210 protein-coding genes and 1 tRNA gene (2 of these 211 running past the window's edge) are annotated in these 228243 nt (G+C 64.3%); 98 read left to right on the plus strand and 113 right to left on the minus strand.

Annotated features, from left to right (window positions below):
• The 4 genes from KUH32_RS06260 to bchF all read right to left on the minus strand — a co-directional run.
• Positions 1-392: the start of a magnesium chelatase subunit H gene (locus KUH32_RS06260; protein WP_217777183.1), read on the minus strand. Its footprint begins 3175 nt before the window's first position; the window shows 392 of its 3567 coding nt (coding positions 1-392); it begins with the start codon at positions 390-392; its stop codon lies off the left edge, out of view.
• Complete coding sequence (gene bchB, locus KUH32_RS06265) at positions 382-1929, minus strand: ferredoxin:protochlorophyllide reductase (ATP-dependent) subunit B (protein ID WP_217777184.1); 1548 nt, start codon at positions 1927-1929, stop codon at positions 382-384. The genes KUH32_RS06260 and bchB overlap by 11 nt, the downstream gene beginning before the upstream one ends.
• A 61-nt stretch (positions 1930-1990) precedes the next feature.
• Positions 1991-3277 carry a ferredoxin:protochlorophyllide reductase (ATP-dependent) subunit N gene (locus KUH32_RS06270; RefSeq protein WP_217777185.1) on the minus strand — a complete coding sequence of 429 codons (1287 nt, stop codon included), beginning with the start codon at positions 3275-3277 and terminating at the stop codon, positions 1991-1993.
• Positions 3274-3762, minus strand: coding sequence for a 2-vinyl bacteriochlorophyllide hydratase (gene bchF / locus KUH32_RS06275; protein WP_217777186.1), 489 nt, complete (start codon positions 3760-3762; stop codon positions 3274-3276). Before bchF ends, KUH32_RS06270 begins: the two co-directional genes overlap by 4 nt.
• 305 nt (positions 3763-4067) lie before the next feature.
• Here bchF and KUH32_RS06280 point away from each other — a divergent pair, with 305 nt between their 5' ends.
• From KUH32_RS06280 to idi, 6 genes are read left to right on the plus strand one after another with little or no spacing between them, the layout of a single operon-like run.
• Positions 4068-4856: a cobalamin B12-binding domain-containing protein gene (locus KUH32_RS06280; RefSeq protein WP_217777187.1), complete on the plus strand. Its 789-nt coding sequence runs from the start codon at positions 4068-4070 to the stop codon at positions 4854-4856.
• Entirely contained in the window at positions 4857-6281 is a 1425-nt protein-coding gene (gene ppsR / locus KUH32_RS06285) for a transcriptional regulator PpsR (protein ID WP_217777188.1), read from the plus strand.
• Positions 6282-6339: 58 nt separating this feature from the next.
• Positions 6340-7242, plus strand: coding sequence for a chlorophyll synthase ChlG (gene chlG / locus KUH32_RS06290; RefSeq protein ID WP_217777189.1), 903 nt, complete (start codon positions 6340-6342; stop codon positions 7240-7242).
• Complete coding sequence (locus KUH32_RS06295) at positions 7239-8519, plus strand: BCD family MFS transporter (protein WP_217777190.1); 1281 nt, start codon at positions 7239-7241, stop codon at positions 8517-8519. Before chlG ends, KUH32_RS06295 begins: the two co-directional genes overlap by 4 nt.
• Before the next feature lie 3 nt (positions 8520-8522).
• Complete coding sequence (locus KUH32_RS06300; protein WP_217777191.1) at positions 8523-9704, plus strand: geranylgeranyl diphosphate reductase; 1182 nt, start codon at positions 8523-8525, stop codon at positions 9702-9704.
• Complete coding sequence (gene idi, locus KUH32_RS06305; protein WP_217777192.1) at positions 9701-10237, plus strand: isopentenyl-diphosphate Delta-isomerase; 537 nt, start codon at positions 9701-9703, stop codon at positions 10235-10237. The genes KUH32_RS06300 and idi overlap by 4 nt, the downstream gene beginning before the upstream one ends.
• A 109-nt stretch (positions 10238-10346) precedes the next feature.
• Here the strand turns inward: idi and dxs are convergent, their stop codons facing one another.
• The 13 genes from dxs to KUH32_RS06370 all read right to left on the minus strand — a co-directional run bounded on the left by dxs (position 10347) and on the right by KUH32_RS06370 (position 23381).
• Positions 10347-12272, minus strand: a complete 1926-nt coding sequence (gene dxs, locus KUH32_RS06310; RefSeq protein WP_217777193.1) for a 1-deoxy-D-xylulose-5-phosphate synthase — start codon at positions 12270-12272, stop codon at positions 10347-10349.
• A gap of 185 nt (positions 12273-12457) precedes the next feature.
• On the minus strand, positions 12458-13570 hold the full coding sequence (pufC, locus tag KUH32_RS06315; RefSeq protein WP_217777194.1) for a photosynthetic reaction center cytochrome PufC: 1113 nt from the start codon (positions 13568-13570) through the stop codon (positions 12458-12460).
• 2 nt (positions 13571-13572) lie between these two features.
• Positions 13573-14565 carry a photosynthetic reaction center subunit M gene (gene pufM, locus KUH32_RS06320; RefSeq protein ID WP_217777195.1) on the minus strand — a complete coding sequence of 331 codons (993 nt, stop codon included), beginning with the start codon at positions 14563-14565 and terminating at the stop codon, positions 13573-13575.
• Positions 14566-14568: 3 nt separating this feature from the next.
• Positions 14569-15408 (minus strand): photosynthetic reaction center subunit L, encoded by an 840-nt coding sequence (gene pufL, locus KUH32_RS06325; RefSeq protein WP_217777196.1) that lies wholly within the window; start codon positions 15406-15408, stop codon positions 14569-14571.
• 142 nt (positions 15409-15550) lie between these two features.
• The gene (gene pufA, locus KUH32_RS06330; RefSeq protein WP_217777197.1) at positions 15551-15715 is read right to left on the minus strand and encodes a light-harvesting antenna LH1, alpha subunit; all 165 of its coding nucleotides are present in this window, start codon (positions 15713-15715) and stop codon (positions 15551-15553) included.
• A gap of 10 nt (positions 15716-15725) precedes the next feature.
• Positions 15726-15875 carry a light-harvesting antenna LH1, beta subunit gene (gene pufB / locus KUH32_RS06335; RefSeq protein ID WP_114509227.1) on the minus strand — a complete coding sequence of 50 codons (150 nt, stop codon included), beginning with the start codon at positions 15873-15875 and terminating at the stop codon, positions 15726-15728.
• Between the two features lie 120 nt (positions 15876-15995).
• Positions 15996-16211, minus strand: a complete 216-nt coding sequence (gene pufQ / locus KUH32_RS06340; protein WP_217777198.1) for a cytochrome PufQ — start codon at positions 16209-16211, stop codon at positions 15996-15998.
• Positions 16208-17677, minus strand: a complete 1470-nt coding sequence (gene bchZ / locus KUH32_RS06345; protein WP_217777199.1) for a chlorophyllide a reductase subunit Z — start codon at positions 17675-17677, stop codon at positions 16208-16210. The genes pufQ and bchZ overlap by 4 nt, the downstream gene beginning before the upstream one ends.
• A complete protein-coding gene (gene bchY / locus KUH32_RS06350; RefSeq protein WP_217777200.1) occupies positions 17671-19236 on the minus strand; it encodes a chlorophyllide a reductase subunit Y in 1566 nt (521 codons plus the stop codon). The genes bchZ and bchY overlap by 7 nt, the downstream gene beginning before the upstream one ends.
• Positions 19237-19298: 62 nt before the next feature.
• Positions 19299-20300 carry a chlorophyllide a reductase iron protein subunit X gene (locus KUH32_RS06355; RefSeq protein ID WP_217777201.1) on the minus strand — a complete coding sequence of 334 codons (1002 nt, stop codon included), beginning with the start codon at positions 20298-20300 and terminating at the stop codon, positions 19299-19301.
• Positions 20297-21238, minus strand: a complete 942-nt coding sequence (bchC, locus tag KUH32_RS06360) for a chlorophyll synthesis pathway protein BchC (RefSeq protein WP_217777202.1) — start codon at positions 21236-21238, stop codon at positions 20297-20299. The genes KUH32_RS06355 and bchC overlap by 4 nt, the downstream gene beginning before the upstream one ends.
• A 129-nt stretch (positions 21239-21367) precedes the next feature.
• On the minus strand, positions 21368-22507 hold the full coding sequence (locus KUH32_RS06365) for a methyltransferase (protein ID WP_217777203.1): 1140 nt from the start codon (positions 22505-22507) through the stop codon (positions 21368-21370).
• A 1-nt stretch (position 22508) separates the two neighbouring features.
• Entirely contained in the window at positions 22509-23381 is an 873-nt protein-coding gene (locus KUH32_RS06370; protein WP_217777204.1) for a polyprenyl synthetase family protein, read from the minus strand.
• A 59-nt stretch (positions 23382-23440) separates the two neighbouring features.
• Here KUH32_RS06370 and crtD point away from each other — a divergent pair, with 59 nt between their 5' ends.
• Both crtD and crtC read left to right on the plus strand, forming a co-directional pair.
• Positions 23441-25069: a 1-hydroxycarotenoid 3,4-desaturase CrtD gene (gene crtD / locus KUH32_RS06375; RefSeq protein WP_431358177.1), complete on the plus strand. Its 1629-nt coding sequence runs from the start codon at positions 23441-23443 to the stop codon at positions 25067-25069.
• Positions 25024-25899 (plus strand): carotenoid 1,2-hydratase, encoded by an 876-nt coding sequence (crtC, locus tag KUH32_RS06380; RefSeq protein ID WP_217778330.1) that lies wholly within the window; start codon positions 25024-25026, stop codon positions 25897-25899. Before crtD ends, crtC begins: the two co-directional genes overlap by 46 nt.
• Here the strand turns inward: crtC and tspO are convergent.
• From tspO to KUH32_RS06395, 3 genes are read right to left on the minus strand one after another with little or no spacing between them, the layout of a single operon-like run.
• A complete protein-coding gene (gene tspO, locus KUH32_RS06385; RefSeq protein ID WP_217777205.1) occupies positions 25896-26357 on the minus strand; it encodes a tryptophan-rich sensory protein TspO in 462 nt (153 codons plus the stop codon). The genes crtC and tspO overlap by 4 nt on opposite strands.
• A 5-nt stretch (positions 26358-26362) precedes the next feature.
• On the minus strand, positions 26363-27406 hold the full coding sequence (gene crtB, locus KUH32_RS06390; protein WP_217777206.1) for a 15-cis-phytoene synthase: 1044 nt from the start codon (positions 27404-27406) through the stop codon (positions 26363-26365).
• Complete coding sequence (locus KUH32_RS06395) at positions 27403-28971, minus strand: phytoene desaturase (protein WP_217778332.1); 1569 nt, start codon at positions 28969-28971, stop codon at positions 27403-27405. Before KUH32_RS06395 ends, crtB begins: the two co-directional genes overlap by 4 nt.
• Before the next feature lie 123 nt (positions 28972-29094).
• On the opposite strand from KUH32_RS06395, the gene crtA reads away from it, so the two are divergent.
• From crtA to KUH32_RS06420, 5 genes are read left to right on the plus strand one after another with little or no spacing between them, the layout of a single operon-like run.
• Complete coding sequence (gene crtA / locus KUH32_RS06400; RefSeq protein ID WP_217777207.1) at positions 29095-29802, plus strand: spheroidene monooxygenase; 708 nt, start codon at positions 29095-29097, stop codon at positions 29800-29802.
• Complete coding sequence (gene bchI, locus KUH32_RS06405; RefSeq protein ID WP_217777208.1) at positions 29799-30803, plus strand: magnesium chelatase ATPase subunit I; 1005 nt, start codon at positions 29799-29801, stop codon at positions 30801-30803. The genes crtA and bchI overlap by 4 nt, the downstream gene beginning before the upstream one ends.
• Positions 30800-32470: a magnesium chelatase subunit D gene (locus KUH32_RS06410; RefSeq protein ID WP_217777209.1), complete on the plus strand. Its 1671-nt coding sequence runs from the start codon at positions 30800-30802 to the stop codon at positions 32468-32470. Before bchI ends, KUH32_RS06410 begins: the two co-directional genes overlap by 4 nt.
• A gap of 3 nt (positions 32471-32473) precedes the next feature.
• Positions 32474-33331, plus strand: coding sequence for an alpha/beta fold hydrolase BchO (bchO, locus tag KUH32_RS06415; RefSeq protein WP_217777210.1), 858 nt, complete (start codon positions 32474-32476; stop codon positions 33329-33331).
• Between the two features lie 33 nt (positions 33332-33364).
• A complete protein-coding gene (locus KUH32_RS06420; RefSeq protein ID WP_217777211.1) occupies positions 33365-34579 on the plus strand; it encodes an MFS transporter in 1215 nt (404 codons plus the stop codon).
• 3 nt (positions 34580-34582) lie between these two features.
• Here the strand turns inward: KUH32_RS06420 and KUH32_RS18655 are convergent, their stop codons facing one another.
• From KUH32_RS18655 to KUH32_RS06435, 3 genes are all read right to left on the minus strand, one after another.
• Complete coding sequence (locus tag KUH32_RS18655) at positions 34583-34924, minus strand: Smr/MutS family protein (protein ID WP_431358188.1); 342 nt, start codon at positions 34922-34924, stop codon at positions 34583-34585.
• 245 nt (positions 34925-35169) lie between these two features.
• Positions 35170-36171: a murein transglycosylase A gene (mltA, locus tag KUH32_RS06430; protein ID WP_254898997.1), complete on the minus strand. Its 1002-nt coding sequence runs from the start codon at positions 36169-36171 to the stop codon at positions 35170-35172.
• A gap of 38 nt (positions 36172-36209) precedes the next feature.
• Entirely contained in the window at positions 36210-36869 is a 660-nt protein-coding gene (locus KUH32_RS06435) for a Tim44/TimA family putative adaptor protein (protein ID WP_217777214.1), read from the minus strand.
• Between the two features lie 109 nt (positions 36870-36978).
• Here KUH32_RS06435 and KUH32_RS06440 point away from each other — a divergent pair, with 109 nt between their 5' ends.
• Complete coding sequence (locus KUH32_RS06440; RefSeq protein ID WP_217777215.1) at positions 36979-37464, plus strand: FxsA family protein; 486 nt, start codon at positions 36979-36981, stop codon at positions 37462-37464.
• A gap of 55 nt (positions 37465-37519) precedes the next feature.
• The gene (gene secB, locus KUH32_RS06445) at positions 37520-38023 is read left to right on the plus strand and encodes a protein-export chaperone SecB (RefSeq protein WP_217777216.1); all 504 of its coding nucleotides are present in this window, start codon (positions 37520-37522) and stop codon (positions 38021-38023) included.
• A 4-nt stretch (positions 38024-38027) separates the two neighbouring features.
• Here the strand turns inward: secB and dnaQ are convergent, their stop codons facing one another.
• Genes dnaQ through KUH32_RS06465 form a run of 4 tightly spaced genes read right to left on the minus strand, consistent with a single transcriptional unit; the run spans position 38028 to position 40726 of the window.
• A complete protein-coding gene (gene dnaQ / locus KUH32_RS06450; protein ID WP_217777217.1) occupies positions 38028-38714 on the minus strand; it encodes a DNA polymerase III subunit epsilon in 687 nt (228 codons plus the stop codon).
• A complete protein-coding gene (gene coaE, locus KUH32_RS06455) occupies positions 38707-39300 on the minus strand; it encodes a dephospho-CoA kinase (protein ID WP_217777218.1) in 594 nt (197 codons plus the stop codon). The genes dnaQ and coaE overlap by 8 nt, the downstream gene beginning before the upstream one ends.
• The gene (locus KUH32_RS06460) at positions 39297-40130 is read right to left on the minus strand and encodes a shikimate dehydrogenase (RefSeq protein ID WP_217777219.1); all 834 of its coding nucleotides are present in this window, start codon (positions 40128-40130) and stop codon (positions 39297-39299) included. Before KUH32_RS06460 ends, coaE begins: the two co-directional genes overlap by 4 nt.
• Positions 40127-40726, minus strand: coding sequence for a Maf family protein (locus KUH32_RS06465; protein WP_217777220.1), 600 nt, complete (start codon positions 40724-40726; stop codon positions 40127-40129). The genes KUH32_RS06460 and KUH32_RS06465 overlap by 4 nt, the downstream gene beginning before the upstream one ends.
• 522 nt (positions 40727-41248) lie before the next feature.
• On the opposite strand from KUH32_RS06465, the gene rho reads away from it, so the two are divergent.
• From rho to KUH32_RS06495, 6 genes are read left to right on the plus strand one after another with little or no spacing between them, the layout of a single operon-like run.
• Positions 41249-42520 carry a transcription termination factor Rho gene (rho, locus tag KUH32_RS06470; protein WP_217777221.1) on the plus strand — a complete coding sequence of 424 codons (1272 nt, stop codon included), beginning with the start codon at positions 41249-41251 and terminating at the stop codon, positions 42518-42520.
• 18 nt (positions 42521-42538) lie between these two features.
• Complete coding sequence (gene mnmE / locus KUH32_RS06475) at positions 42539-43819, plus strand: tRNA uridine-5-carboxymethylaminomethyl(34) synthesis GTPase MnmE (protein WP_217777222.1); 1281 nt, start codon at positions 42539-42541, stop codon at positions 43817-43819.
• A 3-nt stretch (positions 43820-43822) separates the two neighbouring features.
• Positions 43823-45697 (plus strand): tRNA uridine-5-carboxymethylaminomethyl(34) synthesis enzyme MnmG, encoded by a 1875-nt coding sequence (mnmG, locus tag KUH32_RS06480; protein ID WP_217777223.1) that lies wholly within the window; start codon positions 43823-43825, stop codon positions 45695-45697.
• A complete protein-coding gene (rsmG, locus tag KUH32_RS06485) occupies positions 45694-46308 on the plus strand; it encodes a 16S rRNA (guanine(527)-N(7))-methyltransferase RsmG (RefSeq protein WP_217777224.1) in 615 nt (204 codons plus the stop codon). Before mnmG ends, rsmG begins: the two co-directional genes overlap by 4 nt.
• On the plus strand, positions 46301-47110 hold the full coding sequence (locus tag KUH32_RS06490; protein WP_217777225.1) for a ParA family protein: 810 nt from the start codon (positions 46301-46303) through the stop codon (positions 47108-47110). Before rsmG ends, KUH32_RS06490 begins: the two co-directional genes overlap by 8 nt.
• 18 nt (positions 47111-47128) lie before the next feature.
• The gene (locus tag KUH32_RS06495; RefSeq protein ID WP_217777226.1) at positions 47129-48037 is read left to right on the plus strand and encodes a ParB/RepB/Spo0J family partition protein; all 909 of its coding nucleotides are present in this window, start codon (positions 47129-47131) and stop codon (positions 48035-48037) included.
• Here KUH32_RS06495 and hemW read toward each other — a convergent pair.
• The 3 genes from hemW to rph are packed head-to-tail and all read right to left on the minus strand — an operon-like array spanning position 48034 to position 50505.
• Positions 48034-49221, minus strand: coding sequence for a radical SAM family heme chaperone HemW (gene hemW / locus KUH32_RS06500; RefSeq protein ID WP_217777227.1), 1188 nt, complete (start codon positions 49219-49221; stop codon positions 48034-48036). The genes KUH32_RS06495 and hemW overlap by 4 nt on opposite strands.
• Positions 49184-49795, minus strand: a complete 612-nt coding sequence (rdgB, locus tag KUH32_RS06505; RefSeq protein WP_217777228.1) for an RdgB/HAM1 family non-canonical purine NTP pyrophosphatase — start codon at positions 49793-49795, stop codon at positions 49184-49186. The genes hemW and rdgB overlap by 38 nt, the downstream gene beginning before the upstream one ends.
• A complete protein-coding gene (gene rph / locus KUH32_RS06510) occupies positions 49792-50505 on the minus strand; it encodes a ribonuclease PH (RefSeq protein WP_217777229.1) in 714 nt (237 codons plus the stop codon). Before rph ends, rdgB begins: the two co-directional genes overlap by 4 nt.
• A gap of 114 nt (positions 50506-50619) precedes the next feature.
• Here rph and hrcA point away from each other — a divergent pair, with 114 nt between their 5' ends.
• The gene (gene hrcA / locus KUH32_RS06515) at positions 50620-51687 is read left to right on the plus strand and encodes a heat-inducible transcriptional repressor HrcA (RefSeq protein WP_217777230.1); all 1068 of its coding nucleotides are present in this window, start codon (positions 50620-50622) and stop codon (positions 51685-51687) included.
• Between the two features lie 3 nt (positions 51688-51690).
• The gene (locus KUH32_RS06520; protein WP_217777231.1) at positions 51691-52254 is read left to right on the plus strand and encodes a nucleotide exchange factor GrpE; all 564 of its coding nucleotides are present in this window, start codon (positions 51691-51693) and stop codon (positions 52252-52254) included.
• A gap of 3 nt (positions 52255-52257) precedes the next feature.
• Here the strand turns inward: KUH32_RS06520 and mutS are convergent, their stop codons facing one another.
• Positions 52258-54867: a DNA mismatch repair protein MutS gene (mutS, locus tag KUH32_RS06525; protein ID WP_217778334.1), complete on the minus strand. Its 2610-nt coding sequence runs from the start codon at positions 54865-54867 to the stop codon at positions 52258-52260.
• Positions 54868-54985: 118 nt separating this feature from the next.
• On the opposite strand from mutS, the gene KUH32_RS06530 reads away from it, so the two are divergent.
• Genes KUH32_RS06530 through KUH32_RS06540 form a run of 3 tightly spaced genes read left to right on the plus strand, consistent with a single transcriptional unit; the run spans position 54986 to position 60140 of the window.
• Positions 54986-57241, plus strand: coding sequence for an NADP-dependent malic enzyme (locus tag KUH32_RS06530; RefSeq protein ID WP_217777232.1), 2256 nt, complete (start codon positions 54986-54988; stop codon positions 57239-57241).
• A gap of 4 nt (positions 57242-57245) precedes the next feature.
• Positions 57246-58115: a ribokinase gene (locus tag KUH32_RS06535; RefSeq protein ID WP_217777233.1), complete on the plus strand. Its 870-nt coding sequence runs from the start codon at positions 57246-57248 to the stop codon at positions 58113-58115.
• Between the two features lie 54 nt (positions 58116-58169).
• On the plus strand, positions 58170-60140 hold the full coding sequence (locus tag KUH32_RS06540) for a sensor histidine kinase (RefSeq protein ID WP_217777234.1): 1971 nt from the start codon (positions 58170-58172) through the stop codon (positions 60138-60140).
• A 4-nt stretch (positions 60141-60144) separates the two neighbouring features.
• Here the strand turns inward: KUH32_RS06540 and KUH32_RS06545 are convergent, their stop codons facing one another.
• From KUH32_RS06545 to KUH32_RS06585, 10 genes are all read right to left on the minus strand, one after another.
• Positions 60145-61491, minus strand: a complete 1347-nt coding sequence (locus KUH32_RS06545) for a sigma-54-dependent transcriptional regulator (protein WP_217777235.1) — start codon at positions 61489-61491, stop codon at positions 60145-60147.
• An 8-nt stretch (positions 61492-61499) separates the two neighbouring features.
• Entirely contained in the window at positions 61500-61628 is a 129-nt protein-coding gene (locus KUH32_RS18555) for a hypothetical protein (protein WP_284438318.1), read from the minus strand.
• A gap of 1 nt (position 61629) precedes the next feature.
• On the minus strand, positions 61630-62934 hold the full coding sequence (locus tag KUH32_RS06550; protein ID WP_431358178.1) for a c-type cytochrome: 1305 nt from the start codon (positions 62932-62934) through the stop codon (positions 61630-61632).
• A gap of 5 nt (positions 62935-62939) precedes the next feature.
• On the minus strand, positions 62940-64160 hold the full coding sequence (locus KUH32_RS06555; RefSeq protein ID WP_217777236.1) for a formate dehydrogenase subunit gamma: 1221 nt from the start codon (positions 64158-64160) through the stop codon (positions 62940-62942).
• Positions 64161-64308: 148 nt separating this feature from the next.
• Positions 64309-64902, minus strand: a complete 594-nt coding sequence (gene fdh3B, locus KUH32_RS06560) for a formate dehydrogenase FDH3 subunit beta (RefSeq protein ID WP_217777237.1) — start codon at positions 64900-64902, stop codon at positions 64309-64311.
• Positions 64903-64915: 13 nt separating this feature from the next.
• Positions 64916-67831, minus strand: a complete 2916-nt coding sequence (locus tag KUH32_RS06565; RefSeq protein WP_217777238.1) for a formate dehydrogenase subunit alpha — start codon at positions 67829-67831, stop codon at positions 64916-64918.
• A gap of 105 nt (positions 67832-67936) precedes the next feature.
• On the minus strand, positions 67937-68125 hold the full coding sequence (locus tag KUH32_RS06570) for a twin-arginine translocation signal domain-containing protein (protein ID WP_217777239.1): 189 nt from the start codon (positions 68123-68125) through the stop codon (positions 67937-67939).
• A 51-nt stretch (positions 68126-68176) separates the two neighbouring features.
• Positions 68177-68785 carry a TorD/DmsD family molecular chaperone gene (locus KUH32_RS06575; protein WP_217777240.1) on the minus strand — a complete coding sequence of 203 codons (609 nt, stop codon included), beginning with the start codon at positions 68783-68785 and terminating at the stop codon, positions 68177-68179.
• Positions 68782-69411: a DUF3306 domain-containing protein gene (locus tag KUH32_RS06580; protein ID WP_217777241.1), complete on the minus strand. Its 630-nt coding sequence runs from the start codon at positions 69409-69411 to the stop codon at positions 68782-68784. Before KUH32_RS06580 ends, KUH32_RS06575 begins: the two co-directional genes overlap by 4 nt.
• Positions 69408-69947, minus strand: a complete 540-nt coding sequence (locus KUH32_RS06585) for a DUF3305 domain-containing protein (RefSeq protein ID WP_217778338.1) — start codon at positions 69945-69947, stop codon at positions 69408-69410. The genes KUH32_RS06580 and KUH32_RS06585 overlap by 4 nt, the downstream gene beginning before the upstream one ends.
• Positions 69948-70316: 369 nt before the next feature.
• Between KUH32_RS06585 and KUH32_RS06590 the strand changes: the two genes are divergently transcribed.
• Positions 70317-72263: a 4Fe-4S binding protein gene (locus KUH32_RS06590; protein WP_217777242.1), complete on the plus strand. Its 1947-nt coding sequence runs from the start codon at positions 70317-70319 to the stop codon at positions 72261-72263.
• On the opposite strand, the gene KUH32_RS06595 is transcribed toward KUH32_RS06590, so the two are convergent.
• Complete coding sequence (locus tag KUH32_RS06595) at positions 72257-73003, minus strand: hypothetical protein (protein ID WP_217777243.1); 747 nt, start codon at positions 73001-73003, stop codon at positions 72257-72259. The two genes, KUH32_RS06590 and KUH32_RS06595, sit on opposite strands and share 7 nt — an antisense overlap.
• 57 nt (positions 73004-73060) lie before the next feature.
• Between KUH32_RS06595 and KUH32_RS06600 the strand changes: the two genes are divergently transcribed.
• The 4 genes from KUH32_RS06600 to KUH32_RS06615 are packed head-to-tail and all read left to right on the plus strand — an operon-like array spanning position 73061 to position 75518.
• On the plus strand, positions 73061-73252 hold the full coding sequence (locus KUH32_RS06600) for a DUF6494 family protein (protein WP_217777244.1): 192 nt from the start codon (positions 73061-73063) through the stop codon (positions 73250-73252).
• 3 nt (positions 73253-73255) lie between these two features.
• Positions 73256-74326, plus strand: coding sequence for an Mrp/NBP35 family ATP-binding protein (locus tag KUH32_RS06605; RefSeq protein ID WP_217777245.1), 1071 nt, complete (start codon positions 73256-73258; stop codon positions 74324-74326).
• Positions 74323-75027 carry a DUF4444 domain-containing protein gene (locus tag KUH32_RS06610; RefSeq protein ID WP_217777246.1) on the plus strand — a complete coding sequence of 235 codons (705 nt, stop codon included), beginning with the start codon at positions 74323-74325 and terminating at the stop codon, positions 75025-75027. Before KUH32_RS06605 ends, KUH32_RS06610 begins: the two co-directional genes overlap by 4 nt.
• Positions 75024-75518 (plus strand): DUF6505 family protein, encoded by a 495-nt coding sequence (locus tag KUH32_RS06615; RefSeq protein WP_217777247.1) that lies wholly within the window; start codon positions 75024-75026, stop codon positions 75516-75518. The genes KUH32_RS06610 and KUH32_RS06615 overlap by 4 nt, the downstream gene beginning before the upstream one ends.
• Positions 75519-75531: 13 nt before the next feature.
• Here the strand turns inward: KUH32_RS06615 and KUH32_RS06620 are convergent, their stop codons facing one another.
• The 4 genes from KUH32_RS06620 to msrA form a co-directional block, all read right to left on the minus strand.
• Complete coding sequence (locus KUH32_RS06620; RefSeq protein WP_217777248.1) at positions 75532-76329, minus strand: ABC transporter substrate-binding protein; 798 nt, start codon at positions 76327-76329, stop codon at positions 75532-75534.
• Entirely contained in the window at positions 76326-77039 is a 714-nt protein-coding gene (locus KUH32_RS18450; RefSeq protein WP_348541090.1) for an ATP-binding cassette domain-containing protein, read from the minus strand. The genes KUH32_RS06620 and KUH32_RS18450 overlap by 4 nt, the downstream gene beginning before the upstream one ends.
• Positions 77036-77740, minus strand: coding sequence for an ABC transporter permease (locus tag KUH32_RS18455; protein ID WP_254898998.1), 705 nt, complete (start codon positions 77738-77740; stop codon positions 77036-77038). The genes KUH32_RS18450 and KUH32_RS18455 overlap by 4 nt, the downstream gene beginning before the upstream one ends.
• A gap of 192 nt (positions 77741-77932) precedes the next feature.
• Positions 77933-78580 (minus strand): peptide-methionine (S)-S-oxide reductase MsrA, encoded by a 648-nt coding sequence (msrA, locus tag KUH32_RS06630; RefSeq protein WP_217777250.1) that lies wholly within the window; start codon positions 78578-78580, stop codon positions 77933-77935.
• Positions 78581-78713: 133 nt separating this feature from the next.
• On the opposite strand from msrA, the gene KUH32_RS06635 reads away from it, so the two are divergent.
• From KUH32_RS06635 to KUH32_RS18625, 3 genes are all read left to right on the plus strand, one after another.
• Positions 78714-79610, plus strand: a complete 897-nt coding sequence (locus tag KUH32_RS06635) for a D-amino acid aminotransferase (protein WP_217777251.1) — start codon at positions 78714-78716, stop codon at positions 79608-79610.
• A complete protein-coding gene (locus KUH32_RS06640) occupies positions 79607-80323 on the plus strand; it encodes a sulfotransferase-like domain-containing protein (RefSeq protein ID WP_217777252.1) in 717 nt (238 codons plus the stop codon). The genes KUH32_RS06635 and KUH32_RS06640 overlap by 4 nt, the downstream gene beginning before the upstream one ends.
• 310 nt (positions 80324-80633) lie before the next feature.
• On the plus strand, positions 80634-80813 hold the full coding sequence (locus KUH32_RS18625) for a YegP family protein (protein WP_217777253.1): 180 nt from the start codon (positions 80634-80636) through the stop codon (positions 80811-80813).
• A gap of 29 nt (positions 80814-80842) precedes the next feature.
• Here KUH32_RS18625 and KUH32_RS06650 read toward each other — a convergent pair whose 3' ends face one another.
• Positions 80843-82069, minus strand: coding sequence for an argininosuccinate synthase (locus KUH32_RS06650; protein WP_217777254.1), 1227 nt, complete (start codon positions 82067-82069; stop codon positions 80843-80845).
• Between the two features lie 119 nt (positions 82070-82188).
• Between KUH32_RS06650 and KUH32_RS06655 the strand changes: the two genes are divergently transcribed.
• From KUH32_RS06655 to KUH32_RS06665, 3 genes are read left to right on the plus strand one after another with little or no spacing between them, the layout of a single operon-like run.
• On the plus strand, positions 82189-82953 hold the full coding sequence (locus KUH32_RS06655) for a hypothetical protein (RefSeq protein ID WP_217777255.1): 765 nt from the start codon (positions 82189-82191) through the stop codon (positions 82951-82953).
• 36 nt (positions 82954-82989) lie between these two features.
• Positions 82990-84216 carry a threonine ammonia-lyase IlvA gene (gene ilvA / locus KUH32_RS06660; protein ID WP_217777256.1) on the plus strand — a complete coding sequence of 409 codons (1227 nt, stop codon included), beginning with the start codon at positions 82990-82992 and terminating at the stop codon, positions 84214-84216.
• The gene (locus KUH32_RS06665; protein WP_217777257.1) at positions 84216-85031 is read left to right on the plus strand and encodes an SDR family oxidoreductase; all 816 of its coding nucleotides are present in this window, start codon (positions 84216-84218) and stop codon (positions 85029-85031) included. Before ilvA ends, KUH32_RS06665 begins: the two co-directional genes overlap by 1 nt.
• Here KUH32_RS06665 and KUH32_RS06670 read toward each other — a convergent pair.
• On the minus strand, positions 85028-85351 hold the full coding sequence (locus KUH32_RS06670) for an Hpt domain-containing protein (RefSeq protein ID WP_217777258.1): 324 nt from the start codon (positions 85349-85351) through the stop codon (positions 85028-85030). The genes KUH32_RS06665 and KUH32_RS06670 overlap by 4 nt on opposite strands.
• A gap of 152 nt (positions 85352-85503) precedes the next feature.
• Between KUH32_RS06670 and KUH32_RS06675 the strand changes: the two genes are divergently transcribed.
• A complete protein-coding gene (locus tag KUH32_RS06675) occupies positions 85504-86790 on the plus strand; it encodes a PP2C family protein-serine/threonine phosphatase (RefSeq protein WP_348541091.1) in 1287 nt (428 codons plus the stop codon).
• Here the strand turns inward: KUH32_RS06675 and KUH32_RS06680 are convergent.
• Positions 86787-87224, minus strand: a complete 438-nt coding sequence (locus KUH32_RS06680; protein ID WP_217777259.1) for an NUDIX domain-containing protein — start codon at positions 87222-87224, stop codon at positions 86787-86789. The genes KUH32_RS06675 and KUH32_RS06680 overlap by 4 nt on opposite strands.
• Positions 87225-87300: 76 nt before the next feature.
• Between KUH32_RS06680 and hslO the strand changes: the two genes are divergently transcribed.
• From hslO to KUH32_RS06725, 9 genes are all read left to right on the plus strand, one after another.
• Positions 87301-88290, plus strand: coding sequence for an Hsp33 family molecular chaperone HslO (gene hslO, locus KUH32_RS06685; RefSeq protein ID WP_217777260.1), 990 nt, complete (start codon positions 87301-87303; stop codon positions 88288-88290).
• A complete protein-coding gene (locus tag KUH32_RS06690) occupies positions 88277-88879 on the plus strand; it encodes a CoA pyrophosphatase (RefSeq protein ID WP_217777261.1) in 603 nt (200 codons plus the stop codon). Before hslO ends, KUH32_RS06690 begins: the two co-directional genes overlap by 14 nt.
• Positions 88876-90054, plus strand: coding sequence for a CCA tRNA nucleotidyltransferase (locus tag KUH32_RS06695; RefSeq protein ID WP_217777262.1), 1179 nt, complete (start codon positions 88876-88878; stop codon positions 90052-90054). The genes KUH32_RS06690 and KUH32_RS06695 overlap by 4 nt, the downstream gene beginning before the upstream one ends.
• Positions 90055-90193: 139 nt before the next feature.
• A complete protein-coding gene (locus tag KUH32_RS06700) occupies positions 90194-92038 on the plus strand; it encodes an ABC transporter ATP-binding protein (RefSeq protein WP_217777263.1) in 1845 nt (614 codons plus the stop codon).
• The gene (locus tag KUH32_RS06705; protein WP_217777264.1) at positions 92035-93867 is read left to right on the plus strand and encodes an ABC transporter ATP-binding protein; all 1833 of its coding nucleotides are present in this window, start codon (positions 92035-92037) and stop codon (positions 93865-93867) included. The genes KUH32_RS06700 and KUH32_RS06705 overlap by 4 nt, the downstream gene beginning before the upstream one ends.
• Positions 93864-94418 (plus strand): P-loop NTPase family protein, encoded by a 555-nt coding sequence (locus KUH32_RS06710; RefSeq protein ID WP_217777265.1) that lies wholly within the window; start codon positions 93864-93866, stop codon positions 94416-94418. The genes KUH32_RS06705 and KUH32_RS06710 overlap by 4 nt, the downstream gene beginning before the upstream one ends.
• Positions 94399-95616, plus strand: a complete 1218-nt coding sequence (locus KUH32_RS06715; protein WP_217777266.1) for a class I SAM-dependent RNA methyltransferase — start codon at positions 94399-94401, stop codon at positions 95614-95616. The genes KUH32_RS06710 and KUH32_RS06715 overlap by 20 nt, the downstream gene beginning before the upstream one ends.
• A gap of 2 nt (positions 95617-95618) precedes the next feature.
• Positions 95619-96428 (plus strand): ion transporter, encoded by an 810-nt coding sequence (locus KUH32_RS06720; RefSeq protein WP_431358179.1) that lies wholly within the window; start codon positions 95619-95621, stop codon positions 96426-96428.
• A gap of 58 nt (positions 96429-96486) precedes the next feature.
• The gene (locus KUH32_RS06725; RefSeq protein WP_217777268.1) at positions 96487-96993 is read left to right on the plus strand and encodes a L,D-transpeptidase family protein; all 507 of its coding nucleotides are present in this window, start codon (positions 96487-96489) and stop codon (positions 96991-96993) included.
• 12 nt (positions 96994-97005) lie between these two features.
• Here the strand turns inward: KUH32_RS06725 and dalA are convergent, their stop codons facing one another.
• Positions 97006-97569 (minus strand): divisome-associated lipoprotein DalA, encoded by a 564-nt coding sequence (gene dalA, locus KUH32_RS06730; RefSeq protein ID WP_217777269.1) that lies wholly within the window; start codon positions 97567-97569, stop codon positions 97006-97008.
• Between the two features lie 169 nt (positions 97570-97738).
• Here dalA and KUH32_RS06735 point away from each other — a divergent pair, with 169 nt between their 5' ends.
• Complete coding sequence (locus KUH32_RS06735) at positions 97739-98338, plus strand: L,D-transpeptidase (RefSeq protein WP_217777270.1); 600 nt, start codon at positions 97739-97741, stop codon at positions 98336-98338.
• A 145-nt stretch (positions 98339-98483) separates the two neighbouring features.
• Positions 98484-98687 carry a ferrochelatase gene (locus KUH32_RS06740; protein WP_217777271.1) on the plus strand — a complete coding sequence of 68 codons (204 nt, stop codon included), beginning with the start codon at positions 98484-98486 and terminating at the stop codon, positions 98685-98687.
• 67 nt (positions 98688-98754) lie between these two features.
• On the opposite strand, the gene hemH is transcribed toward KUH32_RS06740, so the two are convergent.
• Positions 98755-99819 (minus strand): ferrochelatase, encoded by a 1065-nt coding sequence (hemH, locus tag KUH32_RS06745; RefSeq protein ID WP_217778340.1) that lies wholly within the window; start codon positions 99817-99819, stop codon positions 98755-98757.
• Positions 99820-99873: 54 nt separating this feature from the next.
• On the minus strand, positions 99874-100686 hold the full coding sequence (locus KUH32_RS06750) for a methyltransferase domain-containing protein (RefSeq protein ID WP_217777272.1): 813 nt from the start codon (positions 100684-100686) through the stop codon (positions 99874-99876).
• Positions 100687-100715: 29 nt separating this feature from the next.
• Here KUH32_RS06750 and KUH32_RS06755 point away from each other — a divergent pair, with 29 nt between their 5' ends.
• Genes KUH32_RS06755 through KUH32_RS06770 form a run of 4 tightly spaced genes read left to right on the plus strand, consistent with a single transcriptional unit; the run spans position 100716 to position 102991 of the window.
• Positions 100716-101429 (plus strand): ComF family protein, encoded by a 714-nt coding sequence (locus KUH32_RS06755; protein ID WP_217777273.1) that lies wholly within the window; start codon positions 100716-100718, stop codon positions 101427-101429.
• A 36-nt stretch (positions 101430-101465) separates the two neighbouring features.
• Positions 101466-101723 carry a glutaredoxin 3 gene (grxC, locus tag KUH32_RS06760; protein ID WP_217777274.1) on the plus strand — a complete coding sequence of 86 codons (258 nt, stop codon included), beginning with the start codon at positions 101466-101468 and terminating at the stop codon, positions 101721-101723.
• Complete coding sequence (locus KUH32_RS06765; RefSeq protein WP_217777275.1) at positions 101723-102553, plus strand: carbon-nitrogen hydrolase family protein; 831 nt, start codon at positions 101723-101725, stop codon at positions 102551-102553. The genes grxC and KUH32_RS06765 overlap by 1 nt, the downstream gene beginning before the upstream one ends.
• Positions 102554-102991, plus strand: coding sequence for a MarR family winged helix-turn-helix transcriptional regulator (locus tag KUH32_RS06770; RefSeq protein WP_217777276.1), 438 nt, complete (start codon positions 102554-102556; stop codon positions 102989-102991).
• 66 nt (positions 102992-103057) lie between these two features.
• On the opposite strand, the gene ubiG is transcribed toward KUH32_RS06770, so the two are convergent.
• Complete coding sequence (gene ubiG / locus KUH32_RS06775; protein WP_254898999.1) at positions 103058-103795, minus strand: bifunctional 2-polyprenyl-6-hydroxyphenol methylase/3-demethylubiquinol 3-O-methyltransferase UbiG; 738 nt, start codon at positions 103793-103795, stop codon at positions 103058-103060.
• A 50-nt stretch (positions 103796-103845) separates the two neighbouring features.
• Here ubiG and pip point away from each other — a divergent pair, with 50 nt between their 5' ends.
• The 5 genes from pip to KUH32_RS06800 all read left to right on the plus strand — a co-directional run bounded on the left by pip (position 103846) and on the right by KUH32_RS06800 (position 110395).
• Positions 103846-104817, plus strand: a complete 972-nt coding sequence (gene pip / locus KUH32_RS06780; RefSeq protein ID WP_217777278.1) for a prolyl aminopeptidase — start codon at positions 103846-103848, stop codon at positions 104815-104817.
• A gap of 94 nt (positions 104818-104911) precedes the next feature.
• Entirely contained in the window at positions 104912-105907 is a 996-nt protein-coding gene (locus KUH32_RS06785) for an ABC transporter permease (RefSeq protein WP_217777279.1), read from the plus strand.
• Positions 105904-107106, plus strand: a complete 1203-nt coding sequence (locus KUH32_RS06790; protein ID WP_217777280.1) for an ABC transporter permease — start codon at positions 105904-105906, stop codon at positions 107104-107106. Before KUH32_RS06785 ends, KUH32_RS06790 begins: the two co-directional genes overlap by 4 nt.
• Before the next feature lie 4 nt (positions 107107-107110).
• Complete coding sequence (locus KUH32_RS06795) at positions 107111-108781, plus strand: ABC transporter ATP-binding protein (protein WP_217777281.1); 1671 nt, start codon at positions 107111-107113, stop codon at positions 108779-108781.
• A 69-nt stretch (positions 108782-108850) separates the two neighbouring features.
• Entirely contained in the window at positions 108851-110395 is a 1545-nt protein-coding gene (locus KUH32_RS06800) for an ABC transporter substrate-binding protein (protein ID WP_217777282.1), read from the plus strand.
• 68 nt (positions 110396-110463) lie between these two features.
• Here the strand turns inward: KUH32_RS06800 and KUH32_RS06805 are convergent, their stop codons facing one another.
• The 12 genes from KUH32_RS06805 to KUH32_RS06860 form a co-directional block, all read right to left on the minus strand.
• Entirely contained in the window at positions 110464-110745 is a 282-nt protein-coding gene (locus tag KUH32_RS06805) for a DUF4242 domain-containing protein (protein WP_254899000.1), read from the minus strand.
• Between the two features lie 110 nt (positions 110746-110855).
• The gene (locus tag KUH32_RS06810; RefSeq protein WP_217777283.1) at positions 110856-111899 is read right to left on the minus strand and encodes a Gfo/Idh/MocA family protein; all 1044 of its coding nucleotides are present in this window, start codon (positions 111897-111899) and stop codon (positions 110856-110858) included.
• The gene (locus tag KUH32_RS06815) at positions 111896-112900 is read right to left on the minus strand and encodes a Gfo/Idh/MocA family protein (protein WP_217777284.1); all 1005 of its coding nucleotides are present in this window, start codon (positions 112898-112900) and stop codon (positions 111896-111898) included. The genes KUH32_RS06810 and KUH32_RS06815 overlap by 4 nt, the downstream gene beginning before the upstream one ends.
• Positions 112897-113934 (minus strand): Gfo/Idh/MocA family protein, encoded by a 1038-nt coding sequence (locus KUH32_RS06820; RefSeq protein ID WP_217777285.1) that lies wholly within the window; start codon positions 113932-113934, stop codon positions 112897-112899. Before KUH32_RS06820 ends, KUH32_RS06815 begins: the two co-directional genes overlap by 4 nt.
• A complete protein-coding gene (locus KUH32_RS06825; RefSeq protein ID WP_348541092.1) occupies positions 113931-114845 on the minus strand; it encodes a DMT family transporter in 915 nt (304 codons plus the stop codon). The genes KUH32_RS06820 and KUH32_RS06825 overlap by 4 nt, the downstream gene beginning before the upstream one ends.
• A gap of 3 nt (positions 114846-114848) precedes the next feature.
• Positions 114849-115736 carry an NAD(P)-dependent oxidoreductase gene (locus KUH32_RS06830; protein ID WP_217777286.1) on the minus strand — a complete coding sequence of 296 codons (888 nt, stop codon included), beginning with the start codon at positions 115734-115736 and terminating at the stop codon, positions 114849-114851.
• 10 nt (positions 115737-115746) lie between these two features.
• The gene (locus KUH32_RS06835; RefSeq protein ID WP_217777287.1) at positions 115747-116637 is read right to left on the minus strand and encodes a phytanoyl-CoA dioxygenase family protein; all 891 of its coding nucleotides are present in this window, start codon (positions 116635-116637) and stop codon (positions 115747-115749) included.
• Positions 116637-118145 (minus strand): UxaA family hydrolase, encoded by a 1509-nt coding sequence (locus tag KUH32_RS06840; RefSeq protein WP_217777288.1) that lies wholly within the window; start codon positions 118143-118145, stop codon positions 116637-116639. Before KUH32_RS06840 ends, KUH32_RS06835 begins: the two co-directional genes overlap by 1 nt.
• A gap of 5 nt (positions 118146-118150) precedes the next feature.
• The gene (locus tag KUH32_RS06845) at positions 118151-119092 is read right to left on the minus strand and encodes a phytanoyl-CoA dioxygenase family protein (RefSeq protein ID WP_217777289.1); all 942 of its coding nucleotides are present in this window, start codon (positions 119090-119092) and stop codon (positions 118151-118153) included.
• A 9-nt stretch (positions 119093-119101) separates the two neighbouring features.
• Entirely contained in the window at positions 119102-120802 is a 1701-nt protein-coding gene (locus KUH32_RS06850) for a TRAP transporter large permease (RefSeq protein WP_217777290.1), read from the minus strand.
• Positions 120803-120806: 4 nt separating this feature from the next.
• Positions 120807-121703, minus strand: coding sequence for a TRAP transporter small permease subunit (locus tag KUH32_RS06855; RefSeq protein ID WP_217777291.1), 897 nt, complete (start codon positions 121701-121703; stop codon positions 120807-120809).
• Between the two features lie 71 nt (positions 121704-121774).
• Positions 121775-122791: a TRAP transporter substrate-binding protein gene (locus tag KUH32_RS06860; protein WP_217777292.1), complete on the minus strand. Its 1017-nt coding sequence runs from the start codon at positions 122789-122791 to the stop codon at positions 121775-121777.
• Positions 122792-122980: 189 nt separating this feature from the next.
• Between KUH32_RS06860 and KUH32_RS06865 the strand changes: the two genes are divergently transcribed.
• The gene (locus KUH32_RS06865) at positions 122981-123640 is read left to right on the plus strand and encodes a GntR family transcriptional regulator (protein WP_217777293.1); all 660 of its coding nucleotides are present in this window, start codon (positions 122981-122983) and stop codon (positions 123638-123640) included.
• Positions 123641-123646: 6 nt separating this feature from the next.
• Here KUH32_RS06865 and denD read toward each other — a convergent pair whose 3' ends face one another.
• On the minus strand, positions 123647-124615 hold the full coding sequence (gene denD / locus KUH32_RS06870) for a D-erythronate dehydrogenase (RefSeq protein ID WP_217777294.1): 969 nt from the start codon (positions 124613-124615) through the stop codon (positions 123647-123649).
• Positions 124615-125481, minus strand: coding sequence for an NAD(P)-dependent oxidoreductase (locus KUH32_RS06875; RefSeq protein ID WP_217777295.1), 867 nt, complete (start codon positions 125479-125481; stop codon positions 124615-124617). The genes denD and KUH32_RS06875 overlap by 1 nt, the downstream gene beginning before the upstream one ends.
• A 91-nt stretch (positions 125482-125572) precedes the next feature.
• On the opposite strand from KUH32_RS06875, the gene KUH32_RS06880 reads away from it, so the two are divergent.
• The 6 genes from KUH32_RS06880 to KUH32_RS06905 all read left to right on the plus strand — a co-directional run bounded on the left by KUH32_RS06880 (position 125573) and on the right by KUH32_RS06905 (position 131697).
• On the plus strand, positions 125573-126319 hold the full coding sequence (locus KUH32_RS06880; protein WP_217777296.1) for an SDR family oxidoreductase: 747 nt from the start codon (positions 125573-125575) through the stop codon (positions 126317-126319).
• Positions 126320-126389: 70 nt separating this feature from the next.
• Positions 126390-128189, plus strand: a complete 1800-nt coding sequence (locus tag KUH32_RS06885) for an IlvD/Edd family dehydratase (protein ID WP_217777297.1) — start codon at positions 126390-126392, stop codon at positions 128187-128189.
• Between the two features lie 42 nt (positions 128190-128231).
• Positions 128232-129077 (plus strand): fumarylacetoacetate hydrolase family protein, encoded by an 846-nt coding sequence (locus KUH32_RS06890; RefSeq protein WP_217777298.1) that lies wholly within the window; start codon positions 128232-128234, stop codon positions 129075-129077.
• A complete protein-coding gene (locus tag KUH32_RS06895; RefSeq protein WP_217777299.1) occupies positions 129070-130020 on the plus strand; it encodes a 2-hydroxyacid dehydrogenase in 951 nt (316 codons plus the stop codon). The genes KUH32_RS06890 and KUH32_RS06895 overlap by 8 nt, the downstream gene beginning before the upstream one ends.
• On the plus strand, positions 130017-131105 hold the full coding sequence (locus tag KUH32_RS06900; RefSeq protein WP_217777300.1) for a mandelate racemase/muconate lactonizing enzyme family protein: 1089 nt from the start codon (positions 130017-130019) through the stop codon (positions 131103-131105). Before KUH32_RS06895 ends, KUH32_RS06900 begins: the two co-directional genes overlap by 4 nt.
• 1 nt (position 131106) lies before the next feature.
• Positions 131107-131697, plus strand: a complete 591-nt coding sequence (locus tag KUH32_RS06905; RefSeq protein ID WP_217777301.1) for a LysE family translocator — start codon at positions 131107-131109, stop codon at positions 131695-131697.
• Positions 131698-131700: 3 nt separating this feature from the next.
• Here the strand turns inward: KUH32_RS06905 and KUH32_RS06910 are convergent, their stop codons facing one another.
• Positions 131701-132450, minus strand: coding sequence for an SDR family oxidoreductase (locus KUH32_RS06910; protein WP_217777302.1), 750 nt, complete (start codon positions 132448-132450; stop codon positions 131701-131703).
• A 75-nt stretch (positions 132451-132525) separates the two neighbouring features.
• Between KUH32_RS06910 and KUH32_RS06915 the strand changes: the two genes are divergently transcribed.
• A complete protein-coding gene (locus KUH32_RS06915) occupies positions 132526-133560 on the plus strand; it encodes an L-idonate 5-dehydrogenase (protein ID WP_217777303.1) in 1035 nt (344 codons plus the stop codon).
• Between the two features lie 6 nt (positions 133561-133566).
• On the opposite strand, the gene hslU is transcribed toward KUH32_RS06915, so the two are convergent.
• Positions 133567-134871, minus strand: coding sequence for an ATP-dependent protease ATPase subunit HslU (hslU, locus tag KUH32_RS06920; protein WP_217777304.1), 1305 nt, complete (start codon positions 134869-134871; stop codon positions 133567-133569).
• A 231-nt stretch (positions 134872-135102) separates the two neighbouring features.
• Between hslU and KUH32_RS06925 the strand changes: the two genes are divergently transcribed.
• Entirely contained in the window at positions 135103-135600 is a 498-nt protein-coding gene (locus KUH32_RS06925) for a helix-turn-helix transcriptional regulator (protein ID WP_217777305.1), read from the plus strand.
• Here the strand turns inward: KUH32_RS06925 and hslV are convergent.
• Positions 135591-136148 carry an ATP-dependent protease subunit HslV gene (gene hslV, locus KUH32_RS06930; RefSeq protein WP_217777306.1) on the minus strand — a complete coding sequence of 186 codons (558 nt, stop codon included), beginning with the start codon at positions 136146-136148 and terminating at the stop codon, positions 135591-135593. The two genes, KUH32_RS06925 and hslV, sit on opposite strands and share 10 nt — an antisense overlap.
• Positions 136149-136241: 93 nt before the next feature.
• Between hslV and KUH32_RS06935 the strand changes: the two genes are divergently transcribed.
• Entirely contained in the window at positions 136242-137201 is a 960-nt protein-coding gene (locus KUH32_RS06935; RefSeq protein WP_254899002.1) for a phosphotransferase, read from the plus strand.
• A 55-nt stretch (positions 137202-137256) separates the two neighbouring features.
• Here the strand turns inward: KUH32_RS06935 and trxA are convergent, their stop codons facing one another.
• From trxA to regB, 8 genes are all read right to left on the minus strand, one after another.
• Entirely contained in the window at positions 137257-137580 is a 324-nt protein-coding gene (gene trxA / locus KUH32_RS06940) for a thioredoxin (protein WP_217777308.1), read from the minus strand.
• A gap of 65 nt (positions 137581-137645) precedes the next feature.
• Complete coding sequence (gene addA, locus KUH32_RS06945) at positions 137646-141002, minus strand: double-strand break repair helicase AddA (protein WP_217777309.1); 3357 nt, start codon at positions 141000-141002, stop codon at positions 137646-137648.
• Positions 140999-143926, minus strand: a complete 2928-nt coding sequence (gene addB / locus KUH32_RS06950; protein WP_217777310.1) for a double-strand break repair protein AddB — start codon at positions 143924-143926, stop codon at positions 140999-141001. Before addB ends, addA begins: the two co-directional genes overlap by 4 nt.
• A complete protein-coding gene (locus KUH32_RS06955) occupies positions 143919-144593 on the minus strand; it encodes a nucleotidyltransferase family protein (RefSeq protein WP_348541093.1) in 675 nt (224 codons plus the stop codon). The genes addB and KUH32_RS06955 overlap by 8 nt, the downstream gene beginning before the upstream one ends.
• Positions 144578-145546 carry an aminoglycoside phosphotransferase family protein gene (locus tag KUH32_RS06960; RefSeq protein WP_217777311.1) on the minus strand — a complete coding sequence of 323 codons (969 nt, stop codon included), beginning with the start codon at positions 145544-145546 and terminating at the stop codon, positions 144578-144580. The genes KUH32_RS06955 and KUH32_RS06960 overlap by 16 nt, the downstream gene beginning before the upstream one ends.
• A complete protein-coding gene (gene tsaE, locus KUH32_RS06965; RefSeq protein ID WP_217777312.1) occupies positions 145543-146010 on the minus strand; it encodes a tRNA (adenosine(37)-N6)-threonylcarbamoyltransferase complex ATPase subunit type 1 TsaE in 468 nt (155 codons plus the stop codon). The genes KUH32_RS06960 and tsaE overlap by 4 nt, the downstream gene beginning before the upstream one ends.
• Positions 146011-146051: 41 nt before the next feature.
• Complete coding sequence (locus KUH32_RS06970; protein ID WP_348541094.1) at positions 146052-147437, minus strand: PAS-domain containing protein; 1386 nt, start codon at positions 147435-147437, stop codon at positions 146052-146054.
• Between the two features lie 193 nt (positions 147438-147630).
• Entirely contained in the window at positions 147631-149022 is a 1392-nt protein-coding gene (regB, locus tag KUH32_RS06975; RefSeq protein ID WP_217777314.1) for a sensor histidine kinase RegB, read from the minus strand.
• 76 nt (positions 149023-149098) lie between these two features.
• On the opposite strand from regB, the gene KUH32_RS06980 reads away from it, so the two are divergent.
• Together KUH32_RS06980 and KUH32_RS06985 are read left to right on the plus strand one after the other, a co-directional pair.
• Positions 149099-149716, plus strand: a complete 618-nt coding sequence (locus tag KUH32_RS06980; RefSeq protein ID WP_217777315.1) for an SCO family protein — start codon at positions 149099-149101, stop codon at positions 149714-149716.
• An 83-nt stretch (positions 149717-149799) separates the two neighbouring features.
• Positions 149800-150351 carry an ActR/PrrA/RegA family redox response regulator transcription factor gene (locus tag KUH32_RS06985; RefSeq protein WP_217777316.1) on the plus strand — a complete coding sequence of 184 codons (552 nt, stop codon included), beginning with the start codon at positions 149800-149802 and terminating at the stop codon, positions 150349-150351.
• A gap of 15 nt (positions 150352-150366) precedes the next feature.
• Here KUH32_RS06985 and KUH32_RS06990 read toward each other — a convergent pair whose 3' ends face one another.
• The 4 genes from KUH32_RS06990 to KUH32_RS07005 all read right to left on the minus strand — a co-directional run bounded on the left by KUH32_RS06990 (position 150367) and on the right by KUH32_RS07005 (position 152794).
• Positions 150367-150885 carry a GNAT family N-acetyltransferase gene (locus KUH32_RS06990; protein ID WP_217777317.1) on the minus strand — a complete coding sequence of 173 codons (519 nt, stop codon included), beginning with the start codon at positions 150883-150885 and terminating at the stop codon, positions 150367-150369.
• Positions 150882-151355 (minus strand): GNAT family N-acetyltransferase, encoded by a 474-nt coding sequence (locus KUH32_RS06995; RefSeq protein WP_217777318.1) that lies wholly within the window; start codon positions 151353-151355, stop codon positions 150882-150884. The genes KUH32_RS06990 and KUH32_RS06995 overlap by 4 nt, the downstream gene beginning before the upstream one ends.
• Positions 151352-151915, minus strand: a complete 564-nt coding sequence (locus KUH32_RS07000; RefSeq protein ID WP_217778347.1) for an HD domain-containing protein — start codon at positions 151913-151915, stop codon at positions 151352-151354. The genes KUH32_RS06995 and KUH32_RS07000 overlap by 4 nt, the downstream gene beginning before the upstream one ends.
• A 99-nt stretch (positions 151916-152014) precedes the next feature.
• Positions 152015-152794: an FkbM family methyltransferase gene (locus KUH32_RS07005; protein WP_217777319.1), complete on the minus strand. Its 780-nt coding sequence runs from the start codon at positions 152792-152794 to the stop codon at positions 152015-152017.
• Between the two features lie 102 nt (positions 152795-152896).
• Between KUH32_RS07005 and ahcY the strand changes: the two genes are divergently transcribed.
• Both ahcY and KUH32_RS07015 read left to right on the plus strand, forming a co-directional pair.
• Positions 152897-154285 carry an adenosylhomocysteinase gene (ahcY, locus tag KUH32_RS07010; RefSeq protein WP_217777320.1) on the plus strand — a complete coding sequence of 463 codons (1389 nt, stop codon included), beginning with the start codon at positions 152897-152899 and terminating at the stop codon, positions 154283-154285.
• Positions 154286-154442: 157 nt separating this feature from the next.
• Positions 154443-154784 (plus strand): DUF2853 family protein, encoded by a 342-nt coding sequence (locus KUH32_RS07015; protein ID WP_217777321.1) that lies wholly within the window; start codon positions 154443-154445, stop codon positions 154782-154784.
• 219 nt (positions 154785-155003) lie between these two features.
• Here KUH32_RS07015 and KUH32_RS07020 read toward each other — a convergent pair whose 3' ends face one another.
• The 5 genes from KUH32_RS07020 to tsaD form a co-directional block, all read right to left on the minus strand.
• Positions 155004-155399 (minus strand): DUF1761 domain-containing protein, encoded by a 396-nt coding sequence (locus KUH32_RS07020; protein WP_217777322.1) that lies wholly within the window; start codon positions 155397-155399, stop codon positions 155004-155006.
• 62 nt (positions 155400-155461) lie between these two features.
• On the minus strand, positions 155462-155881 hold the full coding sequence (locus tag KUH32_RS07025; RefSeq protein ID WP_217777323.1) for an EVE domain-containing protein: 420 nt from the start codon (positions 155879-155881) through the stop codon (positions 155462-155464).
• Positions 155878-156153 (minus strand): YciI family protein, encoded by a 276-nt coding sequence (locus KUH32_RS07030; protein WP_217777324.1) that lies wholly within the window; start codon positions 156151-156153, stop codon positions 155878-155880. Before KUH32_RS07030 ends, KUH32_RS07025 begins: the two co-directional genes overlap by 4 nt.
• A 1-nt stretch (position 156154) precedes the next feature.
• Positions 156155-157102: an NAD(P)H-dependent glycerol-3-phosphate dehydrogenase gene (locus KUH32_RS07035; RefSeq protein WP_217777325.1), complete on the minus strand. Its 948-nt coding sequence runs from the start codon at positions 157100-157102 to the stop codon at positions 156155-156157.
• On the minus strand, positions 157099-158205 hold the full coding sequence (gene tsaD / locus KUH32_RS07040) for a tRNA (adenosine(37)-N6)-threonylcarbamoyltransferase complex transferase subunit TsaD (protein WP_217777326.1): 1107 nt from the start codon (positions 158203-158205) through the stop codon (positions 157099-157101). Before tsaD ends, KUH32_RS07035 begins: the two co-directional genes overlap by 4 nt.
• 50 nt (positions 158206-158255) lie before the next feature.
• Between tsaD and KUH32_RS07045 the strand changes: the two genes are divergently transcribed.
• The 4 genes from KUH32_RS07045 (at position 158256) to KUH32_RS07060 (ending at position 162118) form a co-directional block, all read left to right on the plus strand.
• Positions 158256-158993: a uroporphyrinogen-III synthase gene (locus KUH32_RS07045; protein ID WP_217777327.1), complete on the plus strand. Its 738-nt coding sequence runs from the start codon at positions 158256-158258 to the stop codon at positions 158991-158993.
• A gap of 55 nt (positions 158994-159048) precedes the next feature.
• Positions 159049-160464, plus strand: coding sequence for a COG4223 family protein (locus KUH32_RS07050; protein ID WP_217777328.1), 1416 nt, complete (start codon positions 159049-159051; stop codon positions 160462-160464).
• 10 nt (positions 160465-160474) lie between these two features.
• Positions 160475-161980, plus strand: a complete 1506-nt coding sequence (locus tag KUH32_RS07055; RefSeq protein WP_217777329.1) for a heme biosynthesis protein HemY — start codon at positions 160475-160477, stop codon at positions 161978-161980.
• A 62-nt stretch (positions 161981-162042) separates the two neighbouring features.
• A tRNA-Thr gene (locus tag KUH32_RS07060) sits at positions 162043-162118 on the plus strand.
• A gap of 137 nt (positions 162119-162255) precedes the next feature.
• On the opposite strand, the gene KUH32_RS07065 is transcribed toward KUH32_RS07060, so the two are convergent.
• On the minus strand, positions 162256-163560 hold the full coding sequence (locus KUH32_RS07065) for a ferredoxin reductase family protein (RefSeq protein WP_217777330.1): 1305 nt from the start codon (positions 163558-163560) through the stop codon (positions 162256-162258).
• A gap of 151 nt (positions 163561-163711) precedes the next feature.
• Between KUH32_RS07065 and KUH32_RS07070 the strand changes: the two genes are divergently transcribed.
• On the plus strand, positions 163712-165100 hold the full coding sequence (locus tag KUH32_RS07070) for a phosphomannomutase (RefSeq protein WP_217777331.1): 1389 nt from the start codon (positions 163712-163714) through the stop codon (positions 165098-165100).
• Here the strand turns inward: KUH32_RS07070 and kdsA are convergent.
• From kdsA to KUH32_RS07085, 3 genes are read right to left on the minus strand one after another with little or no spacing between them, the layout of a single operon-like run.
• Positions 165097-165918 carry a 3-deoxy-8-phosphooctulonate synthase gene (gene kdsA, locus KUH32_RS07075; RefSeq protein ID WP_217777332.1) on the minus strand — a complete coding sequence of 274 codons (822 nt, stop codon included), beginning with the start codon at positions 165916-165918 and terminating at the stop codon, positions 165097-165099. The two genes, KUH32_RS07070 and kdsA, sit on opposite strands and share 4 nt — an antisense overlap.
• Positions 165915-166703 (minus strand): 3-deoxy-manno-octulosonate cytidylyltransferase, encoded by a 789-nt coding sequence (locus KUH32_RS07080; protein WP_217777333.1) that lies wholly within the window; start codon positions 166701-166703, stop codon positions 165915-165917. Before KUH32_RS07080 ends, kdsA begins: the two co-directional genes overlap by 4 nt.
• Positions 166700-167653: a KpsF/GutQ family sugar-phosphate isomerase gene (locus KUH32_RS07085; protein WP_217777334.1), complete on the minus strand. Its 954-nt coding sequence runs from the start codon at positions 167651-167653 to the stop codon at positions 166700-166702. The genes KUH32_RS07080 and KUH32_RS07085 overlap by 4 nt, the downstream gene beginning before the upstream one ends.
• A 150-nt stretch (positions 167654-167803) precedes the next feature.
• Here KUH32_RS07085 and KUH32_RS07090 point away from each other — a divergent pair, with 150 nt between their 5' ends.
• The 3 genes from KUH32_RS07090 (at position 167804) to KUH32_RS07100 (ending at position 171366) form a co-directional block, all read left to right on the plus strand.
• Positions 167804-169126 carry a UDP-glucose dehydrogenase family protein gene (locus KUH32_RS07090; protein WP_217777335.1) on the plus strand — a complete coding sequence of 441 codons (1323 nt, stop codon included), beginning with the start codon at positions 167804-167806 and terminating at the stop codon, positions 169124-169126.
• 120 nt (positions 169127-169246) lie between these two features.
• Positions 169247-170161, plus strand: a complete 915-nt coding sequence (locus tag KUH32_RS07095) for a lipid A-modifier LpxR family protein (RefSeq protein ID WP_217777336.1) — start codon at positions 169247-169249, stop codon at positions 170159-170161.
• 140 nt (positions 170162-170301) lie between these two features.
• Complete coding sequence (locus tag KUH32_RS07100) at positions 170302-171366, plus strand: Hint domain-containing protein (protein WP_217777337.1); 1065 nt, start codon at positions 170302-170304, stop codon at positions 171364-171366.
• Positions 171367-171392: 26 nt separating this feature from the next.
• Here KUH32_RS07100 and KUH32_RS07105 read toward each other — a convergent pair whose 3' ends face one another.
• Positions 171393-171884 carry an SH3 domain-containing protein gene (locus KUH32_RS07105; protein WP_217777338.1) on the minus strand — a complete coding sequence of 164 codons (492 nt, stop codon included), beginning with the start codon at positions 171882-171884 and terminating at the stop codon, positions 171393-171395.
• Between the two features lie 101 nt (positions 171885-171985).
• On the opposite strand from KUH32_RS07105, the gene KUH32_RS07110 reads away from it, so the two are divergent.
• Positions 171986-172972 carry a 2-hydroxyacid dehydrogenase gene (locus tag KUH32_RS07110; protein ID WP_217777339.1) on the plus strand — a complete coding sequence of 329 codons (987 nt, stop codon included), beginning with the start codon at positions 171986-171988 and terminating at the stop codon, positions 172970-172972.
• A gap of 92 nt (positions 172973-173064) precedes the next feature.
• Positions 173065-174846 (plus strand): gamma-glutamyltransferase, encoded by a 1782-nt coding sequence (gene ggt / locus KUH32_RS07115; protein ID WP_217777340.1) that lies wholly within the window; start codon positions 173065-173067, stop codon positions 174844-174846.
• A 12-nt stretch (positions 174847-174858) separates the two neighbouring features.
• Here ggt and KUH32_RS07120 read toward each other — a convergent pair whose 3' ends face one another.
• Both KUH32_RS07120 and KUH32_RS07125 read right to left on the minus strand, forming a co-directional pair.
• Complete coding sequence (locus tag KUH32_RS07120; RefSeq protein ID WP_217777341.1) at positions 174859-175290, minus strand: hypothetical protein; 432 nt, start codon at positions 175288-175290, stop codon at positions 174859-174861.
• Between the two features lie 182 nt (positions 175291-175472).
• Positions 175473-177038 carry a 2-isopropylmalate synthase gene (locus tag KUH32_RS07125; RefSeq protein WP_217777342.1) on the minus strand — a complete coding sequence of 522 codons (1566 nt, stop codon included), beginning with the start codon at positions 177036-177038 and terminating at the stop codon, positions 175473-175475.
• A gap of 292 nt (positions 177039-177330) precedes the next feature.
• Between KUH32_RS07125 and KUH32_RS07130 the strand changes: the two genes are divergently transcribed.
• Positions 177331-180285 (plus strand): calcium-binding protein, encoded by a 2955-nt coding sequence (locus tag KUH32_RS07130; protein WP_217777343.1) that lies wholly within the window; start codon positions 177331-177333, stop codon positions 180283-180285.
• On the opposite strand, the gene epsE is transcribed toward KUH32_RS07130, so the two are convergent.
• Positions 180282-181487: an exopolysaccharide biosynthesis GT4 family glycosyltransferase EpsE gene (gene epsE / locus KUH32_RS07135; protein WP_217778349.1), complete on the minus strand. Its 1206-nt coding sequence runs from the start codon at positions 181485-181487 to the stop codon at positions 180282-180284. The two genes, KUH32_RS07130 and epsE, sit on opposite strands and share 4 nt — an antisense overlap.
• Positions 181488-181652: 165 nt before the next feature.
• Between epsE and KUH32_RS07140 the strand changes: the two genes are divergently transcribed.
• From KUH32_RS07140 to KUH32_RS07170, 7 genes are all read left to right on the plus strand, one after another.
• Entirely contained in the window at positions 181653-182513 is an 861-nt protein-coding gene (locus tag KUH32_RS07140) for a glycosyltransferase family 2 protein (protein ID WP_217777344.1), read from the plus strand.
• A complete protein-coding gene (locus KUH32_RS07145; RefSeq protein WP_217777345.1) occupies positions 182510-183871 on the plus strand; it encodes an oligosaccharide flippase family protein in 1362 nt (453 codons plus the stop codon). The genes KUH32_RS07140 and KUH32_RS07145 overlap by 4 nt, the downstream gene beginning before the upstream one ends.
• A gap of 181 nt (positions 183872-184052) precedes the next feature.
• Positions 184053-190505 carry a type I polyketide synthase gene (locus tag KUH32_RS07150; RefSeq protein ID WP_217777346.1) on the plus strand — a complete coding sequence of 2151 codons (6453 nt, stop codon included), beginning with the start codon at positions 184053-184055 and terminating at the stop codon, positions 190503-190505.
• 3 nt (positions 190506-190508) lie between these two features.
• Entirely contained in the window at positions 190509-191525 is a 1017-nt protein-coding gene (locus tag KUH32_RS07155; protein ID WP_217777347.1) for a glycosyltransferase family 2 protein, read from the plus strand.
• A complete protein-coding gene (locus KUH32_RS07160; protein WP_217777348.1) occupies positions 191522-196105 on the plus strand; it encodes a MupA/Atu3671 family FMN-dependent luciferase-like monooxygenase in 4584 nt (1527 codons plus the stop codon). Before KUH32_RS07155 ends, KUH32_RS07160 begins: the two co-directional genes overlap by 4 nt.
• Positions 196106-196174: 69 nt before the next feature.
• Complete coding sequence (locus KUH32_RS07165; RefSeq protein WP_217777349.1) at positions 196175-196771, plus strand: 4'-phosphopantetheinyl transferase family protein; 597 nt, start codon at positions 196175-196177, stop codon at positions 196769-196771.
• A gap of 230 nt (positions 196772-197001) precedes the next feature.
• On the plus strand, positions 197002-198324 hold the full coding sequence (locus tag KUH32_RS07170; RefSeq protein WP_217777350.1) for a Wzz/FepE/Etk N-terminal domain-containing protein: 1323 nt from the start codon (positions 197002-197004) through the stop codon (positions 198322-198324).
• A 10-nt stretch (positions 198325-198334) separates the two neighbouring features.
• On the opposite strand, the gene KUH32_RS07175 is transcribed toward KUH32_RS07170, so the two are convergent.
• The 6 genes from KUH32_RS07175 to KUH32_RS07200 form a co-directional block, all read right to left on the minus strand.
• Positions 198335-199312 (minus strand): CpsD/CapB family tyrosine-protein kinase, encoded by a 978-nt coding sequence (locus KUH32_RS07175; RefSeq protein ID WP_348541095.1) that lies wholly within the window; start codon positions 199310-199312, stop codon positions 198335-198337.
• Positions 199313-199669: 357 nt separating this feature from the next.
• Positions 199670-201760 (minus strand): NAD-dependent epimerase/dehydratase family protein, encoded by a 2091-nt coding sequence (locus KUH32_RS07180; protein ID WP_217777352.1) that lies wholly within the window; start codon positions 201758-201760, stop codon positions 199670-199672.
• A gap of 7 nt (positions 201761-201767) precedes the next feature.
• Entirely contained in the window at positions 201768-202727 is a 960-nt protein-coding gene (locus tag KUH32_RS07185; RefSeq protein WP_217777353.1) for a glycosyltransferase family 2 protein, read from the minus strand.
• A complete protein-coding gene (locus KUH32_RS07190; RefSeq protein WP_217777354.1) occupies positions 202724-203941 on the minus strand; it encodes a glycosyltransferase family 4 protein in 1218 nt (405 codons plus the stop codon). Before KUH32_RS07190 ends, KUH32_RS07185 begins: the two co-directional genes overlap by 4 nt.
• Positions 203938-204912 (minus strand): NAD-dependent epimerase/dehydratase family protein, encoded by a 975-nt coding sequence (locus KUH32_RS07195; RefSeq protein ID WP_217777355.1) that lies wholly within the window; start codon positions 204910-204912, stop codon positions 203938-203940. The genes KUH32_RS07190 and KUH32_RS07195 overlap by 4 nt, the downstream gene beginning before the upstream one ends.
• Positions 204900-206027, minus strand: coding sequence for a Gfo/Idh/MocA family protein (locus KUH32_RS07200; protein ID WP_217777356.1), 1128 nt, complete (start codon positions 206025-206027; stop codon positions 204900-204902). Before KUH32_RS07200 ends, KUH32_RS07195 begins: the two co-directional genes overlap by 13 nt.
• Before the next feature lie 239 nt (positions 206028-206266).
• On the opposite strand from KUH32_RS07200, the gene KUH32_RS07205 reads away from it, so the two are divergent.
• Positions 206267-207031 (plus strand): WecB/TagA/CpsF family glycosyltransferase, encoded by a 765-nt coding sequence (locus KUH32_RS07205; RefSeq protein ID WP_217777357.1) that lies wholly within the window; start codon positions 206267-206269, stop codon positions 207029-207031.
• Here the strand turns inward: KUH32_RS07205 and KUH32_RS07210 are convergent.
• Genes KUH32_RS07210 through KUH32_RS07220 form a run of 3 tightly spaced genes read right to left on the minus strand, consistent with a single transcriptional unit; the run spans position 207028 to position 211426 of the window.
• Positions 207028-207795 carry an SDR family oxidoreductase gene (locus KUH32_RS07210; protein WP_217777358.1) on the minus strand — a complete coding sequence of 256 codons (768 nt, stop codon included), beginning with the start codon at positions 207793-207795 and terminating at the stop codon, positions 207028-207030. The two genes, KUH32_RS07205 and KUH32_RS07210, sit on opposite strands and share 4 nt — an antisense overlap.
• Entirely contained in the window at positions 207792-209348 is a 1557-nt protein-coding gene (locus KUH32_RS07215; protein WP_217777359.1) for a GMC oxidoreductase, read from the minus strand. The genes KUH32_RS07210 and KUH32_RS07215 overlap by 4 nt, the downstream gene beginning before the upstream one ends.
• The gene (locus KUH32_RS07220) at positions 209345-211426 is read right to left on the minus strand and encodes an acyltransferase family protein (RefSeq protein WP_217777360.1); all 2082 of its coding nucleotides are present in this window, start codon (positions 211424-211426) and stop codon (positions 209345-209347) included. The genes KUH32_RS07215 and KUH32_RS07220 overlap by 4 nt, the downstream gene beginning before the upstream one ends.
• Before the next feature lie 200 nt (positions 211427-211626).
• Between KUH32_RS07220 and KUH32_RS07225 the strand changes: the two genes are divergently transcribed.
• On the plus strand, positions 211627-212124 hold the full coding sequence (locus tag KUH32_RS07225) for a serine O-acetyltransferase (RefSeq protein ID WP_348541096.1): 498 nt from the start codon (positions 211627-211629) through the stop codon (positions 212122-212124).
• Positions 212125-212134: 10 nt separating this feature from the next.
• On the opposite strand, the gene KUH32_RS07230 is transcribed toward KUH32_RS07225, so the two are convergent.
• Together KUH32_RS07230 and KUH32_RS07235 are read right to left on the minus strand one after the other, a co-directional pair.
• Positions 212135-213430, minus strand: a complete 1296-nt coding sequence (locus KUH32_RS07230) for a glycosyltransferase family 4 protein (protein WP_217777362.1) — start codon at positions 213428-213430, stop codon at positions 212135-212137.
• A 4-nt stretch (positions 213431-213434) separates the two neighbouring features.
• Positions 213435-214832, minus strand: coding sequence for a hypothetical protein (locus KUH32_RS07235; protein WP_217777363.1), 1398 nt, complete (start codon positions 214830-214832; stop codon positions 213435-213437).
• Between the two features lie 240 nt (positions 214833-215072).
• On the opposite strand from KUH32_RS07235, the gene KUH32_RS07240 reads away from it, so the two are divergent.
• From KUH32_RS07240 to KUH32_RS07260, 5 genes are read left to right on the plus strand one after another with little or no spacing between them, the layout of a single operon-like run.
• Positions 215073-217895, plus strand: coding sequence for a molybdopterin oxidoreductase family protein (locus KUH32_RS07240; RefSeq protein ID WP_217777364.1), 2823 nt, complete (start codon positions 215073-215075; stop codon positions 217893-217895).
• Between the two features lie 8 nt (positions 217896-217903).
• A complete protein-coding gene (locus tag KUH32_RS07245) occupies positions 217904-218119 on the plus strand; it encodes a hypothetical protein (RefSeq protein ID WP_217777365.1) in 216 nt (71 codons plus the stop codon).
• Positions 218116-218922, plus strand: coding sequence for a 4Fe-4S dicluster domain-containing protein (locus KUH32_RS07250; protein ID WP_217777366.1), 807 nt, complete (start codon positions 218116-218118; stop codon positions 218920-218922). Before KUH32_RS07245 ends, KUH32_RS07250 begins: the two co-directional genes overlap by 4 nt.
• Positions 218922-219794, plus strand: coding sequence for a dimethyl sulfoxide reductase anchor subunit family protein (locus KUH32_RS07255; RefSeq protein WP_217777367.1), 873 nt, complete (start codon positions 218922-218924; stop codon positions 219792-219794). The genes KUH32_RS07250 and KUH32_RS07255 overlap by 1 nt, the downstream gene beginning before the upstream one ends.
• Positions 219795-219806: 12 nt before the next feature.
• Positions 219807-220781, plus strand: a complete 975-nt coding sequence (locus tag KUH32_RS07260; RefSeq protein ID WP_217778351.1) for a nuclear transport factor 2 family protein — start codon at positions 219807-219809, stop codon at positions 220779-220781.
• A 4-nt stretch (positions 220782-220785) separates the two neighbouring features.
• Here KUH32_RS07260 and KUH32_RS07265 read toward each other — a convergent pair whose 3' ends face one another.
• The 6 genes from KUH32_RS07265 to KUH32_RS07290 all read right to left on the minus strand — a co-directional run bounded on the left by KUH32_RS07265 (position 220786) and on the right by KUH32_RS07290 (position 226667).
• The gene (locus KUH32_RS07265; protein ID WP_217777368.1) at positions 220786-221772 is read right to left on the minus strand and encodes a LacI family DNA-binding transcriptional regulator; all 987 of its coding nucleotides are present in this window, start codon (positions 221770-221772) and stop codon (positions 220786-220788) included.
• Positions 221769-222293 (minus strand): ester cyclase, encoded by a 525-nt coding sequence (locus KUH32_RS07270; RefSeq protein WP_217777369.1) that lies wholly within the window; start codon positions 222291-222293, stop codon positions 221769-221771. The genes KUH32_RS07265 and KUH32_RS07270 overlap by 4 nt, the downstream gene beginning before the upstream one ends.
• Positions 222294-222355: 62 nt before the next feature.
• Entirely contained in the window at positions 222356-223234 is an 879-nt protein-coding gene (locus KUH32_RS07275) for a carbohydrate ABC transporter permease (protein WP_217777370.1), read from the minus strand.
• A 1-nt stretch (position 223235) separates the two neighbouring features.
• Complete coding sequence (locus tag KUH32_RS07280; RefSeq protein WP_217777371.1) at positions 223236-224264, minus strand: carbohydrate ABC transporter permease; 1029 nt, start codon at positions 224262-224264, stop codon at positions 223236-223238.
• A 61-nt stretch (positions 224265-224325) separates the two neighbouring features.
• The gene (locus tag KUH32_RS07285; protein ID WP_217777372.1) at positions 224326-225558 is read right to left on the minus strand and encodes an ABC transporter substrate-binding protein; all 1233 of its coding nucleotides are present in this window, start codon (positions 225556-225558) and stop codon (positions 224326-224328) included.
• Positions 225559-225617: 59 nt separating this feature from the next.
• Positions 225618-226667, minus strand: a complete 1050-nt coding sequence (locus KUH32_RS07290) for an ABC transporter ATP-binding protein (RefSeq protein WP_217777373.1) — start codon at positions 226665-226667, stop codon at positions 225618-225620.
• A 115-nt stretch (positions 226668-226782) separates the two neighbouring features.
• Here KUH32_RS07290 and KUH32_RS07295 point away from each other — a divergent pair, with 115 nt between their 5' ends.
• A complete protein-coding gene (locus KUH32_RS07295; RefSeq protein ID WP_217777374.1) occupies positions 226783-227736 on the plus strand; it encodes a nuclear transport factor 2 family protein in 954 nt (317 codons plus the stop codon).
• A 120-nt stretch (positions 227737-227856) separates the two neighbouring features.
• On the opposite strand, the gene KUH32_RS07300 is transcribed toward KUH32_RS07295, so the two are convergent.
• A protein-coding gene (locus KUH32_RS07300; RefSeq protein ID WP_217777375.1) for a DUF1523 family protein crosses the window boundary here: on the minus strand, positions 227857-228243 show its 3' portion. 225 nt of this gene lie beyond the right edge of the window; 387 of the gene's 612 nt are visible here — the last part of the coding sequence; its start codon lies beyond the right edge, outside the window; it ends in the stop codon at positions 227857-227859.

Genomic DNA, 228243 nt, shown 5'->3' on the forward strand with positions numbered 1-228243 from the left:
TTTTTCATCAAGGCCATCAGGCCGGATTGCGGCGCCATCATGTCCAGCTTGCCCAACCGGGTCAGCTTGACGATTTCGGCATCAGCAATGACGCCGATCATCCCGTCGACGCGGTCCCGGGCAGAGCGCAAGTCGGGCAGGATCGGTTTGATGTGTTCCTCGAGGAACAGCAGGTTCGCCATCACCATGTCGGCGGCGGCGATCGCGGCCTTCGTCTCGGCCAGGGCGCCCGGCGTTTCCGCCCATTCGGCGGCGGCGTGGACACTGATCTCGAGACCGGGAAAATCCGGCGCCAGTCGCATGGCGGCGCGGGCGACCGAGCCGGCGGCGTGGTTGTCCAACGTCACGATGGCGATGCGATACGCCGGTATGCCGATCACGTCATCGCGCATAGTGGGCCTTTGCCTCGTATAGGGTGTCGACGCTGATTTCCGATACGCCGCGTTCGGACGCAAAGACCTCGGTGTTGCGGCGGGCCTTGCCGCGGACGAAGAACGGGATCTTCTTCAATTCTCTCTCGGCAGCGGGCAGCCAGACGATCTCGGCGCTTTTTGCGGCCAGCAATCCGTCCTGTTTCGGTTCGGTTCGGGACGGTTCGGTCGGCTCTTGCCAGCGCACGGCCTGGTGACCGTGATGGCTGGCGCCGGCGGCATCGTGAAATTCGAAATCCTCGCGGAACATCGTCAACAGGTGTTCTTCCAAACCCATGACAAGCGGGTGCACCCAGGTGTCGAAAATAACGTTCGCGCCTTCGATCCCCATCTGCGGCGAATAGCGTGCGGGGAAATCCTGGACATGCACCGGGGCCGAGATCACCGCACAGGGAATGCCCAGCCGCTTGCCGATATGGCGTTCCATCTGGGTTCCGAGGATCAGTTCGGGCGCGGCCGCTTCGATGGTGCGTTCGACTTCGAGATAATCGTCAGTGATCAGCGCCTCGACGCCATAATCCTTGGCCAATCCGCGGATCAGCCGCGCCTGTTCGCGGTTGTAGCAGCCCAAGCCCACCACCTCGAAGCCCATCTCGTCCCGGGCGATGCGGGCGCAGGCGGCGACATGGGTGCCGTCGCCGAACAGGAAGACGCGCTTGCCGGTCAGGTACGTGCTGTCGACCGACGACGAATACCAGGGCAGACGCAGGCGGGATTCATCGAGATGCGGCTCTGTTTTGGCCAGTTTCGCCACTTCGGCCACGAAATCGCGGGTCGCGCCGACACCGATCGGCACCGTCCTGGTGTAGGGCAAGCCCAGCTCGCGTTCCATCCAGCGCGCGGCGGTTTCCGCCGTCTCGGGATACATCAGCACGTTGAAATGCGCCGCCCCCAGTCGGGCGATATCGGACGGAGACGCGCCGTAAGGCGCGGTGACGTTCACCGCGATCCCCATCTCCATCAGCAGGCCGGTCAGCTCGGTGATGTCGTCGCGATGGCGAAAGCCCAGCGCGGTGGGGCCGATCAGGTTCGCGGTCACGCGCGCGGTCTTGTCCACGGGTCGGGCCAGTGCCTTGACGACCTGGTAGAATGTCTCGTCCGCGCCGAAGTTTTCCTTGCGCTGGTAGCTGGGCAGCTCCAGCGGGATCGTGGGCACGGGCAGACCAAGCGTTTCGGAAAGCCCGCCGGGATCGTCCTGGATCAGTTCGGCGGTGCAGGACGCGCCGACGATCATCGCTTCGGGCTTGAACCGTTCATAGGCCGCCATGCAGGCATCCTTGAACAGGTAGGCGGTGTCGGCCCCAAGGTCGCGCGCCTGGAAGGTGGTGTAAGTCACCGGCGGGCGGTGGTTGCGTCGCTCGATCATCGTGAACAGCAGGTCGGCGTAAGTGTCGCCCTGCGGGGCGTGCAGCACGTAATGCAGGCCTTTCATGCCGGTGGCGACGCGCATCGCGCCGACATGGGGCGGGCCTTCGTATGTCCAGACGGTCAGCTTCATGGCTGACCCCCGGGGCGCTGCCCCGGACCCCGGAGTTTTCCCGGCAAGATGAAGACAGGGATCATTCTGCCGCCTCCATCTTGAGAAGAGACCGGCGGCGGATCGGACGCGAGAACAGGCCGGCCAGATCGCCCGCCTGTTCGTAGAAATGCACCGGGGTGAAGACCAGTTCGATCGCCCATTTGGTGGTCAGCCCTTCGGCCTCGAGCGGATTGGCAAGGCCCAGGCCGCAGACCGTCAGGTCGGGCGCGGCGGCGCGGCAGCGGTCAAGCTGAAGATCGACATCCTGGCCTTCGGCGATGACCGGCCCTTCGGCAAGCAGGTCGAGCTCGGGCGCCATCACCGCGCGGTGGATGAAGGGGGCGCCGATCTCGACCGCCTGCATCCCGCATTCACGGGTCAGGAACCGCGCGAGGGGCAGTTCCAGTTGGCTGTCGGGGAAAAAGAAGACCGACTTGTCGCGCAACGTCTCGGCCGCCTGGGCCACGGCCTTTCGGGCCCGTGCGCGGGGTGCGTCGGTGACGCGGGCAAAGGTTGCGGCATCCACGCCGAATTCCGTGGCGATCGCCTGCAGCCAGGCGGTGGTGCCTTCCTCGCCGAACGGGAAAGGCGCGGCGATGTGCCGGGCGCCCCGGCGCTGCAGCGCCTCGTGCGTTTCGGTCAGAAAAGGCTGGGTCAGCGCGTAGACAGTGTTCGGACCGATCCCGTATTCAGCGTTGCGCGCGGGCGCCGGCAAAACGCGGACCGGGCCGATGCCCATCGCGTTCAGCAGGCCCACGGCCTGTTCTTCGACCACATCCGGCAGCGCGCCGACGATCAGCAATTCGCGTGCGTCGGTATCCGGAAGAACCGGCACCATGGCGGCAAGACAGGCGTCTTCGCCCTGGGTAAAGGTGGTTTCGATCCCCGAGCCGGAGAAGTTCAGCACGCGGACCCGCGGAGCGAATTGCGCGCTCATCCGTTCGGCGGCGTTGGCAAGGTCGAGCTTGATGACCTCGGACGGGCACGACCCGACGAGGAAGAGCTGGCGGATATCGGGACGGCGCTTTAGCAGTTCCGATACGACGCGATCCAGTTCGGCCTGGGCATCAGCCATGCCGGCGAGGTCGGTTTCCTCGAGAATGGCGGTGGCGAAACGGGGTTCGGCGAAGATCATCACGCCGGCCGCGGATTGCAGCAGATGCGCGCATGTGCGGCTGCCGACCACGAGAAAGAAGGCATCCTGCATCTTGCGGTGCAGCCAGATGATACCGGTCAAGCCGCAGAACACTTCGTGCTGGCCGCGTTGTTTGAGAACCGGGGTCTGGCTGCAGCCGCGTGCGGGGGGTGGGGCGAAATGATCGGTCATGCCGGCGCCTCGGATTGCAGGCGCGCGATGCGCAGTTTCCACAGGAACTGGCCGGCGTTGACGACATAAGCGGCATAGGCGGCAAGCGCGAGCCACATCTCTTGCGCCGGCATCAGCGAACCGGTCCACAATGCCCAGAGATACGCCGTGTGCAGCGCGATCACGCCGAAGGAGAACACGTCCTCCCAGAAGAAGGCGGGCGCGAACAGGTACTGTCCGAAGACGATCTTTTCCCAGACCGCACCGGTTACCATGATGAGATACAGCACGCCCGTCTTGACCAGGATCGACAGCGTCGCCGCGTCGTAGCCGATGCCGGAAACGAGATAGCGCAACACCAGCACGACCGAGACCAGGAAGACCAGGAACTGCAACGGCGCGAGTATGCCCTGCACCGTGGTCCACACAGTCGCGTCCCGCCGCGCCCGCTGATCGGGCGTGTAGAGCGGGGCTCTGCCGGGAGACAAGGGATGCGGGGCAGCCATATGCGATTCCGTCAACTTGCTTGGACAAAATCTAACTGCCGGACGCCAAAAGTGTCAATCTTAACTTACACTGATCGGGGCACGCCTGCCTGACACTTCGCAATTCACCTGATTCTGTTGGTTTCGGTGCTGTTGGCTGATTTTCTTGGTCGTTTTTCGTGGATAGGCGCTTGAAATCGCTTGGATGACCCGCGTGGTGTCAATTTATTTTGACATTTGGAAGGCAGTCTCCGACAATTGATCTTGCTCCATTCCGGGTCACCAAGTCGGCCGTCGCGGATCGGCGGAGCGGCAAGGATGATCGCATGTCGACTGACAACAGCTCAGAAGACCGCGACGCTGAACGGGGATCGCCCTTCGGCGTATCCGTCTTGGCGAGCACGGTTATTTCCGTCCTCAACGGCAAGCAGGACGATGTGGCGCGTAGCATGCGCAACTCGGTCGTTCGGTCGCTGGTTCGGTCGACCTTGCGCGCGGGTGCCTTCAATGCGGAAGTGCTGCTGAACGATCTCAGGGACAGCCGGATCGAGCCCAACGACATCGTCGATCTGTATATTCCCGAAGCGGCACGCGCGTTGGGCGAGATGTGGGTAGAAGATGCGATCGGGTTCGCAAAGGTCACGATCGCGACCGCGCGCCTGCAAGGTCTGCTGACGTTGCTGGCGCCCCCCTGGGCGGCCGTTGCGAACGACCAGGCCGAGGCGATCAACACGCTGCTGATCCTTCAAGCCGATGACAGTCACACCCTGGGCCCGCATGTCGCCACGGCGCAGCTGCGCCGTCTTGGCGCGTCTGTGCGGTTGCTGTTCGGACCCGATGAAAGAACGATCGTGCGCGTGCTGCGCGACGATCCCTACGACCTGATCATGTTCTCATGTTCTCGGGCCGATGCTCTTGCGCCCATCGCCCAGATGGTTAAACGGGTCAGAGCCGAGCTGAACGGAGCGCCACCCATCGCGCTTGGTGGCCTGGTTCTTGGGCTTGCCGAGCGGGTCAAGGAACGAACCGGCGTCGACCTGGTGACCAACGATGTGCGCGTGGCATTCAAGCTCTGCGAAAGGAAAAGACACAAGTTCAAGTCAGCGGCACGTTAGATGAATACAAACGGATCCAGTTTCTGGAGCAACGGCTCCATACCGCTGATCGACCCGCAGGACTTGGCAGGTTTGATTTCAGCAGCGTCGGATATCGCCCTGGTCGTTTCCGCCCAGGGCGTCATTCTGTCCGTGCTGATCAATGAAAACGAAACCTCGTTCGGCAATCTCGACCATTGGGAAGGCCGGCCGATCGATGATTTCCTGACGGTCGAAAGCATCCCCAAGTTCCGTGCCATTCTTGACGAATATGTCGGTGGAACCGTTTCGTCCAAGGCGGTCGAGTTGAACCATACCGACAACGCGGTCTGGGAATTTCCGGTGCGCTACACCTTTCACGGGCTGATCGGCAACAAGGCGCTGCTGCTTTTGGGCCGCGATCTGCGGCCGATCGCGGAAACCCAGCAGCAACTGGTGCAAGCGCAGATGTCGCTGGAACAGGGTTACGAGGCGCGGCGCGAATTCGATGCCCGCTATCGGCTTTTGTTGCGCTCGGTGCGGGATGCGATCGTGTTCGTGTCGGTCAACGAGGGCCGGATCAAGGATCTCAACGAACCCGCCGCGGCGTTGCTTGGATCGACGCGCGAAGATCTGATCGGCGTGTCGTTTGCGCAGGAATTCCGCGACCGGCGGCGCGACGAATTCATCGAAAGCCTGGTGAACACCGCCATTTCGGAATCCGCCTCGGGTTTCGATCTGCAGACGAAACGCGGCCGACAACGGATCGTCATCACGCCCAACGTGTTTCGCGCCGCCGGCGAGCGCGTGCTGATCTGCCGGCTGAGCACGACCGATGGCGCCAGTGCCGCTCCGGATGACCTGAGCACGAACCTGATGGCCCTGTTCGAAAAGGGTGCGGACGCCGTCGTCTTCACTTCGATCACGGGACAGGTCCAGACCGGCAACGACGCGTTTCTGGATCTTGTCGATGCCGCGCACCTCGTCGACGTCAAGGGCCGGAACCTCAGCGATTTCCTGGGGCGCGGCCAGATCGACATGAGCGTGTTGGTCGAAAACGCCCGCCGGGCCGGGCAGATGCGCATGTACGCAACCAAGATCGTCAACGATTTCGGCGCCCGAACGGCGGTCGAATTGTCGGTGACGTATCTGAACGACCGCTCGGAACCCGAACTGGGTTTCGTCATCCGCGACGCCAGCCGTGTCGAGGCGTTCCGGAGAAGCCCGCTCCAGACCACCGACGACTCCAACCGCAACGTGATGGAACTGGTCGGCTCGGCGTCGCTCAAGGAAATCGTGGCTGAAACCACGGACGTGGTGGAAAAGATGTGCATCGAAACCGCGGTGAACCTGACCCGGAACAACCGCGTGGCCGCCGCCGAAATGCTGGGCCTGTCGCGCCAGAGCCTGTATGTGAAGCTGCGAAAATACGGGTTGCTGAGCCGCGACGGCGACGGCGACGAATAGCCCCTCCAACTCAACGGTTTTTCTTGCGCCGACTCGACATGTCGTATCTAGTTTACACATGTCTGTCAGCCTGAATTTACACTCTCGGCAGATGCCTGATCCCGCAGCAATGCTGCGGTTGATCAAGCCTGTCACCTGGTTTCCTCCGATGTGGGCATATCTGTGCGGGATGGTGTCGTCGGGGGCGTCCTTTGCCGAACATTGGGGGCTGGCGCTGCTGGGCGTGATTTTGGCCGGCCCGATCGTCTGCGGCATGAGCCAAGCGGCCAACGATTGGTGCGACCGCCACGTCGATGCCATCAACGAACCCGATCGACCCATTCCCTCGGGCCGCATTCCGGGCCGGTGGGGGTTGTGGATCGCGTTGGCGATGTCGGCGTTGTCTTTGGTGGTGGGATCGTTTCTGGGTCTTTGGGGGTTTTTCGCAACCTGCATCGGTGTGCTTGCCGCCTGGGCCTATTCGGCCGAACCGGTTCGTCTGAAACGGTCGGGCTGGTGGGGGCCGGGCCTGGTGGGTCTCAGCTATGAGACCCTGCCCTGGTTCACTGGCGCCGCCGTGCTGTTGCAGGCGCTACCGGCTCCGCAGATGGTGTTCGTCGCCCTTCTTTATGGCATCGGAGCGCATGGCATCATGACGCTGAACGATTTCAAGGCGCTTGAAGGCGACCGGCAGACCGGGGTGAAGTCACTGCCCGTCACGATGGGCGCCGACCGTGCGGCGCGGATCGCCTGCGCGGTGATGCTGATACCGCAGGTCATGGTGATCATAGCGCTGGTCGCCTGGGGCAAGCCGGCCTTTGCGGCAGGTGTCCTGCTGCTGTGCCTGGGCCAGGTCTGGGCCATGTCCGTGATGTTGCGCGACCCCAGGGCGAAAGCGCCGTGGTACAACGGGACCGGAGTGCTGATGTATATCTCGGGCATGATGATCGCCGCCCTGGCCTTGCGGGGGCTGGGCGCATGACGCTGAGTTGGCTGTCCATAGTCCGACTGGGCCTGGTGCAGATGGCGCTTGGTGCCATCGTGGTGCTGACCACGTCGACGCTGAACCGGCTGATGGTGGTGGAACTGGCGTTGCCCGCGCTGCTGCCGGGATTGCTGGTCGGGCTGCATTACGGCATCCAGATCACCCGGCCCAGCTGGGGCTTTCTGTCGGATACCGGCGGCAACCGCACCTTGTGGATCCGCGCCGGGATGGCGGTATTGGCCGTGGGCGGTGTGTTGGCCGCGTGCGGCGTGATCCTGCTGGAACAGAGCCTGTTTCTGGGTGTCTCTCTTTCGGTTTTCGCCTATGCCCTGATCGGACTCGGGGTAGGCGCATCAGGCACTTCGCTGCTGGCCTTGCTGGCCACCGCGACCGCGCCGCGGCGCCGTGCTGCGGCTGCCACGGTGACCTGGCTGATGATGATATTCGGGATCGCCGTGACCGCCGGTGTGGTTGGCGCGATGCTCGACCCCTATTCACCGGCGCGCCTGTTGCGGGTCGTGGGCGGTGTTGCGGTTCTCGCGCTGATCCTGACCGTCGCCGTGACGGTGCGCATCGAACGCGGGCTGACCGTCACCCCCGAACCGGATCCGGTGCCGTTTCGCGAAGGCCTTGCCGAGATCTGGGCCGAGCGCGAGGCACGGCTGTTCACTGTTTTCGTCTTTCTCAGCATGACCGCCTATTTCATGCAGGAGTTGATCCTGGAACCCTATGCCGGGCTGGTGTTCGGCTGGACACCCGGTCAGACCACGCAATTGTCGGGCATGCAGAACGGTGGTGTCTTTCTGGGCATGCTGACCGTGGGCATCGCCGCGACCGGGCTTCGCATAGGCAGTTTGCGCAGCTGGGTGATCCTGGGCTGTCTGGGTTCGGCGCTGAGCCTTGTCGCCGTGGCGCTTTCGGCGGAAACCGGCTCGGATGCCGCCTTGCGCGCGGCCGTGATCGCCTTGGGCTTCTGCAACGGCATGTTCGCCGTCGCCGCGATCGGATCGATGATGGCACTCGCCGGACAGGGGCGGGACAAGCGCGAAGGCACGCGCATGGGCCTGTGGGGCGCCGCGCAGGCCATCGCCGCCGGATTCGGCGGGCTGACCGGCGCCGCGGCGGTCGATCTCATGCGGCAGGTCCTGCCCGACGCGCCCGCCTTCGGTGCTGTCTTCGCGGCCGAAGCGCTGCTGTTCACCGCGGCCGCCGTCATGGCGGCCCGCATCATGACCCCGCGCCCGACCGGCGCGCATTTCGTTCCGGGAGAGTAATCGATGTTCGATGTCGTCGTCGTCGGGGGCGGCCCCTCGGGCGCCACAGCCGCAGCCGATCTGGCTAATAGCGGCCATTCCGTCGCACTGCTGGACCGCGAGGGCCGGATCAAGCCCTGCGGCGGGGCCATCCCGCCACGCCTGATCGCGGATTTCGATATCCCGGATGACCTGCTGATCGCCAAAATCACCACCGCGCGGATGATCTCGCCCACCGGGCGGCGCGTCGATATCCCGATCGAGAACGGGTTCGTCGGCATGGTCGACCGCAAGGATTTCGACCCGTTCCTTCGCGCCCGGGCCGAGGCAGCCGGGGCCGAACGCCTGACCGGAACGTTCCTGCGGATCGAACGCGAGGGCAAACGCCGATGGGTGGTCTACCGCGACAAAAAGAACAGCGCCGAAAAGCGGGTCGAAACCCGCCTGATCATCGGTGCCGACGGGGCCAAGAGCCGGGTCGCCGCCCAGGAAATACCGGGTGGTGACAAGACCCCGCTGGTCTTTGCCTATCATGAAATCATCGCGGCGCCCGACACCACAAACGACAGCTATGATCCGACGCGCTGCGACGTGATCTATGACGGCGCGATCAGCCCGGACTTCTACGGCTGGGTCTTTCCGCACGGCCGATCCGCCAGCGTCGGGATGGGAACATTCGTCGGCGACGTCAGCCTAAAGGATGCCACCGCCGCACTGCGCCAGGCATCGGGCCTTGCCGATTGCGACACGCTGCGCCGCGAAGGTGCGCCGATCCCGCTGAAACCGTTGCGCTTCTGGGACAACGCCCGCGATGTGGTGCTGGCAGGCGATGCAGCAGGCGTGGTCGCGCCCAGTTCGGGCGAGGGCATCTACTACGCGATGATCGGCGGGCGCCACGCCGCGACGGCCGCCGCGGCGACACTGGCCAGCGGACGGATCACCGATCTGGCGCTGGCGCGCAAGCTGTTCATGCGCGAGCACAAGAACGTCTTCAAGGTGCTCGGCGCCATGCAGGACGCCTATTACCGCTCGGATTCACGCCGCGAGCGGTTCGTGTCGCTGTGCCACGACATCGATGTCCAGCGCTTGACCTTCGAGGCTTACATGAACAAGAAACTGGTCAAGGCGCGTCCGTTGGCGCATCTCAAGATCGGGTTCAAAAACCTGCGCCACCTGACCGGACTCGTCGCGGAGACGCATGTATGACCATCCACATCCCCGCCTGGGTCGACGGCGAACTGACCCCCGTCGAAAAGCTCGAGGCCCATGTCAGGGGTCTCAGGCACAAGGCGGTATCGGTCTTCGTACTGGCCGGCGATCGGGTGCTGATCCAGCGCCGCGCCCTGGAGAAATACCACACGCCGGGATTGTGGGCGAACACCTGCTGCACCCACCCGGACTGGGACGAAGACAGCCGCGCCTGCGCGATCCGGCGGCTGGACGAGGAACTGGGGATCACCGGGCTTGACCCGCTGTTTCGCGACCGGGTCGAATATCGCGCCGATGTCGGCAATGGCATGATCGAACACGAGGTGGTCGACATCTTCGTTGCCGAGGCGCCGATCGACCTGGGAATCGAGCCTGATTCAGCCGAAGTCATGGATACCGACTGGGTTGGATACGCCGATCTCCTGGCCCGGGTCACCGCGCAACCTGCACAATTCACGCCGTGGCTTCGGATCTATCTCGACCTCTATGCCGACCGCATTTTCGGCACGGATTTCGTCGCCACCTCGTGATCTTCACCTGGCCGGAAATATCCCGGGTGGGGTTTGGGGAGGGCTGGCCCTCCCCAAGGCCTGCGTGGCCCGAACGCGTTCTTGTCCGTGCGCGCAGCGCGCCTTTGGATCACGCTCGACCCGGCAGCGACACGATCTTGCCCGGGATGCGCATCGCGCGACGCACGTGGTCGGCGATGTCGAAACGGGTCAGCCCGGCATCGGCATACATCTCGTCCGGGCTGGCCTGTTCGATGAAGCGGTCGGGCAGGGTCAGGGTGCGGATACACAGACCGCGATCCAGCAACCCTTCGGCCGCGAGCGCGTGCAGCACCATTGCGCCGAATCCGCCCTGCGCGCCCTGCTCCACAGTGATCAGCGCCTTGTGGTTGCGCGACAGCCTGCGGATCAGGTCCATGTCCAGCGGCTTGGCAAACCGCGCGTCCGCAACGGTCACGGACAAGCTGTCACCTTCCAGCAGGTCGGCAGCGGCGTTGACTTCCGGCAGATGTGCTCCGAACGACAACAACGCCACGTCCGACCCTTCGCGCAACACGCGGCCCTTGCCGATCTCGAGAACCGTCCCGCGTTCGGGCAGTGCGACGCCGGTTCCGGACCCGCGCGGATAACGGAAGGCGATGGGGCCGGCGTCATGCGCCGCAGCGGTGGCGACCATGTGCACCAGTTCGGCCTCGTCGGCCGCGGCCATCACGGTAAAACCCGGCAGGTTCGCAAGGTAGGCGACATCGAAGGCGCCTGCATGGGTTGCGCCATCGGCACCGACCAGCCCGGCCCGATCGATGGCGAAGCGCACCGGAAGACCCTGCAAGGCGACGTCATGCACCACCTGGTCGTAGCCGCGTTGCAGAAAGGTCGAGTAGATCGCGCAGAACGGCTTGAGCCCGCTGGCAGCCATCCCGGCGGAGAAGGTCACGCCATGCTGTTCGGCGATGCCCACGTCGAAGACCCGTGCGGGAAAGCGTTTGGCCATGATGTTCACACCGGTGCCCGAAGGCATCGCGGCGGTCACGGCGACGATGTCGGAATCACGCGCAGCCTCTGCCGTCAGCGCTTCGCCGAAGACGCTGGTATAGCTGGGTGCGTTCGGCTTTGACTTGGCTTGTTGCCCTGTAACCGGGTCGAATTTCGACACGCCATGGCCGCGATCGGCGCTGCCTTCGGCGGCGGCGAATCCCTTGCCCTTGACTGTGCAGACATGGATCAGGACCGGCCCGGTCGCCCGTGCGCGCGCCGCACGCAAAACCGGCAGCAGTTGGTCCAGGTCGTGCCCGTCGATCGGCCCGACATAGTCGAACCCCAGCTCCTCGAACAAGGTGCCCGATCCCTGCATGGCGCCGGTCACCAATTGCCGCGCCCGCTTGGCGCCTTCGCGCATCGGGTAGGGCAACGACGCCTCGAAGCCCTCGGCCAGCGATTTCATCCGCGCCAGAGGTTCGTTGGCATAAAGCCGCGACAGATAGGACGACATCGCGCCGACCGGCGGGGCGATGCTCATTTCGTTGTCGTTCAGGATCACGAACAGCCGTCGCCCCTCGTGCCCGGCATTGTTCAACGCCTCGTAGGCCATGCCGGCACTGATCGAGCCGTCGCCGATCACGGCGATGGCATCGCCGGTCGGGCGACCCATGTCGCGGCCGACCGTGAATCCCAGGGCTGCGGAAATCGACGTCGACGAATGCGCGGCGCCGAACGGATCGAACTGCGATTCCGACCGTTTGGTGAACCCGCTCAACCCGTCCTTCTGGCGCAGGGTGCGGATGCGGTCGCGACGGCCGGTCAGGATCTTGTGCGGATAACACTGATGGCCGACGTCCCAGATCAGTTTGTCCACCGGGGTGTTGAAGACCGCGTGGATCGCCACGCTCAGCTCGACGACGCCCAGTGACGATCCCAGATGCCCGCCGGTTTCGGACACGGCGGAAATCACCTCGGCGCGCAGGTCGTCGGCCACATGTGCCAGTGTCCGGTCGTCCATCCGTCGCAGATCCGCGGGGCCTGCAACGCGATCGAGATGGGGGGTTTCCGGGCGGGTCATGGGCAGCCTCCTTGAAAGGATAGGCGCCACGTTCGCACGGGGGTGCCGATGAACGTGGCGCCAGGTTCCTGTTGCCAACAGGAAGGGAACCGGGGTTGAGGCCCCGATATCCGGACCTGACCATGGGAAATGCGCAGGCCCGGATCTGGCGCCATCGGGGGCTGGGAAGGTTCAGCCCCCGATGGTCATTGGTAGACCGGCGGTCCGCTGGCCGCGAGTTCGGGCCAGTCACCGATCACGTTCATGCCTTGCAAGGGCTGCTGATACCCCTTGTGACATGTCTTGCAGGCGGCCTTGGGCGCGTCCTGATAAACCGGACCAAGCCGCTCTGGGGGGTAGGTGTCCTTCAGGGGCACGAGCCATTCGTTGTTGATCTCTTGCACCATGCCGATCCCGAGCTGTTCGGTCCCCCATTGCGGGGTGACCTGTTCGGGGTCGTAGAAGGCGCGGCTGTTGTGGCAGAAAACGCAATTCACACCAAGCGAATTGGACACGTAGTTCATCAGGCTGAACGTCCGTTCCGCGTGTTGCCAGGTCTGGATGCCGTCGGCGGGGTATTCCGCCACGTGGCTTTCCAGGTCGTGCACACCGATCTGTTCGTAGCCCAGCAGATAGGCCTCGAGCGCGTCCGAGGGCAGCGAGGTGTATTGCGACAGCGATGTCGCACGGTTCTGCACCGACGCCCAACCCGCCGTCGCCTCGGTCACCGGGGTGATCCGGAACCAGATGTCCGACGGCACGTTCTGGCCGCGATGGCAGGTGTAGCAATTCACGCCGACCTGCTTGTTGGCGTTCACATGCCCGTCCCAGCCATCGTTGATGGCCTGGGTCATCTGGATCATGTTGCGCGCGACGACCTTGGTATACAGATTGTCCTCGCCGTATTGCTCGAGATCCACATCACCGTGGCAATAGGCGCATCCCTGTTCCGGAGCGACCCAGTTGGTGATCGCATTCATGACCCGGTTGAAGTTGTCCTCGGTCAGATCGCCCAGCACCTGGACGTTCTGATAGACATCCCTGGCCAGCGCTTCGCCTCCCGCGGGGACATAGGGGGCTTCGGTGTAGTAGCCATCGATCGTCGGGTCGGGCTTGGCCAGGTCGGCCTTGAACTCGGGCACCGACATGCCCGTCCCGCGGGGACCGGTCTGCATGCTGTCGGTCGCGTAGGGTTGACCGAACGAGATCAGCAGAACCGCCAGGATGACCGCCCCGCCCAGCGATCCCACCAGGATCGCCGGCCCGTAGATGTCGGTGGGGTTTTTCGAGTTCCAGTCGTTGAACCACTTGGGAAGCATGATCAGTTCTCCTTCCCGATGAAGGCTTCGTAAGAGCCGTATGCCTCGTAGCCGTAGCTGCCGTCATACATCGGAGCGAAGTGATGCTCCTGTGCCCAGATGAACCAGTTGTCGACGACCGTGCCGGTCAGAAGGATGCCGATCCCACCGGTGATCGGTGTCAGCACCGCGAACCACCAGGCCCAGCGGTGGATGCCCTCCATCGTGGCATTGAAGCCCATGGTCCAGCGCCAGAACAGCGCCGCACGTTCGGTGGCGGTGCCGCGGTCGACGATCTGTTCCAGTTCGCGGTCCCCGCCATAGCGGGTCACGGCCAGGATGGTCGCACCATGCATGGCGAACAGCAGGACCGACCCGTAGAGGAACACGATCGAAAGCGCGTGGAAGGGGTTGTAGTACAGGTTTCCGTACCGGATCGAGAACGCGGTGGTCCAGTCGAGATGCGGAAAGATCCCGTATGGCACCATTTCCGACCAACTGCCCATCAGGATCGGGCGGAAGAGCCCCAGAACCAGGAACAGCCAGATCGCGCTGCCAAAGGCCCAGAAGATGTGCTTGCCCATCTTGTGCTCGGCGGCAAGAAACCAGGTCCTCGCCCACCAGGTCATGACGGAAACCAGCAGGAACAGGCTTGCGATCATGTACCAGCCGCCATCGTCCAGCGGCGGCATGCGCAATCCGTATTCCGGGCTGGGTGGTTCCAGCGCAAGCCAGAATCCCTGTCGCAGGAATTCCGGGATCGACCAGCCGACCTGCGCCAGCATGTTGATCCCGATGATGTTCAGTGCCAGCGTGCCGGTGGCGATCGACACAAGCCCGGTCCAGCCCAGGTAGACCGGCCCCAGCTGCGCGTTGCCAAGCCAGCCGACCAGGGTCGAGAAGCGGGCCCAGGTGCCGCGTTCGCGGTGCGCCTCGGGGGTTTCCATGCCCCATTCGGGCTGACCCTGGACCTGCACCTGCGTGAAGATGTTCTGATATTCAGGTTGGTTCCACATTGGTCACAATCCCACGTTGGAGCCCCAGATGGGCATTTCGAGCCACCAGCTCCACCATTCCGGCCAGCCCTTGGTCCAGACCGGGCCCGAGATGATGATGCAGACCGCCGAGAAGAAGACGGCGTTGATGGCGAGAAGGAAGCCGAGGCGGTGAATGCCGAGCGTGCCGACCGAGTAGCCGATGAAATCACGGAAGAACGTGTCTTCGTGATCCGGCGTCTTCATCAGTTCGCCCTTTTCGGGGTTCGCCGCAGACAGGATCAGGCCGCCATGCAGCGCCAGTGCCAGCGTCGTTGTGAAGAACAGCGTCACCGCCAGCATGTGCGCCGGGTTGTAATGGAAGTGCAGGTAGGCATAGCCGGTGTTGCTGACCCAATCGAGGTGGCTGAAAATCCCGTAGGGAAATCCGTGCCCCCAGGCGCCCATCAGCAGCGGGCGGAAGATCACCAGCGTGACGTAGGCGAGGATCGCGAAACTGAAGGCGAAGGGCACGTGATAGCCGATGCCCAGCTTGCGCGAGATCTCGACCTCGCGCAGCGCCCAGCTGACGAAGGCCGCGGTCGCGCAGATCGTGATGATCTGCCAAAGACCGCCTTCCATCAGCGGCGCCATGCCCAGACCATAGCTCAGGTCGGGCGGCGCGATATTGATGAGCCAGGGGTTGAAGGTGCCCTGCTGGGACGCGCCCCAAAGAATGAGGATCGTGCCAAGAAGGCTGAAAAAGGCGGTCGTGACCCCGAAAAAGCCCACGTAGAAGGGGCCCACCCAGAAGTCGAACAGATCGCCGCCGATCAGCGTCCCTCCGCGGACGCGATACTTTTTCTCGAAGCTGAGCAGCGCCATCTTCTTGTCTCCGCGTTTGGCGGCGCGTCTGTCGACCGTGCCGTCGTTCCTGTAGGTTGGCCGCGGGCGACCGGCCATCCGGGGCCGCCCGCAGCGCTTTTCTTGGTCCTTCCTGGTTCACACCACCCAGACGGGCCGGTGTTTAACCGCCGGCCGCTTTCTGGGCTGCGATTTCAAACCAGTTGAAGTGCTCCGTGCTGAGCAGGACGAGATGAATCATCGCCGCCAGCAGGAAAAGGAAGACGCCCTGCGCCACGAAAACGCGGCGGGGGTCGAACACGAGCCAGATCTTGTAGAACTTTGCCATGTTGCCCTCCTCAGAACCACGGACGCCAGATGAAGGTCGCGAGGTGTGCGACCACCGCAACCGCCGAGAACAGCCAGAGGCCGCTCATGTAGACGGAATGCAGCTCTTGCGCCTGTTCGTCCGTAAGACCCGTGAACGACAGGTCTGAGTTATCAGCCATTAACTTTCCTCCGGAACGTTCAGACTGACGCCGCACACCCTGCGGCCGGGTTCCCCGTGGCAAGTCACGGGGGCCTTCCCATCCGTTGCCGGACGGTCAGTTTCGGTTCTGCCTGACGGATCAGGCAGAAAAGATCAGCGGCGTGATCCGGTCAGCCTCGGCCCAGGCCCGCGCAAGCGGTCCGTGCAGGAACAGGGTCTGTTTCTGGAACACGTCGGCCAGCCAGAACACCGTGGCGAACGGGATCGCCAGGATGAACAGCAGGGCAAAATAGACGTGGTACTCCGTGCCGCGCTTGGCGGTGCGACGCGGAGCGTTCGAGGTGAAATCCGTCATGATGCGGGTCCTCCTGAGGTGCGGGGCGCCAGTGCCTGGACGGTTTCCAGAACCACCCTTTCGGCCCCCTCTTTGAGCGCGGCGGCCTCTGCCGCGTCGCGCAAGTTCTTGGCTGCGGAAATCCGTGTCAGCACCGGGTGCTGCGCCACGATCCGATCCAGTTCGGCCTGGGCATCGGCATCCCAGGGAAAGTCACGGCGCAGGGGCGTCAGCGTGGCTTCGGACTGATCCATCACGCTGCCCAGCGGCAATATGTGGAACAGCGCGTCGAACAACCCGTTGCAGACTTCTTGCAGCAGGTAGGTCGCGCCGGCGTAACCCATGAATGGCGTGCCGGTGTGGCGTCTGATCGCCGCTCCGGGGAAACTGGCGGGGATGAAGGTGGGCTGCGGCCCATGCCCCGCCTGCGTTTCGGCCAGGTACATCTTTTCGTTGATCGACCCCATCAGGATCAGCGGCCGACGACCGTGCACCAGCGCGCGCACCGCGTCGTTGTCGGTCTTGGTACCGGCGCAGCGCGCCACCGCGAAGGCGCAGGGCAGGCCCAGATCGTTTTCCAGGTAATTGCGTATGCCGCGGGCATAGGTTTCGTTCGCGACGATCCCGAAATTCGCGGTGGCAAAGAAATCCTGGGTGACGGAACGCCACAGATCCCAGACCGGCTTGAGCGTCGAATGCTTTTCGCGCTCGATGAACGGCTCAGGGTCCAGCCCCAGCAACTCGCCCAGTTTGCGCAGGAATTTCGTCGTGCTTTCAACGCCGATGGGCGCCTGCAGATAGGGCTTGCCCAGCAGCTCGCACAGGCCTCGTCCGAATTCGCGATACAGGCAGATGTTGACGTCGGCATTCACGAGGTTGCGCATCTCGGCCAGATGGGCGCCCAGCGGCATCACCATGTTGATCTCGGCGCCGATGCCTTCGACCAGGCGTCGGATCTCGGCCAGGTCCGAAGGCATGTTGAACGTGCCGTACATCGGCCCGAGAATGTTGACGCGGGGCGCTGCGCCTTCTTCGCGCTTCTTCTCGGGCGGCATCCGGCCCTTGGTCATGCCGAATTCGGTGAAGATCCAGGTCATGGCGCGGTCAGCGCATTCCCACTGGTCTTCGTCGATCGTGCGCGGCAGGAACCGCTGGATGCTGGTGCCCATAGGCGTCACACCGCCGCCGATCATCTCGGCGATCGATCCGGTTACGACGACGGCGGGCAAAGCCGGATCGAGCGTGCCCCACGCGCGTTTCATCGCCCCTTCGGTTCCGTCGCGGCCCAGTTCTTCCTCGCCCAGACCGGTGGTCACGATGGGCAATTCGTGCGGCGGCAGCGCGTCGGTGTAGTGCAGCACCGAGGTCACAGGCAGATTTTCGCAGCCTACCGGGCCATCGATCACGACCTGCAGGCCCTTTACGGCACAAAAGGCATAAACTGCGCCCCAATAGCCTCCTGCCCTGTCGTGGTCCTGGATCAGCACGTCACACCTCCGTTGGCGGCGATGCGGGCCTTTTCGGCGCGCTCGAGCTTCTTGAGGTTCTGGTTGCGGAAATCCGGGCGCAGGTTCGGTTCGCCTTCCCAGACACCGGCCGTATCGCCGTGGCCGACGCCCTCGAAGAACGCTTTCATTCCGTCCATCCGCGCCTTGCCGGCGATGGCGGCGTTGACCACTTCGGCCAGCGATCCGGCGCCGGCCGGGCCCATCAGCGGACGGGCGGAAATCAGGTTGGTGTAATAGAGCGCGGGGATGGCCAGTTCCTTGGCCTTCTGAACGACCGGCGTGGTGCCGATGGCAAGATCGGGTTTGACGGCTTCCATCGCCGCCAGGTCGTCTTCGAGCGACGCGCGGAACGTCACCTTGATCCCCCTGGTCTCGAGCCATTCGCGGTCGGGATCGGACCAGCGGGTGCGCGGGCAGGCAGTGCCGACATAGCGCAGGTCGGCCCCGCTTTCGACCAGCAGCCGCGCGACCAGCAATTCGCTGCCCTCGTATCCCGACAGCGTGATTGTACCCTTGATCGGTGCCGCGGCCAGCGCGCCCTTGATCGCGGGCAGAAAGGCGTTCTGCGCGGCGGCCACACGGTCGGCGGGCAAGCCGAAGGCGTCGCCGATTCCAGCCAGCCAGGCGGCTGTGCCGTCATGCCCCACCGGAGCCGAGCCGACGATCGGCCGACCGGCAGCTTCGAATTCGCGGATCGCGGCTGTGTAGAAGGGATGGATCGCCGCCACTGCGCCGCAGTCCAGCGCACCGTAGAGTTCGCGCCATTCGCGGCAGGGCACGACCGGCCCGGCGGCCAGCCCCAGGGGCGCCAGCATGGCGCCGATCATCATCGGATCGGCCGGAAACATCTCACCCAGCAACGCGACACTTGGCCGATCCGACTTGCCGCCGACCGGTGCTGCCACCGGACCGGCCTGCACTTCCTTGCGGGCATAGGACAGCATGGCGCCCGCCAGCACATCCTTGGCCTCGGCGTGGGTCGGGATGCCGAAACCGGGTACGTCTATGCCGACAATCCGCACGCCGTTGATTTCGTCCGGCAAAAGCCGCAGGGGCACACCGGATGCCGTCGGAACGCACAGGTTAGTCACGACGATGGCGTCGTAATGTGCCGGGTCCGCCATCTGGTGCACTGCGTCGCGGATATCCTCGAACAGCTTGCCGGTAACCAGGGTTTCGGAATTGAACGGGACATAGCCCACCGACCGACGCGCGCCGTAGAAATGGCTGACAAAGGTCAGACCGTAGACACAGCAGGCCGAGCCGGAAAGCACCGTCGCCACCCGTTTCATCCGCAACCCCACGCGCAGTGATCCGAAGGCGGGGCACATGGATTGCGGCTTGTCATGCGGGCCTTGCGGGTAGTCGCGGGCAAAGCGGTCGAGCATCTCGGAGTTGCCGGCCATCCGCGCGGCCTTTTCCATCTCCGCGCCGGAATGACATCCCAGACCCTGGACGGGTTCGGATGCGCGTTCCGGGACTTCTCCCCGGATCACCGCGACCTCGGCCGCCTCGTCATATGTCGCTTCTTTGCTCACGTCCCAGTCTTCGTCTTGCCAAGTTAATTTCGGAGGTCCGGGGCTGGCCCCCGGGCTTGCCGTCATGCGTCGTCGTAGATCACCTCGAGCGAGGGTATTGGCGCGGCGTTCTTGCCGCGCATGTCGATGTCGGTCGCAGGCTCCAGCACCACGCCGGCGCCGGTCTCCGAGCCATCGAAAAGCGCCAGAAGCCCGTCCTGATCCAGCGGCTTGGGGCGCACCGGCGGCGCTTCGGCGACGTTCAGGCCCAGTTCGGCGAACAGCGCCCCCCAGGGACCGGCGGCGGTGCCGACGATCTGGTAATTGGCGGATTTCTTGCGCAGGTCGTCGTCTTGCGGGATCGAGGCCAGAACGGGCACGTTCACCGCGTCGGCAAAGGCCTGTGCCTCGCCCGAGCCGTCATCCTTGTTGATGACCAACCCCGCCACACCGACATTGCCGCCCAGCTTGCGGAAATATTCGACCGCCGAGCAGACATTGTTGGCGACATACAGCGATTGCAGGTCGTTCGATCCGACCAGGATCACCTTTTGCGCCATGTCGCGCGCGATCGGCAGACCGAAGCCGCCACAGACCACGTCACCCAGGAAATCCAACAGGACAAAGTCGAAGTCCCAATCGTGGAAGCCCAGCTTTTCCAGCAGCTCGAAACCGTGGATGATTCCGCGCCCGCCGCAGCCGCGACCCACTTCGGGTCCGCCCAGCTCCATCGCGAAGACACCGCCGCGCTTGAAGCAGACATCGCCGATCTTCACCTCTTCGCCGGCCAGCTTCTTCTTGGTCGAAGTCTCGATGATCGTCGGGCAGGCCTTGCCACCGAACAGCAGCGACGTGGTGTCGGATTTCGGATCGCAGCCGATCAACAGCACGCGTTTGCCCTGTTCGGCCATCATGTGACTGAGATTGGCCAGCGTGAAGGACTTGCCGATGCCGCCCTTGCCGTAGATCGCGATGATCTGCGTCTTTGATTTCGGCTCGGTCACGGGGATTTCGTCGTCGCCCTCGGCCGCCTCTTCGCGCAGCCGCTGGTCGTAACCGGACAGGTTCGGGATTTCATCTTTCACGCGACGGTCTCCCAATTGAGGATCATTTTCAGGCAGGCCGGATCTTCGAACGCGGTGCGATAGGCGTTCGGTGCCTCCGTTGCCGGGGCTTGGTGCGTGATCAGGCCGTCGAGGCTGAGCGCGCCGGTTTCGATCAGCGCGCGGGTCGCGGTCAGGTCGTCGCGGTCCCATTCGGCGGCAACGCGGAACCGCGCCTCTTTCATGAAGGCGGGCGGAAAGGCGAATTGCAGCGGCGCCGCATAAAACCCCGCCAGCACGATTTCGCCACCCTTGGCGATGCGGCCGACGAGGTCGTCCAGCAAGGCGCCGTTGCCGGATGCATCGTAGATGGTCTTGTAGTCCCGGCGCGGGTCGTCTTCGGGGCGGCAGACCGGGTAATCCTGCGCACCATCCATCCGCGCCGGATCGATTTCCCAGACGGTTGGCGCGGGCGCACCGGCGGCAACCGTCAGCCGCGCCATGAGCCGGCCGAGAACGCCATGCCCGACGATCAGTTCCGGCAGCGCCTTGCCGAACCCGGCCATCGCGTGGCGGGCGGTGGCGGCCAGCGCCAGCAGGGCACCGCTGGCGCCCATCGCGGGGTCGATCCGCGTGACGCGCGAGGCATCCGTGACAAGACGCGACGCCGCGCCCCCGAACAGGCCGAACGCGCCGTCATAGCAATTGGCTCCGGGAACGAAGACATGTTCGCCGCGCCGGAAACCGGTTTGCGAACCGGCCTCCACCACTTCGCCCGCCGCTTCGTATCCAGGCACCAGCGGATAACCCATGCCGGGAAAGGGCGGCATGGCGCCGGACCAGAACAGTTTCTCGGTTCCGGTGGAAATCCCCGAATGCCGGATATCGACAACGATATCGGTGGCGGATGGCTCGTTCAGCGTAACGTCTGACAAGCTCAGATCTTGGGGACCGCGGAGCAGAACGGCTTGCGTCGGCATCTTGCATCCCCCTTTGCGCTTCGCGTTGGACCACCGGGCGAATCCCCGGATGTGTACGTTTTAGTTTACAGCTTACGTGTAAGTTTATCTAGACATACGCAACTGTCAATAACTATGGACGGCGGCGGTTCATGCGCTTGGCACGCGGGCCGTCACGACCGAGGCGACGAACGCGCGGAGTGGCCTGGGCGTCTGGATATCGACAAAGCCTGCTTCGGCGAGAAGCGCCGCGATTTCTGCCTGGCTGCGCACCGTCCCGGTCCGCATCGCCATGCAGTAGAAGGCAAAGTAGACATCACCTATGGGATCAGGCGTTTCGCCACCCGACATCGGTTCCGCCACGATCAGTCGACCGCCCGGCGGCAGCGCCCGTTTCACTTTCTGCAGAAGCGCCGTCACCGTGTCGTCGGCATGGTCGTAAAGCACCCGGACCAATGTCGCGGCGTCGGCCCCGGACGGCAAAGGATCATCGCGGAACGATCCGGGGAAGAAGTGCAGGCGTTCCAGCACCGGCGATCCAGCCAGTCGCGTTCGCGCGGCATCGATAACCTGCGGCAAGTCCATCAACGTCACGATCAGGCCCGGAGTGGCCTTCAACGCGGCGGCCGCAAAGGCGCCGGTGCCACCTCCGATATCCATCAGGCGTGTTGTTCCCTGCAGCGAAACGGTTTGAAGCACCTCTTGCGCGACAAGGCCCTGCGACTGCGCCATCAGGTCCGAGTAGCGCCGCGCCGTATCCGGATCCTCGGCCGCTCCGGCGCCGAACACGTAGGGCCAGAAGCGCGCGAGTTCGGGCTGGGTATCGCCCCGCAGAAACGCAACCGGATCGGCAAGGTCACGGTAAAGCAGATCGTGGTGGCGAATCATGTCTTCAAGACCGGGCACGCCGATCAACGCCGCACCGCGCGTCGACAACGCGAACCGATCGCCGCGCCGCCGCAACAGGCCCAGGCCAGCGCCCGCCTGCAACAGGCGCTGCATCCGGTCGACCGCAAGCCCGACCTCGGACGCAAGCTCTTTTGCCGTTCCCGGCCGTTCGAGGATCCGGTGCGGAATGCGCAATTCGACAAGGGCGAACAAGACCTGCGATGCGACGAAACCCTGCACGATACCGAACAGGGCTTCGCCTTCGCGCCTGACCAGGCCGCGCGTCAGGGGAAACCGCGCCGCCCAGCTTTGAAAGCGCGGACTGGCGGCCAGCTTCAGCAGGCGGCTGCGCCAGGTGGGTCGACGTGGTGAAATCGGTTTGGTGTCCTCGGCAAGCGCCATGTCATGCGCGGGCCCGCAGAACCTCGGCCGACGGTGTCAGCCGGTCGGCATACATGCGCACCATCTGCGCCAGCTGCGCCTCGCCCGGGCAGGACGGAATCGACGCGATAGCGCCTGAAAGGATGTCGGACAGCCGTTTCATCGCGCCATCGACACCCAGCATGGACACCGCGTTCGGGCGTCCGTGCAGATCATCCTGCCCCGCCGGCTTGCCAAGCGCCTGTTCGTCGAACAGCGCATCCCTCAGGTCGTCAGCGACCTGGAAGGCTTCGCCGATCCGGGCGCCCAGTTCGGTCCACGGCTCGGCCTCTTGCCCGGCGGCCAAGGCGCCCATCTGGGTGGCCGCAATGAAGAGCGCGCCGGTCTTGGCGCGGTGATAGGCCGACAGGTCGATCTGCGCTTCGCTTTCCCAGCCTTGTCCCGCGCAGATGCCATGCGGCATTCCCGTCTGGCGCGACAGCACGGCGATCAAGGCAAGCGCGCGTTCGGGCGTGTCACCAGCGGCACGCGAGAGGACGTTGAACGCCAGCACGATCAGCGAATCGCCGGTCAACACGGCTAGGGGCTCGGAATAGGCGCGGTGCACAGACGGCTTGCCGCGTCGGACATCGGCGTCGTCGAAGCAGGGCAAGTCGTCATGCACGAGGCTGGCGCAATGGACCAGTTCCAGCGAGGCCGAAGCCGCATCGGTGATTGAAGGACGGTCGTCACCACATGCCAGTGCCACCGATGTCAGAATCGTCGGGCGGATGCGCGCCCCGCCGGGCGTACAGGCATAATGCAAGGCGCCGGACAGGCGTTCCGGCGCCGGACCGGCACGACCCATGGCGATGGCACGTTCCACTGCCGCGTCGATCCGTTTGGACAATCCCATCGTCGCTCCTCGCCAATGTGTAAGTTTTTCTGGACATCAATATGTAAATCATACTGGACATGACGCGGCTGCAAGTCAACTATTGCTGCATGAAGAACGCCGCGGTCATTGCCGAACGCAGACGCCCAGGACCGGTCATCGTGATTGGCGCAGGGATCGGTGGGCTATGCGCGGCGCTGGAACTGGTGGCCGCGGGCGAGAACGTGCTGATTCTCGAACGCCACGCCACGCCGGGCGGCAAGATGCGGCAAGTGCCCAGCCCTGCGGGCGGCGTCGATGCCGGTCCGACCGTTTTGACCATGCGTGCGGTCTTCGACGCCTTGTTCGAAATGACCGGGTCGACGCTGGACGCCCACGTGACGCTGCACAAACAGGACATCCTGGCGCGGCATTGGTGGCCGGACTCCGGGCCTCTTGATCTTTACGCCGACACGGCGCGTTCTGCCCAGGCCATCGGCGCGTTCGCCGGAACCCGGGCGGCGCAGCAGTTTTCGGCATTCTCGCAGCGCACTCGGCAATTGTTCGATGGATTCCGCGCGCCCGTCATGGAAGCGGCCAATCCGACACTGGGCAGTCTGACCCGACATGTCCTGAGACACCCCCACCTGATCGGCGCCATGGCACCGGGTGCGACGCTAGCCATATTGCTGCGTCAAACATTCACCGATCCGCGTCTGCGTCAGTTGTTCGGTCGGTATGCGACCTATGTCGGAGGTTCGCCTTTCGAGGTTCCCGCCCTGTTGTCGCTGATCTGGCAGGCGGAAGAAAATGGTGTCTGGGTCGTCGAAGGCGGATTGACGGCGCTGGCCCAGGCGATCGCCGCCCGCTTCGAGGCATTAGGCGGCAACCTGTTGTATCACGCTCATGCCACGCGCATCCTGACCGACAGCGAAGGCGTGACCGGCGTCGCACTGGCCGATGGATCGATCTTTCCGGCGGGACAAGTCGTGTTCAACGGCGACCCCCGCGCCCTTGCGCTTGGTCGGTTCGGCGATGCGGCCGCTTCGGTTGCGCAAGTAACCGACCGGGTGCCACGCAGTCTGTCGGCCAATGTCTGGGCATTCGCGTCCGAGGTCCGGGGACTGGATCTCGTGCATCACAACGTCTTTTTCTCGTCCGATCCCAAAAGCGAATTCAAGGATCTGAAACGCGGCTGCCTTCCGTCCGACCCAACGCTTTACCTTTGTGCCGAGGATCGCGGCCAGGGTCGTTCGCCGTCTCGGATGGAGCGGTTTGAAATCATCCTCAACGCGCCGCCACTGACGCGGCGCCTGCCTGAACCGGAGGACTTCGACACATGTCACCGACGGACATTCCAGACCCTGGGGCGCTTCGGCCTGACCTTCACGCCGGAACCGGGAAAAGCTGCGCTGACGACGCCAAGCGGATTCGACGCGCTCTTTCCCGCCACGGCCGGATCGCTTTACGGGCAGAGCCCGCACGGCATGATGGCGGCCTTCCGGCGGCCAACGGCGAAATCGCCGATTCCGGGGCTGGTGCTGTGCGGCGGCGGGTGTCACCCGGGGGCGGGAGTGCCGATGGCGGCGCTCTCAGGACGGCACGCGGCCGCGGCGATCTTGACGGCCCGAACTTCAACCTCGACGTCCCGTCGAACGGCTACGCCTGGTGGTATGTCGACGGCATCTCGGATTGCGGCAGCCGTGCCGTCTCGGTCATCGGGTTCATAGGGTCGGTCTTTTCGCCCTGGTATGCGTGGTCTGGCCGCAAGGACCCGGAAAACCATGTTTGCATCAACGTCGCGACTTACGGTCCCGGCGGGCGGTTCACGATGACCGACCGGGGACGAAGTGCTTTGCGGCAAAGCCCACGCCGGTTCGAGGTGGGACCGTCCTCGATGACGTGGAAAGCGGGGCAACTGGTGATCGACATCAACGAGATGTCCGGGCCACCTGTCATCGCGCGGGTTCGCGGCCAAATTCGCGTGACCCCGTCGGCGCTGACACGGGTCGAGTTGCCGTTGACGCCGAGCGGGACGCATATCTGGCGACCGTTCGGGCCGGTGTCCGATATCGAGGTCGATCTGGAAGCCAAGGGTTGGCAGTGGCGCGGGCATGGCTATTTCGATGCCAATTTCGGCACCCGCGCGCTGGAACAGGATTTCGCCTATTGGACCTGGGGACGATTTCCGGCCAAGGGTGGGGCGACCTGTTTCTATGACGCGACGCGCCTGGACGGATCGGAACTGGGTGCCGGGTTCCACTTTGACACCGATGGCAACGGGACCGCCATCGCCCTGCCCGAAAAGCACCGGTTTCGCCGGTCATTATGGGCCGTGCATCGCGAAACGCGCGGCGATGACGACGCCCGGCCGCGCCAGGTGATGAACATGCTGGATGCGCCGTTCTATTCGCGGTCGATGGTCAAAACCCGGCTGGAGGGCGAAGACTGCATCGGTGTGCACGAGGCCTTGGACCTGCGCCGGTTCCGATCGCCGCTGCTCAAGCCGATGCTCGCGCTGCGTGTTCCCCGACGCAGCAATTGGCGGTTCGGGCTTTAACGCGCCTCGCCGGGGTTCAATCTCCAGACGCTGGCATTCAGTGCGCCGGCGACGGTCACCCATGCGAGGTAGGGCAGGAAAAGCATCCCCGCGATCCAATCGGTTTGCCAAAGCGCGACGACCGAGGCGGCAACCGCCAGCCAGAGCGCTCCCAGAACGACCATGCCCAGCCGGATGCGCTTTAGCCCGAAAAACACCGGCGTCCACAAGCCGTTGAGAGCGATTTGCAAGGACCAGAGCGCCATGGCGACACCGTTGTCCTCTGCCATCGCTACCCGCGCGCCGGCTGTCGCCATGCAAAGGTAAAGCGTCGTCCATGCGACGGGAAATACCCAGTCGGGCGGAGTCCAGGTCGGTTTGTTCAGCGCGCGGTACCATTGACCGGGCGGGAACAAGCCGCCTGTCGCACCTGCCGCGAAGCAGGCGCCAAGGAAGATAAGGAACAAAATCCAGAACATGACGGTCAGGTAGCCCGCGCGCCCGTCGCGATCAAGCGGTGCCTGGCCTCGTGGTCTCGGGCGGCCAACTGGGACAACGCCTGGTGCAGCCCATCGGCCGGATGCCATGCGACACGCGCGCTCGTCGCGGCCGCATCGACCAGAAACGCGACTTCGGGCATCGGTGGAGCAAAGAGCGTGGCGGCCCGCGGCGAGATGGTGGTCGCGGCGGCCTGAAGGCAGGACTTGAGAAGCCATCCCATTTTTTGCTGCTTCGATGTGCGCGCCCTGGACGAAAGCGAATCGTAGCCCGCTTCGGAGACCTTTCCGCCGATCCCGGCGTAAATGTTGCGCGCCGCAAAAATGCCCGGCCGGCAGAATAGCGGAAGCTCGGCAATACCCGGTTCGGCGCGGAAATAGAGCCGGTTCGCCTCGGTGACCAGCCGTCTTGTCATGATGCGGATCGCTTTGGTCGGGCGCGGATTGGCAAGAAAGGCATCCGGATCGATTCCGGCTTCGTCCAGCCATTCGGTCGGAAGGTACAGCCGGCCTTCGAGCGCATCTTCCCCGACGTCCCGGGCGATGTTGGTCAGCTGCATCGCAAGACCCAGATCGCAGGCGCGTGCCAGGGCATCGGCATCGCGGACGCGCATCAGCACGGCCATCATCGCACCAACGGCCGACGCCACACGGGCAGAATAGGACAGCACGTCGGACAGGGTTGCGTAACGGCGGCCCATCGCATCCCAGGCCAGGCCTTCCAACAAGGCGTCGGGCAAGGCTCGCGGCATCTGGAACCGTTCCACCACGGCGGCAAAGGCACGATCCGGCGCGGCATCCCGCGGACGTCCGGCATAAACCCGGTCCAGCCGGTCGCGCAGCTCGAGAACCGCGGCCGCCTTTTCCCGCCGCAGATCGACGGCGTCGTCAGCCAGCCGGCAAAAGGCATACAGTGCCAGCGCCGGATCGCGGACCGAAGCCGGCAACAGGCGGGAAGCGGCATGGAAGGACAGCGATCCGTGGCGGATCATCTCGGCGCAGGCCGCGATATCGGCATCGGGACCGGTCATTCCGCCGCCAATCGGTCGACAGTTGCGACGCCGACTGCATCGGGCACCAGTTGTGCCAGAACCTCGGCCGACGACACGACGCCGGGCAATCCGGCGCCCGGATGGGTTCCGGCGCCTGTGAGATAAAGACCTTCGATTTCTTCCGACACGTTGTGCGGCCTGAACCAGGCAGACTGCAGGATGCGTGGTTCTATGGAAAACCCGCTCCCGAAGGGCGAAAGGTATCGATCGCGGAATTCGACCGGGGTGAAGGTTTCCGAGGCGGTGATCCGGTCGGCGAAACCGGGCAGCAGTTCCCTGTCAAGCATCGCGATCATCTTTTCGCGATACGGCTCGCGTTCCGCGTCCCAATCGACCGGATTTCGATGACCCAGATGCGGCACCGGGCTGAGAACGTAGAAGGTGTCGTCGCCTTCCGGCGCGACACTAGGATCGGTGACGGACGGGCGATGGACATACAGTGACATGTCGTCGGACAGCTTGCCCCGAAGGAAAATGTCGCGCACGAGGCCGCGATACCGAGGGCCGTTCAGAATGGTGTGGTGACCGACATCAGGCCACATCGCGCGTGTGCCTTTGGTTCCGAAATACCAGACATACAGCCCCATCGACCATCGCGACCTTTTCAGCCGCTGGTCGGTCCAGCGTCGTTTGGTCTGGTGCCGCAGCAGATTTGAATAGCTGAACCCGGCATCGGCATTCGACACGACGATGTCGGACGACAGGACTTCGCCGTCTTTCAGCCTGACGCCTTGCGCGCGCCCATCCCTGACAAGGATCTCGTCGACCTCGGCATTCATCCTAAGCCGGCCACCCTGGTCGGTCACGACAGTGGCCATGGCGCGCGCCATCTCGGCTACGCCGCCCATGGCGTAATGCACGCCGAATGCCTTTTCGAGGTGGCTGACCAGGATATACATCGACGTGACGTTGAAAGGGTCACCGCCGATGAACAGCGGGTGAAAGCTCAGCGCCATGCGCAACCGTTCGTCGCGAACCCGTTTTGCAGCGTGACCGAACACCGAGCGGTCGGCACGCATCCGCACGAAGGTCGGCAGCACCTCGATCAGATCACGCAATTTGTTCATCGGGCGACGCCCGAGGTCTTCGAAGCCGAACCAGTAGCGTTCTTCGCTGTCCCGCAGAAATGCCTCATAGCCGGCCACGTCGCCTGGCGAAAGGCGCGCCACTTCGGCTTTCATCGCGTCGGTGTCCTGACGGGCGGTGAAGGTGGACCCGTCGGGCCACCGGATTTCGTAGAACGGGTCGAGTGGACGAAGGTCGACCTCGCTGTGGAAATCGCGGCCGCAAGCGGCCCACAGTTCCTTGAAAACCTGGGGAACGGTGACGATTGTCGGACCCAGGTCAAAGCGATGGCCGTCTTTCCAGATACACGACCCGCGACCACCCGGCACGTCGAGCCGATCGACAACTGTGACGTGATAGCCCTTGGCACCTAGCCGCATGGCAGACGCAAGCCCACCCAGCCCGGCACCGATCACGATCGCCCGGGCCTTTGAAATCCCGGTGACCGGGGGTGATTTTGCGTGGACCGCTTGTATCATCATTCGACGATAGCACTGTCAGGAAAAGTAGACAATAATCCGTTGAGCCATGTTTTCAACGTTATCAGTCTTTGATTTTCCGACTCGTTGTGTCAGACTTGGTTGACACATGGGGTGCCGAACATGCAGACCGCCAGTCTGAGTCTTTTCCGGTTCGAGTCCTGGGTCGCACGGGTCTGGGCCTTGGCCATGATGGGTGCGGCGCGGTTCAGGCTGCCGCAAGTCGATGGACTCGGCTTCTGGAAACTCTGCGGCTCCGGAACAGGCGAAGGGTTCACGCCGATTCCCAATACCGCCGTCTACGCGATTCTGTGCACGTGGCCCGACCTGGATACGGGTCGGGCGCGGATCGCCGATGACCCGCTGTTCGCTGCGTATCGCAAGCGCGCCGTCGAAGACTGGACGGTGTTCCTGACGCCGATCTCGTCACGTGGCGCATGGTCGGGTCAGACGCCATTCGACGCACAGTCGGACAATGGAACCGGCCCTATCGCGGCGCTGACCCGCGCCACGATCAAACCATCGGTCGCTTTGCGTTTCTGGCGGCGGGTTCCCGACATCTCGCAGGTGATCGGCGCCGATCCCAGTGTTCTTTTCAAGATCGGTATCGGCGAAGTTCCATTGCTGCACCAGGTGACCTTTTCGGTCTGGCCCGATGATTCCAGCATGGCGCATTTCGCCCGCCGCGATGGCCCGCATGCCCGTGCGATCCGCGCCGTTAGAGACGGCAACTGGTTCAGCGAAGAATTGTATGCGCGGTTCCGGGTGGCCGGCGAAACCGGAAGCTGGGACGGACAGAGCCCGCGTATTCTCAAGGAGGCGTTCGCATGAAACAGCCCTTTCCCTTTTCCGCCATCGTCGGCCAGGAGGACATGAAACGTGCAATGATCCTGACGGCTGTCGATCCCGGCATTGGCGGGGTCCTGGTGTTCGGCGATCGTGGCACCGGCAAGTCGACGGCGGTGCGCGCCCTGGCCGCGCTGCTGCCCGAAATCGCCGTTCTCGAAGGCAGTCCTACCAATGCGGCGCAGGCCGCCGATCATCCCGATTGGGCCGATCCGGTTTCCGGCAAGACGCGGCGCGTGCCGACACCGGTGGTCGATCTGCCCCTGGGCGCCACCGAAGATCGCGTCATCGGTGCGCTGGATATCGAACGCGCGTTGACGCGGGGCGAAAAGGCTTTCGAGCCGGGGCTGCTGGCGCGGGCGAACCGTGGGTATCTGTATATAGACGAGGTCAACCTGCTGGAGGACCACATCGTCGATCTGCTGTTGGACGTCGCGCAATCGGGTGAAAACGTGATCGAGCGCGAGGGCCTGTCGATCCGCCATGATGCACGGTTCGTGCTGGTCGGTTCCGGAAACCCCGAAGAGGGAGAGCTGCGGCCGCAATTGCTCGACCGTTTCGGATTGTCAGTCGAGGTCCGTTCTCCCACCGATATCGAAGAACGGATCGAGGTCATTCGCCGCCGCGCTGCATTCGACACCGACCCGGATGCATTCCTCAAGAAATGGCGCCGCGAGGATACGAGGATTCGCAAGGCGATCCTGACGGCGCGCGACGCACTATCCGGTATCGCCACCCCGGACGATACGCTGCGCGACTGCGCGCGGCTTTGCATGACGCTGGGCTCGGACGGCTTGCGGGGCGAGCTGACGCTGTTGCGCGCGGCGCGGGCCCTTGCTGCCTTTGAAGGGCAAAGCACGGTTTCGCGACATCATCTGCGCACCGTGGCGCCGATGGCGTTGTGCCACCGATTGCGCCGCGACCCACTGGATGAAGCCGGATCAACCGCACGGGTCACCCGCACGGTCGAAGACGTCTTCGCATGATCGACAGCGCCGCCGAAATCTGGATCGCCGGGCATCTGGCAAGGGCCCTTCTGGCGGTGGACCCCGCCGGACTTGGCGGCCTGCACCTGCGCGCCCGCGCATCGGCGACGCGCGATGCCTTTCTGCGTAGCGGCGTGTCCGGCCCGATGCCAGGTTGCCGCATATCGCCTTCGATCGACGATTCGCAGTTGCTCGGCGGCGTCGATATCGCGGCGACGCTGGCAAAGGGGCGCTTGGTTCTATCGCGCGGATTGTTGGCCGGGTGCGGAACGCTGACGCTGGCGACGGCCGAACGCTGTTCTCCCGGGCTGGCTGCACGGCTCGCACAAAGGATCGATAGCGGTCATGGTCCGGTCGTAATCGTCCTGGACGAGGGCGCCGAAGAGAGCGAGGCCGCGCCGCCGTCGCTGACCGAACGACTTGCGTTCCTTGTCGATCTGGACGGAATCCGCCTGCAAGACATGGCGGAACCGGTGTTCACCGAGACCGACATCACAAGCGCTCAGGACAGGCTGGCAGACGTCATCATTCCTGACCACGCGGTTGCAGCGATAACGGTGGCGGCCGCGCGTTTCGGCATCGCATCGATGCGCGCGCCCTTGTTCGCCCTGCGCGCGGCGCGGGCACATGCCGCGCTAAGCGGTCGCCCGTCGGTGATATCGGACGACCTGGCCATCGCGGCGCAACTTGTCCTCGCCCACCGCGCCACATGCATGCCGGACGACGCGGCGGATGATCTCCAAGATCCGGGGTCGCCCGAAAACCGCGATTCGTGCAGTGATGGTCCGTTGTCCGATTTGCCCAAGGACATGCTGGTCGAAGCCGTACGCGCAGTGCTACCGCCAAGAATGCTGAAAGCGCTGGTCACCGACACCCCGCAACCCCGGGCGGCAGGAAACGGTTCCGGCAACAGAAAACGTGGAAACCGGCGCGGGCGACCCTTGCCCGCACGGCCCGGAAAACCTCATTCAGGCGCGCGGATCGATGTCATCGCGACCCTGCGCGCCGCGGCGCCTTGGCAGACTTTGCGTCGCAAGGCGCCGCCTGACCGGGCTGGGCTCTTGCTGCGCCCGTCCGACATCCACCTGAAGAGGTATGAGGAAAGATCCGACCGGCTCATCGTTTTCGCCGTCGACGCGTCGGGTTCCTCGGCGATGGCACGACTTGCCGAAACCAAGGGTGCGGTCGAGCTTTTGCTGGCCGAAGCCTATGCGCAACGCGATCATGTGGCCCTGATCGCGTTCCGGGGCACTGGCGCCGAAATGGTGTTGCCGCCGACCCGGTCCTTGGTTCAGACCAAACGGCGACTAGCGGGCTTGCCGGGTGGCGGAGGCACACCTCTGGCCGCCGGGCTGCAGGCCAGCGCGGACATCATGCGTCGGGCCCGGGACCAGGGTTTGTCGCCGGTGCTCGCGCTTTTGACCGATGGCCGCGCGAATGTTCCCCTGCCCGGGCGCAACGGTCGTGCGGCGGCTATCGAAGATGCCGAAAGGATGGCTTTGCAGATTCGCGAATTGAACATTGCCAGCGCGGTGGTCGACACCGGTATCCGTCCGCAGCGCGATCTGCAGAACCTGGCCGCAACGCTGGGCGCCTGCTACCTGCCCCTGCCCCGAGCGGATGCGCGAACGCTGAGCAAGGCGATCGGATCGGCCATCGGGGCGTAACGAATGGACCCGCAAAAGGATTTCTCCGGCTGGCCCCACGCCGAATGGTCTAGAATCGTGCCCTGCCGACCCCATCGTTGGCACGTGCAGGACAGGGGCCAAGGCAAGACCCTGCTTTTCCTGCATGGCGCAGGCGCCTCGACGCATAGCTGGCGCGATATTCTGCCGGCGTTCCTGGATCGCTATCGCGTGGTGGCCATCGATCTTCCCGGTCACGGTTTCACGCAACTCGGCGCGCGACAACGCTCGTCTCTGGACGCGATGGCAACCGACCTGGCAGTGCTTCTGGAGAGCGAAGGAATAGAGCCCGCGGCGATCGTCGGGCATTCGGCGGGAGCGGCCATCGCGCTTCGGCTGGCCAGCTTGTCCGGGAACCCGCCGGTCATCGGACTGAACGCCGCACTGCAACCTTTTCATGGGTTGGCGGCCTTCCTGTTTCCGCTGGCCGCTCGGGTTCTTGCGATGACGCCCTTCGCCGTGACGGGCATCGTTCGCAGCCTGTCTTCCGATCGCAGGATTTCTGCTCTTTTGGCCGAAACAGGCTCTGTTATCGACGCAGAGGGGGCTGCCTACTATGCACGCCTGTGCCGAGATCACGATCATGTCGACGGAACGTTGAGGATGATGGCGCAATGGTCGCTGGACGGGTTGTTATCCGATCTGCCGGCTTTTTCGATGACGTGCCTGTTATTGACCGGCGAGCAGGATGGTACCGTTCCGCCAACCGTGTCGGTCGCGGCCGCGGCGCAAATGCAGAACGCGGTGTCGGAAAGCTTTGACCGGCTCGGACATCTGATGCACGAAGAAGCGCCTGCCCGAATTTCCGCGCGACTCCGCGCTTGGCTGGACGATGCGATCTGACTGAACCAGAGGCGTGAAGAGACAAGGCGCGGCATGGCCCGAACGGACTTTTTCACGGAAAACGCGCCTTGGCTGACGACCGGAGTTCTGCTGACATTCCTGTCGAGCTTTGGTCAGACCTTTTTCATCTCGGTCTTTGCAGGCGAGATCCGGATTGCCTACGGCCTGAGCCATGCTGGTTGGGGTGCGATCTATTCGATCGCCACCGCCGTTTCGGCATTGGTCATGCTTTGGGCCGGGGGTTTGGCCGATCGGTTCCGTGTCCGGACCTTGGGCCCCTTGGTGTTGATCGGTCTCGCCGTGGCGTGTGTCGCCATGTCCGCGAACGTCTATGTCGCGCTACTGCCTCTCGTGATCTTTCTGTTGCGACTGACCGGACAGGGAATGTGCAGCCAGATCGCCATTGTCGCCATGGCGCGTTGGTTCGTTGCAAGACGCGGCCGGGCACTTGCAGTTGCCGGCCTCGGTTTTGCCCTGGGTGAGGCGATGTTGCCCGTGCTGTTCGTCTGGCTGATGACAGCGATGGACTGGCGTGCCCTGTGGGTTGCGGCGGCTGTCGTCGCGGTGTTTGCCATTTTCCCGATACGCGCGCTGTTGAAACGCGAGCGCACGCCCCGATCACATGCAGAAACCAGCGCCACTACGGGAATGAACGGCAGGCACTGGACCCGGAAACAGGCTCTGTTTCACCCGCTTTTCTGGTTCATGGCGCCAGCTTTGCTGGGTCCCGCGGCATTCAATACGGCGTTTTTCTTTCACCAGGTGCACTTTGCCGAAATCAAGGGGTGGAGCCACTTGCAACTGGCCGCGCTGTTTCCGGTCTACACTGCGATGGGGGTTGTCGCGATGCTCGTGTCGGGCGCGCTCATAGACCGTATGGGCACCGCTCGGTTGATACCCTGGTTTCAACTGCCGATGGTGGCGGCCTTCGCAACATTCGCGCAAGGCAACGATCCCGTTTCGATGTTGATCGGGTTTCTCTGCCTTGCAATGACGACCGGTGCGAACAGCACGCTCCCCAATGCGTTCTGGGCCGAGTTCTATGGTACGCGGCACATCGGTTCGATCAAGGCGATGGCCGCTGCGGTCATGGTGTTTGGATCGGCGATCGGTCCCGGGCTGACCGGCTTGTTGATCGGCATCGGCGTCGGCCTCGAAACGCAATTTCTGGGGATCGCGGCGTATTTCGTGATGACAACCGGCCTGATGGTGATCGGCGTGGCGGAATCGCGCCGCGCCCTGGTGTGATGGTCAGCGTCGTTTTCGAAGATAGACATAATATGCGCCGGACCCACCATGGCGCACATGCGCTTCGGACACTTGCAGCACCGCGCCGGCGAGCGGCATCTGTTGCAACCAAAGAGGCGCTTGCCGCTTGAGCGCACCGCGCCGTTGCGGAACCGGATCGAATGGGTCTTCGCGGTTTCCCTTGCCGGTGATGACCAGGACCAACCGCAAGCCGCGCGATTGCGCGGACAAGACGAATTGGATAAGCGCGCTATGTGCGGCGTCAAGCGTCAGTCCGTGCAGGTCGATCCGAGCTTCGGGGACCAGTTTGCCACGTTTGAGCCGTCCGAACGCTTTGGCGTCCATGGTCACGGGGGCGTCGGCGAGGCGCTCGGAGGTCGTTCGAACGGGCAAGCGGACCTCGGATCGCAGAGGAGCGCGGGCCCCGACGCTGAAATCTGACGGTATCGCGATTTGCGTTTGCTTTGGCGGCGGCTTGCGCGCCGCTGGGGCAGGGGTGGGATGATCTGGGTTCTTGCCCGGTCTGGGTTTGGCCGATCGCGCGACACCCTTCCACAGCTCCAGTTCGTCGGGCCGCAGACGCCGCCGTGTCATTGCACCGATTCCGGCAACAACGCGTACGCGCGCTGGATCGGCATCAGAACGACCATGCGGCCAGGGTCTTTTATTCGGCCTGCGATACGGCCAGCACGGTCGCCCGTGCCAAAAAAGATATCGGCGCGCTGCGCGCCCTTGATCGCCGAACCCGTGTCCTGCGCGATCATCAGCCGGCGCAAAGGCGCCTGACCTTCCTTCTCGATCCAGACCGGCGCGCCCAAAGGGGTGTAGGCAGGATCGACCGCGATTGACCGCATCGCGGTGATCGAACGGTTCATGGCGCCAAGCGGGCCCTTGTCAGCCGGGACTTCGTTCACCTCGCGGAAGAAGACGTAGCTGTCATTGACAAGCAGCAAGTCGAGACCTTCCCGGGGATTTCGACGCACCCAGTTCTTGATGACCTGCGCAGAGACCTGGTGTGGCTGATAGATGCCCCGGCGCACCAGTTCCTGACCGATCGAGCTGTAGGGGTGGCCGTTTGCCCCGCCATATCCGACACGGACATGGCCGCCGTCGGGCAGCCGGACGCGCCCGGAACCCTGAACCTGAAGGAAAAACAACTCGACCGGATCGTCGACCCAGGCGATTTCCAGACCTCGTCCTTCCATCACGCCGTCGGTCAGGATTTCACGGCGGGTCAACCAGGGGCGCTGCTGTTCGGCTTCGGGCGGCATACGGTAGAGCGGAAACTGGAAACGGCCATCGGGCCGCAGTGATCCGGTCAGCTCCGGCTCGAAATATCCGGTGAACAACCCGTCGGTGCCATTCGAGACCAACACCGGCCGGAAGAAAAGCTCGAAGAATTGCCGCGCGTCCCCGGCTTCGGCCGCCATCCCGCAAAGCGCGGACCAATCGGGTGCGGATAGATCACCGCAGGTGTTACGAAAGACGGTAAGGGCCGCCTGGTGATCATCGTCAGCCCATCCCTTCAGATCCTCGAAGCCGAGGATCGAGAAACTGGGTTCTTCTTCGGCCCCAAGCTGTTGTCCCGCCATGACGACCCCCGCCAGAATTGCCGCGAAGAGCCTCCGCGTCATTCGTCCGTGGCGACGAGCTGCCAGTTCGGATCATCGCTGCCCATGTTGCGGGCAAAGGTCCAGACGTCTTTCTGACGTTTGACGGACGTGGCGCTTCCTTCGACGATATCGCCCTCGGCATTCTTGACCACGGACGTGAGTTCGCCGACATAGCGCACGGTTATCTCGGCAAGTCCGGTTTCGTCTTCGAACCGTGCGTTCGTCAACGTCAGCTCCCGCACGCCAACGAAATCGGCCTCGATCGTGAGCCCCTGTTCTTCCCGAGCGGCGACGACTTCGGCGAAGGTGTCATAGACATCCTCGGCGAGAAACGGCTTTAGCTCTTCGATATCCCCGCGCTCGAAACCCATCAGGATCATCTCGTAGGCACCACGAGCACCGGACAGGAATTCGCTGACGCTGAACGTCGGGTCGGTGCGTTTCATCCGTGCGAGCGCGTCGGCGCTCGGGCTTTTTTCGTCGACATGATCGGTTATGTCGCGATCCGGTCCACCTTCGATCACTTCAAAGTCGCGGCGGGCCCCGCTGTCGCGGGTCTGGTTGGAAAGCGGCGGTTTTTCAAACCCTTCACGGGTGCCCAGCACGCTGCGAAGCCGCAAGATCAGGAAAACGGCGATTCCAGCAAGAACCAGAAGCTGGATGATCGGGGAATTCATCGGCACCTCGTTTCGGTGGCAAGTGTGGCATGAGCGCTGTCGAGTTCTTATGTAGGTGAGCAAGGCGGGTTAGTCCACCACGTGGCCAAGGGAAAGGATGTCGGTCGAAATGTGGCTCTTCTTTGCGTTTCTCAGCGTTCCCTTGATCGAAATCGCGCTGTTCATCCAGATAGGTGGTCTAATCGGGCTTTGGCCGACGCTCGGCATCGTCGTGCTGACGGCGGTGATCGGCACATGGTTGGTACGCAGCCAGGGGAAACTGGCGCTTGCAAACCTGAGGCGATCGTTTTCCGATCTTGACGATCCGACCGAACCCCTGGCGCATGGTGCGATGATCCTGTTTTCCGGTGCGTTGCTGCTGACACCCGGGTTCTTCACGGATGCGGCGGGCTTCGCCTTGCTGATGCCACCGGTTCGAGACGCGGTGTTTCGCTGGATGAGCCGACGGATAAAGGTTCACCGCTTTTCGATGGGTGAGCAGCCGCCGCGCCAGAGCAGCCCGCATGACAGACCAGACGTCATCGATGGCGAGTTCACCGAAATGCCGCAGGGAAAAGCACCCAACCACCCGGGATCGGGCTGGACTAGGCATTGAGACCGGCGCTGACGGCTGGTATGCGATGGGCCGACGTTTTCAGGGAGACTGAACCATGGCCGATACCGCAGACAACGGCGCGGCGCCGCAAGCCCCGCAGATCAAGATGAACGTGCTCGCGCAATTCGTGCGGGACATGTCATTCGAGAACATTCTGGCCCAGAAAGGCGCCAGCGGAGACGTGCAGCCGGACGTTCAGGTTCAAGTGAACCTGGATGCCAAGAAACGGTCCCAGGAAAACCAGTACGAGGTCATCCTCAAGCTCAAGGTAGATTCGAAAAGCAAGAGCGATCGTGCCCAACTGTTCCTGCTGGAACTGGACTACGCCGGCGTGTTTCACATCGAAAACGTGCCCGAAGAGCAGCTGCACCCGTTCCTTCTGATCGAGTGCCCACGGATGCTTTTCCCGTTCGTGCGGCGGGTGGTGTCTGACGTGACCCGCGACGGTGGATTTCCGCCGCTCAACCTGGAAACGATCGACTTTCTTGCGCTTTACCGGAACGAACTGGCGCGGCGGGCGGCGCAATCAGGTGGGGGCGAACAGACGGCCAACGCCTGATCGTTCAGGCGCTCCAGAGCGCCTTGTCTCCCAGTTTTTTCAGAAACTCGGCATGGGCTGCCTTTTCGTCGTTCGTCAGGCGTGCGGGCAAAGGTTCGGGCCGCGGGCCCGGGCGCCAGGTTGCATCGCTATTCGACTTCTGCGACCGGCCGCCCGGTGTGGTCAGCGCGAAATCCGGCTGCTTGCCGCCGATCAATTCAAGATAGACCTCGGCCAGGATTTCACTGTCGAGAAGTGCGCCGTGTAACGTGCGCGAAGAATTGTCGATACCGAAACGCCGGCAAAGGGCGTCGAGGGAAGCGGGGCTTCCGGGAAACCTTCTTCGGGCGATTTCGAGCGTGTCGACAGCCTGGTCGTTGGGCAGTGGGGCACGATCGACCCAGCGCAACTCGGCGTTCAGGAACTTCATGTCGAAGCTCGCGTTGTGAATTATCAACTTGGAATCTTGAACGAATTCCAGAAAATCATCGACGATCGCTGCAAAGACCGGTTTGTCGCGCAGAAAATCATCGCCCAACCCATGAACTTCGAACGCTTCCTGCGGCATGGCGCGTTGGGGATTGATGTACTGATGGTAGGTCTTGCCGGTGGGCACGTGGTTGAACAGTTCGACCGCGCCGATCTCGACCACACGGTCGCCGCTTTCTGGATCAAAGCCCGTTGTTTCGGTGTCGAGGACAATTTCACGCATTCTGGAACCGTCGTTTGATATCTGCGAGCACAGTCTGGACCTGCGACCGCGCATGCTCAAGGTTGTCGGTTTCGATGATGTAGTCTGCCCTGACCATTTTCTCGTCGTTGGGCATCTGGCGGGCGAGGATCCGCTGCAGATCCGCTTCGGTCATGTTTCCGCGATCGAGGACCCGGGATTTCTGCGTCTCGGCGTCGATCGTCACGCAAACCGTGGCATGCATGTCCTTGTCGGTCCCGGTTTCGAACAGAAGCGGAATGTCGAAGACGACGATTCCGTCAGGATGGTTGTTCGCGAAATCTTCGCGGTCTTGCCGGACGAGCGGGTGTACGATCGCTTCGATGCGGGGCAGGGCGGTTGGGTCTTGGGCGATGATGCGGCGAAGCGCGTCACGGGATACCGCACCATCGGCTACGGCATCGGGAAACGCTGACCGGATTGCTGTGACGGCCGACCCGCCACGAGCATAAAGGCGATGAACGGCCGCGTCCGCATCCCAGACCGGGCATCCCAGTTCGTGAAAGAGTTGGGCTGTCGCCGATTTGCCCATGCCAATGGAACCGGTCAAACCGATGCGTATGGTCATCTCAGGACAGCGGCGCGCGCTGTTTCATCCACATCGGGACGTTTTCCGAACCACCGTTCGAATCCGGGCACGGCCTGGTGAAGCAACATGCCCAGCCCGTCGACGGTAACGCATTTGGCCTGTTCCGCTTCGCGCAAGAGCCTTGTTTGCAACGGTGTATAGACAAGATCGCAAACTGTCGTGCCGGCACGTAGACCGTCGAGCGGCACCCGGAATTCAGGTTTGCCGACCATGCCGAGCGATGTCGTATTGACAACGGTCGCCGCGTCGTCGAGCACGTTTCCGGCCTGGACCCAGTCGACGACCGTGATGCGATGACCGAATTCGTCGCGCAGGTTTTCGGCACGCAATCGGGTGCGATTGGTCAACCGGATTTCCGGAGCGCCGACATCAAGCAGGGATGCGACGACCGCCCGCGCGGCGCCACCCGCGCCGAAGACCACAATCGGACCCGCCGCAGCGCGCCACTTCGGCGCGGATTGCCGGAGGTTTTCGATGAACCCGTAACCGTCGGTATTGTCGGCATGGATCTTGCCATCCTTGCGGAAGATCAGCGTATTCGCTGCACCGATTAGGGTTGCCCGATCGCTGATCTGATCGGCGATGTCCATCACCTGTTCCTTGTAGGGAATAGTGACATTGACACCGACGAAACCGATCTCGGGAAGCAAGCGCAGCGTATCGGCCAGCCGCGCTGCCGGCACGTCCATCGGGATGTAGTGACCCGGCAATCCGTACTTGCGCAACCAATGCGCATGAAGACGGGGTGACTTGGAGTGGGCAATGGGTGATCCGATCACGCCGGCCAGGGGAATGCGATCTGGGCTCATGCTGGGATTGTTCCGGTGAGGGACAGATTGTTGAGGAGCGGCAGTAACGGCAGACCAAGAATGGTGAAATGGTCGCCGTCGATCCGGGCAAAGAGCCGCACGCCTTCCTCCTCGAGCTTGTAGCCACCGACCGAGGATGCGACGGAAGGCCAGTTCCGATCAAGGTAGGCGTCGAGATAAGCATCCGAAAAGCGACGCATCGTCAGGCGGGCGGTGTCGACGTGGCGCCAGACAGGATTGCCGTCGCGATAGAGAACCGCTGCCGAATGCAGACTGTGTTGACGCCCCCGCAAAACAATCAATTGGTCGCGGGCCTCGTCCCGGGTTTCGGGTTTGGAGAGGACGGTGTCTTCAAACTCGAGAACCTGGTCACAACCAAGAACAAGCGACTGCGGATGGCGTGCGGCGATCTTTCGTGCCTTGCTTTCGGCCAATGCGTCGGCGATGTCACGCGCCGTCGCGCCTTCGGCACGCAGTGAGGCCTTCACGGCGTCTTCGTCGATCCGGGGCGAATCGATATCGAAGGTCAGCCCTGCCGACGAGAGCATTTGAGCGCGGATGTGCGACCCGGATGCGAGGATCAAAGCAGTTTTCATGGGGTGAATTTGTGGAAAACCGGGGTGAATGTCTGTCGGTTGTTCTGGGGAATAAGCGGGTGGGTTGCAAGCCGGTGGAGTGTATGCGGGTTTTTCCGCCTGTTCCGCTCGTTTGCGCATCTCGGGAAAAGGAAAACCCGATCACGTGGAACGAAAGGCCCGAAGCTGAGGTTTCCGACAGAATACCAACAAAATGGCTTAGACTGGTTTATCTTGTTAACATATTGATTTATATTCTTTTTTTCTAGAATTCTCCTGTCGATGCCTTGTTTGATCCAGAGCAATTTCCACATCTTGACGCCTGTGGACCGATCTGTGTGGACTTCGTTAATCCACAGGATCAGAGCAGACTAGAACCAACAAATACTCTTTTTCTTTCTCATTCTTTTATTGGTTCCCGTGGCCAGTGCTGCGCGATTGACAGGCTGTGCTCCGACGTTTAGGTCGGGGATGCCTTCGGTCCCGAAGGTCGTCTCCTTAATGAACGCGCTAAGCCGGACCTGGTCCGCGAGAGGTCATGCCATGATCATTGAAAAGCTGAACCTTGCCGATCTGAAGGCAAAGAGCCCCAAGGATCTTCTGGCTATGGCCGAGGAACTTGAGATCGAGAACGCCTCGACGATGCGCAAGGGGGAGATGATGTTCCAGATCCTGCGCGAGCGGGCGGACGAGGGTTGGGACATCTTCGGTGATGGCGTCTTGGAGGTGCTTCAGGACGGCTTTGGTTTCCTGCGGTCGCCGGAAGCGAATTACCTGCCTGGTCCGGACGACATCTATGTCAGCCCGGAAATGATCCGAAAATACTCCTTGAGAACCGGTGATACGATCGAGGGAGAGATCAAGGCTCCTGATGAGAACGAACGCTACTTTGCCCTGGTTTCGGTAACGAAGATCAATTTCGAGGATCCCGACAAGGCCCGTCACAAGATCGCGTTCGACAACCTGACGCCATTGTATCCGGACGAACGGCTGAAGATGGAAATCGAGGATCCGACGATCAAGGATCGATCGGCCCGGATCATCGATCTAGTATCGCCGATCGGAAAAGGTCAGCGCAGCCTGATCGTGGCGCCGCCGCGGACAGGGAAAACGGTTCTTTTGCAGAACATTGCGCATTCGATCGAGAAGAACCATCCGGAATGCTATCTGATCGTGCTGCTGATCGATGAACGACCGGAAGAAGTGACGGACATGCAGCGTTCGGTAAAGGGCGAGGTGATATCTTCAACGTTCGACGAACCGGCCACGCGGCATGTGGCGGTCAGCGAGATGGTGATCGAGAAGGCCAAGCGACTGGTTGAACACAAGCGGGACGTGGTCATTCTGCTTGATTCGATCACGCGACTGGGACGCGCGTTCAATACGGTTGTGCCATCGTCGGGAAAGGTATTGACCGGCGGTGTTGATGCCAATGCGTTGCAACGTCCCAAAAGGTTTTTCGGTGCCGCACGGAACATCGAAGAGGGTGGATCTCTGACCATCATCGCGACCGCGCTGATCGATACCGGCTCGCGCATGGACGAGGTGATCTTTGAAGAATTCAAGGGTACCGGCAACTCGGAGATCGTGTTGGACCGCAAGGTTGCCGACAAGCGTGTGTTCCCGGCGATCGATATCCTGAAGTCGGGAACCCGGAAGGAAGATCTGCTTGTCGACAAGATCGATTTGCAGAAAACGTTCGTGTTGCGGCGCATTCTGAACCCGATGGGTACGACCGACGCGATCGAATTCCTTTTGTCGAAGCTCAAGCAGACCAAGACGAACTCGGAATTCTTTGACTCGATGAACAGCTAAAGGCGCTTGGAGGCGACTTTGGACACGATCTTTGCGCAGGCAAGTGCGCCTGGAAAGGCGGGCGTGGCCGTCATTCGTGTGTCAGGGCCACTGGCGTTTCAAGCGGTCGAACATCTTGCGGGTGACATACCGAAACCGCGATACGCAGCATTGCGGAAACTGAAAACCCCTGGTGGCGAGGTGATCGACGAAGCGTTGGTGCTTTGTTTTGCGGAAAACGCCAGCTTCACCGGAGAGCGGGTCGTCGAGTTCCAGCTGCACGGGAGCATCGCCGTCGTGGCGTCGGTAATGGGCGAGTTGACGGTTCTGAAGGGGTTTCGGCCCGCCGAGCCGGGTGAGTTCACGCGGCGGGCTTTGGAGAACGGCCGATTGGATCTCGCGCAGGTGGAAGCTCTCGCGGATTTGATAGATGCAGAGACGGAAGCACAGCGTGAACAGGCCATGCGACTGTTTTCCGGTGCCCTTGGCCAAGCGGTTGCCGTCTGGCGCGACAAGCTGATCCATGCGCTGTCGCTTTTGGAGGCCACGCTTGATTTCGCCGATGAGGAGGTGCCCGTTGATGTCACACCGGATGTCTTGGGTTTGGTGACCACCGTCAAGGAAGACGTCGAACGCGAACTTCGAGGTTATTCTGCCGCTGAGCGAATACGCAGCGGGTTCGAAGTGGCGATCGTCGGCGCTCCGAACGTGGGGAAATCCACTTTGCTGAATCGTCTCGCGGGCCGTCAAGCCGCGATCGTTTCAGCGGTAGCGGGAACGACGCGAGACGTGATCGAAGTGAGGATGGATATCAAGGGCCTAGCGGTGACGTTTCTGGACACGGCTGGGCTGAGAGAAACCGACGATGAGATTGAGGCGATCGGCGTCGATCTGGCCCGGCGCCGTGCCGCGAACGCGGATCTGCGTGTTTTCCTGGTTGATGACTCGGTAGCAACGGGCATTGTTGCGCAACCGGATGATATCGTGGTTCGATCGAAAATCGACCTTCGTGGCGGCGAGGGGATCTCAGCGGTCACTGGTGAAGGTATCGATGCGCTCTTGTCGCGGCTGCATGGTATACTTGTTCGGAGAAGCGCGAATGCTGGACTTGTCACACGGGAAAGACACCGCGCAGCTATGATTGATGGGCAGCAACGCCTAGGTAACGCGTTGGCACTGCTTGCTCGGGGTCCAGATGTGTATGACCAGGTGGCGGAGGAACTTCGTCTTGCTGTGCGACGACTGGCGCATGTAATGGGTAAGGTGGATGTCGAGGACATCTTGGATTCGGTCTTCAATCGCTTTTGTCTTGGGAAGTGAGGAGTGTTTCACGTGAAACACGGTGGCTTCGATGTTGTGGTAATCGGTGGCGGTCACGCTGGAACAGAAGCGGCGGCGGCTGCCTCTCGGATGGGTGCACGGACCGCGCTGGTCACGTTCCAAAAGGACGATCTTGGTGTGATGTCGTGCAACCCGGCGATCGGAGGGCTTGGGAAGGGCCATCTTGTACGGGAGATCGACGCGATGGACGGCCTGATGGGTCGTGTCGCGGATCGCGCCGGCATTCAGTTTCGCCTGTTGAACCGGCGCAAAGGTCCGGCTGTTCAAGGCCCTCGCGCACAAGCAGATCGTCGCCTCTATCGCGCAGCGATGTCAGAAGAAGTTCTCGCGTTACCTGGCCTTGCTGTCGTTGTCGGAGAAGTCGTGGATATCGTCCCGGCGGGTCAGCTGTCATTCCGCGTGATCCTGGCAGACGGGTCGGAGGTTGCAGCGCGCACCGTCGTTCTGACCACGGGAACTTTCTTACGTGGGACGGTTCATATCGGCGATCGTTCGTTTACCGCGGGAAGGATGGGCGCGCAGCCATCCAATCGGCTCGCAGATCGCTTGCGGGGGTTCGATCTGCCGTTTGGGCGGCTCAAAACCGGTACTCCCCCACGACTGGATGGTCGTACGATTGCCTGGGATCAACTTGAGATGCAGCCTGGCGATGACGAACCAGTGATGTTTTCGTTCCTGTCCAAAGCACCCGTGGCCCGGCAAATCAGTTGTGGCATCACGCACACAAACCCTGCGACACACGAGATCATAGAAGAAAACCTAGCGCGTTCTGCAATGTACGGTGGTCGGATCGCCGGCGTCGGTCCGAGATATTGCCCATCGATCGAAGACAAGGTCGTGCGCTTTGCGGACAAGAACGCGCACCAGGTTTTTCTGGAACCGGAGGGTCTGGACGATCACACGGTATATCCGAACGGGATATCCACGTCTTTGCCGGAAGATGTGCAGGTTCGATACGTTCGGACGATGAAAGGCTTGGAGCGCGTCGACATTCTGCAACCCGGTTACGCAATCGAATATGACTACGTGGATCCGCGTTCTCTTGACAGCCGACTAAGCCTCATGTCCTGCCCTGGCTTTTTTCTCGCGGGGCAGATCAACGGCACCACCGGCTATGAGGAAGCTGCGGCGCAAGGTCTTGTGGCGGGATTGAACGCTGCGGCCATGGCCGCGGATCGCGATCAGGTGGCTTTCAGCCGTGCCGAGTCATATATCGGTGTGATGATTGATGATCTTGTGACGAGGGGAGTCACCGAGCCGTATCGGATGTTCACATCGCGAGCCGAGTTTCGTCTCACACTGCGCGCGGACAATGCGGATCAACGTCTGACGCCCATGGCAATCGACTTGGGTGTGGTTAGCGATCGCCGAAGAACGGCGTTCGAAGAAAAAATGGAGAAGTTGAACGCGGCCAGGGTTGTTCTGCGGGAAACAAGATTTTCGCCTTCCGAGCTCTCCGCTTTGGGTGTTGAGGTGAACAAGGACGGCCCACGCCGCAGTGCGTACGAACTTCTATCTTTCCCTGATGTTACGTTGCCTGCTTTGACCAGTCTCGCGGCAAGTCTGGATCAGATCGAACCAGTCATCGGCGAACAGCTGGAGCGCGAGGCTCTCTACGCGAATTACCTCGATCGTCAGGCGCAGGACATCGATGCGCTGCGACGCGAAGAGCGCACCGTCATCCCGCGCGACTTCGATTATCTGGGGATGTCGGGTTTGTCTAAGGAACTTCAGTCGAAATTGGTATTCCACAAGCCGGAAACACTGGCACAAGCCGGAAAGATCGACGGCATGACACCGGCGGCGCTGGCGCTTATCTTGGCAAAGTTGCGTCAATCACGCCGCAAATCGGCATGACGTCACGCGCACTTGCAACGGACGTTTCACGTGAAACACAAGACAGGTTGTCTACCTTCGTCAAGCTGTTGAAAACGTGGAATCAAGCAATCAACCTGGTTGCCCGCACGGATGAGCATGATCTCTGGACGCGGCATGTCGCGGATTCGCTGCAGGTTTTCGAACTCTCCCCCGAGACCAAGCAGAGCTGGCTGGATCTGGGCAGCGGCGGTGGTTTCCCTGGGTTGGTTGTCGCGATCGTCGCTGCCGAGAAGCAACCAGACCTGTCCGTCACCCTGATCGAAAGTGATGCCAGGAAGTCCGCGTTCCTGCGGACGGTCGTTCGCGAAGCCGGCTTGAAAACCACGGTGTTGCCTACCAGGATCGAACGCGCATCTCCGCAGGGCGCAGACGTTATCAGCGCTCGCGCCTTGGCAGCTTTGACCAAGCTTCTCGGTCTGGCAAGCCGTCATGGAACGCCGAACACCACCTATCTTTTTCCCAAGGGCGAAAACTGGAAAAAAGAGATCGCGGAGGCGCAGAAGACGTGGCGTTTCAATGCCGAGCCAATTACAAGCAGAACCAACGAAAACGCCGTGATCCTGCGCTTGAAAGAGGTGATCCATGTCTGATCCGACACGACCGCCGGGCCCGAAAATCATTGCGGTCGCCAACCAAAAAGGTGGGGTTGGCAAAACCACCACCACGATCAACCTCGGCGCGGCCTTGGCCGAACTGAACCTGAAGGTTCTGGTTGTCGACCTGGACCCTCAAGGAAACGCGTCCACCGGACTTGGTGTCGAACCGGAAGATCGGCAGCACACGACATACGATCTCTTGACCGGCGAGCGCGAACTCGCAGAAGTCGTGAAAGGCAGCGATATCGAAAACCTCAGCATTGTTCCTGCCAATGTCGATCTGAGCTCTGCCGACATCGAACTGATCTCGAACGCCAAGCGCAGTTTCCTGCTACATGACGCGCTTAGGCAGACGGCCATGGATCGGTTCGGTTTCGACTATGTGTTGATCGATTGCCCGCCGTCGCTCAATCTGCTGACCGTCAATGCGATGGTCGCCGCGCACTCCGTTCTTATCCCGCTTCAAAGCGAGTTTTTCGCGTTGGAAGGTTTGTCGCAGTTGATGCTGACATTGCGCGAAATCCGCCTGTCCGCGAATCCCGACCTTCGCATCGAAGGCGTGGTCCTCACGATGTTTGATCGCCGAAACAACCTGTCTCAGCAAGTCGAGGCCGACGCGCGCGCAAATCTTGGTGAGGTGGTCTTCGACACCGTCATTCCCAGAAATGTACGCCTCAGCGAAGCACCGTCCTTTGCGCTGCCCGTCCTGCAGTACGACGGACAATCGAAAGGTGCGCAAGCGTATCGCGCGCTTGCCGCCGAGCTGATCAGAAAAAACCAGAAGATAGCGGCATAAAGGCAGGAGTTTCCTTTCATGGCTCAGAGCAAGGATACAAGGCGCGGACTTGGTCGCGGCCTGTCGGCGCTGATGGCGGATGTCGACCCCAGCGGCCGATCAGACGAACAGTCTGACTCGGCACGGCGGCCCGAAAGAACCATTCCGATTGAAAAGATCGTCCCCAATCCCGATCAGCCACGCCGCGCATTCACATCGGAACAGCTTGAGGAACTGGCAGAATCGATCAGGGCAAAGGGCGTTCTTCAACCTCTGATTGTGCGAGAAAAGCCTGGAAACCCAGAGCTGTACGAGATCGTCGCCGGCGAACGCCGATGGCGGGCCGCGCAGATCGCCAAGCTGCACAGCCTTCCGGCGATCCTTCGCGATTATGATGACACCGAAGTGCTGGAAGTGGCGATCATCGAGAACATCCAGCGTGCCGATCTGAACGCCATCGAAGAAGCCGCGGGATATAGGCAACTGATGATGAAGTTCGGCCATACTCAGGAAAAAATGGCCGAAGCCCTGGGCAAGAGCCGTAGCCACATCGCCAACCTGCTTCGGTTGCTCAATCTCCCGGAGTCCGTCCAGGCCATGGTCAGCGATGGCCGCTTGTCTGCAGGGCATGCCCGGGCGCTGGTAACCGCCCCCGATCCGGAAGCCCTCGCAAAGCAGATCGTCGCAAAAGGATTGTCCGTTCGAGACGCCGAGAAGCTCGCCAAACGATCGGGAGAGCCTGCGACTCGCGACGCAAAGCGAAAGTCCGGAATTTCGTTCGACAAGGATGCCGACACCAAGGCACTCGAGGGGGATCTCACCGCGGCACTCGGCATGCGGGTTTCCGTCGATCACAAGCCAGGCGGCGAAGCGGGTCGCGTCACGATCACATACGACACGCTCGAACAACTCGACGCCTTGTGCATGGTACTCAGTTCGGGGCGTTAGTCAGGAGCCAACTCCGCAACAAGTCTATTCAACAGCAAGCGACCTCTTTGCGTTGCCCGCACGCATTGGCCGGAACGCTCGATCAGACCCTGATCTTCAAAAAAGACCAATTTTTCGTCCGTCAGGGCTTCCGGATGCATGCGCCTTGCGCGATCGACGTTCACGCCTTCCGAAAGGCGCAGACCCATCATGATGTATTCGGTGCTTCGCTCTTTCATCGACAGCAGCGAACGTTCCACTTCGGTTCGGCCGGTTGCCGCACGCGCCAGCCAGTCGTTCGGCATCCGGGCGGCGACCGTGGCAAATCTGTGTTCGCCCACCGTGATACGACCATGCGCACCCGGGCCGATGCCGACATAATCACCGTTGCGCCAATAGATCAGGTTGTGCCGCGACTCTGCGCCAGGTCGCGCGAAATTCGACACTTCATAGGCTGAAAACCCATGTGCGCGACACATATCGACCGTCATGTCGTAGAAATCGGCGGATAGATCCTCGTCCGGTAATCCCGGCAACCCTCCGGCCTTGGCGCGCGCCCAGAAGGCCGTACCGGGTTCAATCGTCAACTGGTACAGGGACAAATGATCGACGGCCAACGACAACGCTTCGCCCAATTCGGTCTCCCACTCGTCGAGTGTCTGGTCCTGCCGGGCATAGATCAGATCGAAACTGACGCGATCAAAAGCTTTCCGCGCAACGGAATAGGCCTCTTTGGCAGCCTCCACATCGTGCAGCCGACCCAGTCGCTTCAGGTCACGCGGCACCAAGGACTGCACGCCCAACGAAATCCGGTTCACCCCTGCATCGGCATAGTCGGAAAACCTCGCGATTTCGACGCTGCGCGGGTTTGCCTCTAGTGTGATTTCGATATCATTGGCCCAACGCCACACCGTCCGGCTGGCCGACAAAACGGCGTCCACCGTTTCCGCGGACATCAAAGAAGGTGTCCCGCCGCCGAAGAAGATCGAGTTCAGAACACGGTCTGGAACCTGTTCGGCATAGCGCCTCAGTTCGCCAACAAGCGCGTCCGCCCAGGGTTTTTGATCGGGAACATTCTGGACGTGGCTGTTGAAATCGCAATATGGACACTTGGCCTCGCAAAACGGCCAATGGACATAAAGGCCGAAACCGCCCTCGCGCCAATCGTCACGCAAAACAGCCCGCCACCAGCTTTGCAAAGGCATCGGCCCTGTGACTGATCCGGTTCTTTTCCCACCGGTCCATCTCGCCAAAGGTCAAGTCGTACCCATCGGGTTGAAATACCGGATCATACCCGTGACCTTGCGTCCCACGCATCGGCCAAACGATCCGACCTTCCATCACACCCGGAAACACCTCGTCGTGGCCATCGGGCCATGCCAGGACAAGAGTGCAGCAAAACCTGGCCGTCCAGGGCTGCGAGGCACCAGTTGCCAACAGCGCATCATGTGCCCGCGTCATCGCCAGATCGAAGTCCCGACCCGTCTCTGTCTCGGCCCAATCTGCCGTATATACCCCAGGAGCACCGTCAAGAGCGTCGATCTCGATCCCGGAATCATCGGCCAAGGCTGGCAGCCCTGTCGCCTTGGCCGCGGCATGGGCCTTGATCCTCGCGTTTTCCACGAACCGCGATCCGGTTTCCTCCGGTTCCGGCAATCCCAGTTCGGCCGCGCCCCTGACCGAAATCCCGAAAGGCGCGAGCAGATCGGCGATCTCTTCCAGCTTCCCCTGGTTATGGGTTGCAACCAAAAGTTGATCGCCGTCGAACCGACGTGTCATGCCACGGCCGCTTTCTGAACGGCGACCAGGTTCTGAACGCCGAGATCTGCGAGACCCATCAACGTGTCCAGTTCTTCTCGTGAAAACGCAGCACCTTCCGCCGACATCTGCACTTCGATCAATCTCCCGTCTCCACGCATGACGAAATTTCCGTCCACACCCGCTGCGCTGTCTTCCGGGTAATCCAGATCCAGGACCGGCTGCCCAGCGTAGATACCGCAACTCACTGCCGCTACAGGAGAAAGAAGCGGGTCCGAAAGCACATCTCCCGCCTTCATCAGCTTGTTGACGGCCAGCCGCAAGGCGACCCAACCGCCGGTGATCGCCGCACATCGCGTGCCCCCATCGGCCTGGAGGACATCGCAATCCACGGTGATCTGCCGTTCCCCAAGCGCCACACGGTCGACACCGGCGCGCAACGAACGCCCGATCAGCCTCTGGATTTCCACGGTGCGGCCACCCTGTTTGCCCGCGGCCGCCTCGCGGCGCATGCGCGAACTGGTCGACCGGGGCAACATGCCGTATTCCGCCGTCACCCAACCCAAACCGGAACCCTTGATGAAGGGTGGAACGCGCTCCTCGAGAGATGCCGTACACAAGACATGGGTGTCACCGATCTTGATCAGACAGGATCCTTCTGCGTGTTTGGTAACGTCCGTATCGATTGAAACGGCGCGCATCTCGCTTAAATCTCGTCCCGACGGTCTCATGTTGTTCCTTTCTGCGGTTGAGCCCGGGATAGACGCGCCGGCCCGTGTCGCGCAACCCCGATTGACGATCGGTCGCGGGGTCATTTAATGGCAGAGGTCCGAGGGTTTGCTCACATGGATGCCAACACGCTGCTCAGCCAATTGAACGACCGCTCGCGAGAGGTGTTTCGACGCGTGGTCGAAGGCTATCTGGATTCCGGCGAACCAGTCGGTTCGCGCACCTTGTCCCGTACCCTGACCGAAGGCATTTCAGCGGCCACGATTCGGAACGTGATGCAGGATCTGGAGTATCTCGGTCTGCTTGACAGTCCGCATGTCAGCGCCGGACGCATACCCACACAGCTTGGCCTGCGCCTTTTCGTCGACGGTTTGCTCGAAGTGCGTGATCTCGACCAGGAAGATCGGGCCGCGCTGGATGCCACGCTTGGAGACCAGCGCCGAGACGTCGGCGATCTGCTGGACCAGGTCGGATCGGCATTGTCCGGCGTGACCCATGGCGCGTCGCTTGTCCTGACGCCCAAACACGAGGCGCCGCTGAAGCATATCGAGTTCGTGAGCCTCGGCCATGATCGCGCCCTGGTGGTCATTGTCTTCGCCGATGGCCATGTCGAGAACCGGCTTTTCACGCCACCCCCGGGACAAACCCCCAGTTCGATGCGCGAAGCCGCGAATTTTCTGAACGCGCAGGTCGAAGGCCGCACGCTCAGCGAATTGCGCCAGGTGATGGTCAGGGAAATCGCGCAGCGCCGGCAAGAACTCGACACGCTGGCCGCAGATCTCGTCGAGTCGGGCCTTGCCCTGTGGTCTTCCGAAGATGACAGTTCGGCCCGTCTGATCGTGCGCGGCCGCGCCAATCTGTTGGAACACGAAGCCGTTGACGAGGAGCTTGACCGGATCCGCAGCCTGTTCGATGACCTCGAACGCAAACGCGACATCGCCGAGTTCCTCCAACTGGCAGAAGAAGGCGACGGTGTGCGAATTTTTATCGGTTCGGAGAACAAACTTTTTTCGCTTTCGGGTTCCTCTTTGGTCGTCTCTCCGTATATGAACGCTGATCGAAAAATCGTGGGCGCGGTCGGAGTCATCGGACCCACGCGCCTCAACTATGGCCGTATCGTCCCGATCGTGGACTACACGGCCCAACTGGTCGGAAGATTGATCACCGATCGGAGTCAAAGGTGAAACATGGCAGAGCGGACCGAAGACGACACTTTTCTGGATGACGTGGATCAGGCCGAGGCCGAAGCGATGGCACATGACCAGGAAATCGACCCGGTAGAAGCTGAACTGGATGCGCTCCGCGCCGAACGCGACGAGTTGAAAGACCGCATGTTGCGCGCGCTTGCGGATGCCGAAAACGCCCGAAAGCGTGCCGACAAGGACCGGCGCGAAGCGCAGGCCTATGGCGGGTCGCGCCTGGCGCGCGATTTGCTGCCGGTCTACGACAACCTGCAAAGGGCATTGAATGCCGCCCGCGACGAAGGCGACAAGGTCTCGACCGCGCTGGTCGAAGGTGTCGAGCTGACGCTGCGCGAATTGCTGAACGTGTTCGACAAGCATGGTGTCACCCGAATCGCTCCCGAGGTCGGCGAACGGTTCGATCCGCAACTGCACGAAGCCATGTTCGAAGCCCCGGTTCCCGGTACGCGTGCTGGCGACATCATCCAGGTCTCGGCAGAAGGGTTCCTACTCTATGATCGCTTGTTGCGCCCCGCGCAGGTCGGCGTCAGTTCGACCCCCGGAAAATAGACGCTAGCTTTTCAAAAGCGCCTTGAGATCATACAGCGCCTGCAAGGCTTCTCGCGGTGTCATTTCGTCTGGCAGCAACGCGTCCAGCCGGGTTTCCAGCTCGACTGGTTCGCGTTTGGGCGGCGGCTGTTGCGGAACCTGCGCCGCGAACAAGGGCAGGTCATCGATAAGCGCCTTTGGCGCGCTGCGTTCGCGGTCGCCTTGTTCCAACGCGTTCAGAACCACGCGGGCCCGTTCGATCACCGGCTTGGGCAGGCCGGCCAGTTGCGCGACCTGAACCCCGTAAGACCGGTCTGCCGCCCCATCATGCACCTCGTGCAGGAAAACCACGTCGCCGTCCCACTCCTTGACGGCCACCGTGGCGTTGCGCACACCGTCCAGCTTTCCGGCAAGGGCGGTCAATTCATGGTAATGGGTCGCGAAAAGCGCCCGGACCCGGTTCACGGATTGCAGATGTTCGAGCGTCGCCCAAGCGATCGACAGCCCGTCATAGGTGGCTGTTCCGCGCCCGATCTCGTCCAGGATCACCAGTGCGCGGTCATCCGACTGGTTCAGGATGGCGGCGGTTTCGACCATTTCGACCATGAAGGTCGATCGCCCGCGCGCAAGATCGTCCGACGCGCCGACCCGGCTGAAGATCTGGCTCACCAACCCGACATGAGCCGAGCGCGCCGGCACGAATGATCCCATCTGCGCCAGAAGTGCAATCAGGGCGTTCTGTCTCAGATATGTCGACTTGCCAGCCATGTTGGGGCCGGTCAAAAGCACGATCGCCGAATCCCTGTCACCCGCGCTCAGATCGCAATCGTTGGCGATGAACGGGGTACCCGAGGGTGCCAGCGCTTTTTCGACCACCGGATGGCGACCGGCCTCGACGTGAAAGGCCCGGCTTTCGTCCACCACGGGCCGGCACCAGTTCTGCGATGCTGCAAGCTCTGCCAAAGCAACGGCAAGATCAAGCTCCGACAACGCCGAAGCTAGATCCGACAACACGTCGGCTTGTTCAAGGACTGCGGCTTTCAGGCCATCATAGAGCCGCTTTTCGATTTCAAGCGCTTCGCTGCCCGCATTCAGAATTCGGGTCTCCAGTTCTGACAGTTCCAACGTTGTGAACCGCACCTGGTTGGCCGTGGTCTGGCGATGGATAAACGTTTCGCTCATCGGCGGCGACATCATCCTGTCCGCATGTGTCGCCGTCGTTTCGATGAAATAGCCCAGCACGTTGTTGTGTTTGATTTTCAGCGAAGCGACTCCGGTCAGCGCGCTGTACCGCCCCTGCAATTCGGCGATGATGCTGCGCCCTTCGTCGCGCAAACGCCGGGCTGCATCCAGGTCGGCGTCGAATCCCGGCGCGACAAAGCCGCCGTCCCGAACCAGCAACGGCGGTTCGGACACGAGGGCGGCGTCCAATTGCGCCATCAATGCATCGTGACCGACCAATGCTTTTGCCGCGGAAACCAGAAGGTCCGGCAATTTCGGCATTTCCAGGGACTGATTCAGCACCCTGGCTTGGCCAAGCGCATTGCGGATCGCCGCAAGGTCCCGAGGTCCGCCACGATCCAGCGACAATCGAGACAAGGCACGGTCGATATCCGGGACCTTGCGCAGCTCTGCCCTCAATCCCGATCCCGCCCCCAAGGCCCATTCCACGGCATCCAACCGGGCACGAATGACCGCAAGGTCTCGGGACGGCGAAGCAAGACGCCGTTCCAACAATCGACCGCCGCCAGCCGTGACCGTGCGATCGATCACCGAAAGCAACGATCCCGTGCGCCCTCCGTTCAGCGATTGCGTCAGCTCCAGGTTCCGGCGTGTCGCGGGATCGATCTGCATGACCCCCGAAACCGTTTCCTTGCCCGGCGGACGCAAGAGCGGCAGTCGCCCCTTCTGCGTGATCTCGAGATAGTCGACCAGCGCGCCCATGGCGGACATTTCGGCACGGTCGAAACCGCCGAATCCCGCCAGCGTCTGGACGTCGAACAGCTTGCACAACCTGTCCTCGGCATTGGCCGAGTCGAACGAGGCCCCGCCGAGGATGGTCGGCTGCACTTCAAGGTCGGACAACACCGCGCGCAAGTCTTGCTCGGTCGATTCCGTTGTCAGCAATTCCGAAGGCGAAAGCCGTGCGAGCTCGGCGCCGATACGGGCACGGCCCAAGCGCATTACCCTGAAAGCGCCCGTCGAAATATCGCACCAGGCCAGCGCCCAATCGTCTCTGACGCAGCTCAGGGCAGCCAGATAATTGTGCCGCCGCGCATCCAGCAGGGATTCTTCGGTCAGGGTGCCAGGCGTGACAAGGCGCACCACGTCGCGCCGTACAACCGACTTCGATCCACGTTTTTTCGCTTCAGCCGGGCTTTCCATCTGCTCGCAGACCGCGACGCGAAAGCCCTTGCGGATCAGGGTCAGCAGATAGCCTTCGGCGCTGTGCACCGGGACACCGCACATCGGGATGTCTTCGCCGGCATGCTTGCCCCGCTTCGTCAGGGCGATATCCAGCGCTTCGGCCGCCGCCGCCGCGTCGTCGAAGAACAACTCGTAGAAGTCGCCCATCCGGTAGAACAACAGCGCGTCGGGGTATTGCGCCTTGATCTCCAGATATTGCGCCATCATCGGCGTCACAGCCGTTGTGTTAGCGTTCACGAGCCTTTCCCCATCCGGTTCGACGTGACATTAAGGCCGGCGACACGGCGGTGAAACCGGAATTTCCCGCACGCAACCAGAGGCCCAGATGTCCAAAGTCAAATTCACCCGAGAAGAGGCGCTGGCCTTTCACCTCGAACCCACACCCGGCAAGTGGGAGGTGCAGGCCACCGTGCCGATGACCACCCAAAGGGATCTGAGCCTGGCCTATTCGCCCGGTGTTGCGGTGCCATGCGAGGATATCGCCGAAAACCCCGAACTGGCCTACGACTATACCAACAAGGGCAACCTTGTGGCGGTCATCTCGAACGGCACCGCGGTTCTGGGCCTCGGCAATCTCGGTGCGTTGGGCTCCAAGCCGGTGATGGAAGGCAAGTCGGTGCTGTTCAAGCGCTTCGCCGACGTGAACTCGATCGATATCGAACTCGACACCGAAGACCCGGAGGAATTCATCAAGGCGGTGCGGCTGATGGGCCCGACCTTCGGCGGCATCAATCTCGAGGACATCAAGGCGCCGGAATGTTTCATCATCGAACAGACGTTGAAGGAGCAGATGGACATCCCGGTCTTTCACGACGACCAGCACGGTACCGCGGTGATCTGCGCCGCCGGACTGATCAACGCGCTGCACCTGTCGGGAAAGAAGATCGAGGACGTGAAGATCGTCCTGAACGGGGCGGGCGCTGCCGGTATCGCGTGCATCGAACTGCTCAAGGCGATGGGTGCGCGGCACGATAACTGCATCGTCTGCGACACCAAGGGCGTGATCTATCAGGGTCGCACCGAAGGCATGAACCAGTGGAAATCCGCCCATGCCGTCAAGACCGATCTGCGCACCCTCGAAGAGGCGATGATCGGCGCCGACGTCTTCCTTGGCGTCAGTGCGAAAGGCGCGGTGACACCGGCGATGGTCGAAAGCATGGCCGACAATCCGGTGATCTTCGCCATGGCCAACCCCGATCCGGAAATCACGCCCGAAGAGGCGCACGAAGTCCGGATGGATGCCATCGTCGCCACAGGGCGCAGCGACTATCCCAACCAGGTCAACAACGTCCTGGGTTTTCCCTATCTCTTTCGCGGCGCGCTCGACATCCATGCCCGCGCGATCAATGACGAGATGAAGATCGCCTGCGCCCAGGCCCTCGCCGAACTGGCGCGCGAAGACGTTCCCGACGAGGTGGCGCTGGCCTACGGGCGCAACCTGTCCTTCGGGCGCGACTACATCATTCCCACCCCGTTCGATCCGCGGCTGATCCATCGCATCCCGTCCGCCGTTGCGCGGGCCGGGATGGACACTGGCGCGGCGCGGCGTCCGATCATCGACATGGACGCCTACGAACAAAGCCTGAAATCGCGGATGGACCCGACCGCGTCGATCCTGCGCGGCATCAACGCCCGTGCCCGGGCCGCGCAGGCCCGGATGATCTTTGCCGAAGGCGACGATCCCCGTGTCCTGCGTGCCGCGGTGATGTACCAGCGCTCTGGCCTCGGCAAGGCGCTTGTCGTCGGGCGCGACACGGATGTGCGCGACAAGCTCGAGGCAGCAGGGCTCGCCGACGCCGTGCGCGAAATCGAGGTCGTCAACGCGGCCAATACCGGCCATCTCGATACCTACAAGGCGTTTCTCTACGACCGGTTGCAGCGAAAGGGGTTCGATCGCTCCGACATCCACCGTCTGGCTGCCCGCGACCGGCATGTCTTTGCCGCGCTGATGCTGGCGCATGGACAGGGTGATGGTCTTGTCACCGGGGCGACCCGCAAGGCCGCCCACGTGATGAACCTTATCAACCACGTCTTCGATGCCGACGCCCAAAACGGCGCGGCAGGGGTTACCGCGTTGCTGCACAAGGGCCGGATCGTGATGATCTCGGACACTCTGGTCCATGAATGGCCGGACGAGAACGACCTGGCGACAATCGCCGAACGCGCGGCCGGCGTGGCGCGGGACCTCGGTCTTGAACCGCGCGTCGCCTTTGTCAGTTTCTCGACCTTTGGATACCCGATGTCGGAACGGGCCGAAAAGATGCACAAGGCGCCGCGTGTTCTGGATGCCCGCGGTGTCGATTTCGAATACGAAGGCGAAATGACCGTCGATGTCGCGCTGAATGTCCGTGCCCAGGCTGCCTATCCGTTCCAGCGGCTGACCGGCCCTGCCAATATCCTGGTGGTACCGGCGCGGCACTCGGCGTCGATCAGCGTCAAGCTCATGCAGGAAATGGCGGGTGCCACGGTTATCGGCCCGATCCTGGCTGGTGTCGACAAGCCCATCCAGATCTGTTCGACCAACATGACCGCCAACGATATCCTCAATATGGCGATCCTGGCGGCCTGCAAGGTCGGCTGAGCCGATGACCGTCTTCAACCTCGGCTCGATCAACGCGGACCTGACATATCGCGTTCCCCATCTTCCGCAGGCAGGCGAAACGCTGGCCGCGGTGTCGATGACCCGCGGACTGGGGGGCAAGGGCACCAACATGTCGGTTGCCGGGGCGCGCGCGGGCGCGCGGGTCGTCCATATCGGGGCGGTCGGTTCGGATGGCGCCTGGGCGGTCGAGCGGCTGACGGAATATGGCGTCGACACCCGGCACATCGCCCGCTTGGACCTGCCGACAGGCCACGCGATCATCGCGGTCGACGATGCAGGCGAAAACGCGATCCTGCTCTATCCCGGCGCAAACCGCGCGATTCCGATCGAAGCTGTCCGGCGCGCACTGGAGGAGGCGACGGATTCGGATCTGTTTGTCTGCCAGAACGAAACCAGCCTTCAGGCCGAGGCTGCGGAAACGGCTTCGGCGCGGGGTATGCGTGTCGCTTATGCCGCTGCGCCCTTTGACGTGGCATCGGTTCGGGCGCTGTTGCCGATGCTCGATCTTTTGGTTTTGAACGCGGTCGAAGCGCAGCAATTGACCGCAGCAACCGGGCTGGAACCGCAGGCGCTGCCGGTTCGCGATGTGGTCGTGACGCTGGGATCGAAAGGCTGCCGCTGGATCAACACCGATACCGGGGCCGTGCAGGATCTGCCTGCTGTTCCCGTGAAGCCGGTCGACACCACCGGCGCCGGCGATACCTTCACGGGATACCTGCTGGCCGGTCTCGATCGGGGCATGCCGATGGAACAGGCTCTGCGCCTGGCCAGCAAGGCGGCAGCGATCATGGTGACCCGCCTTGGCACGGCAGATGTGATCCCCGATCTCAAGGACGTCCAGGATTTCGGCTGACGCGCCGACCGTCACGGGGATTGCCGCAATGCGGGCACGCGGCTAGCCTTGGCCATGACCTCTATCCGCCTTCGATTGCTGCTGCTGGCGCTTCTGCCGCTGATCGTGCTCATGCCCTTGCTGCTGCTATTGGGCATGTCGCGCTGGACGTCGGATTACGACAAGGTGCTGATCGCGAATGTCGAAAGCGATCTGCGGATCGCCGAACAATACCTCGCGCGGATCGTGACCGATACCGGAAGCGATCTCAGCGGTATTGCCGAGTCGGCCGAGTTTTCCGCCATTCTGGCCAGATCCGAGACTGATCGTGTCGCGTATTTCGATACGAAGCGCCAGGAATTGCAGCTCGATTTCCTGTATTTCGTTCCGATAGGGCAGGTGGCGGAACTCGCACGACGCTGGCCGGTCGTGGCGGCGGCGCTGTCCGGTCGGCTTGATAGCCAGATCGACATCTTTTCAGCCGAGGAGTTGTCGGCCTTGCCCGGAAATCTGGACGCGAGGGCCCGGATCGACTTGATCGAAACCGAAGCCGCGGTGCCGACCAGGCGGGTCGTCGAAGATCGCGGCATGGTCGTGCACGCCGCTGCGCCGGTGGGTATCGCGGGGCAACGCGGTGTTCTGGTCGGCGGCATCCTGCTGAACCGCAATCTGCAATTCATCGATACGATCAACGCGCTGGTCTACCTCAACGCGGTTACCGGGGGCGACCGGCAGGGCACCGCGACGCTGTTTCTCGAAGATGTCCGGGTATCGACGAATGTTCGCCTGTTCGAGGATGTCCGAGCGCTGGGCACCCGTGTCTCGGCCGTTGTGCGTGGCGCGGTGCTAGACGAAGGCCGCACCTGGCTCGACCGCGCATTCGTGGTCAACGATTGGTATATCTCGGGCTATCTGCCACTGACCGACAGCTTCGGGCAGCGCGTCGGGATGCTGTATGTCGGTTTTCTGGAAGCGCCGTTCACTGCCGCCAAGAGGCGGGCCTTTTTCGCGATGATGGCTGCCTTTCTTGCGGTGATCCTGGTTTCGGCACCGGTCTTTCTGTGGCTGGCCAAGGGTATCTTTGCGCCGCTGGAACGGATGACGCAGACGATGAACAGCGTCGAACGCGGCAATCTTTCGGCGCGCAACGGCGATGTCGGGTCGAAAGACGAAATCGGCCAGGTCGCCAACCATCTCGATCGTCTTCTGGACGACGTCCAGGATCGCGACAGGAAACTTCGTGCTTGGGCCGACGAACTGAACGCCCGGGTCGAAGAACGCACCGCCGAATTGCGGGATGCCAACGAAAAGCTCGAAGCGACCTTCAAGCAGCTTGTGATGTCGGAAAAACTCGCCTCGATCGGCGAAATCACCGCCGGCGTGGCGCACGAGATCAACAACCCGGTCGCCGTGATCCAGGGCAACGTGGATGTGATCCGCCAGACGCTTGGAGACGGCGCCGCGCCGGTCAAGACCGAACTGAACCTGATCGATCGCCAGGTCACCCGGATCGAGGCCATCGTCGGCAAGCTGCTGCAATTCGCCAGACCCAGCGAGTTCTCGGGCAATGACGAAACCGTCGCCCTGACCCCGGTGGTGTCCGATTGCATCGTGCTGGTCGATCACATCCTGTCGAAAAAGGCGATCACGGTTGAAACCGATCTGACGGATCTGCCGCCGGTACGGATCGATGCCGGCGAGATGCAGCAGGTCGTCATCAACCTTTTGGTCAACGCGGTGCAGGCGATGGGCGACGAAGGCACGCTGACCCTGACCCTGTCGCCCGAGTCACGCGACGGGATCCGCGGCGCCTGCCTGACCGTCCGCGATACCGGGCCCGGCGTACCCGAGGACAAGTTGACCAGCGTGTTCGACCCGTTCTTCACGACGAAACAGGCGGAAGGCACCGGGCTGGGCCTGTCGATCAGCCAGACACTGATACAGCGCGCCGGTGGTATCATTTCGGCCCGGAACCTGCCTGATCGTGGTGCGGAATTCCGCGTCTGGCTGCCACTTGCCGATCAGGGTGAACTGGCGGCACAGTGACCCGCTAGGCGCCCCATGCCGCCATCTTGCGGTCGATCGTCTTTCTCGACACCCCCAGCCGACGCGCCGCCTCGGCCCTGTTGCCGCCGCAGCGATCCAGCACGTGCAGGATGTGGCGCTGCATCACCAGGTCCAGATCCTCGACGGCCTTTTCACCAGTGACCGTGCCGTGACCCGCGAATTCATCTGGAAAGGCGCCCAGGATCACCGAGCGTTCGATCAGGTTGCGCAATTCGCGCACGTTTCCGGGCCAGTCGTAGCGCCGCAGTTTCAGCAACGTCTCTTCGTCCAGGTCCAGCGGCGGCATCCCCAGTGTCGTGGCGAAGTGACTGGTGAAATGCGCGGCCAATTCGACGATGTCGTCCGCCCGATCGCGCAACGGCGGCATCTCGACGTTGACGACATTCATCCGATGGAACAAATCCGCCCGAAATCGACCCTGTTCAACCGCATCTTGCAGGTTTGCGTTGGTGGCGAACAGGAACCGCAAGTTCAGCGGGATGTCGCGTTCACCGCCGACGGGCCGGATGCGTTGGTCTTCCAGAACACGCAGCAATGCGGCCTGCACCTGTCCAGGCATCTGTGCCACCTCGTCGAGGAAAAGCGTGCCGCCATCGGCCAAAAGCAGCAGACCGGCCTTGCGCGTTTCGCCATCATCGATCAGGCCGAACAACTCGTGTGCGATGCGGTCGGGCGGCAAGGCCGCGCAATTGATCGCGACGAACGGTTTTTCGGCACGGTCCGACAGCGAATGCAGCGTCCGCGCGGCGATTTCCTTGCCTGTACCGCTTGCACCGGTGAACAAGACCGGGGTCGGCAGCGGTGCCAGTTTGTGCAACATCCGCCGCACCGCGCTCAAAGCCTGCGAAGTGCCCAACAGCGTGCCACGTCCGGCAAGACCGTCGACCGACAGTTCATGACGCAACAAAGTGTTGTCCCGGCGCAGGTTCTTGCGGTCCAGCGTGCGGGATACGGCGTTGAGGATCTGGTTGGCGCGGAACGGCTTCAGGACGAAATCGCTGACACCTGCCCGCAATGCCTGGATCGCGGTTTCCAGGTCGGCATAGGCGGTGATCAGGATCGTATCGGCGAAGAAACCCAGCCGACGTTGTTCCGTCACCCAATCCAGCCCCGTCTTGCCGGGCATGATGTTGTCCAGCACCACCAGGTCGAAATGCGCCTCGTCAAGCCGGGCCGTAGCCTCGGCCGGAGACGCCGCCTGTTCGATCCGCTTGCAGCGCGGTCCCAGGATCTTGGTCAGGAAATTCCGCATGCCCGGTTCGTCGTCGATCACCAGGATCGACGCGCCCGACAGGTTCGGACCGTAGTCGTCAGCGGTGGCGGCAGTCATCGGCGGGGTCACTCGAGGCGGACATTGGCCCCTGAATAGACCTCCTGCGAAGAAAAGCCCATCTCACCCAGGGCAAAATGGGCGGCGAACGCGATGACGACCACTCCTGCAAATCCTGCCCACATGGCTTTCATCATGTCACTCCTTCTTGGTGGCGGACCTGAGGAACGCGATCAGGTCGGCCCGGTCTTCGTCGCCTGCGATGATCTGCATCGGCATTTTCGATCCCGGAATATAGTGATCCGGGCCAATGTCGAACAGCGCATCGATCGTGGCATCGGACCAGACGATGTCTGATCCATCCAGGGTTTCGGAATACCGATATCCCGGAACGGTGCCGGCGCGGCGGCCGAAGACGCCGTGCAGCGTGGGTCCCGCCTTGCGAGACGGGCCCGGTTCGAGCGCGTGGCAGATCGAGCATTTGCGCATGAACTGCCGTTCGCCGTTTGGCATGGTCTCGGCGTCGCGCAGGAACGACCGCGCGCCGACTATTCCGGGTTCGAACCTGTCAAGCAGCGCGACCGGCCAGGCAAACACGACATCGTCCAGCCCACCGGCATAGATGGTCTGTCCGTCGGGCGAAAAGGCCAACGCCCAGACCGGACCTTCGCGCGCGGCGCGAAAATCGCGCACGATCCGTCGCGCGTCGGTGTCGACGATCATGATGAACCCTTCGCCGTCGCCGACCGCCAGTTGCCGGCTGGCATCGTGATAGGCCAGGGCAAGGATCGGGCGGCGTTCCAGCGTGAAATCGGCGATCTCGGCGCCAGAGGTTACGTCGACCAGCCGCGTCACCCCGTCGACGGCGCCGTAGGCCAGCCAGCCTTCGGTCTCGTTGACGACGACGCGGGTGACGGCAAAGCCGTTCGACACCAATACCCGCGACGTCGATCCGTCATCTTCCCAGACCCGCACCGTGCCGTCGCTCGACGCGGAATAGAGCCGGTTTCCATCTTCGGAAAAGGCCACGGCGTTCACGCCGGATTCGTGATCGGTCAGGTCCTTGCGGGCGGCTTTCCAGGACCCCGACGCAGCCTGCCGGTCCACCTCCCAAAGGCCGATCGTTCCATCCCAGGACGCGGTGGCGATGGTCTTGCCATCCGGGTTCGTCGCGATGTCCAGGATCTTGCCCTTGTGGGCGCCCAGCCGGGTGCCGGTTCCGCCTTCCCAAAGCCAAAGCGCGAAATCGTCTCCGCCCGAAAGCACGACGCCCGGCTCGAGATAGGCAACCGCCGCGACGGCTGCATCGTGGCCTTCAAGCCAGTCGGGTTCGGAACCCGACCAAAGCCCCACCGCATTGTCGAAACTGGCGCTGGCAACGGTTCCGTCGGGCGCAACGGCGATATCCATGATCGGTCCGCCGTGGCCCTTGAGCGTGGCGAAATCCTGCGCCGCCAATGGGGCGGCGCAGCCAATCCAGAACGCAGCGGCGATCATCCGCATCGCCGTCACTCCGCAGGGGTCGCGCTTTCCGGCGCCTTGCCCTTTTCCGCGGCCTCGCGCTCTTTCAACTCGTCCAGCCACAACGAATGGTGCTGGTGGGCCCAGGCTTCGTCGACCTCGCCGCTGCCCATGGCGGCAAATGCGCCTTCCATCCCGATCGAGCCGATGTAGATATGCGCCAGGATGATCGCCATCAAAACAAAGCTGACGATGGCGTGCCAGGCCTGGGCCAACTGCATTTCCTCTTGCGGCGCCAGCTCAGTCGGCAGCGGTGCGATGCCGATCAGGCCCGGAATGCCGAGGTCGTTCAGCACGGTGAAGGTCTTGGCGAACAACGGCAGCTCGAACGGAAACAGCAATGACAGGCCAGAAACCGAAATCGACCCGCCCAGCAGGATGACCGACCAGAAGATGATCTTTTGTCCGCCGTTGAATTTCTTGGCCGGCGGGTGCGCGTGTCCGATGATGCCGCCCGCCTGAGCGAACCATCTGAGATCGGTCCGGTCGGGGATGTTGTGCCAGACCCACATGACGAAGATCATCACCAGTGCCACGATGAAGGCCCAGGCGATGTTGTTGTGAACCAGTTTGGACCAGGTCAGCAATTGGGCGTTCACGTCCTTGCCCAGGTAGGGCGCGATGTAGTCGCGGCCGTATTTGACGAAGAGCCCCGTCAGGCCCAGCAGGATGAAGGACCCCGCCAGCAGCCAATGGGCGAACCGTTCGACGGATTTGAACCGCGTGACGGTGCGTCCGGTCATGTCTTCGTCCAGGGTGATCTTGCCGCGCAACAGGTAGAAAAGCAGCAGCCCCACAATCGTGACGATCAGCAGGCCTCCTCCGTAGGTGGCCAATGGTCCGCTGCGGAACTCGTACCAGGCCATGCCGCCATCCTGCACCAGCACCTTGGCCACGTCGCCGCCGGCAGATACCGATACGTCGGCATTTCCGTAGCGCAGCGCACGCCAGACCTCGCTGTCTGACGCGCCGCCCAACGTGCCCAGCTGGCTGGCGATGCCCGCGGCGCTGTCGGGGTCGCCGGTCGCATCACGGCGGAAACTGTCATCCACCTTTTCGCCGCGCTGGCGGGCCAGGATATCCTCCAGCGTTTGCGCGCCGCCCGTGGCCGATCGGTCGGGCGGGGGCGCGGCGGTATCCTGTGCGGAACCGGGAACCGGCAGCGCAAGAAGGGTCAGCAGAAGAAGGGCCATAAGATGACGCATCATGGTCATGCTCCTGTTTCCGGAAACTCTTTGGACGGTGCGTTGAAAACGCACCCTACATCGGATGGGGACGTAGGGTGCGTTTTGAACCCACCGCACGATGGCGGTGACGCAGGCCGGACGCGATGTCCGGCCTGCGCTGTGACGGGGATCAGCCGTCTTTCTGGTCGTAGGCCGTGCCCCAGCCCCAAGCGCCCGAGCCAAAGCCGCGGGCGACCACGCGCTCGCGGTAGATGGCCGACACCACGTCGCCATCACCCGCCAGCAGGGCCTTGGTGGAACACATCTCGGCGCAGATGGGCAGCTTGCCCTCGGCGATCCGGTTCCGCCCGTACTTGGCGAACTCGGCCGTCGAATGCGTCTCTTCCGGGCCACCGGCGCAGAAGGTGCATTTGTCCATCTTGCCACGCGACCCGAAATTGCCGGCCTGCGGGAATTGCGGCGCACCGAACGGGCACGCGTAGAAGCAATAGCCGCAGCCGATGCACAGGTCCTTGGAGTGCAGGACGACGCCTTCTTCGTTCTGGTAGAAGCAGTCGACCGGGCACACCGCCATACAGGGCGCGTCCGAGCAGTGCATGCAGGCCACCGAGATCGAGCGTTCGCCCGGTTTGCCGTCCTGGATCGTCACCACCCTTCGGCGGTTGATGCCCCAGGGCACTTCGTGCTCGTTCTTGCAGGCCGTGACGCAGGCGTTGCATTCGATGCAGCGCTCGGCGTCGCAGAGAAACTTTGCTCTGGCCATTCTTTCCTCCTCCTTACGCTGCGGTGATCTTGCAGAGAGTCGCCTTGGTCTCCTGCATCTGCGTCACCGAATCATAGCCATAGGTCTGCGCCGTATTGGTGCTTTCGCCCAAGACATACGGATCAGCCCCGTCGGGGTATTTCGACCGCTGGTCTTCGCCCTGGAAATGGCCGCCGAAGTGGAAGGGCATGAAGGCCACGCCTTCGCCCACCCGTTCGGTCACCATCGCCATGACCTTGACCTTGCCGCCTTCCGGGCCTTCCACCCAGACCTGCGCGCCGTCCCGCACACCAAGGTTGTTGGCGTCGCGCGGGTTGATCTCGACGAACATGTCCTGCTGCAATTCGGCCAGCCACGGGTTCGAGCGGGTCTCGTCGCCGCCACCCTCGTATTCGACCAGTCGGCCGGAGGTGAGGATGATGGGATAGTCCTTGCTGAAGTCCTGTTTCTGGATCGACGCATACATGGTCGGCAGGCGATAGAACTTGCGGTCCTCGTAGGTCGGATAGTCGGCCACGAGATCGCGGCGGTTGGTGTAGAGCGGTTCGCGGTGCAGCGGCACCGGATCCGGGAAGGTCCACACCACGGCCCGCGCCTTGGCATTGCCGAAGGGCGCGCAGCCATGTTCGATGGCCACCCGCTGGATGCCGCCCGACAGGTCGGTCTTCCAGTTGACGCCACCCACCTTGTCCGGTGCGCCCGCGACCTTTTCGATAACCGCCCGTTCGTCCGCGGTCAGATCGCCGTCCCAGCCCAGGTCCATCAGCATCTGCATGGTGAATTCCGGATATCCGTCCTGGATTTCCGATCCCACCGAGTAGACGCCTTCGGCCAGCAGGTTCTGGCCGTCCCGCTCGACGCCGAAGCGCGCGCGGAAGGTCAGGCCGCCTTCGGCCACCGGTTTGGACATGTCGTACAGGTTCGGCGTGCCCGGGTGCCCCATTTCCGGGGTGCCCCATGCCGGCCAGGGCAGACCGTAATAGTCGCCATCGGCCGGCCCGCCGATTGCCTGCAGCGTCGTCTTGTCGAACGTATGCTGGTTGGCCATGTGCAGCTTGAGCCGCTCGGGCGACTGGCCGGTATAGCCGATCGTCCACATGCCGCGGTTGATCTCGCGCAGCGTGTCTTCGATATTCGGCGTCACACCGTCCTCTTCGATGCCGATGTTGCGGAACAACCGGTCATGGAAGCCGAACTTCTGCGCGAACAGGCCGATGATCTCCTGATCGGGCTTGGACTCGAACAGCGGATCGACCACCTTGTCGCGCCACTGGATCGACCGGTTCGACGCGGTGACGGACCCGTGCGTCTCGAACTGCGTGCAGGCCGGCAGCAGGTAGACGCCGTCGGTGCGGTCATGCAGCACGGCGGAAACGGTGGGATACGGGTCGATCACGACCAGCATGTCCAGCTTTTCCATCGCCGTCTTCATTTCCGTCATCCGGGTCTGCGAGTTGGGCGCATGACCCCAGAGAACCATCGCCCGGACGTTGTTGGGCTGGTCGATGTTCTCCTTGTCTTCAAGGACGCCGTCGATCCAGCGCGACACCGGGATACCGGTTTCGTACTGAAGCTTCTTCTCCTTGCCGTCGGCGCCGGTCGTGGTGGCGAATTGCGCCGCCAGCCATTCCGGATCCTCTTCCCAGACGCGGGCCCAATGTGCCCAGGCTCCAGCCGCCAGACCATAATAGCCGGGCAGCGTGTGCGACAGGACACCAAGGTCGGTCGCGCCCTGCACGTTGTCATGGCCGCGGAAGATGTTGGTGCCGCCACCCGACGTGCCCATGTTGCCAAGGGCCAGCTGAAGGATGCAGTAGGCGCGGGTGTTGTTGTTGCCGTTGGTGTGCTGGGTGCCGCCCATGCACCAGATCACCGTGCCGGGGCGGTTGTTGGCCATGGTCAGGGCGACCCGGCGCAGCTGCGAACCCGGCGTGCCGGTGACACGCTCGACCTCTTCGGGCGTCCACTTGGCCACTTCTTCCTTGATCTGGTCCATCCCCCAGACACGGGTGCGGATGAACTCCTTGTCTTCCCAGCCGTTCTCGAAGATGTGCCACAGGATGCCCCAGACCAGCGCCACGTCGGTGCCGGGCCGGAACCGGACATATTCGTCGGCATGGGCCGCGGTCCGGGTGAAACGCGGATCGCAGACGATCAGCGGCGCGTTGTTCTGTTCCTTGGCCTTCAACACGTGCAGCAGCGACACGGGGTGCGCCTCGGCCGGGTTGCCGCCGATGATGAAGATCGCCTTGGAATTGTGGATGTCGTTGTAGCTGTTGGTCATTGCGCCATAGCCCCAGGTGTTGGCAACACCGGCGACCGTGGTCGAGTGACAGATGCGGGCCTGGTGGTCCACGTTGTTCGTGCCCCAATAGGCGGCGAACTTGCGGAACAGATAGGCCTGTTCGTTGTTATGCTTGGCCGAGCCCAGCCAATAGACGCTGTCCGGGCCGCTTTCGTCCCGGATCTGCATCATGCCGTCGCCGATCTCGTTGATCGCCTGTTCCCAGCTGATGCGCTTCCACTCGCCACCCTCTTTCTTCATCGGGTACTTGAGCCGGCGTTCGCCGTGGGCGTGTTCGCGGACCGCGGCGCCCTTGGCGCAATGGGCGCCCAGGTTGAACGGGCTGTCCCAGCCGGGCTCCTGGCCCACCCAGACGCCGTTCGACACTTCGGCGACCACGGTGCAGCCGACCGAACAATGGGTGCAGACCGACTTTACCAGGTTCACCGCGCCGATACCGGCGGCAGTCTGTGCCGATGCCGGTTTGACGGTTCCCCCCGTCGCGGCAATCGCGGCCATTCCTCCGATGGCCAGACCGGACCCGCGCAGGAACGCGCGGCGGTCAACCGAAGCGTTCGCCGCCTCGGAAAGGATCGAAGTCCGCTGGGGGCGTCGCGCAACCCCGTTGGTCTTTTTCCTCAACATGGTTCTCTCTCCCTTCACGCGGCAAGCGCGCTCTTGGCTGATGGAGGCCGGAACAGTTGGGCGTCACGCAACCGGTCGTTCCCGCCGTTCGGGGCCTGCGTCCGGTCAGAACCGGGCGCTGGCAAAGTAGGCGCGGGTATGCGCCGTGTCCTGCATCGTCTCGCGGGACAGATCGGGCTCGGCCGCTTCGGCTTCACCCCCGGTCGCAACCGCCACCGCCGCAAGCGGCGCCGTCGTTCCGGCCAGTTTCAGAAAATCGCGGCGGGTGGCCCCGTCCTCGGTTTTCTTGGTCATCGAGAGTCCTCCTCTCTGGTTCCGATGGTCGCCCATCGCTCGATTGGCGGGTCAGCCCGCCGCCATCCGAAAGCCTTCGGATTCGATCTCCATGAACGTGCGGCCGATCGTGCCGACCGGCGTGTAAAAGACCGAATTCTTGGCGCCTTCGAGATCCGCAAAGAAATGCGCCGCCCACGGCGCGATATGCTTGTTGAAAAAGCTTTTCTGCTGATCGAGCGTCGACGCGCTGCCGAAGCGGCCGACGATCATCGCACCCATCATCTCCATCAGGCTGGCGATGTTGTCTTCGGGTTCGAACACGTTGTCGGCGCGGCCCAGCCCGCGCGCGGTCATGTCGGCCCGCAGCTGCGCCAGCGGTTTTTCGTTCAGGAAACCGGTCAGGTAATAGCTGGCATAGGGCAGCAATTCGCCCCGTCCCAGGCCGATGAACAGCCGGTTGTATTCGCTTTCCACCGATTTCGGCTTGGTGATCCGGGCCATCTTGGCCAGTGTCGCGATCGCCTGGCCCAGGTCGCTGTCGTCGCCCGACAGTTCCGCTGTCTGGTCCAGCAGCATCTGGTCCGGCGGGCGCGCAAGAATGAGGCCCAGGAAATTGTAGAGATCCGCGCGCAGCCGGTCTTCTTCGGCGATCTTCGTCATGTCCACGGCGGTTTTCATCCTGTCATCTGGTCCTTGTAGTGAAACGTCATCCGGCGTCGCGGCGCAAAGCCGGCCGGTTCGGTCCCGGCGTCGAGCGGTTGCGCTTCGGTCGCTTCGGGTTCTGCCGGCTCGGCAAGGGCCACCGCCTCGGGTACCTCGGCGGCGACGGGCTCTTCGGTATCGATGTCTTCAGGCTGTTCTGCGTCGTCGCGCTGCGGCTCGGGTTCGGCCTGGCGGGCCAACTCCTCGACATGGCGCAGCATGCCCTTGCCGACTTGATAGGCGGTCTGCATGTTTTCGACGACCATGGCGCTGTCGGTGAAGTCCTGACCATAGTCGACCAGGCCGTCGAGATTGGCCAGAACCGGGTTCACCCGCCACAACCGGCGCAATGCGCGCATCCGCAGGCGGGCCGGTACGGCATCGGTCAGGAACGCCTTGAAATCGTCGCCCGCGTCCAGGCTGTCGGGATCGGGCAGGCCCAGATCGGCCAGCAATTCCTCGTCGGACCTGTCGGCAACGGCCGCTTCGCGTTCGGCTTTTTCGGTTTCGAGCCGAGCCGCGGTTTCGGCCCGTGCTTCGGCAGCAACGGCGGCCTTGCGCCGGGCCCAGAAATCACCGCCCTTGACGCGTTCGCCGGTCATTGCAGCCGCCCCCGCTTGGACCGGGGCGACCGGTAGACATCCGCCACCTGCGCGATCCGGGCATCGCCGATGCCGTCCTCGACCAGGTCGATCCGCTTCTTGTCGCGCTTGCGTTTGACGAATTCCTCCTCGACGTGGAATTCGTTCACGAAGTCCTGCACCCACGCCATAAGGCCGGGCGGCATGGCGACCTTTTCCACGATCTCCTCGCCGCTGTCGGTGTAATCCTGCGCCTCGTAGGGCGAGGCGGTGACAAGCGTGACCTCGAGCGGGCAGTCGCCCGGCTCGCCGCTGTCGCGCAGCACTACATAAATCGACGGCACCTGAGCCATCAGTCCGTGTAGATAGGCTTCGGTGTCGGCGCCATGCAGTTCCAGCGTGACGGTAGCGGCGTGGAATTCGACCGTATCACCCTCTCGGCGCAGTTCGCGCCAGTCCGCAGGGCCGGCTCCGGGAAGAACGGCGACAGCGCGCCAACACCACTGGGCCCAGCGGGTCACGCCGGGCGCCTTTCGAAGCACCACACCGATCGGCATGGTGCGGTACATGTTCGGATTGTGGATCAACCCGTGTCCTCCCGAACGCCAGCTTGCGCCCGAAATCCGTGCCGACAAAGCGCGAATTTGTGCACGACGGTATTCTTCGCGACGCAAGGTCAATTTGGGCATGTTGTCCTGCTTCGGGTCACTGGAACGGTCGTTTTGTCCATCCCGATTGAATCAGTCAGGAAACCAGCGGTCCGCCGATGGCCGAATCAGGGCATCGAATCATGCGGATTCCCACTGCGTGGCGACCGACAACAAGTGGGGGAATCCGGTTGCCGGTGCTCGCGAATCATGACTACGCTGACCGAGCGAAGGGGTGGAAACCGGCCATCAAACCGGTGTTTCCACAGGGGGGAAACCATGGTCAAGTCATTGATAACATGCGACTGTCTGGGTAGTCAGTCGGTTGATGCACAGGGGTTGTCCAAGGCCACCGGTCTGGATGTGCGCGCCCCCTGCACCGCGCTGTGCACCACCCAGATCGACCGGGCGGCCAAGGCGCTGGAGGCCGGCGACACGATGATTTGTTGCACCCAGGAGGCCCGGCTTTTCGAGGCGCTCGCCGACGAGATGCAGACCCCTGCCGCGCCGGTGCTGGATCTGCGCGACCGGGCCGGATGGTCCGCCGATCCGGCGTCGAAACTGCCCAAAATGTCCGCCCTGATCGCCGAGGCGCTGCTGCCCGCCCCGTCGTCGAAAAGTCTCGATGTCGTGTCCGAAGGGGTGTGCCTGATCCTTGGCCCGGCCAAGGTGGCCCTGGCCGCCGCCGAACAGCTTGCCCCGCATCTTGGCGTGACCGTGCTGCTGGGCGCCGAAGCCGATCTGCCCGACACCCGGGAGTTCGACGTCGTGGTCGGGCGGCTGCGCGGCATCACCGGCGCGCTGGGCCAGTTCGAGGCGCGCTTCGACGGGTTGCAACAGGTTCAGCCCGGCGGCCGCGGCGCGCGCAGTTTGACCGAACCGCGCGACGATGCGACGTCGCATTGCGATATCGTGCTGGACCTGACCGGCAGCACGCCGCTGTTTTCGGCGCATGAAAAGCGCGAAGGATACCTGCGTGCCGACCCCAACCACGCGCCCGGTGTCGCCGCCGCGATCCTGGCCGCGTCGCATCTGACCGGCACGTTCGAAAAACCGCTTTACGTCAAGACCGAACCGTTGCTTTGCGCCCATTCCCGTGCCGAACAGACCGGCTGCACCCGCTGCCTCGACCTGTGCCCCACCGGGGCGATCACACCCGACGGCGATCATGTCAGCGTCGATCCGATGATCTGTGCCGGATGCGGCGCCTGTTCCGCGGTCTGCCCCTCCGGTGCCATCGGTTATGATGCCCCGCCGGTCGATCTGACCTTCCGCCGCGTGCAGACCCTTGCCAAGGCCTATCGCGATGCCGGCGGTGTCGCGCCGCGGCTGCTGGTGCATGGCGATTTCGGCGCGGAAATGATCCGCCTGTCCGCGCGCCACGGCGACGGCCTGCCCGCCGATGTCATCCCGCTCGAGATGGCGGCGGTCGGCGCCTTCGGCCATGCCGAAATGGTGGCGGCCCTGGCTGCCGGGTTCGCGGATATCCACGTGGTGCCCAATCCCGGTACCGACCGCGCTGCGCTGTCGGCGCAGATCGCTTTGGCCTGCGCCATCGGTGGCGACCGTGTCGCGCTGCTGGACACCCAGGACCCAGATGCGCTTTCGCAGACCCTGTTTGCCGGCACCGATGCCCAGCCCTGCGCGGCGCCGGTCCGCCCCATGGGCACGCGGCGCCAAATCACCCGTCAGGCCGCCCGCGCGCTGCATCCCGGCACTGACAGCCTGCCGTTGCCCGACGGCGCGCCGTACGGCGCCGTGCTGGTGGATACCGATGCTTGCACGCTGTGCCTGTCCTGTGTTTCGCTTTGCCCGTCCGGCGCTCTGGGCGACAATCCCGACATGCCGCAACTGCGCTTTCAGGAAGACGCGTGCCTGCAATGCGGGTTGTGCGCCAATATCTGCCCCGAGGACGCGATCACCTATGAACCGCGACTGGATCTGAGCGACGCTGCCCTGTCACAACGGGTTCTGAACGAGGAAGAGCCGTTCGCCTGCGTCGAATGCGGAGCCCTGTTCGGGTCGAAATCCACCATCGACCGGATTACCGAAAAGCTGACCGGCCATTCGATGTTTTCCGATCCCGGCAAGCTGCGGATGATCCAGATGTGCGACGATTGCCGCGTGAATGCGCAGTACCATTCGGAAAACAACCCCTTTGCCGGCGGCGAGCGGCCCAGGGTGCGCACCACCGACGATTACCTCAGCAAGCGGCGCGATCACTGATGCTGGATCGGGGCGCCCAGGTCGGCAGCGGACAGGCTGCCTACATAGGCCATGATGGCCGAAAGCTCGTCCAGCGTCATCACGACCGGCACGATGGGCGACGGGCGGTCCAGCGGAAAGGGCGGCGTCACGCCATCGACCTGTGTGAACGAGGGATGCGGGTTCAGCACGTAGAACGCGCTGAACCGGTCGATCCAGTCGCCCAGGCTGCGCAGCACGAAAAAGCTGGGGGTCGAACCGATCGAGTTCATCCGACCGGCCTCTTCGACGACATGGCAGCGGGCGCATTTGGCGCGCGACACGTCGTGGCCCAGTTTCGGATCGCCTTCCAGTTCCACCGCCGCCACCTCGGCCACGCGGTCGCTGGGCGGGGCGAACAGGGGCGTGCCCTCGGGCGCAAAGCCGGTGATCGTGTTCAGGCCGATTTCGGATGTCAGCCAATCCGCCAGTTTCTGGGTGCCGGGATGGTCGGCGGCGTTCACCGCCATGTGCCATGTCGCGCCCGCCCCCTCGAACAGCGCGCGGCCCTCGGAACCCAGCACCAGGTCGGCCTGTTCCGGGGTTTCGACCCGTTCGATCCGCACCTGGGTCTTGAGCGAAAAGCGCGGCAGGATATGTTTCAGCAACCCCGTTTCGTCGAGACCGGCAGGGGCGTGAAGCCGAACAAGCCTGTCATCGGCCAGCGCCGTCAGCGGCGCCAGGCACAGCAGGCAGACAGCGATCCATACACGCAAAGCCATCCGTCAAGCCTAGGGCCGGGATTGCCTTTGCGTCAATCCGGACGATAGGAGGACACAATGAGCGACGATTTCAACATGTCGATGCGGAAATTCCTGAAGCAGGTCGGCGTGACCTCGCAACAGGCCATCGAAGAGGCGCTGCGCAAGGCCGGCGACAGCGGCAAGGCCTACAAGATCAAGGCCGTCGTTACCATCGACGAACTGGACATGACCCATGTGGTCGAAGGCGAGATCAAGAGCGGGGACTGACACGTGGCGGCAAGCAGAGAGGCGGTTCTCGAGGCTCTCAAGACGATCCCCGATCCCGTGGGCGACGGCGATATCGTCGCCAGCGGCGTGGTGCGGGCGCTGAACGTGAGCGCGGATGGCGCGGTGCGGTTCGTCATGGAAATCGCACCCAGCCAGGCCAAGGCCTATGAGGCCATCAAGGCGCAGGCCGAAACCGCGCTTGCGGCGGTCGAAGGCATAGGGGCGGTGTCGATCGTGATGACCGGTCACACCGAAAAGGCACCGCCGCCCGATCTGAAACCGCAGCGCAAGGCGGAACCCCAGGGTCCGCAAAAGATCCCCGGCGTGAACCACATCATCGCCATCGCCAGCGGCAAGGGCGGCGTGGGCAAGTCGACCGTTTCGTCGAACCTGGCCTGTGCCCTGGCCGCGCAGGGCCGGCGCGTCGGTCTGCTGGATGCCGATGTCTACGGCCCCTCGCAGCCACGGATGCTGGGCGTCAGCGGCCGTCCGGCCAGCCCCGACGGCAAGACCATCCTCCCGATGCGCAACCACGGCGTGACGATGATGTCGATCGGCCTGATGACGAACGAGGACCAGGCCGTGGTCTGGCGCGGCCCGATGCTGATGGGCGCGTTGCAACAGATGATGACGCAGGTGCAGTGGGGCGCGCTCGACGTTCTGATCGTCGATCTTCCGCCCGGAACGGGCGACGTGCAGATGACGTTGACCCAGAAATTCCATGTCGATGGCGCGGTCGTGGTGTCGACCCCGCAGGATGTCGCGCTTCTGGACGCGCGCAAGGGCATCGACATGTTCAAGCAGCTCAGGGTGCCGATCCTGGGCATGGTCGAGAACATGTCGACGCATATCTGTTCGAAATGCGGGCATGAGGAACATGTCTTCGGTCATGGCGGCGTGGCGACCGAGGCCGCCAAGCTGGGCGTGCCGTTGCTGGCCGAAGTGCCCCTGGACCTGCAGATCCGATTGGCTTCGGACGGCGGCGCGCCGATCACCGTCAGCCAGCCCGACAGCGCGCAGGCGCAGGCGTTCCACGACATCGCCAAGGCGCTGGTGGCACAGGGGGTGGCGTGAGCGAGACGCTGACATTCCCGCCGCTCATGACCGGCGAGCCCACGGCGGGCGACGTGATGGAGCGCGCCGCCTTGCGGGCGACCATGGGCTGCGATGCCGGCCTGGTGGTCTACAACCTGGGCGCCGATGCGCTGTCGGCCGCTTTGGTCTTTGCCCCCGAGGTGCCGTTGGCGCAGGCCATGGCGATGCTGCCGCTTTGCGGTGTCGGCTTCCAGAACGCGCTTGGCGCGCTGGCCCCGCCCGAGGTCGCCGTGCATCTGGATTGGGCCGGCGGCATCCGCATCAACGGCGCGCGCTGCGGCGGGTTCCGGGTGGCAGCGTCCGGCAGCGACCCCGATGCGGTGCCCGATTGGCTGGTCGTCGGTCTTTTCCTGCCGCTCTGGCCCGCCAGCGACACGCCCGGCGACACGCCCGACGATACCGCGCTTTATGCCGAAGGCTGCGCCGATGTGCAGGCGCCGCTGCTGGTCGAGGCCTGGGCGCGGCACACGCTGAACTGGATCGGCCGCTGGGAAAGCGGCGGCAACAAGGTGCTGCACGACGAATGGCGCGGGCTGGCCCATGGTATCGGCGAGCAAACCACCCAAGGCGGGCTGACCGGCACCTTCCTGGGCGTCGACGATGCTTTCGGGATGCTGCTGCGCGATGCCGAGACAACCCATCTGATCCCGCTAACCACGGTGCTGGAGGACCTCGCATGAAACTGGCCCGCGCGATCCATTTCGACGAAAGCGACATGCGCGTCTTCGCCTCGCCCGCGCGCACCGGTGAATGGTGCATTTCCGGCGGGTTCGAGTTTTCAGACTGGACCGAGGCCGATCTTGCCGGAAAGGCGCGCCAGGCGTTTTCCAACGGCTGGTTCGGCCTGGAAACCGGTGGGCGGGTGACGTTCGTCGCGGTGACGCAGGTCGAGCCGGCCGAGATCGAAACCCTGACCGACCTGCTGGCACGGCATTTCGTCACCTATTACGGCGCGCCCTCGGTTGACGCCGCCCGCCCCGTCGCCGCCGAGGAACTGGCGCAGATGGCCGATCTATGCGCCGATTTCGACCCGAACACGCTGTTGACGGTGGCGCGGGAATTGACCGCGTCGGGGGTGCGCGAGGCCTATCGCAGCATCGAGCCCGACGCGGCGGGGCTGGAGCAATTCGCCATTCACGGCGATCTCGATGAACCGGGGCACAGCCACTAGGCCAGCCACGCCGTTACCTTGCGTTGAACACGAACAGCGGCTGACCGTTGATCGCGTAGCCATCGATCAGCGCGCGGGCGCGGTCGGATGTCAGCCAGGTTTCCAGCTGCGCGGCAAGGTCGGCTTTGACATGGGGATGCAGGGCGGGGCTGACCGGCAGATAGGCGTATTGATTGAACAACGCCGGATCGCCAGCGAACAGCAGCGCCAGATCGCCCTTGTTGCCGAAATTCAACCAGCTTGCCCGGTCCGACAGGATATAGGCACCCAGGCCCGACGCGGTGTTCAGCGCCGCCCCCATGCCCGCGCCGACGGCCTTGTACCAATCGCCGAAACCGGTCGGGTCCAGATCCGCTTGTGCCCACAGCGCCAATTCCATCTTGTGCGTACCGCTGTCGTCACCCCGGCTGACGAAATCCGCCTCGGTCGCCGCGATTCGCTTCAGGACTTCGGCTGCGCTTGGGGCGGTGGCTGTTTCGGCCGGATCACCGGACGGGCCGACAAAGACGAAATCGTTGTACATGATCTCGCGACGATGGGTGCCGAAACCCGCAGCGACGAATGCCTCCTCGGCTGCGCGGGAATGCACCAGGATCGCATCCACATCCCCGGCCTCGCCCAGCTTCAGCGCCTGTCCGGTGCCGACGACCAGCAGTTGCACCTCAAGCCCCAGGTCCTCCTGGATGGCTGGCAGAAGGACATCGGCCAGGCCGGAATTGTGGAACGATGTGGTCACCGCCATGCGCATCGTGTCCGCTGCCGCCGTGCTGGCGCTCAGCATTGCCGCAAACACTCCGATCAGGATTTTCATTCCACGATATCTCCGTTCAGAAAGGCGCGCGCCTCAGTGGTTTGCGGCGTGTCGAAAAACGCGGGCGAGGTCTGGCGTTCATGTACCCGCCCACCCAACAGGAACACAACTTCGTCGGCGAGGCGGCGGGCCTGGCCCATGTCGTGTGTCGACAGGATCAGCCGGGTTCCGGCGGCCTTCGCGTCTTGCAGGATCGTCTCGATCTCGCGCGTGGCGCGTCCGTCGAGCGAGGCGCAGGGTTCGTCCAGGAACACCAGACGCGGTTCGACGATCAGCGCACGGGCCAACGCCAATTTCTGCTGTTCGCCGCCCGACAGAACGGTGGCCGATCGCTCCAGCGCATGTCCCAGACCCACGCGGCCGGCCCAGTAGCGTGCCTTGTCATGCGCCTGCGCCCGACTCGCGCCGCGCATTCGCAATGGATAGGCGATATTGGCCTCGACCGTCCGGCGCAGCATGACCGGCTGCTGAAAGACAAAGGCCTGGTGGTGCCGCGCTTCCTCCAGCCCGCAGGCCCAGTCGATCCGGCCGGATGTCAGCCGTGCGGCGCCATGCAGCAGTCGCAGCAGCGTCGTCTTGCCGGCGCCGTTCGGACCGATCACCACCGTGACACCTTTGGCGCCCAGGTCCAGGTCGACCGGTCCGACCAGTTGCTTGCCACGCCGCGACGTGCCCGCGCCGCGCACGATCAGCGGAAAGAGATCGGTCACCAGCGTCCCTCCCGTTCGGTGCGGCTGAGCCAGTGGATCGCCACGTTGACCGAAATCGCCAGTCCGATCAGGACAAAGCCCAGACCAAGCGCCAAAGCGAATTCGCCCTTGCCGGTTTCCAGCGCGATCGCCGTGGTCAGCACCCGCGTTGCATGGTCGATATTGCCGCCGACGATCATGATCGCACCAACCTCGCCGATGGCCCGGCCAAATCCGGCCAGCGCGGCGGTCAGCAAGGCCCGGCGCGCGTCCCAGAGCAGCGTCATGATCTTCTGACGCTGGGTGACGTTCATCGAGATCAGCAGGTCGTGGTAATCGGTCCACAGATCGCGCAGCGACTGGTGCGCGATGGACGCGATCAGCGGCACGATGATGATGACCTGCGCGATGATCATCGCGGTCGGCGTGAACAAAAGCCCCAGCACTCCCAGCGGTCCCGAGCGCGACAGCAAGACATAGACCACAAGGCCCACGACGACGGGTGGCAGGCCCATCAGTGCGTTCAGCACGGCGATGGTGCCACGCCGCCAGCGAAAGCGGCGCACGGTCAGCAGCGCGGCCAGCGGAAAGGCGATGACGCTGGCGATGACCAGCGCCGTCAGCGACACGCGCAGCGACCGCACCGCGATTTCCCACAATTCGGGGTCGAACGACACGACAAGCCAGACCGCCTGGGACAGCCCGTCCCAAAGATCGCCCATGCGCGCTTCCCCCCGTTGGTCTTCTTTCGGGCGTCACATTACCCATCAGAACACCGGGTGATAGGGGGCAACGCAAAAAACCCGGCGCTGGCAAGGCGGCCGGGTTTCGGGGTGGTCAATCTGTCCTGTTGGGGCGGCATTCGGGACGGATTGCTGGACAAGCCGTCCCCGGCCATGCGCGAATCGCCGGTGTCAGCTTCCGGCGAATGGCGCGGCGTCGCCCCACAGCTGGCGCACCCGCTGGTCGCGGCCGCACGCCTCGCGATACCGCTTGTAGGCATCGCTCTGCCTGATCGCACCGAACCGGGTGAGAACCCTGGAACTGCCCTTGTAGTAATCCTGGTGTTCCGGGCCGGCCAGATAAAACGGCCCGGCATTCAGGATCGGTGTCACGATCTTGCGGCCCAAATCCTTTTCGGCCCGCGCCTTGGCCGCCTCGGCCGCCTGACGCTGGGCGTTGTCCTGCACGAAAATGGCGGTGCGATAGCTTTCGCCGCGGTCGCAGAACTGGCCGCCGGCATCGGTCGGGTCGACCGAGCGGAAGAACAGGTCGTAAAGCTGATCCAGGCCGATCTGGCCGGAATTGTAGGTGATCCGCACCGCCTCGTAATGGCCGGTGCCGCCACGCACGACCTGCTTGTAGGTCGGATTGGCGACCTTGCCGCCGGTAAAGCCCGACTCGGCGCCGCGCACGCCGCGCACCTTTTCGAAATCGGCTTCGACGCACCAGAAACAGCCGCCTGCGACGATGATCTCGGCGGCGTCGGCGCGCATGGCATGGATGCTCAGGCCAAGGGCGATGAGCAGGCTCAGAAACAACGGGCGGACGGTTCGGGTCATGGGACACTCCTGTCTGTCGCGCTCAATCTGACGAACGCCACTCAACCGGGCAACGGCCGCGATCGAAAATCACCGCAAGGTGACAGGCCGTGAATGCTTTGCAATCCCGAGCAATCCCCCTAGCGTGGCGGTCATGGACAAGGTGACGACCCATCAGGCGCAGGATGATGCGCGCAACGAAACGGTGCTGATCTGGGTGAACGGCGCGCTCAAGCCGCGCGCCGAGGCCATGGTCAGCGTCTACGATTCCGGCTTCATGCTGGGTGACGGCGTGTGGGAAGGGCTGCGGCTCTACGATGGCCGTTGGGCTTTTCTCGACGAACATATCGACCGGCTGTTCGAGGCCGCCAAGGCCATCGACCTGGATATCGGCCTGACGCGGGATGACGTGATTTCGGCCTTGTTCGAGACGCAAGAGGCCAATGGCATGACCACCGATGCCCATGCGCGTCTTATGGTGACGCGGGGGGTCAAGATACGGCCGTTCCAGCATCCGTCGCTGTCGCGGTCCGGGCCGACGATGGTCATCATCATGGAGCATTCGCAACCGAAGATCCCGCGCCCGATCCGCCTGGCCACGGTGCCGCATCTGCGCGGGTTGCCGATGACCCAGGACCCCAAGCTGAACAGCCATTCCAAGCTGAACTGCATCCTCGCCTGCATCGCCGCCGAAAAGGCCGGCGCGGACGAGGCGTTGATGCTGGACTTGCATGGCTTCGTGAACACCACCAATGCCTGCAACTTCTTCATCGTGCGCAAGGGTGAGGTTTGGACCTCGACCGGCGACTACTGCATGAACGGGATCACCCGCCAGAAGGTGATCGACCTGTGCCGTGCCAACGGCATCCCGGCTTTCGAGCGGAATTTCAGCCTGGTCGACACATATTCCGCCGACGAGGCGTTCCTGACCGGCACCTTCGGCGCCCAGACCCCGGTGGGCGAAATCGACGGGCGGTGCATCGGCGACGGGCAGATGGGGCCGGTGACGGCGCGGCTGCGCGATCTCTACAAGGCGCTGGTTGCGGCATGAGGATCGCGATGTGGTCGGGGCCGCGCAACCTGTCGACGGCCATGATGTACGCCTTTGGCCAACGCGCTGACTGCTATGTCGTCGACGAGCCGTTTTACGGCCCCTATTTGCGTCGCACGGGGCTGGCCCACCCGATGCGCGACGCGATCCTGGCCAGCCGACCGGAAAGCGCGGATGTGGTGGAACAGAGCCTGCTGGGGCCGATACCCGACGGCAAGCGACACGCCTATCACAAGCACATGTGCCAGCACATGATCCCCGGCATGCCGCTGGGTTGCATGGAAGGATCGGTCAACGTTTTTCTGATCCGCCACCCGGCGCGCGTGGCGGCCAGCTATGGCGCGCGCTACGACATCGCGGATGCCGATGCCTTGGGGTTCCGGCGGCAGGCGGAACTGTTCGACCATGCTTTGTCGCTGGGGCAGAGCCCGGTGGTGGTGGACAGCAGCGACATCCGCGCCGATCCGCGACGGATGCTGGGCCTGCTCTGCGCGGCCATCGGGCTGGATTTCGACCCCGCGATGCTGTCCTGGCCCAAGGGTGGCCACCCGGCGGATGGTGTCTGGGCGGCGCATTGGTACCGCAGCGTGCATGACAGCACCGGCTTTGCCGGGGCTGAGGGGGCGCTGCCGGAACTGACCGGCGATATCGCTGCCATAGCGGCAGAGGCATTGCCGCATTACGAGAACCTGGTTGACTGCAAGATCGGTTAAAAAGCAGCTTTCGTAGGCCAAGTTCGGATCAAAGCATCTGTATGACGAGACACAACATTGAGTAAGTTCAAGGTCTGTCAACACCAAATATGTGTCAGTTTCTCGAAGAAACCTCTGGACTCCTTACTCATGACTCGGAATCAATAGGGCGCCTGTTGCAGCAGGCGCCCATGACTGCCGAGGACGGCAGCCTGTCAGTTACGACTCCGTGACATTCACGGATTTGACCGGCTTCGTCAAGTATGCCTCGGCGTCCTCGCACGCTCCGACAATAATGCCGGGGCGGCACTTGGTGTATGGGAGCACAACGATGTATTTCGTTCTGTTTTTGGATACCCGCGGTCAATGGCGTTGGACACTCAAAGCCTCGAACCACGAGCCGATCGCGATGTCATCCGAGTCCTACGTCCGCAAGGCGGACGCTCAGTACAGCATCAGCCTAGTTAAATCGGCGCACAACGCTCCGGTTTATGACGTGGCTACCACATAGACTTTGGGGCGGGCGGGAAACCGCCCGTTTCATTTCTTCACCCGCCGGTTCCGCGCCGCCAGCAGCTTCAGGCGCAGCGCGTTCAGCTGGATGAAGCCCTTGGCGTCCTTCTGGTCGTAGGCGCCGGCGTCTTCCTCGAAGGTCACGTGCGCCTCGGAATACAGCGAATGGTCAGACCAGCGGCCGACGCAATTCACCGACCCCTTGTAGAGCTTGAGCCGCACCGTGCCGGTCACGTGTTCCTGGCTACGGTCGATGGCGGCCTGCAGCATCTCGCGTTCGGGGCTGAACCAGAAGCCGTTGTAGATCAGTTCGGCATAGCGCGGCATCAGGCTGTCCTTGAGATGGCCCGCGCCGCTGTCCAGCGTGATCTGCTCGATGCCGCGATGCGCCTCGAGCAGAACGGTGCCGCCGGGGGTTTCGTAGATGCCGCGCGACTTCATGCCGACAAACCGGTTTTCCACGAAATCGAGCCGCCCGACGCCGTGTCGGCCGCCGATCTCGTTCAGCCGGGTCAGGATCGTGGCGGGCGACAGCGCCTCGCCATTGATGGACACCGCATCGCCGCGTTCGAAACCGACCTCGATGAATTCGGGCGTATCGGGCGCCTTTTCGGGATCGACGGTGCGCTGATAGACGTAATCCGGCGCCATCTCGGCAGGGTTTTCCAGCACTTTGCCCTCGGACGAGGTGTGAAGAAGGTTCGCGTCGACGCTGAACGGCGCCTCGCCGCGCTTGTCCTTGGCGATGGGGATCTGGTTTTTCTCGGCGAAATCGATCAGCCGCGTGCGCGAGGTCAGATCCCACAGCCGCCAGGGCGCGATCACCTTGATGTCGGGGTTCAGCGCGTAGGCCGACAGTTCGAACCGCACCTGGTCGTTGCCCTTGCCGGTGGCGCCGTGGGCGACCGCGTCGGCGCCGGTTTCGGCGGCGATTTCCACCAGCCGTTTCGAGATCAGCGGGCGGGCGATGGAGGTGCCCAGAAGATAGAGCCCCTCGTAGACCGCGTTGGCGCGGAACATCGGGAAGACGAAGTCGCGCACGAACTCCTCGCGCACATCCTCGATATAGATATTCTCCGGCTTGATCCCCAGCATCAGAGCCTTTTCCCGCGCCGGTTCCAGCTCTTCGCCCTGGCCCAGATCGGCGGTGAAGGTGACCACCTCGCAGCCATATTCGGTCTGCAGCCATTTCAGGATGATCGAGGTGTCGAGACCGCCGGAATAGGCCAGCACGACTTTCTTGGGCGCGGACATGGGATGTCTCCTTGCTAAGGATGGACGCGGCGTAGCGGGTTTTCGGAGCGGGGGCAAGGATGCCCGGTTGACCACGCGGGGCGGCGTGTTAGCCATGCGGGGCAGTCAGGAGGAACGCGATGAAAGGCTGGCAGATCTTCGTGCATTCGGTGCGGTTGGTGCTGAACAACCTGGGCGATGCGTTGCGGGTATCGGCGGTTCTGTACGCGGTGCAGGCTGCCGTGCAGATCGTGCTGTTCCTGAACCCGCCGGGTGTGATGGAGATGGATGTCGTCGCCAATGGCGAACCGATGCAGATGATGGACCCCGGCGATGCCTTGCGCGTGCTGGCGCTGCAGATCGTCGGGATCGTGGCCAGCCTGTGGATCGCCGTGGCCTGGCACCGCTATGTGCTGGCGGGCGAATACCCCAAGGGCTGGTTGCCGGCCTGGCCGGGATCGAAACTGGCGGGGTACCTGGGCCGGTCGATCATGATCGGCCTGCTGATCGCGTTGGGGGTGGCGATTCTGTCGATCCCTGTGGGTTTCCTGGCGGTCCTGGTGCCGGGGCTGGGCGTGCTGACGATTTCGGCACTGATCGGTTTTGGCGCCTTCCTGTTCTTCAAGATGGGCCCGATCCTGCCGGCCGTCGCCCTGGGCGAGCCGATCCGGCTGAGCGAAGCGTGGAACGCCACGCGCGGACAGGACAGCGCGATCCTGACGCTGGCCTTGATCGTCATCGCCGGATCGCTTCTGGTTCAGGCCCCGACGCTGCTGGCGGGAACCGGCACGCCGTTCATCACCCTGGTCTACACGCTGGTCACCGGCTGGTTCCTGACGCTGATCGGCGCATCGATGCTGACCACGCTTTACGGCCATTTCGTGCAGGGCCGCCCCATCGACTGACTGGACAGCGCGCGGCACTTGCGGCACGTCAGGATGATGACCGAGTTCCAGGATAAGGCCCGCGCCGCCGAAACCGCCCTGCGCGACGTGTTCCCGCCCACGCCGCTGCAGCGCAATGCCCATCTGTCCGAGCGTTACGGCGCCGATATCTGGCTGAAACGCGAGGATCTGAGCCCGGTGCGCAGCTACAAGCTGCGCGGCGCGTTCAACGCGATGTCCAAGCATCCGCAGGCCGATCTGTTCGTCGCCGCCAGCGCCGGCAACCATGCGCAGGGCGTGGCGTTCATGTGCAAGCAGCTGGGCAAGCGCGGCATGATCTTCATGCCGGTCACGACGCCGCAGCAGAAGATCCAGAAGACCCGGATGTTCGGCGGCGACCAGATCGAGATCCGCTTGATCGGCGACTATTTCGACGATTGCCTCAAGGCGGCGCAGGCGTTCTGCGAAACCGAGGGCGGGCATTTCCTGTCGCCCTTCGACGATGACGACGTGATCGTCGGGCAGGCCAGCGTGGCGGTGGAAATCGAAGACCAGCTGGGCCGCGCGCCCGATCATCTTGTCGTGCCGGTGGGCGGCGGCGGCCTGGGGGCGGGGTTGCTGGGCTATTTCGGCAATGACAGCCTCTATACCTTTGTCGAACCGGCGGGTGGGGCCTGCTTGCGCGCGGCGCTGGAGGCGGGCAAACCGGTGCGCCTGCCCAAGGTCAACACCTTTGCCGATGGCGCCGCCGTGGCGCGCATCGGTGAACGGCCGTTCCAGCGGCTGAAGGATGTCGGCCTGGCCAATACGCTGACGATCAACGAGGATCGGCTGTGCACCACGATTCTCGAGATGCTGAACGTCGAGGGGATCGTGCTGGAACCGGCGGGCGCGCTTTCGGTCGACGCGCTCAAGGATCTGGGCCGGTCGATCGCGGGCCGCACCGTGGTCTGCATCACGTCTGGCGGCAATTTCGATTTCGAACGCCTGCCCGAGGTCAAGGAACGCGCGCTGCGCTATTCCGGGGTGAAGAAGTATTTCATCCTGCGTTTGCCGCAGCGGCCCGGCGCGCTCAGGGATTTCCTGAATTACCTCGGCCCCGACGACGATATCGCGCGGTTCGAATACCTCAAGAAATCGGCGCGGAACTTCGGATCGGTGCTGATCGGGATCGAAACCAGCGACCCGGCGAATTTCGACCGGCTGTTCCGGGCGCTGGATGAAAACGGGTTCACCTACCAGGACATCACGGAGGACGAGACCGTGGCGAATTTCGTGATCTGATGTTCGACGGCAAGACCGCCATCGTGACCGGGGCCGGACAGGGGATCGGCAAGGCGATCGCCCGGCGTCTCGCCGGGCAGGGCATGAAGGTGGTCGTGGCGGATATCGACCCTGTTTCCGCGCAAAAAGTGGCGGACGAGATCGGTGGCCTGGCCGTTTCCGGTGATCTGAGGCGGGCTGACGCGGTTGACGCGCTGGTCGCCACGGCACGCGCCCGGTACGGCAGGATCGACATGCTGGTGTCCAATGCGGGCTTTGCCCGGGGCGATGGCGGCCACGCCGCCGCAGCACCCGATGAGCTTTGGCAGGACAGTTGGGATTTGCATGTCATGGCGCATGTGCGCGCCGCGCGGTTGCTGCTGCCCGAGATGATCGAACGGGGTTCGGGTTGGCTGGTCAACATCGCCTCGGCCGCGGGGCTGCTGAGCCAGATCGAGGATGCCGCCTATTCGGCGACCAAGCATGCCGCCGTCAGCCTTGCGCAATCGCTGGCCATCAGCCACGGCGATCAGGGTATCCGGGTCTCGGTCGTCTGCCCGCAATACGTCGCGACGCCGCTTCTGGGCTACGCCGACGGCGCGCCGCAGGGCCGACCGCATGACCGGGTGATTCTGCCGGACGATGTCGCCGGGGCGTTGATGGACGGCCTGGCCGAAAACCGGTTCCTGATCCTTCCGCATCCCGAGGTGGCCGGGTACATGCGGTTGCGCGGTGTGGACATGGAGGCGTGGATCAAGGCGATGCGGAAGCTGCGCAAGGCCGCGCTTGCCGACGGAGTGCCCGACAACCTTTCCCAGCTGCACCGGCGGATCTAGGCGGCAAGGCGATTGGCCAGATCGGCGAAGAACAGGGATCGTGACTCGGCGAAAACGGTGGCGACCTGCGCCGCGACCCGGCCGGGATCGGTGTCCGGCCGGCATTCCGCATCGGCGCAAAGCGACGCCAAGGCCGCGAAACCGAGATTCAGCGCCGAACCCTTCAGGAAATGCATCTGGTCACGAAACGCATCGGTGTCTTCCGGCTGCAACCCGCCGATCGCGTTGTCGACTTCGGCAAGGAACAGATCGACCACCTCGTCGAAATCGGCGCCGCCGATTTCGTCCCTCAGTTCGCGCACGCGGTTCCAATCGATCATGGCCGACCTCCTGCGGGAACCCTCCTTCAAAGGTCTGAAGAAATGATTTCCCTGTCCGGCCGAAATGCGTGGCATTCGAATGTTCAGGGGCTGTTAGCAGTTCTTCAACAGCATCACCCCGTTGATCACGGCACCAACAAAGGCGATTCGGCGTGCAAGTTGTTTCGGAAAATCACTCCGATCCGGTGTCGGCGGGCGGCGCGGTCCGGCGAATCCTTGTCGTCGACGACAGCCGACTGCAACTGCGGATCCTGTCCAGCATGCTCGAAAAATGGGGTTTCGAGGTCATTCAAGCCGATTCGGGCCGGCAAGCGCTCGACCTCTGCCGGCAATCGCCTCCGGATATCGTCCTTTCGGATTGGATCATGCCGGGAATGACGGGGCTGGACCTGTGCCAGGCCTTTCGCGCGCGGTCGGTGGGGAATTTCGGCTATTTCATCCTGCTGACTTCGAAATCCGACAAGGAAGACATCGCTCGTGGTCTGGATGCGGGCGCCGACGATTTCCTGACCAAGCCGGTCAATCCCGCGGAATTGCGTGCGCGGATCAACGCTGGCGCCCGGATCGTGTCGATGGAACGCGAATTGTCCGACCAGAAGCGGGTTGTGCAGGATACGCTTGACGAATTGCGCGTCGTGCACGCGGCAATCGACAAGGATTTGCAACAGGCCCGCAAGATCCAGCAATCGCTCATCCCGGCCCGCAGCCAGGTCGTCGGATCGTCCCGCATCAGCTTGATGGTGCATCCCTGCGGTCATGTCGGTGGCGATCTTGTGGGTGTCTTCGCTCAGGATGACGACCAACTGGGCCTGTATTCCATCGACGTTTCCGGTCATGGCATCACATCGGCGATGGTAACGGCGCGGATCGCCGGATACCTGTCGAACACGTTTCACGATCAGAACCTCGCGCTGGAACCGGGCGCGGATGGCCAATATGCGCTGCGCCAGCCCGAAGCCACGGCCCGGTTGCTGAATCAGAGGCTGGCCGCCGACCGCGGCGTCGAACAGTATTTCACCATGGCCTATGCAACCATCGACAGCGAAAGCGGATCGGTCAGGATGGTTCAGGCCGGTCATCCACCACCGCTCTTGCTGCGTCACGACGGGTCGTTCGCGTTTCTCGGCAATGGCGGGTTGCCGATCGGACTGGTCGACGAGGTCAGCCATGACAGGGTCGAATTCGATCTCGGACCCGGGGACAAGCTGATCCTCTACTCGGACGGCTTTACCGAGGCGGAAATGCGCGGTGGCGGAATGCTGGGAGAAGACGGTCTTGTCGATCTCGTGCGCGCGGCGGCCGCCGTCGCGCAGGGCGTCGAGATGCTCGAGGACATGTTCTGGCGGCTGACATCGGCGATGCGCGACGGCGGCCGGCTGGCCGATGACGTCTCGGCCGCGATGATCGAGTTCGGCTGCGAAGCGCCGCGACCCCCCTAGCGCATCAAGCGTGCGACGAACGCCCGGTCACCGGGGTTGCCCAGCGAAAGAACAGCGACCTGTGGCGGCAGCCAAAGCGCCGTATGGCCTGCTTCCTCGGGCGGTCCCAGCCGCCTTACGGGGCGCGCGCGATAGACGTAGCAGACCTTTTCGGCCCAGAGATCGTATTCCGGCATGAAGGTGAACCGCCGGAACCGGCCCAGCAGGACGGGCGCGGCAATCCGCCAGCCGGTTTCCTCGTGAACTTCGCGGTGCAGCGCGGTCAGCGGCGATTCCCCGGGATCGATTCCGCCACCGGGTAGCTGGATTTCCGGCTCCGGTTCGGATTGCCGTGTCAGCAACAGCGCGCCTCGCAGCGGCAACACCGCGTAGACACCGGGCCTGCGGCGGTAGCGGCGGCCGGGCTGTGGCGGCTCTCCGAATCGCGGTGTCATCGCTGTCCCTTGGTCTCTGCCTTGATCGCGCCTATATGGCCGCGGTATGCCAATCGGCACCGGATAAGGAAACTCCATGACACTGGCCAGCAAAATCGCCTGGGACGACACGGTCCTGCCGTTTCAGCTTGATCGGTCCGACATGCGCGGGCGCGTTGCGCGCCTGGATGGTGTGCTGGACGGTATCCTGAAGCAGCACGACTACCCCGCTCCGGTCGAAGCACTGGTGGCCGAGATGGCCCTGTTGACCGCGCTGATCGGCCAGACGGTCAAACTGCGCTGGAAACTGTCGCTGCAGGTGCAGACCAACGGACCGGTGCGGATGATCGCCACCGATTACTTCGGCCCGGACGAAGAAGGTCAGCCGGCCCGCATTCGGGGCTATGCAAGCTTTGACCGCGACCGCATCACCGACGATGCGCCGTTCGCCCAGTTGGGCAGCGGGTATTTCGCGATCCTGATCGACCAGGGCAAGGGCATGACACCTTACCAGGGAATCACGCCCGTGGCGGGATCATCGCTTTCGGATTGCGCCGCGGCCTATTTCGCCCAGTCCGAACAGCTGCCGACGACCTTTGCTTTGTCCTATGGCCGGTCGAGCGAGCCGGGCGTGCCCGAGCATTGGCGTGCCGGCGGCTTGATGATCCAGCACATGCCCAAGGCCTCGCCCTTTGCCACAGGCGGCGGATCGGGAGAAGGCGGCCTGCTGAACGCACAGGACCTCATGCATGGCGATAACGGGGAAAACTGGACACGGATCAATGCCCATATCGGAACACTGGAAGAGCTGGAGCTGATCGGTCCTTCGGTGCCGCCGACCGACCTGCTGTATCGCCTGTTCCACGAGGAAGGCGCGCGGGTTTTCGATGCCCAGCCCGTCCGCTTCGGCTGCACCTGTTCCGAGGAACGCGTGCGCAAGAGCCTGTCGATCTATTCGGCCAAGGACATCGAGAAGATGACGACCGACAACGGTATCGTCACGGCCGATTGCCAATTCTGCGGCGCACATTACGAACTCGACCCCGCGTCGGTTGGCTTCGAGGCCAGAGACGATGACGCTGGATGATGCCATCGCCGCCTTGGGCGCGGCGCTGGCGGCCCCGGCGCAGGCGTCGTCCGATTTCGACCTGAACGCCGGCGTCGTCCTGCCGCCGGGGCGTGTGTTGCGGCCCGCGGGGGTTCTGATCGCAGTCCAGCACGGGGCCGCAGGCGCCGAGGTGGTGCTGACCAAGCGGTCATCGCGGTTGAAACACCACCCTGGCCAAATCGCCTTTCCGGGCGGCAAGCAGGACGATACCGATGCCGATGCCATCAATGCCGCATTGCGCGAAGCCCACGAGGAAATCGGGTTGCCGCCCTCGCAAGTCGAGGTCCTGGGCACCTTGCCGCCGCATGAAACCGTGACGAGTTTCACGATCACACCGGTTCTGGGTTGGATCAGGGACAGTTTTCATCCGGTTCCCGAGGCCGGCGAGGTCGACGAGGTGTTCTCGGTCCCGTTGGCGCATCTGGCCGATCCGTCGCGCTATTCCGTGCAATCCCGGCGCTGGCGCGGTCAGCAGCGGCACTATTACACGGTGCCGTTCGGGCCTTATTACATCTGGGGGGCGACGGCGCGCATCCTGCGCGGCCTGGCAGGCAGGATGGCCTCATGACGCGCGTCACCGGCGATTGGCTGACTCGGCCCGCGACACAGCGGGTCATGCGGCTTCTGACCGATGCCGGGCACCAAGCCTATGCCGTCGGGGGATGCGTGCGCAATGCGCTGCTGGGCGTCGCCGTGGCCGATGTGGACCTGTCCACCGATGCGCGGCCCGAAACGGTTCTGGCGCTGGCGAAAAACGCGGGGCTCAAGGCCGTGCCGACCGGTATCGATCACGGCACGGTCACCGTCGTTTCGCAGGGCGAGGGTTACGAGATCACCACGTTCCGAGCGGATGTGGAAACCGACGGGCGCCGTGCAGTCGTCGCCTTTGCCGACGACATCCGGCAGGATGCAGTGCGCCGCGATTTCACCATGAACGCGCTTTACGCCGCCGCTGACGGAACGCTGGTCGATCCGCTGGGCGGTCTGCCCGATCTGCAGGCGCGCATCGTGCGCTTCATCGAGGATCCGACCCAGCGCATCCGCGAGGACTATCTGCGAATCCTGCGTTTCTTCCGCTTCACCGCTTGGTATGGCGATCCCGAACAGGGTCTGGACGCCGAGGCGTTGGCGGCGATCGCCGCCAATCTCGACGGCCTGACCGGACTGTCGCGCGAGCGGGTCGGCGCCGAGATCACCAAGCTGCTTGGCGCGCCCGATCCGGCGCCGGCTGTCGCGGCGATGGCGCAGGCCGGGGTTCTGGCCGTGGTGCTGCCCGGCAGCGATCACAAGACCCTGGCGCCGCTTGTCCACCTCGAGGCAAGGCTGGGTCTGCAGGCCGACGCGATCCGCCGCCTTGCCACCACGGGGTTCGCCGATGGCGCCGGTCTGCGGCTGTCACGGGCCAAGCAAAGCCGCCTGACGCGCCTGCACGACCTGGTCTCGGACACGGCCGGGCTGGCCGAAATCGCCTGGCGGCATGGCGCGGACACGGCGCGCGACGTGCTGGCCTTGCGATGCGCTGCCCTCGGCCACGAACCCGGCAAGGCCGACGAGACCGCGATCGCCGACGGCGCCGCGGCGCGCTTTCCCGTTACCGCCCGCGACCTGATGCCCGGCCTGCAGGGGGCGGAACTGGGCGCCGCACTGAAGGAAATGGAGCGGCGCTGGATCGCATCCGGTTTTTCGCTCGGTCGTGCCGATCTCCTGACGGGCAGGGGTGACAGCGGTGGCGATCTGGGGTAATACCCACGCCATCCAATCGGAGGACAGCGCATGCATCGTGACAGGTTTCTGATCAGCTTCGCCTGAGAACCCTGCACGTGCGGGGATCATGGCCCCCGCAATTCCATGCGCTATTCTATTCCACCGGAAAGCCTCCGACATGTTCCGTTTCTTTGAAAATCTCGTCGACCCCTATGTCGACTACCCGCAAACCGACCGCCCGCCGCAATCGTTGTACGGGTTTCTCGCCGATTACGCACAGCCGTTCCGCGGCGTGTTCTTCCTTGCCGCCTTTCTGTCTGTCGTGGTCGCCGCGGTCGAGATCGGCCTGATCTGGGCGATGGGCTGGGTCGTCGATATCCTGGCCGGCGATCCGCAGACGGTGTGGGACTCGCATGGAACGACCCTGATCGCGCTCGGCGTTTTCGTGCTGTTGTTGCGCCCCCTGGTGCAGGCGATCGACGTGCTGATCCTCAACAACACGATCATGCCGAATTTCGGCACGCTGATCCGTTGGCGCGCGCATCGGCACGTGTTGCGGCAATCGGTGGGATGGTTCGAGAACGATTTCGCCGGGCGCATCGCCAACCGTATCATGCAGACCCCCCCTGCCGCGGGCGAGGCGGTGTTCCAGGTCTTCGACGCCATCGCCTATGCCCTGGCCTATGTCGTCGGCGCGCTGGTGCTGCTGGGCGAGGCCGATCTGCGCCTGATGATCCCGCTGATCCTTTGGCTGGTCCTCTATGCTGCGCTGATGCGCTGGACGGTCACCCGCGTCGCACCGGCCTCCAAGGCCGCATCCGACGCGCGGTCCGAAGTGACGGGCCGGGTTGTCGACGCCTATACCAACATCCATTCGGTCAAGATGTTCGCGCACCACGATCGCGAACTGGCCTATGCCCGCGATGCGATCGACCACACACGGACGACCTTCATCCGCGAGATGCGGCTCTATACCATCATGGATGTCAGCCTGACGGCATTGAACGGCGTGCTGATCGTCGGCGTGGTGGGCTGGGCCATCGCGCTTTGGCTGCAAGGCGCGGCCAGCACCGGAACCGTTGCGGCCGCAGCGGCCCTGACTCTGCGCCTGAACGCCATGACCGGCTGGATCATGTGGGCGCTGACCACGCTGTTCCGCCAGCTTGGTGTCGTGTCCGAAGGGATGGAGACCATCGCCCAGCCCATCACCCTGACCGACGCGCCGGATGCAAGGCCGCTGAAGCTGAAGACCGGCAAGATCGAGCTCCGCTCGCTGACCCACCATTACGGGCGCGGGTCCGGTGGGCTTGACGGCATCGACCTGACCATCGCGCCGGGCGAAAAGGTGGGCCTTGTCGGCCGGTCCGGCGCGGGCAAGTCGACGCTGGTCAAACTGCTCTTGCGCTTCTACGACGCCGAAGGCGGGCGCATCCTGATCGACGGGCAGGACATCCGCACCGTCACCCAGCAAAGCTTGCGGCGACAGATCGGCATGGTGCAGCAGGACAGCTCGCTTTTGCACCGGTCGGTGCGCGAAAACATCCTCTATGGCCGCCCCGATGCAACCGAAGCGCAGATGATCGCCGCGGCGGAACAGGCACAAGCGCACCGGTTCATTCTTGACCTGCAAGACCCGCACGGCCGCACCGGCTATGACGCGCAGGTCGGCGAACGGGGCGTCAAGCTGTCGGGTGGACAACGCCAGCGCGTGGCGCTGGCCAGGGTCATCCTGAAGGACGCTCCGATCCTGCTGCTGGACGAGGCAACCAGCGCGCTGGACAGCGAAGTCGAGGCGGCGATCCAGGACACGCTGTATGGCATGATGGAAGGCAAGACGGTGATCGCCATCGCCCACCGCCTGAGCACCATTGCGCATATGGACCGCATCCTGGTTCTGGACCGCGGCCGCATCGTCGAGCAGGGCAGCCATGATGCGCTTTTGGCGCAGGGTGGGCTATATGCCAGCTTCTGGACCCGGCAATCCGGCGGGTTCCTTGATCCCGATGCCGAGGCCGCGGAATGAAATTGTCGAACTGGATCGATCCGTTTGCCCATGCGGACGGGCCGCCGCCGCGGCACCTGACCCCGTTCCTGCGCTGGGTTCTGCGGGGAACCGGTCCGGCGCTGACGGCGGCGGGCGCGATTTCGATCGTCGCCGGGATCGTCGAAGTGATGGCCGCGCTTGTTTTGGGCTGGGTGGTGGACGCCGCGCTGAACGCACCGCCCGAGAACGTCTTTTCCCACAATCTCGGCACGCTGGGTTTCGCCCTGGCCTTCTTTCTGCTGGCGCGGCCGGTCTTTTTCGGCGGCAACGCGCTGATGCAGAATATCGTCGTGGCGCCGAACGTGCTGAACCTCGTTCTTCAACGCCTGCACCGCTTTACGCTGGGCCAGTCCGTGACCTTCTTCGACAACGATTTCGCCGGACGCATCGCGCAGAAGGAAATGCAGACCGCCCGCGCCCTGACGGACGTGGTGGTCGAGACGCTGCAGACCGTGCTGTTCGCGCTGGCCTCGGTGATCGGGGCGGTGCTGCTTCTGGGCACGGTGGACGGGCGCATCGCTGCGGGGCTGGTGGTCTGGCTGGTCGTGTATTTCGGGATCATCCGGTATTACATGCCGCGAGTGCGCAAGCTGTCGACAGCCCGGGCTGCGGCGCGGGCAAACGTCACCGGCCAGATCGTCGACACGGTCAGCAATATCAAGACGGTCAAGCTGTTCGCCCATGCCGATCACGAGGACCGCGCGGCGCTTGGCGCCATGTCCCGGCTGCGTGACCGGACGCTGGACTACGGCCGGGTGTCCGTCGCATTCCGATTCTGGCTGATGGCGCTGGCCGGGGTGCTGCCGGTCCTGCTGGTGGGCGGGGCGCTGTGGTATTGGTCGCGCGGGATGATCAGCGCGGGCGACATCGCGGCGACCGGCGCCGTCAGCTTGCGCCTTGCCCAGATGACAGGATGGGTGTCGTTCACGCTGATGGGGCTCTACGCCAATCTGGGCGAGGTCGAGGACGGCATCCGCACCCTGACGCCCGCGCATGCGCTGGTCGACGCGCCGGGTGCGACCGAACTGGCCATTACTCGGGCCCAGGTGGAATTCAGCGGCGTCAGCTTTGCCTATGGCCGCGAAAAGGGCGGCGTTCAGGATATCGGACTGACCATCGCCCCGGGTGAAAAGCTGGGCATCGTCGGCGCGTCCGGTGCGGGGAAATCGACACTGGTCGCCCTGCTCTTGCGTCTCTACGACACCGAAAAAGGCGCTGTCCTGATCGATGGCCAGGACGTGCGCGACGTGACCCAGGAAAGCCTGCGGCGCCAGATCGGCATGGTCACGCAGGAAACCGCGATGTTCAACCGATCGGCGCTGGACAACATCCGCTATGGCCGTCCCGATGCAACCGACGACGCGGTGTTCGAGGCCGCACGCCAGGCCGAGGCGCACGAGTTCATCCTCGACCTGCGGGATTTCGCCGGACGCACGGGGTACGACGCGCATCTGGGCGAACGGGGTGTCAAGCTGTCGGGCGGCCAGCGGCAGCGCATCGCGCTGGCACGGGCGCTGCTCAAGGACGCGCCGATCCTCGTGCTGGACGAGGCGACCAGCGCGCTTGACAGCGAGGTCGAGGCATCGATCCAGGCGGCTCTTGAACGGGTGATGCGCGGCAAGACGGTGCTGGCAATCGCGCATCGGCTGTCGACCTTGTCCTCGATGGACCGGATCGTGGTGCTCGACGCGGGCCGCATCGTGGAAACCGGCACCCACGCCGAATTGCTGGCGCGCGGCGGGCTTTATGCGCGCTACTGGAACCGGCAGTCGGGCGGATTCATCGACCCCAAGGCGGCGGCGGAATGAAGCGGGTGATGATCCTGGGCCAGCCGGGCTCGGGCAAGTCGACACTGGCGCGGCAGATCGGTGACAGGACGGGCTTGCCGGTGGTGCATGTCGACCGCATCCACCATCTGCCCGGCTGGGGTGAACGACCGCGCGCCGAAAAGATCGCGATGGCGCTGGCCGAACAGGCCAAACCGGAATGGGTCTTCGAAGGCGGCTTGTCTGCGACCTACGAAGATCGGTTCGCCCGCGCCGATACGGTGATCTTTCTGGACCTGCCGCTGAGGCTGCGCCTGCGTCGCGTGGTTTGGCGGACGCTGCGCTATCTCGGGCGCACCCGACCCGACATGCAGGACAACTGCCCCGAGCGGTTCAGCGTGGAATTCTTCAAATGGATCTGGGACACGCGGCATACCGGGCGTCGCAAGCCGCTGGCGCTTCTGGCGCGCGATGCGCCGGACAAATGCCGGTGGCATCTGCGCAGTCCAGCCGAGATCGACGTGTTTCTCGCCACGCTCGACGGCGCCGAAAAAAGCGGGCAAGAGACGGGGCATGAACACCTTTGTCATTGAACGCCTGGGCCATCAAGGCGACGGCATCGCCCAGGGGCCGGTCTATGTTCCTGGCGCCTTGCCGGGCGAAGTCGTGTCCGGTGTCCCGGACGGGCAGATCTTGGGCACCTATCGCATCGAGACCCCGTCACCCGACCGGGTTTCGCCGCCCTGCCGTCATGCACGGTCATGCGGCGGTTGCCAGCTGCAGCATGCCGCCGACAGCTTTGTCGAGGCATGGAAACAGGACGTGGTCGGTCGCGCCCTGATCGCACAGGGCGTTCAGGTGGATTTTCGACCCTGTTTCACCGCGGAACCGCAATCGCGCCGCCGTGCATCCTTTGCCGCGCGGCGCACGAAAAAGGGCGCCCTGGTCGGGTTCCACCAGAAAGCCTCGGACATCGTGGTCGCCGTTCCCGACTGCCTGTTGATCACGCCCGCGCTGCGCAAGGCGCTGCCGATGGTCGAAAGGCTGGCCGTTCTGGGCGCCAGCCGCAAACACGCGCTGTCGGTGCAGATCACCGATACGGCGGGCGGGCTGGACGTTGCCGTCAGCGGCGGCAAGCCGATGGACGCGGCCCTTCAGTCGGCGCTGGCGGACCTGGCGCGCGATCACGACCTCGCCCGGCTGTTCTGGGATGGCGAAGGGCTGACCCGCCGGCCGCCGCATGTCGATTTCGGCGGAATCACCGTGGTGCCGCCCCCAGGCGCGTTTCTGCAGGCCACCGCCGATGGCGAGGCGACGCTGCGCAACGACGTTCTGGAAATCGTCGATGGCGCGCGGCACGTGGTCGACCTGTTCGCCGGTTGCGGCACATTCGCCCTGCCCGTGGCGCGTTCCAGCGCGGTGCATGCGGTCGAGGGCGACAAGGCCATGCTGGTGGCGCTGGATGCCGGCTGGAGGCAAGGCACCGGCTTGCGCAAGGTCACGCACCAGGCGCGCGATCTGTTCCGCAATCCGCTGTTGCCCGACGAACTGGCGCGCTTCGACGCCGCGATCATCGATCCGCCCCGCGCCGGGGCCGAGGCGCAGACCGCCGCCCTGGCGCGCGCGCGCATCCCGCGGATCGCGTTCGTGTCGTGCAATCCGGTCAGCTTTGCCCGCGATGCGGCGACGCTGACCAAGGCCGGTTACCGCCTGAATTGGGTCCGGGTGGTTGACCAATTCCGCTGGTCGACCCATGTGGAACTCGTCGCCGCATTCCAGCTCGAGGATTGATGATGGATCTCCGCACCCAGATTGCGTCTTTTCTGGACCGTCCCGCCGTGCGCTACGGCATCATCGCGGTGATCGTCGTCAACGCGATCTTGCTGGGGATGGAAACGTCGCAGTCTCTGATGGCGCGCTTCGGGCCGATCATCCTGGCGCTGGACAGCGCCTGTCTGGCGATCTTCGTGACCGAAATCGGCGCCAAGCTCTATGCCTATCGCGCGCGCTTTTTCCGCGACGGCTGGAACCTGTTCGACCTTGCCGTCGTGGGCATCGCGCTGGTGCCCGATTCCCACGGGTTTTCGGTGCTGCGGGCGATGCGGATCCTGCGGGCGCTGCGCGTGGTCTCGGTCGCGCCGCGCCTGCGCCGCGTGGTCGAGGGCTTCGTCAATGCGCTGCCGGGAATGGCCAGCGTGTTTCTTCTTATGGCGCTGATCTTCTACATCGCCGCGGTCATGGCGACCAAACTGTTCGCAGCGTCGTTTCCCGACTGGTTCGGCACGTTGGGCCTGTCGGCCTATACGCTGTTCCAGATCATGACGCTGGAAAGCTGGTCGATGGGCATCGTGCGCCCGGTGATGGAGACCTATCCCTTCGCCTGGGCCTTTTTCGTGCCGTTCATCATGGTCACCACCTTCGCGGTGGTGAACCTGATCGTCGGCCTGATCGTGAATTCGATGCAGGACGCGCACGAAAGGGAAGACGGCGAACGCACCGATGCCTATCGCGACGAGGTGCTCAAGCGGCTCGACGCCATCGAAGCCCGCCTGGAGGCAAGGCTGGAAGCCCGGCTGGCGGCCCGCGATCTGCCGAAAATGTGATCTCCCGCTTTGCCCGCGGATCGGTTACACTCCGTGGCAAAACGAGGGCAGGCACACAATGAAACCGATCCGGTACATCCTGATCCTGGCGCTGGCTTTGACCATCGCCGGGTGTTCCAAGTACAAACCCTATCACGGTCCCGAAATCACCCAGGTCGTCGTCAACAAGGGCGACCGGCGCATGTACTTGCTGCACAATGAAAAGGTGCTCAAGGCCTACGATATCGGGCTGGGCTTTGCGCCGGTGGGCGACAAGAAGATCGAAGGCGACGGGCGCACGCCCGAAGGCAATTACGTCATCGACAGGCGCAACTACAACAGCGCGTTCTTCCTGAGCATCGGGATTTCCTATCCCAACGAACAGGACATCGCCGAAGCGCTGGCACTGGGCAAAAGCCCGGGCGGAGACATCTTCATCCACGGGCGTCCGAACGGCGTGTCGCGGATGAACTTCCGCGATACCGGCCCGGACTGGACCGCCGGCTGCATCGCCGTGACCAATCGCGAGATGCGCGAGATCTATGGAATGGTCCGCAACGGGACGCCGATCCAGATCAACCCCTAGACGAAAGGCGGGTCAGGCCGGCCCGCCGACCACGCCGGGTGTCGGCGCCAGGTCGGGTGCGCCCAGAACCATCGTCCACCAGATCTTGCCGTTGGCTTCCTGGTGCCAGGAAAAACCCAGGTCGCGTGCGGCGGGGTCCAGGATGATGCGGCGGGTTTCTTCCTGCTCCATCCAGGCACCCAGCGTTTCCAGCTCGGTCTCGTAGGTCTCCGAGATCGTTTCGCCGATCAGGCGGCCGGTATACCCGACGCGCTGCACGCGATCGATCGGCGACGACCCGTCCGATCCGAAATGCCAGGGCCGGTTCTGCAACGCCATGTCGCGCGCATGGGTCGCGGCGGCGGCGTTGAGACGCGAATTCAGTTCGACCGCTGGCTGTCCGGACGCCGCCCGCAACGCGTTCACCGAATCAAGAACGCGAAACTGGATGCGGCCGGAATCCGCGACGCCGATGCGATACAGCTTTGGCAGGGGTTTTCCGTCCGGACCCAGGGTAGGCGTAGTGGGCGCGGGCGCCGGGGCACAGGCCGCGACGGCCAGCATGGACATGACCAACAGGATAGTGAGACGCTTCATTGCACAGCCCCAGGAAACAGTGATTGACCCCCCGCTTACCCGTTGCGCCGTGTCTAATCAAACCCACATGGGCGTGAGATCGCTAACTAACATCTGTTTGATTTGCGACTGAGGCAGCAAAGCCATATACAGCAGAATGATTTTCTGACGTCCGACAGGAGACGCGAACATGAAGAAACCGGCAGCTTTCCGTATGGATCGCCGCGCCTTTCTGGCCGGAACGGCGGCGGTGATCGGCACGTCCGCGCTGGCGCAGAACGTGAACGGCGACGAAACCGTTGAAATCGAACGCGACATCAGCCGCGTCGTGCGTCGCAACGTATCCAGCTTTCGCACGCTGGACTGGCAGCCCTATTTCACCTCGCTGAACAACGGCGCGATCCTGGTCGATATCGACAGCCGCGCTTTGCACTACTGGGAGGAATCGGGCCGCTATCACCTGTATCCATCGTCGGTCCCGCTGACCGAAGACCTGACGCGGCGCGGCCGCACGCAGGTCACGCTGAAGGATCCCAGCCCCGATTGGCGGCCGACCCCGGCGATGAAGATCCGCAATCCCGAATGGCCGGACTACGTGCCTCCGGGCCCCGACAACCCGCTGGGCACCCGCGCGCTGCACCTCAGCTGGCAGTATTATCGCATCCACGGAACCCACGACACGCGCAAGATCGGGCGCCGGTCGTCGAACGGCTGCATCGGGCTCTACAACGAGCATATCGAAGAGCTGTACGAGATGGCGCAGGTCGGAACGCAAGTGTTGCTTATTTGACGACACTGCGGCAGAGCAGATTTTCCCAGCCCCAAGATGCATTTGCATTCGCCTCGAATTGCTGCTTAGAGGGAAACACGAGGTAAGTCTTGGGTGCCTGTCGTGCGGAAACCTATGTCACGCAGGCGAATATCTGGAGGATAACATGAAGAAACTCGCTCTCGCCGCTGTGCTTGCTGGTGCTGCATCGACCGCGATGGCTGGCTCGATGGGCTCGGCTGCCAAGGACGACGTGGTCATGGAACCGGTTGTTGTCGTCGAAGAAGCTGCACAAAGCTCGTCGTCGGCCGGCATCCTGATCCCGCTGGCCCTGCTGGTGCTGATCGCTGCCGCTGCAGCCAACAACTAAGTTGGTCTGAACGGAATTCGGAAAGGGCGGTGCTTTTGCACCGCCTTTTTCATGTCCGGCCGGTGCCTCAGCGCAGCCAGCCGTCCAGGTTGTCGTCGATCACGGCGCACAACGCCTCGATATGGGCATCGTCGTCATTGAGGCAGGGGATGTAGGTGAAGTGTTCGCCGCCCGCTTCCTCGAAGCTTTCCTTGATCTCTTCGTTGATCTCTTCCAGCGTCTCGATGCAATCGGCTGAAAAGGCCGGGGCGCAGACGGCGATGTTCTTTTTCCCGTCCTCTTCGGCCAGCCGCGCCACTTCGTCCACCGTATAGGGCTTGAGCCATTCCTCGGGGCCGAACCTGCTCTGGAAGGTGGTTGTGATGTCGGTATCCTTCCAGCCCAGCCGTTCCTTGAGCAGGCGCGTCGTCTTCTGGCACTGGCAATGGTAGGGGTCGCCCTCCATCAGGTATCGCTTGGGCACGCCGTGATAGGAACACACCAGGATGTCGGGACGGGTATCCATCTGCGCATAGGCGCGCTCGATTGACTGGGCCAGGGCCTCGATGTATTTCGGATGCTCGAAATAGGGATCGACGGTGCGCACCGTCGGCTGCCACTTTTCTTCCATCAAGGCGCGAAAGAACTGGTCGTTCGCGGTGGCCGACGTGGCGCCGGCATAGTGCGGGTACAGCGGGAAGAACAGGATCTTGCGGCACCCGGCCTTGACCATCTCGCGGACCTTGGACTTGGTCGACGGGTTGCCGTACCGCATGCAGAAATCGACCATCACGTTGTCGCCATAGCGGTCGGTCATCTGTTTCGTGACCTTGGCGACCTGATCCTTGGTGATCGTCATCAACGGGCTTTCGCCCGCCTCCTCGTTCCAGATCGACTTGTAGGCCTCGCCCGAACTGAACGGGCGTTTCGACAGGATCACCAGCTGCAGCAGCGGCTGCCACAACCAGGGCGAATAGTCGATCACCCGGCGGTCGGACAGGAATTCGTTCAGATAGCGCCGCATCGACCAATAGTCGTAATTGTCCGGCGTGCCCAGGTTCGCCAGCAGGATGCCCACCTTTTCACCGGCCACCTTGGGGTGGTCGGCTGGGGCATGAACGGGCCGCACGGCGGTCTTGGTGGCATCCAACATCGTGTTTTCCTTGGTCATCCGCTTGGCCTGTAATTATTCCGCACCCCTGATACGTCAATCCTTGAGCGGTGTCTCGGTCGTCTTCAGCGCGTCGGCCAGCCGCGTGGCGGCCGAACCGGGGCGCAGCGGCTGCGGCTGGCTGGCGTCCGGCGACCAGCCGGTCAGGGTGATCAGTTCGAAGGTCGCCCGCACGCGACCGTCATCGCCGGCATAGGTCGCCGCGTAAAGATCGGCGGCCCGCAACAGCACCGCGCGGCGGGTCGGGCGGCGCAGCCGGGCCTGCAGGGCGTTGGTCTCGCCCATCGCGCGCAGGTCGCGCATCAGGTGCAGCGGCGTCTCGTAGGACACCGTCAGCGGCAGGCTGTCGGCCACCGGCAGGGCAAGGCCTGCGCGCTGCAGCAATCCGCCCAGATCGCGGATCTCGGCCATCGGCGCGACACGGGGCGACAGGCCGCCGGTCGCCTCGATTTCGGCCTGGCCGAGGGTCGCGCGCAATTCCTGCAGGGTCTGGCCGCCCAGCGTCAGCGCGATCAGCAGCCCGTCGGGGCGCAACGCGCGGCGGCACTGGATCAACTGGCCGACCGGATCGTCGGCCCAATGCAGAGCAAGGCTGTGGATCACCACGTCGTGGGCGGCTTCGGCCAGATCCAGGACGGCGCCGTCCGTCACGATCCGCGCATCGGGCAAGGCGCCCTGCCAGACATCGGCGAAGGGCGTCACCACGGCAGGCGCCGTAAAGGACCTGTTAACCATCGCCAGACGATCCTGCGCCTCGTCGCGCGCGAGTTCCTGCAGGAACCGCGCAGTGGCCCGGTTTCGGTTGCGCGCCAGCGCGTCGGGGTCGGTCAGGCGGGGCGGTTGTGTCATGGGAGCCAGATAAGATGTGGGCGGCGGCGATGCAAACGCTTGTGCAGGGTCTTTACCCGCCGCGCTGCCTGTCCTGCGGCGGGCTGGTGGAAACCGATTTCGGCCTGTGCGGCGCCTGCTGGCGCGATACGCCCTTCATCGCCGGGCTGGCCTGCGATTTGTGCGGCGTGCCGCTGCCCGGCCAATCCGACCGGGCGGAACATTGCGACGATTGCCTGACCACCGCCCGGCCCTGGGCGCATGGCCGCGCCGCGCTCAGCTACGAGGGCAAGGGGCGGCGGCTGGTGCTGGCGCTCAAGCATGGCGACCGCCACGACATCGCGCGCCCCGCGGCGCGCTGGATGGCGCGGCTGGTGCGCCCGCTGGTCGCGCCCGACACCGTCGTCGTGCCCGTGCCGCTGCATCTGCGGCGCTTGCTCAGCCGCCGCTACAACCAGTCGGCCCTGCTGGCGCAGGCACTGGGCGGCGAGCTGGAGTGCCGGGTGATCGCCGACGCGCTCGAACGCAGCGTGCGCACCCCCAGCCTGGACGGCAAAAGCCGCGAAGACCGGTTCGCCACGCTGGCCGACGCGCTGCGCCCCAATCCGCGCCGCGCGGGCGCGCTGGCCGGGCATCCGGTGCTGATCGTCGACGACGTGATGACCTCGGGCGCCACGCTGGCCGCCGCGACCGAAGCCGCGCTTGCCGCCGGTGCAAGCCGGGTTTGCGTCAGCGTGCTGGCGCGCGTTGCCAAGCGGCCCTAAATTCTCCATGACAGGGCACGGTGCCCGGAGGACGTCATGCAACCCGTTGAGCTCTATACCTCGCCGCTTTGCGGCTATTGCCATGCGGCCAAGCGGCTGCTGACCCAGAAGGGCGTCAAGTTTTCCGAAATCGACGTGCTGGCCGAACCCGCGCGCCGCGCCGAGATGATGCAGCGCGCCCATGGCCGCCATACCGTGCCGCAGATCTTCATCGGAACGACCCATGTCGGCGGGTTCGACGACCTGGCAGCGCTGGAACGGGCGGGCAAGCTCGACCCGCTGCTGCAGGGCTGATGCGCGCGGCACTGCTGCAACTGACGTCATCGGACGACCCGTCCGAGAACCTCGAGACCCTGCGCGCCATGCTGCGCCGGGCCGCGTCGGACGGCGCACAGATCGCGCTGACCCCCGAGGTCAGCAATTGCGTGTCGATGGATCGGGCGCACCAGGCGGAAGTGCTGCGGTCCGAGGCCGAGGATACCGTTCTCGCCGGTCTGCGTGACGAAGCGGCGCGGCTGGGCCTGTGGGTGCTGGCCGGATCGCTGGCGCTCAGGTCCGAACCGCCCGAGACGCGCTTCGTCAACCGATCGCTGCTGATCGACGCCGCGGGCGGGATCGTGGCGCGCTACGACAAGATGCACATGTTCGACGTGCAAGTCGATCAGACCGAAACCTATCGCGAATCCTCCGGCTATGCGCCGGGATCGCGCGCCGTCGTGGCCGACACGCCGTTCGGGCGGCTGGGCCTGACAATCTGCTATGACCTGCGTTTCGCCTATCTCTACCGCGCCTTGGCGCAGGCGGGGGCGCAGGTGCTGTGTGTGCCGTCGGCGTTTTCGCCCGGCACCGGCCCCGCGCATTGGGAGGTGCTGCTGCGCGCCCGCGCGATCGAGACCGGGTGTTACGTGCTTGCCCCCGCGCAGACCGGGACACATGCGGCCCGTTCGGGTCGCCAGCGCCTGACATATGGGCATTCGCTGGCCGTGGCGCCCTGGGGCGCGGTCATCGCCGATGCCGGGACCGCGCCGGGGGTCACGATGCTTGACCTGGACCTGGCCGAGGTGGACAAGGTTCGGGCCAAGATCCCGTCGCTGCGCCACGACCGCACCTTCGAGGGGCCCTGAATGTCCGATGCCAATGCCCTTGCCATCTCGCTTGTCAGCGAGCTTCTGACCGCCGATCAGCTGCTGCGGAACCGACTGACCCGGGTGCTGCCGAACCGGATGGAGATCTCGCATTTCTCGGTGCTGAACCACCTGGCCGGGGTTGGGGCGGAACGCACGCCCGCGCAGCTGGCACGCAGTTTCCACGTCACCCGCGGCGCGATCACCAACACGCTGGGCAAGCTGGAACTGGCCGGCTACGTGCATATCCGCCCCGACTGGGACGACGCGCGGCGCAAGCTGGTGGCGATCAGCCCCGCCGGCATGGCCGCCCGCGATGCCGCGCTGGCCGCGATCACCCCGGTCATCGCCGGGGTGGTGGGCGAGCTGGGCAAGGACAAGGTGCGCGCGGCACTGCCGGTGTTGCGCGAATTGCGGTTGCGCATGGAAGAGGGCTAGGGGGCGCTGCCCCCTCTGGCGCCTGCGGCGCCATTCACCCCCGGAGTTTGTCCGGCAAGATGAAGATCACGGCTTGGTCGCCGCGGTGACGTAATTGACGCTCAGGTCGCGGTCCGAAAGCCGCCAGGACCAGGTCACCGGGTTGAAGACATAGCCCTTGCGGTCGACCGGCGTCATCCCGGCCTGTCGCAGCAGGTCATACAGCTCGTCCGGGGTGATGAATTTCGACCATTCATGCGTGCCCTTGGGCAGCCAGCGCATGACGTATTCGGCGCCGACGATCGCCATGGCAAAGCTCTTGGCGTTGCGGTTGATGGTCGAACACAGGTGCAACCCGCCGGGTTTCAGCAATTGCTGGCAGGCGGTCAGGTAGGCCAGCGGATCGGCCACATGTTCCACCACTTCCATGTTCAGCACGATGTCGAATTGTTCGCCCGCCGCGGCCATGTCTTCGGCCGTGGTGTGGCGGTAATCGATGTCCAGCCCCGATTGCGCGGCATGGGTCTGCGCCACGGGAATGTTGCGTGCGGCGGCGTCGACGCCCACCACCTCGGCGCCCAGACGGGCCATCGGTTCGCACAGCAGGCCGCCGCCGCAGCCGATATCGACGATGCGCAGGCCCTCGAACGGGCGTGGGCCTGCCAGGTCGCGGTCGTATTCGCCCGCGATCTGCGTGGTGATGTAATCCAGCCGGCAGGGATTGAGCATGTGCAGCGGCTTGAACTTGCCGTTCGGATCCCACCACTCGGCGGCCATCGCCTCGAACTTGGCGATCTCGGACGGGTCGACGGTGCTGGTGGTCATGCGTGTATTTCCCATGGTCAATTGCCCTGTCTCGCCAATATAGATAGGCCATGGACAAATTCCCGGGCCAAAAGCGCGCAGTGCAGTATCTTTACCCGCCCATCGACCCCTTCGACCAGCGCATGCTGGAGGTCGATGGCGGGCACACGCTGTATGTCGAGCAATCCGGCAACCCGCAGGGCCGCCCGGTGATCGTGCTGCATGGCGGGCCCGGCGGCGGCTGCAGCCCGGCGATGCGGCGCTATTTCGATCCCAATGTCTATCGCATGGTGCTGTTCGACCAGCGCGGCTGCGGCCGGTCGCGGCCGCATGCCAGCGTCACCAACAACACCACCTGGCACCTTGTTGCCGACATCGAGGCGATCCGCGAAACGCTGGGCATCGACCGGGCGGTCCTGTTCGGCGGATCCTGGGGTGCGACGCTGGCGCTGATCTATGCCATCCGCTTTCCCGAGCGGGTGTCGCACCTGGTGCTGCGCGGCGTTTTCCTGATGACCCGGGCCGAGTTGGACTGGTTCTATGCCGGTGGCGCCGGCCAGTTCTGGCCGGAACCCTGGGCGCGGTTCCGCGACATGATCCCCGAAGACGAACGCCGCGACCTGATCGCCGCCTATCACCGGCGCCTGTTCAGCGGCGACCTGCGCATCGAGACGAATTTCGCGCGCGCCTGGTCGGCCTGGGAAAACGCGCTGGCCTCGGTCTATTCCAGCGGGCAGGGCGGCGAAGCACCCGGCGACTACGCCCGCGCCTTCGCCCGGCTGGAAAACCATTACTTCACCAATGCCGGATTTCTCGACGAAGACGGCTGGATCCTGAAGAACGCAGGCGCCATCGCACAGATCCCGGGGGTCATCGTGCAGGGACGCTACGACATGATCTGCCCGCCGCGGCGCGCCTGGGAACTGGCCCGCGCCTGGCCCAGCGGCGACTTGCGCATGATCCGCAACGCCGGCCACGCCCTGTCCGAGCCCGGCATTTCCGCCGAACTGGTGCGCGCGATGGACCAGATCGCCGAAGAATGAGACAAGGCGTTTCATTCCGGAATGGCGATGTCGCTTTACTCTGGGGCCACAACCGTTAACCTGACCCCAACGAAAACCAACACCGACAGGGTCCGTGAACTCGGTTCTCAAGATCATCCTGCAGCGACTCGCCCTCGGCCTGCTCACGCTTTTCATCGTGTCGATCGTGATCTTCACCGCGGTGAACATGCTGCCCGGCGATTTCGCCCAGGCGATCCTGGGCCAGGGCGCGACCCCCGAAGCGGTCGAGGCGATCCGCCGCGACCTCGGGCTCGATCAGCATCCCGTCATCCGCTATTTCGAATGGCTGTCCGGCGCGCTGCGCGGCGATCTGGGCAATTCCTTTGCCCAGGCCAATTTCGCCAGCTTCGTCGGTGCCGACAGCGGCGTGCGCACGTCGGTGGCGCAGCAGATCGCGCCGCGCTTTGCCAACACGATGTTCCTGGCCGGTGTCACGGCGGCCATCGCGGTACCGTTTTCGGTGACGCTGGGCATCCTGGCCGCGCTCTACCGCAACTCGGTCTTCGACCGGGCGACCAACGTGACCACGCTCAGTTCCATCTCCAGCCCGGAATTCTTTCTGGCCTATGTCCTGATCCTGTTCCTCGCCGTGCTGAACCAGTGGTTGCCATCGCTGTCCAACATCTATGACGGGATGAGCTTTGGCGAACGGCTGGAACGCACGTTGCTGCCGGCGCTGACCCTGACGCTGGTGGTCACGGCGCACATGATGCGGATGACGCGGGCGGCGATCATCAACCTGCTGGCCTCGCCCTATATCGAGATGGCGCGACTGAAGGGCATCAAGCCGATGCGCGTGATCGTGCGGCACGCCCTGCCCAACGCGCTGGCGCCGATCATCAACGTCATCGCGCTGAACCTGGCCTATCTGATCACCGGCGTCGTCGTGGTCGAGGTGGTGTTTGTCTATCCCGGCATCGGACAGCTGTTCGTCGACAGCGTGAAAATCCGCGATATCCCCGTGGTGCAGGCCTGCTGCCTGATCTTCGCGGCGGCGTATATCCTGCTGAACCTCACCGCTGACATCCTGTCGATCCTGTCCAACCCGCGCCTGAGGCACCCGAAATGACCGGCTGGCAGATCCTGCTGGCGGCTCTGTCCGCCATCGCGGCCGGCGGTTGGGTGTTCCGCTTTGCGGGGCAGACGGTGACGGGCAACAAACCGTTCTTCCGCGACATGCCCTATGCCGTCGCTTTCGGCTATGTGTTCGCCGCCGCGGCGGTGCTGTTCGCGCTCTGGTACTACTTCCAGTCTCCGGTGACGGATGCCGGTGTGCCCAATGCCGGCGTGACCTTCTTTCGCTGGGCGGTGCAGGGTTTCATCATCTTCGCCATCGCCGCGTGGCTGTTCCGGCTGGCCGGGCGTCACGTCGGCACATCCGCCACGCGCAAGCTGTTCCGGCAGATGCCGCTGACCGCGTCCTTCGGTATCCTGGTGATCCTGATCTACGCCTTCGTCGCGATCTTCGCCGGTGTCGTCGCTCCCTATGGACAGGAAGAGGTGTTCACCCGCGTCAACGTCCTGCCGGGCGGCAATGCCGCCACCGGCGGCGACCCGGCGCACCTGCTGGGAACCGACCAGATCGGCCGTGATCTGCTCAGCCGGCTGATCTATGGCGCGCAGAACACCGTGGGCATCGCCTTTGCCACCACATGCCTGGCGTTTTTCCTGGGGGGCACCCTGGGTTTCCTGGCCGCGGTGCTTCAGGGCTGGCTGGACCAGGTGCTGTCGCGTGCTATCGACGTGCTGATGGCGATCCCGTCGCTGATCTTTGCGCTGCTGCTGATGACCATCGCCAGCGCCTGGGCGGGGTCGGAAAAATGGCTGCTGACCGTCTACATGGTGCTCATCATCGCGGTGATCGACAGCACGCGGGTGTTCCGGCTGGCCCGCGCAGTGGGCATGAACATCGTCGTGATGGACTATATCGAGGCCGCCAAACTGCGCGGCGAAGGCCTGCCCTACCTGATCTTCAAGGAAATCCTGCCCAACGCCTATGCGCCGCTTCTAGCCGAGTTCGGGCTGCGGTTCTGTTTCGTGTTCCTGACCATCGCGTCGCTGTCGTTCCTGGGTGTCGGCATCCAGCCGCCGCTGGCGGATTGGGGCACGATGGTGCGCGACCTGTCGCAATTCATCAACTTCGCCGCCTTCTCGCCGCTGACCGCCGCGCTGCCGCTGATGGCTGCCGGGGCGATCGCGTTGCTGACCGTGGGCGTGAATTTCGTCGTCGACTGGATGCTGCACCGGTCGTCGGGTCTGAAGGATTAGCGATATGTCCCAAACGACGCCGAAACAGGACAGATTGCTGGTCGAGATGCGCGACATCCATATCGAGGGGCGCAGCGACGAAACCTGGATTCCGATCATCAAGGGCGTCGACCTGACGCTGAACCGGGGCGAGGTGCTGGGCCTGATCGGCGAATCCGGCGCGGGAAAGTCGACGCTGGGTCTGGCCGCGATGGGCTTTACCCGCGACGGGGTCCGGATCTCGGGCGGGACGGTCAAATTCGACGGGATCGACCTGCTGGCCGCCAGTTCCGCCAAGAAACGCGCCCTGTTGGGCAAGCGCATCGCCTATGTCGCGCAATCCGCCGCGGCCAGTTTCAACCCTGCGCATCGCATCATCGACCAGCATGCCGAGGCGCCGGTGCAGCACGGCGTCATGGGTCGGGACGAAAGCGAAGCGGACGCGATCGAGCTGTATGAACGCCTGCGCCTGCCCAATCCCGACGAGATCGGCTTTCGCTATCCGCACCAGGTGTCGGGCGGACAATTGCAGCGGGCGATGACAGCGATGGCGATGTCCTGCCGGCCCGACCTGATCATCTTCGACGAACCCACCACGGCGCTGGACGTGACGACGCAGATCGAGGTGCTGGCCGCGATCCGCGACATCGTCGACCAGTTCGACACCGCCGCGATCTACATCACCCACGATCTTGCCGTCGTGGCGCAGATGGCCGACCGGGTGAAGGTGCTTCTGAAGGGCGACGAGGTCGAAGAGGCCGAAACCCGCGAGATGCTGTCGCATCCGCAAGAGGACTACACCAAGAGCCTCTGGGCCGTGCGCAGCTTCGAACGGCCGGAGAAACCGCCGGTCGCGACCGATGCGGTTCCGGTGATCTCGGTCCAGAGCGTGACCGCCGCCTATGGCAAGGTCGACGTCCTGCACGGCGTCAGTTTCGACATCCATGCCGGGCGCACGGTGGCGGTGGTCGGCGAATCCGGTTCGGGCAAGTCCACCGCGGCGCGCTGCATCACCGGGCTGTTGCCGCCCCGCATCGGCCATATCGAACTGGATGGCGTCCCGTTGCCGCTGGATTACCGCAAGCGCAGCAAGGACCAGTTGCGCCAGGTGCAGATGATCTACCAGATGGCCGATACCGCGCTGAACCCGCGCCAGAGGATCGGCGACATCATCGGGCGCCCGGTGCAATTCTACACCGGGCTGACCGGCAGCGCCCGCCGCAAGCGGGTGGCCGAACTGATGGACCAGATCGAACTGCCCGCCGACCAGTTCATCGACCGCCTGCCATCCGAGCTTTCGGGTGGCCAGAAGCAGCGCATCGGCATCGCCCGGGCCCTTGCCGCCGAACCGAAATTCATCATCTGCGACGAAGTCACCAGCGCGCTGGACCAGTTGGTCGCCGAGGGTATCCTCAAGCTGTTGGCCCGGCTGCAGGACGAGCTGGGCCTGGCCTACATGTTCATCACGCACGACCTGGCCACCGTGCGCGCCATCGCAGACGAGGTGGTGGTGATGAAGGACGGCGAGGTGGTGGAACAAGGTCGAAAGACCGAGATGTTCAAACCGCCGCACCACCCATATACCGATCTTCTGCTCAGCTCGGTGCCGGAAATGGACCCGGACTGGCTGACCGAGCTTCTCGCCGAACGCGGAGTTGATAACATCGGTGACGCGGCCGTTGATAAGATAAACTAGGAATCGCTCCGGACGGAGTGGCGAAGACGGCGACTCAAGCCGTCGAAAACCAACAGGGAGAAACATACCATGACACGATCCATCTCAAGACGCGGACTGCTCAAGACCGGCGCCGCAGCCGGCGTGCTTGCGGCCACCGGCCTGCCGTTGCGCGCGCAGAACCGCGGCGGCACGCTGCGGCTGGGGCTTGCCGGCGCCAATACCAGCGACAGCTGGGACGCCCGCACCCATTCCGACAGCTTCATGATCATGCTCGCGCATGGTGCCGTGTTCGACTGCCTGACCGAGGTCGCCGCGGATGGCGAACTGGTCGGCGAACTGGCCGAAAGCTGGGAAGCCAGCCCCGACGCCAAGGTCTGGACTTTCAAGCTGCGCCAGGGCGTGACCTTCCACAACGGCAAGCCTTTCGGTGCCGATGACGTGCTTGAATCGCTGAACATGCACCTGGCCGAGGGCGCGAAATCGGCGGCCAAGCCGATCATCGAGAACATCAGCGAGATGAAGAAGGTCAATGACCACGAGGTCGAACTGACCCTGAATGCCGGCAATGCCGACTTTCCCTTCCTGCTGTCGGACTATCACATCTGCATGTATCCCGCCGGCCAGGTCGAAGAGGCCATCGCCAAGGGCATCGGCACCGGTCTTTACAAGGTCGAAAGCTTCGATCCGGGCGTGCGCGCCCTGCTGAGCCGCGTCGACGGCCATTACAAGGATGGCCGTGCCGGCTGGTTCGACAGCGTCGAAGCGATCGCCATCAACGATTCCTCGGCCCGGATGAACGCGCTGATGACCGGCCAGGTCGACGCCGTGAACCGCGTCGACTTCAAGACCGAACCGCTGATGCGCGCAAACCCGATGATCAGCATCTTCGAGGTGACCGGCAACCAGCACTTCACCTTCCCGATGCTCACCGGCGTGTCGCCCTTCGACAACGTCAAGGTGCGTCAGGCGCTCAAGCATGCCGTCAACCGCCAGGAACTGGTCGACAAGATCCTGCTGGGTCACGGCGCGGTCGCCAACGACAACCCGATCGGTCCGGCCAACCAGTATTTCGCCAAGGACCTGCCGCTGAACGACTACGATCCGGACAAGGCCAAGGCGCTGCTGAAAGAGGCCGGGCTGGACGGGCTCAAGGTGGATCTGTCGGCCTCCGACGCGGCCTTCCCCGGCGCGGTGGATGCGGCGCAGCTGTATCAGGCTTCGGCCAAGGCGGCTGGCATCGACATCAACGTGGTTCAGGAACCGGCGGATGGCTATTGGTCGAACGTCTGGCTGAAAAAGCCGTGGTGCGCGTGCTACTGGTCGGGCCGCGCGACCGAGGACTGGATGTTCTCGACCGCCTACGAGGCCGGCGTTCCGTGGAACGACACCGGCTGGATCAACGACCGTTTCCAGGAACTTCTGTTCACGGCGCGGGCCGAACTTGACAGCGCCAAGCGCCGCGAGATGTATCACGAGATGCAGATGCTGATCTCGACCGAAGGCGGCACGGTGATCCCGATGTACGCCAATTTCGTCGATGCGCATTCCAACAAGCTGGCCAATTCCGGCACCATCGGCAACGTGTTCCAGATGGACAGCTCGCGCCTGATCGAACGCTGGTGGTTCGCGTAAATCGCGTCGCCTGAACAGGGAAACGCCCCGCCACACCGGCGGGGCGTTTTCGTTTCGGCCCGGGCGGGTCAGCCGTTGGCGGTGGTCGGGTCGATGATCCCGCTGATCGGGGTGATCCTGGTCGCCGGAAAGCCGCTCAGTTCGGCGTGGCGTCGGATCGCGTCTTCGTCTTCGGCCAGATAGACGCAAAAGGTCTTGTCGCCGGCGACGTAGGAATGTTCCCATTGAACCTTGGGCGCAAGCTCGGCGAGGGCTTGGTTCGACGTCTGCGCCGCGCCGCACAGTTCCTTGCCCGACATCGCACCGACGCCAGCGATATCGCGTTCGATCATGTAGCGTTTCAGGGTCATTTCTTGTCCTCCTCAGGTGACGATCCGTATTGTGCACCTTCGGCGGTCCGCCGTCATGCCGGCAATTGGTGACAGGTTTTCAGACGCGGCGGCGTGTTTGCCGGTCGGGGCTAAGGTTGCCAGCCGTGTCGCATCGGGTGATCGGCGGACAGCGGCAGCGCGACCGTTCCGCCTGTGCGCGCCGCTTCGTAGATCGCCGTCACCAGTTCGATCGACCGGCGGCCATCCTGCAGCGTGACATCCGCTGCGGGACGGCCGGACAGCGCCTTGGCGACCTCGGCCAGAAAACCCGCGAATCCCGGTGCCTGCCGCGGCGCCGCGGCGATGCAGGCGTCGATGGCGGGCTGGTCGGCCGGATCGCGGGCCGTGAAGGTCCAGGCGCCGGAACCGGGCGCGTAGGGCGTGGTGGCCGAAGTCGCCGTCAGGTTTTCATAGACCAAGCGCAGGCGCGTTTCGTCGCGCGCCGCGCCCAAAGTGATCGACGACGTGGCCAGCGCGCCACCATCCAGCGCAAAGGTCAGCGCCGCGCAATCCTCGGTTTCGATGGGATTGCACAAGGTGGTCAGAGCCCCGGAGATCGTGCGGATCGGGCTGAAATAGTGACACAGCAGATCATGGGCGTGGATCGCATGACCCAGAATCGCGCCCCCCTGTTCGCCCGCCCAGGTGCCACGCCATGGCACCGCGTAATACTCGGCCTTGCGGCACCAATGCGTCTCGAGCGCGGCCACCCTTGGCCCGCCGGTGAGGCCGGCATCGCGCAGGGCCTGAAGCTGTGCGAAGGCCGGGCCAAAGCGATACTGGAACACCGGAAAGACCCGTCGTGCAGCCTTGTCCGCCGCCGCGGCGATCTGGTCCACATCGTCCAGCGACGTGGCCAGCGGCTTTTCGCAGATCACGTGTTTGCCGGCCTGCAGCGCCGTGATGGCGGTCTGCGCGTGCAGGTGCGGCGGAAGGCAGATGTCGATGAGGTCGACGTCGCTGTCCAGCGCTGTTTCGATGCTGGATGCTCCGGCGATTTCGTCGGAACAGAGCCTGTTGCGCCGGGCTTCGTCCTGATCGACGATCAGCGCGACGGCGAAATCCGGCAGCGCGCGGTAGGCGGCCAGGTGCTGTTCCCCGATCCCGCCACCCAGGATGGCGACCCGGATCATGGCGCGGCCTCGGCGATGGCCTGGGCGCGCAGGGCCAGGTCCATCACCGCAAAGCAATGCGCCTGCGTCATCGCGGTTTCGGCGCGATGCGCGATGTCGTGGGCCAGCCGATCGAAATACGGCAGCCCGGCGTCCCGCGCATCGATGGTCTCGCAACGTTCGCCATTGACCAGGATCAGGTGATCGGTGCCGTCGCGCCCGCCGACATCGACATATTTACGCAGCTCGATATAGCCATTGGTTCCCAGCAGCGTCAGCCGCCCGTCACCCCAGTTCGGCAGCGCGTCGGGCGTGTACCAGTCGACCCGGATATAGCCTGACGCTCGATCTGAGCGCAGGGCGATTTCACCGAAGTCCTGCAGTCCGGGATCGCCGGGATTGGCGTGGTTGGCTACGTGCGCCATGGCGATTTCCGCCGTATCAGAGCCTGTGAAATGCAGGAACTGGTCGATCTGGTGCGATGCGATATCGGTCAGGATACCGCCATAGCGGTCGCGCCGGAAGAACCAGCCGGGTCTTGTCGCACGATTGAGCCGGTGCGGCCCCAACCCGGTCGTGTGCACGACGCGCCCGATGGCGCCGTCTTGCACCAGTTGGTCGGCCAGCGTGACGCAGGGCACCTCGAACCGTTCCGAGAAATTGATCGACCAGATGCGCCCGGTCTCGGTGACGGTGGCGCGGATGGCGTCGAGTTGCGCAAGGTCGGTGCAGCCCGGCTTGTCGGTCATCACGTCATGGCCGGATTCCATCGCCCGGATCGCCAATGCGGCGCGGTCGGCGGGAATGGCCGAGATCAGCGCGAGGTCCGCGCCCAGGGCCAATACGTCCTGAATCCGTTCGAAACGGGACAGATCGGGGAACCGCTTGGTAAAGCCGTCCAGCGTTTCGGGATTGCCTTCGGTCCAGTAGCCAAGGCAGCGCGCGCCGACCCGCAGCATGTTTTCGGTCATGCCGTAGATGTGCCGGTGATCCAGCCCCAGGGCGACGAAGGTCAGGGTCATTGCGAAACCTCTTCGGTCTGGCCCGACCGCGCGGCGCGTTCCATCGCGTCGATCACGGCATGGACATGCAGCGCCTCGCGGCCCGGTGCCAGCGGCGGGCGGTTGTCGCGGATCGCGCCGGCGAAATCCTCGAGCACGGATTGGTGCCATGCATGGGTGAAGGCCATCGGATCGGCACCGCCGCCGGTGCCGCCTGCGCTGTCGGGCAGGAACGCGTCTTCGTGCCCGTCCAGCCAGTGCAGGGTCAAGGCGTCACCCTGCAGCCGGATGCGGGCGCGGGTGGTGGTCAGCGTCAGGCTTTCTGCCAGGCCGGGATAAGCCGTGGTGGTGGCGCGCAAGGTGCCGGTCGCGCCGCTGGCAAAGGTCAGCAACGCGGCGGCGATGTCCTCGGCCTCCATCGCGTGCAAAGGGCTGGTGCGCATCAGGGCCTGAAGCCGGGCGACCGGGCCGCAAAGCCACAGCGCGAGATCCAGCGTGTGGATCGCCTGGTTGATCATCACCCCGCCGCCGTCGCGGGCATAGGTGCCGCGGCCGGGCGCGTCGTAATAGGCCTGGTCGCGCCACCACGGCACGTCGATCTCGACATGAACGACATCGCCCAACGTCCCGCCGGTCATCAGCGTCTTGAGCCGTTGCGAGGCCGCCCGCGTGCGGTGCTGAAAGCACAGACCAAGCGGCACGCCGCTGGTGTCATAGGCCGCCACGATGCGCCGGGCGGCATCCAGTGTCCGTTCCACCGGCTTTTCCATCAGCGTCGGGATAGCGGCCCGCGAAAGCCGCCGGGCATAATCGAGCCGCGTATCGGGAGGGGTGATGAGAACGGCCATGTCGGGGGCGTCGGCCAAAGCCGCATCGAGATCGGTGAAGGCCGCGACATCATGGCCCAGCAGCGATCCCGCTCGGGCGCAAAACGGCTCTAATGCGGCCCTGTTCCTGCCCAGAACGCCGGCAAGGCGGATGCCGGCGGCATTGTCGCGCAACGCCAGCAGATGGGTCTGTGCCACCATGCCGGAACCGATCAACAGAGCCTTCATCGCGGCACCTCGACCTGCGCGGCGGTCGCGGCGCGCGGTACAGAGCGACGCCAGATGATGAGCCCCGAAACCACGATGATCGCCGCGCCGATCAGGGTCCATCCGTCGGGAAGGTCGGCGAAGACGACATAGCCGCCGATCGCGAGATAGATCAGGAAAGCGTAGGTGTAGGGCATCAGCGTGCTGGCGGGGGCAAAGGCATGGGCGCGCGAGAACAGCTCGTGCCCGGCCCAGCCCCAGACGCCGATGCCGACCATCAGCGCCCAGTCGGTACTGCTGGCGGGCGGTGTCCAGACCGCAAGCGCAAAGGGCATGGTCGTGACCGTGCCGACCGCGCCCATGTAGAACTGCATCGCCTGCGGCGTCACGATCCCTGCGATCTTGCGCGTCAGGATCGAATAAAGCGCCAGGGCAAAGGCATTGTAGACGTTCAGGATGGCGATCCAGTGCACCGCGTCGCCAAAGGGCCGGATCACCACCAGAACGCCGGCAAAGCCCAGCCAGATGGCGAACCAGCGCCACGGCCCCACCCGTTCACCCAGCAGCGGCATCGACAGCGCACAGACGATGATCGGGGCCGAGAACATGATCGCGCCGGTGATCGTCAGCGACAGGTAGTTCAGCGTTATGAAGTTGAACAGCGTCGCCGAAGCCAGAAGCGCGCCGCGCAGCAGGACCAGCCCCATCATCGGGCATCGGAACGCCGCCATGCCACCGCTTTTAAGCAGCAACAGGGTCGATATCGCGAAATGCGGCGCGTAGCGCATGAAGGCCAGTTGCACCGCGGGAAGACCGGTCAGGACCAGCCATTTCACCGGCACGTCGACGAAAGCGAAACACAGATAGGCCGCCAGCGTCATGACGATGCCAAGCGCGGCACGATCGGCCGGGGCTGCCTTGGCAAGCGCCACGGGTCAGCCCGCGTAGCGGTCGGCGAAATAGTCGACCATCTGGCCGACCATGTCGTCGGCCCTGCCGCTGTCGCGGGCATCGGACATCGCGGCCAGCGCGCATTGCGACATGACAGACGTCACCCCCGCGTCGCTGGCCATCTGCGTGTAATAGCCCACATCCTTGGCGGCGTTCTTGATCGCGAAGGCCAGTTGGGTCGGGTCGCCTTTCAGCCCGTAGGCCGAGACGAAATCCATCATGCCCGACTTCAGCGGACCGGCGGACATCACGTCGTAGAGCTGTTGCCGGTCCACGCCCGTGACATCGGCCATGGCATAGGCTTCGGCCATCGCGTTGGCGACGGTCATGCCGAAGAAGTTGTTGATCAACTTGATCGTATGCCCGGTGCCGAGCGGACCGAGGTGAAAGACATTCTCGCCCAGATCGTCCAGAACCGGTTTTGCGGTGTCGAAGGCAGCCTTGTCGCCCGAGCACATGATGTTCAATAGCCCGTCGACGGCATGGGATGGCGTGCGACCCAGCGGTGCGTCAAGCATCGTCGCGCCCGCCGCGGCGACCTCTTGCCCCAGGGCCCTGGTCGAGGCGGGCAGCGACGTTCCGAAATCGATGACCAGGGCGCCCGGTTTCAAACCGGCGATCACGCCGTCCGGCCCGCGCATGCGGGATTCGACGTTGGCGGACGTGTCCATGCAAAGCATCACGATGTCCGAGGCGGTGGCGATCTCGCGCGCGGTGGTGACCTCGGTTGCGCCCCGCGCGACGGCCTTGTCGACATGGGTCCGGTTGCGGTTGGCGATGACGGTCAGGGCGTATCCCCGATCCTGCAGGCGCTGCACCATGGCGCCGCCCATCAGGCCGAGGCCGATGAATCCGATGGTGGGCTGGGGCATGGGGTTCCTTTCAGTCTTTGGCGGTTTCGAAGGCGCGATCCTTCAATCCCTTCTGGATTTCATAGATCGACCAGGGCTTGTCGGGTTGCGGCTGGGGAATGCGGATCGGGATGTCCTTGAGCCGCGGCGTCAGCGTGGGTTCGCCGCAGAGCATCCGGGCGTTGTAATCCGCGATCCCGTCCCATTTCGTCATCGACCCCATGATGGGAAAGGCATCGGCGGCCATCATCTCGTAGAACAGCAGGCGGCGGGCACGATCGGAGGTGTTCAGAGCCGATCCATGCACGATTCGTCCGTGATGGATGGAAATCGACCCGGCCGGACCGGTCAGGGGAACCGCATCCTCGGGGTTCAAGCCGGCGGCTTTCAGCGACATCGCCCCGGCAAAGACGCCGTCGGCATGGTGGTCGAAGACCGGGCCGCGATGCGAGCCGGGAAAGACCATCAAGGGTCCGTTTTCCAGCCCCATGTCGTCGATCAGCACGCCGATGGCGAGGATGTCGTCGTTGGTGTGGGGATAGAAGGCATAGTCCTGGTGCCATTCCACCGCCGCGCCGTAGCCCGCGGATTTCATGTTCAGCTTGGTGGTATGCAGCCGGATATCCGGGCCGATCAGGTCGCGCGCGGGGGCCAGCACGTGGTCGGAGAACATCAGGTCGCGCATCACGTCGCTGATCGTGTGCGGCAGCTTGATGCGGCGCAGGCGCGGGTTTTCGGGCGTGTGCGTGTCTTCGAGGTCGAGCCGGTCGTTCGAGGCGGTCATCGTGGCGGCCTCATCCTCGAACCGGGCGATTTCGTCTCTGATCCTGCGCAACCAGTCCTCGGGGATCTGGTTTTCGACGACGAGATAGCCGTGTTCCTGGTAGAACGCGATCTGGTCGGGGGTGAGAACTTCGGCCATCACATCACCGCACCGATCTGCCAGGGGACGAATTCGTAATCGCCCAGGCCCTGCGCTTCGGATTTGCTGGCCTCGCCGCTGGCCACCCGCAGGAACATCTCGTAGATCTCGCGGCCCTTGGCCTCGACGCTGACGCCGTCGGTCAGGATGGTGCCGGCGTTGACGTCCATGTCGTCGGTCATCCGGGTATACATCTCGGAATTGGTCGCCACCTTGATCGTCGGGGCGGGTTTCGACCCAAAGGCCGATCCGCGCCCGGTGGTGAAACAGACCAGGTTGCAGCCGCCCGCGATCTGCCCGGTGACGCTGGCGGGGTCGTAGCCGGGGCTGTCCATGAAGGTAAAGCCGCGGGCCGTGACCTGTTCGGCGTATTTGTAGACACCGGTCAGCGGCGTGGTGCCGCCCTTGGCCGCGGCGCCCAGGGATTTTTCCAGGATCGTCGTCAGCCCGCCCTTCTTGTTCCCGGGGCTTGGGTTGTTGTCCATGCTGCCTTGGTTGCGGGCGGTGTAATCCTCCCACCAGCGGATCAGCCCGATCAAACGGTCGCCGGTGGCGCGGTCGATGGCGCGGCGGGTCAGCAGGTGTTCGGCGCCGTAGATTTCCGGCGTTTCGGCCAGCACACCGGTGCCGCCCTGGGCGACCAGCAGGTCGGTGGCATGGCCAAGCGCGGGGTTGGCGGTGATGCCCGACCAGGCGTCGGACCCGCCGCATTGCAGGGCCACGGTCAGCTCTGACGCCGGGCAGGGCGTTCGCGTGGCCTGGTTGGCAAGCGGCAGCATCGCCTCGATCTTGGCGATGCCCATCTCGACGGTCTTGCGCAGCCCGGCGACGTTCTGGATGTTCATCGTCTGGAACAGCGGCCCCTGTTCCAGCCCGTAGGCTTCGAGCAGCCAGTCGATCTGGTTCATCTCGCAGCCCAGCCCCACCATCAGCACGCCCGCGTGGTTGGGGTGGCGGGCATAGCCCCACATCACGCGCTGCAGCGCCTCGAACCCGTCGCCCGACCCGGCCATGCCGCATCCGGTGCCATGCACGAAGGCGGCAACCCCGTCGACATTGGGATAGGGTGCCAGCCGCTCGGACGTGAAGTGGTCCGCGATCATGCGCGCGGCGGTGGCCGAACAGTTCACCGATGTGACGATGGCGATGTAATTGCGCGTGCCTACGCGGCCACCCGCACGGCGATAGCCCATGAAGGTGTCGCGCCGGTCCTGCGCGACCGGCTCAACCGGTCGCAGGTCGGTAGAGAACTCGTAATCGCCCGCCGTGGCGCGGAATTCCACGTTGTGGGTATGGACGTGTTCGCCGGCCGCGATCGGTTCAGCCGCATAGCCGATGATCTGGGCGTATTTGCGGATCGCCGCGCCCTTGGCGATATCCGCCGTTGCGATCTTGTGCCCGGACGGGATCAGCGCGCGGGTCTGCGTGGTTTCGACCGGATGGCCGACCGCGAGCGCGCGGGTGGCGGTGACGACATTGTCGGAGGGGTCGAGTCGGACGTAATCCATGGCGTTCACGCACAATAGGGGGCGTCTGAGGCCCAGCGGTGGATGGGGATATGCGCCTTTCGGCTGAGACGGGCGCGGGCGTCTTCCCACAACGCCTTCCAGGCGCGCCAGTCACGCAATTCGGTTTCCGGCGCGGCGCGGGACCGCGCGACGAAGCTGGGAAAATGTTCGCGCCCGGTATGCTGGCCGGTCACGTTGTAGCGCAGGTCGAACGACCAGCGGAAGCCGTCCGAGCGGTTGGGCAGCGAGGCATGCGGCACCAGCGGGTGGAACAGCACCACTCCGCCCGACGCCACCGGCAGCGGCACGGCCCGCCCGGTATCCAGCCGACCCGGCGCAATCGCCGTCTGTTTCTGCGGGCAATGCGGCAGCAGCCCGTCGCCGATGCCCGGCACCACCTGCAGGCAGCCGTTTTCCACGGTGGCGTCGGTGATCGCCACCCAGGCGGTGACCATGTCGGTGGTGTCGGCCTGTTCGTGACCCACGCCGCGATCCTGGTGCCAGTCGGTGGCGGTGATGTGGGCGCGCACTTCGTCCGCGGCCAGTTGCGGGCTGGGCGGCTTGATGCGCACATGCTGGATCGGGTTCGAGGTGATCTCGGGGCCGATCAGCGCTTCGATCAGGTCCAGAAGCCGGTCGTCGATCACCAGATCGAACACGGCGGGGCCGAAATGCATCGGCGTATCCGCCGCGATTTCATCACCGGGCAGCGAGATGTCCATGGGCTGGAACCAGTCGCAACCGGCGGCGTAGCTGCGGCTGAGCTTGTCCCAGAACCCGCCCCGGGTCTCGGGGACCAGACCCTGCGCCTGCCAATTCGCGTAAAGGCTGTCCATCAGCGCGGCGTATTCAACCCGGATCGCATCGATCACCCGAGGCGGGATCACGCCCGGCACGACCAGATAGCCGTCGGTGCGGAACCGGGCGATCTGGTCCTGGGTCAGCATGGGGGCCTCCTATAGCAGGATGGTCACGATATTCGGCCAGATCAGCAGAACCGACAAGGCGATGATCTGGATGCCGATGAAGGGCAGGAAGCCCTTGAAGATGTCGGTCAGCGAGATGTGCGGCGGCGCCACGGATTTCAGATAGAAGGCGGCGGGCCCGAACGGCGGCGACAGGAAACTGACCTGCATGTTCATACAGAACACCACGCCGAACCAGATCGCCACGTGGCGGGGGTTGAGCTCGCCCAGCAGGCCGATTTCCTCGATCGGCAGGCGCTGCACGATGGGCAGGAAGACCGGGATGATCAGCAGAACGATGCCGACCCAGTCCATGAAGGCGCCCATGAACAGCAGGATCAGCATCATCATCAGGATGACCAGCATGGTCGGCAATTCCGACCCGACGATGAAATCCGCGACATAGGTCGGCCCGCCCGCGATCGTGTAGGCGCCCGCCAGGGTGGCGGCACCGATGGTCACCCAGATGATCGTGCCGGTGGATTTCAGCGTGCGCATCAGGCTGTCCCACAGCAGATCCCACGATGCCTCGCCGCGGAAGATCGCGATGATCAGCACCGCCAGCGCGCCCATGCCGGCGGCTTCGGTGATGCCGGTGATGCCACCATAGATCGACCCCATGACGACGCCGATGACGACGATGGGCGGCACCAGCCCCTTGCCCATGTTCCAGCCCTGTGCAGTGCGATCACGGCCGAAGACGAAAAAGATCAGCGCCAGCATCAGCACCACGGTGCCACCGAACCACGGCAGGTAATCGGCGGTGCCGTAGACATAGGATGCGCCGGTATTGGCGGCGTTCTGGCCGGAGAACTCGAAGAACGCCGCACGCAGGAACAGCGCGACCGAAAAGCCCGCGACCAGAACGGCGACGAAACCGCCGAACAGCATCAGCTTTTCCAAGCCGCGCGGCTGGGCTTCGAAATCGGCCAGCTCCGCTTCCAGCCGCTGACGCTTGGCGCTGTCGCCTTCGGGCAGGGCGGCCAGTTCGTTGTGCAGCCGTTCCTCGGCCAGCGGCGCGTGGTGCGGGTTCATCTGGGTGCGGATGATGATGTAGATGATGATGAAGCTGGCCAGCATGAAACCGGGGATGAAGGCGGCGGTGAACAGCGCCTTGATCGAGGTTTCGGTGATCAGCCCGTAGATGATCAGAACGATCGACGGCGGGATCATCGTGCCCAGCGACCCCGAGGCGCAGATCGTGCCGATGGCGAGGTTCTGGTTGTAGCCCAGCCGCAGCATCTGCGGCAGCGCGATCAGGCCCAGCAGCACCACCTCTCCGCCGATGATGCCCGACATCGCGGCCATGATGACCGCCATGATCGAGGTGACGATGGCGATGCCGCCGCGGGTGCGGTTCAGCCAGACGTTCAGCGACGAATACATGTCCTTGGCGATGCCCGAGCGTTCCAGCAGCGCCGCCATGAAGATGAACAGCGGAATGGATATCAGCACGTAGTCGGTCAGCAGCCCGTATATCTTCTGCGCCAGGATGTTCAGCGGGCCGCTGCCCGGCCTGCCGGTCAGGATGCCGTCGCCGAAGGTCCATGGCGCCCACAGCAGTTCGGGTTCGAACTTCATCACCAGCACGAGCACCGCCAGGATGGCCGAGGCCAGGCCCAGCGGCATGCCGATGGCCAGAAGCACGATCAGCCCCAGCATCAGGACAAGAGAGATGGTTCCGATATCCATGTGCTCAGTCCTTCGAATGCTGGTGGGCGCCGCGGGTGACGTCCAGGTCGCCGATGCCTTCGGCGCCGACGGCGGCCCGGATGCGGGCGATTTCCTCTTCGTCGATATCGTCGGCGGCGGTGTGGATTTCCGGTTCCTTGTTCCAGTCGGAAATCAGGTTGATGATCGCCTGAACGGCGACCAGAGACACGACCAGCAGCACCATCGGCTTGATCGTCGCCGGGATCGGCGGGTCAAAGGCGGTGCCGAAGGTTTCCCAGCGGTAGAACTTGTCGAATGCCTCGCCATAGCCGCCATAGACCAGGAAGAAGGCGAACATCACGATCAGCAGCGTCGATATCGTGTCGAATGTGCGCTGCAGCCAACGCGGGCAGGCGTCGTACAGCAGGAAAATGCGGATATGGCTGCGCTGCTGCATCGCGTAGAGGCCCGCGGTGAGAAAGATGAAACCCGCGAGCCAAAGCGACAACTCGTTCGCCCACAGCGTGGCGGCGGACATCACGTAGCGCACGAAGACCTCGTAGAGCATCACGCAGCACAGCAGCACGATCAGCATCATCGTCACCCGGCCAAGGAACACCGCCAGCTTGTCGGCGGCGCGCCAGGATTCGTATTCCATCGGCGCGCGGCGCACCGTGGCGATGCCGACCACCGCGAAGACCGGCACGCCGATCAGCGCCAGCCAGTCGACCGCGTCGGCGAAACCGCCGAACAGCCCGCCCATGTTGGGCGTCACGTCGTTGCGCTTGAACAGCGCCGACAGCTTGTCGAACTGCGAGGGGTCTTCGGGCGGCGTCCAGTCCAGTGTGAAGGCCGGCAGATGCCAGGTCAGCCATCCCGCGCACAGGATGAAGCCCAGCGGCACCAGCCATTCGATCAGCGATCCGGATTTCTCGTGCATCGACCCGCTCCCCCCAAGTCAAAGCGCAAAAAAGGCCCCGGATTCGCCCGGGGCCTTTCGGTGTCTTCGGTTTACTGGGACACGAGGCCCAGTTGCGCCAGATAGGCCATGTGGCTGTCGACCAGCGCCTTGGCTTCGGGCGTGTCGGCAAACTCGGGCCAGGTGGCCTGGGCCGCGGCACGGAACTTGGCCAGTTCCTCGGGCGCCCACTGCGACAGGGTCACGCCATCGGCGCGCAGCTTGGCCGCCGCTTCGGCATTGGCCTTTTCGAAGGTCAGCGCGGTGCGCAGCGCCAGTGCCTCCATCGCCACCTTCATGATCCTCTGGTGATGCGCCGGCATCGCGTCAAAGACCGCCTTGTTGCAGGCCAGGTGATCGGACGGCATCGAATGGAAGCCGGGGAAGTTGGCGTATTTGACGATGTCATAGAGACCCAGGCCCACGTTGTTGGCCAGGCCGGACGCGTCGGCGCCGTCGATGATGCCGGTTTCCAGCGCGGTGAAGATTTCGGTGAAATCCATCACGATCGGCTTGGCGCCCAGCTTTTCGAAGATCTTGGTTTCCATGCCCGGGGGCGAGCGGAATTTCCAGTCCTTGAAGTCCTCGACCTTGGCGATCGGCTTGGACGAGGCAAAGCTTTCCTGCCCGTAGACCCACCAGCCGATCAGCTCCATGCCGTACTTGTTGTAAAGCGGCGCCGCGGCTTCGAGACCGCCGCCGTAATACAGCCAGCTCAGCTGCTGATACGGCGTGTCATAGCCGCCCATGATGTCGCCGACGAACTGGAACGCGCTGTTCTTGCCGGTCTGGTATCCGCCGCCCGTCATGTCGCAATCGAGGATGCCGGTGGCCGCGGCGTCGAAGGTTTCGACCGATTTCACGACCGACGAGCTGTAGAACATCTCGACTTCGATTTCGCCATTCGACATCGTCTGGATGTCTTCGATGTACTGAGCGGCCAGTTTGCCCGACACGGTTTCCGGGGCATAGTGCGTCTGGATGCGCAGCTTGGTGGTTTCCGCGCTTGCGGTCAGTGCCGTCGACGCAACCAGAGCGGCCGCGGCTGCGGCCTTCACGATCGTTTTCATGTGGTCCTCCCTATGGATGCATCTTCGATGCGGAGTTGTCCGTCCTTTGAAGATGCCGTGGCGGAACCCTAGCAACGGGGTCCAGACCTGCCAACAAAAAAGAGAAATTATCGAAAATTTCGAGATTTTGATAGGATTTCGAAGTTTCCGGCGCTAGCGTGCCCGGTATCAGGTCGGCAGAGGGGCCACATGGCGGGTGCAGTCGATATATTCGAAACGCTGCGACATCGGCTGATGACGAACGTTTACGATCACGGGGCAAAGGTGCGCGCAGAGGCGCTGAAACAGGAATTCGGCTGTTCCGCCAGCACCGTGCGCGAGGCCCTGTTCCGCCTGTCGACGCTGGGGCTGGTGACGTTCCAGGAACAACGCGGGTTCCGGGTTCCGCGTCGCTCGGACGCGCTGCTTCGGGAACTGACGCATCTTCGCGTGCTGCTCGAGGCCGAGGGCGCGGCGTTGTCGATTCGCCACGGCGGCGTTGCCTGGGAGGCGCAGCTTTCGGCCGCGCATCATCAACTCAGCCATCTCGAGACGCGCATGCAGGGCGCCGACGACAAGTCGCCTTTCGTCGACCTGTGGTTCGCCGCCGAACAGCATTTCCATCAGACCCTGATCGCGTCTTGCGGGTCGGACGTGCTGAAGGAAACCCACTACCGGGTCTACTGCCGGTTCCGGCAGCAATTGATGGTCGAGGACCTGGGGTTCGATTTCATTTCGATGAACATCCAGCATCACCAGGAAATCCTGAACGCGGCGCTGTCGGGGAACGAAGCCCTGACCCGCCAGAAGATCCACGATCACCTGGCGCGGCACTTGCGCCACGACGCGCCCGAACCGGTGGCCGGCTAGCCCGTGCTAGCGAACCGGCCCGTCATCGGCCAGGTAAATCTCGATGATGTCCTTGAAATCGCTTTCGGCCTCGAAGCCGAGCGCGCGGGCGCGCACCGGGTCGAAATCGCGGGGCCAGCCGGCGACGATTCGCTGGATCGTCTCGTCCGGTTCGTGGCGGATCAGCTTGACCACATCATTGCCGGCCACATCGCGCAGCGCTTCGATCTGTTCGGCGACGGTGCAGCTGAGGCCCGGCAGGTTGAGCGCACGGCGCCCTTCGAGCCGGGCGGTGTCCAGCGTCGCGGCATGGGTCAGAAAGCGCGCGGCGGAACGCGGCGAGGCGTGCCAATGGCGCACGGTGTCGGCCACCGGCAGGACCGCCGGCTGGCCGTTCAACGGTTCGCGGATGATGCCCGAGAAAAAGGACGACGCCGCCTTGTTCGGCTTGCCCGGGCGCACGCAGATCGTCGGCAGGCGCAGCGCCATGCCATCGATGAATCCCTTGCGGCTGAAATCCTGGATCAGCAATTCGCAGGCGGCCTTTTGCGCGCCATAGCTGGTCTGCGGCGATTGCAGGAAATCGTCGGTGATCCTGTCGGGATAGGGCCCGCCAAAGACGGCGATGGACGAGGTGAAGACCAGCCGCGGCACATAGGCGCCGCCGGTCGCACGGTGCTGCGCGCGCAGCGCCTCGAGAAAGGCCCAGAGCGGGGTCAGGTTGGTTTGCCAGCCCTTGTCGAAATCGGCCTCGGCCTCGCCCGAGACCACCGAGGCGAGGAAGTAGATCAGGTCAAAGCGCTCGGCGGCCAGCGCGGCGCCTTCGGCCAGCACCGACAGATCGCCGCTGCGCTTGTCCGCAACCGCTGCGCCATCCGGCGGAAAGCCCAGGTCATGTAGGGTGATCGCATCGGCAGGGGTTCCGGTGTCGAGCAGGCGGCGCGCCAGTTTCTGGCCGACCATGCCGCCGCCGCCGAGAATCAGAATGCGGGTCATCAGATCAGTCCGTTGCGCTGCTTGAGTTCGAGATAAAGGCCGGAATGGTCGCGGTCGCCGCCATCCATTTCGGTCATAAAGGTGACGAAACGGTCGCGCACCGATTGCGTCATCGGCAGGGTCAGGTTCAGGCTGGCGGCTTCGGCCAGAACGTTGTCCAGATCCTTGATCTGGAACTTGGTCAGCCCGCCCGGTTCGAAATTGCCGGTGGTCATGCGTTCGCCGTGCTGTTGCAGGATCACGCTGTCGGCGAACCCGCCCTTCAGCGCGTTGCGCAACGCCGCCGGATCGGCGCCGCCCTGCACCGCCAGCAGCATCGCCTCGGCCACGGCGCCGATGGTCACGGCGACGATGGTCTGATTGGCCAGCTTGGACAGCTGACCGGTTCCGGTGGGGCCGACATGCACGGGCCGGCCCATCGCCTTGAGAACCGGCTCGGCCCGGGCAAAGGCCGTCGCTTCGCCTCCCGCCATGATCGCCAGCGTCGCGGCCTCGGCGCCCTTGGTGCCGCCGGATACCGGCGCGTCGAGATGGTCGATGCCGCGTTCTGCCAGGGCGGCGGCCTGCGCGCGGGCCTCTTCGGGTTTGGTGGACGACATGTCGATCCACAGCGCGCCGGGCCGCATCGCGCCGGCAACCGCGCGCTGGAGGGCCAGAACCGTCGGCCCGTCGCTGAGCATGGAAATGACGATTTCGGCGTCCTTGACCGCGTCGCCCGCCGCGTCGGCGATGCGCGCACCGTCCGCGGCAAGCGGTTCGGCCTTGGTCCGGGTGCGGTTCCAGACCGTCAGTTCGTGACCGGCCTTCAGCAGATTGCGCGACATCGGCAGGCCCATCAGGCCCGTTCCCAGCAATGCGAGTTTCATGCGTCCCTCCCCTCGCGCGCTCTGGCCAAGCCCGGCGCGCTGTCCTACGCTAACAAAAAAACACGCCGCCGAAAGGGGCAATCCGGGAGGGATGGACATGGGTCGACTGGACGGCAAGCGCGCGCTGGTCACGGCGGCGGGCCAGGGGATCGGGCGCGCCAGCGTGCTGGCCATGGCGGCCGAAGGCGCGCAGGTCTTCGCCACCGACATCAACGAGGCCGCGCTGGCGGGCCTGGGAGACGGGATCGAAGCCTTCGTGCTGGATGTCCGCGATCCCGACAGCGTGGCGCAGGGCATGGCGCGGGCGCGGCCGGACGTGTTGTTCAACTGCGCGGGCTTCGTGCATCACGGCTCGGTCCTGGAAGCACAGGACGAGGAATGGGATTTCGCCCTGGACCTGAACGTCCGGTCGATGTTCCGTACCATGCGGGCGGCGCTGCCGGGGATGCTGGAACGCGGGGGCGGGTCGATCATCAACATGTCGTCGGCCTGTTCGTCGGTGATCGGCGCGCCCAACCGGTTCATCTATGGCACCACCAAGGCGGCGGTGATCGGGATGACGAAATCGGTGGCGGTGGATTTCATCACCAGGGGCATCCGCTGCAACTGCATCTGCCCCGGCACGGTGGAAAGCCCGTCCTGGCATGACCGGGTCAAGTCGCTGGGCGAACAGGTGGGCAGCTACGAAGAGGCGCTGCGCCAGTTCGTGTCGCGCCAGCCGATGGGCCGGGTTGCCAAGGCCGAGGAGATCGCGGCATTGGTGGTCTACCTGGCCAGCGACGAGTCGGCCTTTACCACCGGGCAGCCCTTCGTGATCGACGGCGGGTGGTCTGGCTGAGCGCGCGGTTTGCGTATTTTTCAAAGAGAAGAAGCAGCAGGGCGGTCTGCTGCATATCCCGGGACGAGAGATGGCCAAGAAAATCGGAATCGAGGACCTGCGGTCGCGCAAGTGGTTCATGAACCCGGACAATCCGGAGATGACGGCGCTGTATCTGGAGCGCTACCTGAATTACGGGCTGACGCGCGAAGAACTGCAAGGCGGCAAGCCGATCATCGCGATCGCGCAGACCGGCAGCGATCTTTCGCCCTGCAACCGGCATCACCTGGAATTGTCCAAGCGGCTGCGCGACGGCATCATCGCCGCGGGCGGCACCTGCATCGAGGTGCCGGTGCATCCGATCCAGGAAACCGGAAAGCGTCCCACCGCGATGCTGGACCGCAACCTGGCCTATCTGTCGCTGGTCGAGACGCTGTTCGGCTATCCGCTGGACGGCGTGGTTCTGAATATCGGCTGTGACAAGACCACGCCGGCGCTGCTGATGGCGGCGGCGACGGTGAACATCCCGGCCATCGCCTTTTCGGTGGGGCCGATGCTGAACGGCTGGTTCCGCGGTGAGCGTACCGGCAGCGGCACCATCGTCTGGAAGGCACGCGAGATGATGGCGGCGGGCGAGATCGACGCCGACGGCTTCATGGAGCTGGTGGCGTCTTCGGCGCCGTCGGTGGGCTATTGCAACACGATGGGCACGGCAACGACGATGAATTCGCTGGCCGAGGCGTTGGGCATGCAATTGCCCGGTTCGGCGGCGATCCCCGCGCCCTATCGAGAACGCGGTCAGATGGCCTATGAGACCGGGCGGCGGATCGTCGAGATGGTGTGGGAGGACCTGCGGCCGTCCGACATCATGACGCGCGAAGCCTTCGAGAATGCCATCGTCATCAACTCGGCCATCGGGGGGTCGACCAACGCGCCCATTCACCTCAACGGCATCGCCCGTCACCTGGGTGTGCCGCTCGACAACAACGACTGGCAGCGGATCGGCCATCACGTGCCGCTGCTGGTCAACCTGCAGCCCGCGGGCGAATACCTGGGCGAGGATTACCAGCATGCCGGCGGGGTTCCCGCCGTGGTGGGCGAGCTGATGGCCGGCGGGCTGCTGCCGCATCCGCAGGCGCTGACCGCCAATGGCCGCACGATGGGCGAGAATTGCGGTTCGCGGCGGTCCGAGGACACACGCGTCATCAAGCCGGTCAGCGAGCCGCTGAAGGAGCATGCCGGTTTCATCAACCTGACCGGCAACCTGTTCGACAGCGCGATCATGAAGACCAGCGTCATCAGCGCAGATTTCCGCAAGCGCTATCTGTCAAACCCTGACGATCCCAACGCGTTCGAAGGGCGTGCGGTGGTGTTCGACGGGCCCGAGGATTTCCATCACCGCATCGACGACCCGTCCGAGGGTATCGACGAGAATTGCATCCTGTTCATGCGCGGCGCGGGGCCCAAGGGATATCCGGGCGGCGCCGAGGTGGTGAACATGCGCGCGCCGTCCTACCTGCTGAAGAAGGGTGTCGAGGCGTTGCCCTGCGTGGGCGACGGGCGGCAATCGGGCACGTCGGGCAGCCCGTCGATCCTGAATGCCTCGCCCGAGGCGGCATCCGGCGGCGGGCTGGCGCTGCTGCGCAACGGCGACCGGGTGCGGATCGATCTGAACAAATGCACCGCCGACATGCTGGTCAGCGTCGAAGAACTGGCCGACCGGGCGCGGGCACTGGAAGCCGCCGGCGGCTATCCGGTGCCCGAGAGCCAGTCGCCCTGGCAAGAGATCTTCCGCGATCGGGTCGGCCGGTTCGACGAGGGGATGACCTTGCGCGGGGCCGACGACTACAAGGACATCTCGCGCAGGCATCTGCCGCGCGACAATCATTGAAGACAGCGGCGGGGTGAACCCCGCCCTACGGGAGGACAGATCATGAGACTTGTGCGCTATGGCGAGACGGGGGCGGAAAAGCCCGGGATGATGGATGGCGACACGCTGCGCGACCTGTCGGGGGTGATCGACGACATCACGGGGGCGACGCTGGACGACGCGACGCTGGCACGGCTGCGCGATCTGGATCCGGCCAGCCTGCCGGCGGTATCGGGCAAGCCCCGGCTGGGCCCCTGTGTCGGCGCCATCGGCAAGTTCCTGTGCATCGGGCTGAATTATTCCGACCATGCGGCGGAAACCGGCGCCGAGATCCCCAAGCATCCGATCCTGTTCTTCAAGGCGAACTCGGCCATCGTGGGCGCCAACGACACCGTGATGATGCCCCGCGGGTCGACCCATACCGATTGGGAGGTCGAACTGGGCGTGGTGATCGGCAAGACCGCGAAATATGTCAGCAAGGAAAACGCGCTGGACCACGTGGCAGGCTATTGCGTGGTCAACGACGTTTCCGAACGGCATTTCCAGACCCAGCTGACCGGGCAATGGACCAAGGGCAAGAGCTGCGACACGTTCGGGCCGACCGGCCCCTGGCTGGTGACCCGCGACGAGGTGCCCGACCCGCAGAAACTGGGCATGTGGCTGGACGTGAACGGCAAGCGGATGCAGACCGGAAACACCGCCACCATGATCTTTACCGTGGCCGAGATCATCGAGCATCTGAGCCACCTGTTCACCCTGCATCCGGGCGACGTGATCACCACCGGCACGCCGCCGGGCGTGGGCATGGGGATGAAGCCCGACCCGGTCTACCTGAAGGTCGGCGACGTGATGACGCTGGGCATCGACGGGCTGGGCGAACAGCGGCAGGAGGTGGGTCAGGATGCCTGATCTTCTGCTGATCGGCGGGGCGACGCCCGTCATGCTCGAACGGATGCAGGCGCGGTTCACAGTTCATCGCCTGGCCGATCTGCCAAAGGGCTGGCTGGCCGAGAACGGTGGCACCATCACCCATGTCGCGACCAACGGCCATGACGGGGTGAAACCGGAGGTCATGCAGCATCTGCCGAACCTGCAGGCGATTTCCTGTTACGGGGTCGGCTACGACAATATCGATGCCAAGGCCTGCGCGGCGCGGGGCATTCCCGTCAGTCACACGCCGGATGTGCTGAATGCCGAGGTGGCGACCACCGCGCTGATGCTGATGATGGCCTGCTACCGCGAGTTGCTGCGCGACGATGCCTGGGTGCGGTCCGGCGATTGGGAGAGAAAGGGCAACGCGCCGCTGACCCGTTCGGTCGACGGGCAAAAGGTGGGCATTCTGGGCATGGGCCGCATCGGGCAGGAAATCGCCCGCAAGCTGGAGCCGTTCGGGACGGAAATTCTGTACCATACGCGGTCGAAAAAGGACGTATTGCACCGCTACTGTCCCGACCTGGTCGAGATGGCGCGCGAGGTGGATTGCCTGATCGTCATCACACCGGGGGGTGCGGCCACGCGGCACCTGGTGAACGCCGAGGTGCTGGAAGCGCTCGGGCCGCAGGGCACGCTGATCAACGTGGCCCGCGGCACCGTGGTGGACGAGGCTGCGCTGATCGACGCGCTGGGCAGCGGCAAGCTGGGCTGGGCGGGTCTGGACGTGTTCGAGAACGAGCCGCGCGTGCCGGATGCGCTCAAGGCGATGAAGAACGTGGTGCTGCTGCCGCATGTCGGGTCGGCCACGGTGGAAACCCGCGCCGCGATGGGCAAGCTGACCGTCGACAACCTGATCGCGCATCTGGACGAAGGCCGCGTGCTGACCCCGGTCCCGGAATGCGCGCATCTGGGGAAATGAGCCGGATCAGTGACGTTTCCGCACGGCTGTTCGCCGTGCCGCTGGACGAGGTGCTGGTGGATGCCAAACATGGCGACCACAGCCATTTTCACCTGATCACCGCGACCGTGACGCTGGCGGACGGGCGGCAGGGCACAGGCTATACCTATAATGGCGGGCGGGGTGGTCATGCGATCGCGGCGATGATCCGGCATGACCTTGGGCCGTTTCTGATCGGCCAGGATGCGGCGCAGGTCGAGGCTCTGACCGAGGGCATGGATTGGCACATGCATTACGTGGGCCGGGGCGGCATTCTGAGTTTCGCCATCTCGGCCATCGACATCGCGCTGTGGGACTTGCGGCTGAAGGCGCAGGGGTCGCCGCTGTGGCGGGCCGCGGGTGGCGCATCGGACCGCTGCAAGGCCTATGGCGGCGGGATCGACCTGGCCTTTCCCCTGCCCAAATTGCTGGATCACGTGCAGGGCTACCTGGATGCCGGGCTGAACGCGGTCAAGATCAAGGTCGGCCAGCCCGACATGGCGACGGATGTCGAACGTATCCGTGCCGTGCGGCAGCGGATCGGGCCCGAAGCGGGGTTCGCAATCGATGCGAATTATTCGCTGAGCGTCGATCAGGCGATCGCGCTGGCCGAAGCGGTCAAGGATGTGGGGCTGCTGTGGTTCGAGGAACCGGTGGTCCCCGACGCGTTCGAGGCGTTCCGCATCATCCGCGACGCCACCGGCGTGCCGACCGCACAGGGCGAGAACCTGCACACGCTGTATGAATTCGAACGGGCCCTGAGCCATGTCGATTTCATCCAGCCCGATGCCTCGAATTGCCTGGGCATCACCGGCTGGTTGCAGGTGGCCGAGCACGCCCGGACCTTCAACGTGCCGGTCTGCAGTCACGGCATGCAGGAGTTGCACGTGTCGCTGGTATCGTCGCAACCGCATGGCGGCTGGCTCGAGGTGCATTCCTTTCCGATCGACCGCTACACGACGCGGCCGCTGGTGATCGAGGACGGGCTGGCAGTGGCGCCGGATGTGCCGGGAATCGGAGTCGACTTCGACTGGGCGAGACTGACTCTGCACGAAGTGGCCTTGTGACATGCTGGAATTCGCCGCCGCGGTGTTCTTTCTGATCATCACGCCCGGGCCCGGGGTGCTGAGCACCGCCGGCATCGGGTCGGCCTATGGCTATCGCCCCGGGCTGGCCTATGTCGGCGGATTGTTCGTCGGCAACTTTCTGGTCGCGCTGCTGGTCATCTCGGGTATCGCGGCGGCGGCGCTGGCGGTGCCGGGGCTGCGGCAGGTGCTGCTGTTCGCCTCGGTTGCCTATCTGCTGTATCTGGGCTTCAAGATCGCCTTTGCGGGCGCGCGGATCGGGTTCATCACGCCCGAGACCGCGCCCGGGTTCTGGAACGGCTTTGCGCTGCAACCGATCAACCCCAAGGCCTATGTCGTCAGCACCACGCTGTTTTCCGGTTTCGCCTTCATGCCCGACGCGCTCTGGGCAGAGACGATCATCAAACTGGTGATCTTCAACGCGCTCTGGGTGCCGATTCATATCCTGTGGCTTTGGGCCGGGGTCAGCCTGCGCCGGATGGACCTGTCGTTGCGGGTGCAGCGGACGATCAATATCGGCATGGCGCTGGCGATGCTGGCCGTGGTCGCATTGGCGCTGTTCGCGCAGGGTTAGAGCCTAAAGCGATGCCGTGATGCCACCGTCGACGAACAGCGTGTGGCCGTTGACGAAGCTGGAAGCATCCGAAGCCAGGAAGACGGCCGCGCCGACCAGTTCTTCGACCTGTCCCCAGCGACCCGCCGGGGTCCGCTTTTCCAGCCAGGCGCTGAATTCCGGGTCGGCAACCAGCGCGGCGTTCAGCGGTGTGTCGAAATAGCCGGGTGCGATCGCGTTGCATTGCAGCCCGTGCCTTGCCCAGTCGGTGGCCATGCCTTTCGTCAGGTTCGCCACGGCGCCCTTGGTCGCCGTGTAGGGTGCGATGCCGGGGCGCGCCAGCGCGGTCTGCACGCTGGCGATGTTGATGATCTTGCCGGCCTTGCGGGAGATCATGTGCCGCGCGCAGGCCTGGCCGACGTGAAAGACGCTGGCGATGTTGGTCTGTAACAGGCGCTCGAAGGCGTCGGCGGGAAAATCCTCGAGCGGGGTGCGGTGTTGCATCCCGGCGTTGTTGATCAGGATGTCGATGGCACCGTGCCGGGCCTCGAAGCCGTCGATGGCGGCGCGCACGCGGTCATGGTCGGTCACGTCGAACGCCAGGGTCACGGCGCCCGGGATCTGCGTGGCCGCGGCGTCCAGCTTGGCGGTGTCGCGGCCGTTCAGCACGATCTGCGCACCGGCTTGGGCCAGACCCTTGGCCAAGGCAAGGCCGATGCCCTGCGACGATCCGGTGATCAGGGCGCGGCGCCCGGTGAGATCGAAGAGTGGCATGGTTTTCCTTCCCTTGGCGGTTCGCGCAGTCCGGTCTACCCTGCGCGTCAGCCACAGCAACCGCAAGGGGCCGTCATGAAAGCGCTTGTCCTTCACGCTGCCCGCGATCTGCGGGTCGAAGACCGCCCCGACCCGCAACCCGGCCCCGGCCAGGTTCTGGCGGCCATCGCCAAGGGCGGGATCTGCGGGTCCGACCTGCATTACTTTCAACATGGCGGAATCGGGTCGATGATCCGCTTGCGCGAGCCGATGATCCTGGGGCACGAGGTTTCGGGCCATGTCGCGGCTCTGGGCGCGGGGGTCGACCGGTTTTCCGTCGGCGATCTGGTGGCCGTCTCGCCGTCGCGACCCTGCGGCGCTTGCACGTATTGCCAGCAGGGTCAGCAGCAGCATTGCCTGAATATGCGGTTCTACGGAAGCGCCATGCCGATGCCGCACATCCAGGGGGCGTTCCGGCAATTGCTGGTGGCGGATGCTGCGCAATGCGTGCCTGCGCACGGGCTGAGCCCTGCCCAGGCGGCGATGGCCGAGCCCCTTGCGGTGTGTCTGCATGCCGTCAACCAGGCGGGGGCGCTGATGGGTAAGACGGTGCTGATCACGGGGTGCGGTCCGATCGGCTGTCTGACCCTGCTTGCCGCACGCAATGCCGGCGCGGCGCGGATCATCGTCACCGATCTGACCGATTTCACGCTGTCCACGGCGCGTGGTCTGGGCGCCGACCTTGCGGTGAATGTGGGCACGCATCCAGATGCGCTGACACCCCTTTCCGAGGGCAAGGGCAAGGTCGACGTGCATTTCGAGTGTTCGGGCGCGGCGCAGGCGCTGGCCACGGGCGTTGCCGTTCTGCGGCCCGGCGGCGTGCTGGTGCAACTGGGCCTTGGCGGCGACGCGACGGTGCCGTTGCAGGCGATGACGGTCAAGGAGCTGACGCTGCGCGGGTCCTTCCGGTTCCACCGCGAATTCGCCAGTGCCGTGCAGGCGATGCAAAGCGGCCGGATCGACGTGTCGCCGTTGTTGTCCGGCAGCTATCCGATGGAAGATGCCGCGGCAGCGCTGGACCACGCCGCCGACCGCAACCGGGCGATGAAGATCAGTCTCGATTTCGCCTGAACAGGGTCACAACACGTAGCGACTGAGATCGGCGGACTTGGTCAGTTCGCCCAGTTGATCCTCGACGAATGCGTTGTCGATCGTCACCGCCTCGCCGCCGCGATCGGGGGCGTGAAAGCTCAGTTCCTCGAACACCCGTTCCATCACGGTATAGAGCCTGCGCGCGCCGATATTCTCGACGCTCTGGTTCACCTGCGCCGCGATCCGGGCCAGCGCGGCGATGCCGTCTTCGGTGAAGGTGACGGTGACGCTTTCGGTCTGCATCAGGGCCGAATATTGCAGCGTCAGGGCGTTGTCGGTTTCGGTCAGGATACGGACGAAATCACCTTCGGTCAGATCGCGCAGGGTGACGCGGATCGGCAGACGACCCTGCAGTTCCGGCAGCAGGTCCGATGGCTTGGCGATGTGGAAGGCACCCGAGGCGATGAAAAGGATGTGGTCGGTCTTGACCGGCCCGTATTTGGTGCTCACGGTGGTGCCTTCGATCAGCGGCAGCAGATCGCGCTGGACGCCTTCGCGGCTGACGTCGCCGCCGCGGGCTTCTTGCCGCGCCGCGACCTTGTCGATTTCGTCCAGAAAGACGATGCCGTTCTGTTCCACCGCTTCCAGCGCGGCCTGCTTGACGGTTTCGTCATCCAGCAGTTTGTCGGCTTCCTCCGAGATCAGGATCTCGTAGCTTTCCGCCACCGACAGACGCTTGCGGGTGGTGCGCCCGCCCAGGGCCTTTCCGAACAGATCGCCCAGGTTCAACATCCCCATGCCGCCGGGCTGGCCGGGGATGTCCATCATCGGAAAGGGCGATGACGTATCGGCGATCTCGAGCTCGATCATCGTATCGTCCAGTTCGCCCGACTTGAGCTTTTTGCGGAACATCTCGCGCGTGGCCTCGCGGGCGTCGGTGCCCGCGATGGCGGCGATCACGCGGTCTTCGGCGGCCTGGTGGGCGCGGGCCTTGACGTCCTCGCGCATCTGTTCGCGGGTCTGGACGATGGCGGCATCCATCAGGTCGCGGATGATCTGTTCGACATCGCGCCCGACATACCCAACCTCGGTGAACTTGGTGGCCTCGACCTTGATGAAGGGTGCGCGGGCGAGTTTCGCCAGTCGGCGGCTGATCTCGGTCTTGCCGACGCCGGTGGGGCCGATCATCAGGATGTTCTTGGGGTACACCTCTTCGCGCAGGTCGTCGGCCAGCTGCTTGCGGCGCCAGCGGTTGCGCAGGGCGACGGCAACGGCGCGCTTGGCCTCGCTCTGGCCGATGATGAAACGATCGAGTTCGCTGACGATTTCGCGGGGGGTGAGGTCGGTCATGGTTCGTCCTTTTCGGCACGCTTAGGCAGGTAAGTGGCCATTGCCCGATGTGCAAGCTGGCTTTTTTCGTTGCATCCATCGTGATATCTGGCCCGGATGATCGGATTGACGACATTCCTTGGCCGCCTTTTCGGCGGGCGCGAAACCGGTGGTCCCGATACCGGTCGGCGGTCGCTGATTGCCGCCCTCTTGGGTGCCGGCGCCGTACCGACAAAGGCCTTGGCAAACGGCATGGCCGTCGCGCTGGATCCGGTGGAGCGCGAGCGCCTGGTTGCGGGCTTGGCGGACATGCTGTTGCGCCGTGATCCGGTGCTGTCGAAACAAGCCGGGGACATGCTGACCGAGCTGAGTGCGACCATGCCAGAAGCGCACGATCTGGTGCGGTTGCATCACCACCATGACGGCCGGATCGGACGGCGGTCTATGATGCGCCCCGCCTTGCGCGTCGACCTGGCTGCGCTGCATCGCGCTTGCGCGGAATCGCATGCGATCGGCTTTTCCTACAAGGACCTCAACGGTCAGGAAACGTCCCGCCGCGTGCTGCCGCTGGCGATCGTGCATCCCGACCACGGGATCAAGCTGGTGGCATGGTGCACGCTGCGCGATGCGCCGCGGACGTTCTTTGTCCATTCAATGACAGACATGCAGGTTGATCCGGAACGGTTCCCGGAAAAACGTGCTGATCTGATCGCCGCTGTCGTTTCGGACATCGACGCGCGCTACGCCTGAATCGTCTCGATGGTCAGGTTGCCGTTGGTGTAGACGCAGATATCCGCGGCGATGGCCATGGCGCGGCGGGCGATGTCTTCGGCGCTCAGGTCGCTGTCCATCAGTGCGCGGCCCGCGGCCAGGGCATAGTTGCCGCCCGACCCGATGGCGGTGACGTCATGTTCGGGCTCCAGCACATCCCCGGCGCCGGTGATGACATAGAGCGCGGCGCCGTCCGACACGATCAGCATCGCTTCCAGCTTTTGCAGGTACTTGTCGGTGCGCCAATCCTTGGCCAGTTCGACGCAGGCGCGCTGCAACTGGCCCGGTGTCGCCTCGAGCTTGGTTTCCAGCCGTTCAAGCAGGGTAAAGGCATCGGCGGTCGAGCCGGCAAAGCCGCACACCACGTCGCGCCCGCCCGGCGACAGGCGCCGCACCTTGCGGGCCGTGCCTTTGATGACGGTCTGGCCCAGGCTGACCTGCCCGTCGCCCGCGATCACCACCTGGCCGCCCTTGCGCACGCCGATGATCGTCGTCCCGTGCCAGCCGGGAAAGTCCTGTTCCGCCATGTCGCCTCCGTTCCGGTTCCCGCCCATATGGGGGCTGGACAACAGCCCGGCAAGGCGGCCCTCTGGGCATAGCGAAACCGGCGGGGAATGGAAATGGATGCATTGACGCGCAAGGCGATGGCGGTCTGGCCTGCCCTGGCCGTTCAGATGGGCGAGCGTCCGGGAGAGTGGACACCAAGCCGCCTGGCCATGCGCGAAGATGCCCGCGTGTCCCGTATCCTGTTGCGGCTGGACAAGTCCGGTGCGACGCCCCTGGTGCTGAAGCACGAGGACCGGCCCCGCCGCCCGCAGGTCTTTGCCGAGGCAGTGCAGGCCCATGTCGCGGCGCAGGAGGGTTTTCCCGATGGCGTTCCTGCGATCCGCGCCGTCGATCTGGACCGGCAGAGCCTGGTAATGGACTACGTGCCCGGACGTCCGCTGTCGGTTGTTCTGGATGGCGCTTCGCCGCAAACCCAATCGGCGGCCTTGCGGCTGGCCGGCGCCTGGCTGGCCGGGTTTCATCGCGGCAGGCTCGGCGACAGGCGCGTGTTCCAGCCGAAATTCACGCTGGGTTTTCTGGATCAGGTTCTGGCCGAGATCTCCCGCGGGGAAAGGGCCGTGTCAGAGCCTGATCTGTTCCGTGCCTGCGCCGAAAGCCTGATCGGACAACGGGCCGAATTCGAGGCGCAGCAGACCGTCGCCGCCGCGACACACGGCGACATGCACATGCGCAACCTGCTGATCGGTTCGGACCGCGCCTGGGGCGTGGATTTCGCCGGTGGCCGGGTGGTGCCGGTGGGACACGATATCGGGCGGCTGCTGGCCGATTACGCGATCCTGCGGGCACCCCATGCGGACATCCCGGTTGGGTCGGTTCTGCCCCCGCAAGCGGAACAGGCGTTCTTTGCCGGCTACGACCTGGTCGGGCCAGACGATCCGTCTGTGCGGTTGCTGGTTCGGCACCGGGTTCTTGCGGAATGGTGGGGCCTGCCTGTGTCAGGCCGAAGCACCGCGCAAGAGCGCCGCTGGCAACGCCTGAAATCGCTGGTTCCACGCGTCTTTGCGCAGCACTAGCGACGAAAAAGGCCCCGCCGCTAGGCGGGGCCCCTGTTCCTGCGCAAGTACGCTGTTACGCGATGGCGTCTTCGATCCAGCTTTGCAGCGCGGCCTTGGGCGCGGCGCCGGCGCGGTTCGACACCACCTGGCCGTCCTTGAAGATGAACAGCGCCGGGATGCCGCGCACGCCCATCGCGGCGGCGGAATTCGGGTTCTGATCGACATCGACCTTGGCGATCTTCACCTTGCCTTCGTATTGCGCCGACAGTTCTTCGAGGGCGGGGCCGATCTGCTTGCACGGGCCGCACCATTCGGCCCAGAAGTCGACGACGACGGGAATGTCGGAATTCTTCACCTCGGTGTCGAAGGTGGCGTCGGTGACGGCAACGGTGCCCATGGGTATCTCCTCGGTCGTGGCATCCAGAAGTCAGAGGCGGAACGTATGGACGTCGCAGGCCAGCGTCAAGATGCGGCGGCCCGCGCCAAGGCTTGTGTCACAAGATCGTGCGGCAGCGGCATGTAGTGGCGGTTTGCCGTCCAAAGCAAGGCTGTTTGAACCGGGCGGTCCGGATAGATCTGAGCCAGCGCTGCGGCATAGGCGCCCATCTGCCGCAACAGGCCTTCGGGCACCGTATCGGGTGTCTCGGGCACGACGCGGTTGGTCTTGAAATCCACCGCGACGACTTGTTCGGGCGTCACGATCAGCCGGTCGATCACGCCGTGGATCCGGCCAAGCTCCGGCAGATCGGCGGTGATCGGCACTTCGGCAAGCGTTCCGGGCGCGAAGACGTTCTTCAAGTCGGGATCGGCGATGATCGACAGCACCTCGGCCACCAACGCGGCCTGGTCCGCCGTTTCGTCGATCAGTTTCGAAGCGGCCTGAGTGCGCAGGTGCCCGGGCAAGGCCGGCAGTGCTTCGAGCAATCGGTGAATCGCCGTGCCGCGCGCTTTCGCGGCCTCGGAGTCGTCGCCTTCGTCGCCCGGCAACGCCTTGGCGCCACCAAGATCGGAAGGCGACCGGATCACGATCCCTGCCGATACGGGCGGTGCGGCGCGCGCCAGGTCATCCGGCAGCGACACGTCCGGACTGGCCGTTTCGGCCGAGCGGACCACCGGCAAAGCCGCTGCATCGCCGGACGACAGGCCAAGTCCCATGCCAGAGCCGAACGAACCGAAATCGAAGGCTTCCGGCGAGGCCCCGACCCGTTGCATCCCGTCCGCGACCTGGTTGTACCAACAGGTTTCGGACTTGGTTTCGCCCGCAGCAGCGACGATCAGCCATTTCTCGGCGCGTGTCATTGCCACGTAAAGCAGCCGGTCGCGTTCGCGTTGAGCCGCCGTCATGGCGTGCTCCAGCAGTTCGGACTGCCGCTGTGGCATCGTCTCTTTCTTCTGTTTCCACATCACGCGCTCGGAATCGCCCAGCAAGGCGGCGCGGTGGGTTTCACGGGTGTCGGCGCAATCCGGCAGGATCACGACCGGCGCCTCGAGCCCCTTGGCGCCATGCACCGTCATCACCCGCACCCGTTCGCCCCCGGCATCGGGTGCGCGTTTAATCGTCAGGTCGTCGGTCTGCATCCATTGCAGAAACCCGGTCAAAGAGGGGATGTCCGATTGCTCGTAGGCCAGGGCTTGTTGCAGCAGCGCGTTGATTCCGTCCTCGGCCTCGGGGCCCAGGCGTCCGATCAGGCGGGGACGCCCATGGTGTCGGGTCAGGATGCGTTCGATCAGGTCGTAGGGCCGAAGGTAGTCGGTGTTGTCGCGCAGGTCGTTCAAAACCGCCATCACGCCGGGAAACTCATCGGCGCGGTTGCGTAGGGCGGGCCAGAGATATCGGTCGCTGCGACGGTGGGCGAGGTCGAAAAGCGCCTGTTCGGACATCGCGAACAGCGGCGAACGCAGGGCGGCGGCAAGCGACAGGTCGTCTTCGGGCGTGGCCAGGAACCGCAGCAGTGCGGCAATGTCCTTGACCGCCAGTTCCGACATGACCTTGAGCCGGTCGGCCCCGGCAATCGGCAAACCGGCCTGTTTGCAGGCCCGAATGATTTCGACGAACAGATCCTTGCGCCTTTGCACAAGGATCAACACGTCGCCCGCCTGCATGGGCCGGGCGACCGGGTTTCCGTTGTCGTCCTCATCCGCGATCAGCGTACCAAGATCGATCTGGGCCCTGATGAAATGCGCGATGCGGTTGGCCAGGATCACGGTGTGATGCGTGCGCCCGGTGCGATCGACCGGATCGAACCAGACGCCTTCGTCTTCATCCTCGGTCACCGGTTCGACGACAGGCCAGAGATCGACGCGACCGGGCATCGCGTTCTTGAAGGCGATATGTCCCTGTTCCGGCGCAAAACCGGATTTTTCCCGACCTTCGAACGTGGCGTCGACCAGCCGCAGAATCGGCGCGGCCGACCGAAAGGAATAGGCCAGTTCCGAGCGTTGCAGCGGGGTTTCTGTGCCGTCCAGCCGAGTTTGGAATTCCGCGCGCATCCGGTCGAATTCATCCGGATCGGCCCCCTGGAACGAATAGATCGATTGCTTCTTGTCGCCGACGACGAAGATCGTTCGCCGGGTGTCCGACCGGGCACCTTCGCCCGCCGTGATCTCGGCCGCCAACCGTTCGATCACTTGCCATTGCCGCGGGCTGGTGTCCTGTGCTTCGTCGACAAGGATATGATCGATGCCGCCGTCCAGCCGGTACAGCACCCAGTCGGCGACCTTGCGATCGTTCAACAGGTCGCGGGCGCGCAGGATCAGATCGTCGAAATCCAGCCAGCCGCGACGCTGCTTCTCGGCGGCGTAGGCCGGCAGGAAGGCGTCGGCGAACCGGTGCAGGGTCAGGTCGCGCTGGAATGCGGCATGCGCGATCCTTTGCTGCCGCGCGATCAGCGCGCGTTCGGCAAGCGTTTCGATGACCGGCCAGTGCCCGGCCAGGGCACCTTCTCGTGCGCCCTTGGTGATCAGCTGCTTGTTGATCGTGCCGGACTGCGTCAGCAACGCGGCCTCGAGCGCCTGAAGACCAGCAAGGTCGGTGGATCGGACAAGGCACAGCGCCTTGCCGGTTTTCGAGTTCCATCCGCCGCCTTCGGCGATCAGCAATGCAGCGGCTTGCTGGATGAAATCCGTCTCTATTCCGGCGAAAACCGCTTGCGGTTGCGCGTCGGGAACGAAATCCGGCGGCAATCCGTAGCGGGACCGCAAGTCGTGTTCGCTCCAGGGTCGCGACAGCGTCTCGCGCCGTTCGGTCACTTCCTTCAGCAGGTTGTCCGGGTCGTCGCCGCTGACATGTGGCGCCAGGGCCGCCACCAGATGCGCCTCGGGGCCGTCTGCCATCCGTTCCAGGATCTCGGCCCGCAACAGCTGGGCCGCGCGGTCTTCCATTTCGGTGAATTGCGGCGAAACCTGCGCTTCGAGCGGAAATCGGCGCAACAGGCCCGCGCAAAAGGAGTGGATGGTCTGGATCCGCAGACCGCCCGGCGTTTCGATCGCGCGGGCGAACAGGGTGCGCGCGCGCCGCAGCGCCTCGGCGTTCGGTCGGGCATCGGCGCCCAATTCCGCCAGGCGGCTGGCGAGGTCGTCGTCAGCGCGCATCGCCCAATCGCCCAACCGCTTGAACAGCCGGTTCTGCATCTCGGTCGCGGCGGCCTTGGTGTAGGTCAGGCACAAAATGTGTTCCGGCAGCACGCCATCCAGCAGCAGCCGCGCGACCCGGTCGGTCAGCACGCGGGTCTTGCCCGATCCGGCATTGGCAGACAGCCAGGTCGAGGCATCGGGGCGGGCGGCGTCGATCTGCCGTTGCGTGGCGTCGTGGCGGGTCATTCCAAGCCCTCGCGACGCGGTTTCGCCGTGACATTCCATTCGCCGAAACGGGACAGGTGGTCGAAATCCGAACTGTCCGTGTCCTTGAGCATGGCACGGCGCGCCGTATAGCCTTGATCGGGGTCGTCATAGGCCGCGATCAGCTTGGCGAAATCGCTCCAGGTCTCGTGCGGCGGCATGTCTTCCAGCGGCGCAGGCACCTCGCGCGGATCGCCTGCGGCAAGCTGGATGAATACCGCCTCGGCCACCGGGGCAGGACCGATATCGGCGAAGCCGCCCAAGGTGCCGATCGCTGCTTCTAGCAGGAGTTGTTTGTCAAACTTCTGCTGCTGGGGTCCGGTGGGCGCCTTGCCCGTCTTGTAATCGTAGATATGCAAGGCGCCATCGGCGTCGATGTCGATCCTGTCGGCCTTGGCGGTCAGGGTGAAGCCCGATGGCAACGACGCGGCGCCGCGGGTCTCGAAATAGGCGGGGCGGGCGCGGGACTGGCGGGCGCGTTCGGTGTCGCAGAACCATTCGGCGGCGGTCGACAGGCGGGCCAACCACAGATGGCGCTGCACCGGAAAGGGCAGTTGCACGGGGTCTTCCAGGATGGCCGCGGCATGGATCAACAGCTGCTCGGGCGTAAGTTGCGCCGGATCAGAGACGGTGTCTCTCACGAAGCGGTCAAGGATCTCGTGGGTGAGGATACCGCGCATGAGCGCGTCCGGTGCACGGTGCAGCGGATCAAGCGGTTTCAGTCGCAAGATTCGGCGCGCATAGATGTGGTAGGGGTCCCGCACAAGCCGCTTGATGTCGGTGACCGGCAATTCGCGCGGCCGGGCCGCGACCGGCGGCACCGGCGAAGGGCGCGGCGCGGGGTCGGCAGGCCACGGTCGTTCCAGTGCCCGGGCATAACCCAGCCATGTGTCACCCCGGCCGCGCATCGCGCCAAGGGCGTCGCGCCCGCCGCGATCTTCCAGCCCGTTCATCAGGTTGGTCAGCCGGTTGAGCCATCGGGCCGGCACGGTTTCCGCTTCGTCCGATTTCAGGGACCGGGTGAACCAGACCTCGCGCGCGGCGGCGGCCTGCTGGAAATCATGCGCCGAAAGCCCGATCCTGCGTTCGGGCAGCAACAGGCCGACCTGGTGCCGCATCCGCCGGTTCAGCCAGGGATCGGCGGCAGGCGGTTCAGGCCAGCTGCCTTCGTTGAGCCCGCCCAGGATCACCAGGTCCGCACCCATGACGCGGGCCTCCAGCGTGCCCCAGATCAGGATATTCGGATGCGGCGCGTCGCGTTCGCGGATCACCGCATCGGACAGAACCGCGCCGAACAGATCGGCATAGTCGCGGGCGGTCATGGCCGGTGCATAGCCGGCGTTGCGGCGCAGCGCATCGACAACCCCGGCCACCTCTCGGCCGGCTTGGCCTTGCCACGGGCCGGCGCCTGCGCCGTCGGTCCCGCCAGAGATCCGGTTTGCCAGGGCGATGTGGGTTTCCAGCAAAGCATCGACCGGGATCGAACCGTCGATCTGCCTGTCGCAGAAACACGCGATCACCCAGTTTGCCCAATCGACGCAGCCGCGATCTTCGGCCCAGGCACGGATCAGACCCGGATCGGGATAGGGCCAGGCGCGGCGCCGGATCGTCAATTCCAGTTCGCGCGTGTTCAGCAGGTGCGCCCCGCGGTTGTCGTCATTGTGGGTCAGCGGGTGCTTGAGCAATGTCAGCAGCGACTCGGCCGTCAGTCGGTTGTGCAACAATGCCGCGACATGCCGCAGGAACCGACCCGGAGGCGATAGTTGCGCAGGCATCCCGGCGCTGTCATCCGGCACGATGCCCCAGCGATCCAGTGCGGACGTCACCTGCCGAGTCAGCATCCGGTCCGGCGTGATCAGTGCGGCGCGGGTGCCGTCCTCGGCGGCGCGGCGCAGGCGCATCGCGATCGCCAGCGCCTCGTCCCGGACCGAGGGCGCCTCGACAAGGGTTGCATTTGCCATGGCGGTCTGCAGATCGGGCAGGGACGGGCCTTCGGTCAGCCATTGGTGCGTCACCGGCGCCGGGCGCAATGCCAGAGACAACACACGGTTGCGGCTGGGATCGGGGGCAGGGACATCCGCCCATGTGGGCACGGTTTCCGGATCGATGTCGAGGTCACGCAACAGCTTGGCAAAGCGGTATTGCGGATGGTCTTCGCTGTTCAGCGCGTCGCTCAGACTGGCCCAGACCGGCCCCGGCAGATCGGTGTCGAAACCCGGCAGAACCAGGGCACCCTGCGGCAGACGTGACACCGCTTGCATGAACCGGGCGGTCGTACCCCGTGACCCGGTCGACCCGGCGACGATTACGGGATGGGTCGGGGGATGGTTTTCCCAGCGGTTCAGTCTCTGCTCCAGCGCTATTCGGTTGAACGCTTGCGCGTCTGGCTGGGCATCGGTGTCGAAATAGTGTTGCACGATGGACAGAAAGGACAGGGCCCGTTGCCAGTGGCCGGATTCGTCCGACACGTCCAGCGCCGCGACCGTGCCGGGTACGACGCCTTCGCCCTGCATTTCATCCATCAGTGATGCAAGGCTGTCGGCCAGATCGTAGATCGACGACCGGGGCGCAAGATCGGGATCGGCCTCGAGCAGTTTCTGAACAAGCGCCACCAGTTCCAGCCGCCGTTGCAGAGGCGGAACCGGTGGCGTCAGTTGTGCCTGCGTCTCGGGGTCGGACAGATCGGTCACCAGCCGGATCCGCGGCAAGAACCCCGCCGCCCCGGAATCGAAGACCGCCCGAATGCGGCGCGCCATGCGCTCGGTGCTGACGTAAAGCTCGATGCGGGCCATTGCCTCGGGCGGGTGGTCGCGCAGCCGGTCGCGCAGGCCCTGCACCAGAGCCTGACCGAAATCGACGCCCGGGCGCAGCGCGAAGACGCGCGGGGTGTCGCCGGGTTCAAACATCGCCGCGCAAAACCGCTTCGGCCAGGGCGATGCCATCCGGATTGCCGACATCGCACCAGCGGCCGGGATAGACGACACCGCGCAGGCGGCCCGACCGCGCGATGTCGTCCCAGACGCGGTTCAGCGAAAAGGCCGCATCGGTGATCGCGGACACCGCGTCCGTCCGCAGGATTTGCGCGCCCGTGTAGACAAGCTCACCCCCGCGTTTCAGTCGTTTTTCCGTGTCGAGCGAAAAGTCACCGCCGCCACTGCGCCCCAGGGCGCGGGCGAGGGGGACGCAAAGCAGCAGCGCGTCGGCATCCGCGCCGGCCCACGCATCGCGCAGCACGTCGAGCGGGTTCGGTCCGTCCCAGATCGCATCGGTGTTCAGCGTGAAGACCGGGTTGGCGCTCAACAGCGGCAGTGCGGTCTTCAGCCCGCCGCCGGTGTCCAGGATGTCGGGTGCTTCGACAGAAACGGAAACGCCGCGCCCGTCCAGATGCGCAACGATCTGGTCCGCGAGGTAATGCGCGTTGACCACCTTGCGAGGAACGGTGGCGCATAGTGCCAGCGCGTGATCCAACAAGGCTCGCCCCGCGACCGGGATCAGCGGTTTGGGTATGGCGTCGGTCAACGGGCGCATCCGAGTGCCGAAGCCCGCGGCGAAGAGCATCACGGCATCGGGCACGGTGTTCGCAGCCTTTCCAGATGGTCGGATGACGGAGCCGGCAGGGCATCGGCGAGAACCGATGCGACATCCGCCAAGGCCGGATGGCGCAGATCGGTCTGAAGATGCGCCCAGACACGCGGAATCAGGTCGATGTAATGTGGTTTTCCCCGCTGGCGGGCGAGGCGCGCAAAGACGCCAAGGATGCGCAGGTTGCGTTGCGCACCCTGAACCGCCAACGCCGCGCGAAAGCGGGCCTGGTCAAGCCCGGTATGCTCGAGATAGTGCCGGACCGCGGCCTCCGCCGTTTCGGGCAAGACGTCACGACGGGCGTCTTGCAGCAGCGACACCAGGTCGTAGGCGCGGTGCCCCTGCAGCGCGTCCTGGAAATCCAGCAACCCGGCCCGGGCCGGGCCTGTGCGTCCGGGCAAGTACAGGATGTTCTCGGCGTGGTAGTCGCGCAGGATCATCACGTCGGTATCCCGGGCATGCCGTTCCAATGCGGTCGCCAAGGCGTCGATGCATCGTTTTTTCCGGTCCTCCGCCGTGGTTTCGGCGTAGTGGTCGAAGGCAAGGTCCGTCATGGCGGCCAGTGTTGCCGGATCTGCCTTCGGAAGATCGGGTGGCGGGTGCCGATGCAGAGCGAGAAGCGCATCAGTTGCGCAGAGATAGAGCCGCATTTCGCTTTCCGGATCGCTTGCCAGCCTGGCCAGCAAACCGTCACCCAGATCTTCGATCAGCAGCAGACCTGCGGCGGCGTCCATCGCCAGGATGCGAGGAGCACTCAAGCCCAGCGAAGTCAGGTGGCGGGACAGCCGGGCGAAGTGCGCGACGTCGCCTTCGGGATCCTGCATGAGTATCGCGCTGGTATCGCCCTTCCGCAGCCTGGTGTAGCGGCGCGCCGAGGCATCGCCGGCCAGCTGTTCCTGTCTGGCTCTGTCCCAACCGGCGGATGCGAGGAACGCCGCGTTCATGCGGCAAGCTCCGGCACGCCGTCCCAGCGAGGGTGGGACCAGTTGAGCGTCACATCCCGGGTTTCTTCGCCAGTCACGCTGAAGTCCAGCCGCAGCGCCGAGTCCGGCGCCAGCCCGTCAAGACGATCGGGCCATTCGACAAGGCAGATCGCGGTGTCGAACGCGTCGACCAGCCCCAGTTCGACGATCTCGTCGATTCCGGACAGGCGATAGAGATCGGCGTGCCAAAGCGGACCGTGCCGTGTGTCATAGACCTGAACCAGCGTGTAGGTCGGCGACGGAACGTCTTCGGGTTCGTGTAGCAGCGACTGGATCAGGCAGCGGGCGAAATGGGTTTTCCCCGCGCCGATGCTGCCACCCAGCAACAGCACGTCGCCGGCGCGCAGCCGCTGCCCGATGGCGGCAGCCAAGGCGCAGGTGGCTTCGGGGTCGGACAAGTGCGATGTCAGGGAACGCGCCGGCATGGCGCGCAGATTATCGCCCTGTCAGGGGGCTGCAAGCCGGTTCAGACGGTTTCCACCCGATCGGAAGGGACCGTGGCGTTGCGCGCAGTGATTTCGGTGAACCGCACCAGGGTGGCCCCGGCGATCAGCGGTTCTACCCGGCACAGCAGCCGCGCGCCGGTCTTGTGCGCAACCTCGGATTCCCATTGAACGCGGTCGGTCAGGATCGTCACGAATTCGCGGATTTCGCCCCAGATCGGGCTGGGCTGGCAGGCCTGTTGCCAAATCTGGGTCGCGTCGCCGATCGTGGTGTCGGCAAAGGCGCTGTCTGGATCGGTTTGCCAAAGTTCGCGATAGGCTTCGTTGCAGAAGGTCAGCACGCCCAATTGGGAAAACACCGCCACCGGATCCTCCAGCGTCTCGATGACCGCCTGGCTGAGTTCGAGTTCGGACCGGAATTGCCGTGTCAACGTGATCTCGGAGCTGATGTCTTCCATCAGGAAGGCAACGGCGCCGTCCGGGTGCGGTCGACCGGTGATCTTGTAGGTCAGGCCCGAGGGCAGGTTCCACGTCTCGCAGTACCGATCGTCTCGGGCGGCATCGACCACATCGCTGAGCTGTACGCGCCAGGATTGATAGTTCTTCGGCTCCGGCATGATGCGTTTGTCGCGCATGTGGTCGAAGAAGCTCATCAGGTTGGGCCGGCCGCTGAGAAAACCGACCGGAAGGCTGGTCAGGTCGACAAGCGCGGGATTGAACAGAACCAGCTGCCGGTTGCGGTCGAAGACCGCGAGGCCGATGGGCAGATGGGCAAAGGTCTTGGTCAGGGTCTGCACGAAGTTGCGTTGTGCGATCTCGGCTTCGATGACGGTGTCGATCGCATGGGCGAAATGATGGAATTCGCCATCCTCCAGCGCATGTGTGGTCACCTCGAACCAGCGAGCCTTGCCGTCGATGGTCAGCGCCACCCGCGTGGCGTCCGCCGCGCCCTTGTCGGTGCGGGTCAGATCGAACGGGCATTCCGTTTCCGGATCTTGTCCCAGTCCGAAACAGACCGCATCGTACGCCGCATTGCGCCACACCGTGCGCCCGTCAGCCGTGCTCCGCCAGGCCGGCGATGGCATGATGTCGGCCGCGGCCCTGAGATGGGACAGCAGGCATTGGTCGACAGCCAACCGATGGCGGTCGCCCGGGGTCAATGGCGGTGCTTCGAGAACCATCCGTATCATGCCACCGACAGGCACGCAGCGAAGCTGCACATCGGGATCGTCCGCCGCGGCAAAGGTGCCGGCCTGTTGCGGCATTGCCGCCGGAAGGGTCGGAAACCGCGGTTCGAGGATCCGGTACAACGCCGCCCAATCGGTTTCCGGCCGCAGACCGGTCGGAAGCAGGGATTCGGCTGCCGGGGTGCAATGGATGACCACGCCGTCGCCTAGCAGGAACGCCACTTCGTCATCCGGCCGAGCCTCTGGCATGGGCGAGCGTGTGTGTCGGCCTGGCCGGGAGAACACCGAAAGGGCAAGCGCGACAAAACCCGCACCGGCTCCAAGCCCCATGGCCATCCACTCGGACATGCAGAACCCTCCGTTCCTGTACCGAAACGGCTAGTCAATCGGAGTTAAACACGGGTTAACGAACCTGTTAAACTTCGATCGGACGGTTCTCGCCCAACGCGGTTCCGTGGCTTGCTGCCTCGGACACGATCTTTTCGCGCGGCCAAACCACCTCGACGATGGCTCCGCGCCGCTCGAGCGTTTCGGTTGAAAAAGGGTCGGACCCGTTGGCAAAGCTCAGCTGTGCGCCGGTACGTTCAAGCAGCGTCTTCGCAATGAACAGACCCAGCCCCATGCCCTCGTATTCCGGGCGCGTCTTGCGGTCGGTTTCGGACCGGCGCTTGCGGACGAAGGGATCGCCGATGCGTCCGATCAGGTGCGGCGGGAACCCACGCCCGTCGTCGAGGATGCGCACCGACACGATATCGTCTGTCCAGAGCGCCTCGATCCAGATGGTGGACCGTGCGAAGTCCACCGCGTTCTGCACGAGGTTGCGCATGCCATGGATGATCTCGGGTCTGCGCAGGATCATCGGCTGCGCGGCGTCGCCTCCCGGACCGATGGCCAGTTCGATCAGGATTTCCTTTCCGCGTCCCTGGTGCGGTTCGGCGGCTTCGCGGATCACCTCGGCCAGCGGGGCTTGCCGCATGTGAAGATCGTCTTTGCCGGCGCGCCCCATCGACCGCAGGATATCTCGACAGCGGTCGGCCTGGTCACGGATCAGCCGCGCGTCCTCCTGCAATTCGGGCTTGTCGTCCAGTTCCTCGATCAGTTCCGCCGATGTCAGTTTGATGGTGGCAAGCGGCGTTCCCAGTTCATGCGCCGCGGCTGCGACGACGCCTCCGAGATCGTTCAGCTTTTGCGCCCGGGCCAGGGCCATCTGCGTCGCAGACAAAGCATCCGACATGGCATGCATTTCCCGCGAGATCCGGCGCGCATAGATCGAGATGAAGATCAACGCGATGGTGATCGCCGCCCATTGGCCAAAGACAAAGATGTCGGGCACCCGCATGATAAAACCCATGTCGGTCCGCAACGGCAGGTGATAGAACACCATGGTCGAAACCAGGACAAAGGCCGTCGTCCCCAAAAGAAGGGTCGACCGCAGGGTCAGCACCGTCGCCGATACCGTGACCGGTCCCAGAACCAGCAGCGAGAACGGGTTGTGCAGCCCGCCGGTCAGGAACAGCAGGAAACACAGTTGCAGCAGGTCGAACATGACCATCAGCAGGTTTTCGGTCTCGCTCAGGCGCTTGTTTTCCGGAAACACGGCTATCGCGATCAGGTTGCCGATCACCGACACACCGACGGCCAGGTAGCACAGGCCCAGTTCAAGCTGCAGGTTGTAAAGCCGCTGCGCTACGGTGATCGCGGTCAGTTGCCCGACGATGGCGAACCATCGCAACAGGATCATGGTGCGCAAGCGTATGAAGTTGCTGCGCCGCTGTTCCCCGAAGAATCCGAGTTCGCTGTCGGTCATGTGCGCCTTTTCGTCACTTGTGTCCGCTTTGACAATGGTTAGGTCTGATCGGGCCGGGCGCAATGGGAGAGTCGAGATGAGCCGGATTGCCGCGATTTCCGCAGGGGTTGCCGTTGTGGCGCTGTTGGGCGGTGTCTATCTTGCCGGTTTCGGCGGCGCGTCGGACCAGTTCGCCGATTGCCGCACCGGTGCCGTCGCCGGCGGCACGACGCAGATCGGCGGCCCGTTCGAATTGCTGAACGCGCAAGGCGAGACGGTAACCGATGCCGATGTCATCACCGGCCCCAGCCTGATCTATTTCGGCTATACCTTCTGCCCCGATGTCTGTCCGCTCGATACCTATCGCAACGCCGAGGCGGTCGATCTGCTCGAGGCGCAGGGGCACATGGTCACGCCGATCTTCATTTCCATCGACCCGACCCGGGACACGCCGCAGGTGGTGGGCGAATTCGCGGCCAATCTGCACGATCGGATGATCGGCTTGACCGGTTCGCCCGAACAGGTCTCGGCCGCTTCGAAGGCCTACCGCACCTATTACAAGGCACATGACGCCGAGGACGAATTCTATCTCGTCGACCATTCGACATTCACCTATCTCGTGCTGCCCGAACACGGTTTCGTCGAGTTTTTCCGCCGCGAGGTTTCGCCCCAGGAGATGGCCGACCGCGTCGCGTGCTTCGTCGACGCGGCCTGACCACATCTCATCGGTGTTTGACCGCCGCTGGGGGCGGGGCTAATACTCCTTGGGGATAAAGGCATTGCCGGGAGGAGCGGGCTTTGGCGGAACGGCTTGAAGATATCGGCGAGGACCGATCGCTGCTTTTGGTGGACGATGACGAACCGTTCCTGAGGCGACTGGCGAAAGCGATGGAAAAGCGCGGGTTCGAAGTGGAAACCGCCGCATCCGTGGCCGCTGGCACGGCCATCGCGACTGCCCGCCCGCCGGCCTTTGCCGTCGTCGATTTGCGGCTCGAAGACGGCAACGGGCTGGACGTGGTCGAAGTGCTTCGAAACAAGCGACCCGATAGCCGGGTCGTTGTGCTGACGGGCTATGGCGCGATCGCCACCGCAGTGGCTGCGGTCAAGATCGGCGCCACGGATTATCTGTCGAAACCCGCCGATGCCACCGACATCACCAACGCGCTGCTGGCCAAGAACGACGACCTGCCGCCGCCACCGGAGAACCCGATGAGCGCCGACCGCGTGCGGTGGGAACATATCCAGCGGGTCTACGAGCTGTGCGACCGCAACGTCTCGGAAACCGCGCGGCGACTGAACATGCACCGCCGGACCCTGCAACGCATCCTGGCCAAGCGCAGCCCACGCTGACATCGGTATGCCGGGTTAAAGGTCGTAGCGTTTCATGATCCGAGGGGCGATCGGGGCGTCTGCCCATGTCTTCCAGTCTTCGAAGCCACGGCTTTGGTAATATGCCAGCCCTCCGGCGTTGTCGGTGCGGATCACCGCAATGATGGCCGCATAGCCCAGTTGTCGGGCGGCGCGCCGCGAAGCGTCGAACAAGGCGGACCCGATCCCGATCCCGGTGACACCGGACCGCACATAAGTCGCAATGTCGCAACAGTCCGGCGGCAGGCCAGGATGGGGTTCGACATATTGAAAGCCCAGGATATCGCCGTGATCATCCTCGGCCACGTGCCAGGCCGATCTGTCCGGAGCGCCTTGCATCCACTTGGCGATGTCCGCCGCCGTCAGCGGTGCGCAAACCGCTGTTGTTCCACCCGCTGCCACGATCTCGTTCAGCAGAACGGCGATATCGCGGCAATCGAGCCGACCCGCGGGGCGAACCGCAAAGGGCGCGGCACCTTTTCGGGAAGGGCCGCGTCGCCTGCCGGGCACAGTCATAGCGGGAACCGCTTGACGATGCGGTCAACCGAAGTGCCGTCGGGGCGGACGTGGTCGTCCGACCAGACCTCGAAATCCCTGAACCCCATCCGGCTGTAGAAGGTCAGGCCAAGGGCGTTGTCTGCGGTGATCTTGGCCAGGATCGCGACGCCGCCGCGCGCGCGGCAATCGGCCAGGGTCTTGTCGAACAGGGCACGTCCGGCGCCGCGCACCGGGTGCTTTCTGTCGGTGAAGCTGCCGATGGAATAGAGGCCGTCGCCGACATCGAAAGCGGCCTGGAAGCCGACGATCCTGTCACCCGACAGAACGACATTCGCCACGGCGGGATCGCGGAAATACTCGGTGGCAAAGCTGTCTTTGTCGAAAGGCTCCTCATGCGCGGTGCTGCCGCCCAGGGCGATGATGTGGTTGATGATGTCAACGCAGGCGGGAACGTCGCTGCGCTGCATGTCCCGAACGGTCAGGGTCATATCGCGTCCAGCAGCGTCTGGTGGCGTGTCGTGAAATCGGTGCGCACCTCGAGCGGCGGGCGCAGACGGATCGCAAGGTCTGCGATCAGGTCGAGATCCGGCGCGCCAAAGAACTTGTCGGCTTCGGCGCGGGTGAACCCTGCGATCTGCGTCGCTTCCATCCAGGCGCTGATGCGGTCTGCCTTCTTGATCAGCTTCTTCAAGGGCGCCGGCGTGATGGCCGGCAGGCCAAAGCGGATATGCACTGCCGCGGCCAGCCGGTCGTCCAGCGCGCCGTAGGCCGGGCCGACCGCGGATTTCACCGGCGAAATCATGTCGCCAATCACGTATTCCGGAGCGTCGTGCAGCAGGGCAGTCAGCCTTGCGGCAGGCCCCGCGTTTCGCACCATCCGCGAAAAGATCTCTTCGACGAGAATGGAATGCTCGGCCACGGAATAGGCGAAATCACCCCGTGTCTGACCGTTCCAGCGGGCGACAAAGGCCAGACCGTGGGCGATGTCTTCGATCTCGATATCCATCGGCGTCGGATCGAGCAGGTCGAGCCTTCGGCCCGACAGCATCCTTTGCCAGGCGCGGGGTGTGCGTGATGGCACGGCAAGTCTCCGATTTCGGTCTTGTTTCGGCGGCAGGGTATGGACGCAACCGGGTTTGTCCAGCCTTCAGGCCAGCGCCGCCATCGGACGGAAGATCGCGTTCTTCTCGATCGCCCCGGCAAAGGTGTATTTCGCGTCGGGCGCCAGCGCATCCAGCGCAGCGATGTATTCTCGCAAATTCGCCGGCCGGTCGCCTTCCAACAGCACCAGCGGCTTGTTCGTTGCCAGCAACCGCGCGGCGCCTCGCAGCGCTTCGGTCTCGTGGCCTTCGACATCCAGGTGCAGCACCGAAACCCTGCGCGTATCGGGCACCAACGCGTCGATGGTCAGAACCGGCACCGAGATTTTTTCATGGCGTTCGCCGTCGTCTTCGTCGCGCAGGATATGCATTCCGGCGGCCAGGCTTTTCTTCTGCGCGCCGCGGCTGATCGCCAAGGGCAGGATCGATGCCTGGGCGCCGACTGCGCAGCGATGCAGGATCACCCGGTCCAGCCCGTTCAGCCGACAGGTGTAGGCCGCTGCGTCGAAGCTGTCGGGGAACGGCTCGAAGGTGTGCAGCAGCGTGCCGGGCGCCAACACCTCGTGAAGCGCCGGCAGAAAATCCCCGACAAAGGCACCCCCGGTCACGATATCTCCCGTGCCCAAATGCCGGCGCAGGAAGGCCAGCGTTTCGGGCTCGTAGACCTGTCCGGCGCGCAGCATCGTCGGCACCTCGCGCCGAAGGAAGGCACGCGGGATGCAATAGCTGCCATAGCGGTTCGACGCGAGAAGGTGGTCGACCTCGGGCGCGGGGCCGTCCGTCAGCGTGATGTGTTCCAGGTGTTCGGTCGCGACGCATTCGTTCATGCCTGCTGCACCAATTCTTTTCTTTTGCGTTGAGGGGCATCCTAGACGGTTTGCCAAGTCAAACAACTGGTGCTACCTCCGCCTTCAAACCAAGGAGTTCGCATGTCACAGGATTACGTCGTCAAGGACATCGCCCTGGCCGATTTCGGCCGCAAGGAACTGGATATCGCCGAAACCGAGATGCCCGGCCTGATGGCGTTGCGGGATGAATACGGCACCGAAAAGCCATTGAAAGGCGCACGGATCGTCGGGTCTTTGCACATGACGATCCAGACCGGCGTGCTGATCGAAACGCTGGTCGCGCTGGGTGCGGATGTCCGTTGGGCGTCGTGCAACATCTTTTCGACCCAGGATCACGCGGCGGCGGCGATCGCCCGGGCCGGTGTGCCGGTCTTCGCCGTCAAGGGGCAGTCGCTGGAAGAGCACTGGGACTATCTGGACAAGTCGTTCCTGTTCGCGGACGGCCCGAACATGATCCTCGATGACGGTGGCGATGCGACGCTCTATGTCCTGCTCGGTGCCCGTGCCGAAGCGGGCGAAGAGATCATTCCCGTGCCCACCTCCGAAGAGGAAGAGGTGATCAAGAAACAGATCGCCAAGCGGATGGCGGCTTCTCCGGGCTGGTTCACGAAAGTGCGCGACCAGATCAAGGGCGTCTCCGAAGAGACGACCACCGGGGTGCATCGCCTGTACGATCTGGTGAAGAAGGGTCAGCTTCCCTTCCCTGCGATCAACGTGAATGACAGCGTCACCAAGTCGAAATTCGACAACAAATACGGCTGCAAGGAATCCCTGGTCGACGGTATTCGCCGCGCCACCGACACCATGATGGCGGGCAAGGTCGCCGTGGTCATGGGTTACGGCGACGTCGGCAAAGGCTCGGCCGCGTCTCTGCGTGGGGCAGGTGCACGCGTGAAAGTCACCGAGGTCGACCCGATCTGCGCATTGCAGGCGGCCATGGACGGTTTCGAGGTCGTGCTGCTGGAGGATGTGGTTTCCACCGCGGATATCTTCATCACCACCACCGGCAACAAGGACGTGATCCGCATCGAGCACATGCGCGAGATGAAGGACATGGCCATCGTCGGCAACATCGGTCATTTCGACAATGAAATTCAGGTCGCCGCGCTGAAGAACCACAAGTGGACCAACATCAAGGAACAGGTGGACATGATCGAGATGCCCTCGGGCAACCGGATCATCCTGCTGTCCGAAGGACGCCTGCTGAATCTCGGCAATGCGACGGGTCATCCGTCCTTCGTGATGTCGGCCAGTTTCACCAACCAGGTTCTGGCGCAGATCGAGCTTTGGAAGAACGGCGCGAACTACGGAAACGAGGTCTACATTCTGCCCAAGCACCTCGATGAAAAGGTCGCGCGGCTGCATCTGGACCGGATCGGGGTCAAGCTGACGAAACTGGCGCCCGAACAGGCCGCCTATATCGGCGTAGCGCCCGAAGGCCCGTTCAAACCCGAGCATTACCGCTATTGAGCGCGACCCCGGAGCCTTGCGCTCCGGGGGAATTCCCGTGGCGGATTAACCATTGTTTTGCGGTCAATCTGCGGTAAGCATTGCCGCAGCGCCGGATGTTGGGTGTCCGGCGGTCTGCAATTCAACGGGTAGAACCCGAACGAGGGGAGATGTTTTCATGGGAAAACGAGACGAACTGATCGCGAAATATGCTGACGATCTGCGCAACAAGTGCGGCATGCAGCCGGACATGGACCTTCTGACCAAGGTGACCATCGGTTGCGGCCCGGCGATCTACAACGCCGATGCGTCGACCGTCGCCGCTGGCCAGGAAGGCGAGCTGGAAACCGTCAAGAACAACTTTCTCATCAAGAAGCTGGGCCTTGCAGATGGCCCGCAGCTGATGGACGCGATCAATTCGGTTATCGAGACCTATGGCCGGTCCGAGCGCAACAAGTACCGCGCGGTCGTCTACTACATGCTGACCAAGCATTTCGGCAAGGAATCCGTCTACCGCTGAGCGGTGCGATATCCTTGTGAAAGGCCTCCGGTTTCCGGGGGCCTTTTCGTTTCATTTTAGACACTCGGGATTTGCCGGATCGGCGGTTTTCGCTTAGTGTCCTCTTGTTCGCGCCAGGATGGCCGAACCCGGAATATCAGTTCACGTGTGGTGCTTGGGAGCACGTGGGGTGGCAGGGGGTTCGGACTGATCCGGGCCCCCTGTTTTTGCCAAGCTGCCTCATAGCAACGTCAACACAAGCCCCATGATCGCACAGCCGATCGTGGCATAGCCGCCGTCGATCAATGTCAGTCTGGCGGGGCGTCCGGCAAAGGCGTAATTCGTCGCGATCCACGGCGTGGCCAGGAACAGGCCGATGCCCAGACCCGAAACCAGACCCTTGCCCACCGTGTCGACGCCGGACAACGCGAAATTGTGGCGCATCATGCCGGCGACCAGGACGGCGCAGGCCAGGCTGACCACAAACGGCATCGGATTGCTGCTGTTGGCGGGCTTGCCGTCCGCGCCGACCGCAACGCCCGACGCGGCCATCCAGGGCCTGGCAAGTGCCATGTACCAGACCGCCCCGAATGCCCAAGATGCCGCCGCCGCGGCGAGAACCGAGATCAATCCCATGGTCTTTCCTCCTTCCGGTAAGGAAAGCCTGCCATGTTTCGCGGGCTCCGAATAGAAGGCTGTCAGCCCGGCAATCCGGCCATGTCGCAGATAATCTGCCACTCCGCTTTTGACACCGGTTGGACCGACAGCCGGGAATTCTTGACCAGAACCATGTCTGACAGGCGCGGATCGGCTTTGATCTGGTCCAGCGTCACCGGTGTCTTGGCGGCGTGCAGCGCCCTGATATCCACGCATTCCCAGCGGTCGTCGTCGGTCGTGCTGTCGGGATGCGCTTCGGCAATCACCTCGACCGTGCCGACCACCGCCTTTTCGCTTTGCGAATGGTAAAAGAACCCCCGATCGCCGACCGCCATCTCGCGCATGAAATTGCGGGCCTGGTAATTGCGCACACCGTCCCATTCCTCGCCCGTGTCGCCCTTGGCGACCTGCTGATCCCAGGACCAGGTCGACGGTTCGGATTTGAACAGCCAGTATCTCATCCGCCGATCACCCGTTTCCATTCGATCAACTCGACGCTGTCGAACAGGCCGGCTATTGCATACGGATCGTTGTCCGCCCAGTCCTGCGCCGCGGCCTTGTCGGAAACGTCGAGGATGATGAGCGAACCGCACATATCGCCACTGTCACCCAGCAGCGGCCCGGCCTGCGCGACCACGCCTGTCGCGTCCAGATAGTCCAGATGCGCCTGGCGCGTGTCCTTGCGGGTTTGCAGGGCGCCGGGCTTGTCCCGGGCGATCAGCGCGATCAGCATGTCATTCCTCCTTGAGCGGGCGGGCCAGCAGGCCCTGTATGGCGTCGGCGACACTGGTCTGGCCAGTGGAAATCGCGTGAACCGCGGTTGTGATCGGCAGCGACAGGCCGGCCCTTTCGGCGATGTCCAGCGCGGCTCGCGCGGTCGCCTTACCTTCTACCGTCATCGTGGCATCGGGGGTGTCACCACGCCCGAGGGCCTCGCCGAAGCGAAAATTTCGCGACAGCGGCGAAGTGCAGGTCAGCGCCAGATCGCCAAGCCCGGACAAGCCCGCCAAGGTTTCGGTGCGCGCCCCGAAATGCAGCGCAAGGCGCATCATCTCGGCAAAGCCGCGGGTCATCAGCGCCGCGCGGGCGCTGTCGCCCAGACCGGCACCCATGCAAGCACCGGAAGCGATGGCGATCACGTTTTTCAACGCCCCGCCCAGTTCGGCGCCCGCGACGTCTGTGGACCGGTAAAGGCGCAGGTTCGGCGTGGAAAGCTCGGTCTGAAGCGCTTGGCCGACGGTGTCGTCGGCACAGGCCAGCGTCAGGGCGGTGGGCAAACCGCGCGCGATATCGGTCGCAAAGCTGGGGCCCGTCAGGATCGCCGCTGTCGCCTCCGGCTTGGTTTCCGCCAGTCTATGCGCAGGGCCTTGGCCGGTACGCAGGTCGATACCCTTGCAGCATGCGACAAGCGCCTTGCCTTGCAAGGTCTCCGGGATCGCCGCAAGCAATCCCGACAGGCTCTGCATCGGTACGGCGAACAGCAGGGTGTCGGCCCCGATTGCCCGCTTCAGATCGCCGGTCAAGGCGACCGCGTCCGGCACGGGGGCATCGGGCAAGCGCGGGCTTTGGCGATCGGTCCAGTCCTGCGCGTTGCGTGCCCACAAGATCACCGGGCGCACCTGCGCGATCGATATCGCCAGCGCGGTGCCGAAAGCGCCCCCACCCAGAACCGCGACGCTCATGCCTTGGCGCCCTTCTTGCCCGATCCGACAAGCGGCGCGGCGTGTTTGTCCAGGGGCCATCGCGGGCGCGCCGACAGGGACATGTCGTGCCGGACACCTTCGGCCAGCAAGGCACCGCCGGCATAGGCGATCATCGCGGCGTTGTCGGTGCAAAGCGCAAGCGGCGGGGCGGTGAAACGCAGGCCGGTTTCGGCACAAAGCGTCTCTATTCCGCCCCGAATGGCGCTGTTCGCGGCTACGCCGCCGGCAATCGACATGGCGGGTTCGGCCGGGTCTTCGTCAAGATAGACGGCAATCGCGCGGCGGGTCTTTTCCACCAGCACATCCGCGACGGCCGCCTGGAAGGCGGCGCACAGGTCGGCGCGGTCGCGCCGCGTCAGGCCGCCTTGATCCGCGACCAGCCCGTCGCGGGCACGCAGCACGGCGGTTTTCAGGCCGGAGAAGGACAGGTCGCAGCCCGGCCGGTCCAGCAGCGGTCGCGGTAGGGCAAAGCGTTCGGGATCGCCGCCGCGGGCTTCGGCTTCGACCGCCGGGCCGCCTGGCTGGGGCAGGCCCAGGATGCGCGCGGTCTTGTCGAACGCTTCGCCGGGCGCGTCGTCGATCGTGCCGCCCAGCCGGGTGAAATCCTGCGCGCCGCGCACGACCAGAAACTGGCAATGACCGCCCGAGACCAGCAACAACAGGTAGGGAAAGGGCAGATCGTCGGTCAGCCGCGGGGTCAGGGCGTGACCGGCCAGGTGGTTGACGCCGACCAGTGGCTTGCCAAGCGTTGCGGACAGCGCCTTGGCGATCATGACGCCCGACAGGACCCCACCGATCAGCCCCGGTCCGGCAGTGACCGCGATGGCGTCGACGGCCGCAAGCGGCAGCCCGGCGTCTTGCAGGGCGCGCTCGGTGCACAGATCCAGCCGTTCGGCATGGGCGCGGGCGGCGATCTCGGGCACCACGCCGCCGAAACTGGCGTGCAGATCGGTTTGCCCGACGACGACAGAGGCCAGCACGGTCCGTCCGCGAACCAGCGCGGCAGCAGTGTCGTCGCACGAGCTTTCCAGCCCCAGGATCAGGGGAGGCAGCCTTGCGTCGTCGTGCCCGTTGCCTTGCATGAGCGCAGCAGGTAGCACCGTCGAGACGCCCTCACAATGGCAGAGACATCATGTCGGACTTGCCCTGGTTGCTGATGACACGGCCCGCTCCGGATTCCGCGCGTTTCGCCGACCAGTTGAAGACGCAGGGCGAAACCGGGTTCCGCATGATCGTGTCGCCGCTCATGCAGATCGAACCATGCGGTTCATTGCCGTCGATGGAGGCTTTCCGTGGGCTGATCTTCACATCGGCAAACGGGGTTGCGGCCTATCTCGACCTGAACGGTCCGCGCGATCTTCCGGTCTTCGCGGTGGGCAAGGCCACCGAGAAAGCCGCGCGGCGTGCGGGCTTTGCCACGCAGTCGGCCGACGGCGATTCGGCCGCCCTGATCGAGATGCTCCGGCATCGGCGACCCGATGCCCCGCTGTTGCACCTGCGCGGTGCGCACACATCGGGCGACATTGCCGAAACGTTGACCGAACTTGGTTTGGAAACCGCCGAGGCGGTGATCTATGACCAGCGTGCGTTGTCCATCTCGCGCGCCGCGGCGTCGGCGCTTTCGGGGTCTGAACCGGTTGTCGCCCCCATCTTTTCGCCACGAACCGCGGCGTTGTTCGCAAGTCACGGGCGGATCACTGCGCCGCTTCTTGTCGCGGCGATGAGCGAAGCGGTGGCCAAGGCCGCGTTGCCGCTCCATAGTCGTGTCCTGAGAGTGGCGACACAGCCGGATGCAAGGGCCATGACGGCCTGTGTCGTTGCCCTGCTGCGCGAGGCCCGGGCAATGTCGGGGCGCGACAGCGCCGTGTAAACCGTTGCAGGACGCTGTAGGGTGTCCGGTGCAAGAGATTCGAAAGGTTCGGCAGGTGGCCAAGACGACGAAGTCCCAAAGCAGCGATGCGCGATCCGCGGATGACAAGAACAAGACCGACAATGCGCAGATCGACGATGCCGAAATCGTCGACGAGTCGCCTGGTCGGGCGGATGCTTCTGCGGCGGCGGATGACGGCGACGGCGTGCCGAAGCCGGGCAAAGGCGACAGCCCCGATGCGACCGACGACGCGCTGACCGCGGCGGACAAGGCATCGGAAGCACCGGCAACACCCGACGACAGCGCGCAACCGAACGATGCTGCCCAGATCGCCGGGGACGAACCGGAAGCTGTCAGCGCATCGGCGCCGCCGCCGGTCGTCAGGGAAACCGTGGTCGAGCGCAAGGGCGGCTTTGTTCCGATGCTTCTGGGCGGGCTGGTGGCAGGGGCGATCGGGTATGGCGCCGCGACATACCTGCCTCAAGCCGACGTGGAAAACCCGTTCGAGACCGAGACCCGTGCCGCGTTGTCCGACCAGGCCACGCGGATCGACGGGCTGACAAGCCAGCTTGCGGAAACGGCGACGTCGGTCGACGGGCTGCGCACCACGCTGGACGCCGTCGATACCGCGCCTATTCAGGCTGCGCTGGATGACCTGCGGGGCACGCTCGACGCCACGCGCGTCGAAACGACCGCCCTGGCCGATGCCCTTGCGGCTTTCGACAGCCGTGTTACCGCGATCGAGAAACAGCCGCTGGCCGGCGCCGTATCGCCCGAGGCCATCGCGGCCTATGAACGCGAACTGGAAGAACTGCGCGCCGCCATCGACATGCAAACCGCCGAGGTCGAGGCGGCCGCTGCCGGGGCCGTGCAAACCTATCAACAGGAGATCGCCAAGCTTCAGGCCGCCGTCGACGAGCAAAGCGCCCGGATCGAGGCCATGGCCAGCGAAGCCTTGCAGGCCGAGGCCAGCGCAGAAGAGAAGGCCGAGATCGCGCAATCCCGCGCTGCCCTCGCCGACCTGATGTCGCGCCTGCAGGCGGGCGAACCCCTGGCCGAACCGCTTGCCGTGCTCGAGGCGAACGGGGTCGCTGTGCCCGCCGTCCTTTCGGAAACCGCGCAGGACGGTGTCCCGACGCTTGCGGCCTTGACCGCCGAATTCCCGGTCCACGCGCGCGAGGCGCTGCGCGTGGTGCGGTCAGAAGCACCGTCCGGTGGCCTGTCGGGTTTCCTTGAGGCGCAATTGGGCGTCCGGTCGGTCACGCCCCGCGAGGGCGACGATCCGGACGCTGTCCTGTCTCGGGCGGAAGCGGCGCTGCGCAACGGCGATATCCACGCCACGTTGACTGAAATCGCCACCCTGCCCGAAAGCGGGCAAGCGGTCTTGGCCGAATGGATTACAAAAGCCGGCGTGCGGCGCGACGCGCAGGCTGCGGCGTCTGAACTGGCGCAATCGCTGAACGCCGAATGAGGGTACGGACATGCTTTGGTCATTGATAAAAATCGTTGTGTTCGTCGCGATGGTCGCGGCTGTGACGCTGGGCGCCGGCTATCTCATGGAAAGCGATGGCGGCATGCAGATCACGTTCGGCGGTTTCGAACTGAACCTCAGCCCGTTGCGTACGGTCATCGCCCTGGTTCTGATGATCGGTGCGGTCTGGCTGTTCCTGAAACTGTTCAGCCTGCTGATCGCGGTTCTCAAGTTCATCAACGGCGACGAAACCGCGCTCAGCCGGTATTTCGACCGCAATCGCGAGCGCAAGGGGTTCCAGGCGCTCAGCGAAGGCATGATGGCGCTGGCCTCGGGCGAAGGCCGCATGGCCATGGCCAAGGCGCAAAAGGCCGAGAAATACCTGCACCGTCCGGACCTGACCGATCTGCTGACTGCCCAGGCTGCCGAAATGGCCGGCGACGGCAAGAAGGCCGAAGAGGTCTACAAGCGGCTGGTGCAGCGCGATGCGACCCGGTTCGTCGGCATCCGCGGCCTGATGAAGCAGAAGCTGTCCAGCGGCGACACGGCGACCGCGATGGCTCTGGCCGAACGCGCCTTTGCGATCAAACCCAAGCATGAAGAAGTGCAGGACGTGCTGCTGCGGCTGCAGGCGCAATCCGGCGAATGGGACGGTGCGCGCAAGACGCTGGCGGCCAAACTCAAGCACGGTGCGTTGCCGCGTGACGTCTTCAAGCGGCGCGACGCGGTGCTGGCGCTGTCGCAGGCCAAGGATGTCATCGACGACGATCTGAGCGTCGAGGCGCGCGAGGCGGCGATCGAGGCGAACAAGGCTTCGCCCGACCTGATCCCGGCGGCCGCCATGGCGGCGCGCGGCTATATCGCCAAGAACCAGCCGCGTTATGCCACGCGGATCCTGAAAAAGGCGTGGGAAGCACATCCGCACCCCGATCTTGCCGCGGCCTTTGCCGAAATCGCGCCTGACGAGTCCCCGGCCGAGCGGCTCAAGCGGTTCCGCGCGCTGACGGCGATCAAGCCGGATCACCGGGAAACCCGTCTGCTCAAGGCCGAACTGAACCTGGCGGCCGAGGATTTCCCCGAGGCGCGCCGCAGCCTGGGCGATCTGGCCGAAACCGATCCGGATGCCCGTGTCCTGGCGGTGATGGCGGCGATCGAAAAGGGCGAAGGCGCGCCTGATGCCGTTGTTCGTGGCTGGCTGGCGCGTGCCCTGACCGCGCCGCGGGGACCGCAGTGGGTATGCGAAAAGTGCAACGCGATCCACGCCGAATGGACACCAATCTGTACCAATTGCGCCGCGTTCGATACGCTTAGCTGGACCACCCCGCCGCAATCCGAAATCGTGTTGCCGGCTGGCGCCGACATGCTGCCGTTGATCGTCGGAGCGATCGAGGACAAGTCGACCGAAGGCGGGGAAGCGCCCCTGGACAACGACGATGCAGACACTGTCGGCGCCGCCGAGAATACGGTGATCGAGATCGACGTGACCCCGGGCGACGGCGATCGCAAGTCTGCCTGAGCGGTCAATTTACCGCTTCCCCTTGCGCGGCCCCGGTGCTAAGAGGCCGCGCACCAGAAAGTGCCGCTGTAGCTCAGCTGGTAGAGCACGTCATTCGTAATGATGGGGTCGGGGGTTCGAGTCCCTTCAGCGGCACCACTTTTCTTCGGGAAAGGGGTGTTCGGCAGGGTGTTTCCTAGCGCAGCGCAAAGATCAGCCCCGTCAGCATCAGCGCAACCGTCAGCGTCCAGAAGGCAAGGCCGACCCGGCGTCTCAAGGGCCATTTGCGCAGCGGGTCAGTCATAGTCGAACCTTTCCGAAAGGATACGGGTAGACGGCGTGCCGCGGGCGATCAGGTGATCTTCGACCCCGTCCATCATGACACCGGGCCCGCACAGGACGAACAGCGCCGTGGCGATCTGGTCGGGGGTCAAGACACGATCCAGCAACCTGGCATCGATCAGCCCGGTCTCGCCGGTCCAGTCGTCCGGCGGCTCGGACAGGACCATCACGGCGCCCGCCGCTTCCAGCCTGTCGCGATGCACGATCTGCTCTGCAACGCGATTGCCGTAGATCAGAGACGCTTTGCGCCGATCGCCGGTGGCGCGCAGCTGGTCGAGGATGCCGATCATCGGCGCGATGCCGACCCCGCCTGCGATCAGCACGATCTCGGGTTCGCTGCGGCCATCCACGGTCAGCGACCCGTGTGGTCCGTCGACATAGGCGCGCGTGCCCGTGGGGATCGTGCCAACCGTGTTGGTGAAATCGCCCAGTTCCTTGATGACGAAGTTCAGCGCGGGGCCGTCGGCAGGGGCCGATGCGATCGAGAACGGGTTTTCATGCAGGGAAAACGCGCTGTGACCGATGTTGAGCCAGGCGAATTGCCCGGCGCGGAACGCCAGGCCGGCGTGGCCCACCGGCTCGACGGTGATTTGCCATTGCCGCGGTGTCAGTCGTTCGACCGCGCTGACCCGCCAGGGTTTGCGGGCTTGCAGGATCGGGGCGACCGCGTAGACGAATATCAGCGATCCCGCGGCCAGAACGGTCATTCCGATCCAAAGCCACGCCATTGCGGGATGCGCGCCGTAGCGCCCGGCATACAGCGTATGGTGCAGCAAGAGACCTGCAATCAGCAGGGCGCCCAGCCCGTGCACCAGCCGCCACAATTCGTAGCGGTAGCGCATCGACCGGCGGGCCATGGCCAGGGCGACGAGGCTGGGCAGCAACCCATAGGCCAGCACGCCCGTCGCGATGGGCAGGAAATCGGTGGTGATGGTCAACTGGCGCGTCGGGTCCCAGGGCCGTGGTCCACCGCTTGACGAGCCGGAATAGAGCAGCGGATGCAGCATGGCAAAGCCAAGTGCCGTGCGCGCCAGAAGCTGGTGCAGGCGCATCGTCACGTCCATGCCGATCCCGCCCGAGATTCCGCGAAAACGGCCGGACAGGATGAATTCGACAAGGATCATCGAAAAGGCGAGCATGCCGAGCGCGCTGGCCAATTCGTACCGGATCGGTCGCGCCGGCCAGCCCAGTCCGGCGGCAAGTGCGAGCGGCAGCGATGCGGCCAGCAAGTACAGTATCCAGAGCCAGATCGGACGCATCGGAAACTCCTGTCGGCCGCGTTGAAGCGGCCGGTTGCAGCACACCTCAATCTGGCACGATGGGCCATGACGTGGGTCAAGCGGCCGGCGCTCGGCTTGCAAAACCGGACAATTCCGATCCAAGGTCTGACGAATGCAAGAGGAGACCGGCATGCCGCCAAAGTTCGGAACAAGCGGGCTGCGCGGCTTGGTGACGGAACTGACCGATGATTTGGTCGCGGACCATATCCGCGCCTTTCTTGCGGCCTGTCCAACGGGGGGTGCGGTGCATGTCGGATGGGACTTGCGTCCGTCGTCTCCGCGTATCGCCGATGTCGTCATGGAGACGGTCGAAAACGAAGGTTTGCCGGTCGTGGACAACGGCCCGGTTCCGACCCCGGCGCTTGCGCTGCAAGCGATGCGCGCCGGTCACGCCGCCATCATGGTGACGGGCAGCCATATCCCGGCTGACCGAAACGGGCTGAAATTCTATGTGCCCGGCGGCGAGATCGCGAAATCGGACGAAGCGGGAATCAGTGCCGCGCTCGGCCGGGCACCCGCCCGGCGATCGGCGCCGGACCGCCGGACCGAAGACGCGCTTGGCCCCTATTGCGCCCGCTACACCGCGGCCTTCGGAGCAGAGGCGCTGCAAGGCTGGCGCATCGGCGTCTACCAGCATTCATCGGTCGCCCGGGATGCTTTGGTCACGGTAATCGAGGGCCTGGGCGCTGTGGCGATCCCGCTGGGGCGTTCCGACATCTTTGTTCCCGTCGATACCGAAGCGCTGGACCCGGCGACCCGGGCGATGCTGCGCGGCTGGGTCGTCGAGCACGGTCTGGACGCGGTCGTGTCGACCGATGGCGATGCGGATCGACCCATGGTCGCGGACGCCACCGGCACCTTGATTCCGGGCGACGTGCTGGGTGCCTTGACTGCGCAGGCGCTTGGCGCGCGGATCGTCGTCACGCCGGTGTCGTCCAACACGATGGTGCAGGCGATGGGGTTCGACCGCGTGGTGACGACGCGGATCGGCTCGCCCTACGTGATCGCCGGGATGACGGCGGCTCTGGCCGAGAACGACGCGTCGAAAGTTGCCGGATACGAGGCCAATGGCGGGTTCCTGCTGGGGTTCGAGGCGGACGGACCGAAAGGCAGGCTCGCGCCGCTGATGACGCGCGATTGCCTTTTGCCCATCGTCGCACCCCTGGCCGCGGCGCGGGCGCAGGGTCGGACGCTGGCGGCATCGGTTGCGGCCTTGCCGCCGCGCTTTACCGCGGCCGACCGCATCGCGGGGATCGACACCGATGTCTCGAAGGCGTTCATCGCGCGGCTGTCGGCGGATGCCGCCGCCCGAGCAACGTTTTTTTCCGGCTTGGGGTCCGAGGCGGGGATCGACATGACCGACGGTATGCGCGTGACCTTCAGCAGCGGCGACGTGGTGCATCTGCGTCCGTCCGGAAACGCTCCGGAATTCCGCTGCTATGCAGAGGCCGACAGCCCGGCAAGGGCGGCCGACCTCGTGGCGGCCTGTTTCGCCAGGGTGAGAGACGAGTTGGTCTAGGCGGCCTTTGTCAGGTCATCGATGGCGCGCAAGCCTTGCAACACGCGGCCCAGGTCATCGACGGGAACCATGTTCGGCCCGTCGCTTGGGGCGTTGTCGGGATCATCGTGGGTTTCGATGAACACCGCCGACACGCCCACGGCCACCGCCGCGCGCGCCAGGGGTTCGACGAATTCGCGCTGACCGCCGCTGGACGTGCCCTTGCCGCCCGGCTGTTGCACGGAATGGGTGGCGTCGAAGACCACCGGATACCCGGTTTCCGCCATGATCGGCAGCGACCGGAAATCGCTGACAAGGGTGTTGTAGCCGAAAGACACGCCGCGTTCGCACAGCAGGATGCGGGTGTTGCCGGTGCTGGCGATCTTGTCGGCCACGTTGCCCATATCCCAAGGGGCCAGGAACTGACCCTTCTTGACGTTGACCGCGGCGCCGGTTTCGCCGGCGGCCAGCAGCAGGTCGGTCTGGCGGCACAGAAAGGCCGGGATCTGCAACACGTCCACCGCCTGCGCGACGGGGGCGCAGTGATCGGGCCCGTGCACATCCGTCAGCACCGGCACGCCGAATTCGCGTTTGATCTCGGACAGGATGCGCAGGCCTTCGTCCATACCAAGCCCGCGCTTGCCCTGCAGCGACGACCGGTTCGCCTTGTCGTAGCTGGCCTTGAAAATCCAGCCCGTCCGCGCCGCGTCGGCCGCGGCGGCGATGCGTTCCGCCAGCATGCGGGCGTGGTTCAGGCTTTCCAACTGGCAGGGGCCGGCGATCAAGGCAAAGGGGTGGTTGTCACCGATCCGCAGCTTGCCGATTTCGACCACGCTCATGCGATACCCTCCTTGCTCAGCACCGCTTCGATGCGGGCGACGTCGACCGGGTTGTTCAGTTCCCAGAACACCCGTCCCTTGGCCTCGACCGGCACGCAGGTCACGGTGGCGCCGTTTTCGATGAAGCGCAGTTGTTCCAGCCCTTCGGCCTTTTCGATCGGCCCCTCCGGCCAGCCGGCATAGCGGCGCAGCGCGTCGGGACGGTAGGCATAGACGCCGACATGGTGCCAGACCTCGGGCGGGTTCGACAGGTCGCCGACATAAGGCAGAACTTCCTTGGAGAAGTAGATCGCCGAGCCGTCGGACTTCATCACGGCGGTGGTGCCGCCCACGCGGCCCTCGCGCCGGTCGGTCACGAAGTTGGCCAGCGTTTCGGCGTCGCAACGTAAAACCGGCGTGGCCATCTGCACGTGCCAGTCGACCATGCGTTCGATCAAAGCCTCGACGAACCAGGACGGCGTCAGAGGGGCGTCGCCCTGCAGGTTGACGATCACGTCGGGCTCGACGGCGAGCTGGGCGACTGCTTCGGCGCAACGCTCGGTGCCGTTGCGGGCGTCAGACGAAGTCATCAGGACATCCGCGCCAAAGCCGCGGGCAGCCTCGGCGATGCGGTCGTCATCGGTCAGCACATAGATCGCCTTGACACCCGACACCGCCTGCGCCGCTTCCCAGCTGCGCTGGATCAGGGTCTTTTTCACGCCGGTCGCGCCGGTCAGGTCGACCAGTGGCTTGCCGGGATAGCGCGACGAGGCATAGCGCGCCGGGATGAAGATGACCGCGCTCATGCCACGCCCGCCCGCAGCGCGTCGTGGATATGCAGCAGGCCAACCAGCTTGTGATCCTCTTCGACGACCAGCAGCACGGTGCGTTTGGTCATGTTCATCACGCCAAGCGCTTCGACCAGCAGGGTGTCGGGCTGCGTCACCATGGGTGTGCGGGTGGCTACATCGCCGGCGCATCGATCCATCAGGCCATCCATGTTCCGGCGCAGGTCGCCATCGGTGATGATGCCGGTCAGACGTCCACCCTGAACCAGCGCGGCCACGCCAAAGCCCTTCTGGCTCATCACGAGAAGCGTTTCGGACATCGGGGTGTCGGCCTGCACGACGGGCAATTCGTCACCGCGATGCATCACGGCGGATACGCGCAGCAATTGCGCCCCCAGGGTTCCGCCGGGATGGAAGGCCAGGAAACGGTCGCGGTCGAACCCGCGATGTTTCATCAGCGCGACCGCAAGTGCATCGCCGAGCGCCATCGCCATGGTCGTCGAGGTCGTGGGGGCCAGGCGCAGGGCGCAGGCTTCGGGCGCTTCGGGCATCTTCAGCACGTGGTCGGCGGCGCGCGCCAGCGTGCTGTCGGCCTTGCGGGTCACGGCGATCATCGGGATCGAATAGCGCGCGCAATGGCCGATCATGTCGGCCAGTTCCTTGGTCTCGCCGGAATTCGAAATCAGGATCACCGCGTCGGCGGGCGTGATCATGCCCAGATCGCCGTGGCTGGCCTCGCCGGGATGAACGGCTTGTGCCGGTGTGCCGGTGCTGGCCAGTGTGGCCGCGATCTTGCCCGCGACATGACCCGATTTGCCCATGCCCGACACGATCACGCGGCCCTTGATATCCAGCAAGAGCGCGACCACCGCGTCGAAGGCCGCGGGCAGTTCATCGGCAAACCGGTTCAACGCGGCTGCCTCGGTTGTCAGCACCTCGCGGGCGATGTCGGAAGGGGTTTGTGTCATGTCGTGGCTCATCTCCTCCGCCGTCTACAGCGCCCTTGCGCCCTTGTCCAATGGCGCAACAGGTCGCCATATTCGACCGGGCTTCGCGTTGACAAACCGGGCTTGGCCGCGCCAAGACAGGCGCAATCAAACCGGGCAGGGGCCAGACCCATGAAAATCGCGATGATCGGCACGGGCTATGTGGGGCTCGTCTCAGGCGTTTGCTTTTCCGATTTCGGACACGAGGTCGTGTGCGTCGACAAGGATCCGCGCAAGATCGAGATGCTGGAACGCGGCGAAGTGCCGATTTACGAGCCGGGGCTGGATCAGCTCATGGCCAAGAATGTCGAGGCCGGGCGGCTGTCTTTCACGATGGATCTGGCCAGCGCCATCGACGGCGCGCAGGCGGTGTTCATCGCCGTGGGTACGCCCACGCGTCGCGGCGATGGCCATGCCGATCTGACCTACGTGATGGCGGCGGCCGAGGAAATCGCCAAGGCGGCGACGGATTACGTTGTGATCGTGACCAAGTCGACCGTGCCGGTGGGCACCAACCGCCAGGTCAAACACGTTGTGCACAAGGCCAATCCCGATCTGGAATTCGACGTGGCCAGCAACCCCGAATTCCTGCGCGAAGGTGCCGCGATCGAGGATTTCATGAAGCCGGATCGTGTGGTCGTTGGCGTGCAGAACGAGCGCGCGGGCGAGGTCATGGCAGAGATCTACCGGCCGCTATACCTGCGCGATTTCCCGGTTGTGACGACGGACCTGGAATCGGCCGAGATGATCAAATACGCCGCGAATGCGTTTCTGGCGACCAAGATCACGTTCATCAACGAAATCGCCGCGCTTTGCGAAAAGGTCGGGGCGGATGTGAAGCAGGTGTCCAAGGGCATGGGCATGGACAACCGCATCGGCAACAAGTTCCTGCATGCGGGTCCGGGCTACGGCGGGTCGTGTTTTCCCAAGGACACAAAGGCGCTGGCGCGGATCGGCCAGGAACACGCCGTGCCGATGCAGATCACCGAGACCGTCATCAAGGTGAACGAAGAGATCAAGCGCCGGATGGTCGACAAGCTGCTGGACCTGTGCGGCGGCAGTTTCAACGGCAAGACGGTCGCGGTGCTGGGCGTGACCTTCAAACCCAATACCGATGACATGCGCGACGCACCGGCACTGACCATCGTCCCGGCATTGGTCGGGGGCGGCGCCAAGGTGCGTGTCTGCGACCCGCAGGGCCGGCGCGAAGGCGAGACGCTGCTGCCCGGCGTGCATTGGGTGGAAGACCCCTACAAGGCGGCCCAAAAGGCCGATCTGCTGGTCATCCTGACCGAATGGAACGAATTCCGCGCACTGGATCTGAAGAAACTCGCACGCAAGATGGCCGTGCCGAACCTGGCTGACCTGCGGAACATCTACTCGGTCAAGGACGCCAAGCGCGCCGGATTCGTCGCCTATGAAAGCATCGGCCGGTCCGGGTTCGTCGCCGGTTAGGGCGGCAAAGCTGCCACAACCCTGCATGAAATCCCGCCTGGGCGGCGCCGGAATCGTGCGCAGCGGGGCACCGCGTGATATTTCGGGTTCGGGCTGGGGGGCCTGACAGAAGAGGTTTCCATGCGCTCGGTTCTTTCCCTGGCCATAGTGGTCTTGGTTGCATTCTCGCACGGCGCCGCTGCCGAGGGCCGGCACGTGCTGGGCTATGGCCGGTTGGTCACCAACGATTCCTTTGTCGGGACGCTGGATCGCTGGCAGACCGGATCCTTTGCGTCGAGCCGGGTGCGCGGGCGAGGATGGGACGGCGTGTTGCCCGACCGACCTTTCGAAATCCTCGAATACCGGCTGGGCGCGCAACTGATGGCGCCCGACAACCTGCGCTTTCCCGCGGCCGGGGACCGGCCCTATGCCGCCGCGCTGTCGCTGGGCATGCACACGCATTTCGCCCGGGGCGCAACCGAATTCGCCTTGGGTGGCGATCTGGTCTTTACCGGCCCGCAAACCCGGCTGGGCGAAGTCCAGACGGCGGTGCATGACGCGTTCGGGATCACGCCGGCGACGAATTCGGTGTTGGCACGGCAGATCGGCGATGCCGTGTATCCCACGCTGGTCACCGAGGTGGGTCAGGCATTCGCCGTCGGAGGACAAGCCGTTCTGCGGCCCTTTGCGGAACTGCGCTGGGGCGCGGAGTCTCTGGCGCGGATCGGTGCCGATCTGACCGTCGGGCCGGCGGGCCAGGGCGAATTGCTTGTGCGCGACCCGGTCACGGGCCACCGGTATCGCAGCGTGCACAATCGCGTGCCCGGGTTCAGCTGGGTCCTGGGCGGCGACATCACGCATGTGGCCGACAGTGTCTTTCTTCCCGACAACCGTGGCGTCACCGCGGAAAAACACCGCCACCGATTGCGAACGGGGTTGCACTGGCAGGGCGACAGGCATGCGATCTTCTATGGCGTGACCTGGATGTCGGAGGAGTTCGAGGCGCAGCCGGAAGCCCAGGTCGTGGGATCCTTGCGGTTGAACCTGCGATTCTGAACACCGGGAGTGTCGCAACTGCAACAGGTTGATGCCGAATTCCCACTCTCCTCAAACGTGCGGAGCAGATAAACCTTCTCAGCCGCATGCCGATTCGTTAATGTAAAGTTAACGAACAAAAAACGGGCAGGCATACGGGCATGGGAACGGGCTATCAGGGCACGTTCGTCATCTCTTGGTCGCAGACGGAACTAGACGGTCTCAAGGCCGCACCTCCGTCGTCGCTTTCGGTCGGGGCCATCTGGACCTGGTCGGGCGATGTTGTCAGGGTTGACGGACCGTCTTCGGTCTTGCGGTTGAACCGGGCGGAAGGCGAAGCGGAATTGCGCAAACGCGCGGCGCGCATGGTGCGCAGGTTGGTGGGTGCGGCTGTGACCGACACCATGCGACCGGACGAGATCGATATCGCGCATCCCCTCGCGGACAGCAGCTTTGTCGTCACGGATGGCACGCAAAGCTTTACCGTGACACTGATCGAAGTCGGCCCCGGGGTGCGACCGCTGTTGATGTTCCTCGACGAGATGCCGCCGAAGAACCGCGATCTTTGGATCGTGCACCACAACCTCGAAGCACGGACCGATCACGCATCGGCCGAAACCGCAGGCGGGGTCATCTGTTTCACACCGGGCACCCGGATCGCGACGCCGAACGGGCTGGTGGCGGTCGAGGATCTTCGCGAAGGCGACATGGTTCAGACCAAGGACAGCGGGTCACAGGAAATCCAGTGGATCGGCAGCCGGCACATGACCGGGGCGCGGTTGTTCGCCATGCCGCGGCTGCGGCCGATCCGAATTCGCGCAGGCGCTTTCGGCATCGCGCAGCCGGATCACGAATTCCTGGTTTCGCCCGAGCACCGGATGCTGGTGCGTGGCGCGGTGGCGAAGTCGCTGTTCAATACACCCGAAGTCCTGGTGGCCGCGAAAGACCTGGTGAACGGCGACAGCATCGTGCACGACCTGCTCGTGCGGGAAGTGACCTATGTTCACCTGATGCTTCCGAGGCACGAGGTGGTCTTTGCCAACGGCGTAGAAACCGAAAGCTTCCATCCCGCCAATACCGCGCTGGGAACCATCGCAAGCGACGACCGCGCGCGGCTACAGAAGCGCCTGCCGCAAGTGGCCGAGAACCCGCATTGCTATGGTGCCTATGCCCGGCGGAACCTGTCATCGTCCGAGGCGGCGATCCTGCTGCACGAGGCCGCCTGACCTTCGCAAACCCGTCTGGCGGTTCGTCACTCGCGGATTTCGTCGGGGCGAACGCCCCAAAGCGCGGTCTTCGGTGCCCAACCCTTGTAGCCGCCCGCCGTCAGGCGGCACCAATCGGGATTGCAATCGCCTAGCCGGGCGATGACGCCCAATTCCAGCCGGGCGCTGACCGGGGCAGTTTCCTCGGGCCGGACGTGAAGGTCTACCATGTCCTGTTCCACGAGCACGGTGCGCACGCCCGACAACAGCGAATAGTGCACCCATCCGCCGGCGCCGTCGCGGTCGCGCACGCGGCGCCAATGGCCGTGTTCCGCGGTGATTTCCAGTGGCATGTTGCGGCGCTTGTAGACCCAGTCGATCCGGTGTGTCAGTGACGGACCGCGGCGCACATTGCCTTCGGCGGCTTTCAGCGAAACGAAGCGCGGCAAAGGAAGATTCGTGACCGGCCCGCGGTTATCCGCGAATGCCCCTCCGGCCATGATGCATGCCAGACCCAGTGACAGAAGTACCCTGCGCATTGATTTTCCTGCCCGATTTTGTTGCGGGGTTCTTGTGCCCCGTCCTCGACTATAGCAGTTTGCCAAACAGACGCGCCGCAGAGAAGCGAGGGGAGGCGTTGATGCCAACAAAACGTCTGAGTGTTGTCGTGACGCGACGCTTGCCCGAGGCAGTGGAAACCCGCCTGACCGAGTTGTTCGACGCGCGCTTGCGCGCCGACGACACGCCGATGACACGCGCCGAACTGGCCGAGGCGGTTCGCACCGCTGATGTGCTTGTGCCGACGATCACCGACACCATCGATGCCGGTCTGATCGGTCAGGCCGGCGAAAACCTGCGCCTGATCGCCAATTACGGCGCAGGCGTGGATCACATCGACGTCGAAACCGCGCGTTCGCGCGGTATCCTCGTGTCGAACACGCCCGGTGTGGTGACCGAAGACACCGCCGATATGGTCATGGCTCTGATGCTGGGCGTGACACGCCGCCTGCAGGAGGGGCTGGCGGTCATGCAGGGCGACGATTGGGCCGGCTGGGCGCCGACCGCCTTTCTGGGCGGCCGGATCGGCGGAAAGCGGCTGGGCATCCTGGGCATGGGCCGGATCGGTCAGGCAGTGGCACGGCGGGCGCGGGCCTTCGGGATGCAGATCCACTATCACAACCGGCGCCGTTTGCGGCCCGAGTTGGAAGAGGCGCTGGAAGCAACCTATTGGGACAGTCTCGACCAAATGGTGGCTCGCATGGACGTCATCAGCGTGAACTGTCCGCACACGCCGTCGACCTTTCACCTGCTGAACGCGCGGCGGCTCAAGCTGCTCAAGCCCACAGCGGTTATCGTCAACACCTCGCGCGGCGAGGTGATCGATGAAAACGCGCTGGTGCGCATGCTGAAGGCGGGAGAGCTGGCCGGTGCCGGGCTGGATGTCTACGAACACGGACATCGCGGCAATGCCGAATTGCGGTCGATGCCCAACGTCGTGATGCTGCCGCATATGGGATCGGCCACCGAAGAAGGCCGGATCGAGATGGGCGAAAAGGTCATCATCAACGTCAAGACCTTTGCCGACGGCCATCGTCCGCCGGATCAGGTTGTCCCGGCGATGCTGTGATCCCTCGCCTTTGGCGGGAAAAAAGGGCTTTGATTCGCGCTGGAACGGTGTGACCCTGCGGTCATACCGACACAGCAGGATGAGAGGCCACGATGTTCCGATCGATATTGCCATGGCTTTTCGCGGCCTTCGCCAGCGTAGCCCAAGCACAACAGGCCGCGGATGCGGTCGATCCCGAAGCCGCAACGGACACCGGGTTCGCTGCGATATCGCAGGACGTTGCGGCCGCGCTTGATGCGAAATCCGCCGGTCAGCCGGTTTCGGCGCGGGACTGGATGGTCGCCGCGGCCAACCCGTACGCCGTCTCGGCAGGCGCCGACGTGCTGCGCGCCGGCGGGACGGCCGCCGATGCCATGGTCGCCGTCCAGGCGGTGCTTGGCCTGGTCGAGCCGCAGAGTTCGGGCCTGGGTGGCGGGGCTTTCCTGGTCTGGTACGACGCGGCATCGGGGGCGATCACCACGCTGGACGGGCGCGAGACCGCGCCGTTGGCGGCGACGCCCAAACTGTTCCAGGACGACAACGGCGAACCGCTGAAGTTCTTCGATGCGGTCGTCGGCGGACGGTCGGTCGGCGTGCCGGGAACGCCCGCGCTGATGCAGGCGGCGCATGAACGCTGGGGACGGTCGGACTGGGCAGGCCTTTTCGGCGCGGCGATCGACCTGGCCGAAAACGGGTTTCCCGTGTCGCCGCGACTTGCCGGGCTAGTCGCCGAGGATGCCGACAGGCTGGGCCGGTTCGCGCCCACTGCCGCTTATTTCCTTCCGGGCGGAGCACCAGTCGCGGCGGGAACGATCCTGAAGAACCCGGACTACGCGTCGGTCCTGCGGTCGATATCCACCGAGGGTGCGGGGGTCTTCTATACCGGCGCCATCGCGCAGGACATCGTCGATACCGTGGTCGGTGCAACCGGCAATCCGGGCGTGATGAGCCTGACCGATCTGGCCATCTACCAGGTCAAGGAACGGCCTGCGGTCTGCGTGGTGTTTCGCGCGCATGATGTCTGCGGGATGGGCCCGCCGTCGTCGGGCGCGCTGACCGTCGGCCAGATCCTGGGTATGCTCGACGCCTATCCGCCGGGCAATCCCGACGATCCACAGACCTGGCGGCTGATCGGCGATGCCTCGCGGCTCGCCTTTGCCGACAGGGGGCGGTACATGGCCGACAGCGATTTCGTGCCGATGCCGACCGCGGGGCTGGTGGCGCCGGACTACCTGGCGGCGCGTTCAGAACTGTTGCGGGGCGACGACGCCCTGCCCGAGGTCGTGCCGGGAACGCCCGAATGGGATCATGCGCTGCTTTGGGCGGATGACGACAGCCTGGAACTGCCTTCGACCTCTCACATCTCGATCGTCGACAGCTACGGCAACGCCCTGTCGATGACCACGACGATCGAGAACGGCTTTGGGTCACGGCTGATGACCAACGGCTTTCTGCTGAACAACGAATTGACCGACTTTTCGTTCAGCAGCCATTCCGACGGCATCCCCATCGCGAACCGCGTCGAACCGGGCAAGCGGCCGCGATCGTCGATGGCGCCGACCATCGTGATGCGCGACGGCGCGCCGGTTCTGGTTATCGGCAGCCCCGGAGGCAGCCGGATCATCGGCTACGTGGCCAAGGCCATCATCGCGCATGTCGACTGGGGCATGGATGTCCAGCAAGCGGTGTCGATGCCGCATGGCGTCAACCGGTTCGGCACGTTCGATCTGGAAGAAGGCACCAATCTTGCGGCACTGCAGCCGGACCTCGAGGCGCTCGGCTACGAGGTGACCGTGCGCGCCCTGACATCGGGTCTGCACGCCATTTCCATCGGTTCCGACGGTCTCAGGGGCGGGGCGGACCCGCGACGCGAAGGCGTTGCCCTTGGCGAGTGAGCATCCGCGCCGTCAGAGGGCGCTTTGCGTTCGGTTCGTCTCGATCCCCGCGATGACGTCGCGCGGCAGACCCAACCAATCTGCCGCGGCAGCCATGGTCGGCAGCACGGCGCAACGCGTGCCACCCGACCTGCCGACCCGATCGGCATATTCCAGAAGCAGCGGCAGATGGCCGGTGTTGTCGGTCACGATGGCGATCTGCCACGGGTCCGTCCGGTCGTCGCCGTCCGAGGAAATCATGTCCGCGACCGCACCCATGCCGTCGAAATAGGCCCGAAGCCCCTTGATCCTGCGCAGGTCGACAAGCGCCAGACAGACCTTGTGTGCTCCCGGCATACTCAGGAAGCGGTGATAATTGTCGGACACATCCGAAGCAGTGATGAACCCGGAATGGTCCATGTACAGCAAGCGATGCGCATGCAGGATTTCGCTTTTAATCGGCAACACAAGCTCATCTTTTTACAAGTGGTCACGCATAACGAATTCAATGAGTTATGACAATGCGAATGTGTTTCTACTGGCAAAAATGTCAATTTCGCGTTTTGCGAGTAATTCGGTCGCGGGGCTCGACCGAACTGCTTTGAACGAAGGTGGGGGCGAAGGCGCGCCATCGCCCCCCCCAATTCTCAGCCGAATTCCTTGTAGCTGATCTCCTTGGCATCTGCGCCGGGCCCGACCTTGGACCGCCGCACCAGAAGCCGGTTGAGCGCCTGGATGTAGGCCTTGACCGAAGCGACCACGGTGTCGGTATCCGCGGACTGCCCGGTGGCTATCATCCCGTCTTCTTCCAGTCGTACGCTGACCGTGGCCTGGGCATCGGTGCCTTCGGTCACCGCGTGCACCTGGTAAAGCTGCAGCCGCGCCTTGTTGGGATGCAGTGCGCGCACCGCCTTGAAGCTGGCATCGACGGGGCCGTCGCCGGTTTCGGTGGCCGACACTTCCTTGCCGTCGATTTCCATCTCCAACTCGGCTTCGGCCGGTCCGCCCGTGCCGCAGGCGACGCGCAGGTTCACCAGTTGCAGGTGATCCGCCTCGTCGCCGGTGGCCGAGACAAGGGCGAGGATGTCGTCGTCGAACACCTCTTTCTTGCGGTCGGCCAGTTCCTTGAACCGCACGAAGATATCCTTGAGCTGGTTGTCGCCCACCTCGACGCCCAGGTCCTTGAGCTTGGCGCGCAGCGCGGCCCGGCCCGAATGCTTGCCCAGCGGCAGCGAGGTTCCGGCGATGCCCACGTCCTCGGGGCGCATGATCTCGAACGTCTCGGCGTTCTTGAGCATCCCGTCCTGGTGGATGCCCGATTCGTGGGCAAAGGCGTTCTTGCCGACGATCGCCTTGTTGAACTGCACCGGGAAACCCGACACGGTCGAGACACGGCGCGAGATATGCATGATCTTGCGGGTGTCGATGCGGGTCTCGAACGGCATGATGTCGCCGCGCACCTTGAGCGCCATGACGACTTCTTCCAGCGCGGTGTTCCCGGCGCGTTCGCCCAGGCCGTTGATCGTGCATTCGATCTGCCGCGCGCCGCCTTCGACGGCAGCCAGCGCGTTGGCCGTCGCCATGCCCAGGTCGTTGTGGCAATGGGTGGCGAACACCACCTCGTCGGCGCCGGGCACGGTTTCGATCAGGCGGCGGATCAGGTCGGCGCTTTCGCGCGGCGCGGTGTAGCCCACCGTGTCGGGGATGTTGATCGTGCTGGCGCCGGCCTTGATGGCGATCTCGACCACCCGGCACAGGTAATCCCATTCCGTCCGCGTGGCATCCATCGGCGACCATTGCACGTTGTCGCACAGGTTGCGGGCATGGGTCACGGTTTCGTGGATGCGATCGGCCATCTCGTCCATGGTCAGGTTCGGAATGGCACGGTGCAGCGGCGAGGTACCGATAAAGGTATGGATGCGCGGTTTCTCGGCGTGTTTGACGGCTTCCCAGCAGCGGTCGATATCGGGCAGTTGCGCACGGGCCAGGCCGCAGATCACGGCGTTCTTGGAACGCTCGGCGATCTCGGACACGGCGCGAAAGTCGCCTTCGGAGGCGATCGGAAAACCGGCTTCGATGATGTCGACGCCCATGTCATCCAGCAACTCGGCGATTTCGAGTTTCTCGGAATGGGTCATGGTCGCGCCGGGGCTTTGTTCGCCATCGCGGAGGGTCGTGTCAAAGATGAGCACGCGGTCTTTTTTCGAAGTCATGGGTCTGTCTCTTGTCAGCTTCTTGGGTCACGTTGACGGCGCGAAATGCCTCCTCTGAGCGGTCGCGCCGAAACGGGCCGCGCTCAGAGGCGGATTAGAAGAAGCGACAGGCCAAGCGCAAGCATCCCGTTGCCGGGCGTGCGCGAAAGGATATGGCCGTGGATGGTCATGCGCTTATCATACGCGCAAATCGGCAAATGGAAACTGCCAAATTCCGCCGCCGGGTGCGGCGACGCTTTGTCTTGGCGGCTGGCTGCGCCATACTGGCGAAAAGGCAAGGCGGGTGAGGCAGATGATCCGGCGAATAGTGGCGGTTCTTTCGGTTGTCGTGACGGTATTCCAGGCGCAGGCCGAGGGGCGCGATGCGTCGCGGGTCTATGTTTTCGGCAATTCGCTGCAGCACCACCTGAGTGACGCGGATCACACCAACATCGTCCACTGGATGAACGAGATGGCCCGCGCCGATGGGCGGACGCTGGCGCTGGACGGGCAATGGGGGTTCCTGCGCAACTTCGCCGACGGGTTGCCGCCGACCGACAATTGGTCGTTTCCCGGTATCGCCGGTGCATGGTCACCGGGCGACGGGGCGTTCGGTGAGGCGGGCTATGACGCCGTGATCCTGACACCGTCGAATTTCGTCCAGTACCAGCCGCCCGACGCGCCCTATGACGGCGAAAACCCGACCGGGGAAAGCCCCCTGGGCGCCACCTTGCGCCTGGTCGACTGGTTGTCCGCCGAAGCCCCCGATGCCCGGTTGTTCCTGTATGAAGGTTGGGCCGTGATGGACGGGATCGTTCCCGATTTTCCGCCCGATGGCGCCGCGTTCGCGCGGTATGTCGACTATAACGGCGGGGCGCATGCGGCGTGGTTCGACCGATACCAGGCGCTGCTGGCCGAGGCGCGGCCGGACACGCAACCGCAGTTGATCCCGACGGCGCGCATCCTGGCCGCCCTGCTGGGAAAGGGCGGACCGCTGGCAGATGTGCCGGCCACGGCGCTGTTCACGGACGCCGATCCGCATGGCACGCCGTCACTGTATTTCCTGGCCGGCATGATCACCTTTGCGGCGGTCTATGATGCGGCACCGCCCGTCGCATACCAGCCGCCGGCGACGCTGTTGCCCGAGATCGTGGCGAATTACCCTGCGCTGGCCCAGACCGTCTGGTCGATGATGCCCGAACCGCGGTCGCGTCGGGCGACGGTACCGGCTGCTGGCGAAACGTCGCCGGTCAAACCCCAGGCGCGGCCCGCCGCGGCGACACTGCCGCAACGGCAGCCGGTCTACTTGCCACCGCCCGGTGCCCGCCCCGACGGCGCGCCGGCGCTTGGCATGGGGCTGGGCGGCATCGCCGACTGGAATACCCAACACCCTTTCATCGACGTCATGCGTTCGGCCCGCGGCTGGGTCGGCCATCGCAAGGGGCAATGGGGTGGATACGACAGCACGGCGTTGCGTGACGGCGGATACCTGAACGATGACGGCTGGCCCGTGGGCCTGCCCGACGACGCCGAGATGCTCGAGGCGATCATCCTGACCGATCAGCCGGACGGGGCGCTGCATCTGGCCGGCGATTACGCCGTGATCTGGGAAGGAACCGGCGAACTGACCGTCGGGGGACGCGCCAAGCGGGTCCGACAGGAAGAAGGCCGGATCACCTTCAACTACACCCCCGGGGACGGCTATGTCGGCGTCCAGGTGCGCATGTCCGACCCGGACGACCCGATCCGCAACATCCGCGTTGTGCATGTCGACCACTGGCCCTTGTTCGAGACCGGCGCGATCTTCAATCCGGACTGGATAGAGCGGGTGCGTGATCTGCGCGTGGTCCGGTTCATGGACTGGATGATGACAAACGGGTCGACCCAGGTCACGTGGGACGACCGTCCGACCCGGGCGCAACAGGGCTGGAGCGAGCGTGGCGTGCCGGTCGAGGTGATGATCGCCCTGGCCAACCAGATCGGCGCCGACCCGTGGTTCACGTTGCCGCACATGGCCGATGACGACTATGCCCGCCGTTTCGCCGAAGCGGTCCGCGACGGGCTGGACCCGCGCCTGAAGGCCTATGTCGAGTATTCCAACGAAGTCTGGAACCAGATCTTTCCGCAGGCGCGTTGGGCGGCGGAGCAGGCGACGGCACGCTGGGGCAGTTCGGAAACCGGCTGGATGCAGTTCTACGGACTGCGCGCCGCGCAGATGATGGATATCTGGTCGGACGTGTTCGGCGATCAGGCCGACAGCCGGTTGGTGCGGGTGGTGTCCACCCATACGGGATGGCCGGGTCTGGAAGAGGATGTCCTGACCGCCCCGCTGGCGTTTCTCGAGCTGGGCCGGGCGCCCGGCGACAGTTTCGACGCCTATGCCGTCACCGGCTATTTCGGCTACGAGATGGGCGGCGCCGAGATGGCCGCGGATGTTCAGGCCTGGCTTGACGCGGCCGAGGCAATGGCCACCGCCGACGGCGAGGCACAGGGGCTTCGCAGGGTCGCGCTGCGCGAATTCGTCAAGGAAAACAGGTTCGAGGCCGCCATCGCCCCGGCCGCAATCGCGCTGGAACAGGGGTCGCTGCGCGAATTGGTCGAGGACGTATTTCCGTATCATGCGGCGGCCGCAGGCCGCGCCGGTCTGCGCCTGATCATGTACGAAGGCGGCACGCATGTGGTCGCACATGGCGATCGGGTCAACGATGATCGGCTGACCGAGTTCTTCACGCAGTTCAACTACACGCCCGAAATGGCCCGGCTTTACGAGCTGCTGATGGCCGGCTGGGTCGATGCGGGCGGCACGCTGTTCAACGCTTTCGTCGACGTCGCCCCCGCCACGAAATGGGGCAGCTGGGGGGCGCTTCGGCATCTCGACGACGCAAACCCGCGGTGGGACATGCTGATGGCTTTCAACGCCACAGGCCCGACCAGTTGGGAAATCCGTGATCCGTCGGTCTTCTCCGATGGGGTCGTTCGGCGTGGCCAGGATGGACCGGACACCCTGACCGGCACGCCGGAAGAGGATATCCTGTTGGGCGGTCCGGGCGACGATCTTTTGGTTTCGCTGGGTGGCGTCGACCGATTGCATGGCGGTCCCGGTCGTGACGTCGCCGAGTTGCCGGGCCGTCGCGCGGACTGGACGCTGACGCGGGACGGGGCGCGGATCGTCGCCACCAGCCGGGTCGGCACCGCGACGATGATCGGAATCGAAGTGTTGCGGTTTTCCGACGACCCGGGAGCCGATATCGGTATCGACGCTGGCTAGGGTGCCGTGCCCATCGCGTGGCGGATTTCGCGGACCAGGCAAGCCGCCCCGCCCGCGGCGCTGAAATTTGCCACGACATGCGCGCGCCCGGCCGTGGAAAACGCGCGGCAGGTCTCTGGCGACTGAGCCAGGTCACGGATAAGCCGCGCCAGTTCGCGCGGCGCTTTCGGGGCAACCAGCCGGCCTGTCACCCCGTCCTCGATCAGTTCGTGAACGCCGCCCGCATTGGTGCCGATCGTCGGCACGCCGCAGGCCATCGCCTCCATATACGCGACGCCCAGCGGTTCGTTCCACGAGGCCAGGACGAACAGATGCGCTTGCTGAAGCTTGTCGCGCACAATGTCGGCATCGACCGCACCCAGCAGGCGAACATGATCCTGCAGCCTGAGCTTGCGCAGATGCGTCTCGAGTTCCTTGCGGTAACCGGTTCCGCCCACATCGTCCTCTCCGGCGATCTCGAGCCGGACATCGACGCCGTCATCCAGCAATTGCCGAACCGCGCTCATCAGGTCCTGGTGTCCCTTGAACACGTTCAGGCGGCCGCACGAGAACAATCGCATCGGTTCGCCGTGCTGGACGGGCTGGTAAGGACCGGCCGGCCGCAGATCGTCGGTGTCGACCCCCATCGCCTGAACCGGCAGACGATCGGGCAGGTAGCCGCCCAGGTCGCGGGACAGCGTGTTTCGCAAGGTCTGGGTAATGACCGTGGCAAAGGCCGCGTGCCGCCATTTGAAGCGCTGGCCCGGGCCGTAATCCTGCAAGGCACCATGCAGCGTCAGCGAATAGCGCGGCCCGCCCATCCGCTCGGCGAAGGCCGCGATCAGTGCGGCGCGGCCGCAGGAATGGGCGTGCACGTGATCCAGCCGCCGCACGCGTGAAAGGGTCAGCAAGGCCTGCGCGGCAGACAGCGTCAGGATCGCATCCTTCGTGAAATCCAGACCTTCGCGCGCCATCCAGACCGGCAGGCCGCGGGGCAGAAGCCGGGCCAGTCCACCGGCAGCCTGCAAGGGGGCAACGGCGCCAAGATAGGTGGTTCGCGCCATCGCTTCGGCGGACCAGCGGTGCGAAATCAGCCCCTGGGGTGGTTTGCGCGTCGACAGCAGATGCACCTCGTGGCCCATCTCTTCAAGCGCGCGGATTTCCCGCCAGAAGAAGATGTGCGTCTGCCCCGGAAACTGGGGCACAAGATAACCGATCCTCAACGGGCGCGTCACAACGGTGATCCTGAGCTTGGCAGCGGGCCCCGCGGGGCATGGGTCAATCACGCCCAAGTCTAGGCTATTTCATCCTTTGGCCACAGTCGGGCGGCAACTATTCTGCGGCAGACGGGTGGATTTTTTCGGGGTGTGGCCGCATTGGTACGGCAGATGGACAGCAACACGACGCAAAGGCGCCCGACCCTGTCGGTGATCGTACCGGCCTCGAACGAGGCAGCGTTGATCGGCCGGTGCCTGCGGGCGGTTGCGGCGTCGCGCGGGCTTTGGCCCGGCGCGATCGACGCCATCGTCGTGGCCAACGGCTGCCGGGATGAAACCGCGGCTGTTGCCCGCGCCGAAGCGCCCGGTTTCGCGGCGCAGGGCTGGACCTTGCAGGTGATCGAACGGGCCGAAGGTGGCAAGCTGGCGGCATTGAACGCAGGCGACGCGGCGGCACGGTCCGCCATGCGCGTCTATCTCGATGCCGATGTGACTGTCGGACCGGACTTGCTGATGCAACTGGCCGAGGTGCTGGATGACGACGCGCCGCGCTATGCCAGCGGCGCGGTGCAGATCGCCGCGCCGGACAACTGGGCCAGCCGCGCCTATGCCCGGATCTGGCGGCAGGTGCCGTTCATGGCGCAGGGTGTGCCGGGTTGCGGCCTGTTCGCCGTCAACGCGGCGGGACGGGCCCGCTGGGGCGCGTTTCCGGATATCATCTCGGACGACACCTTCGTGCGGCTGTCCTTCGCGCCGGAGGAAAGGATCAGGGTCGGAGCGCCCTATCGCTGGCCGATCGCCGAAGGGTTGGGCAACCTCGTGCGGGTCCGGCAGCGGCAGGATCGCGGCGTCTCCGAAATCACCGAGCGGTTTCCGCACCTGCTGGCCAACGATGACAAACCGGCCTTTCCCGCTGCGGCCAAGCTTGGGCTCGCGTTGCGCGACCCGGCGGGTTTTGCGGTCTATGCCGGGGTCGCGCTGCTGGTGCGGCTGGGGCTGGGTGGCAAGACCGGCTGGAGCCGCGGACGATGATCGGTGCCCTCACATCCCGGTTGGGCGGTGCTTCACTGACCGCCCGTGCGCTGCGCTCGTCGCTGCTGACCGTGGGCGGGTTCGGCACCCAACAGGCCTTGCGCCTGGCGTCGAACCTGATCCTGACCCGCCTTTTGTTCCCCGAAGCCTTCGGGATGATGGCGCTGATCATGGTCTTCCTGCAGGGCCTGCACAATTTCTCGGATGTGGGAATCACGCCCGCGATCCTGCAAAGCAAACGCGGCGACGACCGCGATTTCCTGGATACCGCCTGGACCATGCAGGTGATGCGCGGGTTCGCGCTGTGGCTCGTGGCCTGTGCCCTGGCTTGGCCGCTTTCATTGATCTACGGCGCACCGCAGATCCTGACATTGCTGCCCGTCGCGGCGCTGACGCTGATCCTGCAGGGGTTCAACCCGACCAAGATGGAAACGGCGAACCGGCACCTGGTTCTGGGCCGCGTCACGGCGATCGAGATCGGCACGCAGCTTCTGGCGCTGGTCATCGCGATAGCACTGGCCTGGTGGTTGCGGTCGGTCTGGGCGCTGGTGCTCAGCGGCATCGTCAGCCAGGCGATCCTGCTGGGCCTGTTGTGGCGTTTTCTGCCCGGCGATGGCAACCGTTTGCGGTGGGAAGGTCCGGCGGTGTCTGAACTGATCGGCTTCGGCAAGTGGATTTTCCTGTCGACCGTCTGCGGCTTTGCCTTCAGCCAGGGCGACAAGCTGCTGATCGGGAAATACCTGCCGCTGGATGCCTTCGGGGTCTACAATATCGGCTTCTTCCTCGCCTCGTTCCCGATGCTTCTGGGTGGGCTGGTCACACGCAAGGTGCTGATTCCGGTCTACCGGGAAACGCCCCCCGGGCAGAGCCGCGAAAACTTCGTCAAGCTGCGCAAGATGCGGTTCGCGGTGACGGTCGCGCTGCTGGCGATGGTCGGCGGGTTTGCCATGCTGGGTGTCTGGCTTGTCGATCTTCTTTACGATCCGCGCTATGCGATGGCGGGCGGGATCGTCGTTGTCATCGCGTGCATGCAGGTGCCGACCATCGTGGCGCTGACCTATGATCAGGCTGCGCTGGCCGCGGGCGATTCCAGACGGTTCTTCATCCTCGCCCTGGCACGGGCGGTGCTCATGATCGGTGCATTGATCGCAGGGCTGGAAATCGCCGGGCTTGTCGGTGCGCTTGTGGCGCAGGGCGTCGCGGTTCTGCTGGCCTATCCGGTGGTTGTCTGGCTGGCGCGGCGCATGGGTGCCTGGGATCCGCTGCATGATGCAGTTTGCGCGCTGGCAGGGGCGGCCTTGGCCGCGCTCGCACTTTGGCTGAACTGGGACGCCATCCCGCCGCTGGCGGTTTTGTGACGCTTTTCCTTGCGCAGAAGGATACAATGGTTTGCAATTCGGCCATTGTTCACGCAGGGGAAACGCTGCGACATTGGCGACAGTGAAATTGGGGCGAATTTGAGGACTTTTCCTCAAAATCGCCGCATTTTCCCCGCACAGCCCAAGACGGCTTGCGGGTAATTTGAGTGGGACGGCGATTATGGCGGGCGACGCGTCTCTTGCGTCTGTTGAAACGGATATTGCGATTGTCGGCATGGCGGCTCACCTACCCGGTGCGCGGGACATCGCCGCCTATTGGCGCAACCTGCGTGACGGCGTCTCCTCGATCCGCAGATTGTCCGAGGCCGAACTGCTCGAGGCGGGCGAAAACCCCGGTCTGATCCGCCACCGCGACTACGTGCCCTTCGCCGCGCCGCTGGACGATTTCGACCATTTCGATGCCGAGTTCTTCGGCTTTTCGCCCAAGGAAGCCGCGGTGATGGACCCCCAGCACCGGCAATTCCTGGAAACCGCCTGGGAGGCGTTGGAAAACGCCGGGCACGTGCCCGAGAACTTCGATGGTCAGGTCGGTGTGTTCGCCGGTTGCGGCATGGGCAGCTATTTCTATTTCAACATCTGCTCGAATCCCGACCTGGTCGAATCGACCGGCATGTTCCTGTTGCGCCATACCGGCAACGACAAGGATTTCATGACCACGCGGCTCAGCCATGTGCTGGATCTGCACGGGCCTTCTGTCAACCTGCAGACCGCGTGTTCCACGTCGTTGGTGGCCACGCATTACGCGGTGCAGGCGCTGCTGAACGGCGAATGCGACTTGGCGCTGGCGGGGGGCGTGACGATCGAGCTGCCACACAATCGCGGTTATCTTTTCAAGGAAAACGAGATCCTGTCGCCGGACGGGCAATGCCACGCCTTCGATCACCGCGCGCAGGGCACCGTGTTCGGGTCAGGCGCAGGCGTTGTGGTCTTGCGGCGGCTGGGCGATGCGCAGGCCGATGGCGACCATATCTACGCCGTCATCAAGGGCAGCGCGGTCAACAATGACGGCGCGCAAAAGGCCGGCTATCTGGCACCTTCCGTCGACGGACAGGCGGCAGCCGTGGCCGAGGCGCAGGCGGTGGCGGGCGTTTCATCCGATACGGTCGACTATGTCGAATGCCACGGCACCGGCACCTATCTTGGCGATCCGATAGAAGTCGCCGCGCTGACCCAGGCCTTTCGCGAGACCGGACGTGGCGTCGGTCATTGCCGGATCGGGTCGGTGAAAACCAATATCGGCCATCTCGACACGGCCGCCGGCGTGGCCAGCCTGATCAAGGCGTCGCTGGCGTTGCACAACGCGCAGATCCCGCCCAGCCTGGGTTACGAGAAACCGAACCCCGCCATCGATTTCGACGCCTCGCCCTTCCGCGTCAACGATCGGCTGAGCGACTGGCCGCGCGGCACGCATCCGCGCAGGGCCGGGGTGAATTCTTTGGGTGTGGGCGGCACCAACGCGCATGTCGTCCTGGAAGAGGCACCGGGCCGGGGCGTTTCGGAAGACAGCGATTGGCCTTTCCAGATCCTGACGCTGTCGGCCAAGAGCAAGGCGTCGCTGGAAGAGAACGCCAGCCGGCTGGCCCGGCACCTGCGCGAGCATCCCGAACAGCCGCTGGCCGACATCGCCTTCACGCTCAAGCAAGGGCGCTGTGCGTTCGACCGGCGCATGATCGTCGTCGCCGAAAGCCATGACGAGGCCGCGCGCCTGCTCGACGGCGAAAATGCGCGCCGTGTCCACGGCCACACCGCGCTGGATGCGCCCGAGATCGTTTTCATGTTCCCCGGCGGTGGCGCGCAATACGCCGGCATGGCGCGCGATCTTTACGAAACCGAGCCGGTCTTCGCCGAATGGATGGATCGCGGGCTGGACGTGCTGGCCGAGATGACCGATGCCGACATGCGCGCGCTGTGGCTGCCGGATGCGGCGGATCGGGCCGCGGCGGACAAGGCGCTGCAAAAGCCGTCGCTGCAATTGCCGCTGATCATGATCGTCGAATACGCACTGGCGCAGATGTGGATGGGTTGGGGGGTCGAACCCACCGCCTTGACCGGTCATTCGATGGGCGAAAACACCGCCGCCTGTGTGGCGGGGGTCATGAGTTTCGAGGATTGCATCGGGCTTGTGCACCTGCGCGGCAGGCTTTTCGACACCGTTCCGGCGGGCGGCATGCTGTCGGTGGCGCTTTCGGCCGACCGCCTGACCGAGATGCTGGGCGACGATCTGGACCTGGGCGCCGTGAACGCGCCCGACCTGTCGGTCGTCTCGGGCCCGCAGGGCGCACTCGACCGGCTGGAGCAGGCGTTGCGCACGCAGGATATCGACTGCCAGCGCATCGGCATCGACATTGCCGCGCACAGCCGGATGCTGGACCCGATCCTCGAGGATTTCCGCGCCTATCTGCGCACCATCGAACTGAAGCCGCCACGCATCCCGCTGACCTCGAACCGCACCGGGCAGATGATGACCGATGCGCAAGCCACCGATCCCGACTACTGGGTCGAACATCTGCGCGGCACGGTTTTCTTCGCCGAGGGCATCGGCGCCCTTGCGGCACCCAACCGCATCTTTCTGGAGGTCGGGCCGGGCAAGGCGCTGTCGTCTCTGGCGCGCCAGCATGCGGAGGTCAGCGCGAACCAGGCCCTGTCTTCGCTGCGCCATCCCGACGAAGCCATTGCCGACGACAAGCACATGTTCGAGGTTCTGGGCCGGCTTTGGGCGCTCGGCGCCGAAATCGACTGGGATCAGGTCTGGGGAGACGCCACGCGGCATCGCGTGCCGCTGCCCACCTACGCGTTCCAGCGCAGCCGATACTTCATCGAACCCGGCAAGGCCACCGCGGATGCGGCGCCGCAATTCCTGATGCGCAACGACGATATCGCGCAATGGGGATGGAAGCCGGTCTGGCGCCCGCGCCCCGCGCTGGTGCCGGTCGATGTCGCCGACGGGCTTGGCGATGCCGAACCGCAAACCTGGCTGATATTCCTCGACGAGGCCGGGCTTGGCCGGGCCTGTGCGGCGCGCCTCGAGGCCGCCGGGCACAGCGTGATCGGCGTGACGCCGGGCGATACCTTTGCGCGGCTCGATGGCACCGGCTACGTTTTGTCGCCGGAACGCGGGCGCGAAGGCTATGACCTGCTTTTCCAGGACCTGGCCCTGCGCGGGATTGTGCCCAGCCGGATCGCGCATTTCTGGCTGGTGACCGAGGGCGAAAGCCATCGTCCGGGATCATCGTTCTTCCACCGGGTGCAGGAGCAGGGCTTCTATTCGCTGCTGTTCCTCGCTCAGGCCATGGATGGCGAAGGATTGCCGCGCCCGCTGCATATCACGGTCGTGACCAACGGCGCCGCGCAGGTTCGCGACGAGCCACTGGAATACCCGGCAAAGTCCACCATCGCCGGTCCCGCTCGTGTCATCCCGCGGGAACTGCCCGGCGTCAGCGTGGCGGTTGTGGATGTGCAACTGCCTGCACCGGCGGATGTCGGGCTCTGGTCGCGTCGCAAGGCGGAACAGGCTCGCGACAAGGCCTTTGGCGCGCTGGCACTGCGGGTGCTCGAGGATTTGCTGGCCGAACCTTCGGACGCCATCGCCGCGCTGCGCGCCGATCGCCGGTTCGAAGCGGCGATGATGCCGGTCCTTCTGGACGCAGACGAGACCGCGCCGGACGGGGCCGTGGTGTTCATCACCGGCGGTTTCGGCGGCATCGGGTTGTCGCTGGCCGAAGACTACGCGCGGAAGGGGGCCAAGCTGGTCCTGGTGGCCCGCAAGGCCCTGCCAGATCGTGCGCTTTGGGACGATCACATCAAGCGCCACGCGCCGCAGGACCCGGTATCGCGCCGCATCGAGGCGGTCCGCAGGTTGGAAGACGCCGGCGCCGAGGTGATGCTGGTCGCTGCCGATGTCTGCAACCTGGACCAGATGCGCGCCGCACGGGCCGAGGCCGAAGACCGGTTCGGTCCGATCACCGGTGTCATCCACGGCGCGGGTGTGATCGACGACGGACCACTGCTGTCGAAAAGCCCGACCAGCATAGAGGATGTCTTCACCCCCAAGATCCACGGCACCGAAGTGCTGGGTCAGGCTTTTCCCGACGGGTCGGTCGCTTGGATGGCGCTGTTCAGCTCTTCCTCGACCGTTACCGCGCCGGCGGGGCAGGTGGATTACGTCGCCGCCAACGAATTTCTGAACGCCTTCGCCAAGGCGCGGCGCGGCGGCAAGACCCGCGTTGTGGCGATCAACTGGGGAATCTGGAACGAGGTTGGGATGGCCGCCGAAGCCGTGGCCGCCCGCCACGGCGATCTGCCGCCCGCGCCGGAAGACCCGATCGCGTTGCCGATGCTTGACACCGCCACGTTCGATGACGACGGAAACCGGGTTTTTCACGCCCGATACGGCACCGATGACTGGTTCATCGGCGAACACCGGACGAAATCGGGTGACGCGCTGTTGCCCGGAACCGGCTATCTGACGCTGGCGGCGCATGCATTGCATGCACATCACGCGCCGGGGCCGTTCGAGATCCGGGATCTGAATTTCCTGCGTCCCCTGCGCGTCGCGGACGATGGCGAACGCGACGTTCTGGTGCGGCTGACACGCAACGACCAGGGCTATGGTCTGTCGGTTCTGGCCGATTGCACGCATAACGGGCGGCGCGGTCGCAGTCTGACGGCCGAAGGCACGCTGGTTCTGACACCGCTCACCCGGCCCGCACCGCTGGACTTGCCCGCGATCCGGGCACGCTGCGGGCAGGCGGCCCATGCCGATGGCGGCGGCAAGCTGCGCGCCCCGCAAGAGGTGCATCTGGCCTTTGGCTCGCGCTGGAAGGTGCTGGACAGCCGGGCCATCGGGCAAGGCGAAGGCATCGCCGATCTGTCGCTGGGGCCGCAGGCGCGCGATGATGGCTGCCTTCTGCATCCCGCGCTTCTGGACATCGCCACCGGATGGGCGATGGATCTGATCGCGGGGTACCAGCCGACGCATCTCTGGGTGCCGGTGTCTTATGGCCTCGTGCGGGTCCACGGGCCGCTACCCGACCGCATCGTCAGCTGGGTGCGCAATGCCGCCGACAACCGTGCCGATGGCCAGACCGCCCGGTTCGACGTGACCTTGTGCGATCCCGATGGTGCCGTGTTCGTGGAAATCGCCGGTTTCACGATCCGTCGGCTCGACAACCCCGACATCCTGCGGGCCGCGCCGCCGCTGACCGCAGCCGAGGTGGAGTTCGATCAGTCCCGCGACTCGGCGCAGCCGCTGAGCCCCGCCGAGGAACGGCTTGCCCATAATCTGAGCCAGGGCATCCTTCCGGCGGAAGGCGTGAAGGCGTTTCATCGCGCCCTGGCGCTTGGCCAGCCGCAGGTGGTGGTGTCGTCCATGGATCTCGACGCACTCACGCGCCAGACCGCGTCCAGCACGGCTGATACGTCCGACGGACAAACCTTCGAACGCCCGCAACTGGACAGCGACTATGTCGCGCCGGAAACCGAGATCGAGCGCGTGCTCGCGGGCTTCTGGCAGGACCTGCTGGGTGTGCAGAATGTCGGGGTCGAAGACAGCTTTTTCGACCTTGGCGGGCATTCGCTGATCGCCGTCCGGCTGTTTGCCAAGGTCAAGAAACACTGGCGCGTCGAATTCCCGATTTCGGTGTTGTTCGAGGCCCCGACGATCCGGGCCTGTGCTGCGCTGATCGGGGAACAGGTCGGCGATGCGCCGGTCTCGGGGGACGGTGACAAGCCGCAGACACCCGCACGGCGCTTCAAGCATCTCGTCGCGATGCATGACGGCGATGGCGGGCCGCGTCAGCCGTTCTTCCTGGTGGCCGGGATGTTCGGCAACGTGCTGAACCTGCGCCACCTTGCGCATCTTCTGGGGTCAGATCGCCCGTTCTACGGCTTGCAGGCACGTGGCCTTTACGGCGGCGAAGACCCGCATGACAGCATCGAAGCGGCAGCGGCCGACTATATCGCCGAGATGCGGCAGGTGCAGTCCGAAGGCCCCTACATGGTCGGCGGCTTTTCCGGCGGCGGCATCACCGCCTACGAGATCGCCCGGCAACTCGAGGCACTGGACGAGACCGTGTCGCTGGTGGTGCTGCTGGACACCCCGCTGCCACAGCGCCGCCCGCTGAGCACCCGCGACCGACTGGTCATCCAGTGGCAACAGGCACGCGCGAGGGGGCCGTTATATCCGCTGATCTGGGCGCGCAACCGCATCGCCTGGGAAATCGGAAAACGCCGCGGAACCGGGGAAACAGTCCAGCAGACCAGCTTTCACAATGCCGAGATCGAGGCGGCTTTCCTGACGGCGGTCAGCCGCTACGAGGTCAAGCCGTGGGATGGTCGGCTTGTGCTCTATCGCCCGCCTCTGGTCGGCAAGTGGCAGGTGGGCGAAGGCCGATGGGTGAATTCCGAGCGGTCCTATGTGCTGCATGACAACGATTGGGGGCAATTCGTGCCGGGGGTCGAGGTGTACGAGGTGCCGGGCGATCATGACAGCATGGTTCTGGAACCCAATGTGCGGGTGCTGGCGGCGCAGTTGCGCGCGGCGATCCTTTCGGCCGAGGGCGGCACCCATCCGCGCGATGTCGTGCCCTTTCCCAACCGGCCGGCGGCGGAGTGAGCCATGGCCGATCCGGTAATCCTGACGGTGCTTCTGAACTACCGCACGCCGCACATGACGATCCGCGCCGCGCGTGCCGCGCTGGTCGCGATGGAAGGGCTGACAGGCGAACTGGTGATCGTCGACAATGACAGCCGCGATGGGTCGTTCGAGACGATTCAGGCTGCAATAGAGACTGAATTGACGGGTTCCGAAACGCCGGTTCGACTGATCGCGGCGCCGCATAACGGCGGCTTTGGCGCTGGCAACAACGTCGGGATTCGGGCCGGGCTGGCCGCCGGCGGCAAACCCGATTTCGTCTACATCCTGAATTCCGATGCCTTTCCCGAGCGCGATGCGATCCGGCGATTGCTGGATCATCTCCGGGCACATCCCGAGGTCGGGTTCGCGGGCAGCTACCTGCATGGGCCCGACGGCGACGACCATGTCAGTTGCTTCCGCTTTCCCGGAATCCTGTCCGAGATCGAAAGCGCCGCTCGGTTCGGCCCGGTCTCGCGCCTGTTGCGCCGTTTCACCGTGCCGCTGCCGGTGCCCGATGCGACCCGCCGCGTCGACTGGCTGGCCGGGGCATCGATGTTGGCCCGGCAAAGCGTGCTGGACCAGATCGGTTTGTTCGACGAGACCTTCTTTCTTTATTTCGAGGAAACCGACCTGTCGCTTCGGGCGATGCGCGCCGGCTACGAGACACATTATGTCCGCGACAGCGTGGTCACCCATATCGGCGGTGAGTCGACCGGGATGAAGGTCTGGAAACGGGTGCCGCAATACTGGCTGGACAGCCGCTGGCACTATTACTCCAAGAACCACGGACGGGCCTATGCCGCGCTGGCGACGCTGGCGCATGTCGGCGCCGGCCTGTTCTGGCGGTTGCGGCGGCTGGTGCAGCGCAAGCCACAGATCGACCCCGACCATTTTCTTCGTGACCTTGTCCTGCACGATGCGCGGGCGCTGTTTCGCGCCCTTCCGACACCGCAGGTCGCGCGGACACCATCCCCCTTGCAGGCGGAGACCAAATCATGACGGCTTTCGCGACCATCGTCATCGGCGAACAATCCTTGCTGGTGCAATGCAGTGAGAAACTGTTGGAGCGCGGACATTCGATTTCCGCTGTGGTCACACGCAATCCGGCAATCGCCGATTGGGCGGCGAACCAGGCTTTGCCGGTCGTCGCCCCGGGCAAGGGGCTGGCGGCCCGGCTGGTGGGCAGGTCTTGCGACTGGTTGTTTTCGATCGGAAATCTGGCGGTGTTGCCCGATGACGTTCTGGCTTTGGCGGAACGCGGCGCCGTCAACTTTCACGATGGCCCGCTGCCCCGGCATGCCGGGCTCAACGCCCCGGTCTGGGCCCTGATCGAAGGCGAATCGCGCCATGGCATCACCTGGCACCGGATCGAAAGCGGCATCGATACCGGCAATATCCTGGTGCAGCGGTTCTTCGACATCGGTGCACAGGACACTGCGCTGACGCTGAACACCAAGGCATTCGAATCCGCCATCGACAGCTTTGACGAACTTGTAGGCAAGCTCGAAGCAGACGACGCCGTCGGCAGCGTCCAGAACGCGGCGCAGCGCAGTTACCACGCAAGGTTGGATCGACCTGCGGGGCATGGCTTGATCGACTGGACCCGACCCGCCGCCGAGGCCGAACGGATGATCCGTGCCCTGGATCACGGGCCCTATTGGAATCCGCTGTGTTGCGCCAAGCTGAGGGCGCGGGATGCCGTTTTTCTGGTGGGCCACGCCAAGTTGACCGAAAGCCATGCCAAGCCCGGCACGGTGATCGACGTCACGTCCGATCATTTGACCGTCGCTTGCATCGATCATGCACTGGTGCTGTCCGTATTGCGCCGCGCCTGCGGTCTGCCGGTCGATCCCGGCGAGATCGCCGCGATCGGCGACGTGTTGAGCGGGCCGGCAAGCGACGACGATTCCGCCGTGGCTGCCGTCGTCCGGCACGAGGCATTCTGGCGGGATCAGCTGGCAGGTCTGGTCGCCGCCGAACTGCCTTTGGTCAACACCGCATCCGGGCAGATCGAAACGCTGGCGCTTGGGCTGAGTGACGATGCGGCGGGACTGGTGGCGGTCTGGGCCGCGCGTCTGACCGGGCAGGACGGATTCGATATCGCTTTTTCCGACACCGCTCTGGCCGGTATCGCGAAAACCCGGCTGGTGTCACCTTGGGTGCCGATCCGCGTGATCTTGGGGGAAACACTGGCGGACATGTCCGTCGCACTGGAAACGGAAATCACCAGGGCCGTCGCGAAAAAGGGGTTTTTCGTCGATCTTGCGGCGCGTGACCCGGCGCTCGCTGCCCCGGTGGTCCCGATGATCGGACTGTCGCGCGGCGCCGGTCCCATCCCGGGCGTGGCGCTGACCGTCGAACTCAAGGCGAATGCCGCACTACTGCATGTGGACACCGGCGCCGTTCCCCTGGCAGAGGCGGTCTTGCTGGCGGCCCGGCTGGATCTTCTTTCGCAAGCCGATCAAGCGGCACCGCTGTCCACGCTGGAAACGCTGCCAGATACCGAACACGCGCTGGTCGTTCAGACCTGGAACGCCACCGGCGTCGATCACGACCGTGGATTGACCATGGCCGCAGCTTTCGAAGCCCAGGTCGATGCGACGCCGGACATGACGGCGTTGGTCTACGAAGATCATCGTCTGAGCTATGCCGAACTCGACGCGCGTGCAAACCGCACCGCCCATCTGTTGCGCGAAATGGGCGTGGACCGCGACACGGTCGTCGGTCTGCATACCCGGCGTGGGATCGATCTGCTGGTCGGCGCGCTGGCGGTTCTCAAGGCAGGCGGCGCCTATCTGCCGCTGGATCCGGGTTATCCCGCCGACCGACTGAATCACTACATCGCCGACAGCGGCGCCCCCGTCATCATCACCCAAGCGGCGCTCGAGGCCTACCTGCCGAAACACGACGCGCAGTTGCTGGTCATCGATGCCGAGCCGCGTCTGTCCGAGATGTCCGACCGCCGTCCCGACCCCGTCGCCCGGTCCGAGGATCTGGCCTATCTGATCTACACCTCGGGGTCGACCGGCACACCGAAGGGCGTGATGGTCGAACACCGCAACGTGGTGAATTTCTATCGCGGCATGGACGACGTGATCCCGCATGAAGACGGCGGAACCTGGCTGGCGGTGACGTCGCTCAGCTTCGACATTTCGGTGCTGGAACTGTTCTGGACCACCGCCCGCGGTCTGACCGTGGTTCTGACATCCGACGAGGATCGCGGGCTGATCTCCAGGGGGCCGATGCGCATCGCCGGTGGCGGGATGGAATTTTCCATCTACTACTGGGGCAACGACGACGGCGCCGGGCGCGACAAGTATGCGCTGCTTCTGGAAGGCGCGAAATTCGCCGACGAGAACGGTTTTGTCGCTGTCTGGACGCCCGAGCGGCATTTCCATGCGTTCGGCGGGCCTTATCCCAATCCTTCCGTCACCGGCGCCGCGGTTGCGGGTGTGACGAAGAATATCGGTGTGCGCGGCGGATCGGTCGTGTCGCCGCTGCACCATCCTGCGCGGATCGCCGAAGAATGGGCGGTGATCGACAACCTGACAAACGGGCGCGCGGGCATGGCCATCGCCAGCGGCTGGCAGCCCGACGATTTCATCCTGCGCCCCGAAAACACGCCGCCCGAAAACAAGACGGCGATGATCCGCGACATCGACACCGTGCGGCGATTGTGGCGTGGCGAGGCGGTGGCCTTCCCGCGCAAGGACGGCAATATGCACGAGGTGGTCACGCAGCCGCGGCCGGTATCTAGGGAACTGCCGGTCTGGGTCACGACGGCGGGCAATCCCGAAACCTGGAAAGAGGCCGGTCGCAACGGCTGCAACGTGCTGACGCATCTTCTGGGCCAGTCCATCGACGAAGTCGCAGGCAAGATCGGGCTGTATCACGCGGCACTGCGCGAGGCCGGGCACGACCCGAACGATTTCACCGTCACGCTGATGTTGCACACCTGCCTGTCAGACAGCCGCGACCATGCCCGCGAGATCGCGCGCGAGCCGATGAAGGATTACCTGCGCTCGGCCGCAGGGCTCATCAAGCAATACGCCTGGGCCTTTCCGGCCTTCAAACGGCCCGAAGGGGTCAAGAACGCCTTTGATCTCAACCTCGACATTCTCGAGGGCGACGAGCTGGACGCCATTCTCGACTTTGCCTTCGAACGCTATTTCAACGACAGCGGCCTGTTCGGCACGATCGAGGATGCGCTGGAACGCACGGAACAGTTGCGGCGCATCGGCGTGACGGAAATCGCCTGCCTGATCGACTACGGCATCCCGCGCGAACAGGTTCTGGAAGGGCTGTGGCCGCTGGCCGAAGTCGTGGCGCGCGCCAATGCCGAAACGGAACTGGCCGAAGACGATTTCTCGATCGCGGCGCAAATCATCCGGCACGGCGTGACCCATCTGCAATGCACGCCGTCCATGGCGCGCATGATTGCCATGAACGACGAGGCGCGCCAGGCACTGCGCGGCGTCAAGCACCTGTTCCTGGGGGGCGAGCCTTTGCCCGGCGCGCTGGTCAGCGAATTCGCGCAGATCACCAAGGCCGATATCACCAACATGTACGGCCCGACCGAAACGACGATCTGGTCATCGGTGGAACCGGCAAGGTCGGGTGACAGCGTCGTCAATCTGGGCCTGCCGCTGGCCAACCAGCAGCTATACGTTCTGGACGCCAGTGGCGCACCGGTCGGTGTTGGCGAGGCGGGCGAGTTGTGGATCGGCGGCGAAGGCGTGACGCGCGGCTATTGGAACCGCCCGGAATTGACTGCCGAACGGTTCCTGGACAATCCCTTTCACCCCGGCCGGATGTATCGCACCGGCGATCTGGTTCGGCGCCGTATCGATGGAAGGATCGACTTTCTCGGCCGGGTCGATCACCAGGTCAAACTGCGCGGCCACCGCATCGAACTGGGCGAAATCGAAGCCGCTCTGGAAGCCCAGGACGGGGTCAGCCAGGCGGTGGTCAGCGCGCGCGAGGATCAGCCCGGCGATGTCCGCTTGGTGGGATACTACACCGGCCGGTTCCGCGACGAATCGCAGTTGAAAACCGCCATGGCGAAATCGCTTCCGGCGATCATGGTGCCGGGGCGTTTCGTGCATCTGGACGCGTTTCCGCTGACCCCGAACAAGAAGGTCGACCGCAACGCGCTGCCTGCACCATCGGCACCTTCGGTGACTGCGCCAAGGCCGGCGCCGCGCCGACCATCGGTTTCGCGCCCTGCGGCGCCGGGATCGGCCAGGACAGAAGGCCAGATCGCCGAGATATGGACCCGCATCCTGGGCGTGCAAGGCATCGCGCCGCGCGACAATTTCTTCGACCTCGGAGGGCATTCGCTGCTGGCCGTCCAGGCGCACCGGGCGATCCGCGAGCAGTTGGGCACGTCACAACTGTCGATCACCGACATCTTTCGCTTTCCCGTTCTCGGCGACCTGGCCGCAAGGGTGGTCGAGCTTTCCGGGGATCTCGACGGGCCGCCGGCACCCTCCACTCCGGGGCCGGTCAGCGACCGGGCGCAAGCGCGAAGCGACGCGATGGCCCGGCGCCGCGCGATGCGTGCGCGCAGGCGCGCCTGAACCGTGACGGCGGAGGATCTGCGATCCTGGATTGCCGCGCTGGATCTTCCGCGAGACCTGAGTTGGGCCGTGACCGATTTTGCCGATCGTACGTCTCTTTTCGATGCCGAACAGGACGCAATGGTCCACGCCGTGCCGCGCCGGATCGCGGAATTCGCCGGTGGCCGGCAGGCGGCGCGCGCGGCCCTCGAAGGCCTTGGAATCGACCCGCGTGCGATCCCGATGGGCCCCGACCGCATGCCCGTGTGGCCTCAGGGCGTCGCGGCCAGCATTACGCATGCGGACCGGCTGTGCCTTGCGGTGGCTGCCTGGAAATCAGCAATCCCGATCCTGGGTGTCGATCTGGAAACCGCTATTCCGATCCCTCCGCAACTTGTGCCCGAGATCGCGTCGGATGCCGACCTTGATGCGTATGCGCCGCTGCCGCGCGGCGAAGCGGCGCTGCGCGTGTTTTCCGCAAAGGAAGCGGCCTACAAGGCGCTGTATCCCGAGATCCGCGAGGTTGCCGGTTTCGACGCCATCACGCTGCGGCGAAGCGGTACCGCTTTGCTGGCCGAACCTGCCCGCGCGGGGCCGTGGCACCATCATCCGGCCGCCCGAGCCCTGGTGATCCGGCAATGGTGGCGCGGCGGGCATCTCCTGTCCCTGGCGCTGCCGGCCGCTTGACCGGCGCGGCCGGATGCACCGGCGAATTGTGGCGAAAACGTGGCGCGAATTCGCGTATTGGAAATGCTGTGTTTCCCGCTGCCATCCGGGAAAAACGTGGCGAAAAACGGGCATCTCCCCTAGATTGTGGCACGAAGGTGGCGAGTTTGCGGCCCGGACAGAACCATTCGCCCACGCCGCTGCCCGTGGTCTTCCGAACGCATTGGGGGCCACTTTGCGGGAGACGTGAGATGAATCAGTTCCAGACGTTCGAGGAGGTGCTTTCGGCGCTGCGCCGGCGTGCCTGGCTCGTGCTTTTGGTGGCGTTCATCGGCAGTGTCCTGTCGGTGGTCTACGCGATGCAGCAGGTCAAGCTCTACGAGGCGATCGCGGTCGTTCAGATCGAGGATTCCAGCGTGCCCGACCAGTTGGCCGGCGCCAGTGCCGCGACGCAAGACGCAGCACGGCGTGTGCGCCTGATCGAACAGCGCCTCATGGCCCGCGACAACCTTGTGCGGATCATGGAAAAGCACGACCTGTTCTCGGACGATCCGGAATTGTCGATGAACGAACGGATCTTCCGTATGCGCCAATCCGCCCGGATCGAAGAGATCATCAACCAGGCGCAGGTCTGGCAACCGAATGTCCGGCCTTCGGGCCTGCTGATCACCGTGACGCTGGACGATCCCCAAAAGGCGGCAGACCTGGCCAACGAACTGATGTATTCGGTCATCGACCAGTCGCGGTCGCGGTCGTTCGACCGGGTACGTGGGACACTGGATTTCTTCTCGATCGAAGAACGACGTGTCGCCGAGGACATCGAAAAGCTCGAGTCGGAAATCGCGGAGTTCAAGGGTATCAACGCAGAAGCCTTGCCCGAAGGATTGGCAAGCTTGCGCGAGCAACTGGTCGCGATCCGTGAGGCCGAACTGGAATTCGACCAGCAGATCGTCGCATTGGATACCAATGCCAGCCGAGCGCGCGAAAACGTTCTTTCCCGTCAGATCGCGTTGATCGAAGAGCAAAAGCGCCTGTTGAGCGAACGGCGGGAGCAGATCGAAACGATTCTTGCCCGCGCTCCGGATGTCGAGCGCGATCTGGGCCGTCTGCAACGCGAACTGACCGGATTGCAGGAGCAATATGCCGTTGTCACCCGCCGCAAGGCCGAGGCGGCGATGGGGCAACTGTTGGAGGACCGCCAACAAACCGATCGGTTCGAGGTGCTTGAAACCGCGCTGGTGCCGGAACATCCGGTGACGCGCAGCCGCCGGCAGCTTGCGCTGATGGGCGGCGTGGCCAGCCTGCTTGCGGGACTTGCTGCCGCCTTCCTGATCGAAATGATGAACCCCGCGATCCGCAATGCCGCGCAGATGGAACGGGTGCTGGGAATCCAGCCGGTCGTGTCTATCCCGCGGATAACGACAACCCGCGACAAACGAAGGCATAGCGCGCTGGTGATCGGGACAGTCTTGGCGGGATTGGCCGTGTTGTGGGGCGCCGCGCGCTTTGCCGGCGACAGGTTGCCGTTCACGGAACTGCTGGCTCGGTTGCTGCCGGGGTTGACGCGGTACTGACCGCGCCCCTTCAGTAATTGTATTTCTTGACCGAGCTGCCTTCGGCCTTGTTCAGCACCATGCCGAGCAAGGGGGTGTCTTCGCCCAGACGGTGTTCGACCTGCTTGATTTCCTTGTCGGTGGACATGCCGCCCCCGACGACCAGCAGGACACCGTCGAACATCGGGCGAAAGGCGATCACATCGTCATAGAGCAGTGCGGGCGGCAGGTCGAACAACATGACATCGGGCGCCATGTCCCGCTCGATCGCGGCCAGGGTCTGCCGGGTTCTGGGGTCTTGCAACAATTCCGCGGCATAGGGTTCTGTCGTGTCGTTGAACCCGAACGCGATGTTGCGGCCGGCGTGGATGGTGTTCTTGCCCATTCGGACAAGATGGTCGCCGGGGTGGGTCGCGCCGCGCAGCATGTCACCGATCGAGCCAGGGTTCGCAAAACCCATGACGGAATGAAGACTGGGCCGTCGCAAGTCGAAGTCCAGAAGGAGCGTGCGGCAGTTTTCTTGCCGCGACAGGCTGATTGCGAGGTTGGCCGCGGTAAAGGTCTTGCCGCAATCCTGGGTCGGCGACGTGATCGCGACCCGCTTCCAGCCGCGATCGGACAAGGCCTGGAGCAACCGGGTGCGCAACACGTCAAAGGCCGCATGGGCCGGGTTGTGACGGCTGGCGGTGATGATCCGGTTGAGCTCGAGATGCCGTTCACGCACCGTGAACGATTTCAGACCGCGCCATTGCGCATCCGGGCCATTAGTAAGGTCGATCGGATCGGTCAGCGTGAGCGGGGGCGGTGTCGCGGCCCGCTTTCGGGAATGTGCGGCATCGCTGCGCTTGGCGGCGCTGATCTTGGCCACATCACCAGCCTGCGCTTCAAGCCGCTCGGCTTCGTGCCGAGCCGCTTCCGCGGCCTCTTGCTGCCGTGTCTCGATCTCGGCTTTTCGGGCGGCGGCAGCGCGGCGCTTCGCCTCTGCATCGGCCTTCGCTTCACGGTCCACGGTTTTTCCGACCTGCCCGGCCGCTCGGTCCGTTCGGCCTTCCCGGGACGGGGCCGGGTTGGTCTTGTCCTCGAACGCCGCGGGATCGGGTTCGGACACCCTTTTCCGACGGCGAAATTTGGGGCGATTGGCCATGTTCATGCCCCGCGATCCATGCGCAGACCGATGGGGCCCCGCCGGTGCCCGGGGTGCCGTGCCTGAAGATGGACCGCAACGCGCTGCATCGTCCTGCTCTGCTCCTGTCTGCGTGCCCGATTTCGGGCCGCTGTGCCTGTATCGGCGGTTACATCAGACAAATCTGTCAAGAATACGTCCGATTTGCGGGGATTGTTCACACCGCGTGTTCGCCATTCCGCCTCAGAAGCCAAACAGATTGGCACGCGTGATCGCTTTTTCAATGAACCGGGCGCGTTCGGTCTCGGGCGCCCAGTCCAGCATGGCCTTGGCCTTGTCATTGGAGAACACCGAAAAATGTGCCCGGCTTTTCCAATCGGCGAGCGACGGGCGCACAAGCCCGGTGCGGCGCAACGCGTATTTCTTGAGCGCGTATTTCACCGCGTCGGACGCGTAGAAGACATGGAGGTCGCCTGCGCTGACCCGGATACGAGCGCCCAACTCTTTGTGGATCGCATCGAAATAGTCCCGCGCCGACAGCATGGGTTCCCCGACCAGGTTGAAGCTTTCCCCGTCGACCGGCGCGTCGATCATCCGCACAAGCCCGTCGACGACGTCTTCGATCAGGACGAACGGCAAGATGTTGCGCCCATGCCCCCAGATGCGCACCGCACCCGCACCGTGCCAGCGTCCGATACCCCAATGCTGAAGCGGCCCGCCCATGCCGACGACGATGCCCGGTCGCGCAATGACGATGGGCAGACCGCGGTCCTTGTTCAGTTTCATGAGTTGACGTTCGCATTCCGCCTTGGACCGGGCGTACAGGTTCCGGTCCGTCATGTCGTTCGGGAAACCGGTTTCTTCGGTGATGGTGACGCCGGGGTCCGACATGTCGTAGCTGGCAATGGTGCCGGTGTAGACCAGTCGCCGCACACCGGCCTTTTCGCAGGCCATCGCGACACGCGTTGCGACGCCGACATCGTTGACCAGGCAGTCGGCCCAGGTCTTGTCCAGCGACTTGGCAAGGTTGAAGACTACCTCGATGCCCCGCATCGCTTCGGTCAGCGCATCCAGGTCATGCAGAGACGCGGCGATGGTTTCCACCCGGTCGGGAAGATCGGGAAAGGGGCCACTGCTGCTTCGGGAAAGAACGCGCACATCGCGCCCGTCGGCCACCAGACGCCGTGTCAGCGCTCGCCCGATGAACCCGGTTCCGCCGATCACAAGGGCCGTCGGTTTGGGCCGGCGGGTCTGTGCGGCGGGCGCGGCGACCTTCAGCACCTCTTGTGGCAGCCTTGCGATGGTGTCGTCGATTGCCGTCATTACCGCGACGGCGCCGTCTTGTCCGAACCGAGGATCGGAACCGCCGTCACCTGCGCCGTAGATCGCCGCGTTCATGCCGCGAAAGCTGCGCGCGTAGGGGTTCCTGGTATTCAGCGACGTGGCTTGAACCCAAGCGTTTCCGAAACCGGCCTTCAGGTGCTGCGCCGCAAGCCCAAGCTGTCGCCGCAAGGGATTGACGACGAGGTCCGATGCGTTTTCCCGTTCGACGGTCAGCGTGTCGTGCGCGTAGTCCAGCCGCGCCCGGGCCGATGAGCCGCGCAGCGTCACCGAGCGGTCGTCGATACTTTCGACCATGGACAGCGTTATCGTGATGTCGACCGCGCCGGCGCGGGCGAGGATGCGGAACGCCTGCGGCCGCGGGTCGTCGCCGGGCAACATCACCGGTTTGCCGGCCTCGGCGAAAATGATCTCGGGCGCGCCGAACAGGTCGACGGCAAAGGCAAACGGATGTGGGCCCAGTTCCAGCAGCAGGTTCCTGGGCTCACGCAAAAGCCACAGGTTGTAGGGGCCCGATCGCAACGGCACCAGCGGCAAGGCCCAGGTGATCTCGGCCGACGAGATGCGGCCGAAATCGCCCGCCAGAACCGCGGCTTTCATCCTTTCGTAGCTGGGCAGGCCAAGAAAGTTGTGGCCCGCCCGAAACCGTCTGCCCGCCTTTTCTGCCTCCAAGGCGATCTCGCGGGTTTCCGATGCGGATGTCGTCACCGGCTTTTCCACCAGGACATCCAGCCCGCCTTTCAGGCACTGGATGGCGATGGCGTGGTGCAGATGGGGCGGTGTAAGCACGTGTACGGCGTCGCAGGAACCACTGTCGATCAGGGATTGCACGTCGGTGAAGACCTGCGCACCAAAGCCCGCCGCCAGACCCGCTGCCGCGTCTTTGGACAGGTCGCAGATCGCGGCGACCTCCACACCCGGTGTCGCGGCCAGCGCTTGGGCATGCCATGTGGCGATATAACCGGCGCCGATCAGTCCTACTCTGGTGGGCATCTCGACCTCACTTGTACTCAATGATGCGCATGTCGTGGCCACGCAGGCGGCGCAAACGGTAGAGCGCCATGCCGATCATGTTCGGGATCTTGGACAGGGTCAAAAGGACGGAATGCCGCCACGCTTGCCGTGCAGGAAGACCATCGCGGATCAGACCGCGCGCAGTGCGAAAATAGTTCGCCGCGTATAGCGCAAGAACCGCCAGACAAAGCCAAGGCGTCGTGAACAAACCCAGCAGGAATACCAGCGGCAGGATCGCCCCGTAGACCAGCACCCGCTTGCGTTCGATGACGAAGTGGTCGGGATGGAGGTGGCCCACCTGGGCAAACCCATGGCCCGTGCGCACCGCCCGCGCCCACCACTGCCCGAACCGTGTCATGCCCGCGTCGTGGCGGGTCATTTCGACGGGCACGCGGTGCAGTTTCCAGCCGGCCTTGCGAAAGCGACAGCAGATTTCGTCATCCTCGGCCGCGATGACTTGCGGGTTCATGCCGCCCACATCGCGCCAAAGCGCGGCCCGCACCATCATGTCGCCGCCGCAAGACAGGATTTCACCCGCGGGGCGGCGCCATTCCCAATCGCAAAGTTGGTTGTACAGAGACGCATCACGGTGAATTTCCGATCGCCAGCCGGTCACCATGCCGACCTGCGGGTTGGCTTCCAGATGCAAGCGCGCGGCGTCGACGAAACCGGGAACCAACGTGCAATCGCCGTCCACGAACATCACGAATCGCGGGTCGTCCAGGGCGTCGAACCCCGCGTTCCGGGCGCGCGCCGCTGTAAATGGCGTCGCCATGTCCAACGCAACGGTCTTGGCGCCGGCTGCTTGCGCCGCGTGGACGCTGCCATCGGTCGATCCGCTGTCGACATAGACCAACTGCCTGACCTGACCCTGGGCGGCAGCCAATGCCGCGATCAGCCGGTCGCCCTCGTTGCGGCCGATCAGAACGACATCCACCGGTGTCATGGACGTTTTCCCCGGGGCGGCCTGCCCGCGTTGTAGCCAGTGAACAGCTGAGACAACCATGCGGCCTCTGCCCGGATTTCGAAGGCGGATTCGACCCTGTTTCGACCCTTTTCGCCCATGCTCCGGCGCCGGTCTGGATCGTTCAAGAGGGTTTGAATCGCACTCTGCAGCGCGATTGCGTCGCCCGGCGGTACAAGAAACCCGCTTACACCGTGTTCCACCAGCTCCGGGATGCCGGCGATCTGCGTGGCCACCACCGGCACCCTTGCGGCCATCGCTTCCATCAACACGACCGGGACGCCTTCTGCAAAACTGGGCAGCACGAAAACGTCGGTATCCGCCAAGGCCCTGGCGACGTCCGATTGCGATTTGTAGCCGACGAACTCTATCGGCAAACCTTGCGCCCGGCGTTCCAGATCCGAACGTTCGGGCCCGTCACCGATCATGGTCAGCCGGGTTCCGGCAATATCGATCCGTCGCAATGCGTCGAACAGAACGGGCACGCCTTTGACCGCGGCCAGACGCCCTACAAACAGCAGGTTGGCGCCGTTGTGCCGAGACATCGCATAGCGCGATACGTCGACCCCGCAATGCACGATATGGAACCGGTCCCAATGCGCCTGGTCGGCGAAACACATCAACTGCGCCCGGCAGTATTCGCTGATGCAGGCGACGAATGCGGCGCGCGCGGCCTTTTCGTCGATGCGCCAGTGATGCGGTTCGAAAAAGATGTCGGGTCCGTGAATGGTAAAGCTGTAAGGGATGCCCGACAACGCCGAGGCCAGCATCGCCACGGTGCAGGACGCCTTGGCGATGTGGTTGTGAAGGTGGTCGACGCCTTCGTCGGCAAGATGCGCCGCCAGCACGGCGGCCTCTGCGAAATAGATCAGGTTGTACACCCGGCCCCGGACTCCTTTGGGCGCGGTGCGCCATGCAAGCGCAAGGGCCTGCATGTAGCGAACCGGGTGTTTCATCCATCGAAGATGCGCGCGCATCAGGCGCAGAGGAGATTTGCAGGCATCGAGAACCTTGAACGTGCCAGCATGTTCTTGGCGTTGTTCCGGTCCGACCAGATGTTCGTGTCCGGTGGTTCGGATCGAACAGGTCAAGACCTCGTGTCCAAGCGCACGCAGCGCTGCGACTTCGCGCTGGATGAACGTGTCGGAGGCGCGGGGATATTCGCCGGTCAGGTAGGCCAGTTTTGGGGGTGTCACCGGTGGTCCCCCACGCTTTGCGCGAGAACCGTCTCGAAATCGGCCCGATCGGCGCCACCCAGTGCGGCGCGCAAAGCGGTGTTCGGGTAGTGCAATGGCATCAGGCGAGCGCGGGCAATGGGAACCTGGAACAGACCGGGCAGATGGCGGGCAATGGGCGACAGCACTGCCGTCATCGCCATCCAGAAGCCGTAGCCGATCGGCAGAACCAGCCGCGGCCATCCTGTGGCCCTGCGATGCGCGCGGACAAATCGCGCGCGGCTGGGCCGGTCGTCGTCAACCGCGTTCAGCGCGGTCACGCCTCGGGGATCGGTCAGGGCCGCCTGAACCAGCATTTCCGCCAAGTGATCGACATGGACCAATGGCAATTCACCATCCTCGCCGCCGATCCGCACGAAAAGGCGGGACACCCAGAAGCCCATCAAGGCATGCCAGGTGCGCCCCGGACCCCAGACCGCTCCGGGTCGGATAAGCCAAGCCGGGCGGCGCGATGCACGCACCATCTCCTCTTGCTGCAGCTTGGCGGCAGTGTAGGCGTCGCGCGCCGTGTCCGCGCGTTCCAACGGGCTGGTCTCGGTCAGGGTGTCGCCCAGCTTCAATGCCATCGTGTCGTAGACCGTGATCGAGCTGACAAGAACCAGGCGCGTCTCCGTACCGTTCATGGCGGCCAGGACGCGGTCGGTTCCGGACAGCGTGTCGCGTTCATGGGCGGCGGGATCGCCACCCAGATGGGCGGCTGCGTGAATGACGGCCTGGGCGTTCTGCATGGCGCTGCGCAAGATATCGACGCTTTGGGGATCCGACAAATCGGCACGCACAGTCTCGATTTCGGCATCACCTGCCCATGCTGCCGGCGCAGGAGAACGGATTACCGCGGTCACCTCGATGCCACGCCGACGCGCTGCTGCGACCGTGGCGCGCCCGACAAAGCCGGTGGCGCCGGTCAAGAGGATGCGGGTCACGTCGCCCATGGCATCGGGTCCATCGGCGCGCAGCGCGTGGTCATGGTCTGAGCGCCCGCAGTCTCGCCTGCGTTCTGGATCGCGAGCGTCACCTCGGTCAGATGCAGCGCATAGTCGCCGCCCAGTCGCGACGACCGGCCGGTCGCGATCGCATCCAGTACCTCGGCGGGTCCCAAGAGAAAGTTCATTGCTGCGGCTCCCCAGCGGCCGACTTTCGGGTGCGTCGGGCCCGACAGTTTCACCCGGCGTTTCCACGGCGACTCGAACAGGCGGCGTCGCAGGGAAAAGCGCTCGGCGAACCGGACTTTCGCAGAGTTGTTCCACGCTGCGTCGCACGACAAAACACCTTTGTCGCCGATCACCCGGATCGTGTGGTCATGGGGTGCGACGATCGAGCACGTCAACCGCACCAGGGGGCCGTTGTCGAGGAACAGCGTTGCCACCGAAACGTCGGGGGCAAACGGGCCCGTGCCTTCCTTTTCGGGCAGGGTTTCGGCCGATGCGGCGACCACCGTCCGTACCGAGCCGAACCAGGCGATCAGCCACCCCAGGTAGTAGCCGGCATGTTCCAGGGTGCAGCCGGTGCGGAACTCGTCCTCGTAAGGCCACGGCGCGCCGCTTTCGCTGCGCCATTTGCGATAGGCCGCCTGCGGTATGAAACCGTCATCCAGTTCGGCGTAGATCAACCGCGGCGTGCCAGCAACGTTCTTGCGCAAAGCCGCGGCCATCGTCTGGGCCGCTTCTCCCAGAACCGAGCAGGGCGCGGTTGCCAGCGTCAAGCCATTGGTGTCGGCCAAACGGTGAAGGCTGCGCGCCTGTTCCAGTGCCATTGCCAGCGGCTTTTCCGAATAGACATGCCGACCGGCGTCCAGGCATGCCTTGGTGGTTGCGAAATGCTCTGCGGGATTGGTCAGGTTCAACACCAAACCGTCCGGCGGTGTCGACGCGATCAGCGCATCCAGCGATGCGGCTGCGGGCAAGTTCCAATAGCTGCAAAAGGCGGCCAGGCGCGTTGGGTCGCGGTCCCAGACCGCAGCGACGCGAAGCCCGGGCATCACCGAAAGCGACCGCAAGTACAGATCCGCAACGAAGCCGCAACCCAGCAGGCTGATGACACCGGTCATGCCGGGCCTCCTTGCCCGCCTGTGTCGCGGTTCCAAACCTGCACCATGTTGCCTGCCTCGTTTTCGGAACCGACTATCCATGCAAATCATGACGACATTTCGGCGCCGCGGCAAACCCCGGAAAACCGGCGTGTCTCTGATGTCGCGCTTTCGCGGATTTCGCACATGTCCTGGTAAAACGTCCTTCTCGTGTTCGTGAATAGCGCTATCTAGAAGGCGGGGAGATGTGTTTGCCGTTCATGCAGTTCTCGATTGCCGATCAGATCATCGCCGTGAACGTACCATCCTGGGCCGCGCTAGAGGCGCGTGTCGCAGAGCGGTTGGCGCGCAAACGCGGTTTCGCCCTGGCCACAATCAATCTCGATCACATCGTCAAACTGCGCCGTTCGAGTGCATTTCGCGCCGCATACGCACAACAGGATCTGGTCTGTGCCGATGGCAATCCGGTCGTGTGGATGTCGCGCATTGCGGGCCGCCCCGTCGCGCTGATCCCCGGCTCTGATGCGATCCTGCCGCTGGCACGGATCGCGGCCAAGCAGGGCGTCAGGCTGGGCCTTGTGGGAAGCACCGAACCCGTGCTGCGAGCGGCAAAAAGCTATCTCGAACGCGAGATCCGCGATCTTGAGGTCGCGCTGACGGTCGCGCCGCCGATGGGGTTCGACCCAGAGGGCGACGAAGCGCGCGCGATCCATGCACGGCTGGCCGATGCCGGAGTGGGTCTGTGTTTCGTTGCGCTGGGTGCGCCCAAGCAAGAGATTTTTGCCGCCCTCGGTCGGCGCGAGGCGCCGCAGATCGGTTATGCCTCGATCGGGGCCGGGCTGGATTTCTTCGCTGGAACCCAGCAGCGAGCGCCGCTGTGGGTGCGCCGGATGGCTCTGGAATGGCTGTGGCGCGCGGCAAGTGCGCCGCGACGGCTGGGTCCGCGCTACCTGGAATGCCTCGCGATCCTGCCCGGTCAGTTGGTGCAGGCGTTTTGGTTGCGGATGCGGTCCGATCGGATCTAGAGCCTGCGCGGCTTGCGGCGGCGCATCAGCAGCACGTCTTTCAGACGGCCCTTCATGCCGCGCGGTGGCAGCACCTCGGTGTCCATCTCGAACAGCGTTCCGCTGAGGGCAGGATCGCAGCGCAGCGCCAGTTCGACGCCCCATCGCGCCGCTGTTTCCGGCTCGAGCCCGTCGGGGATGCCCATCTCTGTTTTCAACATCCCCGGCATCCAGTCGCCGATCACGATGTCCGGGAACCGGTCGGCGAGGTCGGCAACCAGGGCACGGGTCAGGATGCGCGCGGCACCTTTCGACACCGAATAGGCCGAAGAGGATGGCAGCGGATGCAGATCGGCAAAGGTCGACACGTTCAGGATGCGCCCGCGTCCGCGTTCAGTCATCCCGTCGAGAACGGCGCGTGAACACGCCACGACGCCGCCCAGGTTGACGGCGACCGTGGCCATGAAGCTGTCTGCGGTTTCTTCGAGAAAATCGCGGCGCGGATATTGTGCTGCATTGTTGATCAGCAGCGCGATCGGCCCGATTTCCGCCTGGATCGTGTCGAAAACGCCTGTCACCTCGGCGGTCTTGCCAATGTCGAGCGGCACTGGAACGACCTGTCCAGCCGCGGCCATGCTTGCGGTTTCTTCCAGCGCGGCGCGGCGGCGTCCGATCGCGGCCACGCGAAAACCCTGCGCCGCCAGCCGAAGCGTCAAGGCGCGGCCAAGACCCGACCCGGCCCCGGTAACCGCCGCGATACCGTCCTGTGGGGTCAGTCGCGTCATGTCCCGCTGCTCCGTTTGATGGCGTCCGCCACCCGCAAGGCGTTGGCCGCGATGGTCAGGCTGGGATTGACGCCCATCGAGCTGGGCAAGAACGACGCGTCAGCCACCCAGAGGTTGGTCAGATCATGCGCCCGGCAATGCGCGTCCAGAACCGAAGCGTCGGGGTCGTGACCAAAGCGCAAGGTGCCGCAAGGATGGCCATAGTTCAACTCCGGCGCGAGGCTCAGCATCAGGTGCCGGTGACCGCGCAGCGCGCGACCGATCGCCTTGCGAAAGGCACGGCGGCGGTCATGCAGTTCCTTGTGGATGGTGTAGGTGACTGCCAGCTTGTCGGGTTGTGTAGCGTCGTATTGCACCCGGTTCTCCGGGTAGGGCAGGTCTTCCATCAGACCCACGAAGATTTGGGCATGACCGAACAACAGCTGCGAGGCGGCGGCGACCGCGCGAACAGCCTGACGCGTGCCCGGCGTGTGTTTCAGCCAGCTTCGGTCGATCATCCGCGATAGATAGAACACCGTTTCGCCGTACGAGGCGCGGATACCCATGGCCTGCACGGTGCCCAGCCGCTGACCGTGCCGGTGGTAGAAATCGCGCAGCGAGATCGCCTTGGTCGGTCCGTCGTCCGGCGTGCCGCGCCTCGGCCACAGGGCAAACATCTCGTTTACGTGAAACATCAGGTTCCGCCCCACCAGGCCGGACCTGTTTGCCGCCCCCATGGGCCACGCTTCGCTGGCCGAGGCCAACAGAAGTCGCGGTGAACCAAGCGCGCCGGCGGCCAGCACATAGCGCTTTGCCCGCAAGACCCGCGTTTCGCCGCCGCGCCGGATCTCGATGCCCTCGACCCGGTCGGCCCGCCCCAGCAGGCGCAAGGCTTGGGTATCGGTCATCAGCGTCGCGTTGCCGGTGGCCAGTGCCGGTTCCACCCCCGCGGACCGGCCGTCCATCTTGCAGGTTTCGGGGCATTTGGTGCCCAGACAGTTGCGACAGCCGGGGACGCGTTCGATGGCGGTATGGGCATGATAGGGATGCAGCCCGCTGGCGGTAAGGCTGTCCATCAAAGCGGACTCGGTCGCGGTCAGCCGGGGCGGATCGCGCAAGGGCAAGCTGTGCTCGGTACTCAGCGGATCGGGTGTGCCGTAAACCCGGTACAGTCGGGCCGCGGCATCGAAATGCGGCAGGAACGCATCGAAGCCAACGGGCCAGCCGCCTGTCGGGTGCGGGTGGTCGGGAAGATCGTCCAGATCGTGGCGTTCGGGCCGTTCCAGCGTGGCGGCGTAGAACACCGATGACCCGCCCAGCCCGGCGCCAAGCGGCGCGTAGAAAGCGCTGTCGGCTCCGTCGAGCGTGACATGCAACTTGTCGGGCCACAGACCGCGCGTGCGTCGCGCCTCGGGCACGGAAATCTCGGACAAGCCATGTGTTTCGCGTCGTCGCCCGGCGGAACCGCGTTCGACGAACAGAACCTTTTGACCGGCTTCGGACAACGCGCGACCGACCGTGCCGCCACCGATCCCGGTGCCGATGACGATCACGTCCCAGTCCTCGTTGGTCATCCGCGGTCGTCCTGTTCGGCGTTCGTCGGTTGTCGCAGCATCTGTCCGAACGTCGCGGCGAACAGGTCTTTGAGGCGCAGGGCGGCAGTATTCGTAACGTGGTTGTTGTCGAAATACTGTCCGATGCCATCGATGACGGCATGACAGGCGCTGTCATCGCAGAAGGCCGGCCAGGGATCGATCCAGATGATGTCGCCGGTATCGGCCAAGTCGGCCCAGATGCCGTCGCCGGCTGCGGCGCGGGTTCGTGCGCCGGCAAGCGAAATCGAAGACGCGGTGGTTGGCAGGGCGGCCAGCGGCCAGCCCGCATGAGCCGCTTCGCGCGCGGCGCGGCGGCTGTCGTACCGCGCGATTTCGGGCGGTTGGCGCAGAACGGCGATGGTGTCGAAGCGCTGTCGAAGCGCTGACACGGTGTCTTTCGCGGCCTGCTCCGCGATCTCGGCCTGTAATGTCCCTTGCGCGGGAATCGAGGTCAGCGGGTGCAAGGCAATGCGGTTGTGAGCATCCAGTCCGGTGCCCGATCCGGTCGCATAATAGCTCCACCGGCCGATCAGCAGAATGGTGTCGAGGCTGTCGATGCGCGAAAAGCTTTGCGCGATTTGCGTGTTCGCCTGCGTGCATGCCGTGTCCTGAGCGGGTGTGGCGGCGCTTTCGGTCTTACGGACGCCGACAAGAGGCGGACAGCCGGCGCGCCAGAGGGTGATGCCCGGCGTGCCACTGTCCCAGGCAGCGCGATCCAGACCTTCGCGGAAGGCGCGGACGTGACTGTCGCCCCAGATCGCCACGCGCGGCGGCCCTTCGGGGCCGATCGGACAGACATCGAGGCCCATGAGCGGGCCGCTGCCGGGAACATGGCATCGGCTCCAATCCTGCAGGAAATCACCCGAAGCGGCGATATGGGTCCGGGCCTCGGCACCGAAACGACCGGGCAATCCGTCCTGCGTGTACAAAATCGCACCCAGTGAAAGAAGAACCGCCGTTGCCGCGGCGGTTCCCGCAAAGGCGATCCCGCCAGTCAGCGTGCGCGACCGGCGCACCGGCTGTTCAACGAACCGCCAGGACAGCCAGGCGATGCCCACCGATGCCGCAATCCAGATCAAGGACCAGGACGGGTTTCCGTGGTTGCCCTGAAGGTAGCCGGACAACACGAAGATCGGCCAGTGCCAGAGGTAAAGCGAATACGAAATCAGCCCGAAGAAAACCGAAACCGGGTGACACAAGGCCCTGTTGACCGGGTTGTCAGCGGCGCCGTTCGCCAACAGCAGCACCGTGCCCGCGACCGGCAGAATTGCGAGCAAACCGGGGAACAGCGGTCCGGCCGGGATGGCGGCGACCGAAAACACCAACAGCCCGATGCCCGACCAGCTCAGGATATCCGCTCCCCGCCAGCGCTGCCCCGTCTCGTAGCCCCAGATCGCCAGGAGAACGCCCGACAGAAGCTCCCACGCGCGCAATGGAAACAGGTAGAACGCGGCGGTCGGCTGCGACGGCGTCAGGATCACGCAGGCACCCAGCGAGACAACCCAAACCAGTACCAGACCGCTCAGCAGGCCGCTGCGCCAGCGTGCCAGGAACAGAATGAACAGCGGCAGGAAGATGTAGAACTGTTCTTCGACCGCCAGCGACCAGGTGTGCAAAAGCGGCTTTTCGTCGGACGCGCTGTCGAAATAGCCGGCGCCCCGGTAGAAGTAGACGTTGGACAGATACACCGTCGCCGCGATCAGCGACTTGCCATATTCGCGGAACTCGAACGGCAGCAGCAGAAGCCAGCTGAAGGCGGTCGTAACCAACGCCATGACGAAGTAGGCGGGCGCGAGGCGACGAATGCGCCGGGCGTAGAAATGCCTCAGCCAGATCCGGCCGGTCTGGTCGTATTCGCGCCAAAGGATGCCTCCGATCAGGAACCCCGAAATGACGAAAAAGATATCGACACCAACGAACCCGCCCCGCAACGGCAGGCCGAAATGGTAAAGAACGACGGACAGAACCGCGAAGGCACGCAAGCCGTCGATGTCGCTGCGGTACGGCAGCGGCGCATGCGTGTCAGCCGTAATGTATGGCGTGGCTTCGCGGGCCATTCCACTCACTTCCTTTCCGGCTCTCCGGACATTTCTGTGCCGTACCTGTGGCGTGACGCCGCCCGTCTGTCTTGTGCTGCGTCGCGCCGCTGCGTCAAGGCATCTCGAGACAGGCTGCTCGCACGAGTGTTGCCATACCGTCAAGGATGGCTCAAATCAGGGCGGTAATGCGGCGATTTCGCGGGGTAGGCGCCTTGCCTGTGGAAAACAACATATCGGCCAGCGAACCCGATTGGTCGCGCGAGACGGTTTCTCGCTTCTGGGATCCCGGAAAGAAACTCATCCGTGCGGTGCGCCGCTACCAGGCGGCGCGCGACGTCAAGGGGCCGCTTGGCTGGGTGACCCGCAAATACTGGGTGCTGAACCATCTTTGGTGGTCGACGATCTGCCAGACGGAACTGCATCTGAACACCGTGGTCGGCGGCGGGCTGAGACTGACCCATCCAACCGGGATCATCATCCACCCGGATGCGCGGATCGGCGTGAATTGCATGATCTTTCACCAGGTGACGCTGGCCGGGCCCGTTGTGCTGGGTGGGCATGTCGATGTCGGCGCCGGCGCAAAGCTGATCGGGCCGCTGACGGTGGGCGACCACGCGGTTATCGGCGCCAACGCGGTCGTCACCGGGGATGTTCCGGCTGGTGCAACGGTTGCCGGCATTCCGGCGAAGGTGATCGCGCAGCACAGCATCGACTGACCGGCAGCGTTCAGAAGAATTCCGGCGCCGGCCCTTCTGCGGATCGCACCCAGCGGTAGACCTCGGCGATCTGTTCCGCTTTGCGCGACCACAGGAACAACGCGTCCACGCGATGCCGTGCGTCTTGGGCCAGCATCGGCAGCGCGCCGCGATCCTTGCAAAGCCGTTGCAGCGCATCGCCCAGATCGGCGACGATCTCGTCCCGGCCGCGGCATGGAACCTTGATCCCGGTTCCCGGAGTGACCAGTTCGCCAGGACCGGCATAGTCGACAACCAGAGGCACGACACCCAGGGCCATCGCCTCGAGCACCACGCCGCCACCGAATTCGCGGATCGACGGAAATGCGAGGATATGGCTGTTCGCGAGGATATCCTGAACCGCGCCGTGCGCTTGCCACCCGTGAAACGTCAGCCCCTTGTCGATCCGCAGAAATCGAGCCTGTATCTGCAGATCGGACCGGGCCGGGCCGTCACCGACGATGTCCAGCACCATGCGTCCGTCGCGCAACAGGGGCGCGGCAGCATCCAGCAGCATGTCGGCGCCCTTGTAGGGCACAAGCCGTCCGACGAAAGCGGCGCGCAGAGGACCGTCTTCAGGGGGATCGGCGATGCGGTTGAAGCGACGCGGATCAATGCCGTTCTCGGGCAGATAGATCACCTTGTCGCGGAATCGGCGGGGGATTTCCGACGCGGTATGCCAGGAGCCGGCCAGGATCGCGGCGGCACCGCGCAGGGTCGCGCCCCGGCCGGGCAGCAACTTGTAGGCGCTTCGGACATAGCTCAGCCATTCCCTTTCGGCACGGCGTTCGGCGTCGAAACCGGGTGGCCATGGCACGCCGCCGTTCAGCGGCCCCAGGACAAAGGGCACACCCGCCTTCGCACAGCGTGAGGCCAGCGCCGACGGTATCGTCGGCGACAGCGGCGTGATCCGATGAACGATGTCGAATTCGCCCGCTTCGATCGCCGGTCCGAACCGTTTCCAGACCAGCCGTTCGAACCAGGGATAACCGAGCGCGTTCAGCGCCTGTACCATCGTCCAGCCCTTGCCTTCGCCCATCCGCAGCCTTTCGGCCAGGGCCCAGAGCGGGCGTGCCAAGGCTTCGGAATCGATGGCGGTGAAGTCGGTGCCTTCGTGAAGCCCCGCAGCGAGGATCGCGTCGCGGTTGCGGACCTGCGTGACCAGGTGCACGTCGGCCACGTCGCGCAGCGCCTGCGACAGCGACCAACCGATCAACGGAACGCTGACCCAGTCGGGGTTGGCGGCTTCGGCGATGACGAGAACGCGGGGTCTTTTCTGTCCGGTCATGGGGTCACAGGATGGAGCGCCAGCGCATCGGCAGGGGCGCTGATCGCTTGAGTTCCAGTCTTTGCGCGCGGAGCTGTTCGGCATATCCGGTCAGCGCACCCGCCACCAGCCAGGTCAGCGGCGTCAGCGTCGCGTTCGGGATCATGTCGAAGATGTTGATCGCCAGCAGCAGCGAAATCGGCGCGATGTATGGCGACACCGGCCGGTCCGTGCCCATGAGCGCTTCGCGCCACAACAACAGTATCGGAAAGACCAGCAGGCCGAACTCGGCCAGGAAGCCAACCCAACCGTAAACGCCGATGGCGATGATCCAGCGCCCGTCCGTCACCGTTTCGATCGCGCCGGTGACAGGGTTCAGGATGTGGTTGCGTCCCCAGCTGCCCCAGCCGAAAACCGGTTTCATCGCGGCGCGGTTCAGCAGGATGTTTTCGTTGTTGAAACGGAATTCCAGCGATGCCGCGCGGTCCGCGTCGATCTGTTGTGCCGCGGCCAGCAGCTGGTCTTCGGGCACCAGCTGCGCGCCTTTCATCAAAGGATAGCCAACCGCGAGAAACCCGATCAACAACGCCACGTTGATCTGCATGAACCGCTTGAGGAACAGCACGCACGGCACCAACGCCACCGCGAAGATCAGCGCTCCGAGCGACTTGGTCAGGATCAGGATCACCGTCAGGTACACCGCCAGCATGAGACCCAGCATTCTGGGTTGCGCGCGATGGCGCCACAAGGCCCAGGCGGCGACGACGGCCGTCACCATGTAGAACGCGACCCACAGACCGTGATACAGGAACACCACGGGGCGGTATCCGCCAAACCGAACGGATTGGCCGAAGTAATGCTGGAAATACCCGTAGATCCAGTTGTTCAGCTGCGGCGAAAGGCGGATTTCGATCAGCATGGGCAGCGAATAGGCCAGGCCGCCCCACATCAGCGCCTTGAGCAGCATTTCCTGTGATCCGCCGGACGCCAGGAACCGCCGCGCCATGAGGAACGGCACCAGGTAAAGTGCCTGTTGCTGTACCAGCGCCGCGGCATCTTTCCAGGTCAGGCCCGGCAGGCCGATATCGCCGAAAAAGACCGGTTCCGTATTCGTGATCACGGTCAGGATCGGCGAGAAGACGAAAACCAGGCACAGCAGTTTTCCCAACAGCGATGCTGGCAACAAGGGCCCTTTCTGCCCGTACATCCACAACGCGATGACAAAAGCGGTCAGCGCCGGGATGTTGTGTTTGCTCAGCGGTGCCAGAAGGGGGAAGTCGAACTGTGCCGGTGGTTCCGGCAGAAAAAGATAGCCGGCCAGCATCGACAGGATCAGCGCGCGATCCGCCGGGAAACGCAGGAACAACACCAGCGTCACGATCGGCCACAAGGCCAGAACCGTATAAGCCAAGGGGTTGGGCATGGACGGGTTCGCGACTCCCGGAGCTTGGATGCGTCACAGGCCCCCCATGCCCGACGCAATGTTTCATCTAACAGATCGATGGTGCCTTGTCTCGGGGGTGCGGGAAAAATCCTTGCCGGCGCGCCTGGCTGGCCACATCTCGATTATTGAGACGTTTCGGTGCACGCGGTTGCAAAAAACCGGTCGCACCGATCCGGGACAAACGCTAACTTGACCTCGAGTTGCCGGTTCGGAGGAGACATGGCGCATACCCAACCTGTCCTCGATCTGTCGCCGAAAGTGTCGGACGAGGTGCGCAAGACCACGTGTTACATGTGTGCCTGCCGGTGCGGCATCAACGTGCACATGAAGGACGGCAAGGTCGCCTATATCGAAGGCAACCGCGATCACCCGGTGAACAAGGGCGTTCTTTGCGCCAAGGGCAGCGCCGGGATCATGCAGCACAATGCGCCGTCGCGGCTGCGGGCGCCGCTTAAACGGGTCGGTCCGCGAGGGTCGGGCGAGTTCGAGGAGATCAGCTGGGACGAAGCGCTTGACCTGGCCGTCAGCTGGCTGAAACCGCTGCGCAAGGCTGCGCCGGAAAAGCTGGCCTTCTTTACCGGTCGGGACCAGTCGCAAAGTTTTACCAGCTTCTGGGCGCAGAATTTCGGCACGCCGAATTATGCCGCCCATGGTGGGTTCTGCTCTGTCAACATGGCGGCTGGCGGCATCTACACGATGGGTGGGGCGTTCTGGGAATTCGGCGCGCCCGATTGGGACCGCACCAGGTTGTTCATGATTTTCGGCGTGGCCGAGGATCATGACAGCAACCCGATCAAGATGGGGATCGGAAAGCTCAAGGCGCGGGGCGCCAAGGTGATCGGCGTCAACCCGATCCGGTCGGGCTACAACGCCGTTGCCGACGAATGGGTGGGCATAACGCCCGGCACCGACGGGCTGTTCATCCTGTCGCTGGTGCATTGCCTGATGAAGGCCGGCAAGATCGACCTCGACTACCTCGCGCGCTGGACGAACGCGCCGGTGATGGTGAACGGTGACCCCAAGTCACCCGATTTCGGTCTGTTTCTGCGCGATGCCGAAGGCAAGCCGCAGGTGATGGACCGTGCGACGGGAAAGCTCGAGCCATTCGACAAGCCGGGCGTCAGGCCCGATCTGACGGGGCATTTCCGCAAGGCGGGGGTCACGCATCGATCGGTGATGCATCTGATGGCCGAACGCTACCTTGATCCGAAATACGCGCCCGAAGCTGTGGCCGACACCTGCGGTATCCCGGCCGAACGCATTCACGCCATTGCGGCAGACCTGGCCCGCGCGGCCTTCGACGAGGCGATCGAGATCGCCCAGCCCTGGACCGATTTCCGCGGCGAACGGCACGAGACGATGATCGGGCGCCCGGTCAGCTTTCACGCGATGCGCGGCATCTCGGCCCATTCCAACGGGTTCCAGACCTGCCGCGCGTTGCACCTGCTGCAGATCGTTCTGGGCGCGGTGGAATGCCCCGGCGGGTTCCGCTTCAAGCCACCCTACCCAAAGCCGCCCGAGGCGCATCCCCGACCGCACAGCAAGGTCACGCCGGACGCGCCGCTTGACGGGCCGCATCTGGGGTTTGCGATGGGTCCCGAAGACCTGGCGCTCAAGGCCGATGGCAGCCCTGCCCGTATCGACAAGGCGTTTTCTTGGGAAAACCCGATGTCGTCGCACGGGCTGATGCATATGGTCATCGCCAATGCCCATGCCGGCGATCCCTACCGGATCGATACGCTGATGCTGTACATGGCGAACATGGCATGGAATTCGTCGATGAACACATCCGGCGTCATGCGGATGCTGACCGACAAGGACGACAACGGCGACTATGTCATTCCGCGGATCATCTATTCCGACGCCTATTCGTCCGAGATGGTCGCCTATGCCGACCTGATCCTGCCCGACACCACCTATCTCGAACGGCACGATTGCATCTCGCTGCTGGACCGGCCGATCTGCGAACCCGAGGCTGCGGCGGACGCGATCCGCTGGCCGGTGGTCGAACCCGACCGCGACGTGCGCGGCTTTCAGTCTGTGCTGATCGACCTCGGCGCAAGGCTGGGCCTGCCGGGTTTCGTCAACGAGGATGGCTCGGCGAAATACGCCGACTATGCCGATTACATCATCAACCACGAACGCAAGCCCGGCATCGGCCCGCTGGCGGGTTGGCGGATGGGTGAAAAGGGCCTGGTATCGGGCCGCGGCGGGGTGAACGCGGCGCAGATCGACAGCTACATCAGCAATGGCGGATTTCACGTCGTGCACGTTCCGGACGAAGCCGCGTTCTTCAAGCCGTGGAACAAGGCCTACCAGGACTGGGCGGTGAGCATGGGCTTTTACGACAGCCCGCAGCCCTACATCTTCAACCTGTATTCCGAGCCGATGCGCAAATTCCAGCGCGCCGCCGAAGGCCATGGCGACCGCCAGCCGCCCGAGCATCTGCGCGCCCGGGTCAAGGCGACGATGGACCCGCTGCCGGACTGGACCCCGCCGTTCAACGCCGCCGAGGCGGCAGAGTTCCCGGTGCATGCGCTGACCCAGCGGCCCATGGCGATGTATCATTCCTGGGGCACCCAGAACGCCTGGTTGCGGCAGATCCACGGCCATAACCCGCTTTATCTGCCGACCAAGTGGTGGGCCAGGCTGGGCCTGAAAGAAGGCGACTGGGTGCGCGTGACCTCGCCGCATGGTGAAATCACCGTTCCTGCCGCCCATATGGCCGCACTGAACGAAGATACCGTCTGGACATGGAACGCAATCGGCAAGCGCAAGGGCGCCTGGGCGCTGGACACCGACGCGCCCGAGGCGACCAAGGGTTTCCTGCTGAACCATCTGATCCACGAATTGCAGCCCGAAAAGGGAGACGGTCTGCGCTGGTCCAATTCCGACCCGATCACCGGGCAGGCGGCCTGGTTCGATCTGCGCGTGCGCCTGGAAAAGGCGCCGGCCCCGTCAGAAAGCCTGCCGGCCTTTCCGCCGATCAAGTCGCCGGTGGGTACAGGGCCGGATCAGCTACGCTGGAAGGTCGGGCAATGAAACGGGGAATGAAGCTGACCGTCCTGGCCATCGCGGCGTTTTTCCTGGCCGTCGCCGGGTCGTTCATCTGGTTCGTGTTGACCTGGGACCCCAATGAACGTCCCGCGGTCGGCGCGGTTTCGGTGCAGACCCTTCATCTGGCTGAATTCTCGCCGGGGGCGCACAGCCAGTCCGCGCAAGCGCCGGGCCCCGGAACCCCGCAAGCCGACAGGATCGCCGCATGACCCAGCTTCCCGACCGCACCGATCGCAAGCTGGGGCTGGTGATCGACCTCGACACCTGCGTCGGGTGCCATGCCTGTGTTGTTTCCTGCAAGGGCTGGAACACCGAGAACTACGGTGCACCGCTGTCGGACCAGGACGCCTATGGCGGCGATCCGACGGGCACCTTCCTGAACCGCGTGCACAGCTATGAAGTGCAGCCCGAAGCCGGGCCTGCCCAGCTGATCCATTTCCCGAAATCCTGCCTGCATTGCGAGGACGCGCCCTGCGTGACCGTCTGCCCGACCGGTGCGAGTTACAAACGGGTCGAAGACGGGATCGTGCTGGTCAACGAGAGCGACTGCATCGGCTGCGGCTTGTGCGCCTGGGCGTGCCCATACGGCGCGCGCGAACTGGACCAGGCCGAGGGCGTGATGAAGAAATGCACGTTGTGTGTCGACCGCATCTACAACGAAAATCTGCCCGAGGAAGACCGCCAGCCGGCCTGTGTGCGCACTTGCCCGGCCGGTGCCCGGCATTTCGGCGACCTTGGCGACCCGGACAGCGCGGTCAGCCAGTTGGTGGCCGAGCGCGGGGGAATCGACCTGATGCCGGAACAGGGTACAAAACCGGTCAACAAATACCTGCCGCCGCGGCCCAAGGATGGCTGGGTCGGCGAAGTCGACGTGCTGGCGCCGTTTCTCGAACCCGTGGCGCAAGAGGCGCGGGGATTCCTGGGCTGGCTCGACAAGACGCTGGACCGCATTCCGGGAAGCGCTAGACGCGCCACGGACCAGGATGTTCGCAACGAAAGCGAGAAGCCCTGATGCATCCGGCCGCCTCGATCATCGCGTTTACGACATTTTCGGGCCTGGGCCTGGGCCTGCTGTTCTGGCTGGGGGTCGATCCGACTCCGCCGACCGGCTGGACGGCCTTCGCCTTTTTCGCCATCGGATTCGCGCTGGCCGTCGGCGGTCTGGTGTCGTCGACATTTCACCTGGGCCGGCCGGAACGCGCGATCAAGGCGTTCACGCAATGGCAGACAAGCTGGCTTTCGCGCGAGGCCTGGGCGGCGACCGCGACCCTGATCCTGATGGGCCTTTACGGCGCCGGGCTGGTGTTCTTCGGCACGGCCTTGCAGCCGTTGGGCTGGCTGGGCGCGGCCGGTGCGCTTGCCACGGTATACACCACGTCGATGATCTATGCGCAGTTGCGCACCGTGCCGCGCTGGTTCCACTGGTCGACCTCGGCGCTGTTTCTTGCCCTGTCGCTGGCGGGCGGCGCGCTGCTATCGGGACGGGTGACCGTGGCGCTGGTGCTGTTGCTTGCGGCGGGCGGGTTGCAATTGTGGTGGTGGCAATCCGGCGACAGGCGGTTCGGCGCCAGCGGCACCGATCTGGGCACCGCCACGGGGCTAGGGGATCGCGGCACCGTCCGGTCGTTCGAGCCGCCCCACACCGGCACCAATTACCTGATGCGCGAGATGGTCCACATGGTGGGCCGCAAGCACGCGCAAAAGCTGCGACTGATCGCGCTGGCGCTGATGATGGTCCTGCCGGTCTTCCTGCTGATCCTGCCGTTCGGTCACGTGCTTGCCGCCTTCGCGGTTCTCAGCCATATCGCGGGGGTGCTTGTCGCCCGCTGGCTGTTCTTCGCCGAGGCCGAGCATGTCGTGGGGCTGTATTACGGGAAACGCTGAGCCATGTCTTTTCTGCCGGGTTTCGACAATCGCTGGAACGACCCGGCCGATTACATCCTGGGTATCACTTTCGACATCTGGGAAGGTCGCGAGGTCGCCCGACTGACCGACTATTACGCCGACGATCTGATCGTGCGTTCGCCCGCTTCGGTGGTGAAGGGCAATCGCGGCGTGATCGCTGCGACGCAGGCCACGCTGGCCGAATTCCCCGATCGCGAATTGCTGGGAGAGGACGTGATCTGGTGCGCGACGCCGGGTGATGCGTTTCTGTCCTCGCACCGGCTCTATTGCACCGCCACCCATGACGGCGCAGGAGTCTATGGTGCGCCCACGGGCAAGCGGCTGGAATACCGCATCCTGGCGGATTGCTGGTGCCAGGCGAACCAGGTGCGCGACGAATGGCTGGTGCGCGATCAGGGCGCCATCGTTCGGCAACTGGGCCTGAACGTGGTCGACTGGACCCGCGACCTGATCGCACGCGAGGGCGGGGCCGAGGCCTGTGTCAAGCCGCTGACGCCCGAAACCGATCTTCCCGGTCCCTATGACGGGCACGGCAACGACGACGAATGGGGCCACACGCTGGCCGATCTGGTCAGCCGAATGATGGCGGCAGAGCTGTCGGTGATCGGCAAGCATTACGACCGCGCGGCCGAGCTGTTCTATCCTGGCCATGTCATGGGCAACGGGCGGCGTGATGCAGACCGGTTCTGGAACGGGCTGCGCGCGGCCTTTCCGTCGGCGCGCTTCTCGGTCGATCACATGATGGGCCAGCAGGATCCGCTGACCGCGCCGCGCGCCGCGCTGCGCTGGTCGCTGACCGGGCGGCATGACGGTTGGGGAATGTTCGGCAAGCCGACGGGCGCCCAGGTGCATGTGATGGGGATCACCCATGCCGAATTCGGGCCGGACGGGCTGCGCCGGGAATGGACGCTGATCGACGAAACCGCGATTTGGAAGCAGATCCTGCTTGTAACTGGCGCGGCCTGATCCGTCAGCCGCGTGTCGAGCTGCGGACGATCAGCTCGACCGGGATCTCGATCGTGCCCGCGGGATCGGTTTCGCCCAGCAGCGCGGCGACGGTCGCGTCCACCATGGCGGCGCTGTCCTGCCGGATCGTTGTCAGGTCATAGCCCGCCCAGGACGCTTCTGGAACGTCGTCGAAGCCGATCACCGCCACATCCTGTGGCACGCGCAGACCAAGTTCGCTGCGCAGCACGTCCATGACCGCAAAGGCCATGTGATCGTTGCCCACGAATACCGCATCGGGCGGGTCGGGCCGGTCGAACATCTGCCGCGTTGCAGTGCAGGCCTGATCGCGGTGGAAATTGCCGACGCCGCGGGCGTACAGGTCCAGACCGGCGGCACGCAGCGTTTCGACGAACCCGGCTTCGCGTTCGATCTGGGTCGATGCCCCTTCCCACCCGGCGACATAGCCGATCCGGCGGCGTCCAAGTGAAAGCAGGTGTTCAGCCGCCAACTGCCCGCCCCGGCGGTTTTCCGACACGACGGCCAATTCGTTGTCCACCCCCTGGCGGCGATTGAACAGCACCACCGGCACGCCCGACGCGCGACATCGCTGCGCAAGATCGGAACTGAGCGCGACCGAAGCCAGCACCAGCCCGTCGACCTGGTAGGCCAGGATGTCCTCGACGATCTCGTCCACCGTGCGATCCACGTTCGTGGCCAAAAAGACCAGGACGTGGTAGCCCTCGCTGTCCAGTGCCGCTGACAGTTGCTGCAAGGCCTGAGGGTAGAACTGGTTGTCCAGATAGCCGACCACCAGCCCGATGATGCGCGACTGCCCGGTCAGCATGGCGCGCGCCAGCACGTTGGGGCGGTAGCCCAGTTCGGTCGCGGCCTCGCGCACCTTGTCGGCGGTGGTCGGCGCCACGGATGCTCCGGGTGTGAAGGTGCGACTGACGGCGGACCGGCTGACGCCGGCGCGGCGCGCGACGTCGAGGGCGGTCACCCGGCTCATGGTGCGGGCGGCGTTTTTTCGCCACGGTCGAAGGCTTCCCAGCCTTCGCCGTTGAAGACGTCGACGCCCAGTTGGGCCAGCACATGCGGAAAATCGACCATAACCCAGTTGTCCGTGATCTTGCCGTTCTCGACCTTCCAGAAATCCATGTAGCGAATTTCCACGCGTTTGCCTGTAGGCGCAATGCCCATGAAGGGCCCACCGTGCGTGGCCTCCTGCCGGCCGAAGGCAGCGGCCCATTCGCCCATGTAAAGCCGCGCCTCGTCGATGCAGACCTTGTCGTGGAACGCCGCCTGAAAGGGCTTTTGCCAGTTTTCCTGGAATTCCCGCAAACCGTTTTTCGTGCCACAGCCGGCATTGCCCATCCAGCGAAAGCTTTGGGCGAAGAACGCGCCGATATCTCCGATGCGATGGTCGTTCAGACCATCAACCATACCTTCGATCACCGCGCGGGTCTCGGCGGTTTTTGACAGGTCGGTATCGCGGGTCAGCACTGCCTGTTCGGGGCGGGCACCTTTCATGACGGTCTCCTGTGGGGGTGCGACCGGTTCGGAGGCTTGGCCGGGAAACGACTGGCCATCGCCTAGCCCTTCACGGCGCCGGCGGTCAGACCCGAGACGATCTGCCTCTGGAAGAACAGGACCAGCACGAACAAGGGCGCCGTGGCGGACACGACGGCGGCGACGGCGAACATCACGTTGCCTTCGACCTGCGTCGTGCCAAGGAAACTGGCGATCTTGGGCACCATCGTCTGGTTTTCCTGGCTGAGCAGCGTCGCCGTCACGGTGAAATCGTTATAGGCCAGCAGAAAGCTGAACAGCCCGGTCGTGATAACGCCGGGCCACATCACCGGGATGATGACGTGACGAAAGGCCTGGAACCGTGTGCACCCGTCGACCATGGCGCTTTCGTCCAGATCCTTGGGGATGTTCAGAAAGAACGAATGCAACATCCACAGCGTGAAGGGCTGGTTGATCGCCACCATGACGATGATCGCCGTGGGCAGGTGCCCCCAAAGATTCCACTCGAAGAACGGCAGCAGATAGCCCGAGACCAGCGTGATATGCGGCATGGCGCGAAAGATCAGCGCCGCCATGAGGATGTAGAACGCATAGCGAAAGCCGGAGCGCGCAAGCGCATAGCCACCAAGGGTTCCGAAGGTCAGCGAGATCACCACGACGCTGACCACGACGATCAGTGTGTTGAGCGCGGCGCGCCAGAATTCCTGTTCGACAAAGGCACCCCAGTAGCCGCGCCCGGTAAAGGCGCTGCCGGTTTCGATCTGCGTGCGGATGCCTTGCAGGGCATAGGTCCAGTCGGCTCTTGAAAAGAAATCGCCCTGCACCTTGAAGCTGCCCCACAAGGTCCAGACGAACGGAAAACCGGCGCAGATCAGCCAGACGGTGACGAAGGCCGTGGAAATCACGACCAGCGAGGGCGAGCGTTTCGTCTGGGCGGCCATGTCACACGCTCTTTCGATTGAAGTCGCGCCAAGTGCGGATCAGCACCGGTGTCAGCAGGATCGCAACGCCGAGGATCGTCATCACCGATGTGGCGGCGGCCGAACCGAAGAGTTTGTTCTCCTGCGCGAGGTCGTTGTAGATGATCCAGCTGAGCGAGGTGGCGTTGGCCTCGGCCGAGAAGCCGACGATCGGCTCGAAGACGCGGAAATTGTCCATCAGCTGGATCAGCGTGATGAAAACCGTCAGCGGCATGAGGTGCGGCAGGGTGATGTGCCAGGTCCGCTGCCAGCGTGTGGCACCGTCGATCATCGCCGCTTCGGTCGCATCCTCGGGCACGGTTTGCAACCCGGCGTAAAAGACGATGAAGGCGAACGGCGCCGAGTGCCAGACACCGTAGACGAACAGCGTGATCCAGGTCAGCGTCTGCGATGCCTTGAGCGACAGGTTGGGATCGCCGACCAGGTTCTGCAGACCGGCGCCCAGGATACCGCGTGCATCGATCATCCAGAACAGGATCAGCGACCCGACCAGCGGCGTGACCATCATCGGCAGCAGCGACACGAAGATCGTCGGACCCTTGAGAATGCGCGGCAGGGAATTGACACCAAGCGCGATCATGAATCCCAGGATCAGCACCAGCGGCGTCACGATGAACGTGTAGGACAGGGTAAAGGCAAGTGCGGCGTAGAAAGGCAGGTTCATCAGCGCGCCCAGAAACTCGCCGATCCCGTCGCTGCTGCGCCAGGCCTGGGCGACTTCGCTGGTGGCCAGGTGCGAGCGGTTGACATAGGTGCCCAACCCGTTGAAGCGGCCCAGGGGGGCGGCTTCTTTCAGCTTGGCCGTTGCCTCGGCGTCGACCTGGGTTTCCGTGGTGCAGCCGAAAGGGCCGCAGTTTTCCACCTCGATCAGCACCTGTTCGTGTTCGACATGCAGCGACTGGATGACCACCGACACGATGGGCAACGCGATGAACAGCACCATCGCCGTCAGTGACGGCAGGATGAACCAAAAGAAGGTGCGGTGTTTCATCGATCCGGGTCGCTTGCGGGGAATGGCCGGGCGCCTGGCGGGCGCCCGGCACGGTTGTCGTTTACTGCAGGAAACCCTGTTCCTTGGCCGCGGTGGTGTAGGCCGCTTCGACATCGGCCAGTGCCTGTTCGGCGCTTTCCTTGCCCTGCAGGAAATCGGCCAGTTCGTCGCCGAGCGCGGTGTGCAGCGCGCCCATGAAGGGCACCATCGGGTAGGGTGCAGCACCGGCTTGCGCGGTGGCGGCCACGCCGGCCGAGGCCGGGCCGGGTTCGTAGCCGTCGATCAGCCAGACGGCGGCGTCGTTGTTGGCCTTGACCGTCTCGGTCGACGCGCCCTTCATCAAAGCGATGAAGGTCGCTTCGGCGTCTTCATCGGACACGTTGGTGGAAATGGTGAGACCGTCCCACCACAGCGTCGAGGCCGGGCGGGTGCCGCCGCCCCATGTGGGCGCCGCGGCCAGAACGGTGTTGGACGTGATCTCGTCCGTCGACCCTTCGGCGTCCAGGATCGCCGCGCCGCGCGATCCCCACAGCGTTGCCAGCGCCAGGTTGCCCGCTTCCCATTCTGCCTGGGTCGCGTTGGAATCGTAGGTCAGGAAATCGGGGTTGGAAAACTCGACCAGCGCCTTGAGCATCTCCAGCGTCTTGACGCCGTTCTCGTTGTTGATGGCGACCTCGGCGGTGCCGGGTTTGAAGAAATCGGCGCCCGTGCCCATGTACATGTTCACGAATTCCTCGCCCAGGTTCCATCCGGCCTTGGTGTTCAACGCGAACGGATATTCCATGATCCCGGCATCGCGGATCGCCTGCGCGGTCTCGAGCACCTCTTCATAGGTAGTGGGCACCGGCTTGCCGACCTGTTCGAGGATGTCGCTGCGGGCGTACAGGTGCTGCGCATTGGCCATGAACGCCACCGCCATCACCTTGCCGTCGATGGTGATCAACTGGCTCTTGTTCAGCTGCTGCCCGTGTTTGGCCACCAGATCGTCCAGCGGCCGCACCAGACCGTCATTCATCAGCGTGACCAGGGATGAATTCGCCACGATGACCGAGCTGTATTCCGCAGGGTTCGGCGTCAGCGCTGCGACCATCAGGTCCTTGTGATCCTTGTTGTGGTTCTTGTTGAAGCTCGCGGCCTCGCCGGCACAGGTTTCGGCCGCATTGACCACGGCGTGAAGCGCCGGGAAATCGTTGGCCAGAATCGAAATGTTGCCGCCGGAAATGCCGCAATCGGCCATGGCCGCTCCACCCGTCAGGGCAAAGGCGCCGGCGATGGCTAAGGTTCTGATGGTCATGGTCTTGAGTCTCCCTGGTTGTTATTGCGTCGTTGCCGACGCCTTTCTTGTCTTCGGGGCTATGCCCCGATGCGTGCCCCGGTCTTTCTGTCGAACAGGTGGCAAATCTCGGAAGGAACGGCGATCGAGACCGGTTCGTCGATCTCGATGCGGAAATCCTTGTGTGCCTTGACGCTGACCAGTGCGCCGCCGATGCGGACGCTGATCATCGACGCGTCGCCGAGCAGTTCCATCGTGTAGACCGGCGCGGTGATCTGGCCGCCGCTTTCGACGACCTGCGCGTCCTCGGCGCGAAAGCCCAGCGTGACCGGCCCGTTGGCACCGGTCAGGCTGGCGATTTCCGTCCGGGCACAGCGAAAGGTGCCGTCCTGGATTTCACCATCGATCAGGTTCATCGCCGGGTTGCCGATGAAGCTGGCGACAAAGGTGTTGGCCGGCCGGTCGTAGATCTCGGTCGGGCTGCCGACCTGCTGGATCACGCCCTTTTCCATCACCACAACCCGGTCGGCCAGCGTCATCGCCTCGATCTGGTCGTGGGTGACGTAGACGGTGGTCACCTTGAGTTCATGGCTGAGGTTCTTGATCTGCGCCCGCGTCGACACACGCAGCTTGGCGTCCAGGTTCGACAGCGGTTCGTCCATCAGAAAGGCGTTGGGTTCGCGCACGATGGCGCGGGCCAGGGCCACGCGCTGGCGTTGGCCGCCCGACAATTCCGCGGGCTTGCGGTGCAGGAACGGCTCCAGCTCGACCATCTCGGCGGCGCGCATCACGCGGTCCTTGTGGGTGGCCGGGTCGATCTTGCGCACCTTCAGCGGAAAGCGGATGTTCTCGAACACGTTCATGTTCGGGTACAGCCCGTAGGACTGGAACACCATCGAGATATCGCGGTCCTTGGGTTCCAGATCGTTGACCCGTTTGCCGTCGATCAGGATGTCGCCCTCGGTCGCGGTTTCCAGCCCGGCGATCATCCGCATCGTCGTGGTCTTGCCGCAGCCCGACGGCCCCAGCAGCACCAGGAATTCGCGGTCGGCAATCGTCAGGTCGAACTTGTCGACACCCACGAAATTGCCCCAGCGTTTGGACAGGTTGCGCAGCTGGATTTCGGCCATGCATCCCCCTTCGGAACCGGCCTGGCCCGGTATTGCACACGTTTGCAAAAAAGCTAGACGGCAGATGCATCCTTTGCCAAGACTTTTTTCAGGGCAGGGGGCGCGAGGGTTGCTGATGATCGATTTTCGTTCGGAAATCCGGTTGGGACTCGACCGGTTATGGCGTCACGGCGATGCCGGAGTGCTGGCTGATCGCGCCTTTGCCGACCTCGCCTGGCCGCTGAATCGCGTCGAGGGGCGGCAGGCGATTCTCGACCGCTTCATCGCGCCGTTGCGCGCGGCGTTCACCGGGTTGCACCGCCGCGATCTGCTGTTCATCGGCGGTCGGAACATCCGCGAGACGGGGGGCACCTGGTGCGCATGCGTCACCCACTATGTCGGAACGTTCACGGCGCCGCTCTGGGGCATCGCGCCTTCGACGCATCTGGCCTTTCTGCGCGCCGGCGAATTCTATCGGGTCGAAAACGGTCGGATCGCCGAGATCAAGATCATCTTCGACCTGCCCGACCTGTTGCGGCAATGCGGCCGGATGCCATTCCCCCGGATCGGGACCGAGTTGGCCTTTCCCGCACCGGCCACCCAGGACGGGCTGCTGCCGACGATCGGCAATGGCGACGCAACCATCGGGATCATCAACGGCATGATCGCCGATCTGCATGTCTACGACCCCAAGACCGGCGCGTCCAAGGGCCAGACCGGCACCGACGGCTACTGGCACGAGGACATGATGTGGTACGGCCCCGCCGGGATCGGTTCGAATTTCCGGTGGGACGGCTTCGTTCAGGACCATCGCGCGTCGTTCCTGAACGCCTTTCCGGATCGCAGGGGCGGCAACCATTACTGCCGCTTTGGCGACGGCAACTACGCGGCCATCTCGGGCTGGCCGTCGATGACCATGACCTGGCAGGGCGACTATCTGGGGCTCGAGGCCGATGGGCGGGCGCTGACCCTGCGGGTGATGGATTTCTACCGCTGCGACGGGCGGCAGATATGCGAGAACTGGGTCTGCCTGGACTACGGCGATCTCTATCGCCAGATGGGCGGGGTGATCGACGGTATCGGCATCTAGCGACTCCGCGCTTCTTCTCTTTTCCAAATACGCAAACCCGACGGTCTCACCGATCGCCCGATGGCCGGATTGCTCCGACCGGCGGGAATTGCGTATTTCAGAAAGAGAAGAAGATCCGGCTCAGCGCCCGAATCGCCGCCGGATGCTGTCGGTGCCGTCGGCGATGCTGTCCTCGATCTGTTCCAGAGCGGGGTCGATACGGCGCGCGCGGAACCGTCTCCAGCGTACCCAGATCGCCCAGAAGGTCGCCGCGAGCAACACCAGGATCACGATGCTGGTCCAGGGGATGATGCGCACGTCCGGCCCCGCGACGGGGCGGATCGACACGGCATTGGGAAAGATCGAGATGAACTCGTTGCGCCAGCCGTAATGCTTGATCGCCACCCATTGCGGGTCGCCGGCGACGGATTTCAGATCCGCCGCTTCGGCCTGCAGGTTCGATGTATCGAACTTGAAATAGGGTGGCCAGCTCCAGCCGGTGTCTTCGTTGCGATAGACCATCACGTC

This window comes from Thalassococcus arenae, assembly GCF_019104745.1.
Classification (GTDB): Bacteria; Pseudomonadota; Alphaproteobacteria; order Rhodobacterales; family Rhodobacteraceae; genus Thalassococcus_B; species Thalassococcus_B arenae.

Bases quoted from the DNA above. Each gene is read 5' to 3' on its own strand.
- bchB (WP_217777184.1), bottom strand. From the start codon at position 1,929: ATGAAGCTGACCGTCTGGACATACGAAGGCCCGCCCCATGTCGGCGCG.
- KUH32_RS06270 (WP_217777185.1), bottom strand. From the start codon at position 3,277: ATGACCGATCATTTCGCCCCACCCCCCGCACGCGGCTGCAGCCAGACC.
- bchF (WP_217777186.1), bottom strand. From the start codon at position 3,762: ATGGCTGCCCCGCATCCCTTGTCTCCCGGCAGAGCCCCGCTCTACACG.
- KUH32_RS06280 (WP_217777187.1), top strand. From the start codon at position 4,068: ATGTCGACTGACAACAGCTCAGAAGACCGCGACGCTGAACGGGGATCG.
- ppsR (WP_217777188.1), top strand. From the start codon at position 4,857: ATGAATACAAACGGATCCAGTTTCTGGAGCAACGGCTCCATACCGCTG.
- chlG (WP_217777189.1), top strand. From the start codon at position 6,340: ATGTCTGTCAGCCTGAATTTACACTCTCGGCAGATGCCTGATCCCGCA.
- KUH32_RS06295 (WP_217777190.1), top strand. From the start codon at position 7,239: ATGACGCTGAGTTGGCTGTCCATAGTCCGACTGGGCCTGGTGCAGATG.
- KUH32_RS06300 (WP_217777191.1), top strand. From the start codon at position 8,523: ATGTTCGATGTCGTCGTCGTCGGGGGCGGCCCCTCGGGCGCCACAGCC.
- idi (WP_217777192.1), top strand. From the start codon at position 9,701: ATGACCATCCACATCCCCGCCTGGGTCGACGGCGAACTGACCCCCGTC.
- dxs (WP_217777193.1), bottom strand. From the start codon at position 12,272: ATGACCCGCCCGGAAACCCCCCATCTCGATCGCGTTGCAGGCCCCGCG.
- pufC (WP_217777194.1), bottom strand. From the start codon at position 13,570: ATGCTTCCCAAGTGGTTCAACGACTGGAACTCGAAAAACCCCACCGAC.
- pufM (WP_217777195.1), bottom strand. From the start codon at position 14,565: ATGTGGAACCAACCTGAATATCAGAACATCTTCACGCAGGTGCAGGTC.
- pufL (WP_217777196.1), bottom strand. From the start codon at position 15,408: ATGGCGCTGCTCAGCTTCGAGAAAAAGTATCGCGTCCGCGGAGGGACG.
- pufA (WP_217777197.1), bottom strand. From the start codon at position 15,715: ATGGCAAAGTTCTACAAGATCTGGCTCGTGTTCGACCCCCGCCGCGTT.
- pufB (WP_114509227.1), bottom strand. From the start codon at position 15,875: ATGGCTGATAACTCAGACCTGTCGTTCACGGGTCTTACGGACGAACAG.
- pufQ (WP_217777198.1), bottom strand. From the start codon at position 16,211: ATGACGGATTTCACCTCGAACGCTCCGCGTCGCACCGCCAAGCGCGGC.
- bchC (WP_217777202.1), bottom strand. From the start codon at position 21,238: ATGCCGACGCAAGCCGTTCTGCTCCGCGGTCCCCAAGATCTGAGCTTG.
- KUH32_RS06365 (WP_217777203.1), bottom strand. From the start codon at position 22,507: ATGGCGCTTGCCGAGGACACCAAACCGATTTCACCACGTCGACCCACC.
- KUH32_RS06370 (WP_217777204.1), bottom strand. From the start codon at position 23,381: ATGGGATTGTCCAAACGGATCGACGCGGCAGTGGAACGTGCCATCGCC.
- crtD (WP_431358177.1), top strand. From the start codon at position 23,441: ATGACGCGGCTGCAAGTCAACTATTGCTGCATGAAGAACGCCGCGGTC.
- tspO (WP_217777205.1), bottom strand. From the start codon at position 26,357: ATGTTCTGGATTTTGTTCCTTATCTTCCTTGGCGCCTGCTTCGCGGCA.
- crtB (WP_217777206.1), bottom strand. From the start codon at position 27,406: ATGACCGGTCCCGATGCCGATATCGCGGCCTGCGCCGAGATGATCCGC.
- KUH32_RS06395 (WP_217778332.1), bottom strand. From the start codon at position 28,971: ATGATACAAGCGGTCCACGCAAAATCACCCCCGGTCACCGGGATTTCA.
- crtA (WP_217777207.1), top strand. From the start codon at position 29,095: ATGCAGACCGCCAGTCTGAGTCTTTTCCGGTTCGAGTCCTGGGTCGCA.
- bchI (WP_217777208.1), top strand. From the start codon at position 29,799: ATGAAACAGCCCTTTCCCTTTTCCGCCATCGTCGGCCAGGAGGACATG.
- KUH32_RS06410 (WP_217777209.1), top strand. From the start codon at position 30,800: ATGATCGACAGCGCCGCCGAAATCTGGATCGCCGGGCATCTGGCAAGG.
- bchO (WP_217777210.1), top strand. From the start codon at position 32,474: ATGGACCCGCAAAAGGATTTCTCCGGCTGGCCCCACGCCGAATGGTCT.
- KUH32_RS06420 (WP_217777211.1), top strand. From the start codon at position 33,365: ATGGCCCGAACGGACTTTTTCACGGAAAACGCGCCTTGGCTGACGACC.
- KUH32_RS18655 (WP_431358188.1), bottom strand. From the start codon at position 34,924: ATGGACGCCAAAGCGTTCGGACGGCTCAAACGTGGCAAACTGGTCCCC.
- mltA (WP_254898997.1), bottom strand. From the start codon at position 36,171: ATGGCGGGACAACAGCTTGGGGCCGAAGAAGAACCCAGTTTCTCGATC.
- KUH32_RS06435 (WP_217777214.1), bottom strand. From the start codon at position 36,869: ATGAATTCCCCGATCATCCAGCTTCTGGTTCTTGCTGGAATCGCCGTT.
- KUH32_RS06440 (WP_217777215.1), top strand. From the start codon at position 36,979: ATGTGGCTCTTCTTTGCGTTTCTCAGCGTTCCCTTGATCGAAATCGCG.
- secB (WP_217777216.1), top strand. From the start codon at position 37,520: ATGGCCGATACCGCAGACAACGGCGCGGCGCCGCAAGCCCCGCAGATC.
- dnaQ (WP_217777217.1), bottom strand. From the start codon at position 38,714: ATGCGTGAAATTGTCCTCGACACCGAAACAACGGGCTTTGATCCAGAA.
- coaE (WP_217777218.1), bottom strand. From the start codon at position 39,300: ATGACCATACGCATCGGTTTGACCGGTTCCATTGGCATGGGCAAATCG.
- KUH32_RS06460 (WP_217777219.1), bottom strand. From the start codon at position 40,130: ATGAGCCCAGATCGCATTCCCCTGGCCGGCGTGATCGGATCACCCATT.
- KUH32_RS06465 (WP_217777220.1), bottom strand. From the start codon at position 40,726: ATGAAAACTGCTTTGATCCTCGCATCCGGGTCGCACATCCGCGCTCAA.
- rho (WP_217777221.1), top strand. From the start codon at position 41,249: ATGATCATTGAAAAGCTGAACCTTGCCGATCTGAAGGCAAAGAGCCCC.
- rsmG (WP_217777224.1), top strand. From the start codon at position 45,694: ATGACGTCACGCGCACTTGCAACGGACGTTTCACGTGAAACACAAGAC.
- KUH32_RS06490 (WP_217777225.1), top strand. From the start codon at position 46,301: ATGTCTGATCCGACACGACCGCCGGGCCCGAAAATCATTGCGGTCGCC.
- KUH32_RS06495 (WP_217777226.1), top strand. From the start codon at position 47,129: ATGGCTCAGAGCAAGGATACAAGGCGCGGACTTGGTCGCGGCCTGTCG.
- hemW (WP_217777227.1), bottom strand. From the start codon at position 49,221: ATGCCTTTGCAAAGCTGGTGGCGGGCTGTTTTGCGTGACGATTGGCGC.
- rdgB (WP_217777228.1), bottom strand. From the start codon at position 49,795: ATGACACGTCGGTTCGACGGCGATCAACTTTTGGTTGCAACCCATAAC.
- rph (WP_217777229.1), bottom strand. From the start codon at position 50,505: ATGAGACCGTCGGGACGAGATTTAAGCGAGATGCGCGCCGTTTCAATC.
- hrcA (WP_217777230.1), top strand. From the start codon at position 50,620: ATGGATGCCAACACGCTGCTCAGCCAATTGAACGACCGCTCGCGAGAG.
- KUH32_RS06520 (WP_217777231.1), top strand. From the start codon at position 51,691: ATGGCAGAGCGGACCGAAGACGACACTTTTCTGGATGACGTGGATCAG.
- mutS (WP_217778334.1), bottom strand. From the start codon at position 54,867: ATGATGGCGCAATATCTGGAGATCAAGGCGCAATACCCCGACGCGCTG.
- KUH32_RS06530 (WP_217777232.1), top strand. From the start codon at position 54,986: ATGTCCAAAGTCAAATTCACCCGAGAAGAGGCGCTGGCCTTTCACCTC.
- KUH32_RS06535 (WP_217777233.1), top strand. From the start codon at position 57,246: ATGACCGTCTTCAACCTCGGCTCGATCAACGCGGACCTGACATATCGC.
- KUH32_RS06540 (WP_217777234.1), top strand. From the start codon at position 58,170: ATGACCTCTATCCGCCTTCGATTGCTGCTGCTGGCGCTTCTGCCGCTG.
- KUH32_RS06545 (WP_217777235.1), bottom strand. From the start codon at position 61,491: ATGACTGCCGCCACCGCTGACGACTACGGTCCGAACCTGTCGGGCGCG.
- KUH32_RS18555 (WP_284438318.1), bottom strand. From the start codon at position 61,628: ATGATGAAAGCCATGTGGGCAGGATTTGCAGGAGTGGTCGTCATCGCG.
- KUH32_RS06550 (WP_431358178.1), bottom strand. From the start codon at position 62,934: ATGCGGATGATCGCCGCTGCGTTCTGGATTGGCTGCGCCGCCCCATTG.
- KUH32_RS06555 (WP_217777236.1), bottom strand. From the start codon at position 64,160: ATGATGCGTCATCTTATGGCCCTTCTTCTGCTGACCCTTCTTGCGCTG.
- fdh3B (WP_217777237.1), bottom strand. From the start codon at position 64,902: ATGGCCAGAGCAAAGTTTCTCTGCGACGCCGAGCGCTGCATCGAATGC.
- KUH32_RS06565 (WP_217777238.1), bottom strand. From the start codon at position 67,831: ATGTTGAGGAAAAAGACCAACGGGGTTGCGCGACGCCCCCAGCGGACT.
- KUH32_RS06570 (WP_217777239.1), bottom strand. From the start codon at position 68,125: ATGACCAAGAAAACCGAGGACGGGGCCACCCGCCGCGATTTTCTGAAA.
- KUH32_RS06575 (WP_217777240.1), bottom strand. From the start codon at position 68,785: ATGAAAACCGCCGTGGACATGACGAAGATCGCCGAAGAAGACCGGCTG.
- KUH32_RS06580 (WP_217777241.1), bottom strand. From the start codon at position 69,411: ATGACCGGCGAACGCGTCAAGGGCGGTGATTTCTGGGCCCGGCGCAAG.
- KUH32_RS06585 (WP_217778338.1), bottom strand. From the start codon at position 69,947: ATGCCGATCGGTGTGGTGCTTCGAAAGGCGCCCGGCGTGACCCGCTGG.
- KUH32_RS06590 (WP_217777242.1), top strand. From the start codon at position 70,317: ATGGTCAAGTCATTGATAACATGCGACTGTCTGGGTAGTCAGTCGGTT.
- KUH32_RS06595 (WP_217777243.1), bottom strand. From the start codon at position 73,003: ATGGCTTTGCGTGTATGGATCGCTGTCTGCCTGCTGTGCCTGGCGCCG.
- KUH32_RS06600 (WP_217777244.1), top strand. From the start codon at position 73,061: ATGAGCGACGATTTCAACATGTCGATGCGGAAATTCCTGAAGCAGGTC.
- KUH32_RS06615 (WP_217777247.1), top strand. From the start codon at position 75,024: ATGAAACTGGCCCGCGCGATCCATTTCGACGAAAGCGACATGCGCGTC.
- KUH32_RS06620 (WP_217777248.1), bottom strand. From the start codon at position 76,329: ATGAAAATCCTGATCGGAGTGTTTGCGGCAATGCTGAGCGCCAGCACG.
- KUH32_RS18455 (WP_254898998.1), bottom strand. From the start codon at position 77,740: ATGGGCGATCTTTGGGACGGGCTGTCCCAGGCGGTCTGGCTTGTCGTG.
- msrA (WP_217777250.1), bottom strand. From the start codon at position 78,580: ATGACCCGAACCGTCCGCCCGTTGTTTCTGAGCCTGCTCATCGCCCTT.
- KUH32_RS06635 (WP_217777251.1), top strand. From the start codon at position 78,714: ATGGACAAGGTGACGACCCATCAGGCGCAGGATGATGCGCGCAACGAA.
- KUH32_RS06640 (WP_217777252.1), top strand. From the start codon at position 79,607: ATGAGGATCGCGATGTGGTCGGGGCCGCGCAACCTGTCGACGGCCATG.
- KUH32_RS18625 (WP_217777253.1), top strand. From the start codon at position 80,634: ATGTATTTCGTTCTGTTTTTGGATACCCGCGGTCAATGGCGTTGGACA.
- KUH32_RS06650 (WP_217777254.1), bottom strand. From the start codon at position 82,069: ATGTCCGCGCCCAAGAAAGTCGTGCTGGCCTATTCCGGCGGTCTCGAC.
- KUH32_RS06655 (WP_217777255.1), top strand. From the start codon at position 82,189: ATGAAAGGCTGGCAGATCTTCGTGCATTCGGTGCGGTTGGTGCTGAAC.
- ilvA (WP_217777256.1), top strand. From the start codon at position 82,990: ATGACCGAGTTCCAGGATAAGGCCCGCGCCGCCGAAACCGCCCTGCGC.
- KUH32_RS06665 (WP_217777257.1), top strand. From the start codon at position 84,216: ATGTTCGACGGCAAGACCGCCATCGTGACCGGGGCCGGACAGGGGATC.
- KUH32_RS06670 (WP_217777258.1), bottom strand. From the start codon at position 85,351: ATGATCGATTGGAACCGCGTGCGCGAACTGAGGGACGAAATCGGCGGC.
- KUH32_RS06680 (WP_217777259.1), bottom strand. From the start codon at position 87,224: ATGACACCGCGATTCGGAGAGCCGCCACAGCCCGGCCGCCGCTACCGC.
- hslO (WP_217777260.1), top strand. From the start codon at position 87,301: ATGACACTGGCCAGCAAAATCGCCTGGGACGACACGGTCCTGCCGTTT.
- KUH32_RS06690 (WP_217777261.1), top strand. From the start codon at position 88,277: ATGACGCTGGATGATGCCATCGCCGCCTTGGGCGCGGCGCTGGCGGCC.
- KUH32_RS06695 (WP_217777262.1), top strand. From the start codon at position 88,876: ATGACGCGCGTCACCGGCGATTGGCTGACTCGGCCCGCGACACAGCGG.
- KUH32_RS06700 (WP_217777263.1), top strand. From the start codon at position 90,194: ATGTTCCGTTTCTTTGAAAATCTCGTCGACCCCTATGTCGACTACCCG.
- KUH32_RS06705 (WP_217777264.1), top strand. From the start codon at position 92,035: ATGAAATTGTCGAACTGGATCGATCCGTTTGCCCATGCGGACGGGCCG.
- KUH32_RS06710 (WP_217777265.1), top strand. From the start codon at position 93,864: ATGAAGCGGGTGATGATCCTGGGCCAGCCGGGCTCGGGCAAGTCGACA.
- KUH32_RS06715 (WP_217777266.1), top strand. From the start codon at position 94,399: ATGAACACCTTTGTCATTGAACGCCTGGGCCATCAAGGCGACGGCATC.
- KUH32_RS06720 (WP_431358179.1), top strand. From the start codon at position 95,619: ATGGATCTCCGCACCCAGATTGCGTCTTTTCTGGACCGTCCCGCCGTG.
- KUH32_RS06725 (WP_217777268.1), top strand. From the start codon at position 96,487: ATGAAACCGATCCGGTACATCCTGATCCTGGCGCTGGCTTTGACCATC.
- dalA (WP_217777269.1), bottom strand. From the start codon at position 97,569: ATGAAGCGTCTCACTATCCTGTTGGTCATGTCCATGCTGGCCGTCGCG.
- KUH32_RS06735 (WP_217777270.1), top strand. From the start codon at position 97,739: ATGAAGAAACCGGCAGCTTTCCGTATGGATCGCCGCGCCTTTCTGGCC.
- KUH32_RS06740 (WP_217777271.1), top strand. From the start codon at position 98,484: ATGAAGAAACTCGCTCTCGCCGCTGTGCTTGCTGGTGCTGCATCGACC.
- hemH (WP_217778340.1), bottom strand. From the start codon at position 99,819: ATGTTGGATGCCACCAAGACCGCCGTGCGGCCCGTTCATGCCCCAGCC.
- KUH32_RS06750 (WP_217777272.1), bottom strand. From the start codon at position 100,686: ATGACACAACCGCCCCGCCTGACCGACCCCGACGCGCTGGCGCGCAAC.
- KUH32_RS06755 (WP_217777273.1), top strand. From the start codon at position 100,716: ATGCAAACGCTTGTGCAGGGTCTTTACCCGCCGCGCTGCCTGTCCTGC.
- grxC (WP_217777274.1), top strand. From the start codon at position 101,466: ATGCAACCCGTTGAGCTCTATACCTCGCCGCTTTGCGGCTATTGCCAT.
- KUH32_RS06765 (WP_217777275.1), top strand. From the start codon at position 101,723: ATGCGCGCGGCACTGCTGCAACTGACGTCATCGGACGACCCGTCCGAG.
- KUH32_RS06770 (WP_217777276.1), top strand. From the start codon at position 102,554: ATGTCCGATGCCAATGCCCTTGCCATCTCGCTTGTCAGCGAGCTTCTG.
- ubiG (WP_254898999.1), bottom strand. From the start codon at position 103,795: ATGACCACCAGCACCGTCGACCCGTCCGAGATCGCCAAGTTCGAGGCG.
- pip (WP_217777278.1), top strand. From the start codon at position 103,846: ATGGACAAATTCCCGGGCCAAAAGCGCGCAGTGCAGTATCTTTACCCG.
- KUH32_RS06790 (WP_217777280.1), top strand. From the start codon at position 105,904: ATGACCGGCTGGCAGATCCTGCTGGCGGCTCTGTCCGCCATCGCGGCC.
- KUH32_RS06795 (WP_217777281.1), top strand. From the start codon at position 107,111: ATGTCCCAAACGACGCCGAAACAGGACAGATTGCTGGTCGAGATGCGC.
- KUH32_RS06800 (WP_217777282.1), top strand. From the start codon at position 108,851: ATGACACGATCCATCTCAAGACGCGGACTGCTCAAGACCGGCGCCGCA.
- KUH32_RS06805 (WP_254899000.1), bottom strand. From the start codon at position 110,745: ATGACCCTGAAACGCTACATGATCGAACGCGATATCGCTGGCGTCGGT.
- KUH32_RS06810 (WP_217777283.1), bottom strand. From the start codon at position 111,899: ATGATCCGGGTCGCCATCCTGGGTGGCGGGATCGGGGAACAGCACCTG.
- KUH32_RS06815 (WP_217777284.1), bottom strand. From the start codon at position 112,900: ATGACCCTGACCTTCGTCGCCCTGGGGCTGGATCACCGGCACATCTAC.
- KUH32_RS06820 (WP_217777285.1), bottom strand. From the start codon at position 113,934: ATGAAGGCTCTGTTGATCGGTTCCGGCATGGTGGCACAGACCCATCTG.
- KUH32_RS06830 (WP_217777286.1), bottom strand. From the start codon at position 115,736: ATGCCCCAGCCCACCATCGGATTCATCGGCCTCGGCCTGATGGGCGGC.
- KUH32_RS06835 (WP_217777287.1), bottom strand. From the start codon at position 116,637: ATGGCCGAAGTTCTCACCCCCGACCAGATCGCGTTCTACCAGGAACAC.
- KUH32_RS06840 (WP_217777288.1), bottom strand. From the start codon at position 118,145: ATGGATTACGTCCGACTCGACCCCTCCGACAATGTCGTCACCGCCACC.
- KUH32_RS06845 (WP_217777289.1), bottom strand. From the start codon at position 119,092: ATGCTGACCCAGGACCAGATCGCCCGGTTCCGCACCGACGGCTATCTG.
- KUH32_RS06850 (WP_217777290.1), bottom strand. From the start codon at position 120,802: ATGGATATCGGAACCATCTCTCTTGTCCTGATGCTGGGGCTGATCGTG.
- KUH32_RS06855 (WP_217777291.1), bottom strand. From the start codon at position 121,703: ATGCACGAGAAATCCGGATCGCTGATCGAATGGCTGGTGCCGCTGGGC.
- KUH32_RS06860 (WP_217777292.1), bottom strand. From the start codon at position 122,791: ATGAAAACGATCGTGAAGGCCGCAGCCGCGGCCGCTCTGGTTGCGTCG.
- KUH32_RS06865 (WP_217777293.1), top strand. From the start codon at position 122,981: ATGGCGGGTGCAGTCGATATATTCGAAACGCTGCGACATCGGCTGATG.
- denD (WP_217777294.1), bottom strand. From the start codon at position 124,615: ATGACCCGCATTCTGATTCTCGGCGGCGGCGGCATGGTCGGCCAGAAA.
- KUH32_RS06875 (WP_217777295.1), bottom strand. From the start codon at position 125,481: ATGAAACTCGCATTGCTGGGAACGGGCCTGATGGGCCTGCCGATGTCG.
- KUH32_RS06880 (WP_217777296.1), top strand. From the start codon at position 125,573: ATGGACATGGGTCGACTGGACGGCAAGCGCGCGCTGGTCACGGCGGCG.
- KUH32_RS06885 (WP_217777297.1), top strand. From the start codon at position 126,390: ATGGCCAAGAAAATCGGAATCGAGGACCTGCGGTCGCGCAAGTGGTTC.
- KUH32_RS06890 (WP_217777298.1), top strand. From the start codon at position 128,232: ATGAGACTTGTGCGCTATGGCGAGACGGGGGCGGAAAAGCCCGGGATG.
- KUH32_RS06895 (WP_217777299.1), top strand. From the start codon at position 129,070: ATGCCTGATCTTCTGCTGATCGGCGGGGCGACGCCCGTCATGCTCGAA.
- KUH32_RS06900 (WP_217777300.1), top strand. From the start codon at position 130,017: ATGAGCCGGATCAGTGACGTTTCCGCACGGCTGTTCGCCGTGCCGCTG.
- KUH32_RS06905 (WP_217777301.1), top strand. From the start codon at position 131,107: ATGCTGGAATTCGCCGCCGCGGTGTTCTTTCTGATCATCACGCCCGGG.
- KUH32_RS06910 (WP_217777302.1), bottom strand. From the start codon at position 132,450: ATGCCACTCTTCGATCTCACCGGGCGCCGCGCCCTGATCACCGGATCG.
- KUH32_RS06915 (WP_217777303.1), top strand. From the start codon at position 132,526: ATGAAAGCGCTTGTCCTTCACGCTGCCCGCGATCTGCGGGTCGAAGAC.
- hslU (WP_217777304.1), bottom strand. From the start codon at position 134,871: ATGACCGACCTCACCCCCCGCGAAATCGTCAGCGAACTCGATCGTTTC.
- KUH32_RS06925 (WP_217777305.1), top strand. From the start codon at position 135,103: ATGGCCGTCGCGCTGGATCCGGTGGAGCGCGAGCGCCTGGTTGCGGGC.
- hslV (WP_217777306.1), bottom strand. From the start codon at position 136,148: ATGGCGGAACAGGACTTTCCCGGCTGGCACGGGACGACGATCATCGGC.
- KUH32_RS06935 (WP_254899002.1), top strand. From the start codon at position 136,242: ATGGATGCATTGACGCGCAAGGCGATGGCGGTCTGGCCTGCCCTGGCC.
- trxA (WP_217777308.1), bottom strand. From the start codon at position 137,580: ATGGGCACCGTTGCCGTCACCGACGCCACCTTCGACACCGAGGTGAAG.
- addA (WP_217777309.1), bottom strand. From the start codon at position 141,002: ATGACCCGCCACGACGCCACGCAACGGCAGATCGACGCCGCCCGCCCC.
- addB (WP_217777310.1), bottom strand. From the start codon at position 143,926: ATGTTTGAACCCGGCGACACCCCGCGCGTCTTCGCGCTGCGCCCGGGC.
- KUH32_RS06960 (WP_217777311.1), bottom strand. From the start codon at position 145,546: ATGAACGCGGCGTTCCTCGCATCCGCCGGTTGGGACAGAGCCAGACAG.
- tsaE (WP_217777312.1), bottom strand. From the start codon at position 146,010: ATGCCGGCGCGTTCCCTGACATCGCACTTGTCCGACCCCGAAGCCACC.
- regB (WP_217777314.1), bottom strand. From the start codon at position 149,022: ATGACCGACAGCGAACTCGGATTCTTCGGGGAACAGCGGCGCAGCAAC.
- KUH32_RS06980 (WP_217777315.1), top strand. From the start codon at position 149,099: ATGAGCCGGATTGCCGCGATTTCCGCAGGGGTTGCCGTTGTGGCGCTG.
- KUH32_RS06990 (WP_217777317.1), bottom strand. From the start codon at position 150,885: ATGACTGTGCCCGGCAGGCGACGCGGCCCTTCCCGAAAAGGTGCCGCG.
- KUH32_RS06995 (WP_217777318.1), bottom strand. From the start codon at position 151,355: ATGACCCTGACCGTTCGGGACATGCAGCGCAGCGACGTTCCCGCCTGC.
- KUH32_RS07000 (WP_217778347.1), bottom strand. From the start codon at position 151,915: ATGCTGTCGGGCCGAAGGCTCGACCTGCTCGATCCGACGCCGATGGAT.
- KUH32_RS07005 (WP_217777319.1), bottom strand. From the start codon at position 152,794: ATGAACGAATGCGTCGCGACCGAACACCTGGAACACATCACGCTGACG.
- ahcY (WP_217777320.1), top strand. From the start codon at position 152,897: ATGTCACAGGATTACGTCGTCAAGGACATCGCCCTGGCCGATTTCGGC.
- KUH32_RS07015 (WP_217777321.1), top strand. From the start codon at position 154,443: ATGGGAAAACGAGACGAACTGATCGCGAAATATGCTGACGATCTGCGC.
- KUH32_RS07020 (WP_217777322.1), bottom strand. From the start codon at position 155,399: ATGGGATTGATCTCGGTTCTCGCCGCGGCGGCGGCATCTTGGGCATTC.
- KUH32_RS07025 (WP_217777323.1), bottom strand. From the start codon at position 155,881: ATGAGATACTGGCTGTTCAAATCCGAACCGTCGACCTGGTCCTGGGAT.
- KUH32_RS07030 (WP_217777324.1), bottom strand. From the start codon at position 156,153: ATGCTGATCGCGCTGATCGCCCGGGACAAGCCCGGCGCCCTGCAAACC.
- KUH32_RS07035 (WP_217777325.1), bottom strand. From the start codon at position 157,102: ATGAGCGTCGCGGTTCTGGGTGGGGGCGCTTTCGGCACCGCGCTGGCG.
- tsaD (WP_217777326.1), bottom strand. From the start codon at position 158,205: ATGCAAGGCAACGGGCACGACGACGCAAGGCTGCCTCCCCTGATCCTG.
- KUH32_RS07045 (WP_217777327.1), top strand. From the start codon at position 158,256: ATGTCGGACTTGCCCTGGTTGCTGATGACACGGCCCGCTCCGGATTCC.
- KUH32_RS07055 (WP_217777329.1), top strand. From the start codon at position 160,475: ATGCTTTGGTCATTGATAAAAATCGTTGTGTTCGTCGCGATGGTCGCG.
- KUH32_RS07065 (WP_217777330.1), bottom strand. From the start codon at position 163,560: ATGCGTCCGATCTGGCTCTGGATACTGTACTTGCTGGCCGCATCGCTG.
- KUH32_RS07070 (WP_217777331.1), top strand. From the start codon at position 163,712: ATGCCGCCAAAGTTCGGAACAAGCGGGCTGCGCGGCTTGGTGACGGAA.
- kdsA (WP_217777332.1), bottom strand. From the start codon at position 165,918: ATGAGCGTGGTCGAAATCGGCAAGCTGCGGATCGGTGACAACCACCCC.
- KUH32_RS07080 (WP_217777333.1), bottom strand. From the start codon at position 166,703: ATGAGCGCGGTCATCTTCATCCCGGCGCGCTATGCCTCGTCGCGCTAT.
- KUH32_RS07085 (WP_217777334.1), bottom strand. From the start codon at position 167,653: ATGACACAAACCCCTTCCGACATCGCCCGCGAGGTGCTGACAACCGAG.
- KUH32_RS07090 (WP_217777335.1), top strand. From the start codon at position 167,804: ATGAAAATCGCGATGATCGGCACGGGCTATGTGGGGCTCGTCTCAGGC.
- KUH32_RS07095 (WP_217777336.1), top strand. From the start codon at position 169,247: ATGCGCTCGGTTCTTTCCCTGGCCATAGTGGTCTTGGTTGCATTCTCG.
- KUH32_RS07100 (WP_217777337.1), top strand. From the start codon at position 170,302: ATGGGAACGGGCTATCAGGGCACGTTCGTCATCTCTTGGTCGCAGACG.
- KUH32_RS07105 (WP_217777338.1), bottom strand. From the start codon at position 171,884: ATGCGCAGGGTACTTCTGTCACTGGGTCTGGCATGCATCATGGCCGGA.
- KUH32_RS07110 (WP_217777339.1), top strand. From the start codon at position 171,986: ATGCCAACAAAACGTCTGAGTGTTGTCGTGACGCGACGCTTGCCCGAG.
- ggt (WP_217777340.1), top strand. From the start codon at position 173,065: ATGTTCCGATCGATATTGCCATGGCTTTTCGCGGCCTTCGCCAGCGTA.
- KUH32_RS07125 (WP_217777342.1), bottom strand. From the start codon at position 177,038: ATGACTTCGAAAAAAGACCGCGTGCTCATCTTTGACACGACCCTCCGC.
- KUH32_RS07130 (WP_217777343.1), top strand. From the start codon at position 177,331: ATGATCCGGCGAATAGTGGCGGTTCTTTCGGTTGTCGTGACGGTATTC.
- KUH32_RS07140 (WP_217777344.1), top strand. From the start codon at position 181,653: ATGGACAGCAACACGACGCAAAGGCGCCCGACCCTGTCGGTGATCGTA.
- KUH32_RS07145 (WP_217777345.1), top strand. From the start codon at position 182,510: ATGATCGGTGCCCTCACATCCCGGTTGGGCGGTGCTTCACTGACCGCC.
- KUH32_RS07150 (WP_217777346.1), top strand. From the start codon at position 184,053: ATGGCGGGCGACGCGTCTCTTGCGTCTGTTGAAACGGATATTGCGATT.
- KUH32_RS07155 (WP_217777347.1), top strand. From the start codon at position 190,509: ATGGCCGATCCGGTAATCCTGACGGTGCTTCTGAACTACCGCACGCCG.
- KUH32_RS07160 (WP_217777348.1), top strand. From the start codon at position 191,522: ATGACGGCTTTCGCGACCATCGTCATCGGCGAACAATCCTTGCTGGTG.
- KUH32_RS07170 (WP_217777350.1), top strand. From the start codon at position 197,002: ATGAATCAGTTCCAGACGTTCGAGGAGGTGCTTTCGGCGCTGCGCCGG.
- KUH32_RS07180 (WP_217777352.1), bottom strand. From the start codon at position 201,760: ATGCCCACCAGAGTAGGACTGATCGGCGCCGGTTATATCGCCACATGG.
- KUH32_RS07185 (WP_217777353.1), bottom strand. From the start codon at position 202,727: ATGACACCGGTGGATGTCGTTCTGATCGGCCGCAACGAGGGCGACCGG.
- KUH32_RS07195 (WP_217777355.1), bottom strand. From the start codon at position 204,912: ATGGGCGACGTGACCCGCATCCTCTTGACCGGCGCCACCGGCTTTGTC.
- KUH32_RS07200 (WP_217777356.1), bottom strand. From the start codon at position 206,027: ATGACCGGTGTCATCAGCCTGCTGGGTTGCGGCTTCGTTGCGGATCTG.
- KUH32_RS07205 (WP_217777357.1), top strand. From the start codon at position 206,267: ATGCAGTTCTCGATTGCCGATCAGATCATCGCCGTGAACGTACCATCC.
- KUH32_RS07210 (WP_217777358.1), bottom strand. From the start codon at position 207,795: ATGACGCGACTGACCCCACAGGACGGTATCGCGGCGGTTACCGGGGCC.
- KUH32_RS07215 (WP_217777359.1), bottom strand. From the start codon at position 209,348: ATGACCAACGAGGACTGGGACGTGATCGTCATCGGCACCGGGATCGGT.
- KUH32_RS07220 (WP_217777360.1), bottom strand. From the start codon at position 211,426: ATGGCCCGCGAAGCCACGCCATACATTACGGCTGACACGCATGCGCCG.
- KUH32_RS07230 (WP_217777362.1), bottom strand. From the start codon at position 213,430: ATGACCGGACAGAAAAGACCCCGCGTTCTCGTCATCGCCGAAGCCGCC.
- KUH32_RS07235 (WP_217777363.1), bottom strand. From the start codon at position 214,832: ATGCCCAACCCCTTGGCTTATACGGTTCTGGCCTTGTGGCCGATCGTG.
- KUH32_RS07240 (WP_217777364.1), top strand. From the start codon at position 215,073: ATGGCGCATACCCAACCTGTCCTCGATCTGTCGCCGAAAGTGTCGGAC.
- KUH32_RS07245 (WP_217777365.1), top strand. From the start codon at position 217,904: ATGAAGCTGACCGTCCTGGCCATCGCGGCGTTTTTCCTGGCCGTCGCC.
- KUH32_RS07250 (WP_217777366.1), top strand. From the start codon at position 218,116: ATGACCCAGCTTCCCGACCGCACCGATCGCAAGCTGGGGCTGGTGATC.
- KUH32_RS07255 (WP_217777367.1), top strand. From the start codon at position 218,922: ATGCATCCGGCCGCCTCGATCATCGCGTTTACGACATTTTCGGGCCTG.
- KUH32_RS07265 (WP_217777368.1), bottom strand. From the start codon at position 221,772: ATGAGCCGGGTGACCGCCCTCGACGTCGCGCGCCGCGCCGGCGTCAGC.
- KUH32_RS07270 (WP_217777369.1), bottom strand. From the start codon at position 222,293: ATGAAAGGTGCCCGCCCCGAACAGGCAGTGCTGACCCGCGATACCGAC.
- KUH32_RS07275 (WP_217777370.1), bottom strand. From the start codon at position 223,234: ATGGCCGCCCAGACGAAACGCTCGCCCTCGCTGGTCGTGATTTCCACG.
- KUH32_RS07280 (WP_217777371.1), bottom strand. From the start codon at position 224,264: ATGAAACACCGCACCTTCTTTTGGTTCATCCTGCCGTCACTGACGGCG.
- KUH32_RS07285 (WP_217777372.1), bottom strand. From the start codon at position 225,558: ATGACCATCAGAACCTTAGCCATCGCCGGCGCCTTTGCCCTGACGGGT.
- KUH32_RS07290 (WP_217777373.1), bottom strand. From the start codon at position 226,667: ATGGCCGAAATCCAGCTGCGCAACCTGTCCAAACGCTGGGGCAATTTC.
- KUH32_RS07295 (WP_217777374.1), top strand. From the start codon at position 226,783: ATGATCGATTTTCGTTCGGAAATCCGGTTGGGACTCGACCGGTTATGG.